Raw genomic sequence first — 230,686 nt, forward strand, 5'->3', positions numbered from 1 at the left:
TCCCAATCCCATAAAAATCGTCGACAGTATTGCGGCCCTCGTGCGATGTCGTTGCATTTCGCTTCCGTTCTCCTCTCCGAGTGAAAATAAGAAGCTGCCAGCCGCTAAACATGCGGCGGGCAGCTTGATTCACTGTATGCTGTTAAGACAGTGAATTATGATCCTTATTGAGATGCACTGTTATTCAAATCTTTGATTTGTTGTACAGCTTTGTCCATTGCTGCTTTTGGATCCCCATTTTTATCCCAAATTTCTGGAAGGGCAGCATTTACTGGACTCCATACGTTACCCATTTCAGGGATAGAAGGCATCGGTTGGGAGTTCTTAGCTTGTTCTGCAAAAACGGACACATAAGGATCGCTAGAGATCTGTGGATCAAGAAGCGCCTCGTTGTTTGTAGGAACCGAACCAATCGTTTTGTTCAGTAACAGCTGAGCGTCTTTGCTTGAAGCAAAATTCGCATACAATTTAGCAGCATTCGGATATTGAGTAAACGAGTTAACTGCGAAAATTTTAATACCAGAGAATGTAATTGCTGTTTTGCCATTCACTGTAGGGATTGGAGCAATACCAAGGTTGTCACCAAGAGCTTCTTTGTATCCTCCAAGCTCCCATGGACCTGTGATATCCATAGCTACATCACCAGAGTTGAACAAGCTGCGTTTGATATCACTGTTGATATCACCACTCTTAATTGGCAATGCTTCCTTCAATTTCACAAATTCTTTAAGTCCTGCAATTGCGCCATCGTTAGCAAGACCGATATCATCTTTATCCGTACCATCCTTACCGAAGAGGTATCCGCCATCGGATGCGATAAACATGTAGTTGAAGTACACGTTTCCTACTTCCCACATAATTCCATATCTATTTTTCGATTTATCCGTGAATGTTTTGCTGAATGCAAGAACATCATCGAATGATTTAGGTGCTTCTTTAACAAGCGATTTATTGTAGAACAATGCATAAGTTTCTGCTGCTCTTGGGTAACCATACAATTCGCCTTCGTACGAAGATCCGATAATCGAAGCTTCAGTATTGTTAGCTTTTGTTTCTTCACCGAAGACATCGTTAGGAAGAACCAAGCTCGCGCTTGCCGCTTTACCTAAGTTATCGTGAGGGATAAGAATAACGTCTGCCGCTAATCCTGAAGGACCATCTTGAGTAAGCTTAGTTACTTGATCCGGGGGTGCCAATTCTTCAACCTTGACTGGAACGTTATATTTTGCTGTGAACTGTTTAGCAATCTCATCTGCAAAAGGTCTTTCTTCTTTACTTTCCCATACCACTAGAGTTGCGCCATCTTCAGGTACGATTTCATCTGTTACTGCTGCATCTGTGCTCTCTGGCGCTGCAGTCTCTGTAGTAGCGTTGTTAGTAGCTTTTGCTGCGTTGTTGCCCCCGTTATTCGTACTGTTGTTGTTCGAACCGCATGCTGTAACGGACAGAGCCATTGAGAAAGCTGCGGTGATAACCATCATTTTTTTCAATTTCATTACTTTAACCCCTCCCAATTTTTAAAAACGTAAGATGGAAAATAGTAGTGCTGCAATCTGCGCAAACGATTTCAGAAAGGCTAAAAAAAAAGTTCTTCTTTTAGCTTGCTCCTTCTGTATCTGCATTTCACAGGTACGAAAGCGCTTCATTCATGAGTACATCATACAACAGTAACGATTGTTTTTAAAAACGTTTGCATATACTGTATTGGGTCATTTTCCATTAATTGATATACATTATAGGCATATATCTCCATTTTTCACATGATATCTTTTAATTAGTCGATAATTCATGTGTTTAATATTGGAATATCTATTTTATTTGCCCCTAATATGCCACATTTTCTCTATTTCAAGAGATTTCTCATAAATTAACGTTCACAATGCTCGTTTACTTTAGTGAAATTTAGTGCAATGGTTTGAACAAGAGTATTGAAAGCCCTTTTATTCCATGCTATAATCCAAAACGTTAAGAGGCTGTCCAGCATGAAGCACAACATCTCTTGTCTGCCTCCTGTTCTATACAATTAAAAGGCAATGTTACTTATCAAAGGTACAACCTCGGGCAAGCTATTTCGCGGTGGCTGTGCCTCTTTGTTATGTGCTACTCTGCTACTGATTTAGTGCATGTTGCATAAAAAACTGTGCAACCAATAACAATAGCGACATTCTACATTCCACGCGCTCTGTGGAGTATCGTCCGGGAATAGTTTATGCTTTCGATGCGGTTTTGCCGAAGTGTCCGAGGAAGTAGCGCTAACAAAACTTAGCCTATGCTTTCGATGTGGTTTTGCCGAAGTGTTCGAGGAAGTAACGCTAACAAAACTTAGCCTATGCTTTCGATGTGGTTTTGCCGAAGTGTTCGAGGAAGTAACGCTAACAAAACTTTAGGAGGATTTATCATGTTACTGGAAGCAGTGTATCATCGTCCGCGGTTAAATTGGTCTTATGCCTATAATGAAAGTACGATTCACCTGCGTCTACGCGCTAAAAAAGGGGATTTAACCGAAGTGTTCGCCTTTGCTGGAGATAAATATGCTTGGGATACCACAAAAGAGCTAATTCCCATGACCCTCTTCACCTCCGATGCTATGTTTGACTATTGGGAATGTGCTTCAGTACCTCTCTACCGCCGCTTGAAATACGGCTTCTTACTTCAAAAAGATAACGAACGAATTTGGATGACCGAAAGTGACTTTCAAACGGTGCGGCCGGAAAACCCAAACAAGCTGTTCGAATTCCCCTTCATTAACCGCGTTGATGTATTTGCTCCGCCTGCCTGGGTAAAGGACGCTGTTTTTTATCAGATCTTCCCAGAACGCTTTGCAAATGGTGACCCGAGCCTTGATCCGGAAAATGTTCAGCCATGGGGCTCCGAACCAACACCAACCAATTTTTTTGGCGGCGACCTGCAAGGGGTTATTGATCATTTAGATCATCTTAACGAGCTTGGGATCACTGCTATTTATTTCACACCTATCTTTGATGCAACTACTAATCACAAATACGATACAGAAGACTATATGAAAGTCGATCCGCATTTTGGAGATATTGAGACTTTAAAAAAGCTCGTCGATAGCTGCCATAAACGTGGGATTCGTGTCCTGCTAGATGCCGTATTCAATCATTCTGGCAGAACCTTTGCCCCTTTTGTGGATGTTCAAGAAAAAGGAGAGGCTTCCGCCTTTAAAGATTGGTTCCATATTCGCAAGTTTCCACTTCAAATTGAAAACGGTGTCCCTACTTATGACACCTTTGCTTTTGAACCGCTAATGCCAAAGCTAAACACAGAACATCCTGAAGTTAAACAATACTTACTGAAAGTCGCAGAATACTGGATCAAAGAAGTTGGGATCGATGGCTGGCGTCTGGACGTTGCCAATGAAGTGGATCATGATTTCTGGCGGGAATTCCGCAAGGTGGTTAAACGTGCTAATCCTGAGGCTTACATATTGGGAGAAATCTGGCATGAATCTGCACCTTGGCTAGAAGGCGATAAATTTGATGCCGTTATGAACTATCCTTTCACTGACGCTGTCCTTGACTTCTTTGTGCATGGCACTCTTGATGCTGAAGAATTCGCTAATTCCATTGGCAAACAGTTATCGCGCTATCCGCTGCAGGCAAGTGAAGTTGCTTTTAATCTGCTGGACAGCCACGATACTCCACGACTGCTTACGCTGGCTGCTGGAGACAAAAACAAGATGCGATTAGCAGCACTGTTCCAATTCACCTTTATGGGCACTCCCTGCATCTATTACGGTGACGAGATCGGCATGGACGGTGAAGGTGACCCTGGTTGCCGCAAATGCATGGAGTGGAACCCTGAAAAGCAGGATCGTGAGCTCTTCGAGTTCTATCGTCAGCTTATTCAAATACGCAACGATCACCCTGCTCTCCGCACAGGTACATTTACCTTCCTTGAGGCAGGACAACAAGGCAGCAAGCTAGCCTATGAGCGCCGGCTGGATCTGCAGACAATTGTCGTACTAATCAACAGTGAAGAGACCGCTCAGACCTTCCGTATTGACGTAGACGAGCGGGATTGGGAGAACTTGTTTACAGGCGAAACACTGCGCACAGAACGCAGCAAGCTGAACGTGAAGATGCCAGCCTATGGATTCGCAATCCTAAAGGCAATCATCTAAAAGACTTCTTTTCTTCCCACTGCTCAGCCATATAGCATAACAAAACAGGGTATCTCGCAAGCGATAATCGCTTCGGGATACCCTGTTTTCTTTTGGAGAATACTAAAATGCTAACCGCTGCTCTAACTAAAGGGTGCCAGAGTTCAGCACACCTTAGTTTAGCCTACTTGCTCAGCAGCGTATAAATAACCTGTGCGCTTTCTGCGCGGGTCATCCATGCTTTTGGAGCGAATCGATTGTTCTCTCGGCCTTGCAGGAGTCCTAAGTCTGCTGCAGTCTTCACATAAGCTTCCGCCCACTTGCTAATACTTGAAGCGTCAGTAAATGCCGTAGAGGCTGCTACAGGTTCAAGCTTCTTACCAGACTTCACTTCAAGTGCGCGGATCGCCATAACAGCCATTTCCTCACGGGTAATTGATGCATTCGGCGCAAAAATATTATTACTCCGTCCACTAACAATACCCAGCTTAGCAGCTGTGGCTACATATGAGGCATACCATGCATCTGACCTGATGTCAGTAAACAGGACCTGCCCTTCCGCTTTTAAGCCAAGTGCACGTACTAGTAGTGCTGTAAATTCCGCACGGCTAACATTACTTTTCGGATCAAACTCAGAGGTAGTAACCCCTGACACAATTTGTTTGGCGGCAAGTGATTGAATCGCCTTAAATGCCCAATAGGTTGCAGGAACATCTTTGAACGACTTATCGATTTCAAGCACAGCATACTTACTGAAGTGTGTGACTTGTGCCGTGATCACCTCTCCATTCAGCTGTCCTCCCACGTACTCTAACCCGCCATTATCACTTAAATAATAGATTCCGATTAAGTCTTTGTTGAATTGCCCTTTAATCTTAAATGAGATCGTAATCGGCTCATCGAACTGCTTAATTACAATCCGAGTACCGTCTTTCATCAGCACGCTAAGTCTGAATTCAAATACATCGGAAAGAGAGCTAGCATGAGCACTATCATTGTTTAAACCGTCTACTATGGCTTTCGCAGCAGACTGCGCCAGTGGCTTCAGTTCAAGCAAGATTTGGGCACCTACCCCATCAATACCTGAAGCTAAACTTGGCATTGTACTTAAAAGCTGGCTAGGGATAGTAACTAACAGATCTCCCATTTTAAATACAAGATCATTAGTTCCTAGTATTTGTGCAGCTTGTAAAGGTAAGCGTACCGCTGTCTTACCGGCAGCAACATCAATTTGCACCTTGCCTTCTTTACCATTCTTCAAGCTATCCTCATTCACAACCTGAGTATCCGCTGGCGGTGTAGGGCTAGGGTTAACAACAACTCCAGAGGTTGGTGCCGCTGTGGCTTCTGGCGTTGGTGTCACCTCAGGCGACGGTGTTACTTCTGGTGCCGATGTTGGCGTCGATGTTGGCGTCGACGTTGGTGTTGGCGTTGGTGTTGGTGTCGGTGTTGGTGTTGGTGTCGGCGTTGGTGTTGGTGTTGGTGTCGGCGTTGGTGTTGGTGTCGACGTTGGTGTTGGTGTTGGTGTCGGCGTTGGTGTTGGTGTCGACGTTGGTGTCGGTGTTGGTGTCGGTATAACATCCGATACCTCAGCCAAAATAACCGTACCTCCATCATCTCTACCTGGCAGATCAATATTTACCTTTTGATCCTCGGAAACCATGTATGTTTTACCGCTGTATTCATCGGTTACCGATGAATTAGCAGCAAACGGTACTGGAATCGTTACAGAACTCTCACTAGTTTTAGTATTGATTACCGTCACTACGTTCTCATCTTCATAAGATTTGTTGAAAGCCAAATAACCTGAATCATCTGAACCTGCGAGCTTCGTGCGCGCACCTTTGGAATACACTTTGGAGTACTTCGCACGGATATTCAACAGCTTTTGATAATGGTCATGTAGTGGCTTCTCTGCCGTCAATTGATCCCAAGGCATATCCTTACGGTTCTCACTGAATTGACCTTCAGACATATTTCCAGCATTGCTGCCTGAATTACCCAGTTCTTCTCCGTAGTATATTACTGGCTGTCCTTTGGCGGTAATTTGCAGAGCTGCAGCAATCTTCAGCTTGCCTTTATCGCCTCCCACATAATCAGACAAGAAACCATTCTCATCATGACTGCTCAGGAATTGAGCCATCATCTTCGTATTGTCGATCTTCAATTCACGTTCCTGCAGATAAGCATCCACACTGTTTACCTTACCATTTGCAAAATCTCTGGCTGCATCTTTAAATCCAAAATCAAGCAGCCCATCCATCTGGCTAGTTTCGAGCATTCCACCATTGTTATCAATGGTTCCACCGAAGTATTCGCCGGTCATTTTGAAGTTTGGATCCATCGCTGTCAGTGCATTTTTAAAGGCTTTCCAAGTCGTATCGTCCACGTGTTTGACCGTATCCACACGGAAATAATCAATCGTGTCTCCACGTTCCGTACGTGCGTTGTCTAACCAGCCTGTTTGCCAAGCGATAATTTTTTCACGAACGGCTGGATCTTCCGTTTTGAAATCTGGCAGGAAGGCAAGTTCACCCTTAATTGGATCTGTATCTGCGGATACACCATCCGTGCGCAGCATCCCTTCGAAACGTGCTTTATCCTCAGCTGTAATTGTCGGATAGGTATCCTCAGCTTTCAGACCGTAACCCGTATGATTGAGTACAACGTCAACCATGATCTTGATCCCTTTGTCATGCGCCTTTTCGATCAGCTCCTTGAAGGTGGCCATATCGCCAAGATGCTCGTCGAGCTTGGTGAAATCTTTTGCCCAATACCCATGGTATCCATATTGTTCGCTGCCAAAGTCAACGCCTTTGTTAAAATCAATATTATCTACGATTGGCGTGATCCATAACGTGTTAATTCCTAGCTCTTGCAAATAATCGAGATTGTCGATCATCCCCCGGAAATCTCCACCATGATAAGCTTCCAGATGATTTTTATTCACATTCTCATTATTCGTTGGGTCACCGTCTTTAAATCGGTCTGTAAGCGCGAAATAAATTCGAGCCTCATCCCAATCAAAATCCAGCTTATCCCCTGTATAGGTTCTTGCTTTTACCTCAAGTGTAGCCTTTTCCTTATGTGCATTGCCGTATTGGTCTACGAGCGTAATCGGAATATCCTTGATGCCCGCTGACACCGTGTCTTCCACAGCAACCGTTTGTTTCAAGAGTTCCGTATCCAGCTTAACTTTGCTAGGGCCCCCAAGATTAGTTAAATCCATATATGCTTCAGAGTAAGTTACTTCTTCCGAAGAGGAAGCGTGGATGGTTACAACAGCATTCTGATTGGATGTGACTGCCTCTGGACTTACGGATGTCGCAATCTTAACGACAGGTTGATGATAATCAATAACAGATTCATCATTCACCGTATTCTTTGGATCTGTAATTTCGGTAGTGACGCCGTCTTTTGTAATCAAGAAAGTATATTTATACATACCTTCTTTTAAATCAGCCAGTGTGTAAGTGAACCACTCGTTAGCCGGATCATAGATCATTGGATACGAAGTGCCGTTCACTTTTACTTTAGCAGCTGTTATTGCGTCCATATTTCCATTACGGAACAAAGCGTCGTCGCGGTATCTGAAAGTAATCGTTCCATCTTTTAAAATAGGGCCGCTAATACTTGGTTTGATATCAAGCTCTTTAACCATACTGGTTACATACACCTTAGTGAACGGTTCACCAGGGGTCAACGGAATAACACGATCGTCTGGGTAGTCTAGTTTCCCCGTGTTCCAATCCGTACCTTTGCGCAGGACAAATCCAACGCTTGTTGCATTCTCCGCAACCTCAATCAGAACGCTCGCTGTGCCATTCTTAAAGGTTGTGAAATCAATCTGGTCATTTTTAGCTCCAGTGTTCCAAACCCAGATATTCCAATCCTTATAGTCCTTATCGCTACGGGTATAAGTGAATTGAACATATCGTTTGTCAGTAACATTAACAGTGACGGTTGTAGAAATACCTTCATAAGAAATAGTAAGGGTTGCCGTTCCTAGCCCAACCGCTTTGACTAGACCTTTATCAGTTACTGTAGCTACTTCAGGTTTATTGGAGAGGTAAGTAGCCTTCTTAGTAACATTACTTCTGCTATTGTCATCATATTTCGCAAAAACAGCGGTTTGATGCGTATTTCCAGCTGCCAGCGTGTAGCTTGCACTATCTGTTTCCAAAGAGTTCAGCGTAACTGGTGCAGCTTCCTTTTGAATAATCACGGCCGTCAAAGGCTCTAGTGTAATTGAATTTGCTGTCAAAATAAAACCTGACTGCTGTGCAGCCGGTATCGCTGTAACACCAGCTTCATCGTTGTCCACAAGCACCTGACCGCCCGTCAAATCCTCAGATAAGGTCAGTTTTCTAGTTGTGCTGTCACCATTCATGAAGACATAATAGATGCCAGTGCCATCTGTTGCTTTGTTGGAATAGCCGATGACAAGATCGTTATCCTTCATTTCTGGAGCAGGGATCAGGTTAATGTTAGAGTCAACCAAATCCTTATCGCCCAATCGGAAGGCATCCGTTGATTTTCTCAGCTCCATCAGACCCGACGTATATTTTCTTGTCGTGTTCTGTACTGGGAACTTAGATTCATCTGTTGCTTTGGTCCAATCAAACATGTTAACTGCATCCGATGAATCGTAAGAATCATGAATGAAATAGCCAAACGATTGGTTGTTGTTGTCGAACATCTCTGTGAATTTATCCTCAGGATCCGTTGTGCCCTTCCACTGCTTAGTCCGCCCATATTCCTGACCGGCATGGATAAAGGCTGTACCTTGAGAAGTTAATACGAGCATATTTCCTAATCTGATCCGCTGCTGAATTTCAAGCTCATTCTCAGCAATATCCGGATCCTTCTTGATCGATTGTACTATGACATCATGAAGTGTCAGATTATCATGAGCTTCGATATATGGGACGATATCACCCGGATCATCTGCTGGTGTATTCGAAGGTTGAGCTTTGATATTGTCTAGGATTGTAGCGATCGGACGTGCTCCACCTGTAATAAATCTAGGCTGACCTTCGGAACCATAACCAGACTTCAATTCATTACGGAATTCATCTGAGAAAACACCGACACTATCCGTTTTGTCCATCCAATCCTGATCTGCACCTTGCCCAGCGAGAGAAGGATCAGCCGCGGCGCCGCCGAATGTTCTCCAGCCTTCACCAATAAAGAGTGCCTTCGGATTCACTGCTGCTGCGGCATCATAAGCATGCTGAACAGCATCAGCTGTCGCATCGCCCATCATATCCCAGCGCATTCCATCAATCTTGTACTCTTCAAACCAGTATTTTACCGAATCAACCATCAGCTTCTCAGCCATTTTATGGTTGGTGGCTAAATTGTTGCCGAACCCCCCGATAAAGTTACCGTTTGCATCTTGGAAGGCATAGTAATTAGGTACGATGTCGTTTAAAAATTCTTTTTTAGCCATATGAGTATACACTACGTCCAGAATGACACCCATTCCAGCTTCATGCACGGCATCAATCAAACCTTTTAATTCTTTAATCCGCTCTTCTGGATCGGCAGGGTTCTGTGAATAGGCCCCGTCCGGTGAAAAATAGCTGTGAGGATCATAACCCCAGTTGTATTCATTGTTTTTTGCGGAATAATCCGGCTCTCTAGTCCCCATCTTCGTCTCATCCCCGTAATACCAAGCCATCACAGGAAGCAACTGAACATGCGTTACACCAAGAGATTTAATATAATCAAGTTTCTTTTCAAAAGCGCTATAAGAACCCCATCTTTCCCCACTCAGACTATCCTCGATCGATACATCCGATGTAAAATCTCTCACGTGGACTTCGTAGATGATGGCGTCCTCACGTTTTTCGTAGCCTTTTATATCAGCATACCCAAAGGTATCTGGGTTCGTCTGGCTTAAATTAACAATAGCCGCTTTGCCCACTGTATCCCCGCCAGCACCAGCAGCACCTGTGGTATCCACAGTAAATACCGCCATTGATTTAGCATAAGGATCAAGAACCTTATGGGTTACACCGTCATTCGTTACTTCGTATTGATAAAAGTATCCTCTTACATCATTTGTGGTAGTGCCTGTCAAATCAGCTGGCTTCAGCTGGACTGACCAAACCCCGTGCTCGCCGAGCGTTAAAGCAACTCTGCCCACTTGCACGTTAGAGTCATTCTTATCGTAAAGATTTACAACGACCGAGCTTGCTTTAGGTGCCCATAATTTCAATGTGGCTGTTTTGTCAGCATTATACGTAGCTCCAAGATCGTCTCCTGTATAGTTGTACATTTCATCAAGCATTCTCCAGCCACTTGCGGCTGAGACCGTTTTACCTGAATAGGTAACGCTAAGCGGAACTTTTTCCAGATCAAATGCTTCTGTATCCACTTCGATTGAAGTTTTACTTGTAAGGGTTACAGCAGTAATCGGGATTGCAGCACCCTCTTTATCCTTAACTGTAATTGCTGTCTTTAAGGCTGCTGGATCCAAACCGTCAGTCAGTGTGAAGCCGAGAAGGATTTTGCTCGTCGACAGCACCTCTGCGGATACTAAGCCAATAGGTGTCTCACCAAACGGAGAAACATAAACATTGTTGTCTCCTTCTTTAACCCATAGCTGATTGTATCGATCCAGCAGGCTAAAGGTTTTATTGTCACCGTCCTTATCACCGTTCGAAGGTTTCATCACAATAAAGCCGATTTTCTTCGCATTCTCAATAAGCGGAACATCAACATATGCACCATAACGATCTGTTTGATCTGCTACAAAAGGAGTAGCTCCAGACGGCCAATTTTCGGATGGGGCTACGACGTCATCCCACAGCCACAGTCCATATTGATCATGATTTGTATCAGCTCTGGTATAGTGAATTCGCACTGTATTAGGAGCAAGTGTAACTGGTTCATACGGTGTTACATCATTTGAACCCTGCTTGATCCAAATTTCATTCGCCTCAGGCGTGTTAATGGCAAAGAGTTTATCCCCTTCATCCTTGGCCTGAGTGACTCGGTTTACCACAAGGAACGAAATTTTCTTAGCTCCATCCTTCACTGGCACGTCAACATAAGCACCATAAGAATCGATTTGCCCTTCAGGAAATGGAGTTGCACCTGTAGGCCAATTTGCGGAAGGGGATTGAGCATCATCCCATGTCCATAATCCCTGATTTTCATAGTCACCAGCTGTCCGATTGTAGTGAATACGGATGTGTCCAGCCGGAACAGGAGTAACCTCAACAGGTTCAGAAGGAATTTTATATTCTGCTGTCACACTGCCATCCAGTGGATTAAATTTAAAGGTAACCAGAAGATCTGAAGGAAGACTCAGATTATTAGCAGTTTCGGGATACAATTGATCCCCGGCTTCACCGTCTCCTGGAACAGAAACTTGGTAGGTGTAATCTCCCTTAGGAAGGGTAGCCACCGTACTGTAAACATCATCAAAATCAGGATCAGATAATACGGTAAGTGCTTCTGCCGGCAGGTTTCCTGTCAATCTTGGTAGTTTAGCGGAAGCAATCGGTGTGTAATACGTGGAATCAGCTATTTTATGAGTTAAGTCATTATAATAAAAGGTTACGGCAGTCTCTGTTTCCAGCTTGATATGGATATTCTCCCCATCATTTGTTCCCTGAGGATTGGTGTAACTTGTGAATCCATAGTTCTCGTCCCATAAATCATTAAGAGTAACCTTGTAGTTATATTCTCCTGCCGGCAGAGTGCCTGTAAAAGAATATAGGCCATTATCTGAATAGGTCATTTGGGTAACTACTGATGTCTCATCCCAATCCTTACCCGGCGTTTCCGCACCTGTCGATGTAAATTTAGACTGCAGATCCCCAACCAATACAACCTTCGTCGTTGCTGCTGTAACATTAACAGGATGTAGTCCAAGACCAGAGAACACGAGAGCAATAATCATAAAGATCGCAAATGCCCTCTTCCCCCATAAAGTTATTTTCATTTTTGCAAAACCTCCCATAATTATGAATTCCCTTTTTGCAAGCGGATACATGATTTCACAAACCCCACCAATTTATGAGATTATAAATCATGCTATTCCTTCTAAAGTTGGAGAAGGTCTATATGTATGGCTCGTCAAGCCAATTCAACGCTGTCACCATCCTTTTATCAAAGTAAAAGCTTGATACATCATGTCGAAATTAGTGCAATCGTTTGCAAAAAGCTATGCACAAACACTAGTCCATAAAACCCATTCGTTAGTGCAACTGGTTCAACCTAAAAACGCCCAATGAAAACGCTTGCTGTATTTTGATTTACATACTAATGCCGAATTTGCGGTATTGTCAACCAGTATTTTCTAAAATAAAAGCTCAATTTAAAGCCGCAATAAAAACGAAACTTGTTCTTCCCTTCCTTTCAGCTAAGTTCTTGCATCATTTAAGCCATACGTTTGCATTCAGCGAATACTCTTTTCGCAAAATCCAGACCGCATTTATACATATTAAGATCAAAATTCCCGAATCATTCATACTTTTTTGGTGAAAAGCAACAATATTACATTGAAATTTCTTGTGTTCCTTCCAAAAGTAGCAATTTCCCCCTTTTGAATGACTTTATCTATTTACAATTTAGAACTCTTAGATTAATATTACTGTGTAAAGCAAACGGTTCCATAAGGAGGTTTCAATGACAGTTACCATTAAGGATGTGGCCAAGAAAGCGGGAGTATCTCCCTCCACGGTATCCCGGGTATTGTCCAACCATCCCAGAATCAGCCTGGAAACTTCCCGCAAAGTTAAAGCTATTATGGAGGATATGGGCTATACCCCTAACATGATGGCTAAGAGCTTGGTGTCGAAAACTACTAACAGCATCTGCTTCAGTCTTCCTAAACCTGCTGAAGAGCTGTTCTCTAATCTATTTTTTATGGAATTAATTCGCGGGATCGTTACACAAGCCAGCCGTTCCGGTTACGATGTGTTAATAAGCTCCGGAGCGAACGAGAAAGAAGAACTGGAAGCCGTTTCACGACTTCTGAAGGGTCGCCGTGTTGACGGCGTTATTCTGCTTTACTCTCGTACGGATGATGCCGTTATTGATTTTCTAGAGAGCAACGATTATCCATTCGTGCTTGTTGGCCGAAGTGATAAATATGAGAATATTTTATCAGTCGATAATGATAATGTGATGGCAGCGTACGATGCTACGAACCACCTCATTTCCATGGGGCATAAACGTATTGGCTTCGTAAGTGGACCACCTAATCTAATCGTTTCTCGTGACCGTCTCGCCGGATATCGTAAAGCATTGCAGAATAGCGGTTTAGAAATGCGGGATGAATGGATTGTAGAAGGTGAATTTCTACAGGATAGCGGCTATAGAGCGATGTCCTTTTTCATGAATTTGCCGAATCGCCCCACTGCGCTGGTAGCGGTGGATGACATGGTATCGTTCGGAATTTTGCGCGGGTTGAATGAACTGAAATACAAGGTTCCAGACGATCTCGCCATTGTAAGCTTTAACAATATTCCATTATCTGAATTATCTAGTCCTCCGATCAGCAGTATTGATATAGGAATTTATCATCTTGGCTACACCGCATCACAAGTACTTATCCAAAATATCAAGAGTCCGGATAACGGTTCAGGTCATACCAACCGATTTGTTATTCCCCATCGTCTGATCGTGAGAGAGTCATCCATGCACTCTCTGGCAAAGCATAAAACCGAATGAATAAGTGAAGCGTTTAACCGCTTCATTTATTTTTTGAAAATCTGTACAAACGTTTGCGCTAAATCATACAATACTTATTGATCCAGTTCTTTATGGGTGATTTCTAGGATCTTAGGTTAGGATAAACTTACACATCTTAATCAAAGTTTAAACGGTTTAATAAGATTCTAATACGGCATCCGCTGGATCACGACGCTGTCAAAACTTTTAGGAGGTACTACAATGTCGGAAATTAAAGCCTGCTTGTTCGACTTGGACGGAGTAATCGTCGATACAGCAAAATACCATTATATTGCTTGGAAAGAGCTTGCAGATGGACTGGGGTTTCTATTCACAGAACAAGATAACGAACGCCTTAAGGGAGTCAGCAGAACGGCTTCACTAAATATTTTGCTGGAAATCGGCGGACTAACGATTGACGAAGAAGAGAAAGCTAAGCTTGCGGAACAGAAAAATAATCGTTATGTCGAATATATTGCGAAAATGGACAGTTCTGAGATTCTGCCAGGTGCGCTTGATTTCCTAAAAGAGTGCCGTGCGAATGGCATCAAAGTTGCTCTCGGTTCTGCCAGCAAAAACGCTATGACGATCTTGAATAATACCGGATTAACCCCTTACTTTGATGCAATCATCGACGGCACACACACTAGTGCTGCTAAACCAGATCCGGAAGTGTTCCTATTAGGAGCCAAAGCACTGGATGCCGCACCTGAACATTGTGTAGTCTTCGAAGATGCAGAAGCGGGAATTGAGGCCGCTACCCGGGCCGGTATGTTCAGTGTTGGCATTGGTTCGCCGGAAACCCTGAGTGCAGCGAATATTGTTGTCCCATCGCTTGCTCATATGAGTGTGTCCCTGCTCAAAGAATCTTTTGCATAAGTTTATTGAACATAATTAACTCAAATAGTACTGATTTGAGTTGTTGTGGACATTCCAACCAAAGATTAAATGAACTAATAATTAATCGTTAGCCTTCTGGTGATGAAGTGACGGAGAGGAATTTTGGAACTATAGAAGCATAACGTTCGCCTTTATAATCAGATTTCATCCGCAAAATGTGATCGAAAGTCCAAAGATTCCGCGCAGTCACTTATATATCACCGGAAGTTTAACAAGGGATTTGTTCATTTTATATATCCCCCTAACATATTTAAAGGAGCGGTTATCGTGAAACAATATTTAACAATTGATGAATGGTCCATTATTGAGGAATCCTTTGATCCACAGACGCAAGAAATTTCTGAAAGCGTATTTAGTCTTGGTAACGGATTTATGGGTGGCCGGGCCAATTTCGAAGAGCAATATAGCGGTAACAGCCTGCAAGGCAGCTACATGGCTGGCGTCTACTACCCTGACAAAACACGTGTTGGCTGGTGGAAAAACGGCTATCCTGAATATTTTGCCAAAGTACTTAACAGCACGAACTGGATCGGTATTAACATTGATATCGAGGGTACCCCCCTTGATCTGGCAAAGTGCACCGTTTCCGAATTCCGCCGTGTACTTAATATGAAAGAAGGTACGCTCTCCCGTAGCTTCACTGCAACACTCGAAGATGGTAAGGAAGTTAAAGTAGAAAGTATCCGGTTCGTAAGCATGACTCGTCAAGAAATCGGCGCGATTCGCTATTCCATCATTCCTGTCAATTTCTCAGGCAAGATTACGATTACTCCTTATCTTGATGGTGATGTGAAGAACAAGGATTCCAACTATGACGAGAAATTCTGGAATGAAGTTGAGAAACAAGCGGGACCTGATCATGGACATCTCACCCTAAAGACTAAGAAACTCGACTTCCATGTCACCTCTGCTATGGCTCTTGATATCCTTGTCAATGGTGAAAAGGTAACTGCCGAAGCAGAAGTCATCGAACAAGAGAAATATGTAGCCAGCAAACTGGACGTAACCGCACAAGCGGGCAATCAAATCGTCATTTATAAATATGTAGCCAATGTTACTTCTCGGAATCACGGTCTGGGACAATTGGTCGACGCCGCCCAAACTGCTCTGCAAGCTGCTAAGGAAGCTGGGTTCGTAACCCTTTTGACTGAACAAATTGAAGCTTGGAGAGAAAAATGGAAAGAAAGCGACATCATTATTGAAGGTGACGTTTCGGCTCAGCAAGCGATTCGCTTTAATATTTTCCAACTCAATCAAACCTATAATGGTGAAGATGACCGCCTGAACATTGGGCCTAAAGGCTTTACCGGTGAAAAATACGGCGGCAGCACCTACTGGGATACAGAGGCGTATTGCGTTCCCTTCTATCTCAGTACGGCGGACTCCTCCATTGCCCGCAATTTGTTGATCTACCGTTACAAGCACTTAGAGAAAGCTAAAGAAAATGCCCGTAAGCTTGGATTCAAAAAAGGTGCGCTGTACCCAATGGTTACCATGAACGGTGAAGAATGCCACAACGAGTGGGAAATTACATTTGAAGAAATTCACCGGAACGGTGCCATTGCCTACGCCATTTACAACTATGTGAACTACACCGGAGACAAAGCTTATCTGGGACAATATGGCCTTGAGGTTCTCGTGGAAATCTCCCGCTTCTGGGAAGAACGTGTTCACTACGCATCACGTAAAGACAAATACGTAATGCTCGGCGTAACGGGCCCGAATGAATACGAGAATAACGTTAATAATAACTGGTATACAAACCGTATGGCTTCGTGGACTATGGAATACACCATGGAAGCACTGGCATACTTGCAAGAAAATGAGCCTGCTCGTTATGCAGAGCTAGTTGACAAACTAGGGCTGCAAGAGAGCGAAACTACAAAATGGAAAGACATCATTGCTAAGATGTATTATCCTGCGGATGAAGAGCTGGGTATCTTCTTACAACAAGATGGCTTCCTGGACAAAGAGATCATTCAAGTCAAAGATCTGGAACGTGAGCATCTGCCACTTAACCAAAAATGGTCATGGGACCGTATCCTGCGTTCTTGCTTCATTAAACAAGCAGACGTTCTGCAGGGATTATATTTCCTGGGTGACCGTTACGATCTGGATACAAAAAAACGCAACTTCGACTTTTATGAACCGATCACTGTTCATGAGTCCTCCCTTTCCCCTTGTATCCACTCCATTCTAGCCAGTGAGCTGGGATATAAGGATAAGGCCTATGAAATGTACTTGCGTACTTCAAGACTGGATCTTGATAACTATAACAATGATACAGAAGACGGGTTGCACAGCACTAGCATGGCTGGTACTTGGATGTCGATCGTACATGGTTTCGGCGGACTCCGCGTACATGACGGCAGACTGACACTGAGCCCATCTAACCCAGGTCACTGGACTGCTTACTCTTTTAAAATTATGTTCCGCGGCTCCCGTCTGAAAGTAAGCGTTACGGATGCACAAGTTACTGTTACGAATGAAACTGATATCCCTGCTTCTATTACTATCTACGACAAAGAATATACCGTAAACGGACTAAGCAGCATCACTGCTGATAGCAATTCCGTCACAGTATAAAACTTACACCCAAGAGACCCTTGAAGCTTAAAGCTTTTGGGGTCTCTTTATTTTTTAGGAAGCTAACTTATAAAAGGAGTGATTATGAATGAACAGAACCTTTTGGAAAGAAGCCGTTGTCTACCAAATCTATCCCCGCAGCTTTCAAGATAGCAATGGTGACGGGATTGGAGATCTGCAAGGAATCATTTCACGTCTGGATTATTTGCAAAAGCTAGGTGTCGACGTAGTTTGGCTGTCACCTGTCTATAAATCGCCAAATGACGATAACGGTTATGACATCAGCGATTATCAAGATATTATGGATGAGTTCGGCACATTGCAGGATTGGGAAGAATTACTGACTGGATTGCACGCCCGTGGCATAAAACTGATGATGGACCTTGTAATCAATCATTCCTCAGATGAGCATCCTTGGTTCGTAGAATCCCGTTCTTCAAAAGATAATCCATATCGTGATTACTACATTTGGCGTCCGGGTGGACCAGATGGTGAGCGCCCCAACAATTGGAGTTCTGTATTCAGCGGCCCGGCTTGGGAACTGGATGAAACTACTGGTGAATACTATCTGCATCTGTTTTCACGCAAGCAACCGGATCTCAACTGGGAGAATCCGCAGCTGCGTGAGGAGTTATACAAGATGATCACCTTCTGGCTCGACAAGGGTGTGGATGGTCTACGAATGGATGTAATCAATATGATTTCCAAAGTGGAAGGTCTCCCTTCCTCCCATAGAGACGGCCTCGCTCCCGGGGAACTTGCCTGGGGTGGCGAATATTATATGAATGGACCACGTGTTCATGAGTTTTTACATGAAATGAATGACAAAGTGTTATCCAACTATAACATTATGACTGTCGGCGAAACTCCTGGCGCTACAGTTGAAGATGCTATTCTTTACACGGACGAGGAACGCAAAGAGCTGCAAATGGTGTTCCAGTTCGAGCATATGGATGTGGACTCGGGTCCTGACGGCAAATGGGACGTAGCCCCGTGGACGTTGTCGAAGCTGCGCGATATTCTTCATAAATGGCAAGTGGGTCTGGCGGATAAGGGTTGGAATAGTCTTTATCTTAACAATCATGACCAGCCACGTATGGTCTCAAGATTCGGGGATGATGGTAAGTATCGCGTGATCTCTGCCAAAATGCTCGCTACCTTACTGCACACGCTGAAAGGGACGCCCTATATTTATCAAGGCGAAGAAATCGGGATGACCAATGTAAAGTTCACAGCCATTGAACATTATAAAGACATAGAAATCCTCAATATGTATCGCGAAAAGGTTACCGAAGGCGGCGCTGATCCTAACAGCGTTCTAAACGCTATTCATATCAAAGGCCGTGATAATGCGCGCACTCCGATGCAATGGGATGATTCTGCGAATGCCGGCTTTACTGAAGGGGAGCCGTGGCTCAAAGTTAATCCGAACTACAAGGAAATTAACGTGGAGCAGGCGCTGGCTGATTCGGATTCTATCTTTTATTATTACCAAAGGCTGCTTGCTTTGCGCAAAAAAAATCCGATCATGGCTTATGGCGAATACAAGCTACTTTTGCCAGAGCATGAGGACATATATGCCTATACGCGTACTCTGGATGACGAGAAGTGGCTGGTGCTGCTCAATTTCAATGAGGTTCCACAGACTGTTGATCTTTCCGCAGAGCTAAGTAAGGCTACGGAACTTATAATTGGAAATTACCCTGATGATGCACCCACACGGGAATTATTACGACCTTATGAAGCAAGAGTGTATCGATTGAAAGACTAACTTTGTCTATCTTCCTGAGTTATACTATTTAGGATGATTTTTTATGAGATTATCCTTCTGCCTGCTACCTGTCATTAGAGAGCACGGAATAACAGGATTTTGCAAATGCAGCCTGATAGTATGAACTTAAAGGGAGATGACGGACTTGGAATGGCTTATCCGCATGAAAGAAGCTTTAGATTATATGGAGAGCAAGATGGAGGAATCTGTGACGATTGAAGAAATCGCCAAGGTTGCTTACTCCTCCCCCTTTCATTTCCAGCGCATGTTCAATATGCTTACCGGAGTATCTATTAAAGACTATATCCGTAAGCGCAGATTAACTCTGGCTGCACAGGAGCTTGCTATTTCTAAAGTTAAAGTGCTGGATGTTGCACTGAAATACGGATATGACTCGCCCGAGTCGTTTGCCAAAGCATTCCGCAAGGCACATGGAATTACTCCTTCTGCTGCGCGGGAGTCAGGGGTACAGCTCAAGGCTTTCCCTAGACTCTCCTTCCATCTATCACTGAAGGGAGATAAAGTAATGGACTACAGAATTGAGAAAAGAGACGCCTTTAATGTTATCGGACTAGTAGAGGAAATGACAACGAAAGATGGGGAGAATCTGCGCCGCATCCCTCAGTTGTGGATAGAAGCTAATGAAAATGGTACGTCGGATAAGCTGATTGAGCTCGGTGGAGATAAGGATTTATTAGGCATCTGCTCTGACATGAACCATGATAAAGAAACCTTCTCCTATTGGATCGCTGTCGAAGCTACTCCAGAGACTGATGCACAGGGCTTTGCTTCTACAACAATCCCAGCTGCAAGTTGGGCTGTGTTCACCTCAGTAGGGCCGATGCCTGATGCTATCCAGCAGGTATGGGCACGCATTTTCCAAGAGTGGTTCCCTTCCACAGGCTACGAGCATACAGGCGGGCCTGAGTTTGAGCTATATCTTCCGGGGAGACCAGACGCAGAGGACTATCGCTGTGAGATATGGATCCCTGTTACGAAAAAAGAATAGAACTAGAAAGACTATCGAAACCTCGATAGTCTTTTTTCTTGTGATTGCCTACTATTTCATTTTGAGAATTGGCATAGTCTTGGTATAATAAATAGATTATATAGTTCTATAATGATTATTGATTATTGTCATCCGAATTATCGGTGAAGGAGAATTTCATGTCTACTGTAAAAATATTTTCAGACAGCACTTCCGATTTACCTCAAAACTGGAAGGATACTTATGACATCGGCATCGTTCCTCTTTATGTAGTATTTGAAGAAGGTACCTACAAAGATGGTGAAGATATTACACCCGAGGAAGTGTATCGCCGTGTAGCCGCTAGTGGAGTATTGCCGAAAACGGCAGCACCTTCGCCAGCAGATTTCATTGCTGCATTTCAACCCGTGATTAGTAGCGGACAAGATATTGTATATATCAGTCTCTCCTCCTCACTATCCTCTACATATCAGAATGCACTTTTGGCTGCCGGGGAATTTCCTGAGGGACGCGTACAGGTCATAGATTCGCAAACCTTGTGCGGAGGCATTGCCCTCCTTGTTATGAAGGCTGTCAGAGCTGCTAAAAAAGGCCACACTGCGGTGGAGATTGCAGCCATGCTGGAGCACAGCCGCAACCTTGTGGAAACTGAATTCGTTGTGGATACGCTAGATTACTTATATATGGGTGGACGCTGTTCAGGCATGCAGAACTTCATCGGTAGTCTACTCAAAATCCGTCCTGTTCTTAGACTGGTAGATGGAAGCATCATACCTACTAGCAAAATCCGTGGCAAAAAGGAAAAAGCTGTGGAACAAATGCTCCAGAACGCTTTGGTTCACATCGATCGAATGGATAAAGAGTTGCTCATCGTTGTCCATACCTTGGCGGAAGAAGATGCACTCTATCTGGAGTCAGCACTACGAGAGAAAACTCAAGTTAATGAAATAGCAATTCTCCATGCTGGTTGTGTAATTGGCAGCCATTGTGGGCCGCATACTGTAGGTCTCATGTATATGCTTCAGGACTAATAACACACAAATCTCCGGCCATTGCTTCTTAAGCAAATGGACCGGAGATTTGTGTGTAACCCCCCTAGTTTGAAGTTACTTCCAGCTCTATATCTTCTGCTCTGCAAGGCAGCATAAAACGAAACGTAGAACCTTGATTCTCTTCACTTTCTACAAAGATCGTCCCACCCATCAGCTCAACGAGCTGCTTGCAAATCGCCAGTCCCAAACCTGTGCCTCCATATTTACGGTTTATGGACGGATGCAGCTGTGAGAAAGATTGAAACAACAGATTGAGTTTGTTACCGGCAATTCCTACACCTGTATCCCGCACTGAAAATTCCAACAAAAATTCTTGTTCATCAGATAGTGGAATGTTCTTCACCGATAGGGTCACGCTCCCACGTTCAGTGAATTTCAGCGCATTGCCAACCAGATTCACAACAATCTGTCGCAACCGGATCGGATCAGCAATGATTATGGTTGGAACGCTAGTATCCATCCACCACCGTAATGCCAGCTTCTTCTCTTCCGCTTTCGGTGCAAATAAATCTATGACGTCTGAGATCATCTCGCGGAGATCAAACTTCTCGGATTGCAGTGACATTTTACCTGCTTCCATCTTGCTGAAATCAAGAATGTCATTCAAGATCTGTAATAACGTATAACTACTGCTGCGTAAAATCTCGGCATAACCTCGCTGCTCTTCTCCAAGCTCAGTATCCAACAAAAGATCAGCCATTCCGATCATCCCGTTCATCGGCGTCCGAATTTCATGGCTCATCATCATTAAGAAATCAGATTTGGCTTGCGCTGCCTGCTCTGCTGATTCTTTGGCACGAATGATTTCTCGCTCATTCGTAATATCACTGAAGGCAATAACCGCACCTGCGATCAGCCCTTCATCAATAAGAGGTGCCACCCGGTAATTAACAAAAAAACTGGTGCCATCCTTACGCCAGAAGATCTCATCATCTTTTTTACGGATGATTCCATCCTCTATCGTAAGACTAATCTGGCAATCAGGCGTCGAATAGCGCGAACCGTCACCTTGGATATGATGGATATAATCCATAAGCTTCAGACCCATCAATTCTGTAGGTTGATAGCCTAGCATATCTGCTGCCTCACGGTTAATAAAAAGAGTTCGCCCCGTTGTATCGAGCACAAAGATTCCCGCAGAGACAGAATTCAGAATGAGACTCGATTGTTGATCCTTCACAGCTACTATTGAGGTATCTTTGGAGCTTACCTCCGCTTCTCCCTTGGCAGGTATTTCAGTGTCCAAGGTGTCTGCCAATTCATCCAACCAGTCTTGTAACAATTCCGCATGTAAAAGAGCGCTTCCGTTAGCTACTTTGGTAATCGCGAATACCCCGGCGATCCCTTCTTCCGTTCTGATCGGTAAAAGTTTAACGCCTACGCAATTCGAGCCTTTTTTGGGATTCTCTAAATCTTGTAGCTCAAAGCTTGAGGAGTTCCCCTGCAGAGCAGCCTCAAAACTAGCAATATTGCCAAGTTTTTTTCTCTTTGCTGATATCGGACTTGTATTTTGAAACTGCGCTTCTGCGCCGGAGCCTAGATGGAACGTTAGGTTGGTTCCTACGCAGCGACCTTGTCTATCCAGAACGAATATCAAATCAGGATGATGGTCATATAACGATTTATAAGCGCTCTCTTCCGAAAGCAACCGTCTCAGAATGGACGTCCAGTCTTTATCCACAGTTCACATCCCCTCAGGCTCTCTCATCCATTATCATTACCCCTAAACGGGCAATGTTCATCTAAAATTTAAAATATATTTCATATCTATTATATCAAAATTACGGAAATCAGTCGTAGATAAACGTCAAATCCCCCCTTTATAACCCCAATCACGATGCTTTTTCATCGTTACAAAAGGGTTATAAAAGGGGGGAATTCCGAATCTATTAGGCGATATCTTTATGTTCAATGTTGCGAATGGCCATATAGGCAATGGCTGCTCCTAGCAAACCAAGTGAGATCGACACCGCCGCTAAATTACCTAAACGCGCTTGATCAAATCCCCCAGAAATTAGGGAGGTAACTAACACAGCTGAGACGATGGTGGCTGGGACTGATTTTTTCTTCATCCCAAAGTACAATGGAATTAGAGCGATACCCGCGGCATAAAATGCGTTTGCGCCTAACTTAATCAGCTCTGATGTGATTACATGAAGGGTCAGTTCACCCGGAATTAGCCCTGCAAAGGAATTGAATCCTATTAGGATAGCGCCGACTACAATGTCTGCCACGATAATGGCAACAAATGTGAAGGCGAACACTATCAATATTTTCGCAGTCATTAGCTTTTTACGTGAGATAGGATACATGAAGAGAAGAGTAATGGTGTTGTTCTTATACTCATCAATCACCAGCTTGCTAATAATAACCGAAGCGAAAATAATATAAGCAGCCTTTACAAAAACGAACACACCCTCAAACAACTCTGCATAAGAAGCAAACGACGGTTCGCTCTCATTTTGATCAACGAATAAAACCATAATCATAAAAGCAAGAATCGCAAGATTAACGATTGCAGCACCTGTAAGAAGCGTTTTTAGCTTATTCTTCCGAATCTCCAAAGATATTAATTTAAGCAATGCTTTCACCCCCAATCAATTGCAGAAAATGATCTTCCAGCGTATGTTGTTTTTTGCTGATACTCTCAATTTCCACATCTGCTAGCACTAACGCCTTATTCAGATCACGCTGTGAGATTCCATCGTCATATATTCTTACTGTAATATGGTCCAGCACTTTGAAATTATTAAGCCCAAGCTTATGCTCCAACACATACACTGCTTTATTAATCTCGTTCGTAACCACTTCGATATATTCAGTATTTTGGCCACGAATGGAATCCATCGCCACTTCTTCTACCAGAGCACCCTGCCGGATCACACCGATCGTATCAGCAATCTGCTCTATTTCCCCCAGAATATGACTAGATACAAGTAACGTCATTCCATATTCACGGCTAAGCATCCGGAACACTTCACGCATCTCCTTGATTCCCACAGGATCTAACCCGTTAATCGGCTCATCCAAAATGAGCAGCTCAGGTTTCGTCATGAAGGCTCTGGCAATACCCAGTCGTTGCTTCATCCCAAGTGAAAATTGCTTCACCGGCTTTTTATCGACACCTGTGAGCTTTACGAGCTCCAGCGCTTCACCAATCGCTTGCGGATCATAATAGCCCATGTACTCTCCGTGCAAAATCAGATTTTCCTTGGCTGTCAATTTATCATAAAACACGGGATATTCAATGATGCAGCCCATCCGCTTCAGCATTTCGTAAGAATGTTCAGTCATTTTTTCATTAAAAAATTCAATTTCTCCACTCGTAGGTTTAACGAGGTTCGTGACCATTTTCATCACGGTAGTTTTGCCAGCACCATTAGGTCCAAGAAACCCGTAAATTTCACCTTGCTTAATATTCATATTCACATTGCTTACGACTTCTTTACCTTGATAGGTTTTCGTTAAATTTCTTGTCCGAAGTATTGTAGTCAATTCCGCGCTCCCCTTTGTTTTCGTCTCGTCTTCCTTAGTTCTTATTGTACACAGCAGAATTTTCTTTTTTATTACTCGTTTCTTACGAAAATCTTAAGCTGCGCACAATTCTATTCCTTAGAAGCGTAATCTGCGAAAAGTAAGGGTAAACACCGTTCTCACATACGGCTGACTAACCAGTGTAATCGTTCCATTCATTTGCTCCGTTAATCTTTTGGTGATCGTCAGACCTAGACCGCTGCCTTGATAAGCCCGGTTTCTTGAATCCTCCAGCGTATACAGACGCTCAAATACTTTATCTTGGTGTACTTCACTAATGCCCTTTCCCCGGTCCCACACCTCTATGTATACTTTGTTCTCATCACTATAGAGCTTTAATCCTAATACGCCCCCCGCGTCGCCATAAGAAATTGCGTTCGACAACAGATTGGACAATATTCGATCAAGAGCCTCTTCATTTCCCATGAAGTAAACAGCCCCATCCGGAATCTCAATCTCCACCTCACTGCCCTTAGCACTGAGGATATCATAGAAAGAAAGGATGTTGCGTCTGCATACTTCACCTGCCTCAACTCGTGAAAGAGCAACTTCCCGATCTCCTGATTCCAGCTTGGACAAATCAAAAAACTTGTTCATCAGCTGGATCACTTCATTGGCTTTTTGATGAATCATCTTCATCATCCGTTCCCGTTCCTCAGCCGGCAAATGCTCATCCTGCTGAATGGTCTCAATATAACCAAGCACAACCGTTAGCGGAGTCTTAAGATCATGAGAAATATTAGACAGCATATTACGCATGGATTTCTCCAGCCTCACACGCTCAATGCTTCCTTTATGATTGATATCCAGCAGCCGGTTCAGGTCAATCAGCACGTTTTGCAGCTCCAAATTACCGCTGAACAGCAGCAATCTTTCATGTGAGCCTTCTTCCATAATGCTGCTTAACTTGTCATGCATATATCGCAAATCATTAGAAGCTTTACGCGAATTCTGATATTGCCAGACAATGACGGCCAGTAAGAGCACAATGACAACACCTAGCCCCGCAATCATTATAGCTGTTCTCCCAGCTTATACCCGATGCCCCATAACGTCTTAATGTATTCGGGATGGGAGGGGTCGTCTTCTATTTTTTCACGCAATCTTCTCATATGTACATTAATGACGTTCTCATCCCCGAAATAATCATCCTCCCATACGCTCGCATAAATCTGCGCTTTGGTAAATACTCGGCCCGGATGCGTCACAAACAGCTTAAGAATATGAAATTCCTTCGACGTTAGCTTTACTTCTTCCCCATTCTTCAACGCAGAGAAGTTATCTAAATCTACAGTCAATCGGCCAATGGAGATCATTTGCTTCACCGGAGCTTGATCTTCCACTTGGATACTGGGAGATGCATAACCTGCACGACGGATCGCTGCCTTCACCCTAGCCGCTAGCTCAATCATAGAAAAGGGCTTCGTAATATAATCATCTGCCCCAAAGCCTAACCCAAGCGCTTTATCTACATCACTGTCTTTGGCGGACATGATCAACACTGGAACCAGACTCCCCGCACGGATAGTCTGAAGAATGTCAGTCCCGCTACGCTTCGGCAGCATAAGGTCTAACAGTACAAGATCAAATGGACCCCCGGTCCGAAATGTTCTCTCCGCTACTTCACCGTCAAATACAGCTTCAATCTCATAACCTTCTTTTACCAAATAAGACCTGACCATTTCACTGATTGCTTCGTCGTCCTCAATCAGCAGCACACGCTGTGGCATGTCCAAACCTCCCCGTAGTCGAAAACCTCTTCGTTAAATTATACCAATTTCCCGGAGCGCTTACTATTTCAGTTTTTATTTCAGTTTCATTAAAGGTAGCCCAGGTATTATGGCCTTAACAACTTACAAAAAGAGGTGATGCTTCAATGTTGAACAAGAGAAGTAAACAAGCCTGGAGCTTCAAACGAAAACTGCTGATCGTCATGATCATTGTCCTCCTGCTTCTCGGCACAGTGATATATAGTCTGGCAGATCGTTACTTAATCGAACATGTCGAAGTCGTGGTTGCGGATGATGCAGCTACAACTAGCAGCTCAGGAGCTACAGCCGTTACAGCTGCCGAAGTTAATGCAACCTCTGATGACTGGAATTACTCCAGCGATGATATTCAGATCCAGGTCGATCAAGTGCAGACCGGTTCCGGATCAGACCAAATCACTTATTTTGTCGCTGATGTCGTCCTCAAGGAAGCGAGCAGCCTGCGCACTGCCTTTGCCGACAACAGCTTTGGAACAAACATCACTGAGGATACCTCGGACATTGCTTCCGCGAACAATGCGATATTTGCCATCAACGGGGATTACTATGGCTTCCGCAATGACGGAGTGATTATCCGTAACGGCACGGTGTATCGTGATGATCCTGTGCGGGATGCAATGGCGCTGTTCGATGATGGGACAATGCAAACCTATAACGAGGAAGAGATTTCTTCCTCTGAACTGCTGGCGCAAGGGGCCACCGATACCCTTTCCTTTGGTCCGATTCTGATTCAGGACGGGGAGATTGCCAGTAGTTTCAGCAATGTCAAAATCGATACCAACTTCGGCAACCATTCCATCCAGAATGCGAATCCCCGCACCGCAGTTGGTATGATCGCACCAAACCATTATGTGTTTGTCGTAGTTGACGGGCGCAATGAAGGGTACAGCCGTGGGATGACCCTTACTGAGCTAGCCGATGTAATGTCCGACCTTGGCGCCACAGAAGCCTACAATCTGGACGGCGGTGGTTCATCCACTATGTACTTCATGGGACGGGTCGTAAATAATCCGCAGGGCAAAAACAAGGAGCGGGGCGTCAGCGACATTCTTTATATCAAGGAGGGTGCAACATCATGACTATACTGATCCCAGCCTATGAGCCAGATGAACGACTGCTCGATTTGATTTTACAGCTGCATAATTTCCAGCTTGAACCTATTGTTCTTGTGGATGACGGCAGCGGCCCGCACTACCGTGGAATCTTCGATATGGCCGAAGCATTCGGCTGCACTGTCCTAACCCATGAAGTCAACCTCGGAAAAGGACATGCTCTGAAGACAGGGTTCCAGTATATTCAGGAGGTTGGGATGCCGGACTATGTAGTCTGCGCGGATAGCGACGGCCAACATCTGCCTTATGATATTAGCCGAATTGTTGAATCTCTGCGGAACCAGACTACCCCGGGAATCGTACTCGGCAGCCGCCGTTTCACCGGAAGCATTCCACTGCGCAGCCGCTTCGGCAACTCGGTAACCCGGACGGTCTTTTCCTTAACTACAGGCACTAAGATTTATGATACACAGACTGGCTTGCGCGGCTACCCCATATCAATGCTTGATTGGCTATGCCATATTCCCGGTGAACGGTTTGAATATGAAATGAACATGCTGCTGACCGCCCATAAAGAGGGGTACACCATTACGGAAGAGTACATCGATACCGTCTATCTGGACGATAATAAATCATCCCATTTCCGGCCTCTGATGGACTCCTTCCGGATTTACCTGCCGATACTAATGTTCAGCACTTCTTCGCTGCTGTCTGCCCTGCTCGACTTCACACTCTTATTCCTGTTCCAGAGTCTCAGCCATAACCTATTCCTGTCCGTCGCGGCCGCGAGATTGTGCAGTTCTGTCTTCAACTATTCTATGAATCGAAAATATGTCTTCACGGGCAGCAAACGCTCCAAGATTCAGGCGTCGCTTCCCAAATATTTTGCGCTAGTGATCCTCGTGTTGTTGTTCAACTATGGGCTACTCTATTTCTATAATGAAAAGCTGATTATTCCGCTTGTCGCCGCCAAGCTACTGACCGAGGCTTCAATCTTCTTATTCAGCTATTGGGCGCAACGGAGGTTTGTGTATTGAGGGTTTGTGTACTGAGGGTTTATGAACTCTGGGGAAGGTTACGTTCTCTCGACCGCCTATGCTTGTTTGGTAAGCTATCGGGAATTTGTGAAGCACTAATTGGACGTTTGTGGGGTATTTTTCGAACACTTATGGAATACTTTTCGAACACATATGGAGCTTCTATCGGGCATCTATGGAACTGTTTCTCGAACACATATGGAGCATCTATTGGGCACCTATTGGGCGCCTATCGGACACAGATGACACTAATCGCAGTATTATTCCACTTTTGGTATGCTAACGGACCCCATAGCCGCTATTGGTAAGAAAGACACCACATATGAGCCTCTTTCTGTGGGATAGCGTCTGTGGTGGACCTCTGTCAAGAAAGTGGACAGTCACGCAATAGACATTCTAGTCAATTGCTCAGCAAAACGAACTGGAGAAAGATACCCCAGCGCGCCATGCATTCGCTTGCGGTTATAATAAAACTCAATATATTGAAAAAGTGTCTGGTAGGCTTGCTCCTTAGTTTTGAATCGTGGATTACAATAAATGAGCTCCTTTTTCAAAATGCTGTGCCACGACTCGATACAGGCGTTATCATAACAGTTACCTCTGCGGCTCATGCTGGACTCCATGCCATACGCTTTCAACTGCTTCGTATATTCATGAGAAGTATATTGAGAACCTCTATCGGAGTGATGTAATAGACCCTTTTCCGGTTGTTTAGCTTCGTAAGCATCTTGTAAGGCGCCCGAAATTAAGCTAGTTTCCATATGGTCCTCCAAGCGCCACCCCACGATTTCACGCGTGCAAAGGTCCATCACACTAGCCAGGTACAAGCGCCCTCCCCGGCAAGGAATGTACGTAATGTCGGTAACCCATACTGAATTGGGTTTGAGTATTTTAAATTGCTGGTTCAGCGTATTCGGGGCAATCGGATGGTCATGATTGGAGTCGGTGGTCTGTACGCGATACGTTTTGGAGACAATGGAGCGAAGCTTCATATGTCGCATGTACACACTCACCGTGCGTTCGGTAACGGTATAACCTTCTTGATGTAGCAGGCGGGTGATCTTCGGACTCCCATACCGCTTTTGATGGTCTGCAAAATGATACTGAATTCGCTTCATTATCGCAGCCTTACGAAGCATATGCGTACTGTTTTTTTCTGTCCGCCACTTGTAGTACCCGCTCCGTGACACATGTAGGGTCATGCACATCTTCTCCAAGAGAAACTCGGAGCGATGTTTTTCAATAAACTGGAATCTCAGTTCCTTGGTTTGCTGAAGATGTGCACTGCTTTTTTTACGATCGCTAATTCCTCTTCCACATCAGCAATCTTGTTATCTTTTTCTTGAAGTTGACGGCTCATTTCTTTCAACTGTGCCTCGAGTTCCCGTACTCGATCCACGCTAGCTGCCGGTTCATTCTTTAGTTCTCGATACTGACTCATCCATTGATGCAGGGTACTTTTTGGGATGTTGAGCTCTTCCGCCAAGTCGCCCACTGTCTTTGTTTGCTCTTGAATGAACTGCACTGTCTGTTTTTTAAATTCTTCGTTATACCGTTGTCGATGTTCTCCCATGTGAACACACCTCCGTGGACTCATTATCGCCAGTCTGTTAACTACTGTCCACTTTTTATTCTAGCTTCATGGGGTCCGAAACCCTGTTCAAAAGGCTGGAAATTTGCAAATAACGTCATCTGAGTCCGAATTCACCGAGAAGGGTACCGTTGATAGAATCGCATACAAAAAAAGCTAGTGCGTCCTTCCAATAATGTATGCAAAATCACATTATCTTTGCTCAGAAATTCAGAACGTCATACACTCATCTACTCTCCCATATATATAAATGGAACAGTCCCGGACGTTGTCGCGGAACCTTTGCAGCCTTGTCAGAATAGGTTGCAGCATAAGCCCAAGCTGGAGGGAGAGAAAGATTCATGCCAAGCGAAGAAATTAATGCGCTAGAGCGGGCAATTGCCGAGATTACGGAAATAGCCACTGGCTTCGGTTTAGATTTTTATCCCATGCGTTATGAAATATGCCCCGCAGATATCATTTATACATTCGGCGCTTATGGAATGCCTACACGATTTGGACACTGGAGTTTTGGAAAAACCTTTCATAAAATGAAATCCCAATACGATTTCGGACTGAGCAAAATATACGAGCTCGTTATTAACTCCAACCCTTGTTATGCCTTCCTGCTGGATGGAAATTCACTGATTCAGAATAAGCTGATTGTTGCCCACGTGCTAGCGCACTGTGATTTTTTCAAAAATAATATGCGTTTCTCCATGTCCAACCGAGATATGGTCGAGAGTATGTCAGCTACAGCAGATCGGATTGCCGGTTATTCTGTAACCTACGGAACTGATGCTGTGGAGAGCTTCATCGATTCAGTGCTGGCTATCCAGGAGCATATAGACCCCAGTCTGATCCAACCACGCAAGCTGGGCAAAACTCACCTGCTGGAAGCTAAGATGAAGGAGCTCAAAGATGCCCCTCCAGGTGGCTCGAAATCATCCAATCCTTATGACGAATTATGGAATCTAGATAAAAGCACTACCGGTCCGCAGGAAGCACCCTCTGGAAATCGTGCTTTCCCCCAGAGCCAGAAAAAGATATGGTCTGGTTCATTCAGCAATATTCCACTGTTTTGGAGGATTGGCAACGTGACATTATGACGATGCTCCATGATGAAATGCTCTACTTCTGGTGCAGATGGAAACAAAGATCATGAACGAAGGCTGGGCTTCCTACTGGCATCAGCGCATCGTTCGCGAACTAGATCTGACCGAAGAGGAAACAGTGGAATACGCAAAACTGAATTCATCCGTCGTGCAGCCCTCACGGCAAAGCCTGAATCCTTACTATCTGGGGCTGAAAATCTTTGAAGACATCGAACGCTGCTGGGACCGCGAGAAAATCTTTGAAGTACGTGAGCTGGAATCCGATACCTCTTTTATCCGCAGCTATCTATCTAAGGAATTGGTGAACGACCTCGATCTTTATGTTTTTGAGAAAAAAGGCGAATGGAAAATCACCGATAAAGCATGGGAAAATGTACGCGATCAACTGGTGCTCGCCCGGGTCAATGGGGGGTCTCCTTACTTGGTCATTGAGGATGCAGACTTCGAGAAGAATGGTGAATTATTTATAACTCATCGCTATGAAAGCATCGAGCTGGATCTGAAGTACCTGGAGCGCACACTCCCTCACATCTACTCTTTATGGGGGCGGACGGTTCATCTACAGACGGTTGTGGAAGACAAAAAGGCGCGTTTTTCATACGATGGCAAAAAGGTGCAGCGGAAGTTTATTTAGAATTAAAAAGCGGCAGACCTAAACGGGTATTAACACCCTGGTCTGCCGCTTTTTGCTATGACTAAAATGTGGATTCAGATTCTTTTAATGACTTCGAGAAATATTTTGGAGCCTCAACAAACCCTTGCCGAGCATAAAATCTATGCGCTTCAGTTCTTCTGGAATGACAATGAACCTGAATGTTATCACAGTTTCTTTTTCTAGCTAATTCAGCGCAATACTCCTCAAGCTTACGTCCAATTCCTTTGCTCCTAATGGCATTACTCACCACAAGATAACTTATAATTGCAGTCTCTCCTACCAGACCTAATTGGGGTATGTAATGCATGGAAATACAAGCTACCACTTTATCATCTTCCTCAAAAACCAATAATTCCTCATCCGGATGTAGGATTAGCTTTTCTATTTTTTCTTGCATGAACATTTCTGTATTCGGATATCCCAACTGTTCTAATAATTCCTCTATGTCTTTCCAGTCATCAGCTCTCGCTTCTCTAATCATCTGCTTCACTCTCCGTTATTTTCGAGTTACCCTACTAATTGACTCTATTAAACTACGGAAGATCATACTCGTCAAACATATTAATTTCGATGTATAACTCCTCCAAGGTATCTACGTTTCCCATATGGGAATTCCTAAAAAAGAAGCCAGCGGTAACACGCTGCGGACCTTCATCGACACCCTCATATCGACTTAATAACTGCACATGGCAAATGCCCAGGTGAACGTAACGTAAGGAAGTTTAAAAATGTAGGCGCGTAGCGTTTGCCTTTGTCAGCGACATAAAGTCCAAACATTTCAGAAATTACAATTATCACCGAGCGGTATTTGCCCTTATCGACTATTCAGTCAACTTTTTCACAGGAACGTAAATCTCCATCACTGTATCTGGTACCGCGAATGGCAGCGTTCATCGTAAAACTCAAAATCCAGTTTAGTCTCGTCATAAACGTAACCACTATCCTTAACCATTCTTCGAAGATGTACTTCCAGCTGCTTTTTATGACTTGGGCAAACTGTATTTGCTCTGTATCCGTTGAAGTATCCACTGGAGGTGTTGTAAACACGGCATATTCGGCTTCTGGCACATCCATCGTCAACATATCAGCTTCTACCTTGGAGTAGTCCTCAACAATAACACCCAGAAGATAGGTGGCATTGCCGTTATCTGAAGACGGAATACATAAACCAACTTCTCCGTGTTTAGGCGGGTTTAGTATTTTATACATTTTGGACTCCAGGTTTTCACCCTCATAATGGCTCCAAAAAGAAGCAATATCCTTAGTGTACATACTACCCGCAACATTAGTTTGGATACCATAACCAGCCACCTTAAAAGCAGGCTTACGAACAAAAACAGGATTCATAATATAACCTCCGATATCAAATATTGAATTTCCTTTACTAAACCCATCCATCCGCGCCGCATATTGTGTCGGACTATAACCAAAGGTTTTGCGAAAAGCTTTGTAAAGCCACTTTGTGTTTCAAAACCATAGTCCAGCGCAATATCAATGATCTTTTTTCCAGCAAATAATTCAATTGAGGCTAAGGATAATTTTCGGCTCCTCACATATTCCATCACAGACATTTCCTTGCACAAGCTGAACACTCGGCAAAAATGATACACCGAATATCCGACCTCAGTCGCTATTTCTTCCACCGTTATATTTTCTTTGATATGAGCTTCTATATATTCAACACATTTTTCTATATCTTTACTGTAATTCAAGTGCAGCACCAGCCTTCCCCCGTACGGTGATTTCATTATATCAACTGCGCATGAGATGGACTGTTCCTGTTTTGCTGAGCTGCATTATTGCCTGTATAAAAAAACAGAGCAGCGAGCCCCTCCATTTACAGAAGGATCACAACTCTGCGTATTCTTGAAACGCCATCATTTTGGGTAAGCCTCGAAGTAGACAACGCTGGATTCACGTAACCTACTTACACTTCAGTTGCTCCCTACGACTGACTAAAGGACCCAGATGACGTTATTTTCCAAAATATCGCCTTTTGAGCGGAGTTTCGGACTCCAGTGCAGCTATTACTCAAAAAACGGCTCATATTTAGGTTTTTCCTGCTAATAGCGACCATAGGGTCCAATAGCCTGCTAAAGATGCTCAAAATCTACGTTTAGGGTCTCCTGTGTCCTTTAGCAACTTCCTACGCACAACAGCCAAATTAGTCAGATGGGTGGCGGCGTTTAGATCAACATTAGGAGGGTAAAAGGAGGCAGATAAAACATGGAAGGACAAAAAAAGAGTGCTCCACAGCCATTTTCATGGCTTTTGGAACACCCCGCATAAATGAACTCTTTTTAACGGTTTAGCAGACTTCCCACGTATTTCAGCAGCTCGTTGGCGCAGATTGGGCAGTAGTGATGTCCATCAATAAGTCTGGCGCATACCTCATTGATTCGTTTGAGCTGACTTTCATCAGGTGTTTTGGACGAGGTGGTGATTTTGACGATATCTTTGAGGTCTGTGAACAGCTTTTTCTCAATCGCTTCCCGCAGGCGGTCGTGGTTGTTGTACTCGAATTTCTTCCCTTTGCGTGAATACGCGGAAATCCGGATCAGGATCTCTTCACGGAACGCTTTTTTTGCATTCTCAGAGATACCAATTTGCTCTTCAATCGAACGCATTAACCGCTCATCCGGCTCCATTTCCTCATCCGTCAGCGGATCACGAATTTTCGACCAATTGCAGAAGGCTTCGATATTATCTAGATAATTCTCAAAAAGTGTCTTCGCAGATTCCTCAAAGGAGTAGACAAATGCCTTTTGTACTTCGCTTTTCGCTAAAATATCATATTCCTTGCGGGCAATGGAGATGAAGTTCAGATAACGCTCCCGCTCCTCTTTTGTAATCGATGGATGCTGATCCAGGTATCCTTTATCGCCCGCAGGACATCCAGTGCGTTCATGCACTGCAGATCTCCTTTGATCAGAGCGCTGGAAATGCGGTTGATAACATAACGTGGATCAATTCCGGACATGCCCTCATCTAAATACTCCGTTTGCATCTCCTTAAGATCGGTATCTTTTATAGCCCTCGACCTCTTCACCATCGTACATCCGCAGCTTTTTGATCAGATCCATACCTTGTTTTTTGCTTTCTTTAAGACGGGTTAGGATGGAAAAAATAGCGGCGGCACGCAGCGCATGTGGCGCAATATGCACATGACTCATATCACTCTGGGCGATCAGCTTCGCGTAGATTTTTTCCTCTTCCGAAACTCTGAGGTTATACGGAACAGGCATAACAATCATACGGGACTGGAGCGCTTCATTCTTTTTATTAGAAATAAACGACTTATACTCGGTTTCATTTGTATGAGCAATTATCATTTCGTCCGCACTTATCAACGCGAAGCGGCCAGCCTTGAAATTGCCTTCTTGCGTCAGTGACAGCAGGTTCCATAAAAACTTTTCGTCGCATTTGAGCATTTCCTGAAATTCCATCAGCCCACGTTAGCCTTGTTCAACTCCCCATCAAAACGGTAAGCGCGTGGATCAGATTCCGAACCAAATTCAGTAATGGTCGAAAAATCAATACTTCCTGTCAAATCAGCGATATCCTGAGACTTCGGATCAGAGGGACTAAAGGTACCAATCCCTACCCGCTCTTCTTCTGACAAAATAACACGCGTCACCTTAACCTGCTCAATGTCACCAGCATAATCATTTCTTAGACGCATCTGGCAGGATGGGCACAAGTTGCCCTCAATACGTACACCAAGTTCCTTCTCAATCTCCGGACGGAGCTCCAGCGGGATCAAATGCAGCGGGTCCTCATGCATCGGGCAGCCTTCTATTGCGTATACCGCACCCGCATCTGTCCGCGAGTACTGTTCCAAACCACGTTTAAGCAGCGTGACCAGGGTCGATTTCCCCCACTGACAGGTCCCATCAATAACAAAATCCGTTTGCGAACATCAAGCCGACGTGCTGCAGAGTGAAAATATTCCTCGACCAACTTTTCGACTGCACGATCAAGTCCAAAAATCTCCTGTTCAAAAAACTTATACCGTTTGCGTCCGTTTATGTCCTCTACGCCGTGCGACTTAATCATGTCATAAACGCGGGAGTGAGCGGTTTTTGCGGGAGAGGGGTCTTTTCTCAACAGTTCTATATACTGCTTGAAGGTGCCGCTCCACGCCAACCGGTCGTTCTCAGCCCGATACGAAGCTATACGCTCAAAAATGTCCATTGCTCGCTGCCTCCTCTTGCGCTCCTACTTGCTCTTCTACTTGCTCTCCTATAGCGTTAAAAAGTGTATTACATACCTATGCGGCAAGCGCGGAATAGTTGACCTCTTTTTTACTGTGCTATAATAGAGAATCAGAAAATGGCTGTAAAACCTTATTGAGAAACCCGAAAATAAAGGCTTACGGGAGTGACAAGATGGCGGTACGACATGAAACGGAGCTGTATGCTCCTTTGAAGATTTTTTTGAAAAGCAGGGTTACAGCATCAAAGGTGAGGTCCGGACCTGCGATTTGGTGGGGATTCGGGAGGACGTTGAGCATCCTCTGATCGTGGAGATGAAAAAATCATTCAATCTCGCCTTGCTGCTGCAAGGGATAGAACGGTTGAAGCTCAGTCCCACCGTCTATCTCGCAGTGGAACGTGTCCGTGATAAAAAAGGTGCGGTGAACCAGCGCTGGGGCGAGCTTAGCGGGTTATGCCGCCGGCTCGGTCTTGGGTTGATCACCGTTATCTTTTATAAGACCAAAGCACCGCTGGTCGAGGTGCTTGTAGAGCCAGACGAGAAGCCGCCTGCGCAGCGCAGCAACAAGCGGCGGCGCGAGCGCCTGCTCTATGAGTTCCGCGAGCGCAGCGGAGACTACAACACCGGCGGCAGCACGCGCGTCAAGCTCGTGACGGCTTACCGTGAGAAAGCGCTGCGTGTCGCGCTTTCTCTGCAAGCAGCGGAGGCGGACGCCGCCGTCGCTGCGGAGAAGGCAGCTGCGAAGGCTTCGCTCGCAGCTGCAAACGTTCAGCGGCGGGCACCGCTGAACAGGTTCCGGCGCTGAGCTCAGCGCCGGAGAGCCGTGCTGCCGGGGACGCGGCAGCACGGGAGGCAGCGGCGGCAGGCACGCGAAGCGGTGCCCCTAGCGCTGCCTCAAGCACGCTTCCAGCGGCCGTATTGGCCGCAGGAAGCGCTCCCCGCTCAGCCGGCATCACTCCGGCCGAGCTGCGGAAGCGTAGCGGCGTACCCACCGCCGCCGCTATGCTTCAGAACAACTACTACGGCTGGTTTCACCGGGTAAGCCGTGGGCGTTATACCCTAACCCCAGCCGGTCATGCGGCGCTGGTTGAATATGCCGCGATAACAAGCGGCGTACCCAATAACAGCAATCATCCCAGTAATTAGCTAACCTAACCTGGACAGTACATCAATCGAGCACCTCTTTTAGTCGGGTTCTAATCTTTTACCTCGGTTCTAATCATTTACTCAGACTTTAAACTTATTATTCTGATGCACACATAACATATTAAATAACGCCAAAAAGCATCCCAACTACGGGATGCTTTTTCGTATGTCTAATCTTATTTGAATCTTATCTCTGTACATTCCATGTTCTTATCTTACACATAACACATTAGTATCTGGTGCGTACCACGCTCTTACTATACTCATATCACATTTAGATTACATTTTTAATACACTAGTATCTCATCCGTATCATGTCTTATTTCACACATATCTCATGAGTATCTCATACGTATCACATTCAGACTGCATTCTTAACATACTAGAATCTCGTTCGTACCACGCTCTATCTCATACGTACCACATTCGTATTTCATTCTTACCGCGTGCGTAACTCGCTTTTCCCACGTTCGTAAATCACTCTCATCACATTAGTAACTCATTCATACCACGTTTGCATTTCACTCTTACCACGTTCATATCTCTGCGTACCTCATCCAGCTCTACTTGACTGTACTTAACTAACTTATTTACAATCTTCGAATACGAGCGCTATTTATTAATTACTATTTTCTCTACTCTTGCTTAAACATGCTACTCTTGCTGATTTATTCACATTAGAACCCCTATGCTACATTCAACATCCACTAATACTAAATCATTCAAAGCAAAATAAGCTTTAAAAACACCATTCCGAAAAAGGCACACTAAGTTATTAGGGAAATCCTCCCTAATATTCTTCGATTCACACGCTAAAAACCGCATTTTAGGGAATTACTCCCTGATTTTCGCCAGATTTACCCCTAAAACGGGGCATCCCTTGATTTTTTAGGGAGAAATTCCCTAAACAGTCCATTTTAGAGTTCAGATCGACCAGTTTTAGGGAGGATTTCCCTAATTAATCTCACATCACGCACTTCGTCTTGCCCGACTTGTAATTCTGTCCGTGTTTTAGCTCTAAGAGTGTCTTGTGTTTTCATCATTTCAATCATTTCACTCCCAACTTTCATTCCACTACCTAACTCCGTGCCGTGAACTCCTTAACCGCTTCGCTCATCAGGTTCATGCCAAGCAGCAGCTCATCCCGGCCGGGATGGCTGAAGTTAAGGCGAAGATGATTGCTGACTCCATCTACACTACATAACGGACCTGGCAAAAAAGCCACTCCCTTACCAAGCGCACATTTGAGCAACGCCATAACATCCATTCCCTCTGGTGGTGCGACCCACAGGAACATGCCTCCTGACGGCAGATCATAGGAGCTGCCCTTCCAAGCAGGCCGCTTTAGCAGTTCTACCATAAGCTTCAGACGGGTGTTATACTCTCGATTCAGCTGCGCGATATGCTCACGCAGATCAAACGCAGACACATCCAATAAATGATGCAGCAGCCGCTGATTTAATGCGCTCGACTGCCAATCGGCCATCTGCTTAGCCGCAGACATCATTCTGATCAAGACTCGGCTGCCTGCCGCCCAGCCCGTCCGCAGCGCGGGCGCAACGGTCTTGCTGAACGAACCGATATAAAGCACATGTCCGCCATCGCTGATATTTTCCAGTGCATACAAAGACGGATATCTTTTGGCCTTGTGTTCACCCTGCTTCTGGAAGTGCAAATCCCCATAAGAATCATCTTCCACAATCAAGATGTTATATGCGATACATAAATCCAATACTGCGCGGCGTCTCTCCAAACTCCATAAAATGCCGCTTGGATTGGTAAAGCTAGGGGTTGCGAACAGCATTTTCGGCTTATGCAGCTCGATCTGGCTCCGCAAATGCTCCGGATCAAGCCCGTCCAAATCACCCTGTACGGGAATAATAACGGCCCCCTGCATCCGAAGAGTCTGCAAAAATCCTGGAGAGGTCGGATTTTCTACTAATACACGATCTCCTGGATCAATATACACCCGCGACAACAAATCAATGGCTTGCTGGCTACCCGTTGTTAGCAGAACTCCACCCTCAACAACATTTACCCCTTTTTCTTTAAGCCAATCCCCAGCAAGCCACTCCCGAAGGGGTCCGTACCCGGCAGGATCACCATATTGCAGTGCTCCCGCATCTGCTGAAATCACCGTAGATGCTGCTTCAGCAAGCAGTGACAATGGGAATAGTTCTTCCGCTGGTAATTCTTCAGCTAGCGATATCATGGAGCTTCTCCGTGTTTGGGTGCGGATACTAAGAAGCGATGACGACAACAATGTGTGTGCGCGAGCAGAAAATTCGTAAATCATGCGAAATCCCCCTTCCCTTTTACCAAGTAGAAACGGCTTCGTCATCCTCATCCAAGGATGGGATGGTTACCCATTCAACATGATATTCTTACTTCTACTCCAAGAATATTCCACCCCATACGTCATTATGTCGTAAAGCGTGGGTTAGGCGTAGATTTGCCTGTTTTGTCTTGAGAAGAGCGCGAATTTCTCAATCGCTTGTGCCCGGGTCGAAACATCGAGCTTTACATAGATTTTGCGCAAATAATTATCAATGGACCGGCGGCTTACCGCAATTTCAAGCGCAATTTTATCGTAGGTAATCCCTTGAACGATTCGCTCCATGATAAACATCTCTGTCTCCGTCAGTTGCAAAACATCATCTAATCCTTTAAATGTCGAAATCGGCCAAGCTCCTTTTTCAATCCATTCCAAGGGCATTGAAAGAAAACCCTCCCGTAAACCCAGGATCAGCTGTAAAAGCTGACGGGGAGAAGCTCCCTTCGAGAATATCCCGCTGGCTCCTAGTTCTACGAGGGGCTGAAGCAGTTCTCGCCCGTCTTCGTCTGTCATCACGACAAAATGTGAGTTTGGTGAGCTTTTTTTCATATTTAACAGCACACTCTCAATATTCCCCTCAGGCATATGATAATCTACTAGCACTAGCTCGGGATTTTTTTCCCTTACGATGGTAGCGCCTTCGTCCCAAGTGGAATACATTCCCAGAACCTTAAGCCCCTCTTCCTCTTCCAAAATCAATTTTGTCCCCAGCATACTTGTAGGATGACACCCCACAATGACCACCTGCCAAACCTTCATCATTAATGCCCTGACCCCCTGCTCTATATATAATCATCTAGAAAGGAAAGCGCCGCAGCGTTTCCGGTTAAAACGCAAGCAAGGCTGTATGATGACTTGTCTGTATAATCTCTAGCTGGTTACCTTGTGTACGTCTATCAGAATTCCAATCTATAGAAATTGTATCGCAGTAGTTTAATAGGATGCAATTACTTTTTCTAGTTTTCATACTCTCTTACATTTTTGCGAATCTTGTCAAAGTCTGATAGAATGGGGACTTGAAAAAAAGACCAACCCGAGGTGATAAAATGCAACCGCTAGCGGAAACGTCCCCGGTACGCTCGCGCTCTACTACTGCGAGAAACGGCCCTTCCGTAAAATGGTTTTTACTGTTCTGGATTATGATGATCGGACTCGGCGTATATGCTGTATACAGCTACACGAACCATCTGAAGCAACAAGTGCTAACCGAACTTAGTACTCAGAGCCAGCAGCAGCTTACCGTTTTAAAGACCGACTATGAAGCAAAAATTGCCGTTCTCTCTGAAGAAGTGAAGGAATTGCAGAATACAGTGCAAAGCTTTAACGAACTATTAACCTTCACTAAAGATAATGCTAGTGCCAAGACAGATAACAGCAACAAGCTATATACGCAATTGAGTGAGGTAAGCAAACAGTTAGAAGCTTTGAAGAAAGAAATGGATCTGATCAAATGATGACGCCAGTCAAAAGAGTAAATCGCTTCTTCATGCTTCTAACTGCACCGTTCATAGGCTTGTTTATATGTATGTCGTGGTATCGACCACCGCTACAGCTAGACCTTGATGTAGGACAATTCATACCAAGCGCTGGGCCAGTGAATGAAACAGCTTCCTTAAAAAAAGAGCTGACTCTGGCAGAGGCCTCCGCAGCTTACACCATTGATGCTGTCAGCGCTAGTGCCAAGCTATATAAAGAGACTACCACTACGATGAATAAGCTGGTCGAAACAGCAAAGACTCAGGCGAACCGGCCTGAACTGATCTATAACCGCAGGATTTCAGCCAAGCTTGGTATACCTTCAGAGATTGTTACCAGCGACCGTATAAGAGTTGAGTTATATCGATTGAATCCAGGAAACTACAAAGCTTATGCGTTGAAAATCAAATTGAAGGACCCGACCGCTATGAAGATGAGCTTGGCGGAGACAGCCTCCGGTGCGGAAACTACTATGCATGCCGTACAGCGTAATGGTGCCATTGCTGGTATTAATGCGGGCGGCTTTGCAGATCAATCCGGAAAACGTTATCCCTTAAGCACAACTGTAGTGGATGGAAAGTATTTATACGGTTTTGAGCCAACGTACAAGGACCTAAGTTTTGTTGGGCTGAACAAATCCGGGCAATTAATCGGCGGGAAATTCTACAGTCGCGCACAATTAGATCAGCTAGATCCGGTATTCGGCGCCACCTTTGTGCCTGTCCTCCTTAAAAACAACATTAAAACACCCATACCCGAAAAGTGGAAAACATCCCCTAATCGGGCACCACGTACCGTGATCGGCAAATATAAAGATGATCAGATCCTGCTTTTTGTAGCAGATGGATATAATGAGTATGGCAGCTCTGGTGCACAGCTGGAGGAGATTCAGAACAAATTATCGAATATGGGCCTCGTAGATGCTTATAATTTAGATGGTGGTGGCTCTTCCTCATTGATCTTTAACGGAAGAGTTATCAATAAACCATCCGATGGAAATCTAAGAGCTGTGCCAACGAATTTCCTGTTTTTTAAATAATATAGTAAATTGTCTATGTAACATATCACATTTGCGTTTATTTTTATTAAATTGCAGGTTATAATCTTGATAACGAATACATTCGCTATTGGAGGTGCCAGTATGTCGTTCTCATTAACCTTTTGGATCGTAATGTTCGTATTTGTGTTATTTACGGTCGGCATCCTTACCTCATCTTACAACGACGACAAAACAAAAGGCCTATAAAGCCGATATGTCCCTGCACCCACTTGGTGCGGGGGCATTTTTCGTATACATAAAAAAACTGCCCCCAAGTAGAAGAGTTCTACGAAGAGGACAGTTTTTTTATAAGCTCTTGGCTGTCAAAATTCAAAATATGTACTTCTTAGGCATGTCTTGGCAATTGAGTCATTTCCGAAAGGCATGCAGAACAAATATAACGATCTTTATATTCGCTTACACCATCCATTGATCCACAGAAAACACATTTTGGACGGTAACGCTCCAAGATGATATGGTCACCCTGTACCAAAATTTCAACCGGGTCGCCTTCATTCATCTGATACCTTTTACGCAGGGACTTAGGCAGAACAATTCTACCCAACTGATCCACTTTGCGAACTACACCAGCAGGTTTCATAACTAACGTACACCTCTCCTGTTCAAGAAAAATTATTTAGTAGCTACTACTTATTTCGGCTCTTTCAATATATTTCGTTACCTAATTGTCGAATCCTGCTGAAAAAAATAAAAAATTTGTCTTTTTTTAAATAAGATTAGGAAAATCCAATTGTCGAAGCGCCTCGTACACAATAATAGCTGCCGAATTGGATAAATTCAGAGATCTCACAGCATCACTCATTGGCATGCGCATTTTTGTTTCTTTACCTGCTTCTAGAATCTCTGCAGAAAGCCCCTTCGTTTCCTTGCCAAAAACAAAAAAATCGCCATCTTGGAACTCAAAGTCACTGTATCTTTTCTCTGCTTTCGTCGTTGCGTAAAAGAAACGCCCCTCGTTATATTTCTCCAAAACCTCAGCAAAGGAGTCGTGATATTCAATAGTAACAGCATGCCAATAGTCTAATCCTGCTCTTTTTAATGTAGCATCGTCTGTACGGAATCCGAGTGGACGAACCAAGTGAAGATGAGTGCCTGTAGCGGCGCAAGTACGCGCAATGTTGCCAGTATTGGCCGGAATTTCCGGCTCGACTAATACGATATGGAGTGCCATTATATGGTTCCTTCCTCTCTAAAGGCTTAATAGCCAGATGTTTTACTCTAGTGCCTAACCATAGCTTCTCCAAACAAACTGAAAACCTTCCACCAAGAAGGCGGAAGGTTATAGATAGAATTCATTAACCTTGAGTTTGCCGGAAATGGTTCATGAAATCGGACAGTGCTTTTACACTTTCGTAAGGAACAGCATTGTAGATGGAAGCACGCAAGCCCCCAACACTGCGGTGACCCTTTAAGCCGACAAAACCTTCCAGTTCAGCAGCTTTGACAAACTGCTTTTCGAGTTCTTCTGATTGCATCCGGAAGGTAACGTTCATAATAGAGCGGCTGCCTTGTTCTGCAACGCCACGGTAGAAACCGTCACTTCCATCGATGTGATCATATAACAGACCCGATTTTTCAAGGTTCTTGGAATGGATGCCAGCTAAGCCGCCTTGCTCCTCAATCCATTTTAATACTTCGTTCACCATATATACAGAGAAAGATGGAGGTGTATTGTAAAGAGAGTTATTCTTATAATGAGTGCTGTAACGCATGATCGTAGGAATGTTAGAAGGTGATTCTGCAAGCAATTCTTCTTTCGCGATAACTACAGTCACGCCTGAAGGTCCAAGGTTCTTTTGTGCTCCGGCATAGATCATTCCGAATTGGTTCACATCGATTGGACGGCAAAGTATATCACTAGACATATCCGCGATTAACGGAATCGAGCCTGCATCCGGAAATTCTGCATATTGCGTTCCTTCAATGGTCTCGTTGGAAGTAACATGAAGGTAAGCAGCATTCTCCGCAGCTTTGATCGAACTTAATTCAGGTATAGCCAAGAATTTCTTATCTTCGGAAGAAGCAGCAACATGAGCGCCTCCTACCAATTTGGCTTCTTTATAAGCTTTATCTGCCCAGCTACCTGTCATTACATAGCTACCTACTTGGCCTTCGGAAACCAAGTTCATAGGGATCATTGCAAACTGTGTGCTTGCTCCGCCTTGTACGAACAATACCTTATAGCCCTTCGGATTGCCGAGGAGCGAAAGCAGACGTTCCTGCGCTTCATTATGCACGGATTCGTAAATTGCACCACGGTGCGACATCTCCATGATAGACATTCCACTTTCCCGGAAATCAACAAACTCCGCTTGTGCGCGTTCCAGTACCGTAAGCGGCAATGCTGCCGGTCCGGCATTAAAATTGTATGCTCTCTTATTCAAAACTGCTCCCCACCCTTTCTCTCCTATCAATATGGATATGGTTATGATAGCAATATTCTCCCGCACCAGCAAGTATAATTATTCACATAAAAGGTTAAAACGGTACTCATTTCGCAGTGAAAAACCGGTAAGATCGGCGCCAGCTCTTGCTTTGACGCGGTAAAATACTAATGTTCACAAATACTTCAGGAGAGACTACATGACCTTCTCCCCACAGGGCCATACGTTCTACTGGAAAGTCCCCACTCTCTCGCACGCCCGTTCCACTAGGCTTATGAACCAACTCCCAGGTGAACTCATTTTCCTGACCTTCCCAACCGCTCAACTTGCAATAAAAGGGTTTATCCGGTTCCTTTGACCAAGTAAGAGTATTCCCGGATACCTCTAGCAATTCTTTCGTATAGGAGGATTCTGGTTCTACTACCTTGAGTTCCCTCGGAAGACGCAGTTCAAAATCCTGCCCAATATTCAACCCATCGATTCCGATGAAATTGTGAATATATTCCTCCGTATGGAAAGGCTTTTGACCTTTGTTATGCAATTCATATGCAATTGTTAATTGATCCCCCTGTAAAGAAATCGTTTTGGTTAGCTGCACAGCATATCCGTTGCTTTCCATTGGGTGGATCGTATATGTGACCGCATCATTCCCTGCTTCGACATCCTTACTAAAAGAGGTTAAAGGGAACTCCTCATTGAAGCTGTATAATGGGGAATTTCCTTTTTGTAACAATCCGACTCCGATTTTTGGAAACCAGCCTCCGATTGGCGCTTCATCATATCCAATTGCCCGGGAAATGCCAAACTCATTACAAAGCCCCTTGCCCCCAGTTCCTTCGCCTGGCTTCAAGCTTTCCGGCACACAAAACGTATGTTTCCCCTCTTCTAATGTCACCTGTGTAATAAATCCTGTCCAGTCAAAACGAGTGCCCTTATACTCTCCGATATCAGCGATATCGACAGTTAATATGCCATTTGACAGTCTGCAACCCATACCTAACGCGCCCTTTCGTTCATTGTTACAATGAATAAATATTCATTATTGAAAAAAACGTCTGCAGCCGCTATGAATAACGGTGCAGACGTCTTAAAATATCGTATAAAGCTACGCCAATGTCACTTCAATCAAGTGGCATTTCTCTGTCTGCAGAGAGAGCAACTCTTCACGCGGAATAATCGCACTTCCTGATCCGCGCTGCAGCGTCACCTCGCTGCCATTCAGGGTAACAGAGTGTATTTGGTACTCCCCGTAGTTTAAGCTTCCTGTGGCTTTATAGACCACTTCAAACTCGCGATCCGCGAAGATTGTCTTAATAGAGGCTTTTCCCTCGGAATCAAACTGCTCTTTAACAAGCTTCGGTTGCAACAAAAGATCACCTAGCTTACCTTTTACACCAAATACTTCAGTAACCATAGTTAACAGCAGCCAGCTTGCTGATCCTGTTAAATACGTATACATCCCTCTGCCTTGCTCGTTAATATACTCAGGAATTCCTGGGTATATGCGGGCTTTTGCAAAGTCAGTACTTAAGCTATACAGAGATTCTAATACTTTATGTCCTTCTTTCACATATCCGCGTTTATACAACGCATTGCCATACATGATGGTCATGTGACTGAACATAGCACCGTTCTCTTTATGTCCAAAGGCAAAGCCAAAGGCACGACCCAGATTCTGCTGGATCCCGCCGAAACGGGAATTAAGTCTGTACCCAATTTTGTCATCCAGTAGATTACGATCCACGGCGGCAATGATATGCGGAATTTGCTCTGGTGCAGCTGCATGGCCCATCAGCGGGAATACTTGACCCGTAAGCGTCATTCGAACGCCTTCTGCGAATTCCCCTTCCACTTGTTCCCCATCATTATTATAATAACCGTTAAACCAGCCTCCACCGTGTTCACTTTCCACCCACTCATTGCGGCGCAAGTGATTAAAGATCCACTCTGCTTTTTGTTCCAGATCGTCCGCTACTGTCTCTATGTCGAGTCCTACACGAATACCGCTGACTTTGTTCGGAGCGGCAGCATAATATTGATTAAGTCTTTCATGCTTGCCTGATACAGATTCATAATCCACTTGCTCACCAAGCGAATCTAGCAATAGTTTCATTTCTTCTGCCAATTCAACTGTCTCTTGCCCTTTAGAAGTCTTTAGCGTACGTAGCACACGAGAAATATCCAATAAGTTACTTGCGTAGAATGCTGTGAAAGCTACACTCTCACCCCGGTCTGCGCCCATATCAAGACCATCATTCCAGTCTGCGCCCTCCAGCAGGATATTATTGTGCTCTCCAACATTAAAGAACGGAACCAGATTTTGCAGCAGGATATGCTCCAGAATCGTACCTTTATAAACCTCACCAGAAGTAGTTCTGAGATCACTTCCCAGCGAGGTATCCCATGAATTATCGCGTTCCTTACAGCGACTCATAAAGGTATCGCGGAAATACGTCTGTTCCTGCAATAAGAAATCAAGATCACCACTCTGATCCAGATATAACATAGTCGTTAAGAACGGCCAAGCTCCATGATCCATCCACACCCGCGGGATGTTGTTACGGTCGGCAATAAATTCACCAGGCTGTTGACCGATAATAGTGGCATTACTACCATCTATTCTTACCCCGGCGTAGTTGTTCAGCAGTAAGCTGCGTACTTCAGCCGGTTCCATAATAAGGAGTGCTAGACAATCCTGCCAAAGATCCCGCCAGCCACGTCCGCCTCTTCCATAATCATGATAAGGCAAGAAGGAGTTACCATAAAGTCTTCTCAGCACGGGTTGAATCGTAACCCATTTCATCCATTGGTCAGCATCTGAATCACCGGTATGAAATTCTACCATATTCACTTTATCTGCCCAGAAGGCTTTAGTTTCCTCAAGCAAATGATCAAAAGCTTCAGATGTACCATATTTGTTCATCAAGGCATCCACGTCAATTCTCTCATTATGGATCGCCATAACTACTATATAAGAATGGCTGTCACCAGGAGACAGATTAAGCGCCTCGTAACGAAGACCCCCGATAGCCTCATATCCCTCTCTTTGTACACCTCCACCCTTGCCAATCTCCGGCGTGTTGTTCAGGATAACAGCTTCTGGCCAATCCAGACTTCCACCTTCTCCAATGAACTCCTCCTGCACTGGAAAGAAACCAGCAGGTTGATTGCCGTCACCCTCTGCACCAAATACTCCATAAGAAGTGTGATTGATGCGGTGTCCCCGCTCATCAAAGGAGAGCGCAGGCTGAACCTCAACACCATAAGGTGAAGTATAGATCCGGTTAAGCAAAGAGGTTACATGTCTATGATCGCGCAGATCATCTGCCGAACGCGCGTAGATCGGAACTACCGCTGTCGGTGTCAGCGTAATAACCTCTGCTATTGTATTCGTCAACGTAACCTTCATTAGTTCGACCTTATCATTACCGCTTGGCACAAAGCTGGTGATTTCAGCTTTAACACCCATCTCTGCGTTACAACGCGTTACGCGTTGCCACAGGAAACCAGCCTCTAGTACTGCTTCATCAGTAGACGATGTATAGAAATCGGCATTTTGCTTAGCGGAGTTCCCCACTGCCGACCAAGCTCCCTTGCCTTCTACGTATACCCAGAAGTTACGGGAAGCCCGCGAATTATGCAAATCTTCAACAGATAATGGCGGTGTCAAAAATGTATTATGACCTGTGGTAACCTGACCATGAAGTTTTGGAGTTACCGTCGACATCATTCCCCCTTCATTCACTAGAGGGAAATATAGAAAACTGCTGCGATCCGGTTGCTGAAGCCTGAATTCCCCATCATTTCCGGTGAATTCGAAGCCATGAATTTTATTACGATCCATTCTCTCCATCCTCTCATTTACACAACTACTTAAGCTTTAACCGCACCTGCCAATGCACCGTCAACGATATACTTTTGAATGAAGGTGTATAGGATGATAAGCGGTGCAGATACGATCATGATCCCGCACGCCAACATAGGCCAGTTGTTCCCGTATTGACCGCGGAATTCTTTAAGCCCGAAGGTGATTGGATAGTTTTCTGGACTCGGTAAATACATGACCGGCCCCACGAAGTCATTCCAGATACTAATTGCTGTTAGAATAACACCTGTAGCAATTACTGGTTTCATAAGTGGCATGATGATCTGGAACAAATAACGCATATATCCAGCGCCATCCATACCTGCTGCTTCATCCATCTCCCGGCTAATTCCTTTGATGTAACCTACAAACATCATGAACACGATACCCGTTCCGCCTGTTTTAAGGAGAATGTAACCCAGCTTCGTGTCATAACCTACAAATCCTAGCTCCTGTTTCATGGTAAGCATCAGCTTGAACTGTGCGACCATTGGATTCGGCAGGAACTGAGACATCAAGAAGAACAAATAAATAAATCCGCTCCACTTCACATAATTTCTCGCCACCGGGAAGGCCCCGAATAACGAAACAATTAGGGTCAGCACTGTTGCCACAGCTGTATACAGCAGACTGTTTAAGAAATAATTAGAGAAATTACCCTGTAGCCAAGCTTCTTTATAATTATCCCATTGAATACTTTTTACGAGACCGATAGGATCTAACAGATATTCTGTAAAGGACTTGAATGAAATATTGATTACAAATAACAACGGCATGATATATAAAACAAGCAACACTGCAATCAGAATATAAGAGAGAGTTTTGGCGGTTTTGGAATCCTTCATTAATATTCCACCTCTCTCTTACGCATTTGTTTCACTGCAAATACTACAAACACCAGAATCATAAGGAATTGAACCACGGAAAGCGCGGAAGGAAGTCCCATCTGTAGAGAACCACGGAACGTCTCTTTATAAACGTCATATGCCATCGTTCTTGTGTTAAAGCGACCGTCCGTAGTTGCGAGAATAATATCAAAGGTGGACATCGCACCGATAATAGACAAAATAATGTTAATCGTAAAGGATGGAGCGATAAGTGGGAATGTGATATTTTTAAAAGATTGCCACTTCGTAGTTCCGTCTATATATCCAGCCTCATACAAATCTTTCGGTACGGATTGTAGTCCCGCAAGGAAAATCAACATCGAATAACCCATATACATCCAAATTTGCGTAAATATAATATAACCGAACGCATGAGTGAAGCTTCCAAAGAACATATCTTTATAACCGAACAAAGAATCATACAGTTGGTTAACCGGACCACTCAGCGGATCGAACATCATGCCCCATACCAGTGCAACTACCGCTACACCAAGCACAACCGGTAAAAAGAATACCGCGCGATAGAAATAATCGCCTTTCAGCTTCTGATTGATAACTACGGCCATAAGCAGACCGACACCGTTCTGTACAATGGTTACAATGACCATGAAATAAATAGTACGTATAATGGAATCCCAACGCTCGCCTGAATTTCCTGAGTAAAATACATCATAATAATTGTCAAGGCCTACAAAACTCATCTTGCTTCCAGGAACGTTAGTGATATCTGTAAATGAATAGATAACCGTCATCATAGATGGGCCAAAATAGAAAATTACATACAATGATAATGGAATCATTAGCAGCAGAAGCGGTATATATCGTTTAATACCTTTCCCGAACGGATACATTTCTCTCACCTACCCAATCCTAATTCAATAAAATGATCGGGGCCTGCACAAAACAGACCCCGAAGTTGTAAAACATGTTTGGTGTACAGTATGTTGTAGATTCTTTTTATTTATCGGGATAGCTACTTATTTAGGTGCTGCTGCTTCCCATTCTTTTTGTTGTACATCTGCAAGCTCTTTAGCGGTTTTAAACTCGCCACCTGGTGCCAAATATTCAGTGTGAACGCCTTCAGCTGCAATGTGCTCACCAACGTTATCACGGTTAATCATCATAATTTCATAAGCAAGTTCGAAATCTCCAGTCATGTATGGAGCAAGTTCTTTGTCAATAAAGTCACTTTCAGTGGCAATATTGTCTTGTGTAGGCAAGAATCCAGCTGCTTTAACATATTCTGTGTAGTTTTCTGGTTCAGAGAAGAATTCCAGCCATTTCAAAGCGCCTTCTTTGTTCGGGCCTTTTTCTGCTGCATACCAAGTTACATCGTATTTACCGACAAGAGAATTATTCTTAGCAGCATCTTCTGTAGCTGGGATTGGGAAGTAACCAAATTTCACATCTGGATTTGCTGCCGCGATCGTAGGAGCATCCCAAGTTCCGTCAGCAATCATAGCTGCTTTTCCTGTTGCGAAAAACGAAGGTGCTGTTGCATAGTCGATACCCAAGAAACCGTCGATGATGTAGTTATCTTGAAGCGTCTTCATTTTCTCCAATACTTCTACAGCCTCAGCATCGTTAAACGCCGAAGTTCCCTTCCAAACCCCTTCAATCCATTGTTGTTGGTTGCCGCCACCCAGAATCTTGGCTTGCAAACCGAACACTGGCAATTTCAATGGCCATACATCCTTACCAGCCACTACGATTGGAACAATACTCTTAGCTTTCAATGTATCTAGAACACTAATGAACTCTGTCCAAGTTGTAGGTACAGTCAGCCCGTTTTGTTCAAAAATTTCTTTATTATAGAAGAATCCTGACATCGCTACTTTACCGGTTGGGATTGCATACACTTTATCTTTATAAGTGCCGGCTTTAGCAATATCATTCGCATTGTAGTTTTTAACGAAAGCTTCGCCGCTCAGATCAGCAATCAGCCCGGAATCAATCCATTGTTGCCAGTCTGGCACTTTCGCACCTGGTGTCCAATCTTTCGGAGACAATCTCATACCGGATAGATCGGCAAGTACATCTACGTCACCAGCTGTAATTCTTGCTCTTTGTGCTTGTTTGAATTCATCATCCGGACCAGTGGTTGTGTACTCCACTTTGTATTCCGGATATTTTTCTTCAAACTTTTTATTAATTTCTGTAATGACCTTGTTAATATTCTCTTGTTTCCAGTGTAAGATCTTAATCACTTTCTTATCACCAGATGCAGGCTTGTTTGTTCCGCTGCCCGGAGTAGCCTCACCATTCGCGTTGTTATTGCCGCTTCCACATGCTGCTAATGAGAGCACTAGCGCTGAGCTCAACAATACCGCAGAAAGCTTCTTTACCATTTTGTTACCCCCCAGATAATTTGTTATGACCCTTTAACGAAACCACATGCTAATTTCTGAAAATCACGAAACAGTAAGGATGATATCACAGAAAGCGGTTTCGGTGTTTTCATTATTACATCGTTATTTGTCTTTGTAAAGTCTTTTTTCATTGTTCATTTTTGAACGTTTTTTGAACCAATCATTCAAAAAAACCTTTAATATCAAGCATAATCCTAGTTTAAGAGTAAACATTCCATTGACTATAATCTTATTGAACTATAAAATAAGTAACGAAACTATTTCGTAAATCATAAATTCAAGTCATAAAAAAATAGCCTTGAGTAGATTTTAAACATATATTACGGAACATTTTTCACTATAAGGGGGACTTAATTTGGCCTACAGCATCAAAGATATAGCGAAAATTGCTGGAGTTTCTGTTTCGACAGTATCCAAAATCATTAATAACTACAGTGATATTTCGGAAGATACCAAGACAAGGGTTCAACAAATTATAAAAGAAACTGGATATACCCCCTCCAATTCAGCTAAAACATTGGCTACGAAATCGTCCAATCTAATCGGAGTGATTTTTGCCGGAATGCTGAATGTCGACTTTACCCACCCTTTTTTCATCGAGGTGCTAAATTCATTTAAAAAACAAATGGGACTACTAGGTTACGACCTTATCTTTTTTTCCAATGAAAAATTCCAAAGTGGCGATACTAACGATTATCTTGCCCGTTGTCAGCATTTTAATGTAGATGGGTGTGTGCTTCTATCCGGACAGGAGCTAGAAACCTCTATCAGCGAATTAGACAACAGTGCTATTCCATGTATCGGCGTAGATTTAAAACTAACGGGTGACAACTCTGGCTTTATCATGTCGGATAATTTCAAAATGTCCTCCAAAGTGGTAGAACACTTTTATTTACTGGGCTATCGTGAGCTTGGCTACATTGGCAGCTCCTCAGATTCAGACATCTCCAATATGCGCGAAAGTGGTTATCGCAAAGCTCTTGAAGATTTGGGGCTGCCTATTAACGAGAGTTGGTTCTTAAACGGAAGTAACTTCTTTGAGGCTAGTGGGTATGAGACGATGCGTAGAATGATTGAGAATGGAAATTTACCTAGAGCGATCTTCGCAGCGTCCGATCAGCTTGCTATAGGAGCGATGCGTGCCCTTAAAGAGGCTTCTATCGCTGTTCCTGAAACTGTTGCAATTATTGGCTGTGATGATATTGAGGCCTGCAATTATACAACACCCCTATTGACTACCATCCGCCAAAATAAAGATAAGATCGGTCGCCTAGCAGCACTAATGCTGTATGATCTAATAAACAACCAATCAGGTACGAGTTCTTTCAGCGTAGAACCAGAGCTTATCATTAGAGAGTCCTGCGGCGCTCCTGAACGGGGGCTAGTGTAGCCTTTCTCGGAGAATACACGAATAGCAAAAAGGGGCTGTCCCAAGCAGCCATTTTATGGCTTGGTGACAGCCTCTTTTATGTTCTTAACACTACTTAATGTCCAAATGGATTCTATGGGCGCACCTAGTGTTGCTCCGGATGATGCAATAAGTGAAGCACTTATAGAATAATTGGGGAATTTCTCCCTAAAAATCAGAGATTTCTGTTCATCGGACTTATAATTAGGGAAAACTTCCCTGAATTTTGGCCTATTCAGTAACTAATTAAGAAATCACCCTGATTATTAGGGAGGAATTCCCTGATTTCGTTCATTTAGAGCAAATATCGGCTATTTTTAGGGAGTTTTTCCCTAATTAGTTTAAATCCACTTTGTACATCACATAAACACAGAACGCATATCGCTCACCGTACATAGTCCAGCGTCACAGATACCACAAATCATATACTGCAAGCCGAACGGAAATCACACATAGCAGTCACCTACCGCCCACCCCAATAACATAGAACACTACTCATGGCTTAGAACACTATGCGTGGCACACATTCATAAGGTACAATAAAATCCATTACTTTCCCAATTCAAAAAAAGAAGCTGCCTCCAAGTAGAATCACTACTTTTGAGACAGCTTCTTTTATTATAAAGATTATAATAGCAGGAATCTTATAGATCGAAGTACAGGGCATATTCATGTGGATGAACACGAATCGCTACCTCTTGTGCTTCAGAACGTTTCAGAGCAATATAGTTATCGATGAAGTCCTTAGTAAATACGTCGCCTTCTGTTAGGAACTCGTAATCAGCTTCCAAAGAATCAAGCGCTTCGCTCAGGCTGCCTGGAACGCTGCGGATTTTTTCTTTATCTGCATCAGACAATTCATAGATGTTCTTATCCAGAGGACCATAACCCAGTTCTTGCGGGTTGATCTTGTTCTTGATTCCGTCCAGACCTGCCATCAGCATTGCGGAGAATGCCAAGTAAGGGTTAGCCGTGGAATCCGGTGTACGGAATTCGATACGACAGCCTTTTGGTGTCACAGCTGCTACTGGGATACGAACTGCTGCAGAACGATTTCCTTTGGAGTAAACCAAGTTAACCGGTGCTTCGTAGCCAGGAACCAGACGCTTAAAGGAGTTGGTGCTTGGGTTAGTCAAAGCGATCAATGCTGGTGCATGGTACAAAATACCACCGATATAATGAAGAGCCATTTCGCTCAGGTTAGCATAAGCGCCTTTTTCATAGAACAAAGGAGTATCTCCGTCAAAGATCGATTGATGCACGTGCATTCCGCTACCGTTATCACCAAACAGCGGTTTTGGCATGAAGGTTGCTACCTTGCCATACTGACGTGCAGTGTTTTGTACAATATATTTATAAGTCATGAGATTATCAGCAGTTTTCTTCAAGGTATCAAAACGGAAGTTAATTTCCGCTTGACCTGCAGTGGCTACTTCATGGTGATGACGTTCAATGCGTAGTCCAACTTCAGCAAGCAGACGGCACATCTCACTACGGATATCCTGTTGGGAGTCAACTGGTGCTACAGGAACATATCCACCTTTAACGCCAACTTTAAATGCCAAGTTGCCGCCCTCTTCTTTACGACCCGTATTCCAAGCCGCTTCTTCAGAATCTACGAAGAATGAGGATCTGTTCATGCCACTTTCGTAACGAACATCGTCAAAGATAAAGAATTCTGATTCAGGTGCGAAGAATGCAGATGTACCTACTCCGCTTTTTTGCAGGAATTCTTCTGCTTTCACAGCAATACCGCGAGGATCGCGCTCATAACGTTCGCCATCAGGAGTGAAAATGTCGCACATCACGTTCAGCGTTGGATGAGCTGTAAACGGATCTATGAACACACTATTCGGATCAGGCATCATAACCATGTCTGATTCTTCAATACCACGGAAACCTTTGATGGAAGAACCGTCGAATGCTACCCCATTTACAAAAGTTTCATCTTCCACTTCAGAAGCTGGCAGAGAGATGTGGTGGGCACGACCACCTAAATCTACGAATCGAAAATCTACCCACTCGATATTGTTCTCTTTAATTGTTTGCAACACTTTTTCAACCGACATGAATTTTTCCTCCCCCAAGTTCCGAACATTAGGCCGCTCACAGTATGCAAATGTTCTTGTTTTAATTTTTTTTGCTGTCGTAATTATAAATCTCATACCTAACATCGTCAATGCTTATGTCAGGTATTTCTTTCAGCAATGTAAGATATTCTAACGCTTTCGTGAAATCTGTTATTTTCGCATATTTTCATGTCACATTTATTTTATTCAACTCCAAAAAAACCCTCTTTTCCCACTAGGTCGCGGGTTAAGAGGGCTTCCGAGGAAGCTCTTAGATTGAATTTTATAGCGCCGAAACCGTTTCTGGCGAAGTAGAAAACTTACGTCCAACAATTGGAGCCAGCTTTTCCAGATCTTTAAGCAGGTTATCAAACTGATCAGGGAATAACGATTGAACACCATCACCTGTCATGGAATTGTCCGGATCTGTGTGCATTTCGATAATTAGCCCGTTTGCACCAGCAGCAACAGAAGCTTTGGCCATAGGCTCAACTAACTCACGACGACCGGTTCCGTGACTTGGGTCAGAGATTACTGGAAGATGGCTTAAGCTTTGTAGAACTGGAATAGCCGATAGATCCAGTGTGTTACGAGTGTAGGTCTCAAATGTGCGAATACCGCGCTCACAGAGCATTACATCCTTATTACCGCCTGCCAAAATGTACTCCGCTGCATTGAGCAACTCATCATAGGTCGCACTGAAGCCACGTTTTAGAAGAACAGGTCTGCCACAGGTACCCAGCTTGCGCAGCAAATCAAAGTTCTGCATATTCCGTGTACCCACCTGCAGAATATCCGCATGCTCCGCACAGATATCAACATACTCCGGTGTCATAACCTCTGTAATCGTCAACAGGCCATGACGCTTTCCTGCTTCAGCCATCATAGTCAAACCTTCCACACCTACGCCTTGGAAGCTGTACGGTCCTGTGCGGGGCTTAAACGCGCCTCCACGAAGTACCTGAGCACCAGACGCTTTAACAAGCCGGGCGATCTCATCAATCTGCTCTGGAGACTCAACGGCGCAAGGTCCGCCCATGATCACCAGGTTTTCTCCACCAATCTTCACACCCTTGATATCAATAATCGTATCCTCAGGATGGAAATCCCGGCTGGCCAGCTTGTAGGATTTGGAGATCTTCACGACGTTCTCTACACCCTTCATTTGCCGCAAATGCTCGGCGAGCTTAGGAGTGACGCCTCCCACTAAACCTATCACCGTGTGATCTGCTCCTCTGGAGAGATGCACCTGCAAACCTTCTTTTTCGATTACGGCAATTATATCTTTAACCTGCTCTTCCGGTGTTTGATTTGATGTAATGACGATCATATTTATAACTCCCTCTCTACACTTAAAATTTATAATAATTCCGCTAGATACTATCGCGCTACGACGCGTGTTCGCTTTTAAGCTTTTATGCTTTTAATCACTAAAGCAATTCTACCTCAAAAAGCGATTATAGTCAATCTATATTCTAGATTCCTATGCTGGAAGCGTTCTTTCGATAAAAAAGAGCACTTAACCTCGACTGACGAAGTTAAGCGCTCTTGTTGCAGCGTTCATAATATATAAGTTCGAGCCTAGCCCATTACATTAAGTAGTACTTGCACTCTTATTCTTAACCGGTGGCAGCAGCTTCGCCATATTCACAGTACGTTTAATCTCCCACGTCTCCGGATTAGCCGAATCATACTGATCTAAGTAGTTAATCACTTCTTTGGTGATAGGTGTAGGTGTGGATGCGCCAGAAGTGACCCCGACGATATTCACACCCTCTAACCATTCTGTTTGGAGTTCAGACACATCAGAAATACGATGGGCAGGAACCCCAGCGATTTCTTCCGACACCTGTGCCAGACGATTAGAGTTGTTGCTTCGCGGATCACCGACAACAATCACCAGATCACATTGCCCTGCTTGTTCCGCTACAGCCTCTTGACGTACCTGGGTAGCCATACATATCTCATTATGCACTTCAGCACCTGGGAAGGTCTCCAGAAGCTTTTTCATGATATGCTTAATATCCCACTGGCTCATAGTAGTCTGATTCGTAATGACGATACGTGAAGAAGGGATGGATAACGTAGCAATCTCATCTTCTTTTTCAATCAGATGCACATGCTCAGGGGCAATACCCACAGCACCCTCTGGTTCCGGATGGCCTTTTTTGCCGATATAAATGACCTCATAACCATCATCTACTTTTTCCTGAATAAGATCGTGGGTCTTCGTGACATCAGGACAGGTTGCGTCGACCGTAGTCAGACCCTTGTCCCTTGCCATCTTGCGCACCTCAGGAGAAACCCCGTGTGCAGTGAATATAACAGTCCCACTATCCACTTTATCCAGAATATCCAGACGATTATGTCCGTCCAAAGTAATAATGCCATCATCTTCGAACGAATTCGTGACATGACTGTTATGAACAATCATACCCAGTATATAAATCGGCCGGGGAAGATCGAGATTTTGCGCAGCCTGCCGTGCCATAACCATTGCATCGACAACTCCGTAACAATATCCCCGGGGAGAGATTTTAATGACTTCCATGAGTTCACCAGCTTTCTGCTTTCATTGACCTCTGTAATAGGACACTTCTAAATTATACCCTATTCCAGCGGCGGAGCAAAGAGAAGCGGCAACCAGATGACAAAAGTAGTACCCTCACCTTGGCGTGTAACAACCTCCACAGACCCACCATGCTCGTCAATAATCCACTTAGCAATGGATAGACCAAGCCCAATCCCTTCCGTAATTCCACGCGATTCATCCGCACGATAGAAACGATCGAAGATATATGGAACCTCATCTTTATCCATACCAATACCTGTATCAGTGATCCGAATACCAACCTGATTCTGATAGAAAAGGGTATCCAAACTCACGATGCCAGAAGGCGTGTACTTAAAGGCATTATCAATAAAAATAAAGAGCATTTGCTGTAGATAATCTTTATTCCCAACTATATATTTGCCATTTAAGACTGACATATCACCTGTAACCCACTCGGCTTGACGCGGCAGGAAAGAGGCGCGGCGCGCAATCTCATTCATCATCGGTTCCAGTGCCACGGGCTCTATATCAAAAGTACGTCCAGTATCCGCACGCGCGAGCGAGAGCATATCCGCTACCAAGCGGCTCATACGCTTAGACTCGTCTGCGATATCCTGCACCGATTCAAGCGATAGCTGGCGAATCTCAGCTTCACTCATCTTCCCTTCTCCGGGTTCCATCTCCCAAACCTTTTGCAGCAGATCAATATTTCCGCGAATCGTAGTGAGCGGTGTCCGAAGCTCGTGTGAAGCATCTGAAACGAAACGGCGCTGAGCCGCATACGAATCCTCCAGCTCTGTGTAGAATCCTTCCATACGCCCAAGCATACTGTTAACGGTCTCAATAAGTCTTCCTATCTCGTCTGGCGGCCCATCGTATTCAATACGCGAGCTTAAATCATTCCCCGTCTGAATCCCATTCGCAGCTTCAATTACTTTGCCGATTGGACTCATGGATTTGCGCGCTAGGAACAAGCCGAAGGTAAATGCCGCGATCAGGGTAGCAAAAGAACCTACGAGCAGGATAGTTTTTAAACGCTCCAAGAGCTTATTCTGTTCACCTACATAGGTAGCCACTTGTAACACAGCAGCAGGATTTTTTTTATAATTTTCCAATAGAATTGGCCGTTCATAAATCAGAAATTGATTGCCTTCAATTACAACATTACGAAATCCCTGTACAATTTTATCCCGCTCGGGATAATCAAATGCAAGATTACCATTTCTCATGTTTGTCGTTCGCTGCATAACCTTAGTATCATAAACATAGATCTGTGTATACGTATTAGAATTCTCAGGAGTTCTGACCCCATCCATCATTAGTTCACCGCTGTATAAATTGATACTGAAAAATGGAATGGTCTGCTCAGCTTGCACCTGGAGGCGATTCTTCAAGTCCCCATAAGTATTAAAATAAACAAAACCGTAAATTGCGGCTGATAAGGCCAGCAGCATAACGGCCAAAATCCCTGAATACCAAGCAGTCAGCCGCAATCTTATAGACATGTTAGTTGTCACCTCTTAGAATGTAACCGGCACCCCGGATCGTTTGAATGAGGCGTTTACCGCCATGCTCCTCCGTCTTTTGACGTAGCATAGCTATGTATACCTCAAGCACATTAGATTCACCGCTATAATCATAACCCCATATTTTATCCATGATCAGATCCCGTGAAAGCACACGTTTCGGATTTTGCATAAAAAGATGAAGCAGCTCAAACTCCTTCGCTGTTAACTCCAGTCTTTTACCGGCACGGGTAACCTCACGTGAATCCACATCCAGCGTAATATCTTCATAAGAAACCGCTTGCTCCCCACCTTCACTTTGCTCACTCTTACGCCGAAGCAGCGCACGTACACGTGCAAGCAGTTCTTCCAAGGCAAAAGGTTTAACCAGATAATCGTCCGCGCCCAGATCAAGCCCTTTCACACGGTGCTCAATTTCATCCTTCGCGGTAAGCATGAGAACAGGAACATTACTGCCCCCTTCCCGCAAGCGGCGACATACTTCAAAGCCATCCACCTGAGGCATCATTACATCCAAAATTACCACATCCGGATCACTGCTCAAGATTGCCCGTAATCCATCCGCTCCATTCACCGCTGTTTTCACATCGTAACCTTCAAAAGCTAAACCTCTACGCAGCATAGAAATAATCTTTTCGTCATCATCAATAATTAGAATATTCGGTCGCATCAAGCAGCCCCCATTGTTCAGTTCTTTTTATATATTGTAGCAGTTTACATCACAATTAGACAAAAACGGAAGGGTCGCCCCTTCCGTGTGACTTACCGTCCGGTATTATTGCTGCTGACTTTGTTGTGTAGTCGTTGTATCAAAATCATTTTTGTTACCGATGGTAACTGAAAGATCCATGGTTTTACCATCGCGCACAACATTTAATGTTACTTTGTCTCCAACTTTTAACGTTTGAATGAAGGTAATCAGATCTTGGTTGGTTGCATACTTCGTTCCATTCGCACCGGTAATGATATCGTAAGGGCGCAGGTCAGCGGTATACGCTGGGGATTTATAGATAATATCTGCAACCACAGAACCTTCTTTAATATCCGTACCCATTTGCTTAGCAACCTCATCTGTAATCGTCATAAGAGTTGCACCAATGAAAGGTACCGGCTCTTTCGGAATGGCTTGGTTGGCTTCCAGTTTATCTACGACTTCTTTAATCGTATTCACAGCGATTGCGAAACCAATACCTTGAGAATCCGTGCTGACGGCTACGTTCATCCCGATTACCTGTCCGTTCATGTTAAGCAACGGACCCCCTGAGTTACCCGGGTTGATAGAAGCGTCGGTTTGCAGCAGATTTTTGTAATTACGTGTTCCACTGCCATCTTCTTCGTTAATATCAATACTGCGTCCTTTTGCACTAAGAACACCGGAAGTTACAGTATGGTCGAAGCCTTGTGGGTTACCGATAGCAACCACTTCTGAACCTACCTTTATGCTATCCGAATCTCCAAGTGCTACGGTAGGGAAATCACTATCTCCTTCAATTTTAAGCACAGCCAAATCCAGATCTTTGCTAGAACCTAGCAGCTTCGCTTCATAAGGCTTGGTTACGCCATCCACGGTGACTTGGATTACATCAGCATTGTCAATTACGTGCTGGTTGGTCAAAATATAGCCGGATTTCTCATAAATGAAGCCTGTTCCAATTCCATAAGGGATAAGCTGTGATGAAGAATCCGATCCTGATTTGGAATCCTGTTCATTTTGTGAAGAACCATTTCCACTGTATTGATCCCCGAAGAAAAATTGTGAGAAGGGATCACTCAGATTCGGGCTGGATGAGCTTCCATTACGCGAATTAGATTTCACTAGTGTCTCAATCTTAACGACTGCTGGTCCCACCGCATCAACAACACCTGTCACATCACGAGATCCAGTCACCAAGGAGGTAGTAGAAGTAGAAGGCGCAACACCTGCACTCTCGCCCGTTGTCTTCGCCGTTCCATTCGTTCCGGAGCTAGCAACAGTTGTAGCTGTATCTCCCGTAAACCAGTTACCTCTGTCTGCCATATACATTGAGCCCGAGAGAACGACCATACCGGCTAGGAATGATACCAGCACTGTTTTTAACGAGCTTTTTGGTTTTTTATTATATTGCCAGCCGCCGCCACCTTCAGAACCGCCACCGCCATTTCCTCCGCGGCCACCACCATTGCCATCATAGCCAGTGGTACGAAGTGATGTGTTATATGGTAATGGCTTTACAGGCTGTGGAGGTGTAACCTCGACCCGTTCAGGCTCCATCCGATTGTAGTGCTGCGCGCCTCCGTCAGCGTTATTCTCATCTTTGTTCAAAGATTTAAAAGGTCCGTAAGAATAGTAGTAGGATGATGATCCTGTTTCAGATGAAGTATTATTATTGCTGCTATTGTTATTATTGTCCCATTCCCGATCTGGTGCTGGTCCATTGTCGCGATTGAAGTTGTTTTTGTTATCGTCCATGTTTATCTTTCCTCCTGCTTCCTGTCGCCGTGACAAGGATTAATTTGTTTTCATGTTCTTATTTTGTACTTTAAACCTTAAGGTCACATTAAAAACAATTTAAGCGCAGATAAAAGATATAGGCAAATGGGAGGAGATTATACAGGGAAGCAGAAAAAAGAAGCTCGGGCGCGAAAAAGGTCGCGGCCCGAGCTTCTAAAACCATTTCAAATAGTAATGCACCTTAGTCTACAAGTCCTACCCCTGAGCCCAGCCCTTTCGATGAGCGTAAATAGCCAACTGGGTACGGTCATCAAGCTCGCATTTCATCAACAGATTGCTGACATGCGTCTTTACTGTCTTGATGCTGATATGCAGCTCCTCACCGATATCCTTATTGGTCTTGCCCTCAGCTATAAGCAGCAGGACTTCCTTCTCACGCTCTGTTAAACCGGAGGAATCACCTTGCACGGTGCGCTGGCGTATACCACGGGTCAGCGCCTGTGACACATCACCCGTCATGACGGGCATGCCGCGGTAAGCCCCTTGCAGTGCGTAGATTAACTCTTCTGCCGACACTGTTTTGAGCACGTAGCTGACAGCACCAGCCTCTATAGCATCTACAACAAGATCATCCTCCAGAAAGCTGGTGAGGATCACGATTTTGAGGCCAGGAAATTCAGCCAGCACTGCTCTTGTGGTCTCGGCACCATTCATCACAGGCATCATCAAATCCATCAGCACGAGGTCAGGCAGACCTTCATGTCCACCAGCACGCAGCATCTCCAGCGCCTCTTGTCCATTCGCCGCCTCACCGATGACCTCGAATGTAGGCTCCAGCATTAGATAAGTTTTGAGGCCCATCCGTACCATATCATGATCATCTACGAGCAACACTTTTATGACACTCATGCTCTACTCCTCCTCGTCCTGTGTATCTGTTCCTAACGATCTATTCTGCTCTAATTCTGGGTTCCCTTGAACAAACTTAGGAATATGTACACGGATCGTCGTTCCCGCACCCTTGCGGCTAATAATCTCCACTTGCCCACCCAGTTTCTCCGCGCGTTCGCGCATGGTGGTGAGACCGTAGGAGCCTTGTTTTTGCTGCACATGTTCAAAACCTTGACCGTCATCACTAATACTCAGCACAACTTGTCTTGATCCTTCACGCAGTGATAAGCTGACCAGTCTAGCTTCAGCATGCTTCACAATATTCGCCATCGCCTCTTGAATAATTAGGAACAGCTGATGTTCGATCGCTTCCGATAACTCGCCCTGAAGTTCGAGCTCCTTCATTCCTTTTAAGCCATTCTGGCGACAATAATCGGGAAACCATTTTTCCAGCGCCTCGAACAGATTTCGACCTTCCAGCTCCACTGGACGCAGTTGTGCAATTAATGCTCTCATTTGTTTTTGTGCCATCTGAGACATTGTAATCAACTGGTCCATGACCATTTGACCTTGAGCTTCATTGACCTTCAGAACTTTAGGCAGCGAAGAAGCGGACATATGGATGGCAAAAAGCTGTTGGCTCACCGTATCATGCAGATCCCGGGCCATACGCCTTCTTTCCTCCAACACCGCACTCTCCGCTGCCTGTTCCTTCTCAATAACCTCTTGTTCACCCAATCGCTGTAGAAGCTGCATCTTATTCTCAACCGTATCCATCATGACATTAAACTCGTGATACACTCGGGCAAAAGACTGATCGTCACTTTCTGGCATCCGTACGGACAGATTTCCTTTGGCTACCTGCAGCATATTCAGATCCAGATGATCAATCCGGCGCTGAATCCGCTGGCCTGCCATGTAGCCGATAACTACAGTGAACAACACAATCCCGAGACATAAGTACAGCCACATCCGATAATCCTTCACTTCGATATAACCAAGGCAAGTGCCTGCATACATCAATCCAGCGCTTACCGCTCCAGTGAGCAAAAAGTAAAACAACAGCAACCATTTGGTATTACTGAAGATTGTCCCCATCTAACCCACCGTTTTAACTTTAATGTCACCTATAAATGCACTTACATTTATACGGACTTTTTTGCCTGCTTCTTTATAATAAGGAGTCTTGCACTGTACACTGCTCATAAACCCACTGCGAGACTGATCCAGAACTTCCATATCCCCGATAAAAGAACTGCTGTTCACCGAGATGCCAAGATCCATATCATTCGGAATGTACACTTTAATGTCGCCTATAAAAGCGGAAATATTAATCCTCGTTTCGCCATAAGCAATTTGTGCATTCGTCAGATCCAGTACGGTATCGCCGATAAACTGCGAGATATTCGTGTTCTTCAGTTGGAAATGCTCGCGCCCCATGTGGACATCTCCGATAAAAGCAGAGCGATTGGTCGATTCCTTTTGATTATTTGATTCATGGAATTCCTCATGCCATTCACCATGTCTACGAGCATGACGCTCATGACGTTCCTGACGTCTGCGCTCGTGTCGTTCCTGCTTCTCTTGCCAACGTGCTTCAGCGCCGGACTTATAAGATCCTGTTTCGTCCTCATCGTCTTCTTCATCTTTTTGAAGATAGTCCTTCCAGTCGCGTTGACCAGAAGCCTTGCCGAATTTTTGCTCAAATTGTTCATCAAGTGTGGAATCCAGCGGTTTGGGCGGCTCCACATCTAGTGAGCTTTTTCCTGAAGGAAAGTGATCTGGTGGTGACGGTGGAGCTGGTGGCACAGGTGGTACTGAACCGCGTGGTTTAAAAATCACATAAAGTCCGCCGCCAATCAACATGACTGGAATGAACATTTTGAAAAAATCCCCGGCCGAAATATCAAACCAATCTAAATTCCGTCCAAGGAAAAACACTCCGATCGCCAGAAAGAAAAAGCCGCCGATAGGTGAAGAACCTTTTGATTGCTCCTCCCCTGTACCTAAAAGCCGTTTCATTCCCATTAGGATCAAGATAACCGGCCAATAATTCGAAATCAGGTAACCTAAGCTGAAATCAGTGTAACCCAATTGTCTCAGTAGAAACATAGCTCCAATCCCTATCAGGATCAGGCCGCCTAAAACCTGGCTGGTGAACCTTCTTTTCATGACTCATTTCCCCTTTAAAGTAGTGGAACGCTCTCTTCTTCAATCTTATAGCCTTAGTCTACAGGAATGAAGTGCTGAGAAACAGCGGCGAGAGAAGGAACTTCCCCTCAGTCTCTAGACTGAGATGAATGGGATAAAATTCTATTTACTTCATTATATATGAAAAAAGACTGTCCCTCAGTAATTAACTGATTTGGACAGTCTCTTTTTTTCAGCAGTCTTCTGCTTCAGTTAGCGCATTATTGTTGCGGTTTCTGAGCTGGTTTAGAAGTATTTCCACTTTGCTTGTTAGCGCCGTCATTCTCAACAGCAAACTCAGCATTGTATTTTTCATTTGGTGTTTTGTAATTTTCTTGTACTTTAGATTTCTTGTTATTAGCCACGGAATTCACCTCCTTTTCTCTTATGCAGCATAGAATATGCTTACTAAGAGAACATCTCGGAAGAGGCAATTGCTTTGCCCCAGTCCGTATTATGGCAAGGTGATGTCACTATTATGCATGACCAAGTGAAAATAAGTTCAATCCCATTAAATGGATTCTTCGAGTAGGGATTGCGGCACTGCTTTGTAAGTCTCAATCGCTTGGCTCAGCTTCTTCAGCATGACTTCCGTGCAAGTCCCGTTACCACGCTTAATGAGTTGAACTACAACCGATTTTTTGCCCCATTCCTTATACACCTGTTTCGTAGTAGCAAAATACAGATCAATCTTCCGCCCTTTAATAGCCGAGCCCGTATCAGCAACTATGGCGTATCCATAGCCCGGTATATAAAGAATACTACCCAGCGGCAAAACCTTAGGGTCAGCAGCAATGGTTGAGACTGTATTCTTATCTCTGCGCACTTTTACACCTGAATAAGTGATTCCATATTCGGGATGCTTAGATGTTTTACCTGTAGATTCATAACCCGCAGTATAGCCAGTCGCCATTACTTTCATTGAAGTAATAATCTGGTCTTCCGCGGGAGCGGCTACAGGAATAGAATTTGGTAACTGTTTTGAAGATCCGCTGCCACCATTTGTTTTAGTGGTTGGAGCTTTGGTGCTCTGCGGTGCCTTTGTCGCTGCTGGTTTATTTTTTGTTGTTGCAGGTAATACAGGTGCGACGGAATGCGCCTCGTTTGACATTAGTGTGGCGCGGCCAGTCGCAAGAACGACCTTATCATCTGTGGTTCTCATAAACACAGAATTAGCCTTGGTATATTGCAACTCGTTCGATAGCGTTTTGTTAATACCCGTGTGCTGTAAAGTGTCTCCTGTCCCAATGGCCCCTACTGCCTGTTGCTTAGATTCTGGAATGATTCCAGCAGCGGTCAATAGCAAAACGATGGTGACAAAAAGACACCAAAACCTCTGAAATATGCCCATTTTGTTCATGTGATAAACCTCCCCCTTATTAGCGAAGGTTTCCCGATTCACAAAATTTTATACATGAAGATCAGAAGTTGATCCTCATGGGCATATAACAGAGGTCTTATTTAGACGTAATTTTGGTGTTGTTAATTACAAGAAATTAGGAAATCACACGATCAGCAATTTCCTGAGACAAGAGCTCAATCACTTCTTGAAGCGGCTTAGCTCCAATGTCGCCTTCCCCGCGTTTACGGATGGAGACCGTCTGAGCGTTCATCTCATTCTCGCCAACTACGAACATGTATGGCAGTTTCTCAAGCTGAGCTTCGCGGATCTTATAACCCAGCTTCTCATTGCGGAGATCTGCCTCAGCAGAGATACCACGGCGACGCAGCTTGTCTGTAACTTCCTTGGCATAATCGTCGAACGCTGTCGATACAGGAATTACTTTAACCTGCTGTGGAGATAACCAAAGCGGCAGCGAGCCCGCAAAGTTCTCTAACAGGAAGGCAACGAAACGTTCCATAGTACCCAAGATTCCGCGGTGCAGAACGACTGGACGGTGTTTTTGACCATCATCACCGATATATTCCAGTTCAAAACGTTCAGGCAGCAAGAAGTCGATTTGTACAGTAGACAGAGTCTCTTCTTTACCTAATACAGTTTTAATTTGCACATCAAGTTTAGGACCATAGAATGCAGCTTCGCCTTCTGCTTCGTAGAACGGCAGTCCTGCTTCCTCTACTACCTCACGCAACATCCGCTGTGCAGTTTCCCACATTTCGTCATTCGCATAATATTTCTCTGTATCCTTAGGATCACGATAGGACAACCGGAAACGGTAGTCATTAATACCAAAGTCACTGTATACCTGTTTAATCAATTCGATTACACGAATGAACTCGCCTTTAATTTGGTCCAGACGGCAGAAAATATGGGAGTCATTAAGAGTCATCGAACGTACACGGTGTAATCCAGTCAATGCGCCTGACATTTCATAACGGTGCTGGATACCAAGCTCAGCAATACGGATCGGCAGATCACGGTAGCTGTGCATCGAGCTCTTATAAATCATCATGTGATGCGGGCAGTTCATTGGACGAAGAACAAATTCTTCATTGTCGATAGTCATCTTAGGGAACATATCCTCTTGATAGTGCTCCCAGTGTCCTGAAGTTTTGTACAGTTCAACATTACCCAGAACTGGTGTGTATACATGCTGATAGCCAAGACTTGCTTCCAGATCTACGATATAACGCTCCAGAATACTGCGCAATTTGGCACCCTTAGGCAACCAGATTGGCAAGCCTTGTCCTACCAATTGATTAAATGTAAAGATTTCAAGCTCTTTACCAAGCTTCCGGTGGTCGCGTTTCTTCGCTTCTTCAAGCAGGCGAAGATGCTCATCAAGCTGAGCTTTTTTAATCCAAGCTGTGCCGTATACGCGTTGAAGCATCTTATTCTTGCTGTCGCCACGCCAGTAAGCACCAGCTACATTCATCAATTTAAAGACTTTGATCTTGGCAGTCGACGGCACATGCGGTCCGCGGCATAGATCGAAGAATTCACCTTGTTCATAGATAGAAATCACGCTATCTTCAGGCAATGCCTCGATCAATTCCAGCTTGTAAGGATCACCTAGCTCACCGAAAATTTCAAGTGCTTCCTTGCGGCTAACTTCTTTGCGCACGATCGGCAGGTTCTCCGAAATTATGCGGTCCATTTCCTTTTCGATTTTGAGCAAATCTTCAGGATTTAGAGGATGTTCCAGATCCATATCGTAGTAGAAGCCATCTTCAATGACCGGACCTACACCAAGCTTAACTTCTTTTGTTCCGAACAAACGTCTAACCGCTTGAGCCATCAAGTGAGCTGTACTGTGACGCATAACCTCCAGACCTTCAGGTGAATCCAAAGTTACGATCTCTACCAGTGCGCCCTCTTCAAGGGGAGTAGATAAATCTACAACGATACCGTTCATTTTCCCCGCTGCTGCATTTTTGCGCAGGCCACTGCTAATAGAAGCTGCTACATCATCAATACTGCTACCCTCTGCGTATTCACGGACAGAACCGTCCGGAAGCTTAATACTTACTGACATTGCTAATTCCTCCTTCATATAATTAAGCCTAACGGCCCTTTAACCTTTGCGGAACAATAATATCCACGCACACAAAAAAACGCCCGTCCCGCAAAGGGACGAGCGATTACACCCGTGGTTCCACCCAAATTCGATTCTCTCTAGCCTCCCTTGAAACCTCAAGCGGAGTGAAGATAGAATCCTTCGTAAGCATGGAGTAACGACCATGAACCGGCAGTTCTTACTATCCCATTGCAGGGAGTTCAAAACGGCAGCTACAAAGGGGTAAATCGAAAGCAGGATGCCGGAGGAAATTTCAGCCTAAGTTTCCTCTCTCTGAACGGTCCAGAACAATCAACTCATATCTTCGTCAATGCTGTTAACGTGAATTATGGAGTAATTATAAATCTGTCCTCTCTGACAGTCAAGTCAGAAAAGGGTCCAAAATGATAGAAACTCAGGCAGAAGACACACATAAGGACTGTTCTGGCAGCCAATACATGGATGCCGAAACAGTCCTTTTGTGGTTATTCCTCTCGCCGTTTTTTTTCAGGTAAGCGGCCTGCACGTTTCAAAGACTCACGCAACAAGTATTCGATATGTCCGTTTACGCTGCGAAATTCCTCTCCCGCCCATCGTTCCAGCGCCTCATGCAGATCCGGATCGATCCGCAGTGGAAAGCTTTTCTTGGCCGCCATGATGCACCGCCTTAGTACAACGAGCCGGCGTTAATGACCGGACTCGCTCCGCGCTCCGACACGATCGCAACCATCAGATTATTGATCATCGCCGCTTTGCGTTCCTCATCAAGCTCAACTACGCCGCTTTCTTTAAGCTGTTTAATCGCCATATCGACCATGCCTACGGCGCCTTCAACAATGATTTGACGAGCGGACAGAATTGCAGATGCTTGCTGACGTTGCAACATTGTACTGGCAATTTCTGTGGAATAAGCCAAGTGTGTAAGCCGCGCTTCAATGACCTCTACACCAGATATCGACAAACGTTCTTGCAGCTCGGTTGCCAATTCTTTAGCAATCTCATCTGCATTAGCCCGCAGGGACATGCCCGATTCATTGAAGTTATCATACGGGTATTTACTGGCTACATGACGCAGCGCTGTTTCACTTTGGATTTCCACAAACGCCATATATTTATCTACATCAAAAAGCGCTTTTGCAGAGTTAATTACCTTAAATACGATAACTGCAGCAATTTCAATCGGATTACCTTCCACATCATTAACCTTCAGCTTGACACTGTTAAAGTTACGCACGCGGAGGGAAACCGTCTTGCGCAAACTGAACGGAATGACTGCAAACAAGCCACTTGTCACGATAGTCCCTACATATTGCCCGAAAAAGGTAACTACGACCGACTTATTGGGCTGCACAACCGTAAAACTTGTACATAGAACTCCAGCTACAACGAACAGAATGACTGGCACTGCGACATACTCCTGAACAGCACCATAAATTCCTCCAGCTAAACAAACTGCAATCAATGCGAGAACCCAAAATCCACTGACAGGACGAAGCGTTTTCTCTTTCATAAAAGCACCCCCACTAGATATTCTTTTGATATGATTATGATATCACTTTTGGATAATAATGTGAATGGATAAAAAGAAATAAAAAATGAATTTATGTTCACATTTATATAAAGTTTCGTTTAAAAAGGCGTACTCCACACCAACCTTAGTTTGTGTAGTTAACCTTAGTTCATAATGTTCGTATACCTCAGCTCTATGGACACTAATGCTCTTATACGCCACATTTTCCGATATCCCCCATGCTATCGGACCCCACAGTCGCTATTGCGCTAAAAACCAGCCTATATGAGGCTCTTTTCAAGGATACCGTCGCTGGGGTCGAACACCTGCTCAAAAGACGCTGAATTTACGAATAAGGTCCACTGGGTCCATACGCCTAACGGATGATATAACAAGCGAAGATTCAGATGTGTTCTGCAATGAGGCTTGCTAATGATCGTAATCCTAACCTTACAAAAAAACGCTTGATGCTCATTAGTCCACTGAAGGATTAACAAGCATCAAGCGTTGATTAATTAATATATATTAGTTCTGCATTACAAAATCATTATCAATCTTCGCATTAGGATCATCGAACACCCGCAGAATATCATAACGTGTATTCCGCTGCGCTGGAACTTTGCCTGCTTCGCGAATCAGCTGAGTGATCGACTCGATGTTTACCTTGTAAGTCGCACCCGCCGAAGATACTACGTTCTCTTCAATCATTGTGCTGCCGAAATCGTTGCAGCCATATTGCAGGGAGAGCTTGCCGACCTCTGGTCCCATAGTGACCCATGAAGATTGGAAGTTCTTAATATTATCCAGCACAAGGCGGCTGATCGCTACCGTCTTCAGATACTCCTCAGGCGTTTGTCTGTCCAGCTTCAGGTTGGTATTGTCCGGCTGGAATGTCCATGAGATAAAGGCCAAGAAACCTTCAGAATCATATTTATTGGCAATACACTCATCCTGAGCCTCTCGCACACGTAGTAAGTGCAAAGCACGTTCCTCCATACTTTCCCCAAGCCCAATCACCATTGTCGCTGTGGTATTCATACCCACTTTATGTGCCGTCTGCATTACATCCATCCACTCGCGCCACGAGCCTTTTAGTCGGCTGATTTTGCGGCGTGTACGGTCATCAAGAATTTCTGCGCCTCCGCCTGGCAATGAATCCAGACCCGCAGCATGAATTTCACGAACCACTTGTTCCAGTGGTAATCCTGATACTTCTTTCATCTTCATAATCTCCGCAGGAGAGAAGGAGTGCATTGTAATCTCAGGGAACCGTTGCTTAATTCCGCGCAGTATATCTGTATAGTAGCTAAATGGAAGGTTAGGATTAGTTCCACCTTGCATAAGAATTTCTGTACCATTAACAGCAATTGTTTCAGCAATTTTTTGATAAATCGCCTCATCTGGCAGCACATAGCCTTCATCCGAGCCTGGTCTGCGGTAAAAAGCGCAAAAACGGCAGTACACATCACATACATTCGTATAGTTAATATTACGGCCAATTACAAAAGTGGCTAACGGGTCCGGGTGCCAGCGTTCCATAATAGTGTTTGCAGCAGCACCCATTTTCTCAATTTCGTTGCTCTCGAATAGTCGGATGGTATCTTCCAATTGGAGACGGTCGCCCCGCAGGGCTTTATCCAAAATAAGATCTATCGCACTCATCGTTCGCATCCTCCTTTTAAACCCTTAGGGATATGGTAGATTCACAAAATCACAAGAAAAAATAACGTTGTCGTCCTTTAGAGATAACAACCGTTTCTCGTAGTAACATAAGGATAAAGTATAGTATGTAACTTATACCTTATATTTTAATAAATGAACAGTTCATTTCCTCATCGTATCACAATCTGAACAGCTTGAAAAACTTTTTACTTTCTTAGCAAGATACCATCCAGCAGAAAGAGTCCTTACATTGCTGCCTGCACCCGTTGAATCAAAATTCCCTGAGGCTGTCGGACACAGATGACGTTATTTGCAAGTTTTTAGCCTTTAGAGCATAGTTATGGACTCCAGTGATGCTATTCCATGAAAAGAGCCTCATGAAAGCTGTTTTTTAGCGCAATAGCTGCTGTGGAGTCCGTTAACATTCCAAATGTGGAATAATGCTGCGTTTAAGGTCAGCTGTGTCCAATAGCGAAAAGTCCAAAAAGAAGAGCTATCCCAGCAGCCAATTCCCGGCTTATGAGACAGCTCTATTTCATCCTCAGTCTAACACCAGTTCTAAATCAACGGTGAGATAGATCCTCGATATTTCCCAGCAATTCGGTGCCGATCTGGGTTGCCGTTACTTTTACTTCGTTTCGATTTCCGCCCGCGCAGCCTCCAAAGCATGACCCAGATCAGCAATTAGATCCTCCGCATGTTCAATGCCCACCGAGAAGCGCAGCAACCGATCATCTACACCCACCGCATTCCGAATTTCCACAGGAATGTCCGCATGCGTCTGTACTGCAGGATAGGTCATTAACGATTCAACCCCGCCGAGGCTCTCAGCGAAGGCTATAAGCCGGATATGACGAAGCAGAGGTTCTACGTATCTGGCATCTTTTAATTTGAAAGAAAAAATTCCGGTATTGCCCGAGGACTGGCGATTCTGAATTTCATATCCCGGATGATCCGGCAGGCCTGGATGGAACACTTCCGCAATCGCCGGGTGCTCTTGTAGATAGCGGGCAATTGCTAGTGCATTACTCTCGTGCCGTTCCATACGCAGAGCCAGTGTCTTCATGCCTCTCATCAGCTGATAACTGTCTGTTGGCCCAAGCACAGCGCCAATAGAGTTATGTAGAATCGCTATTTCAGCGGATAATTCAGCCCCTTTAGATACAATAAGACCAGCAAGTATATCATTGTGTCCGCCCAAATATTTGGTAGCACTATGGACTACAATATCCGCACCTAATTCCAGAGGACGCTGGAAAAATGGAGTCAGCAGTGTATTGTCTACAATTGTGAGCAGCCCATGATGACGAGCCCAAGTAGCAACGGCTGCAATATCCGTAACCATCATCAAAGGATTCGTTGGCGTTTCAATAAATATCGCCTTTGTATTTGGAAGACGGGAAGCCTCAAGCGCATCCAAATCATTCGTATCTACATAGGAAGCAGTGATTCCAAACTTGGACATAATTCGTTCCAACAAACGATAGGTCCCGCCGTAAAGATCCAGCGAAACGATCAAGTGATCGCCTTGCCCAAACAGGGTAAATATGGTTTGAATAGCCGCCATCCCAGAGCTACAGGCAAAACCTGCATCACCAGACTCCAATTCCGCAGCCGCATTCTCCAGTACGGAACGGGTCGGACTTTTGGTACGGCTATAATCGAAACCTGTGCTCTGCCCAAGCTTCGGGTGACGGAATGCCGTAGCATTATAGATAGGAAAATTAATGGCTCCGGTAGCCGGATCTTCTTGTGAACCTATTTGTGCCAGTCTGCTTTCAATCCTAAGTTTGTCGTCCATGATAAATGCCTCCTAAATTATAATGTAGCGCTGATCTTAATAAACAATCGGGTCGATATCGTAAGGTGTCTCTTGATATACATAGTAATTGAGCCAATTAGAGAATAATAAGTTGGCATGTGCACGCCACACTGCAGGAGGTGTCCGTTCTGGATCATCTTTAGGGAAATAGTGTTTCGGCAAGGCCATCTCCATGCCCCTCTCCAAATCACGATCATATTCCCATTTCAGGGATAGAGGATCGTACTCGGAATGTCCGGTCACAAATATTTGTTTGCCGTCGGTCGTAGCTACTAGATACATACCAGCTTCTTCGGATTCTGCCAGAATCTGCAGATCTGGATTGCTCTCAATATCTTCGCGGGAGACATCGGTATGACGGGAATGCGGTACATGGAATACCTCGTCAAAACCGCGCAGCAATTTAATGTTATTTTGATTAATCGTATGGGAGAATACACCAAAACATTTTTCAGGCAATGCCACTTTACGAACACCAAAATGATGATACAACCCTGCCTGTGCCGCCCAACAGATATGCATGGTCGAGGTCACATTATCCTTGCTCCATTCAAAAATCTCTTTTAGCTCTTCCCAATAGGATACTTCCTCAAACTCCATTTGCTCTACGGGTGCTCCTGTAACAATAAGGCCATCCAAACGGCGGTGGCTGATCTCGTCAAAAGTTTTGTAAAAGCTTCTCAAATGCTCAGCAGAAGTATTCTTAGAAGTATGTGAGCGTGGATGCAGCAAGGTAACATCAACTTGCAGCGGTGAATTTCCTATTAAACGCAGCAATTGAGTCTCCGTCGTTTCTTTAGTCGGCATGAGATTCAGAATAGCAATCCTTAGTGGACGGATATCCTGATGGAAAGCCAAACTATCATCCATCACAAAAATATTTTCTCCGGATAGTACTTCTTTTGCTGGTAAACTGTCGGGAATTTTAATTGGCATTGTCTTTCCACTCCTTAACTGTATTTAGGTTATGTTGTCACATCGCGGCTTTCTGAACAATAAAAAGACCTTTCTCGGAAAACGAGAAAGGTCATATCTACAGTCATATGCGCCTCTCTCATCTGCCAGAAACTTTTGGACGGGGTTTAGTCGTCAGCAAAGTTCCGCAAGAATTAGCACCGTGCGTTCACACGCCGGTTGCCGGGTTTCATAGGGCTAGTCCCTCCACCTGCTCTTGATAAGATTTAGCTGTATTCAATTAAATTTCTTTAAAATTTACTTTAAATCATGAACCTCCTTTTCGTCAAGTCCATACAATGCTGAAGTAGCCTTAAAGTAACAATAAATTTGCTTGAAAGAGGCATACTCCGTTGTTATACTAGACAAGTATTTCATACCTGAACGAAAAGAAGAGGTGAGAAGAAGAATGGAAGGCGACCCGAGCTCGCAATTAAGTGTACAAAATGAGCAACCACACAGGATAATCATCAGCTTGCCGGCGGCGGGAGCAGTTCTTCTTCATGCCCTCGAATCGTCATTCGGCCTCTTGTATTGATTGTAACGCCGGCCAAGCTGATTTTTTTCTCTGTGCTTAATTAGCAGTCCCTGGTGAAGACCCGGGGATAGAAGGAGTGGAATCAGATGAAAATCCGGCTGGTGAATGCAGGGGTTTTTACACCTATTGATGAAATTGATGAAACATTGACACCCCCAACAGAAGGGTTCTATTGGATTGATGCAGATGTGGAGGATTTGGAGCTGCTTCAGCCCCTGTTCAACCTGCATGATCTCGCTGTTGAGGATTGCCTTAGTGAAGAGGATCAACGTCCAAAGATCGAAATATACGAAAGTCATTACTTTATTGTTGTAAACAGCATCCGCTTTGATGATGAGGAAATTTTCCTGCGGGCACTCAATATATTCTTGGGCAGACATTATATTATTACTGTAACGAAACAAAAGATCCACGAGCTGCGCATCCTGAAGCCCATGTTATGGGAGCAAGAGGTTAGCGAACCAGACCAATTCCTTTACCTGCTTATCGACCTTGTCGTAGATAATTATTTCTCCGTAGGTGACCGAATTGAAGCCCGGATTGAGAAGCTTGAAGAGGATATCCTAATGCATACCAAGAAATCTCATCTGAGTGAGATTATCGGTCTGCGAAGTGAGATCTTATGGTTAAAGAAGATGCTGGGACCACAGAAAGAGGTTATCAATACCCTGAACAAAAAAGACCTCCGTCTGATTGATGATCAGCTGCAGAAGTATTTTAGCGACATTTATGAAAATGCAGTTAAAATATCCGAAACCTTTGAGACGTACCGCGATCTCATGGGCAACTTACGTGAGGCCTACCAATCCAGTATCGCCAACCGCGCCAATGAAATTATGAGAGTATTTACCGCGATTACAACGATATTCATGCCTTTGACCGTAATTACCGGAATCTATGGGATGAACTTTGATCATATGCCTGAGTTGCATACGAAATACGGCTATTTTGCCGTTATAGGTCTAATGTTGACGTTAGGCTGTGGGATGCTGTATGTATTCCGCAAGAAAGAATGGCTATGAAAATAAACGGACGAATAGGCAAGACGAAGGCCCTTTAACCCTATGGTGTAAGGAAGCCTTCGTCTTTTTGATATGAGGAAAAGCTACTAGAAACTGGTCGCCACGCCCACTTTAGGAGCTTGCTCCCGCCGGAAACGAATGCGGATCAGCCGCAGACGTTCATAATAGCTATCCAGCCCTTCTGCTGCTGAAAAATCCTCCCCATACACCTTATGCAGCACTGGCTTTAGAAAAAGATCTCCTGCCTCTACATAGGCATTCCATATCGCTTCCTGTTCATTCTGCGGCATATTTTTCAGTTCTACCTCGATCAGTTTCTCCACGCAATAACCTTCTCTTTCCAGCTCCTCTACCGCTTCAATCAGTTCGCGACGGTTCACTCCACTGTTCACCTTAAGCTGTTCTAACCCTAACCCATTCTCGATCCCTTGCAGCAGAATTCGCCGTAATCGCAGTCTTTCTAGCTGTTTCTTATATTTGACCTCTTTCTGTTTATAGAGCCAGGATACAAAAGAGTCCTCCTCAATTTCTTGGTGAACCCAATTCAAAGGAAAGGAATGCTCCCTTGCAGCCGTAGAGGTTATAGCCAACCAATCCGTGCCATATTGGGCTACCTTTCCTTCCCCTACACCAGGGATCTGCAGCAGCTCCTCTGGTGTATGCGGCAAGAAAGTGCTTATCAAACGTAACAAACGATTGCTGGCAAGAATGTAAGGGGCTTTCCGTTCACTAGAAGCTCGGCTGCGGCGCCAAGCACATAACTCCTCATAAATAGCTTCGTTCCCATTATATTCACTGTAATATTGCAGCCTTAGCTGCTCCTGATTGCGCCCAGTAAGGCCGTCTTCTTCATGAAATACGCCATCAATCAACGGCCGATAGCCATCCCCCATCTTCACCGCCAGCTCATGCCTGTAAACACAGAGCATTTCATTCCAAGAACCACCCGCATACCACAAATGCTCCTGCGTCTCCTCACCGTCTGAAAAATCACGCCAGCCCAGGCTCCACACTCCTTCTTCCTCTCCAATCCATAGCTGAGCGAACACCTCTTGATCCACCCCAGATATTCTGGATAAGCGATTCATAAATACAATTTGCATATTCATCCCTGCCTTTCTAGTCTTCAGCAAGCACTATACCTACCGGGTCTGAGCTACTCTTCGCTGGTGTGAATCCCACACTGTCAGACTCGGAAAACGCAAAAAAGCACCACTCTCACGATAAACGTGAAAGAGGTGCTCCCTCATTAAATGCTATACTGTTAGATCCTACAATACCATATATTTCCTAACAGTCAATATCTTTTTATACTAGTTTCTTGCCAAAGCTAAGGTTGCCAGTCCAATCGCACCTGCAAGTCCTGCATTATCTCCAAGCTGCGGTGGCACAACGTAATTATCAATATCGGTATTGAGCGCTGGATGCTGAACATAACCTTTAAGCAGCTCCTGCAGCTTGGTACGGATTAGCGGGAACAAGTGGCTTTGCTTCATGACCCCACCGCCCATTACGATTTTTTCGGGAGACAGAATCAGCACGTAATTCATAAGTGCATGTGCAAGATAATGAGCTTCCATATCCCAAGCTGGATGGTCAACAGGTAGCTCGCCTGCTGGTTGTCCCCAGCGTTTGCCAATCCCCGGACCTGCGGCTAACCCTTCAAGGCAATCGCCATGATAAGGGCAGTAGCCCTCAAACGTGTCCTCTGGATGTCTGCGAACTAGAATATGTCCCATCTCAGGATGAGACAATCCATGCACCATCTGACCTCCAACAACTGCTCCCGCTCCAATACCTGTCCCAACCGTAATATAAAGGCAGCTGTCCAGACCTTTAGCCGCTCCCCATTTACTTTCCGCAAGCGCTGCACCATTCACATCCGTATCAAAACCGATCGGCACGTTAAATTGCTCAGCCATTGTGCCTACCAGATTATATTGTCCCCAGTGAGGTTTTGGTGTCGTTGTTATGTAACCATAAGTAGGGCTGTCCAGCACGGGATCAATCGGTCCAAACGATCCAATACCAAAAGCTTCTACATTCTTCCCATTAAAATAGTCGATTACGAGTCCCATCGTTTCTTCCGGTGTTGTTGTCGGAAAGCTAACTCGGTCCAGAATGGTACCGTCCTCATAACCAATCCCGCATACAAACTTCGTTCCGCCTGCTTCAATCGCTCCCAATAACTTCATAGCAACTATCTCCCTTCTCCAATAAGCAATAATCCGCCATCCAGTGTGAAAATAAAAAACAATATAAAAAAACAATCAACAGCCCTTATTATACGTTGGATGAAGCGCTATCACAATAATAAAACTCCCTTCATGCTATTTTGCATGAAGGGAGACTATTGTTGTTTAATTATTTAAGTCATCAAACATAGAGCCTTTTACCGTAACCTCAATTTGATCCAGCGGCTTAATGCCGACAAGCTTGCCCAGTGATTTGTATGCGTTGGTACTCTTGGAGAGCTCCACATCTGCCAACCAAGCCTTAACATAGTACTTCCCATCTGGCATTTCAGCTGTAGTATAGACAGGAATATGGTCCTTATTAATCGTAATCGTCACCGTAGACTTTTCCGTGATCTTGTACATATTCTGATTCAAGCCCACATATTCACGGTATTTGAAATTGTCGAAGCTTCCCAGTGTACTAGACTGTGAGTAACCCTCTAATATATTCTTCCAGAATTCATGGGTGCCATTATCACTTTCTCTTTCTTGTGAATATGGGATCTCTTCCACATCTTTAGTAAAGCTGTTCTCCACCGTCAACAATTTCGCATCATTCACTCCGGTGTTATCCTCTACGGATAAAGCTGCTGGCTTTCTTGCAAAGTTATTCCCGTTTTTGCTCAGTGGTTCATTCCGCAGATTGACCGCAACTTTATCATTATTGATATACATAAGATCAGTTTCATATCGGAAAGAATTCGTAAGTTCCTCAACAAGATCCTTATGGTCCTTCGTGTCTTTATCCGTATCTTTAAACGTAACTGTCTCCAGTGTAAAGGTATACGTTCCAACAGGATTAAAATAATATCCGGATTTAATCGGATAATCATACCCTTGAAGTTGCTTATCCGTCGCAAACACGGCGGTATCATAATTAGATTTGTCGTTAAGCATTTTTTTAGCGGTAGCTCTGGCTTTCTTATAAGCTTGAGCCATGCTATTCTCTACCTTCCAACCGATGTCTCCGCTTGCCTGTTGTGTGAAGATTCGTTCGAATTGCCCCTTTACTTTCGTCCAATCCTGTAAGTTCTTATTCTCATCTTCATGAGCCATCCAGCGGATTACATTATAATTGTAAGGCTCACTTGTCCAGAGGAGCTTTCGAATCAAAGAATCCGCTTTATTCTTGTCTATTGAATTCTTGTACAGCTTAGGTGCTATTTGTTTGGCCCCGTTATAAATATAGGTCCGAATGGTTTTGACATCCTCACCTGGTGTAAACGGAGCTGAAGTGCTGCCGCTCTCCGTATACGTTTGACAAGATTCAACATCTTTACCTTGCCCGTTCTTAGTTGTGCTGCACACCTGATAATTACGAGTGAAATTTCTGCTCACAGTACCCTGGAAACTGATATTACCTGACTTTTGATTAGGTGTATACGGAGCCGGATTAATGTACCACTTACCGTTAACAGGATCATCACCAAAATCAGGACGCTGCAGACTAGCTATGATGTCAGGTTGCCTAACTATAGTACTGGCGGCATCGTTAACCAGCGGATTATTCTCCACACGGAAATAACGATAGATAGTATCCGAATTATTGATTACTTCCAAAGCGCCTGTAGCATTCCCACTCCAAGTAAAATCAGAATATTGCGGTTGTAGAACAGCCTTTATAGCAGCACCATCGGCTAACCCGAATTTCACTTTTTTCGATAACACATTATAATCCAGATCGAAGGAGCCTTTAGTTGTTGGCATCGAGTTGATCTTCTTAATCCATCCGTAAATCTCATTATTTCCGTAAAAGACTTCATTAGGTGACTTCAGCCTGTTCAGATTAAACTGGATGTATACGTCCTCATCAGGCATTGTAAATGTCGCGAAAAGAATATTGTCAGCCGTATTAGCCGCAAGCATAATTTCACCTGCTAACGTTGACGCATGACCATGGTATCTTACAGGGATTTCCTTTCCGTTACTCGTGATCTTCCAAGCGTAATCTGTTGTTTTCTGCGTGGCGAAGCTGGATCTGAGCCTGATTCCAACGGTTACCTCTTGTCCAGCTACCGCGCCGGTTGGCAAAGTTTCGAAATGAGGGGATAAATCATTTACCTGCAAAATAAACGGTGCGATAGGAATGCCTAAGTAAGTAATATTTCCGTTGGAACCTTGGATGTAAATCCTCCCTGATCCCCAAGACAGATAGGTAGGCGGTTGCAAGACGTGAACATAATCTATCCATCGCCCTCCCTTAGACGGTGTAGTATTCTGAGTGTATACAACCCTGTCTTTATACTCCTTGTCTTGATTGTTATAGATGAACCGTTCATATTTCTTACCGGCATAGCTCAGGTTTAGTCCAGTAAGAATCGCCTGCTCAAAAGTCCCGCCGGAATTTGCTAGATACTCAATATCCCGACCTACAAATGCATCAAAATCATTTTTTCTAATTTTGTAGCTTGATTTTACGCCAGAGTCCTTCCAAGGTTCCTTAATCATATTAAAATTCTGAATTTGAATCCCGCTCCATCCAGCATACCATGGAGCTCCCTCAGTTGAGACCGAGTCCCCATCAATCGAATACCCGGAAAAAGCAAACATATTGCTATGCTCAAGCCATTCATGATTTCCACCATAAACAATCTCAAAATTACTATTGTTAGATTTTATCTGGTTTTGCAACAAATCCTCTCTTAACTTTCCTTTATTAGTCTCCATTGTGTAATAATTAGATTTTTTATAGAGCTCCGCCATATCTTTATTGATCTTCTCGATAACAGCTGTCGCTGTTTTTGGAAGATTGTTAGATGTATCATTCACTGACTCTTCAGAGAAAACTGAAGAAGCTATAGATTGGAATAAGAATATTGTCACTATACTAAGCCATATCGATTTTTTCATACCTTCACCTCTCCTACTTCGGCCATACTGCGATTCCTATATCCCCCATACCAGGAGAGTCTACATCAATTTTATAATCTTTGCTTTGGAAGACTTTATAATCTAGCTCATCCATTCTTTTTGTTTTTGTTCTAACATACTTCATAATCGAATCTACGACATCGCCCTCAATGTTTTGTCTAAGAATATTCTCCGCTTCCTTCGCTTCCAGTGCAGGGTCAGAGCCTATATTAGTAAATGTAATTGTGATTTGAAAAAGATACTGACCTGCTTTCCGATCATCATTGTTGTATACTGTCAGCTGTGAATCGGTAATATAAGTCGACTCTAGATTGGCCCCCAATTGAGTATACGGGATTTCAAACCCATGAATCGTTACCGTCTTCGCTCCATTCGTTGATTCTCCCGTAGCAGGCTTATCAGAGGTAGCTATTTCACCTGAAGGAGTAGTGATGTAGACCGTCTTCACAGCATCATCCCATTTCACGTTTACACCGAGTCCTTCATATACAAATCGAAGTGGGACAAAGGTTCTTGACTGTTTGAACAATGCTGCCGTGTCCATTTGTTTTGTTTTTCCATTGAGCTCATAACTCTTTTTCCCGATATAGACACCCATTGTTTTGCCTTCAAGCGAGATTGTTGCCTTTTTGGCCTTACTGTCCCATAACACCTTAGCTCCAAGCGCTTCACTTATAAAACGCACGGGTAGCTGTACTCTTTGCTGCGCATCGATAAAAGGCTGGGCGTCTGGAAAAATAACTTTTTCTCCATTTACTACTACCCTCAATGGAAGACTTGCTGCAAAACCTGAAAATGCAGAAGTCATCAGGGATACCATTAGTAATAAAAGTAGAGAACTGATTAATTTTTTCATATAATTACTCCTCTCAATTTATCTTTCTATTTCCTGATATAATTAGTTAAGATGTATTGTGGTAGTACTTGCACGGGCAGCTGCAACAATTTTGGATTCAATCTCTCGATATTTTGTAACTGTGTATCTTAAACCTGCAGTTTTTCCGTTAATCGCTGTTGTTACACGATTTTTCTGTGTCCGGACTTCATTGCTTAAACGTTGAACTTCTCTTAATTGAGCTTGAACATAAGATTCACTGTAAGTCCTGCCCACGTTAGAACTGACTCCAGAAGCTATAGATAATATCCTCTCGACGGCTTCAGCAATGCTCTCTTCCTTACGCACCAGACTTTTCTGCAGACTCTCCAGTTTATCCATATTCGCCAAAATCTTGGCTCCTTGAATGACACTAGCAGATGCAACTGCAATCTTCGTTATGGTTTTCGTTACGGTCGATTTGACTTTGCTGATCGCTGAATCTTTAATCGTGCGTACGCCAGCGATAAATTCTTCCTTAGTTTTCTTAATTTTAGATTTTACACTTTGGAATATATCCCCCATTTTCTTCATTGCTTTGTCTTTTACACTAATCCAATATTCCTTCTGAGCTTCAATATACTGAATGGCATTCTCTACAAAACGATTAAAGCCCTCTTTTAATTTCGTCATAAAATCAGAGACTGCGTGCTTTACCTTTTGTGAAAACTCCTCAATTTTATCACCGATCAAATTAGTCACTCGGACAGCTTCTGTCACCATATTCGTTACAAATTCAACACTTTGATTATAAAAGGAGACCACTCTCTCCTTGATATCCTCCACCTTTTGCTCAATCCAGGGAATCACACTGTCAATTACAAAACCAATCACATAAAGCGCAACCAGAGCTTTTATAGTGACAACGAGCGCAGCTAACGCTGCAGTAATCGCCGCAGTAACAACTGCAACGGGCCCAACAGTCACCATTAAAAGCCCAACTACGGCTATTCCCGCAAACGCTAATGGTCGCAGATCTACTTCCCCATCCAATACTTTAAAAATCCCTTCAACCAATGCTTCCTTTAGTGGCCCCGGCACAATTTCTAAACCAACTGTAATATTATGCACAAGGTTAGGAACCAAAGCCCGAGTCTGTGACTCTGAACGTTGAAAAGACTCATTGTTCCCGTCGATCTTCAGTGAGAATAAGGAATGATGTGGCAGCACGGTATTCCTTTCAGATTCAGTATCAATGTAAATACCTGCTGATGGATTTTGAAATAAGGCCGGAACGATGTCATTTTTATTTCTGAACTCTTTAATTTTGTCATTCTCATTCAATTCATCTATAGTGGCCCTGTGTTTATCAAGCAAGATTCCATTAAATCCCGGTGCATTAAACGTTGATGTGGAAGTTAGTTGATTCCGTAAATTCTCAGGTAATATAAAAGAGGAATATAGGGCTAGATTACCTCCTAGCGAGTGCCCAGTCAGAAACAATTCATAACCCGCATCTATTTTGAAATTATCCATATATTCTTTAGCTTCCGCCTGTTGTAAAGATTCAAGGGCATATGCAGTTGTTCCGTTGTTTTTCCAGTCATTATGGTAAAGCGGGTTATCCATTGGTTCACTACCCCGGAACGCCGCTACCTTTGCCCCGTTCTTGGTATCTACTGTAAATGCAACAAAACCTGATTCCTCTTTTTTATTATGAGAGACGATATTGGAGATTTCCCAATTCTGATAATCAGATATATTCATCTGCTCTATGAGATCATTCCACTGCTTGTATTCTTTGACTCCGTTAAGATCGTCAGGAAAGCGTTCTTTTAATTGTTGCTGACCTGCGGGAGAAGCGTAGAAGTTGAGAACTTCGCCGAGAGTGATTTTTTTATATAATGCATATGTTTTTTCCAAATCCTTAATGTTGAGTATATCTAAATAAACAAGTTGTGAGATCTGCTTTAACTCTACCTCTGTAAGCGTATCGTCCATTACAATCCCCCTCTTTGTTCCATTCTTTTTATTCTGTCCTCTTTCCATATATCAAAGAATTCTCTAATCTTGTCTTGAGATTCTACAATCTTTCCATCAACTCCTAATTTGAATCCAGCCATTGTAACTATATTAATAATTCCTGTTTTTTTGGTTTCGTCACTAAAATATATGTCAACACTTTCCTCTGCCTTTTTGACCTCTTCTAATCGACCATAGGCCTCTGGAGTGAGGTATCCTATCCCTATCAGACTACTCACATATTTATTTTCTGCTAGTATTTTTGCAAAATCCATATATTTTCTCATTTCTGCCTCTTGGTCCATATCTCCATTACCATCAACATAGTTATCACTATTTAAATAGACTGAAATCACCAGCGTATTCGTTGGATATAACTTCAGAAATTGCTCGTAGGAAATCTTTGTATCGTTATGCTTGGGGTAAACCAACCCCGTTTCGTTGGCAACGATAATTTTACTGTCAGGCCAAATGCTAGCAGCGATTGCTTGAATCATTGGTTCGTCTTTTTTTGCTACCACCTGGTTTAAATAGTTGTCATACACCTTTTCCAAATCCTTCGTGATTTCCACCCGTACATTAATCGTGTCATCCTTCTTAGGATGCACAGTCGCCTTCAATGTATTGTTGTTCATCGTTCCCCAACCGCCGCCTATGCCATCAAGGATGAATTCCTCGCCATACTTTTCCTGCAAGGAGCTCAAAATTTTCTTTTCACTTTTCTCCTCTCTAGAGCCACATCCCATAAAGCTGAACATTGATAATATCAACATCAGAGTCAACACCTTCCTTGTATAAATCTTTTTCATGCTGGCTTCACTCCTTTTTGATGGCGATTCCAGTTAGTAATCAGAACTCAAAATCCAGCTTCAATTCTGGAAATTTGAGCATTTGATTCATGGTTGTTTCAACCACCTTATCGAGATGTAATGTCATTTGGTTCGTTAGTTTCTCCATACGTTCCATGAGGGCATTTGTCAGTTTATTCAACCATTCCTCTACATGGTCCATCAGCTTATCCCCTACCGGACTGCAAATCAGCAGGATGGATAAGACAGCTTGCGTGATTTCATTAAGCTCTTCTGCTATTCCCGCTGCCTCTAGCATGGATGCTTCAGATAGTTGTTCAAATTTCGCACGGATGTCATCGAATAAGAAGGATTCCGGAATATTATTCATTTCGGTTCTCCACTCGCTGAACTTCGCATCCAACATTCGTTCATATTTGTGGGCAATTTCAATCAGTGCACCTCGCACTTTTCCTACATCCAACTGATCTATTAAGGTAAATATCACGTAACCCAAATGATCCGATGCAGATTCTGTTAGTCCGACGGTATCCCCAAATCCACTCATAACAGCATCAAAAACAGGCGTATGCTCTTCCGTTAGGATATTAATCTTGGATAGCAAAGCATAGGCATTCCCTTTTTCACCTATAATCACGCTCCCCTCAGAGTCAAAGGTATAGCGCTGCCAAAGCGAATCAGGAATTAGAAATTCCGTTTCTTCTATACCCGATTTAGCAAATACAATCTCTTCGTTGTGTTTGCCTAACGCGGATACAAGACTGTTATAAGCCACAATATTTTTAACCTGAAGCTTTCCCCTTTGCTCCGCAGTCAGAATGTTTGCTATACCTGGTGCGTCGAATACCACACCACCAATCCCCTCATTAACCGCTGCTGCATAAAGAGCTAAGGCACCGCCCATGGAATAACCAGTAACCTGGCAATCCTTCTCCCCTTTGTTTTTTAATAAAAATCTTGATGCTTCCTCCGGCATGCTGCTCTGACCGCTTAACAGAGACTGCAGATCCGCAAGCCAATCTTTTCCTTTATATGTAAAGATAATTAATCTATCATCATGCTCATCTCTATAGGCATAGGCTGCTGCACCAGCAAAAGCCAGACTATCCGTCAGTTCGAGACCGTCTGCTGCTTCTACAACTGATGCCAGTGTTATGTATTGTTGTTCGGTCAGCTTCACTTACAGATCCCCCCAAATAAATTCACTTCATACTTACTTAAAATCATACTAACAAGGCAGATAGCTCAAAATCTGCCTTGTTATGTATGCCAGCATTATTTTCCACGCAGTTTACTTGCCATTTCTTGCTCGGCTTGTTGCTTGATGTTAGCAATTTGCGTTAGGTTCTTACTGATGTTCTCTACACAGAGAACCATTTCCTTAAAACTAGGCATAAGTCCATCGAATTGTTGTATAAAAGCAGTTTGTGATTCTCCTTGCCACCAACCGCTAACAGCATGAATTTCAGATTGCAATTGTTTGATAAGAGTATCTGCATTGTTTGCTTTGGTTTTAATAGACTTAGCTACACCTAGTGCCTGATCCGGATTAAATGTAAGATTGTTTCCCGCCACATTATTCACCTCCTTTCAAAGCATTTCTATCTCAACACCCCTGTCATTACTTCTGGCTTTGCTTTTGCTTTTCTAATTGCTTTTGTTTCAGTGCCTCTTGCGCCGCTTTCTCTGCTAGTCTTCGCTTTTCTTCTCTTTCCTGTTCAGCACGGATCACTTCTGAAGCCACTCTTTGGACCCCACTTTCGAGCCTATCCAGCATTGTAAGCAGGGTCTTCATTTCGCTATCCAGCTCGTTGTATTCACTTTGAAATGCTTTAGAAGCCGTACCGGTCCAATAGCTGGCCGATTGTGTATAATCACTTTGCAGTTTTTTTGAAGTACTGTTCACTTCATTGATTAGACTATGGATTTGTGAAGCGTTTCCCCTGATTTCTGATGGACTAACTGACACTAGCTGCACCTCCATCCTAAACTCCTACTCCCGCATTAACTCGATTCTCCTTACTCCATACGGCACATCTTAATCCGGTATATTTATTCTTTACAATGAGATAGCCATCACCTTGCTCCCCATCTTTCTCCTGGATTCCGTAAGGTAAGGACACATTGTAAAGATTTTGTTCTTTCATTCTACCTAGCAGGATCCCGGTCTGTTCTTCTCGGATAGTCTTGCCCAAGGAATCCCAATTAGAGGTAAGATCATTTGTGTTATCTGTCGCTAGAACAGCTACCTTCATGCCGCGTTCTTGCTTCACAATTCGTTCAATCAGCTCATGCAGCATATACTTGTCTCCGCTCGTAAATTCACTTAGACGATCAATAACGAAGATTATCTGCTTCCACTGTTTCATCAGAGCGCCAACGTCACCACCGGACATTCTGCATGAGAGAAGCTCACTGCGTCTAGTTTCCAATTGTTCTTTGATCCCATCAATGAAATTGTCCAAATCATCCACGTTCGATAAATCCGTTACGTAAGACTGTTGTATCAGTTCATAAATGCCCATAGCAGATGAATCCAGCGCATATACCTCTAGATCCTCCTTTTCGCTCAGCAGCTTCATCCACGATACAAGTAAAGTGCTCTTTCCTGACATAGCCTCTCCAGCTATCATCAGCACTGGTGTTGCAACAAGGTCTATAAACACAGGCTGTAAATCATTGTTGCCCAAGCCTATTGCCAGTTGCTCTGTATTATTATTGAGCTGCCGCAGATCAATCGTAGAAGGCATCACCGGAATTGGTGCGGCTCCAGTTAGATTCAAAGCCTCCATTCTCTTCAAGATGAGCTCGGTAGCGGTATGTTGATATTCAGGAAGCGAAGTCTGAAATTCCAAAGGCGGCTTGCCTCTTACCAATCCTCTGCCTGCAACCTTAGCGGGTTCCAAGCCTTCCGTTCGTCCTACAATACCATCATATTCACTCTTCTCAGTCATCTGGAAGCTGATCGCCATTTTGAAGTTAACCGAAAATTTATATCTGACCAAAGCACTATTGGTTGCTGTAGCGACCATATAAATACCGTATTTAAAACCTTCACGAGCCAGCAGCACCATTTGAGCGTCAAAATCTTCGTAGGTCTCCGATAAAGCAAAGTAGTTGTCGACTATGACTATAAATGCGGGCAGTTTTCGTCCACTTCTACGGTAATCATTGAACCCTTCACTTCCATTATTTTGAAACAGCGTTCTTCGATCCTCCATAACCCTGAACATAAAGCGCATAAATTGGTCAATTTTATCTTCTTGCTCCAGTGTCATTACCCCACCGACATGAGGGAGTTTCTCCATAGCTTTGAGTGAGCTTCCGCCAAAATCCATAATATAGATATTGACGTCATCCGGCGGATACATTAGAGCCAGCGATAAACATAACGTTTTGAGGAACACGGTTTTACCTGTACCCGGCGTTCCATAGACAAACAGATTCCCCTCAGATGCAAAATCTATCTCCAGCGCTTCCTGTCTCTGTCCTCTTGGATCATCCATGATCCCCACTGGCACACTGAGCAGTTTCTGCTGCTGCGGCCATCTACCATCTGCTAAGCTATTCGGCAGCAATAAATCGAGGTAGACTACTTCAGGCAGTGGCGGTAGCCAAGGCCCTTTCATTGGAGAAATCCCATATTGCTTGGCGGTTTCTGTAATGTATTCAACCATGGCATGCAGTTGGGAAGCAGACTCATTTGGGGAGAATTTCTCTTCCTCAAGCGGAAAGATCTGCTCGCTTCTACCATTCAGAGCTACCTTATAGATTCGTTTGGTCTTGTTCTCCTGTTTCTGCAGTTCGCCTTTCGGATCATAATCAGCACCAGAATACGCAGATTGGAACAACTCAAAGATCTCATCATTTCCGACCTGTATATACGCCCTTCCCGGTTCCTTAATCATGGCCGCATCAGGACGTTTAATAACATCCCGACTGTCAGCCTCATCCTGCACTTTAAGACATATTTTAAATTTCGAGTTACTCCATATCTGGTCATCCACTACGCCGGCAGGCTTCTGGGTGGCAAGGATCAAATGGACGCCAAGGCTTCGACCTACCCGGGCCGTACTTACAAGCTCTTTCATGAAATCCGGTTGATCCTGCTTAAGCTCCGCGAACTCATCCGCAATCATAATCAGATGGGGAATGGCTGGCATGTCACCTTTTACATTTTTGCTATAAAATAATTTCTGGTATTTATCAATATTGTTCACGCCATATTCCGAGAAGACACGTTGCCGCCGCATGAGCTCACTTTTGATAGATAGCAGTGCTCTCGTCGTTTGATTCCCATCCAAATTCGTAATGGTACCGACCAGATGAGGCATTCCCTTGAATACATCTGCCATGCCGCCCCCTTTATAATCAATAAGAACAAAAGCAATATCATGCGGATGGTAATGAATGGCTTGGGATACGATGATACTTTGTAATAATTCACTTTTGCCAGAACCTGTTGTCCCGGCTACAAGACCATGGGGCCCGAACCCCGTCTCATGCATGTCTAAATATAAAGCTTCTCCACCAGCCCTCACCCCTATAGGTACACTCATGCCCATATAGGTTTTGTTGCGGGTCCAGTTCAACATTACATTTACTTCAGATACCTTTTCGTTCTGTAGCATTTCCATCAGTGTGATGGAGGATGGAAGTGAGAAATTAGCACTTGAATTTTTGATTCGTAGCGGTGCGAGCTTTCTGGCGACTAGATCTAAATCTTTTATATCTGCCTGATCCGGAGTAAATACGATCTTCTCCCCGGTTAATCGATTGGCCATTTCACCGTTTTTTCCGTTTAAATGAATAACCGTTTTACAGTTCATGGGCAAATAAGCGGAATTCTTGGCGATAAAAAGGGTTGATACTCCAAGCTTTACACTGCCGTTGTACAAATATTTACTGATTAGCTCATTCTCAAGTAAGGAAGCGTCCTCTACAATAAAGAGATAATGGGGCAATACACCACCGCTCAAAGACCTCATCTCCCGCTCCTTCAAAGAGCCATAAATCTCGGACAAGGTCTGATGGGCAATGGCTTTACCACATAAAAGAAATCTGATATTAAAACCGTCATCCCATAGGTGGGGTACAAATTTCAGCCAATCCCATTTCTCCAATTCATCCTCTGCGGCAAGAACAATAACCCTGACATCGTCATAACCATGATGAGTCACAAGCTGTAGCAGCATCAGTTTTATTAGCACAGCTGTTTTATCGCTTTCACCGGCAATCCCGCATATTTCGGTAGTCAACAGATTAACCGTTATAGGAACGTTCGGGACCTTCTCAAATTCCATGGCCAATCTCTGCGGCTCCATCAGCAGCGGGTCTGTTTCAAGGATGATCGCCTGTTTGGTGTATTTGATGTGCAGTTCCAGGGGTACACTTCCCACCCCGATCCGCAGAGCCAGAAAATCATTATGTGAAGGCGTTTTTTCCCATAGCTTGTTATCCCTGCGCGAGATTCGTTGCACACATTCCGCAGGATCCGGGCTCATTTCATTCATGGCTTTCACCTGTTGTTCGCGAGCTATCGACAAATCGCTGCGGACATCGGTTATAAATTGAAGATATTTTTCTTCCCGTTCCTTCTTCTTTAGCTTATATTTCCGAATCTGAGAAGTTGCTCCTGTCAATGAGCCAATCAGTGTCATTACTGTGGTCGCAACTGAGATCAGTAAATAGATGGACTGTGAAGTCATTGCGATTAATACGGTAATAATCAACATTACGATAGGTGGAAGCAATATTCCGAACCAAGAGATCTCTGGTTTCTCGTTAATCATAGGTGGATTAGGAACATCAATTTCTCCCCGGGGCATATCCGGTAGAAAACGGGGCTGACGACTGAATTCATAGCTCATTAGATCTACCTTCCTATAAAGGTTATTGTCTCCGCCTCTCCACCAAATAGAGAGATTCGATGCCATTCACGACCACTGCAAAAATAAAGATCATTGTCCAGAACATGTAAATAGTCCGCGCTTTCCCCAGATATTCGAATACTCCCTCCATGCAATGGATCTACGCGATATATACTGTTGTCATTTAATCGGTTAGCACAATAAATATATTTGTCATCCGTGCTTATACTAAGGGCAACTATATTGTCTACCATAGTTACCGTATGACGCTCCACATCAAGTAGCGTCAAGCGATGTCCATTCTCGGCATCTGAAAAACACAGCTTATTTCCTATCCGAATCAGTAAACTTGTAACCAATTCACTAATCTTTTCACTTGCCTCACCGGATTCTGTGCTCCTCTTAATCCCATTTGGTGTAGCATAGTAGATTTGTCCTTCGTACAAGAGAAAACTCTCCACATGCTCATCAATCAGCCTCATATCACGTTTACCACTAGTAGAACAGCGATATAATCGATGGTCCTCCTCGTGAATATAGTAGATCCAATCTTCATGTCGCTGAAGCTGATAACAAGGTTTGTCTAACAATACTTCTGAATGTTGCTTTACAATATCAAGCTTACAGAGCACATTTCCCTTTAACTGATCACTGTAATAAAGGAAATTGCCAGCCTCATTCATGAACCAGAACAAACCCTCATAATGAATAGGCACAGCTTGATCATTCGCTCTGTCCAAAGAATAGGTTCCTGAATAGTTTTTAATATCCGTAATAAAAAGAGATTCATCAGCCTTTAGGATTAATCCGCCACTTTGCAGGTTGCCATTCATTTCATTGCCCCTTCTCAGATAAGTGTGAGCAGTGCGCCTTGGGCTACACCTTCTTGATCCAAGGTTTTACTATTACTTAATATTCTGCCTAATGGCTCAGCCTGAAGCTTAGCCCCGCTTCTCTCCTTTAAGCTCAAGGACTCCGTTAACATGTCTAACAGTTCTTCTATAGTCACAAACACCGGGACTTTTAGGTCCATTCTTAGACCTGTATCCGTTTGAAAAGTAACCATGATATAGTCCATTCTGATTATTCCTTTCATCAATTCTTAACGGAGAGAATATATTTCCTCTCGCTAATTAACTGATAATCTACTTCTTTGTCTGCTTCTTCAGCGAGCTTTAAGTATCTGGTTTTAAATTTGTATGTTGCCTGTGCTTTCACATTAACTTCTGATACCCATTGGCTGGTTTGGGTGTTCTCTATGTTAGAAAAATCTAAATTTACCGTAAAATCATTGTATCTATCATCATTGGAGGTAAATGTAAGCACGTTGCCATTATCGGTCTGTTCCGATACATTTAGAGCACTTTCGAACGCATCTGAAAAGTATTCTTTGAACCTCTCCTCGTTAATCACCGCATCCAGTCCACGTAGCAGTTCATACTCTAAACTCCGATCCTTGGCTGCCCGGCAAGCATTAGAGATCGCAGTGCTCAGCACTACCTTCTCTCTAAATACAATGCCCATCTCCACCAAAGGCTCCACAACAATTGACACTAGAATAATCAACAATACTCCTACTGCAATATTTTTCACACAAAGTCATCCTATCAATCTATATAGTAGTCCAGATCCTTATAATGTTTCAGGCCTGTCGTTGACATGGAGAAGTGGACCGGAATTTCACGCTCCAGCTTCTTTCCCCATAAAGTGATAGAGAAAGGATATACAGCTTTAATCTCAACCGTAAGCGGTTCGCCTCTTTGCCGATAAGGTTTATTCCATTCGTTCCCTTCATCGTAATATGAGGTTTCATCATCATTTCCAATCGCATTATCATGATCTGCATTAGTGACCGTAATGACAATATCATCGGCTTTATCTCGGTAAATAGGGCGCTCCTGTAATCTCTCCATAACATCCTCATAATACGATTCCTTCAAGTAGTTATCACCAGCTACAATCTGCGAAACACTATACGTCTCTGTGACCAGCGTTAAATACCATGGGAAAAAGAAAGCCAAATTTACAAACAGCAAAATCGTAACCGAGGTCAGAATGGTAAGTAATACTGCCTTTGCTATCCCTTGCATTGTGTTTTCACCCCAAATTAGCTAACCATCTTTCCAATCAAATCATCGAATAAGAATTCCCAAACATCATCAACCCATCCTGTCAGTACTCCACCCTTTAGATAGGTCACTACCACTCCAATTAAAATAATAACGCCAACCGTGATGGCAATTTGCTTGATCCCTACTTCTCCTTTTTCCTCCACTAGCAATTCCTTAAGATCTGTCTTCATTCGTTTATCCCCCTATAAATAAATTTGGCTTATTGAAACATCTTCATTGAACTCAGAATGGTAAACAAATAGTACATAACGATATAAATAGCCAACACTATAATAAGTAGAAACTGGATCCTTGCGCTGCTGCGCTGCCTACTCTCCAGCTCTTCTTCCAAAGCCCTGATTCTGAAGCCATCTAATTCATTCTTGAGATATGCCATCTGAGACACATTATCGTATCCTTTAAGCCTCGTCTCCATAATGTCGCAGAACTTGATCACGTAATGCATCGGAATCCGTTTCTTCAGCTGCTTAAAAGCGAATTCTTCTCCGTAATCAATATTATCCAGCATCACACCGAGCTCCTCGGCTATATCAGGATTTGCACTAGGAATGTAATCCTTAAGCACATCTGAGAAATGAATGTTAACCGACTTTATATACTGGTAATAGACCATACTATAAAAGGCTGGGAAATCCAGGGATATATTTTTGTTCTTCTTATCGATAATCTTCTCCAACTCGACCACCGGATAGAGCCAGCCCAGCATGATGAAGATGGCAGAGATACAGCCAAGCAGGATGTTCACCTTCCATAGCAACAACATAATCACAATAGCACTTAGCGTGTACATGAATTGCTCGGTCCGTATTTCCTCTGGAGTCTTTTGTAGATCAAGTCGGTCAATGATTTTCTTGAATCTTAATCTTTCAGCACTTCCCAATAACCCTTTAACATATTTCATTGCAATTCTTCGTTTATATTGGTTGAACTTCTCTTTTAGCGCCGCATTTTTACGCTGCTTGATATATTGACGTGCACGTTTTTTCTGTTTTCTGCTCACAGGCTTGAAGAAGGGGTATAACAATATCTTGATCAAATAAAGGATGAAGAGCATGGCTATCAGCTTAACTAGGAATATCATTTGCGCTCACCACCCATGCCGACGTTCCCTTGGAGTACCTGACTGCGTGCAAAGCTTAAACAAATGACACTAATCAATATCGTGTTGATCAATTTCCCAACATTGCTTTCAAGCATAAATTCTCTAAAATCCTTTACAGTTAATGCGTACAAGAAAAAAAGCACAATGATTCCGGTTTTAAACATAAAATCTCGATTCATCTTTCTAAAAATCCGTTCCTTTTTAGAGTTAATCTCGCGCAGCACGGCATTTTCATCTACAATATCGAGGAAAATGTCTGCCATACCTTTTCTTTCGTTATATTCGAAGACCACTGCTTTTTTTGTGAAATTATCAAATTTGGGACCAAGCTGTCTATTTAATAGCGTAATAGCTTGCTTAAAGGAATAGCCGTTGTTGTCGCAATTATCTATAAATTGCTGAAAATATGGCCTAAGATTAGGACTGATATATTCATCGCTCTCCATCACCTTTTTAATGGCTACTAGTACACCTTCACGGGCTAACGGACAAATCACATCTTCGGCATCCATTATATTTTCAAGCCGTTCTGCTTGGATGGCTCTAGACTGCATCACGAAAAAAGTAAACAATCCTACAAAAATTGAAATCGTAATCACAAGCGAAAGCGTAACGCTTTTCATAAGCAGAACCACTAGCAGAGCTATAATCGCAAAGCAAATGCACAGCATTGAGGTAAAGCTCTCCAGCGTAAACGGCATATTAAAGTCTAAAATCAAACCCTCTACCATTCGATTGTATTTCGCATAAATATTTTCCTTCTGCCTGACGATTCGCTCCTTCTTGATCCGGTCAACATAACGCTTCGTGTTATACTTGCCTAGGTACTCTGCGAGGGTATCCATAACGTCGAGAACATATCTTACAGAACCCTGAAAAAACTTGACCTCAAAGATGGCGTTAAATAGTACAAATGCAGCCATACCAAGAAGTAGACTAATGATTAAAGTTGTATTCATCGAATTCGTACACCTCTGTTTCGCCCTCCAACGGATCCTTGGTAAAGAACTCAAACCTGCTTTTCTTAATTCCGGCCTTGAGCATTAGCTGCTGTACATTCTCCGAGATCTTTCCTACACGTAAATGTCTGCCAACAATTTTGATCATCTTCTTGCCTTCAATCATCTCTTCAATAACATCATCACAATCAAATCTATAGATTTGATTAATCAGTGGATTCAAGCCATCTGAGCCCAAAATCTCTGAAATTGAAGTCACTTTACGAGTACCATCTGCCAGTTTCTCTTGAAAGATTACAAATTTCACAGCACTGCAGATATTTCGTAGAGCAAGTTCCGCTGGCTCATTAGAGGCCATTAGATAGGCCGTTAGAAATCTAAAGATCGCTTCCTTATCCCCCTCTGCATGAAGGGTGGAAAAGAAATAGTGTCCCGTCTGTGCTGCTCGAAGCGCTGTGGCGAATTCACCGGGTGTTCGAAGCTCCCCTGGTCCAATCCAGTGAGGTGACTGTCTCATCGCATTAATAAGCAAATTTTCCATAGTCGCTGGGCTTGAGTCATCATCATCAGGGACCGACTCGTATTGCAACACATCATTCAGCACTCTACCGTGTTCGCTGTTATCTTCTCTTTGAATCAATCTCATCTCCGAAGGATTTTCAATGGTAATAATCCTTGATAGAGGATTGATCTCCTTCACAAGAATTTCATTTAGCGTTGTCTTTCCGCTTCCTGTCGGTCCCACTGTAATCCAAGATAAGTCTGATTTCGGGATCAAAGACAATAATTTATACATATTTGAGGAGAAGGATTTATTCTCAATGAGCATTTTTGGAACAATACTCTTCTTGCTGAACTTTCGGATCACAAACGCCGGTTGATCATACGGTGAGATCTCAGCATGAGTGGCATTCACACGATATCCCTCAATCGTTCTGGCATTTACCATGGGTATCTTTGGAATCAGCCGAACCTTGGAGATACCTATAAGCTTGGCGATAATCCGTTCCATATGATCACGATCTGTAAAATTTTGATCCCACTGCAGGCTTCTTCCGCCGCTTTCCACAAAGATTTGATCAGGCCCGTTGGCTCTGATTTCATCTATACTAGGGTCCTCCATAGCCTTGGTAATGGGACCATAGTGAGTGATTTCATTGGTGAGTGCGTTTTTCAACTCTGCTAGATCATAAAATCCCTCGACAGAAGGTTTCTGCGCGTCTACAAATTCATTTATGTATGCCTTAGTCATTTCGCGTTTTCGAGCAGGGTCGTTTTCTCGCCTATAGGCATGTGTCGTTATTTTCGTAATATATTTTTGGCATAACTCCAAAGCCTCATCAAAGCTTATGGTCGTATATTTACTAGCCAGATCCTCCATGTTCTCCTTCGGCCCTACCTGATGCAGTACTTTTTGCTGCATATCGCTAATTTTCGCACGTGTCAGCAAGTCGCTCTCCCCTTTACTGATCCGCCAACCGATCGGCCAGCTTTTGGATCTCTTTTTTAAAATATTTATTAATTAGGGGGTTATCTTTTATGTACAGCCTGCCCTCATGTGCACGAACTACGGCATCCTTCACAAGTGGCAGTACAGAAACTATGTTAAAACCCATGTCCTTCATAACCTTATAATCAAATTCAATATGCTGAATATTCATCATCACCACACTGGTGAACTTAGCCGTACTTATCCCCACCGATTTAGCATAATCCAGCAGCTTCACCATATTTATGGTAGCTTCCATCCTCTCTGTTGCCGTAAAGAATCCTATGTGACAATACTTCATGGCACCCAGACAAAATTCCAATGGAGGGTTGTTGGGAATGTCGATCAGCACAATATCAAACATCTGCTTAAGTGTAGTAATTACACGCTCTAAATTTCCAAACTCAAAATCAAAATACTCCTCCATTAGATCCTGTGGACTAGCTGATAACAGGAACAGCTTCTCGTATTTGGTCCGCTGCAATTCATCTCGGAAATCTACCTTGTCGCTTTTTAACACCTTAATTAATCCTTGCCCCTTCTTATGTGCAGGGACATCTAGAAATTGATATAAGTTCGGATAAAACACCTTAAGGTCAACCACACAAGTATTTAGACCCTTTTGAGATAACAAATATCCTAAGTTGCTTATGAGCATGGCATTATCTACGCCATCACAAGCAGGTATAAAACCTACTACACTATAAATCAGATTATTCTCTTGAAGTTCGGCACCGACGAGATCCTTAGATGATATTTTCTGAAAAATGCTGTCGATTCCTAATCCTCTTTTCCGATCCACGATTCCACCTCTTTCTCCAAAGTGGGCAGTTGGTCAATGATGACATCACTACTTTTTCTGCTCAGTATGGTAATCAGAAATGAATTTCCATTAAGTCCTTTGTATTTGGCATAATTGTTAATTTGTGCACTCGTCCCCTCGAGGAGTAATGCTTTAGGTTGAATGTTCTTTAAGAAATCTTTACTCTTCATAACATTTTGTTTCTTATCCTCATCCAGTTTCTGCACCTCTTTATATACTTCGTAGATGGAATGACTACTTGCGTTGAGCATATCCTTCACAACAATGCTTTCAAACAATACTTCAGTTTTTTTGATCGTATTCGTGGACTCGGAATAAATAGCGTTTGGATTGCCACCCGGGGCATCCTTCTCCTCTACCTCATAGGACACACGGATACGAACACGGTCTCCTGGCATTAGAATATCTCCACCAACCTCCAGAAAATTATAAGGAAGCGTCAAGACCTCATTTTCCTCATTCACTTGATACAGCCATTCATTTTTTTGCGGTTTTTCATCCAGCAACTGATCTTTGTAGAGCACGCTGTTTTCTCGAAGATAATATGCGGACAGTTTATCCTTCACCGAATCTATATCTTCAGACAACACCATGTCCTCGGTGTATTCTTTTTTGATAATATTGTATTTCTCAATCATAGGCTCCGTAATGACTACGTAAGCCGGAATACCATCACTCTGCTTGACCCGCAACACCTCTACCACATCGCTGGCATCTTTGCTGGCTTTCGTAATGAACATATAAGAAACCACGATGATCAATAGACTAAAGAGCAATGCTGCAACCCGCTTGAACATTTGCTTATTGGGTGTCGCGTTTTTAAGCCCACTTAAATCCATTAACTACTCCCCTCCAGTAATCTAAGAAGTATATTTCCATATGCCCGCTCATGGTCTTTGTTTGAATATACAAGCGGCACATCGGTTTCAATCTGAGTATCAAAGTCCGTGTCATAAGAGATATGACCTGCCACTTTCATTCCGTATGTAAAGCTTTCTAAAAGACCGGATGTAGCAACTGCACTTACCTTGTCTGGTACGAAAATTTCACCTTGAAATCTGGAACGGTCATTATATTTGGTGACAATTACTTTTGATTTAGCATTCAAATAGGCCGTATTTTCCTTATTCAGTGTCTCTTCCACATTCCTCAGAGTGCTTAAAACAGCATATAGATTATTGGGAATACAGAGGCCAAAGCTGTCGATATGGATTAATGCTTCTCGAAATCTGTCTAATAAGTTCAGTGGTAGATCCAATAGGATCAAATTAAATTTGTTTCGGAGTAAGGACAACAGACCGACAAGTTTAGAGCTGGTGTAAAATTGCTGGATTAACTTGGGATCGGAAAAGCTGTAACCCAGTCCAGCCAGCCATAGGTTTTCTTTCAAATGAAAAGCCGTAGTCAAATAATCCTGAGGTCTTGCTAACGTTCGGATGAGAGATGCATTTATATCTTCATCCCGCTTGGTTCGTTCATGAAAGCTGCTAAAATACATATTCGTACTTCGATATTCGATATCCATATCCACTATTAATACATTCAGCCCCCGTTTACTCGCTTCACTTGCAACATTGATAGTTGTGCTGGTAATTCCGCATCCACTATGCCCGGTTATCGCTACAATACGACTAATCCCTCGGCTAATCTTATCAAGCTCCCTAGTAAGGGTATCCGTAGCCTGTAATTCAGTTGGGGCTTTCGGTTTCGGTTTAAAGCGATCCAGAAACGACCCTTTTCTGTCTGTACTCTTTTGGTGATTACTCTTATCGTCGTGAGGTCTGGAATGTTGTTTTAATTGAGGTTTGGTATCGGATAAATACTCAAGAGCTTCCTGAAATAGTACTGGTGTAATGCGTATGTATTCGTAATTCTTAATTTGGAGATTCGGATATCTATAGCTGAGATTCTCCCATTCTGTATCTTTCCTTATGTACCTGGTGAGGATTAAAATCTTTACATTTGACTTTTGATTAGCTACGAGCCAATTGATTAGGTTATTTAAATCACTCCTGTTCTGTTCCATCCTCAGAGATAATGCATCATCTGTTATTAATATGCTATCTATAGAAGGATTGATGTTTTGCAAAAACTCCAAAACACCTCCAAGGACTAATTCAGACTCGTTCACTACGTCCATGGTCCGACTGCAATAATTACCTACTATCTTCTGAAACTTGTGCGTGACCAAAAGTATCTTCATCTCATCATCACCTACTATGGAAAATAATCCCTATGTATTTCCTTTGAAATTTCATTAAACCAATATCCATGATTAGAAACCTTAATTTGTAATTCAGTCAAAAAAAGACATATATTGATAAATTTCCACATGAATTCGACAACAAAAAAAGCAGGTCAAGGATAGTAACCTTGACCTGCCATTATGTTTATTCACATTTTCATCAGAAGAGAACCTCTCTCCTTAACCCAGATCACCTAACTCAATCTGTACAATTCCCCGTTCGTCCTGCACCTCAGCGATCAAATGCATCAGGCTGCCGAATTCCAGTTCTTGAAATTTACGCGCAGCTGTTTCCCGCTGTAATTGCCATAAAGCTTGTGCCAGCTCACAGACCACAGGCACATCACAACGGATTTCAGCCAGCTCCCTTGATAGATGCAGCATATCTAGGTCGGCTTCAATTTTGGACCGTACACCTTTAGGGAGCAAGTGAAGATTCTCAATTACACCTTCAACTGTACCGTACTCTGTTAACAGCTTCAGCGCGGTTTTCTCACCAATCCCTTTTACACCAGGGTAATTATCACTTGTATCGCCCATAAAGCCCTTCAGGTCAATAACCTGTCTAGGGGTTAGACCTTTATCCTCAAGCAATTCTGCAAGGTCATAAACTTTATAGTTGGAGCGTCCTTTTTTCATAATGACGACTTTAACATTCTCATCAATAAGCTGCAGCATATCATGGTCACCCGTCAGAATGTAAACCTCAGAATTATCGCTGTAACAGGATGCCAGCGTACCTATGCAATCATCTGCTTCATAGCCGGCAAGACCAATGTTTGGCACACCTAGCTCAGCCACCACTTCTTTTACTAGGTCAAACTGCGGAATTAATTCCAGCGGAGCTTCGATCCGGTTGGATTTGTATCCATCATATTTCTCGGTGCGGAACGTTCCTTTGCCCATATCCCAGCAGCATACGACGTGAGAAGGCTCAAACGTACTTACTGCATCAAAAAAATACTGCAAAAATCCATATACCGCATTCGTTGGCAATCCATCTTTTGTCTTGCGAATATATCCTCCATAAGAGGTCGCATAAAAGGCCCGGAACAGCAGAGCCATTCCATCTACAAGCATTACCCGGCCCATTGTTTCTGTTCTCACTTATAAACCTCTCCCTTGATCGTTGTATTGATATTAAACATTAGTCCAAGTATCGGCATATTGGTCTTCTTTGAATCCCACCGTAACTTTAACTCCATCGGTGACAATCGGACGTTTGATCAGCATCCCGTGGCTTGAGAGCAGCTCTAACTTCTCCTGTTCCGTAAGCTGGGGCAGCTTGTCCTTCAGACCTAATGATTTGTATACTTCACCGCTTGTATTAAAAAACTTCTTCAGCTCAAGGCCGCTGTTCGCGAGCAGCTCACGCAGCTCGTCCACCGTAGGTGGCTGCTCTGCGATGTGCTGAAGCTCCAGCTCATGACCTTGTCCCTGCAACCATTTCACTGCGCTGCGGCAGGTGCTGCATTTGGGATATTGATATACTTTTAATTTGCTCATGCTGTGCTCCTTTAATAATCGGCTAATAATACCGTAACTACAAGGAATGTTTGGACTTCCGGCCGCTGTTGTCTACAGATTTCATCAATTTTACCGTTAAACACGGTTGAAATCCGCAGACAAAGGCGGTCGCTATCGCTCCTACAGTTCCAAACTTCCCCTTCGCCACTCTATCGCCTGAATCATAATTTTATCACAAATTCGCTGTCAGACCTTGCTCCAATATTTTCTCCAAGACTGCCATGTCAGGTGGCAACGGGGCTTCGAATATCATTTCTTGCAGAAGCACCGGGTGCTTGAACGTCAGACGCACTGCGTGCAGTGCCTGACGCGGTATGGAAGCATCGAGTGCTGCAACGGACTCCAACTGCTCGCTTTGCGTTGAAGTAAATTCTGGTAGATTGTACAGCTCATGACGATACATGCTGTCTCCAATCAGTGGACAGCCGATAGAGGTCATATGGACCCGAATCTGATGCGTACGTCCACTCTCCAGCTTTAGTTCAACTCTGGAGCCGGCCGAATACACCTGCTTAACCTCATAGCGGGTTAGGGAAGGATATCCATCCGGTGTCACGATACGCCGATGTGGCTCCTCAGGATCACGGTCGATAGGGCCGTCGATATCACCGGATAGCTCCGCAGGAACCCCATGAACAAATGCAGCGTAACGCTTATCCACAGTACCGGCGATCATCTGCTCGGAAATATGCTGATGGCTGTATGGATTTTTGGCGATCACTAACACACCGGAGGTTTCCTGATCCAGGCGGTGAACAGGCCGGAAACGGAAGCGTTCATTCTTCTGCGCCCAATAATAAACCACGCCATTGGCAAGCGTGTCAGTGTAATGTCCATGTGTTGGATGAACTATAATTCCCGCTGCCTTGTTAACCACTAGCAGATGTTCATCTTCAAATAGAATCTCGAATGGAATCGGCTGCGGTAAAATATCATCCGAAGTCTCCGTTTCCATGCGGATCTGCACGGTATCTCCTGCCTTAACATGCACACTAATGTATACACGTTCACCGTTTAATGTAATGCCTTGTTCCGTCTGCTTCAGCCGGGAGAGTAGCTTGCGTGAGACATCCATCCGTTTGTGCAGGATTGTCTTCAGCAGGAAGTCATCCTCTTCTGGCGGTATGATATAAGTAATGGGTGAATAATAGCTTGTCATATTAGTCTCGAAACACCTTTTTACTACGGATGTATTCTACATCAGTAATCCCTGACCGTGTATTAGCCGTTCTAGCCAACGCGAAAAAATAATCCGACAATCGATTGAGATAAATCACCGCTTCTGGGTTTATGTCCGCATTTCGCCCTAAGGTAACTGCCCGGCGTTCCGCACGACGGCAAACCGTGCGGCATACATGTAGAACCGAAGCCAGCTGACTACCTCCTGGCAGGATAAATTTCTCTAGTGGTGGATTCTCCTCTTGTAGAGAATCTATCCAGCCTTCCAGCCGCTGAGCCATCTCACTTGTCACCATATATTGACCACCGTCAGCAAGTTTAACAAATGCTAAATCCGTGCCGCAATCAAACAGCTCATGCTGTATTTCGAGCAATTGCTCGCGGACATCGTCGAAATTATCACTTTCCATCAGGCTTCGTGCTTGCCCTACAAAACAATTCAGCTCATCGATCGTTCCGTAGGCCTCGACGCGGACATCATCCTTGCCGACCCGGCCGCCAATCACTGAAGTCTGACCTGCATCACCCGTACGTGTATAAATCGCCATGGTTTAAGCCTCCTATCCATTCTTGAAATCACATACTGATAGTTTAAGCTTTCTGCTATAAGGAAGGCAATAAAGATAGCAAATTAAGAGTATACACAATAACACCGTCATTAGTAAGAGTGAACAATCGAGTAGGAGGGGGCGGCTAGCCCCCGACCTCTCACACCACCGTACGTACCGTTCGATATACGGCGGTTCATGAAATATTCCGTAAGGAGTTGTATCTGTCCAATACACTCTTTAATCCATTGGCTTCCCAATATTGGTTATTCAATGCATGTTGTAGAATTGGACTCCCTGCAATTCGCCAATACCCTTTTCGGGTATTTCCCCACTCATAGGCTTTATCCTTAGGTACCCCTAAGGATATAAGTCTTTTGACTTTGGTTCTAGGGGTCTTCCACTGCTTCCAGAGGCACATTCGTAGCCTTCTTCGTATCCATTTATCCATATCTCGAAAGGTACTTGGGGTATCCGCCAGCGAGAAATAACCGCACCATCCCATGAGGTAGTGGTTTAGTTCCTTGATTCGCTCTTCCATCTTCATCGATCTCTTTCGAGAGGATATCTCCTGTATTCGAACCTTGACTCTCTGTAAGGACTGCTTCGCAATTCTCACCTTTGGTTCTTTGTCCACACTAAAACTAAATCCTAGAAACTTTCGTTTCCAGGGACGGTCTACCGCGCTCTTTACTTGGTTCACCTTCAGCTTTAGCCTCGTCTCGATGAATCGGGTGACCGTTGTCTTGACTCTCTCTCCTGCTCTTAGCGTTTTCACGTAAATATTGCAATCATCCGCATAACGAACGAAGCGGTGCCCACGTTTCTCGAGTTCTTTGTCGAGCTCATCTAGGACAATGTTAGATAATAACGGACTCAGTGGACCGCCTTGCGGGGCACCTTCCGTTGTCGGGGTTACTAACCCGTTCTCCATCACACCTGACTGAAGATATTTGCGGATAAGCAGGAGAACTTTCTTGTCCTCCACTTTCTCCGAAATCTTCATCATCAGTCGGTCATGGTTGACGCGATCAAAGAATTTCTCCAAGTCTAGGTCGACTACGAATCGATATCCTTCTTTCATAAAGGTTCGAGCTTTCCTCACCGCATCATGCCCTCGTCTTTTCGGACGGAATCCATAGCTATGGTCGGAAAACTCTGGATCAAACAATGGAGTTAACACCTGCGCGATTGCTTGTTGAATCATTCGATCTGTCACGGTAGGTATTCCTAGTAACCTAACACCTCCGCCACCGGGTTTCGGGATTTCGACTCGGCGCACGGGGCTCGGTTCATAGGTTCCTTCTTCTATGGCATGCCGCAAGGTCTGCCAGTTTTGTACGATGTGTTCTCGTAAGGATTTTACGGACATCCCATCTACGCCATGACTTCCTTTATTCGCTTCAACACGCTTTAAGGCTTGCAGAAGATTTTCCCGTGATAGCAGTTGCTCCAACATTTTTTTTTTAACCTCTCTTTACGTGATTTATACCTTCCATTTGTGCCAAAGATGAACTCCGCCCTGCTGAAGACCCCCACGGGATTCACCGTTTCCTTCTTCAGTCAGGTCCTTTCGGATTTTTTTTTTTCTGCATTCATCGCTCATCTTGAACGCCTGGATGTATAAATCCTATTCCATGTTCAGCCCTTCCGCAGCTGTTGCAACAGCTTGCGTACTATGGCGTCTGCTGACTTCTGTGCACTCAGCCTACTCTCACAAGTAGGGTTACGAAGTATACTCGCCTATCACACAGATCTCCCCAGGTAAGAACGCTATCTTCCTCTCCATCTATCTGCTTCATTTACTCTCGTACGCCTTTGGCAGTATGGACTTTGGTTTGTTGTGCAACCTCATCCAGCCTACGTTAGCCTTGTATGAAGTTCGTATTCCTCAGACCGGAGATTTGCCGCTGGCTTCCTTCAGATTCCACCTCGCGGTGGACACCCTTGCCTTAAGCTAATGGCTACTACTGCCTTCGCCATTCGGGACTTCAACCCTATAGATAGCGCCCATGCTGGGCGCACACAAAAAGAGGACCCTAGGGTCCTCTCAAGAGCATTCAGCAGCACTATTTTCCAGCCGGACGCCCCTTCATGTACTCATTTATTTTGAGGTCCAATAAACTGCTAATTTCAATCACATTATCCGAAGTGAATGATTTTTCCTGCAGGAAAAGCTGCTCCATCTTGCTGCGGAGTATTCTAATTTCATCTTCCAGAGAGAGTATGCGAGCAGAAGCATCACCCTTGGGGGGTATTTTCCCATTTCCAGAGAAACATTTCCCACCATAGGAAGGTAAGTAATAATCGGCGCTAAGCACAATCATCCCTCCCAAAAGTATTATTGAGCGCGTGCTGCAAAATAGCATAAAAGTTAAATAAAGCAACTTCAAAGCAACGCTTAGTTCCAGAGTAAATGGATCCTTGTAAGTTCTATTATAGGGGCTAATTACTCTCAAAGTAAAATAATACCATAGGATTGTATGATCGGCTATAGTTCAATTTTCACTAATCCGTTCTCTCACGTGTAAGCTTTGTGACAAAAGCACCAATTCGTTCTACTGCTTCGTTCAGTTGAGATACTGATGTGGCGTAGGAACAGCGCAAGTAACCTTCTCCACCTAATCCAAAGACACTTCCAGGCACAGCCGCAACCTTGTATTCAAGCAAAAGCCGCTGAGCAAATTGATCAGAAGTCAGCCCTGTCTTGCGCACGCTTGGGAAAGCGTAGAAGGCGCCCTGCGGCTCATGGCACTCCAGCCCCGCATCGCGTAGGCCTTTGACGATCAACCTCCGCCGTTGATTATAGGAATCTACCATCCGGTCCTTCTCTTCCATACCATTGGTCAGCGCTTCAAGTGCAGCCACCTGTCCCATAGAAGGAGCACACATGACAGTGTACTGGTGAATCTTAAGCATTGCAGCGATAAGATCCGGGTGACCACAAGCATAACCCATCCGCCATCCGGTCATTGCAAAAGCTTTGGAGAAGCCGCTAACCAGAATCGTACGGTCTATCATGCCTGGTAAAGAGGCAAAGCTGACGTGATTAATGCCATAAGACAACTCTGCATAAATCTCATCTGAAATCACTATAAGATCATGTTTCTCTACTACCTTAGCAATCGGCTCCCAATCTTCTCGGGTCATTACACTTCCCGTAGGGTTACTTGGGTAACACAAAATCAGAACCTTGGAGCGCGGAGTGATTTTGGCTTCCAGGCTTTCCGCAGTAAGTTTAAAGTTATTCTCACCAACCGTTTCAATACCTACAGGTATCCCTCCACCAATCGCGGTAATCGGCGAGTAAGAGATATAACAAGGCTCCGGAATCAGAATTTCATCCCCCGGTGAAATCAGCGCACGTAGCGCCAAGTCGATGGCCTCACTTCCGCCAACGGTTGCAATAATTTGATTGGCAGGATCATATTCCACAGCAAAACGGCTGTGTAAGTAATTTGCGATCCCTTCCCGCAGTTCAGGCATCCCTGCATTGGATGTATACCCTGTAAACCCTCTTTCCAGCGAATAGACACAAGCCTCTCTGACATGCCAGGGGGTCTTAAAGTCAGGCTCTCCGACTCCCAGAGAGATGATATCCTTGCTACCTGCAGCCAGATCAAAAAACTTGCGGATACCCGAAGGTTGAATTTGCTGTACCAACGGGGCCAAATAAGAATCCATTGATTTGCTGTCTTCTCCAGTTAGCTGCGATTTATTCGTGATCATATGATTACTTCCTTTATGGAGAGATCATCAGACGGTTGTCTTCTTCATGCTCTTCGAAGATGATCCCGTCCTGTTTGTATTTTTTAAGGGTAAAATTCGTTTTGGTTGAAAGTACTGAATCGATTGGAGACAGCTTCTCAGATACGAAATTGGCCACTTCACGTAAATTCCGGCCTTCCACTTCCACCAGAAGATCATAAGCACCAGACATCAGATAAACTGATTTGACCTGTGGATACAGGTAGATTCGCTCGGCAATTCCTTCAAAACCACGCCCTCGTTCAGGCGTAATCTGCACCTCAATCAGTGCGGTTACCTTCTCATCGTCCACTTTATCCCAGTTTACAACGGCAGCATATTTTACAATGACATGATCTTTCTCCAACTGCTCAATCGCAGTCTTCACATCTTCTTCCTCCGCGCCAAGCAGCGTTGCCAAGAGTGCAGTAGATCTTCTCGCGTCTTCCTTAAGCAGTTCCAGCACTTTCCTCTTAAGCTCGTTCATTTCCTTCATGCCTTCCCTCCGGATAGTTCGCCAATGACGGTACGCTATAAATGCGTCGCCCCGCGAAAAGAGTTTAATACTAATATGACATGAAATGTGCATCTCTGCAAACAAAATAACCCTATAGGAGCTCCCATGAAAGGCTGAGTTTATATAGAGCATACTCACAAATATAGAAAAAACGCCCGTTCTACCGGATTTAACCAGTAAAAACGGGCGTTAGCTCCACACACTTGAAGCGATTTGCTTCATTCGCCAACCATCATGGTTACATTAAATGAGAAGGCTGATGTTGTCCGTTAGCCGGAATATGAGCATTCTGAGCGGATGCGCCAAATTGCCCTGTTTTTTGTTGAACGAATTGCCCTGTTTGCTGTTGCATTTGCTGTGCGGTTTGAAGCTGCTTGTCCACATCTTGGCGCAATGCTTTTGCAGGTGCAGGATACATATTCAATTGAGACATATGCGTGTATAAATCACCTTGGAGTTGCAGTGTGTCCATGGTCATAGTATTAAAAACCCTACGAACCGCTGGACATGCTGATTCTGTAGCAGCTGTAGCATATTCGCGTACGGTCCGCTTCAAATCACACAAAATGGTGTTTAGTAAATCCTCATCCGGCATAAATGCTCCAGTATTTTGCGCGTTCATTAAATAACCTCCTTAGAATTAATATTGCAATTATTGTGGGCTTGTTGGCGCGTATTGTTGATGTTGTTGGATTAACTGAGTGAGCTCAGTCATGTGCTTGGTGTGATTTTGCATATGCTGCATACAAATTTGACGAACCTGTTGATTCTGTGTTGTCGCAGCCGTTGCTGCACATTGCTTAAGAAGCAAGTCCTCATTGGAGATGGAGTCAGCGATATATTCCAATTCTTTACCACTTAGCGCTTGCATTTGCGTTGATTGCATTTGTTGTAGTCCCTCCTTGTAGTTGATTCAAACAGGCATTAGTATGCCGCTTAAGCGCGCTATTTATTTGCCGAAAAGCACTAGAGAGTTATGACAGAAATAAGAACACGCTGCGAATGAGACGATAAATTGCCGCCAATACTAATCACGGCACGAATGAAGGAGCGAACAATTCATGAATTTAAATAGTGGAAGCACACCTTGGTCTAGCACTTTACAGAACCCTCCGACTTACCCCACTCTAGAAGGTACTATTCATTGTGATTGTCTGGTTGTAGGCGCGGGAATGGGTGGAGCAATGGCTTCCTATCGTTTGTCCTTAAGTGGAGCGGATACTGTTCTGATTGAAAAAAAACGGGTCGGTAGCGGCAGCTCGCATGCTAACACAGGGCTCCTGCAAATTTCCAACGATAAATCATTAACCTCATGTATGAACACTTTTGGGCAAAAGAACGGTTTGCTCTTTTATCAGTTATGCCAAGCTGGGGTTAGGAACATTCTGGACCTGCCGGACAAGCTCGATATCGATCCACAGATCATTCCACGCAGCAGTCTTTTATATGCCAGCACATCAGAGGATGTACCTGCATTGCGGGAAGAATATGAGAATCTCGCAGCTAATGGTTTCGATTCTGAATTCTGGGAAGAGGAAAAGATTGCAGCTCTATACTCTTTTTCAAAACCAGCAGGACTTTATTCACGTGGGGATGCCGAAGCGAATCCTTATCGAACGGTGCACAGCTTAATCGCCAAGGCAGCGTCGAATGGTGTACGCGTCTTTGAACAGAGCGAAGCGAAACATTATGAGTTTACTAAGGATGGCGTGATTTGCCACACAGAAAATGGCCGGATTATTGCCAAGGATGTTATTTTTGCAATGGGTTATGAAACACAAGAGTTCAAAAAAGACCGGGGCGCTGAGCTGATCAACACGTATGCAGTGATGACCAAACCTTTAAAGGATCTTCCAAAATGGCATGAGCGTAGCCTGCTGTGGGAGACAGCCCGCCCTTATTTATATTTTCGGACAACTCCTGAAGGCAGGATTATTGCGGGAGGCAAGGATGAGCAGCTGACAGACCCCGAACGTCGTGAGGTCCGGATAATCTCTCAAGGTCAAAAATTGCTTGAGGAGCTTGAGGCCTTATTTCCAGAAATCAAAGGCATTGAGCTGGAGTACTCCTGGGGTGCTGTGTTCGGTTCTACTCGTGATGGACTCCCATATATCGGCCCCCATCCAAAGTTCCCTCACTGTTATTTCATCGAGGGCTACGGAGGCAATGGGACTGTGTACAGTATGATCGCTGCGGAGTTGTTAACGGATACGATTACCGGCAAACATCGGCCTGAGTTAGATTTATTCTCACTCACCCGGTCAGCCAAACCCTCTCCTTCTAAGAATTTGGACGTGATGAAACAAAGCTGATTAGCATAGAAAATAAAAAAGGGACTCTCCCACGTAGCCTCTCACGGCTTTTGGGACAATCCTGCTTTTAATTTTGCCTGCTTTAATCGTAAATCCATCATTCCATGGAGCTTGCGGACTCAGTTGACGTTATTTACATGTTTTTAGCCTTTAAAACAAGGTTTCGGACTCCAGTGATACTATCCTTGGAAAGAGGCCCATATTTAGGCGTTTTTCAGACCAATAGCTGCACTGGAGTCCGATAGCATTCCAAATATCGAATAATGTGGCGCTTAAGGTCGGCTGTGTCCGTTTGCGGGTTACTATGCGCATCCGTCAGTGATTACATATACGCACGCTTTCGACAACGGTCAAGTAAGGTCCAAAAAAAGGAGCACGCCCCAGCAGCTATAAGCTTATGGGACAGCCCCTTTTTTTATATGCTTAACCTTACGCCTGAGCGTTGCTCAAATTGCGTACGAGCTGAATACGATCTTCCTGTGCCAGACTGTGCTGAACATGGAAGCATGAAGGACACACGTAAACATTGAGTGAGAATGGAGCGGTTAATACCGATTTACCTAATGTTGCTGGAGCAGACGGCTCAAAGCTGCTCACAGGCTGCTTACCCGCAAGGATCGTAAGCTCATGGCATTGAGTACATTCCGGAGCCTCCTCCTGAATGGCTAGAATAGCTGAAACACTCTCTTCGTACTTGTTCAAATCATAATCATCGCCGAATTGATTAAGCGTATTATAAATTGGAACTACGCTGTCTTTATCAGGCTCTCCCCAAAGATCATCGTCATTAACAACCTCTTGTTTGGGTTCTTCTATGACTTCCTCTACTTCTTCTTCTTCGATGCCGTCAATCCCAACAGTGACCGTGCGGTATCCGCTAAGCTCATTGTTACAGTGAGGACAATTCTCCTCAGGTCCAAATTCCTCATCCCATACAATTTCAGTATGACACCAAGGGCATACAGTTGTTTCCATCTTTTTAATCTCCTTCATACTTTCACTTTTAAATTTAATTCATCATTAAATAAATAATACCGGCTGCTATAAAAGCAATCGCTGACAGAAACAGAACTCGGGTGAGAATCTTCATGATTTCCTCCTAAGATACCCCACAAAGAGTGGGACTGCTCATTTCAAAGCTTGTCCAGATCATAATCCTTTGCAGGGTGTCCTTATAAGGACGGATTTAAAAAATAGCCGCACCAATTACATAAGACAACGATACCGAGATCAGCATGGCAATAAGTCCAACAGCACGGTTATCCGCAGCGATCTCCTCGTCAATAGAGAATACAGGGGTCAGAAATTCAAATAAAAAATAGGCAAGCAGCAGCAGCAAAAAACCGACGACGGACCACTTCATTGTCTCATAAATTGAAACACCAGCTTCAATGCTGAAACGCAGTACGTTGCAAATCCCGAAGATTTTACCGCCTGTGGCCATTGCCACTGCCAGGTTTCCCTTACGTATTTCTTCCCAGCAATTATATTTCGTTACCATTTCAAAAAAAGACAGAAATACAACTAGCCCAAGAATCGCCACTGCGAAGTAGCCAAGCAAGGCACCTAGCGGATGACCCAGCAAAAGATCAATATCTTCTTGCACGCTTTCCCCTTCTTTCTGCCGGGAAATCCCGCTATTGCAGCTCAGCCACAGTTACGCCCGCGCCGCCTTCGTTATAATTCCCGAGCCGATAACTCTTCACATGCTTGTGCTTACGCAAATATTCCTGAATTCCTGTGCGCAGCACACCCGTTCCTTTACCATGAATGATGGCGATTTGGCCCAGATTACCTAAAAAGGCTTCATCGATAAAACGATCTGTCTCCATGATAGCTTCCTCCAGGTTAGTGCCGCGCAAATCCAGTTCACTGCGAATGTTCTCATCACGGGAACGTTTGACGGTTGTCGCATGGCGAAGGGCCGTTGGCGCAGCTGTTGCCTTCGAGGAGAGCAATTCCAAATCATCCAGCCTTACTTTCATCTTCATAATGCCAAACTGCACCAGCGCCTCTTTAGTACCGCTTAGCTCCACCACAAAGCCCTTTTGGTTCAAGCTGTCGACTTTCACTTCATCTCCAGGACCAATTGTCCGTGGGGCCTTGGCAGTCTTGCGGGTAGCAGCCTTCTTGCGCGGTGATGGCTCAGCTTCATCCAGACGTCGCCGCGCTTCAATCAGCTTATGCTCTTTAACTGAAGCTCCTTCTTCCATAGCCAAGCGGCGCAAATCACTGATAATTTCCTCAGCTTCCTTACGCGCTTTGTCCAGGATCGCGCTGGCGTCCTTCTCTGCCTTCTCGAGGCGTTTCTCGCGCTGGCTTTCCAGCTTCTCAAGCTCTTGCTGTTGTCTGCTGCGCAGCTCCTCCACTTCACGGCGGATGCCCTCGGCACGTTCATGCTCCTGTTCTGCTCCCAGCCGATTCTCTTCGAGAGAAGCAATCATATGCTCCACGCGCAGATCTTCTTCCTTCACTTCGCCGCGGGCATGCTCCAGAATCGCATGAGGCAGGCCTAGACGCTCAGCAATCGCAAAGGCGTTGCTTCGTCCCGGTACGCCGATCAACAAGCGATAGGTTGGGCTAAGGGTCTGGACATCAAATTCCATACTGGCATTGATGACTCCCTTACGCTCATAAGCGTAAGCTTTCAATTCGCTATAATGTGTTGTTGCGACCATCCGGCATTCGATCCGGTGAATATGCTCCAGAATGGCAATTGCCAGCGCAGAGCCTTCTGCCGGGTCGGTTCCAGCACCCACTTCATCAAGCAGAATGAGGCTCTTAGGAGTCATTCTACGCAGAATGGAGATAATATTAGTCATATGACTAGAGAAAGTACTCAGACTTTGCTCAATGCTCTGTTCATCGCCAATATCAGCATAAATGGCATCAAATACACACATCTGGCTGCCTTCCTCTGCTGGAATAAACAAGCCGGACATCGACATTAAGCTTAACAAGCCGATGGTTTTGAGGGTAACGGTCTTACCACCGGTATTCGGTCCGGTTACGATAATTGAGCTGTATTGATTGCCCAGCTCCACGTCCAAAGGAACCACATGCTCCGCTGGAATAAGCGGATGCCGCCCTTTGCGCAGCTTAAGATAACCGCGGTCATTCATGCGCGGCTGAGTAGCCTTCATATCACGAGCAAGACGCGCCTTGGAGAAGATGAAGTCCAGTTCTCCCAGAATATCAATATCGTAGGTCATTTCTTCCGCAATGTCGGCTACAAGTGCCGTCAGCCTGTGTAAAATGATCTCGATTTCCCGTTCCTCACGCAGCCGTGTTTCACGAAGTTTATTATTCATCGCCACAATAGACTCTGGCTCGATAAATAAAGTCGCTCCTGATCCAGACTGATCATGTACGATACCGCCGAAATGGGCACGGTACTCCGCTTTTACAGGAATAACAAACCGATCACCACGAATGGTTACCAGCTGATCCTGCAGCATTTTTGCTACAGAAGACGAACGAATCATCGAATCCAGCTTCTCACGAATTCTGGTCTCTCCTCCGCGCAATTCACGGCGAATGTTAGCCAGCTCAGAACTAGCTGTATCAAGTACATCAGCATTCTCGTCTATACATAAGCGGATGGCATCTTCCACATGTTTTTGCTCCGATAAAACGTCGCTCAGTGAGAACAGGAGCTCAATCTTTTCTTCCTCATGCATAGCTGCCAGGAAACGTTTGACTCTGCGTGCGCCGCCAATGGTATTTCCAACGGCCAGCAGCTCAGTTGTTCCCAGCATTCCGCCTATAGACGCACGTTTTAGTGCAGCTCGAATATCGCTTACCCCGCCGAACGAAGGAATACCCTTCAGGCGGTCCACATTAGCCGCTTCATCCGTGGCTTGAAGCAGCTTCTTCACGCCTTCGAAATCGCCGGAGGGTCTTAGCTGCTCAGCAGCCAATCTCCCCATGGGGGTTTGCGTATATTGCATTAATTTATTTAAAATCTTGCGATATTCAAGCGTATGCAAAATTTTGTCGTCCAATTACAGTCACAGCTCCCTTCATAGATGTTTCCATTATACAGAATTCAGGTCAATTTCGCTATTTGGGTCTTATTTTTAAGCATAGAATCACGTAATAAGGTCACAATAAGAACTGCACATATCCTTAGCATGGGCCAAAGGAGGTTAGTACAGTGAATTTCTTAAGTCATGTTGGTCGTTTTGTGGTCGCAGCGCTTGTTCTGATGGTTGTTGGCTGGATTGTTCCACAGTTCACGGTTGGTGGGTTCTGGAGCGCTCTAATCCTTGCACTGGTGATTGCGCTACTCGGCTGGGTAGTCGAAGGAATCTTCGGCAAAAAAGCAACGCCTTTCGGTCGCGGTATCGTCGGCTTTATTGTCAGTGCGGTAGTTATCTGGGTCGCTCAATTCGTAGTCAGCGGAGTCAGCGTATCCATTCTGGGTGCCATTTTAGCAGCTCTGGTCATTGGGATTATCGACTTGTTCCTGCCGGTATCCACTCCATTTGAGGCCGCTAAGTAACAAAAGCTCTTCACAACACAGAACCCCTTATTCCCGGTTCTTCTCCGGCAATAAGGGGTTCTGTGTTGTTTTTATGCAAAAGACACAATCTCCTCTTTATGACTTTCAGCACAGTTGACCACTCTGTTCTTGCCTTGCTTTTTAGCGGTATAAAGCGCCTTGTCTGTTTTACGGAAGAGAAGCTCTTTCCCATCCCCAAGCTGATAATCACAAATTCCAATGCTAACGGTGATCGGCTTGTTCCCAGCCTGCAAATGTTCAATTTGAGCAATATTTTTCCGTAATTTTTCTACTGCTTCATAGGACTCCGAGAAACTTTTATCTGTAAAAATCACAGCGAACTCTTCCCCGCCATACCTAGCCGCAAAATCATTTAATTCAATCATACCGCCTACCTTGTCCGCTATCACCTTAAGCACAAGGTCTCCAACCCTGTGTCCGTAGGTATCATTCACTTGCTTGAAGTTATCAATATCGAAAAGAGCCAGCTGCAGTTGAAGGTTGTTGCTTTCACATTGCTCCAATAATGAATCCAAATATTCATGAAAGGTTTTATGATTATAGAGTCCAGTAAGTGCGTCAATCTTCAGCAGCTTATCCGAAATAGCCCTCTCCACCATTAGATCTTGGCCCGCCTTCGTTAATCTCTCTAAATTTATACGCGCTTCACGAGCACGAATAATTACTGCAATAGCCATCAGCACAAATACCAAAAATACACACTCTACCATCAAGAATTCAAGCAGCGGTTTATGTAGGAATGGCCGTTCCAACCCAAAATATACCCCAGCATAAAACACAATACTAAATAACCCCATTATGTACAGGAGCTTACGATCAAAATAAATAAGAGCAACCATAATCGGCATCATAAGTGTCATCTGAGCACCGTCAACAAAAGGCTCTAATACAAAATACATAAGGTAGGACACTAAAAAACCACAGCTAACCACCCCATATTTAGGGGACTGTTTACTATAACGCAGCCACAGCTCCGCAGTAATCATAAGGACCACAATTAGTAAATTACAGGCTATAAATAAATGCCACAGGTTCGTGTCCATTGTTGTTTTTATTTGGAGTCGGTCAATATTCGACAAAAACAGCAACTGTGAGATTAATAAAAGAATGACTACCATCCAATAGCCTTTTAAGATTCTACGGTGCCAAACCTCCGTACTTAGCGCATCGTTAATACTTGTAATATGTATCCCCTACTTTTAGACGTTAATGTAATAGCTTTCATTATAATAAATTTTAGTTATATTTTCATCATTTTTTTGCAATTTACGACAAAGTTTGAACAGTCTGCCTGTTCACAGATTTTTCACATTTAATCAAAGCGCTTTCTTAAATTTTAAGTTATGATGTCTACATAATTGTCACATTTTCACTATGCTTGGACTTCTTGGGAGGGGATTTAGATCATTAAAAAATTTGCAATTCTACTTTCAATGGTGTTCGTTATAGCACTTACAGCCTGTGGGAACAGCAATGATAGTGCTGCTGGCAATGCTAACACATCGGAGCCGGAGATCGAGGCAGAAACAGAACTCATAATTACAGCTACGAATTACAGCTTTGATCAGGAAGAATATCATCTAAAAAAGGGTGTACCCGTCAAAATCATTTTTAAAAATGATGACGGCAATCACGGTATCCTTATTCCTGAGTTCGAGCTGCAGCTTAATGAAAAAAAATCCTCAAAGGTGATCGTACCAGAGGAAGCTGGAACTTTCGAAATGACCTGTTCCATTATGTGTGGCTCCGGACATAGCGGAATGAGAGCTACTATCATCGTGGAATAGATTACACATAAACAGCCGATTATTAGGGATTCTCCCTGATATCGGCTGTTTTTTTAATCTGAGCTCATTAATAAAGAGTGCTGACCCGAGATAGATCTCTCTACTCATCAGGTCAGCCCTCTTACTTGCATCCGGCATTCAACTGTCCTGCTCGATCAGTTGAATCCATTCATTATATTCATTTTGCAGCTTGCCATATTCCTCTTTAAGGTTACGATGCTCGTCCGTAAGCTTGTCAAGCTCTTCCTGACGCATTTCAAACTGGACCTGCAACAAACGAAGCTGTCCTTGAACCATTTCATAGCTTTCACCAACTTCACCTAACTGCTGAAGCACCTCGCTACGTTCACGATCAATAGCTTCCTGCTTCATCTCAGCCTCGCCGGCTTCCTGCTGCCAAATGTCGATCTCCTCGCGCAGCTTCGCTTCGAGATCCGTCCACTGCAGCTGCCGATCGGATAGCTCCTCGTACTTGTGCTTCCAAGAAGCTCCGTACGCCTCTGCTTCCTTCAGCACTTCCTGTTGCTCAGCAACAGTAGCAGCGGCTTCACGACTAGCTTCAGACAGCTCTTCTAAGCGTCGTGTTGCCTCTTCGCCTTCTTCCTGCAGCAGTTGATATCTTTCCTGCAGGCGTTCTCCTTCTTGCAGTACATCATCGTATTGAGCAATCAATTCCTCATAACGCACACGAAGCGCAGACAGCTCCTTCTGAACCTGCACACCTTGCTCCCGAAGTGCCGCTGTTTCGCGTTCTGCATCTGTACGAAGCTGAACCTCCTGATCCAGCTGCTGTACTAATCCATCGGCTTGCCCACGTAGCGTGTCGATCTCTTTCTGAAGCAACACGGATTTCTCCTCAGACTCCAGCAGATTCATTTCCAGTTCACCAATATCTTCCATACGTTTATCCGAAAGCTCCTGCCAGTTAGCCGCCTCTGCTGCTGATCCCGCAAGTTCTTCCTGAACACGGTGCAGATTCTCACTCGTCTCCTGTAGAGACGCTCTTAGCTCTGTCGCTTCATTCTGTGACTGTTGATAACGCTGGCGTAACTCTTCCAGCTCCTCATTCAACAGTGTGCCCAGCTCAGTAGCTGTGCGCAGCTCTTCACTGAGCTGTTCTTCACGTTTAACAATCGCTTCATATTGTCCAAGCAGCGTCTGTCTTGCATCTCGCTCACTCTTAAGACTGGCTTCAGCCGCCCGTAATCTGGACTGAAGTTGCCCGGTCCCACCACGAAGCTCCGCCAGCTGTTTCTCCAGCTCTTGAATGCTTTGCTTATGTCTATGCTCTTGAGTGCCTTGTGACTGCCGCAGTTCCTTATTCTTGGTTTGCTCCCGCTGCAGTGCTTCACGTTCTTCCGCCAGCTCTTTGCCCAACTTCGCTTTGGTACTCTCAAGCTCTTTACCTAAGGTCAACTTGGTATCCTCAAGCTCCTTACCCAGCGTCAATCTGGTATCTTCGAGTTCTTTACCTAATGTAGACTTGGTAACCTCAAGCTCTTCCTCCAGTGTTGACTTGGTCTCGGTCAGCTCAAGCTGCAGAGCAGACAGCGTGTCTGTCTTCTCCTTGGTCAGCGTCTCTCGGATGTTCTCCAGCTCTTGCAGATGAGCAGCCTTCTGCTCCTCCAGCTGCTGCAAGCGGATGGCTTCCGCCTTCGCCAGTTCCTGCCGCTGTTGTTCACGACTAGCTGCCCGCTCTTCTTCGTAGCTTGTCCGCAGTTCTTGCAGCTCTATCTCGCGCTCAAGCAATTCTTCTTCCAGCTTCTTGCGTGCAACTTCCACAGCTTGTACTGCCTCCTGAAGCTGCTCCGCATGTACCTTGCGTTCATTCTCCTGAATCTCCAAATGCCGCTTACGTTCTTCCTCAGCAGCAGCAATCAGTCGCCCAGCCTCTTCTTTGGCCGCAGCTTCAAGTCGCTCAATTTCTTCTTGCCGCTCCCGCTGTACCTCCAGCAGGCGAGATACTTCCAATCGCAGTTCACTGCGTTCACCTGTCATCATGTTTAGTTCATTTTTGAAGTCCTGAACCTGAATAGCCTGCTCCGCCATATGTACAGCTGCAAGCACCGCTATACGCGGTGTGTCCAGTCTGGTGTGTGATTTAGAAATCGTGCGCATATGTTCATCAACATAACGGGCCACTTGTTTCATATATTCAGTACTGCTTCCGACGAGTTTATAGGAAGTTCCGTATATCTCCACGGCGACACGTGTCCGGTCCATAGCCACAGTTGTGCCCTCCTTTGTATGTGTGCGGATTCTAAGCTAGTTTCACTTCTTCTATTGTAGCTTTTTTGGTAAGCATTTGGCAAAATCCCTAATATTCAATAGATTATGGCTGATATTCTCCGCTTTGCACTCTACCTAGAAAAAACCGCAGCGAATCTCAGTTTCTAAATGGATTCGCTGCGGCTTTACACAATTCCTGCTACTTTCTTAATTCTGCACCAAAAGTTTGTTGAAGAGATGCTAATACCTTCTCATGCACCTCTCCTACTTCTTCATCAGTCAATGTATGTTCACTATGACGATACAGCAGTGAGATCGCGATGCTCTTCTTTCCACTCTCCAGCTTACCGCCAGTGTACACGTCAAATACCTGTACGGACTGGAGCAAAGTACCTCCGTTATCACGGATGGAAGCCAGCAGATCGCCCGCTGGTACAGCGGAATCCACGACCACAGCAATATCCCGTTCCATTCCCGGGAAACGCGGAAGCTCATTATATTGCAAACGGCTTTGCGCACTTTCATATAACGGCTGCAATAAAATTTCTGCCGCATAAGTATCCACCAGATCCAGCTGTCTTTGCAGATCCGGATGAATCTGCCCCATCGTTCCGATCTTCACACGGCCCTCGTTCCCGAGTAAATATACCGATGCGGAACGCCCAGGATGAAATCCTTCTGGACTGTCTCCCACATAGACGATTTTATCAGTCAGCCCTAAATGAGCAAATACCGTTTCCAGCGCACCCTTCAAATCAAAGAAGTCCACAGGCTGTGCCGAAACATTCCATTGCTTCACTGTTAAGCTTCCGCTAAGCAACAGCCCCAGCACTGGCAGTTCGCGTGGTTGGCGAGTCAGCTGTTCTTCATCCGTGAAGAAGACGTTGCCGATTTCAAACAATGCCAAGTCGCTTTGACGACGATTGGTATTGTAGCTGGCAATATCCAATAGTTGCGGAAGAAGGCTGGTACGCAGTACGCTGCGTTCTTCACTCATCGGCATAGCCAGCTTCACCGCTACTGCTCCTTCTGATAACGCAGGGAACATTGTGCTTTGTTGCGGCTGGATGAAGGAGTAACCCATCACCTCTTGGTAACCGCCATGTGACAATAAGCGGCGCAGTTCACGACGGAGCGCTTGCTTGTGAGTTAGTGCTCCTGGCGTTGTAATTCCTTCAATTAGAGTCGTTGGAATATTGTCATATCCGTACAGGCGGGCAATTTCTTCAATAAGATCAACATCATAGCTGATATCGCCACGTCTGGTTGGGACTTGAACTTCAATCAGCCCTTGTGCGGTATCTCCGCATTTGAAGTGTAGACGGCCAAACAATGTCTTCACTTCCAGCAAGGACAAATCCGTTCCCAGATAACGATTCAGTTTCTCTAAGGACAAGGTGAGAACCTTCTCTTGAACAGCGTCAGTTCCTGCTTGCACGATGCCTTCATGGACCGATCCGCCAGCATAACGTGCAATCAGCACTGCTGCACGGTTCAATGCAGGAATAACTGCACTTGGATCCACTTCCTTCTCGAAACGAAGGGAGGCCTCAGAGCGAAGTCCCAATTGACGCGAGGTTTTACGAATCGTACCACCATCAAACTTAGCAGATTCCAGAACAAGGTTTACCGTCTCAGCAGTAACCTCTGTATCCCGTCCACCCATTACTCCGGCCAGACCTACAGCTTTAACTCCATCAGCGATAACGAGCATTTGCGGCTCTAGCTTACGCTCTTGACCGTCAAGTGTAACCAAAACTTCACCTTCATGGGCAAGACGAACGCCGAGTTCTCCACCTTGCACTTTATCTGCATCAAAAGCATGCAGCGGCTGTCCATATTCCAGCATCACGTAATTGGTAATGTCCACGATATTATTAATTGGACGAACCCCAGCAGCCATCAGACGATTCTGAATCCACAGCGGTGATGGTGCAGGTTTAACACCTGCAATATAACGAACTGCATAATGGCTGCAGTATTCTTCATCTTCAATCTTGACGGAAATGGAATCCGCAGCAGGACCACTGATCTCAATAATTTCGCTTTTTGGATCAGGCAATTTAACTTCTCGCCCAAGAATCGCACTTACTTCATAAGCAGCACCAATCATACTGAGGCAATCCGAACGGTTCGGAGTCAGATCGAATTCCAGAATCTCGTCATCTAAGCCGAGGACCTTGGAAATATCCTGACCAATCTCTGTCCCTTCAGGCAGCACAAGAATACCTTCTTGTTGCTCTTTTGGAAGCAATTTATCATTCAGTCCCAATTCTTTGGCCGAGCAGATCATCCCTTGCGATAGGACGCCGCGCAGCTTGGCTTTTTTGATATCCAGTCCTGGCAGCTTAGCACCGACCAGTGCTACAGGTACAGTTTGACCTGCAGCTACATTTTTTGCGCCGCAGACGATTTGTAGATCCTCATCTTGGCCCGCATCCACGATACATACGTTCAGCTTGTCGGCATCAGGATGTTTTTCCTTTGATTTCACATAGCCGGTTACGATGCCGGAAATGCCTTTATTGCGGCGCTCTACGCCGTCAATCTCAATGCCGGCAGCGGTAATCTTCTCCGCTAGCTGTTCGGCGGTTACTCCTTCAATCGATGTATAATCAGCCAACCATCCGGTTGATACTTTCATATCCGCTCACTTCCTTTATGTTTCAGATGTATTTATTTCACTGTCGTTCGTGCTGCTTCCTGTGGAAGAACGGATGAAGTGCACTCAATTTCAGCTACACACTATTAAGGACGGCCCTACAAGGAAATCAAATGCTCCAAAACCCATTCTCCAGCCACTATCAGCTAGCGCACCACAATAACTAAACGCCCTTGAACTGCTTCACAAAACTCATATCATTACTATAGAAATGACGGATGTCATCGATGCCGTATTTAAGCATTGCAATCCGCTCTACACCCATTCCGAAGGCGAAGCCGCTGTATTCAGCAGGATCATAGCCACCCATTTTCAGTACATTCGGGTGTACCATACCTGCGCCAAGGATTTCTAACCATCCACTTTGCTTGCATAGTCTGCAGCCATCGCCACCACATTTGAAGCAGCTTACGTCTACTTCAACACTTGGCTCCGTGAATGGGAAAAAGCTCGGACGAAGACGAATGCCTGTATTCGGTCCAAACATCTCCTGCACAAATTGTTGCAGGGTGCCCTTCAGATCACTCATTCGAATGTTACTTCCAATGACCAAACCTTCGATTTGGTGGAACTGGAAGGAATGCGTTGCATCATCATCATCACGGCGGAATACTTTACCCGGACAGATGATTTTAACAGGAGCTTCACCGTTCATAGCCTGCATAGTACGAATCTGTACTGGCGAGGTTTGAGTGCGCATTAGCAGGTCATCTGTTAAATAGAAAGAATCCTGCATATCACGTGCCGGGTGATTCTTAGGCAGATTTAGAGCTTCAAAGTTATAATAATCGGTCTCCACTTCCGGACCTTCAGCTACACGGTAGCCCATGCCGGTAAAAATATCCTCAATCTCCTGTACGACTCTGCTAAGCGGGTGAATGCCCCCTTGCTGTAAACGGCGACCCGGTAAGGTTACGTCTACTTTTTCAGCCTGCAGACGTTGCTGGGTTTCCTGCTCTTGAAAAGCCTCCTGCTTCGCGCCGATAATCTCCTCAATAGCACTGCGAACCTGATTCGCCACTTGCCCGATTACCGGACGCTCCTCAGCACTAAGTCCTCCCATACCGCGCAGAACCTCTGTAAGCTCACCTTTTTTACCGAGATACTTCACTCTTAAATCATTTAGTACCTGCGGATCCATAACCTCCTGCAGCTTAGCCAGCGCTTCAACCTTCAATGCTTCCAACTTCTCTTTCATGGCCGTGTACAGCCCCCTTCAATCATTGTCTAGTTCAACAAAAAAAGGCCTTTCCTCCCGGTAAGGGACGAAAAGACCGTGGTACCACCCTTGTTAGACAAGCTGATCTGTTCCCCTTAAGAGCTTCATTCCCTCTTTTGGCTGGACAGATACCTATCTCACTTTATACAGAAATAACGGTCTGTGACCGGTATCCCCTACCCTTCCCTATTAGACAGCTTAAGGAATTCAGGGAACTGCTCCGGAGTGAACTTCGACAGCTCTGCTTCTTAGAAACGCTCTCAATCCGCGGCGTCTCCTCCCTGTAAGTCAGGCACTGTGTACTCTTCTCCATCACTGCATTTCACAATTCATGCTAATTGTCAGGTATCTCTTTACTACAAGAGATATGTCTCTTTATTATATGCAAAATCTGTCGTTTTGACAAGCTGGATTGGCATCGGAGCGGGCAGGCGTGATTTTTGGAATGATGCCTGCTAACAAAGCCGCACGACTTCACCCCATTCACGCACTGCGTAACGAATAATGAATGATTAGCTTTCCTGTAGTCATTATGACTAAGGGCAGTTTTTTTCAGCAGCTGTAAGCCGTATCATTTATGATCGAGTGGGGTAATAGGATCCATCGGTTTGAATATAGATAATTCAATAGGCCCATACATTAAACTTTAAATTTTGTCTTTTGGATTATTATGAGTAAAGATTGCTCTATAAGCAGCACGTCCTATATACTTGATATACTAGAAACTACCATTTACTCACACGTACACTTTCCTATGTTTTCCCACTATGTATACAACACCTCTTTTATTCCCAAAAGCACCTTCAAACATCAGTGACTGAGTTAAATTACGCCTGACCATAGATTGACTTCTGCAGGTTCTACTTAAGCAGCAATAGATTTACTTAATCATCTTATACAGGGAGAAGATGACTGTGGCAGGGTTCTTCGAATTCAAGGTAACACGCAAACTATTCTATGTCTTCGCTGCAATCTCCGTCCTTCTGGTCGGGATCAGCGTGTCCTCGCTACTCTATTTAAATCACACTATTAATAGATTGTCAGATTCTCTTTATGATGATATATATCAGAACTCTAAGCTCATACTGAGCGCCGATCGTGATCTGCATCAAGCTGCTGTAGCCTTGCAAATCGCAATGGGTCCAAACCTAACAGCCGCGGAAGGTGAACAGTTCACTACGGAGTTTATAGATAATAATCTTCAAGCGCAGGAACGAATAAGTCTAGCAAGAGCAAATATCAACGCTATAAAAAAACCTTACAGTGATATGAAACAAAGTGGAATTATCCTTTCCGAATTAAAAAACGAGCTGCGCTCCTTTGAAACTACTATTGTCATGTGGAAAAATTCAGGGCATACGCTAATAACGGAACGGACGAAGAGTAGCTGGAATCCGGATTCATATTCTGCGCTCACCCTAAACTCGCAATTCAATGAAGCTAGAGCACATCTCGATCAAGCAGAGGACTTGATTGGCAACTACGCCTTGCAAGTAACGGACGGTTTTAAGGATAAAAAAAGCGCTTTGTTCTCCCTGTATTCGCTCCTCTTACTTGTGTTTCTCCTGGTCATTATTTACCTTGGACGCAAAATCATCTGGCTCCAGAATGAAATGCTGGAAGAACAAACACTTTATCAGCTAATCGGTGAAACCATGTCTGATTTCATTATTTTGACGGATCCTAACGGGTTGATTCTATACGCTTCCCCCTCACACTCCAGTATTCTAGGCTATGTGCCTAAAAAAGGAGATCCGTTATCCAACTACATACGTGAACCGGAGATTGCCTGGGCTAAATTAAAGAGCGTGGTTCAGGGAACCCCGCGCATTTCAGAACTGCGCATGCGCGGAGCAGAAGGCCAATGGGTATGGCTTGAAACTAAGGTGTCACCTGTTCTCGGCAGCCGTAAATTCCCAGCACAATTCATGCTGTTATCTCGAGAAATTACCCAGCGAAAACAATACGAAGAACGACTACATAAGCTAGCCTTCTATGATCATTTAACAGCGATTCCCAACAGGGCTCATTTCAAAATGTATATGGAGAACCTTATCACACAACCCGGAGAACGGAAGCAAAAAATTGCACTGGCCCTGCTGGATTGTGACAGATTCAAGCAGCTAAATGATACCTTAGGCCATCTGGCTGGAGACGAATTTCTTCAGCTGCTCTCCCGTGAACTTCAGCATACAGTCAAAGGAATAGGTCAGGCCTTCCGGATCGGCGGAGATGAATTCGCAGTTGTACTGCATCGATTCACTTCTCCAGAGATGCTTGATGAAACGCTGCAGCGGTTACTTAAACTGTTCAATAAGTCTTGGTCTGTTGATAACGGGTCCAGCTTCCACACCTCCGCGAGTATCGGAGTAGCTTTATTTCCTGAACATGGAAGCAGTATCAATGAACTGCTGCGTGCCGCCGATTTGGCGATGTACCGCTCCAAAGACCATGGTGGCAATAAAGCCAATCTTTACTATGAGCTTGTGGACGAAGAGTTTGCTGACCAGACCATTGTAAAACCATAAAACCAAATAAAAAGCTGTCTCAGGATACAATCAACCCTGAAACAGCTTTTTTTGTATTGCCACTAACTGCTTAACCGAAGATGATCCTCTGAAATCCCATCAATCTCCTGATCACGATCCCGGACTAAGACCTTGGTTAACTCTCCATTCGTAGAACAATCAATGAAGCGGTCTCCGTCTCCATCTTTTTCTTCCCAATCATTAAGCCGCAAAATATATCCGATGGATTGGGTATCTGGCAGCACTTCGATGCGGGCTACTGCACGCCCGTTCTCCATATATCGGAAATCGCATTGTCCATCCTGGATTCCTGTATCCCAAACCCAAAGATTCCAGCCTTGGTAATTCTGATCAGGGCGTTCATAGTGTATTTCGATGATTTTAGAGCGTGGGGCTGGCTCACCACATTCATCATAAAGGACCATCATCGACAACCCTTCCACTTCTACCTCATTGCCTTCGATTCTGCGGATGGCTTCTATCCCGGCACGGGTATGGTCTACTACTATACTCCACCCGTTAGAAATCTCAGGAAGAGCCACCGTCATTCGATCATTATTAGCATTGAAGATAACGGTTATATTGTTCCAAAGATCGCCTCCTGCATGGCCTCTAAGAAGATACGATACTATTCCGCCATCACATCGCAGAAATTCCAACGAACGTTCAATTTCCTGGCGGCCATGCAGACGAAATGCCGGATGTGTGCGCCGCAGCTCGATCAGGCCTTTATAATATTGAAATACGGGCTTAAATACGCTTTTCATATTCCAGCGGATCGAGTTGATCGCGTCACCGCTGCGGTAGCTGTTATGATCCCCAAATTTACTGCGCAGGAGCTCATCTCCAGCATGCAGGAAAGGTATCCCTTGCGATGTCAGAATAATTCCGTTAGCAAGCAAGGAACGACGTACAGTTTCATTACCGAGAATGTTCTCCGGATCTACATTCACGTATGGATTGGCAAGGGCCACTGCATCTTCCAGATCCTCGTTATCCATGTTGGCGATTACCGGAAAATCAGCTTTCTGGCTCCCCCCTTGAACGATAAGCAACTTATCCCATAAATTCAAATTATCATGGGCAGTTACATAGTTCACAGATTCCACAGGCGAGTCCGTAAACTCATGAATTGCTCCTTTAATTCCGGCTGCAATAGCACCTTCTTTGCCGTATTCGCCTGTCACGAACCCTCTTCCGAAGCCATCACTATCCCCTTTGATCGCTGAACGAAAGTTATCGTTGAAGACAGCATAACCCTTGCCCCGTTGTACACCTTTTAGCGTTTTAGTGGCCAGCGGAGAATCTCCACCCGTCCAAGGTTCACCGTAAAGCAACAGATTCGGATTCACTTCTAGACGGAGCTCTTCCGTAATCTCCCGCATGGTAACACTGTCCATCAGACCCATCAGATCAAACCGGAAACCATCGATATGATATTCCGCAGCCCAATAAGATAGGGAGTCTTTAATAAATTTTCGGACCATCGGACGTTCTGTAGCCAGCTCATTGCCAACCCCGGAGCCATTCGACAAACGTCCCATAAAATCGCGGCGATAGAAATAATCTGGGACAAGCGGCTCAAAAGGTCCATTCTCCACAGCATAAGTGTGGTTGTAAACGACATCCATAATTACCGCGATCCCGCGGCTGTGCAAGGCCTGCACCATCTCTTTAAATTCACGGATCCGCAAGCCAGGATTGGCAGGATCGGTGCTGTAAGATCCTTCAGGTACATTATAATGCTGGGGATCATACCCCCAATTGTATTCCACATTAGCTATGGAGGAACCCCGATTAACCACCTTCAGCTCATCCACGGTCTGAAAATCAAATACCGGCATCAGATGAACATGGGTAATCCCTAATTCAGCCAGATGATCAATCCCCACTGTATTTCCTGCCGGATCCTTTAATCCAAATTCGGTAAATGCTTTGAATTTACCCTTATAATACATACCAGAGCTCTCATGTGAGGAGAAATCACGAACATGCAGTTCATAAATCACTGCGTCGGCAGGATGCTGTAACGGAGGCGCTACATCCTGATCCCAATGTTCTGGATTCGTATCCTGCAAATTAACGATTGCCGATCTTAAACCATTAGCTGATACGGCTGTTGCATAAGGATCTACTGCTTCTGTCACATTACCATCTGCAAAAACAGCACGGTACATATAATATTTCCCTTTTAGATCACCTGATAACTTGGTCTGCCAGACTCCGCCATTACTACGCTGCATATATACAATTCGACCACTGTCCACAGCGCTCTTATGTGACTCACTATTCAGTTGATAACCACCTGTTTCGTACAGGACAAGGGACACAGCAAGAGCCGTAGGTGCCCAGACTTTAAAGACACTGTACTCCGTTGAATACGTCAAGCCTAAGTCCTTACCCTCATAGACTTCCATCATCAATTCTGCATTTATATAATTTTTACTCATGAATTAACACCATCCTATGGCTCCCCACCTAACCTGTAGGGTTGCTTATAAGTCCATATATTACCAATTCATTGCATATTAATACTTGCACAGCGCTGCAAGTCGGCAAATGGAGTATAAACTTTCTATGGATCCTTACTATTATATGTACGACATATTTATAGGTTTGGGTTCCTTATCGACTTTATGCTCATTACTAATACTATCGGTATAGACATCTGCGCAATAAAGAAAATAAACAGTGAACAGTAAATGAGGTCGAATTAAAGTAAATTATAGATTAAAAAACATAAAAAAGCCGACCTCCAGCCATCGGAAGTCGGCAATAGTAGTTGGAAAACAGTAGAACGCTAAAACGGATTAATGCATGCGTAAAAAGTTACTTAGCGATACTTTGAACAAGTGCAGCTACTTCTTCAGCCGTGCCAAGCTGCAAAGCTTTTGCAGCCAAATCCTTCATGTCGGCAGCCGACAATTTAGAAATTTGACTGCGCGCTGGCAGAATGGAAGTTGCACTCATGCTGAATTCGTCAAGACCAAGACCCAGTAGCAGCGGAATAGCTGTTGCGTCACCAGCCATTTCACCACACATCCCTGTCCATTTACCTTCTGCATGGGCTGCATCAATTACATTTTTGACCAAACGCAGGATGGCTGGATTGTAAGGCTGATACAGGTAAGATACCTGTTCATTCATACGGTCAGCAGCCATTGTATATTGAATAAGATCATTCGTACCGATACTGAAGAAATCAACTTCCTTAGCAAACTGGTCAGCCAGTACAGCAGTTGATGGAATCTCAACCATTATGCCGAGCTGAATGTTGTCTGATACTTCCTTACCTTCTTCCCGAAGCTTAGCTTTCTCTTCGAGCAAAAGATCACGCGCAGCACGGAATTCACCAAGCGTAGCTATCATAGGGAACATAATGCGAAGATCCCCGTGAACACTTGCTCTTAGTAATGCACGTAGTTGAGTACGGAAAATATCCTGACGATCCAAGCACAGACGGATCGCACGGAAACCAAGGAAAGGATTCATTTCCTTCGGAAGGTCCAGATAAGGCAGCTCTTTATCGCCACCGATATCCAGGGTACGTACGACTACCGGCTTACCCTTCATGTTCTCAAGTACAGTACGGTAGGCGTTATATTGGATTTCCTCAGAAGGCAGCTTATCGCGACCCATGTAAAGGAACTCAGTGCGGTACAGACCTACACCTTCGCCACCATTCTCAATTACACCATTCACATCATTTGGTGTACCAATATTGGCAGCTAGCTCAACATGTTTACCGTCTGCTGATACTGTTGGTTCGTCGCGAAGTTTCTTCCATTCTGCGATTTGCAAGTCGTAAGCTTCCTGCTTGCGAGTGTACTCTGCCACTTCAGCTTCGCTAGGATTGATCAGAACGTCCCCATTCAGACCATCGACAATCACCAAATCGCCAGAATTCACTTCGGACAGAACCGTTTTAGTTCCAACAACCGCTGGAATTTCCAAAGAACGTGCCATAATCGCAGAGTGGGAAGTCCGTCCACCAATGTTCGTTGTGAAGCCTTTAACGAACTTACGATTAAGCTGTGCTGTATCCGATGGTGTTAGATCTTGAGCAATCACGATTACTTCTTCACTGATTTCTGCAGGACTTACATAATGAATGCCCAGCAGGTGGTTCAGCAAGCGCTTGGTAACATCACGCATGTCAGCTGCACGTTCCTGCAGATAGGCACTCTTCATATTTTCAAACATCTCAATGAATTGCGTAGCCACTTCGTTTAGCGCATAGTCCGCGTTAACCGATTCCTCACGGATTTTATCAATTACAGGATTGATCAGCTCTGGGTCATCAAGAATAAGCAGATGTGATTCGAAAATCTCAGCCTTTTTCTCTCCCAGCTCTGCCAAAGTACGCTCTTTAATCGTTTGCAGCTCCACTCTTGATTTGGCGAGTGCATCATTCAACTTAGCGACTTCTGCTTCAGTATCACTGATACCTGTCTTCGTAATCGTATAATCCGGATGTTTCAGGATAAAAGCACGGGCTACTGCAATCCCTGCTGAAGCCGCGATTCCTGAAATCTTATTCATGGATTTCCCCTAGCCCTTCTTTAATCATTACTTCTTGAAGAGCGTTCAAAGCTTCTGCTTCTTCGCTTCCTTCGGTAATCAAAGACAAAGTATCTCCAGCTTCAAGACCCAATGACAATACGCCAAGAATGGATTTCAAAGTTACTTTTTTACCTTTAGCTTCTGCAAATGCTTCTGTACCTTTGAATTTTGTTGCTGTATTTACCAAGGCAGTTGCTGGACGTGCGTGAATTCCATCTTCATCGACAATTCTGAATGTTTTTTGCATAATATTATCCAACTCGCTTTCTGTTATTAGAGTATTTTAAATTTATAGTGAAAGCTTCGCTTCCTTGTATGAACAAGGAAGCATCGGCCCTTGCACTTTTACTGAATCGTAATGATGTCTTGGTCTCCTATAGAAACCTTACCCGGCTTCTTCAATGTTACAGAAGAGCCTTCTGGTAAATTCGAGAAAATAACAGGTGAGATTACAGAAGGTGCATGTGCTTTTACATACTCTAAATCCACTTCCATAATCGGTTGCCCAGCCGCTACAAGATCGCCTTCTTCAACTAATACCGTGAAGCCTTGACCTTTAAGCTTAACCGTATTAACCCCAATATGAACGAGCACTTCCTTGCCTCCGTCAGACATAATACCGATGGCATGTTTGCTCGGGAACACGTTAAATACCTTACCGTAAACCGGTGAAGCAATCTTCCCATCTTCGGATAGGAACGCGAAGCCATCGCCCGTCATTTTTTGGGAGAATACTGGATCTGGCACCTCTGTGATATCCAACAATTCACCGTTTACTGGAGATACGATATCTTCCTTGATAATCGCTTCACCAGCTTCACCTGCCTGTTGTTCTTCTTCTGGCTCTGGAGTAACCACTACTGGAGCTGCTGAAGCCGCAGGTGTCTTTCCGTTAATCACATCTTGAATCTGCGATTTAATCGTGTCTGAACGTGTGCCAAAAATCGCTTGAACGTTATTACCCACTTCCAGCACACCTGATGCACCAAGTTTCTTAAGACGGTTCTTGTCTACGCCTGCCTTATCTTTAACTTCAACACGAAGGCGGGTAATACAAGCGTCTAGATGAGTGATGTTTTCTTTACCACCTAGAGCGGACAAAATGTTCCGCGGTAGATCATCACCGGCTCTGGAGACAGACTCCGTATTCACTTCTTCTTCTTCATTCGTATCTTCTTCACGACCCGGTGTCATAAGATTGAATTTCCGAATTACAAACCGGAAGCCGAAGTAATAAATTAAGGCAAGGGCCAGACCTACCGGAATAACCAGCCACCAAGCTGTACGGTTCGGGATAATACCGAAGAGCACAAAATCGATAAAACCACCCGAGAATGTCATCCCGATTTTAACATCAAGAATATGCATAGTCATAAAGGACAGACCTGCAAACACAGCATGTACAGCGAACAGCAATGGAGCCACGAATAGGAACGAGAATTCGAGCGGCTCAGTAATCCCTGTCAAGAACGATGTCAATGCCGCGGAAATCATCAAACTTCCGACGATCTTTTTATTCTGTGGTTTAGCTTCATGATAGATAGCCAAAGCCGCTGCTGGAAGACCAAACATCATGAATGGATATTTACCCGTAGTAAATGTCCCTGCTGTGAAGTCTACTCCATCGCGAAGCTGCTGCATGAAGATCCGTTGGTCACCACGTACCAATTCTCCAGCTTTATCAACGTAGGTACCAAATTCATACCAGAATGGAGAGTAGAAAATGTGATGCAGTCCAAAAGGAATGAGCGAACGTTCGATCGTTCCGAAGATAAACGCTGCAAGCGTTTTGTTCGTATCAATCATACTTTGTGACACATAGTTCAGACCATGTTGAATAGGTGGCCATACTATTGTCAGTAACAAGCCCAAGATTAGAGCTGTTACCGCCGTCATAATCGGTACGAAACGTTTACCTGCGAAGAAACCTAGGTAAGAAGGAAGCTCAATTTTGAAGAATCGCTTGTACATGGCCGAAGCCAATATACCGACGAGTATACCTCCAAACACCCCTGTTTGCAGTGTTGGAATCCCTAATACGCTGGCATACGAGAAGTCGCCTTGGCTTAGAACGTAATCATTAACACCAATAACTGTACCCATCGTAATGTTCATTACGAGGAAACCGATAATGGCAGCTAGACCCGCAACACCTTCACCCCCGGCTAAACCTATCGCAACCCCCACCGCGAAGAGTAAGGCTAGATTATCAAATACAATTTGTCCTGAATTCATCAATACGTTGGCAACAGCCTGAACAACATGGTTCTCCAGTGCTGGAACATATTGCAGGAAGTCTGGGTTTACCAGCATGTTTCCTATTCCAAGAAGCAAACCTGCCGCAGGCAGAATAGCTACTGGAAGCATCAGAGCTTTACCAACTCTTTGTAAAACACCAAACAACTTTTTAAACATTTAGGTTACTCCTTTCATTAATTTCACTAAAACAGATGCCAAAAAAGGCATGAGCAACACAGTATAGAAGTTGTAATCTAACGCTATCGTTAGATTGCCCCAAGAAGGGGGTTAACAACCAAAATACTGTAATTCACTCATGCCTGATCGAATCAGTTACACGCTCGATATTCTGTTTTGTTGATGACAGTGAACATTGTAGCATCGTTTTTTTTAAGTAGCAAGCGTTTTTTTTGAAACCATGATTTGTTACAACTTTTGCACTTTAAGGAGCTTCACCATTCTTGTCCATATCTTGTTCGTCCACTTTTTTCTGGGCAATACGCTGCAGGTGAATCGTCAAATAACTTACCTCAGCTTGATACACGGGAATTCGCACACGCTGTTCGATAATTTTTGTTAATTTCCAAGCCAACGAATACATCTCAGGATACTCCCGTTTCATGAGTCCATCCAGGGTTGAGGTCTCTTGTACCGCCTCTCCACGGCGTAATCTTTCTAGAACAAATCGCAGATGGGTTACCAGTCTTGAGTAATCAAGTGAATCCCGTGGGATTCGATAGTCCAGATAATTCTCGACTAACCCAACCAGCTCTCCAATCAAGAGAGAATGTTGTCTAACCTCGGAAATTTGCCTATTACTAAGTGCGCTGACAATATGAAGAGCCACAAAACCTATCTCATCCACCGGCAATTCCACGCCCATAGCCTCATTGATCCGTCCAATCGCATATTCTGCCATCTTATATTCCTCAGGATAAATCTCCTTAGTTTCATACAAAAATGGATTATGAATTGGGATATCTTGTTCAAAACGACGGATAGCAAAAGAAATATGGTCGGTAAGTGCAATGTGAATATGCTCATTAAGCGGCTGACGGTTACAATGCATAATATGTAATACTATTTCTTGAACGACCTCAATCAACTTCTCATCCACTTGGGGAAGAAGCTGTTTATATTGTTCCTGCTCCTCCTGGCTACGAAGAATAAACATCTTCTCCACGGAGGATAGATTAATCTGATCACGCAGCTTGCGGTTAAACCCTATCCCTTTACCGATAACTACAACCTCAGAATATTGAGGATGCTGGGCAATGATAACGTTGTTATTTAACACCTTCGCCACTGTTATGCTACTCATTTTTGACACCTCTTTTATTTCTAAACACCTAACTTCCAGCAGCATTCGCAATAAGAAATCGTACGATAAATACAAGCTTTGCTACCATCATAACACCAAGAATTGCATATTAGAAGAACACTCTGTGTCCTTACTAAGCTAGTAGATCAGAGTGAACAGCCTTAAAGGCTTTTATTTTACCTGAAAAAATCTTTAAACACCAGTGAAAGCGACGATGTCCATTTATACAATAATTCCCATGGTATTTCGATAAGCTATAAGCCTTCACCAAAAATCACCTGTATACGCACGAGCTGTTTATCATGTTGTCTGTTTTAGATCAACACATAAAGATTAAGGTATGACCAGCAGCTTTGCCAGTCATACCTTAAGTAAATTAAATCAATATAATTTGCATTAAACTATTTTTCCTTTTGTTCAGGCAGAGAAGTTAAAGTCTCGCTGGCTGCACTGGATGTTACTGATGGCTGAATATAAGTTGCAGGGGCAACTGCTGCGGTTGGTGTAACTGATGCTCCTTTGCTTCCGGAAGCTTTAGTGGTCAGCCCCTTGATCAGTGCCTCTACATCAATCCCTGAGACGCTCTTCAGCATCTCTGGAGCGGTGGACATTAGCTGAGTCACATAATTGCTGACCCGGGCTGCACCTTCCCCATTACCGGTATCTACAACGGTAAGTTTATCAATAGATGCCAGCGGCTTCGCAATTTGGCCAGCCAAATCAGGCAGCATTTTGACGATGATGTCGAGCACCGCTGCTTCGCCGAATTTCTGGAAAGCTTCCGCCAGTTTCTCTTTGGCTTCTGCTTCCGCTAGACCGCGCAACCGGATAACCTCAGCATCCGCTGTACCTTTAGCCAGCTCTGCATCCGCCATCGCTTGACCTTCAAGACGCTTCTGCTCAGATGTCGCTTTTGCTTGCGTTTCAATACTATATTGCAAGGCATCTGCCTCACGCATTCTCTTCGCCTTATCGGCTTCCGCCGCTTGCTCTACTGCATAACGATCCGCTTCTGCTTTTTTCTTCACTTCAGCATCATACTGCTTCTCGCGAACTTGAATTTCTTTGGCTTGCAAATCGATTTCACGTTCCTTACGTACCAGCTCAACCTTCATCTGTTCTTCAACAACGGTCTGCTTTGCACGTGCCTCTTGAATATGATAAGCCTGGTCGGCTTCCGCTTTCGCTGTATCCTGATCCCGTTTAAACGCAGCCACCTTAAGCTGGTTTTCCTTAGAGGCTTCGGCAATATTCGTATCCCGCAGCAGCTCAGCTTTTTGCCCTTGCTCTTCTGCGTTTGCCTTTTGAATTCTCGCATCCCGCACTGCTTCTGCTTCAGCGATCTCTGCATCCCGCTTCACAGCAGCTATCCGCGGTTTACCCAGTGCCTCTAGATATCCATGTTTGTCTCGCACATCCTTGATGGTAAAGGAAACAATTTGCAGACCCATTTTCTTAAGATCACGTGCCGCCACGCCTTGAACCTCTTGCGCAAAGCGGTCACGGTTACGATATACTTCCTCAACGGTCATCGAACCGAGAATGGCCCGCAGATGACCTTCAAGAACTTCTTGTGCTTCGCTCTTCAGTGCTTCAATCGGTTTGCCCATAAATTGCTCAGCAGCTGTCGCCACATCTTCCGTTGAGCTACCCACTTTAATGATCGCTACGCCGTCGGCAATAACCGGAACCCCTTGTTCGGTGTATACTTCCGGGGTCGTCACATCGAGTTTATGAGAAAGAAGCGACATAAATTCAGCCTTCTGAAAGACTGGGAGTATAAAGGCACCGCCCCCGCGTACAATCTTTATTTTACGACCAGAACCATCGTCTGAAATATGATTTTTCCCTAAGAACGACCCCGTTACGATCATCCCTTCATCGGGTCCAACCGTTTTGTAACGTGCCCAGAATGCGATACCTAGCACAAACAAAACAGCAACGACAACAGCAGGGACTAACAAATACTCAGGAATACCGAACATTAAAGATCCACTCCTCTTCTCTTTTCGAATTCTGACACCAATGCAACGCCTTCTCTAACCTCCACTACAACAACTTTAATCCCTGCCGGAAGCAGCTCATGATCAAAGCTTGCTGCCGTATGCAGGCTATTGCCGGCGCCAAACTTTACCATAATCTCACCATAACCAGTGGCGGGAACAGGAATTGTGATTTCCCCGATCTTACCAGGCAGATCACTCATTGAGAAACCATTGGACATTTCGCTTTTTTCCATGGGCTTAACCACCCCTAGATACATAAGTACTCCCAAAAAAGCGGCGGCTAACAAAGACAAAGCAATGATCGCCCCAGCTTCCAGAGCGCTGTACCGGGTTAGAAGAATGCCCGCTCCGCCGAACACGGTTATTCCTCCTGCCAGCACGGTGGGATTCAGAAAATCTACAGATACGAAATCAAAGGCCCCATGCAAGGCATCTCCGATCACATCGCCCACCAGGACGCTGACTATGGCAAATATGACGCCTAGCGCCAAGCAGCCTAAATACAGCGTTTGCATTTTTATTTCCTCCTGTCTTCAATCAGGACTGTCATATTACATTAAACGTACAAAGTAGGTCCTCGGTTTCACAATCTTTGGATATTCACCCAAATAAGTTCCATTCAGAGGATAAGCATACGCACATTGACACTGTTTTATTACATACGATGGGGTTGTTCTCAAAGCCGTCCAATAGTTGCTGAGGCGCTGATTTTTGTTGGAAAGTTACTTAATCTAAACAGCAAAATTTGTAGTGTCTCTGGTGTCCGAAAACTTGCTCAAAAGGCTGAAAATTCGCATATAGCGTCAGCTGGGTCCGTAGGGTAGGCGTGTATTGGAAGAAGAAACAGTCGTGAGGAGATCTTACAAACACTAGTTGGTTGAGTAACACTCTCGCGCGTATGAAGAGGCTATGCTGCTTACGCACCTCGGCGCCTCGGCCAATCGGACTCAACAGACCCTATTCGCCGATTTTTCCGACATTTGTTATGCTATCGGACCGCATAGTCTCTATTCGCATGAAAACCAGCAAATATAAGGCCATTTCGAAGCAATAGTGTCTCTGGTGTCCGAAAACTTGCTCAAAAGGCTGAAAATTCGCAAATAACGTCAGCTGGGTCCGTGGGTAGGGCGTGTATTGGTAGAGGAATCAGTCGTGAGGGGATCATACAAACCCTAGTTGGTTAGGTAACACTCTCGCGCGTATGAAGAGGCTATGCTGCTTACGCCTCGGCTTATCGGACTCGGACTAGCAGACCCTATTCGCCGATTTATCCGACATTTGGTATGCTATCGGACCGCATAGCCCCTATTGGCATAAAAACCAGCAAATAAAAGACCATTTCGAAGCAATAGTGTCTCTGGTGTCCGAAAACTTGCTCAAAAGGCTGAAAATTCGCAAATAACGTCAGCTGGGTCCGTAGGGTAGGCGTGTATTGGTAGAGGAATCAGTCGTGTGGGGATCATACAAACCCTAGTTGGTTAGGTAACACTCTCGCGCGTATGAAGAGGCTATGCTGCTTACGCCTCGGTACTATCGGACTCAGCAGACCCTATTCGCCGATTTATCCGACATTTGGTATGCTATCGGACCGCATAGCCCCTATTGGCATAAAAACCAGCAAATAAAAGACCATTTCGAAGCAATAGTGTCTCTGGTGTCCGAAAACTTGCTCAAAAGGCTGAAAATTCGCAAATAACGTCAGCTGGGTCCGTAGGGTAGGCGTGTATTGGTAGAGGAATCAGTCGTGTGGGGATCATACAAACCCTAGTTGGTTAGGTAACACTCTCGCGCGTATGAAGAGGCTATGCTGCTTACGCCTCGGTACTATCGGACTCAGCAGACCCTATTCGCCGATTTATCCGACATTTGGTATGCTATCGGACCGCATAGCCCCTATTGGCATAAAAACCAGCAAATAAAAGACCATTTCGAAGCAATAGTGTCTCTGGTGGACCTCTGTCAAGAAAGTGGACAGTCACGCAACAGACATTCTAGTCAATTGCTCAGCAAAACGAACTGGAGAAAGATACCCCAGCGCGCCATGCATTCGCTTGCGGTTATAATAAAACTCAATATATTGAAAAAGTGTCTGGTAGGCTTGCTCCTTAGTTTTGAATCGTGGATTACAATAAATGAGCTCCTTTTTCAAAATGCTGTGCCACGACTCGATACAGGCGTTATCATAACAGTTACCTCTGCGGCTCATGCTGGACTCCATGCCATACGCTTTCAACTGCTTCGTGTATTCATGAGAAGTATATTGAGAACCTCTATCGGAGTGATGTAATAGACCCTTTTCCGGTTGTTTAGCTTCGTAAGCATCTTGTAAGGCGCCCGAAATTAAGCTAGTTTCCATATGGTTCTCCAAGCGCCACCCCACGATTTCGCGCGTGCAAAGGTCCATTACACTAGCCAGGTACAAGCGCCCTCCCCGGCAAGGAATGTACGTAATATCGGTAACCCATACTGAATTGGGTTTGAGTATTTTAAATTGCTGGTTCAGCGTATTTGGGGCAATCGGATGGTCATGATTGGAGTCGGTGGTCTGTACGCGATACGTTTTGGAGACAATGGAGCGAAGCTTCATATGTCGCATGTACACACTCACCGTGCGTTCGGTAACGGTATAACCTTCTTGATGTAGCAGGCGGGTGATCTTCGGACTCCCATACCGCTTTTGATGGTCTGCAAAATGATACTGAATTCGCTTCATTATCGCAGCCTTACGAAGCATATGCGTACTGTTTTTTTCTGTCGCCACTTGTAGTACCCGCTCCGTGACACATGTAGGGTCATGCACATCTTCTCCAAGAGAAACTCGGAGCGATGTTTTTCAATAAACTGGAATCTCAGTTCCTTGGTTTGCTGAAGATGTGCACTGCTTTTTTTACGATCGCTAATTCCTCTTCCACATCAGCAATCTTGTTATCTTTTTCTTGAAGTTGACGGCTCATTTCTTTCAACTGTGCCTCGAGTTCCCGTACTCGATCCACGCTAGCTGCCGGTTCATTCTTTAGTTCTCGATACTGGCTCATCCATTGATGCAGGGTACTTTTTGGGATGTTGAGCTCTTCCGCCAAGTCGCCCACTGTCTTTGTTTGCTCTTGAATGAACTGCACTGTCTGTTTTTTAAATTCTTCGTTATACCGTTGTCGATGTTCTCCCATGTAAACACACCTCCGTGGACTCATTATCGCCAGTCTGTTAACTACTGTCCACTTTTTATTCTAGCTTCATGGTGTCCGAAAACTTGCTCAAAAGGCTGAAAATTCGCAAATAACGTCAGCTGGGTCCGTAAGACTCCCGAGGACGGTCGACGGATTAGATTACGGGTGCGAACAGTGATTGATGAGGCGCGGTCAGCGGCAGCGGAGGTTCGGACAGCGGCAGCGGAGGCGCGGTCAGCGGCAGCGGAGGTTCGGACAGCGGCAGCGGAGGCGCGGTCAGCGGCAGCGGAGGCGCGGTCAGCGGCAGCGGAGGCGCGGGCAGCGGCAGCGGAGGCGCGGGCAGCGGCAGCGGAGGCGCGGGCAGCGGCAGCCGAGTTTACGGTCAGAAGCATAGGAGGCGCAGTCGGCGGTAGCGGAACTTGGGACGTGGGCGAGTGAAGTTGTGCAAGAGGAGCAAGTCACACTAGACCATAAACACAAAAAAGCGGATCCTCCATTAACGGAGGATCCGCTTCTTTGACATTCTATTGCGGCTTCTTGAATAAAGACAAATGGTCTCTTTCCGTAGAAGAGTTACTTACAAAGCCATTTTATAAATCTCAACTACATCTTCACGCTCAAGCTTGCGGAAATTACCAAACGCTCCGAAACGAACAGCCTTGTCAGCCATACTGCCGATCTCGCTGTCATCAATATCATAATCACCAAGTGTCTTCGGCGCACCGATGGAATCCCAGAAATTACGCAGAGCCTCGATACCCTCCAACCCGATTTCTTCATCAGTCTTGCCAGCAGGATCAACTCCGAACACATTTACCGCAAGCTTGCGGAAACGTGCAGGGTTTGTGCTGAGGTTATATTTCATCCATTGCGGGAACAAAATCGCCAAACCTCCGCCATGCGGAATATCGTATACAGCCGATACTGCATGCTCGATATTATGAGTCGCCCAATCTCCGGCAAAACCCATGCTGACCATTCCGTTAAGCGCCATCGTACCGCAGTACATGATGGTCTCACGCAGCTCGTAGTTATTCAGATCTTCGATAAGCTTCGGCGCGGTTTCAATTACAGTGCGCAGCAAAGTTTCACAGAAACCGTCTTGTACCGGTGTATTGCCGTCTGTATGGAAATAGTGCTCCAGAACATGTGACATGATATCCACCATGCCATAAACGGTCTGATCACGTGGCAGAGAAAAAGTGTTCTCTGGATCAAGAATCGAAAATGCCGGGTAGGCATGCACGCTGCCCCAGCCCATTTTTTCCTTAGTAACCTCGTTTGTGATTACGGAGCCGTTATTCATTTCAGATCCCGTAGCAGCCATTGTCAGCACTGTGCCCAGTGGAAGCGCGTCTTGGGCCGCTGCTTTACGCTCTACAAAGTCCCACATATCACCATCATATTTCGCTCCAACAGCAACAGCTTTTGCACAGTCCAATACGCTTCCGCCCCCTACTGCGAGAACAAGGTCAATATTATGCTCCCGGCACAGCTCTACGCCTTTATGTACTGTGGAAAGACGTGGATTGGGTTCTACTCCAGAAAGTTCAGTCACTGTAGCGCCTATTGAACTCAGCTCAGCAACTACTTTATCGTACAAACCGCTACGCTTGATACTGCCGCCACCGTACATCAAAAGCACATTTTTACCGTACTTAGGAACCTCCGTCTTTAAGGCTTCAAGGGTACCCTGTCCAAAAATCAGCTTGGTAGGATTATAAAATTCAAATTTACGCATATGTGTAAACCTCCAGTAGTTAATTCATAATGTCTTACTCCTTCGTATTATAAACCTCTGATTACCCGCATTCAAATTAGGTGGCTGGATTTCGTCATTCCGAATAAAAAAAGATGCCCCAAGCCCATAGGCTTGAGGACATCCTTAAATCTAAATTCACTTACTACAAAGCACCGAAGCTAGTTACAAAACGGCGGAAAGCCGCTTGACCTTCTGGAGTCCGTTTGTAAACGCCAGCGTGTTCAAGAATATGCGTAAACTTGATGCCAACTTCGTTCTGCACAATCTTGAGCGCTTCCTCGTGTTGCAGTGCAGTTCCGAATCGCTCCACCAGCTCCTGAATCCAAGCCGCATGCTGCGCAAGAGAATGACTAGGGTCATTCTTCACCGCTTCTAACAGCGCTTGATCTCCTGCAAGAATACCTGCGATGGAATCAAGTTCTTCCTTCAAACGGCCTGGCAGAATCGCCAGTCCCATAACTTCAATCAAGCCGATGTTTTCTTTCTTGATATGATGCATTTCCCGGTGCGGATGAAAAATCCCTTCAGGATATTGCTCATTAGTCCGGTTATTCCGCAGCACAAGATCCATCTCGAAGCTGCCGTCCTCGGCCCGGCGGACGATAGGAGTAACGGTATTATGAGGTTGTACTTCACCGTCAACCTCACTAAAGGCTAGCACTTCCGCCTCTGGATCGCTGTAGGCTTTCCAAGCTTCATAAAGCGCATTTCCGCATTCCAGTAGAACCGCAGGATCTTCACCATTTAAGCGCAATACGGACATCGGCCATTTTACGATATTAATGCTGACACCCGGATAAGAAGCATGTGTAAATGTATCTTCCTTAGGCGCTTTTTGAATCGGGAACGTGTGACGTCCGCCCTGAAAATGGTCATGCGTCAGAATAGAGCCGCCAACAATCGGCAAGTCTGCATTTGAGCCAATAAAATAATGCGGAAATGATTCCACGAAGCTAAGCAGCCGCTTCAAGGTATCCTTGGTAAGCTTCATTGGCACATGATCATGATGGAATACAATGCAGTGCTCATTGTAATAAACATATGGCGAGTATTGGAAGAACCATTTTTCATTATTCAGGTTAAGCGGAATGATACGCAGGTTCTGGCGCGGCGGATGATTGATCCGTCCGGCATAACCTACATTCTCACGGCACAGCAGACATTTCGGATAGACTGGCGGCGGGAGCAGCCGAGCCATCGCAATTTCCTTCGGATTTTTCTCAGGCTTGGACAAATTGATCGTCATTTCAATGTCTCCGTACGGCGAATCCTGCAGCCAGTAGACATTCTTGGAGATCCGATCCATCCGAATATAGTTCGAATCAATGCTCAATTTATAAAAACGGTCTGTAGCCGCGGAGATGCCTTTTTCAGCAGTCAGACTATAGAATTCAGCATTTACATCCGAAGGACGGGCCATGAGAAGTCCCATAATCTTGGCGTCCAGCAAGTCACGGTAAGTGTCACTATTCTCTGGGATCAATCCGATTTCAAAACCATAATCAATCAGTGCATCGAGTGGAGCCTGCGGCCCTTCCAATGCACTTTGATCGATGTCACCTACAAGCGGCTCACTGAAACCAAACTGTTCGAGCAGCACATTACGGCTATAATCTTCATCGGATGGAGCTATAAGCTGCTGGCGCAGTGCGAACAGAACAAGCTGCTCAATCGCATGTAATGCTTTCTGGCCAGCAGGCGTAATCTTATTCTCGTTGTGCATTTTAATTCTCCTTAAGTAGGGTCTCAAGTTCAAGATAAGCTAACCTAAAGTCCCTTATTCTCCGTATCCTTGCGGATTGGCAGAGTGCCAGTTCCATGCACTTTGAATAATATCTTCCAAATCTGCATGCTGCGGGTTCCATCCAAGGACGCTACGCGCTTTGTCGGAGGAAGCTACCAGCACAGCAGGATCGCCGGCACGGCGTTCTTGAATGACTACAGGAATTTCAAGTCCAGTAACCTTCTTCGCCGTTTCAATCACCTGTTTTACCGAGAATCCAAGTCCATTGCCCAGGTTGAAAATATTGCTGCTGCTTCCGCTGCGCAGGTAAGTTACCGCACGGACATGGGCGTCAGCCAGATCGCTGACATGGATGTAGTCGCGCACACAAGTACCGTCTTCTGTAGGATAGTCATCTCCGAAAACAGCGATACTGTCACGTTGCTTCAAAGCCGTTTGCAATACCAGCGGCACCAAATGACTTTCTGGACGATGGTCTTCACCGATTTTGCCACTGGCATGTGCGCCAGCTGCATTGAAGTAACGCAATGCTACATATTTGATGCCCAGTACTTTATCAAACCAAGCCATCATCCGTTCCATGGTCAGCTTAGTTTCTCCATACACATTGGCCGGTTCAGTGCGATCTGTTTCTTCAATCGGCACCTTTTCCGGTTCGCCGTAGGTTGCAGCTGTGGACGAGAATACGATCTTGTTTACGCCAGCTTTTTGCATAGCTTCCAAAAGACACTGTGTACCATATACATTGTTGTCGTAATATTTTACAGGGTCCTTCATGCTTTCTCCGACCAGCGAGCTTGCGGCAAAATGGATAACCGCTTCAATCTCATTTTCAGCGAACACCTTACCCAGCAGTTCTTTATCACGCAGATCACCTTCGTACAGCTTGCCACCCAGCAACGCCTCACGATGCCCTGTTAGCAGATTGTCGATGACCACCACTTCTTCGCCACGATCCAGCAGCTCCGCTACAGTATGAGACCCAATATACCCTGCTCCACCTGTTACTAAAATCGCCATGTGATTACACTCCCTTCAATTCTTGGACACCATTACCGATGCCGCAAACGTAGAACTCGCCAACCAAACCAGATCTTGTGGTATAGGCTTCACCAACTTCACGAATAAAACGTTCTATATCATCTTCATGTACCAAAGATACTGTACAACCTCCGAAACCCGCGCCAGTCATACGGGAACCGAGTGTACCTGGGATACGTCCAGCTTCTTCAACCATAATATCAAGCTCTGCACAGCTAACTTCATACAAATCGCGCAAGGACGCATGCGAATCATTCATGAACTGTCCAAACTGCTTCAGATCATTGTTTTTTAATACCTCAACGGAATCCAGCACGCGTTGATTCTCTTCCACGACATGGCGAGCGCGGCGTCTTACAATTTCGTCTGTGATTTTATCTTGATGTGCTTCGAACTGTTCACGATTGAGCTGTGCCAGATAAGCTAGCGAAGGCACTTCTTTTTGCAAAATAGCCAATGCCTCATCACACTGCTGACGACGTTCATTGTACTTGGAATCTACAAGCCCTCTGCGTTTGTTCGTGTTGCCGATAACCAATTTGTATGAACCTGTGATGAATGGTACCAAATTGTACTCAAGTGTGTCGCACATCAGCAGGATTGCATGATCGCGTTTGCCGTTAGCAACTGCGAACTGATCCATAATTCCGGAGTTTACACCTACGTACTGATTCTCCGCACGCTGGGACAAAAGTGCAATCTCAACAGTGTCTGTATCGCCGCCTTCGAGAGTCAGGAACGCATAAGCAGTAACGACTTCAAGAGATGCCGAGGAGGACAAGCCTGCTCCATTCGGAATATCGCCATGGAACAGCAGATCGTACCCTTTGGATACCGGGGTGCTTTTCTTATCCAGCTCAACCATTACCCCAATCGGATAGTCAATCCATTCACCAGTTTTGGACTTGCCAATTTCGCTATAATCAATAGAAGCTTCGTAAGGAAAATTAGTCGATGCAAAATTCACTTTGCTGTCACTACGTGGACGCACAATCAGCGTTGTACCGAATTCCAAAGCTGCGGGAAGTACATATCCGCCGTTATAATCCAAGTGCTCTCCGATGAGATTGACACGACCTGGTGCATAAAACACCTTAGCCTCTTCCTCGCTCACCCCATATTTTTCAATAAATTTGTTGTTAAGTTCCTGCATGCTCATTAATACCACTCCATCCTTTCGCTGCTTCAGCCAGTGGGAATTAGTAAAGCGTTCTTTATGTACTCATTATAATAGATTCACTCATCCTCTGATAATGCAATCATGTGTGTAATGTATGGATAAATGTGACTTCCCATAATATAATAATTACATATATTACTGTTACTCTCTAAACTATAAGCCATTAAATGACATTAACACAAGAAAGGCTGTCCCAAATGGAGCATACTTATTCCGTAGGATCCAATCCCGTGTATTACGATAAACAGAACCTTCATGTACTATTTGCCGGCCAGAGTCAGACACTGCCCATGCATCAAGCTGGACCCAAGATCTATGATTATTATTTGCTGCATTTCATAGAATCTGGCTCGGGTGTTTTCCGTACAGAACATCATAAATATGAGTTGGGTAAAGGAGACTGCTTCTTGATCCATCCGGGACAATTAGTCAGTTACGTCTCTGATAAAGATCAGCCCTGGTGCTATCGCTGGGCAGCATTTACTGGCAGCGAAGCTGACGATCTGGTGCTGCAGACGGGGTTCACACCACAACAACCCGTGGTGACCACAACAGGTGAAAGCCTCATTCCAGGTGCCCTGTCCAGCATCATGCAAGCCTTCAACGCCAACAAAGAAAGTGCCCATCTGACTTCGCTTGGGTATCTCTATCTCATTGTCGGCGAGGCAGCTGATTTGCTCTCTTCCTTCTCCCGTCTTCCCGGAACAGAATCACAGGTTAAGCGTACTGTGAAGCAAATGATCCACTATATGGCTTCTCAATATGCGCACCCGGTCTCTATTGAACAAATGTGTGATACGCTGGGTTATAATCGAGCCTACCTGTCCCGTGTATTTAAGCAAGAGACCGGATTATCTCCGGTGACCTACTTGCTAAAGCTGCGTATTGAAAAGTCCAGACAGCTGCTGCGTGAACGACCGGAGCTGTCCGTGGAACAGGTAGCAGCATCCGTGGGGCTCACCGATGCTTTATACTTCTCTCGCCAATTCAAACGGTTTTGTGCCCAGTCACCGACGGCTTACCGGATGACTACAACGAGACAAGCAGAGAAACCTGAACGTTAGTTTGACCTTTAATTCATAAATCCACCTTACAACAACAGCCCGTCTTCCTTAACTTAAGGAACCGGGCTGTTACTGTGTTCAATACGCTATAGTTCTGTCTTTAGAATCGTTTCAATCCGCTCTAACTCCTCTGGACTGAAATCAGGCTTAGCTAAAGCAGCTATATTCTCTTCAATCTGATCCACTCTGCTTGCTCCAATTAGGGCAGAAGTAACCTTGCCCCCCCGGAGTGTCCAAGCCAGTGCAAACTGAGCCAGACTCTGTCCTCGCGAAACCGCAAGCTGATTAAGTGCGCGAATCCTCCGCTGCACCTCCGGTGTAATCCGGCTCTCATTCAAGGCGGCAGACGGCTTGGCAGCCCTTGATCCCTCTGGAATACCATTCAAGTATTTGTTGGTTAACAAACCTTCAGCCAGAGGTGTAAAAGCGATGCTTCCTACACCACTTTGTTCCAGTACATCCTGTAAGCCGCCCTCAATCCAACGATCGAGCATAGAATAACTAGGCTGATGGATTAAGAGCGGTGTGCCCAGGCTTTTTAGAATGCTGAGGGCTTCAGCCGTCTGCTCCGCATTATAGTTGGATAGTCCTATATATAAAGCTTTGCCAGAACGTACCGCATAATCCAGCGCCTGCATGGTTTCTTCAAGCGGTGTTTCCGGGTCTGGACGATGAGAGTAATAAATATCAACATAATCTAGGCCTAGCCGTTTCAGGCTCTGATCCAGACTAGCCAGCATATATTTACGTGAACCCCATTCGCCATAAGGGCCGGGCCACATGTTATACCCTGCTTTTGTAGAGATCACTATTTCATCACGATAAGGAAACATATCATTGGCGAGAACTTTACCGAATAGCTCTTCTGCTGAACCAGCTGGTGGACCATAGTTGTTGGCCAGATCAAAATGGGTAATTCCAAGATCAAAAGCACGAGTGATCATTTCTCTGCCGTTCTCGTAATTATCGATCCCACCAAAATTCTGCCATAATCCTAATGAGATTGCTGGGAGCTTGAGACCTGAGTTCCCGCAACGATTATAACGCATGTTGTCATACCGTTTATCGTCTGCTACATATACCATTGCTTATCCCTGCCTCTCATTACACGCTGTTGTGAGCCTACCTTATCTTTAAACTTCTGAGCGTAATAATAATCTGGCAAGAGAAACCAAAGGACAGCTTTTTCCATCTAGCTTAATAGATCCTTGACACTGCCCATTACTTTTCCAATTCGATCTGTAATCAGCAGATCCGCCCGGTCATCATAAGGTGTGGGATCTCCGTTCAGCAGCACCGTACGTTTGCCCCGGAAATAAGTCACCAGACTAGCCGCAGGCTGAACCGTTAGCGAGGTTCCGCCAATAATAAGCATATCTGCAGAGGCAATCGCAGCGACAGAGCCCATAAGCACGGAATGATCCAATTCTTCTTCATATAAAACCACATCCGGCTTGATAATTCCGCCACATTCCGGGCAGCGAGGAACGATCTCAGTCATTTCCAGCAGTTGATCCAGCCCGTAATACCGTGAGCAGTCCATACAATAGTTGCGATGGATCGAACCATGCAGCTCAAGTACACTACGGCTACCCGCCTGCTGGTGCAGGCCGTCAATATTTTGCGTAATCACCGCCTTCAGCTTCCCCTGCTGTTCCAATTCCGCTAGTAGCTGGTGCGCACCATTCGGACGGGCCTCTGGATGAATCATTTTACTGCGGTAAAAATCAAAAAAAATGTCCGGTGAGGACATGAAAAAAGTGCGGCTCAGCATCACTTCAGGTGGATAAGGTGAATTGTGCTGAGTTTGATATAATCCAGCTGCGGAGCGGAAATCGGGAATTCCACTCTCTGTCGACGTACCCGCCCCTCCGAAAAAAACGATGTTGTCACTTTCTTTGATCCAAGAAGCAAGTGTCTGCAATTGATCCATGCTAAGTAGCACATCCTTTCCTTTTATTAGCTGATCAGTAAGTGATCCGAAGCTCATTAAAACCGGAAATGATTACATCTGCGTCTATAAGGTGCTCCCCATCACCACTGGCGGAAATCCCAATTGCGAGGCGAAGCCCTGCACCTTTACCTAATTGCATATCGGCATTACTGTCCCCAATAATAATCGTCTCTTCAGGCGAAAGCCCTAGCTCCCGGCAGGCCAATTCAGCCATTTCAGGAGCGGGTTTTCCGTTTTTCACCCTGTCCCTAGTAACTACCGAATCAAAATAGCCTGCCACATTAAGCCATTCCAAATGCTCTCCAGTGGTCTTTGCCCCATCGGAGGTAACCACGCCAAGCTTAAGGGATGCCGCAGAGCATTGCTCCAAAAAAGAATAAAGTCCCGCTAAAGGCTGTGCCATACGGCGTCGGCGTAATTCGTACATTGCGTTTTTAGTTATGCTTTTCACACGGGTCAGCGCTTCATTCCAAGGAACTCCTGCTGCATATAGCTGCCACGCGAGTACACCGTAACTTTCTTCCTCTGTAGCCATGGTAAGCGGCCCCGCCGGGTCGTACCCTATTAACTTCCCTTGCGGATCATGTTGCGTACCCAGCACCTTGCTGCGCTCTACAATAAATCCCGCTCCCATGATCGCTAGTTGATCTTCCAGTCCGCGCAGCACAAGCTCCGCCCAATTCCCCCAGGTGGCTAATAAATCGAGTAACGTCCCATCTTTATCAAACAATATTCCAGAGCAGGGAACGCATTCATCGTTAATGTGTAATACTGGCATGAATTGTTTCCTCCCTCTGTTGAATGACCCGTAACTACCTCAGATTTCCCAGCCAATCCAACAGGGCACTTACTGTGCGACTCTGCTGCTCTTGCTCAGATATTGTGGCTTCGCCGTCCCCCTTCTGAGGCCCGTAGCTGCCAAATTGCGCATGATTCCCACCTAAAATTGAACTATAAACTGTATTATCTGGCAGATAGGAACGCCCTTTGTTGTAGCTGTCTCTGTCAATCACTTGATCCTCAGTACCCACAACTGATAACACTGACAAAGTAGTCTCTCGTAGACTGCCCTTTTCATCTGGATAAGAGGCTAAGAAAAATACACCTTCCAGCTGGTCCGTATGCTCAATTGCGTAACGTGAGGCCATGACACCCCCAAGTGAATGTCCACCCAGCACAAAAGATTGCTTCGGATGTACACGAATAATCTCTTCTGCGGCATCCCCCTTCGTTACGGCTAAATTAAACGGCATTTTGGCGATGTAGAAGGGATGCCCTGCAGCAGCGACGCTCTTCGCAAGAGGGGAGTAAGCTTCCGGTTTAACCAAAGCCCCAGGATAAAATATAATCGAGGCGCCTTTAGTAATGGAAGGTTCGAACGAAATCCAATTATCATTCTGTTCGACGGTAACTCCGCCACTTGAAATCAGTGCGGTTTCGGCTTCTTGAGCCGGTGCATATGGCGTTAAATACTTCCATATCAGCAACCCGGCTACAACTAAAATAATCAATACAAAAATAGCGACGCGACGCTTAGTTATTCTTCTCTTCAACATGTTCCACTCCCAGATGTTAATGCATATAAAAATTATAGTGGAATCCCTCTATTCTAACAACCTTCAACACATCGCCACATTTCGCACACATGATAACGCTTTCTATTGTGACTTAATTCACAATTAAATCAAAGAAAATCTAGTATTTTAAAATTAAATTAATTTGCATACAGCATAATTTGGAGGCTAAATCATGGTAGGGGAAAACTCGCTGGAAACGCGCGGAGAAACCTTTTTTCTCAACCTGCGTTTTATGCTTATTATCACTGTTTTTGCCGGTAATGCAATTGAACCTCTGATTAACAAAATGAGTGGAATACACGGATTATATATGTGGATTTTCAGCTTTCACATGCCACTGTTCGTACTGGTGACCGGCTATTTCGCCAGAAAAAGCCTTGCCGGAACTACCGGCCGCAAAATGCTGCTGCAAATTGGATTGCAATACCTCATTTTTCAAAGCTTATATTCCGCACTCGACGTTTCCCTCTTTCATGTAAGCAACATCCAGCATTCCATTTTCGCACCCTATCTGCTCCTATGGTTTCTGGCCAGTCATGCCTGCTGGCGCCTCCTGATGCTCGGAATGAGCAGATGGTCAATAACCGCTAAGCTCCTCTTCGCTGTAACAGCGGGGGTGGCTGTGGGATATCTCCAGCTGGACGGTGTATGGTTTAGCATCAGCCGTACCTTTGTATATTTGCCTTTTTTCATTATCGGCTATCATTTCTCCTTCGAAACCTTCGTCAAGCTCTATCAGAAATATATCAAAATCTTTGCAGCAGCAGCCTCCGTTCTACTCCTTGCCATCATGGCTACATGGGGAGCAGGATTTCCCTTTGGCTGGTTATATGGCAACATGACCTATATGCAGCTTGATGCCAATGTATGGTATGCAGGCGTATACCGCCTGGGACTGTACGGACTACAAATTGTCGCTTCACTCGCTTTCCTCGGTCTTGTACCTTACGGAGCGAGCCGCATGACCGACTGGGGACGCCGCACGTTGTATGTCTTCCTGCTTCATGGTTTTATCGTTCGTCTGGCTGCCGTTTCTGGGATTTACACCTATATTGGCAATGCTGCTGGGGCAGTAGTCCTGCTGCTCACCGCCGTATTATTCACCGTATTGCTGGCTCAGCCGTCAGTTAAACGGCTCTTTCACCCGCTGGTTGAGCCGTCCGTTGACTGGATGATCACCCTTCAGCGTGCCGCCCTACGCCGCACACTCTGATTTTACATCCAGAACAAACAAAGCAAGGCGGTTCCCTGGATACGAAGATTCGTTTCCGAGGCACCGCCTTGCTTTATCCATCTCCTAAGCTAAAGTTCTACTTCATCCTGATCCATTGTATATTTTACCTTCATCATAATATGTTGTTCATAATCGCCAAACTGGCGCCCAAACAGGTTAAGTCCACCTTGATGAACTGCATCGGGATTGATTCCAATGCGCAGCCGCAATTTGGGGCTCCGGTTAATCAGAAGATCATTTAAGGAAACATTCGACACCTTCTCCATATCAAGTGTCGTCTTTTCATGGTCAACACGCCAGGTCTTGAGAAACCCGTATTGTGTGGATCCATCCCACCACCAGTTCGGATTCAGCTTGCCCCGCCGGTCACCGAAATCACCGGGACTGGTCCACATGCCAATCTCCGATCCATTCACCCACACGGAAATGTTCGAAGGCCAGTTCTGGTCATAATTCGGAGCTTCCGAACAGATCTCCATGGATAATTCCAGCGATTCAATTTGTGCTCCGGAGGGGATATCCATAGGCAGCAAATATTCCAGGAATCCTTTGCGGAGCCAGATCAGCTGAGCGTTGACATGTTTAGGGTGATAAAAGCTCGACGGTTCATCTTCTTTGATAATAAGACCCTCGCTATTAGCCATTCCGCAAGTAGGAGATACCTCACAGTCGCTATAATGACCGATCGGCATCTCTACTTCATAGACATGAGTTAATCCCTTTGGCATCGGCTCTTTTAAATTCAAGGCAATATGAAGATCATCATAATTCCGGCTGCAAACTTTCATCGCCCCGCGTGAAGCCGGAAGCAATTCTGTATGAATTAACTCTGCTGCTTCTAATACTTTAATATTGCTTGCTACCGTCGACACTGGAAGCTTCAGCCTCTCAGCGATTTCAATAATATTTAAGTTTTTGGAGTTTAAGAGCCGAAGTATATCAACCCTAGAACGGGTTGATAAAGCATGCGTTACTGTGACTAATTTTTCCGGGTCGTTTAAGCTAAGTTCCAGCACAAATCAGCTCTCCTTGTATCCTAATAATTATCCTAATCTTACTTCTTAATGAGATGAAAAACAATTACAACTACAGGCCCTTTCACCTAGAAATGACCTCCGGAAAACCGGAAGCCATCTCGTAGGTCTCTTAGGTTTGTTCGATTCACAATGGCTTAATATCAATGAAATCAATTTCTCCGTAACCTTCGCCTTTGGTAAAACGAAGCTTGTTTATGCCTGCCTTCAGTTGAATCCGGGCTGTGGACAGCCCCCAATTCTCCCACCCTTTATTGGTGATATAGAATGGTCCGGAAGGTCCTGCATTGACACTAAGCTGAAAATTCGACCAATTCCCGCCAGCCGTTCCATTCGCCGTTCGAGCCAAAAGAATATACTCGCCTGCGGCTGCCGCATCAACCGAAAATTCTACGTAACTGTCCGGTGTATCAATATGACCCGCCTTAAGCCCACCCGAGCCCTTGGGACTCGAAGAGGCATAGGCATCGCCGCCAAATGTCCCTTTTTCCGCTTCGTAGCGGGTATGCATGTTTTCACCTGAAGGCAAAGTTATAGGAAGATTAGGGTCAACGGGAATGCCCAGATTAGGTGTATGATCAGCATTCCAGCTGAATTTCTGCATCCGTACCTCGCGGTTCCAGCCAGCGTTGTTGTATTTGGCGACATGGTACATGATCCAATCCTCTTGGCCGTCAGGAGACTTAGTAAACGAATGGTGTCCAGGTCCGTAAAGTCCATTGCCTGAGGAAAAGATAGGCTGATTGCGTTTATTCCATGATGCCGGATTCAACAGATCACTGGAGATGTCTGCGGTGATCAGTCCCAGACAATAATCATTGGTCCAGCTTCCACTTGCCGAGTAGACCAAACTAATGACTTCTCCATTTATAATCACCTGCGGTCCTTCATTCACATTTGGGGAATGAATCGTTTCCCAGCTATACGTTGGTCTTGAAATCTCTACGCGTTCGGAATCAATGGTCCAGGGATTACTCATATGCGCGATATAGAGATTCTGCCGCACATTAACATTCCCCTCCCAGCCGGACCAGATAAAATACAGCTCGCCGTTCACTTGCAGCACAGTACCGTCTATAGCCCACTTATTGCTTGAATCTGTGATCTGGCCTTTGTACTGCCAAGTTCCCTGCATCGGGTCTGCCGCTGTGTTCTCCATTACATGCATGCGGTGGTTTACGTTATCTCCGTCGTCCATCGCATAGTAGATATACCAAGCTCCGTTTATATAATGTAGCTCAGGCGCCCAGATGCCGCTACCGCCCGTGTTGACAACTTTAGTAGGCGCTGCATCAATAGTGGTCAACTGGGCTGACTTCCAGAGAGTAACATTGCCACCTGTTGTTTTGGTGAAATAATAGAAGCCATCTGTATGTTTATACACCCATGGGTCCGCCCCGTCCTGCATAACCACGTTGTAAAAGTCATTATGATCAGAGACAGCTAAGGTCACCTTCCCCATTGGAAGAATAAGAAGAACACTTAAGGCGACCAGACATTTTTGCCGGAAATTCACTTTCATAATCTATCACATTCCTTTCGAATGAATAGTTACGTAGCGCCTCTAATCTTCAATTGCAGCCTTACGCGCATTGATGCGGCGGATACGCTCAGGATCGAACTTCGGCTGTCTGTCATAAGTATACAGTCCATTAACTTCCTGCTCCACATCGTACAGCTGGGTATAGCAGAATCCAAACATCAGCGGATGATCTAATAGAACATTCGTCAACCCCTCGTAGCGTTCGATAAACATTTGCTCTGAGGTCGGTCTGTCCCCATACCCCCATGATTTTTCATCTTTCTGCTGTGGGTTCCACCAAATTCCGCCATACTCGCTGATGAAGTAAGGTTGACCTTCATACGTTTGGCGATCCGGGAAGGTATTGAATACTTGACCGCCATGCTTCATAGGTTCATATCTGTCCCGGAACGTCTGCGGATTCTGGTCATAGTCATGAAGATCGAAGATATCTGTAGCCACATGGAAGTTACCGCTTGTATCAATTACGGGACGTGTTGGATCCATACGTTTTGTTACGTCGTAAACAATCTGTAGCACGGCGTTATGCTGCTTCACACCGTCCCGATCCCAGGTCTCATTAAAAGGGCACCAGCCGATCAGCGCGGGATGATTGAAATCACGCTGCATACCTTCGAGCCATTCCGGCAGGAAGTGAGACAGGCTATCCGCTCCAGTAATATTCAGCCCCCAATTGGCATGTTCTCCCCAGACAAGATAACCTAATTGGTCAGCCCAATAAAGATAACGCGGCTCAAAGATCTTCTCGTGAAGTCTTGCGCCATTGAAGCCAAGCCCCATTGAGATTTCGATGTCTCTGCGCAGATCTTCATCAGTAGGAGCGGTATAGATTCCCTCCGGATAAAAACCTTGATCCAGTACTAACCGCTGAAATAAGGATTTCCCATTGATCCGGAATGCCATCCCATCCAGTCGTACCGTGCGGAGTCCAAAATAAGAATGGACCACATCACTCTCCCGTCCCTGACAATGCAAGGATAACTTCAGGTCATACAATCTGGCGTTTCCAACTTCCCATAAGTGAATCTCTGACAGTGGAATCGTAAGTTTTATAGAGGGCCCGGAAACAATCACACTGCTGTCCCCGACGGGTTTGCCGCCATAAAGAGCAGTAGCGCTAAGCGTGTCCCCCGCAACGTTCCCTTGTACCTTCATTTCGAGGTGCACACAGCCATTGTCGGGATCAGCGACAACTTTCAGATTAGACAGATAGGTCTCAGGCACTTGCTCAAGCCATACCGTCTGCCAGATTCCTGTAGTGCGTGTATAGTCGCAGCCGTGCGAATGGAACTGTTCACTCTGCTTGCCCCGCGGCTGTCGCCCCGATCGAACGTCGTCTTCAGCATATACAGTAATCACATTACCGCCCGCTAAAAGATTAGAAGTAATATCAAAGCTAAACGGAGTATATCCTCCGCGATGCGTACCTACGGATACGCCGTTCACCCAGACCTCCGCCATATAATCAACGGCGCCAAAATGAAGGATAACTCTGCCATTTGTCCAGTTCTCCGGCACGGTAAACTCCCTTTTATACCATACAGCAGCCATAAAATCTTTGTATTCTACGCCGGACAGCCTGCTTTCCGGACAGAAGGGCACAGTAATTGTCCCTGAGAGATTATGTTCGTTAACAGGGTATCCGCGTTCCTTCCCACTTTTGCCATGATCAATTTCGAATTGCCACTGGCCGTTCAGATTGATCCACTCTGGTCGAACAAAGTCAGGGCGGGGATATTCAGGACGCGGAAGCGTTGCTTGTTGTGTCATGGTGTAACTCCTTTTAATAAATGTTATTTATTTGATATGCATCATGATGTTGCGGATCGCTTCAAGCGGAGCTTTGGGCTGTCTATCATAGGTGAGCAGTCCGTTGATTTCCTGCTCGACATCCGTCAGCTGGGTATAGCAATAACCTTGGATCACCGGGGAAGTGAACATCGGGTCAACCACAGCCTTGAGCTTCATCAGGAAATCCTCTTCGTTCTCTGCCCCAGAATAACCCCAGCCCTCCCACTCACTTTTCTTGAAGGCAATTCCACCAAACTCGGATACGAGAATCGGCTGGCCTTGATACGAAGCTCCACCGACAAATATTTTGCGGTTGGCCGGCATCGCATTTACAGAAGATTCAACCGTGGCGTATCTATCCTCCAGCACTTCCTGATGGCTCTCATAGTCATGAATAGTCACCAAATCTGTAGTCATATGCTCCCACCCATCGTTATACACAACAGGTCTCATCTCATCCAAGGATTTCGTTAAATGATACATTGCCAATCCGTGCTGCTGCTGGCGTGTATCAATCTGGACATTGGGAACCCCCCAACTCTCATTAAGCGGAACCCAGGTCACGATACAAGGATGGTTATAGTCGCGCTCGATGATCTCCTGCCATTCCTTCGTGAAGCGGCGGACATACTCCTCGGAATATTCGTAAGCATTGGCTGCCTCACTCCATACCAGCAGGCCGAGCTTATCACACCAATACAGGAACCGGGGATCTTCTGTCTTCTGATGTTTCCTCACCCCGTTAAAGCCCATTTCCTTCGTCAGCTGGGCATCACGTTTCAGCTCTTCGTCTGTAGGTGCGGTTAGTATCCCGTCAGGGAAGTACCCCTGATCCAGCACCAGTCTCTGGAAATATGGGCGGTTATTCAAGCATAGCTTGCCATTTTCAATCGACACCTTGCGCATGCCGAAATAACTCGCCGCTTCATCAATTACTTCCTCATTCCGAAGCAATTGGAATTGAATATCATACAAATTCGGATGCTCAGGGCTCCATAAACGTCCAAGACCATGATCCGCAAAATCCCCCAAGCCGATAGTCCGCAGCTGCTCTGCATTCTTGATCATATATTGATCCTCTGCGATCACTTCACCGTCATACGATACCGTTATGCGCAGCTTGAGCGGATCAGCAGACTTAAATCCTTGCAGAAAGGTCCGAAGCCGGATTTCATTGCGGTCAATATCTGGTGTCATCATGGTTTTATTCAGATGCACTGCAGACAGCGGTTCAAGCCAGACACTCTGCCAGATTCCGGTTGTGCGGGTATAAAAGATGGCAGCAGACTGTTCCAGCCAATATTGCTTGCCCCGCGGCAAGGTGACATCGCGGCTGAAATCCTCTGCGCGCAGTATAATGGTATTATTTCCTTTGATCAGCGAAGGAGTGATATCGGCCTGAAATGGCGTATGTCCACCTTCATGCACGGCCACCAGCTGACCATTCACCCAGACTTTTGCCAAATAATCAACGGCGCCGAAATGGAGGACAATCCGCTTCCCGTTCCAACCCTCAGGAACTTCGAAAGTTCTTCTATACCACACAACATCATGAAATGAAGGATCTTCAATTCCGCTCAGCTTGCTCTGAAACGCAAAGGGCACTTGAATAACCTGTGAAAATAAACCCTTTGTGTCCGCCCGATACCATTGTTCTTCCTCACCGACATCTTCATCATCAAACGTAAAATCCCATTCTCCATTTAGGCTAAGCCAATCCTTACGGGCAAATTGGGGTCTTGGATATTCTGGACGTGGAACGGATGTGCTGCTTGCTTCTGTCAACATGGTGTACTTCACTCCTATTAAATAATTTCTATATAAGATGAACTTGTTTTTTTGCCCGCTATCCTTTAATCGAACCTACGTAAACACCTTTAACAAAATATTTTTGCAAGAAAGGATATACCATTAATATAGGAAGCGTAGAAACGACAATCGCGCAATACTTAACCAGCTCGCGGAAAGCCGTCTGGCTCTGGGCGCTATCGATGACTACCCCGCCTGCACTGCCGATCGAGGTTGCGGTTGCATCATTAGCTACTAATATTTCCTTCATTAATAGCTGCAGCGGGAACAGCTGTCTGTCCTTCAACAACACCATCGCATTAAACCATGAGTTCCAGTTCCCAACTAAATAGTATAAAAAGATTACGGCCAGCGTAGCTTTGGACAGCGGTAGAATCACATTCGTTAAAATATGGGCCTGACTTGCCCCGTCAATAGTAGCCGCCTCTTCCAATTCCTGCGGAATGGCTTGAAAGCTAGTTCGTAAAATAATAATGTTCCATGTGCTTAAAGCACTTGGCAAAATCATGGCCCACAAATTATTGTACAAACCAATATCCTTCATTAATAAGAACCAAGGAATCAACCCGCCACCAAAGAACATGGTGATTGTAATCAGGATCATGATAAAGTTTTTGAAATACAAACCTCGTCTGGACAATACATAAGCTCCCAGAATGGTCATGATCATGTTGACTAATGTGCCTAACCCTACATATATAATCGTGTTTTTATAGCCGTTGATCAGACTGTTATCTTTAAACACCAGCTTATAGCCATCCAAAGTGAACCCCAGCGGTTTCAGCAAAATCCCTTTATGAGCAATCAACATGCCGGGGTCGCTGACGGAAGCAAACAGGATATGCAGGATCGGATAAAAACACACCAAGGTTAATGCGGTCAGCAGAGTATAAAGCGTGCCGTCAAACACTCTGTCGCCGATGGATTTATGTTTTCGTCTTTTTTTCGTTTTACGCTGCAAATTATCTTTCATAGCTGTCCCTCTTTCTTACCATAAGCTGACCTCGGACCTGCGTTTGGCTATTGTATTGGTCATCCAGAGCAGCCCGAAGTTAACGATTGAGCTGACCAAGCCCACAGCCGTAGAATAACTAAGACTGGCTTCTCTTAAACCGCGACGATAAACATAAGAGGCAATAACATCCGCCGTATCATAGATCAGAGGATTGTACAGCAGGATAATCTTCTCGTACCCGGATGACATCAACCCGCCGATGGCAAAAATAAACAGAATGATGATAACTGGGCTGATCTGCGGCAGCGTAATATGCCACATTTTTTTAATCCGTCCCACTCCGTCAATTTCAGCAGCTTCATATAATGAAGTATCGATGGAACTCATCGCCGCAAGGTAGATGATGCTATCCCAGCCGATGCTCTGCCAAATGCCGGAGAAGGTATAAATCGGCCGGAAGAACGAAGAGTAGCCGAGCAGTGAAGAGTACTCTTTTCCGGTAATAAATTGCAGGATTTGCGTGATAATCCCTTCATCTGCGGCAAAGATATGAATGATCCCGCATACCACCACCAGGGAAATAAAGTGCGGCATATAGGTGATCGTTTGGACCACTTTTTTAAACTTAACCCCACGGATTTCGTTCAGCATCAAGGACAGAATAATCGGGGCTGTAAATCCAAAGGCAATCCCCCAAACATTGAGGAGAAGGGTGTTTTTAACGACCCGCCAGAAATAAGGCCCTTGGAAAAAATCAATAAAGTGCTTAAACCCTACCCACTCGCTCTGGCCAAACCCCAGCAGGGGTTTAAAATCCTTGAAGGCGATCATAACCCCCCACATCGGCCCGTAGCAGAAAATCAGGAACCATGCTACAACAGGGACGGCCAACAGATAGACAAACCAGTTCTTTTTCAAATCCTTCTTAATCACTAGCTTGGTATTTTTAGGTTTGGCGTCCTGAGGAATGGGCTTTATCGCTCTGTTTTTTCGTAATATTTCCATAAAACAACCACCTATCGTTTGTTATATCGATCTAAGGCTGCCTGATGGATACTCAAAAACTCTTCCAGTCCCATGCTCTGAGCTTCTTTCAAAAATTTATCATAGGCATCTACCGGCAGGTCTCCCATTATGATTTTTGCAAAATACTCTCCGCGCAGTGTCGACAGCTGGTTTCCAAGCTCGGCTTCCCGCGAAGCTTCATCCTTGGTAAAGGAAATAGGTGGCATAGCCATACTGGTGTCCATATTTTCAGTCCAATTCTTGCGAATGTCTCCCGAATAACTTCCTTTGGCAGCGATCAGCGGGTTGGAATGATGCTCATCCCGGATATCCGGCCAGTTGTGCATCCGGTATTTCCATAAGGTTGTCGATACGGGCTGACCTTCAGGGTCTTTAAAGATATAACTGTTCTCTGGATAATAAGGCATTCCCGTGTCATCAATCAGGTGGACCGTGCCGTATTCACCAAAGTTAATCAATTCCCAGCCCTTTTTACTGTAATTAAAATCAAGCCAAGCCATTGCCGCTTCTACATTTTTGCTTTGCGTTGTGATCGCAGCTTCGATCCCCGCTCTTTTGAAATTTTTGTACGTGGTTGCGGACTTATCTCCTTTGTTTAGAACCGGGTTCAGTGCCCCCACAAAGTCGATACCGCTTTGCTCTTTCCAATAACTCCACATCGTATCCGGAGAGTCCATCATCATCGCGGTATCTCCCGAAATGGCACTCGCCATTCTCTGGTTAAAGTCTGCCGTTGCCCAGTCCGGGTTCAGTAATCCTTCTTTGTTCCATTGCTGCATGGTGGTCAAATATTCCTTAGCTTTCGGCTGTGCTGGCCCCCAGGCCACTTTGCCATTCTCATCAAGGAACGTCCAATCCCATACTCCATATGCGCCATTTATGATGCCGGTAAAAATCTGGCCGTAAGTAGAGCCGTAATTAAGTGGTGCTTTGTATCCGACTTCCTTTGCTTTTGTCAGGAAGGTATGCCATTCATCAATCGTATTTGGAACTTCAAGCCCTGTTTTATCCAGCGCCTCTTGCTTAATCAACGTTCCAAACCAAGTCCACTCTGAATATGGGGCGATGCCATAAAAGCCAAGCAGCTTGCCGTCATCCGTGACCGTGGTTTTTCTTCTTGATTCATCCGAATTGCGCCACTTCGTATAGTTCGGAGCATTTTTCTCCATCAGATCTGTCAGATCGATATAAGCGCCGTCATTTACGCCCGCTTCAAAACCTCCCGGATAACGTCCCGGCTCAATGATAATGTCAGGCAGTTCACCGGAGGAGATCATCAGCGTGAAGGCATCCGCTTCCTGGCCGATTGGCGGCGTGATGAAGTTTACTTTGATTCCCGTTAATTGCTCCACCTGCTTCTGGACAGCATGATTGTTCATATCCGGAATATTGGAATTCGCAGGCATCCATACATCCAGAACCACATCACCTTTAACAGGATAAGCTGAGTAATCATTTGGAATGACTTCATCGAAAACGTCGCCGAGGTATGTATCATTCAAGGAATGATTAACTTCGTCGATTTGCTCTTGCGTTGGGGCTGTATTGCCGCGTATGTCTGCGCTGATATCTGTAAACTCAACCGGGTCTTTGGCTGTGCTCTCGTTCTCTTTGTTGTTGGAGCCACCGTTATCAGCCCCATTGTTTGCACTGTTGCCACTACATGCTGTTACAGTCGAAATGATCAGTATTAACACAAATAAAAGACTAAAAAAACGCTTTGCATTGTTCTTCATACTTAACCTCCCACTATAAAATATTTGCCACAACGCCTTAAGCAAATCCAAAGCTTGGAACCACGCTCCTTTTTGCCCTGTAGATAACTCCCCTTGATTAATACAGTTTTTCTGTATCTCAGATCGAATTATAAGCATCCAAAATCCATATGTCAACGCTTTCAAACAATAATTTTGTAATCTTACGAACTTTTCTCAAACAAATATATGGCTACACCATCTACAAACCTATTAAAAAAACGTACTAAACATCTGTATTTTGGCGAAAAACCCCTTATAACACAGGCGTTTTTCGTCAATTATTATCGACAGCGAATAAAAATATCTGCATTACATGAAAAGGCCATTCATTACAGTTTTTCTGTAATGAATGGCCTTTTCAATCTTGTTTTTCTGTTTTATTCTTATTCTCCCGACGGTACGGTCTGAGCAAGCGTATCCCTACAAGGAACCCCAAAATCCGGTGTCCCATCCACCTTCCACCCAAATTTCTGGATACGGGTTGCTCGCAAAGACACATCCGCTCCAGCGGAAGGAAGCGCATGATAGACTATCCAATCTTCCTTGCCATCAGGAGATCGTGTGAAGCTATTGTGCCCCGTGGCAAAAATCCCGTTCTCTACACTTTTGCAAAATACAGGCGACATTGATTTTACCCATGACAGCGGTTGCAAAGGATCTGCCGCTTCGCTCATGGTGAGCATCCCTAGTGCATAATCCTCAGACCAAGTCGTACTTGCCGAATAAACCATGAAAATACGATTGTTGCGCCGCAAAATTACCGGACCTTCGTTAATCGCCATGCCACCTTGCTTCTCCCATGACAGAGTTGGAGCGGTAAGCAGGTGATGCTCCCCTTCTAAGGTCCAAGGATTACTCATTCGCATAATGTAAATAGCCGACCCATAATCAGGGAAATGACCATATCCCGCATACAGAAAGTACAGCTGATCCCGCAAAGACATTACTGTTCCATCCAACCCTGGGACAGGTGTCTGCAAAGCACCTCTCCATACCCACTGCCCTTCCAGCGGGTTTGCCTCTTCATTCTCCAGCACGCAAATCCGTCGTGAATCGTCGCCTCCTCCGTCATTCGCAGTGTAGTAAATGTACCATTTGTTGTCCAAATGATGAATTTCCGGCGCCCACAGATTGTAACTGTAGCTGCCCCCCGGTTCGGGAGACCAGATCACTTTCTTGTCGCCCTCCGCAAGGCCGGTCAAGGTTCTAGATCTCGTCAGCTCCAGACATTTAGCTTTTGTGGCCATAAAGTAATAATAGCCATCGGTATGTTTGAATACCCATGGGTCTCCTGAGCTTGCTACAATTGGATTTAAATAAGTTGTACGCTGTGACATTCCCTTTCCCTCCTTAGCTTTTCATCCCCGTAAAAACGATCCACCGCGGCGATAATAATACACAAATCCCGATTTTCCAGCACCTCCCATAAAATAATAACTCCCATCATACTCAGCTCTCCTAAAGTTGTCTAGAGTGGTAAATAGATACATCCGAACCCTGATCCATTTTCCAAATAAAGCACTTTCCTTTCGAAAATGAGCTTTTCCTCCACTTCCCACGCTTTGCGTCAATCGACAAACTTCACATTGTCCGGTAGAAAAAACGTGCTCTTTGTGATAGACTCACTAATAACAATGACTTCTCCGTTCATTTTAGGCGGTAACTGTTTATACCAAAACAGCGGCTTTTTTTTATAGAAACGGCATCGCTTTTCTTATTGAGGAAGCAGGTCCCCGTTCTTTCTATAAACCGTATATACGCAGGTCTTTGGAGTTCATTGCGTTAATGCGACACTATATTTGATTGAAATTCATTTAGGGGGGAATGTCATTATGGCAGCCAAGAAAATGCGTTCAGACATGATTAAAAAAGGCTTTGACCGTGCTCCACACCGTAGTCTCCTGAGAGCAGCCGGAGTAAAAGAAGAAGATTTCGGAAAGCCGTTTATTGCGGTCTGCAATTCCTATATTGATATTGTTCCAGGGCATGTGCATTTGCAAGAGTTCGGTAAAATCGTTAAGGAAGCGATTCGCGAAGCTGGTGGCGTTCCTTTTGAATTCAATACGATCGGCGTAGATGACGGAATTGCTATGGGACATATCGGCATGCGTTATTCACTGCCAAGCCGCGAGATCATCGCTGACGCCTTGGAAACCGTAGTTTCCGCGCATTGGTTCGATGGCATGGTCTGCATCCCTAACTGTGATAAAATTACACCGGGCATGATGATGGGCGCACTGCGTGTTAACATCCCAACCATGTTCGTAAGCGGCGGCCCAATGAAAGCCGGCGTAGATAGTAAAGGTAACAAGCTCTCTCTGACCTCGGTATTTGAAGGCGTTGGTGCTCACCAAGTCGGCAAAATCAACGATGCAGAGTTGCTTGAATTAGAACAATTCGGTTGTCCAACCTGTGGATCTTGTTCCGGAATGTTCACTGCCAACTCCATGAACTGCCTTGCAGAAGCACTTGGACTGGCATTGCCAGGTAACGGTACAATTTTGGCTGTTGCTGATGAGCGTAGAGAATTTGTTCGCAGATCCGCAACACAACTGATGGAATTGATTAAGCTGGATCTTAAACCAAGAGATATCGTAACTAAAGAATCCCTTGATAACGCATTTGCACTGGATATGGCAATGGGTGGTTCTACTAACACAGTGCTGCACACCCTTGCATTAGCTCAAGAAGCAGGTATCGATTATCCGCTTGAACGCATTAACGAAGTTGCAAACCGTGTTCCATATCTGGCTAAGCTGGCTCCAGCTTCTGATATCTTTATCGAAGATGTGGACCGTGCGGGCGGCGTTAGTGCTGTATTGAATGAACTGCTGAAGAAACCAGGTGCTCTGTTCGGGGAATGTATGACCGTTACCGGCAAAACATTAGCCGAGAACGTAATCGGACACGAGATCCAAGATACTTCCGTAATTCATACTATCGACAACCCTTACTCCGAAAGAGGCGGTCTGGCCGTACTTTACGGAAACTTGGCTCCTGAGGGTTCTATCATCAAGGTTGGTGCAGTTGATGCTTCAGTAGGCGGATATCATAAAGGTCCTGCGATCTGCTTTGATTCCCAAGAAGCTGCACTGGAAGGTATCGCCAACGGTAAAGTTAAAGAAGGCCATGTAGTCGTTATCCGCTATGAAGGTCCTAAGGGCGGACCTGGAATGCCGGAAATGCTGGCGCCTACTTCACAAATCGTGGGTATGGGGCTGGGTGCTAAGGTCGGTCTGATTACAGACGGTCGTTTCTCGGGGGCTTCCCGCGGAATCAGTATCGGTCATATCTCTCCAGAAGCAGCTGAAGGCGGTCCGATCGCTTTTGTTGAGGATGGAGACATCATTGAACTGGATCTCAACAACCGGAAGATTGAATTGCTGGTTGAAGAAGAAGTATTAGCAGTTCGTCGTACAGGTTGGAAAGAATTCGAACCTAAAGTTAAAACTGGTTACCTGGCTCGTTACTCCAAAATGGTTACCAACGCAAGTAACGGCGCTGTGCTGAAGATCTAATCCCTTTAGCAGAAAAGAATATTAAAACAAGCAAGAGCAGTCCCACCTTAGTATTTTTACTGGCGGGCTGCTCTTTTTTTAATTATCCCAACAAAAAAATGTTCCACAACCCAACGTTGGATTGTAGAACATCTCTTTACACGTCCACTGTATAATATTTATCAATAAGATCATGAATCAATTTGTTACTGTCGCACCTGGCATTTCTACTTCCGCAACCGAATCATTAAGTGACAACGATTCTTCCTGTTGCGATTTGCGTTTTTTTGCAGTTTTCGGATGATGAGGCAGCTGTTGATTCATCTTTTTGAGCAGCTCTGAGACAGGCATCAGGATAAGCTTCGGCACAAGGACCTCGCTCCGTTCTTTAAGCCTTGCCCCACCTGCTGGATGAATCACACTTAACAGGATCCTTAAGTAAAATTTGGAGGAACGTGCGAATAAGCCATCCGGCAAATCGCGTACGGTAAAGCCGAATTTCTCCGGTCCCCGGTTAATCATGCTGACTCCGTAAAGCGCTTTGGCTTCTGCAAGATCCACATCCTTGGCAATGATCTCAGCAAGAATGGGCAGATCCTTTTCCATTCTGCGGATCATTCGAATCGCTAGTTGAGCGGAAGAACGTGAATGAATTCCTAATTCGAACAACTGTTTATTATCGATGTGCAGCTCAATGACTTTGTCGCCTTTACGCAGCAGTTCTCCACCCTCGAGTTCAACCGGTTCGCCCTGATATTTCCGCATCCGATAATGCAGGAAAGGATCTGACGGAGTAATCGTTTGGAGATGAAAAAGAGCTTGAAATACCTGTTCCCAAGCTAACCAAAGTCCTACAAGCACCCGTTTACCAAAAGATAAGCGCCGGATAGGTGAAGTCTCAGCCATCTTAATCATTTCGTCAATCCGAATGCTGCGGAGTCCCCGTTTACGGGCTTCCTCCAGTGTCTGCTCAAGAGCCACAAGCATATTCCCTGGAGCATCCGCATCTGCACCCAGCGTTGTGCCGCTATCATGCAACAACATCACTTCCCCGGGATTTAGACGGGCCAGCATCTTCTCAGTAAGTTTTTCGGCGCCGAGCTTCTCACGCCAATCGCCAAACATTGCCGACCAAAGCACAATTTCAACTTGGCGTCGTTTGGAAATATCAAATAAATTGACAATGCCCCAAGGTGGACGGTAATACGTACTGCGTTCGCCAATAATATTATAAATAATATCATTCGTACGTTGAATCTGCCGGCGGACGGTTGCTGGCCGCATGAGCCAGTTCGTCTTGTGAACATAATTATGAATCCCGATGAGATGTCCCTCATCATGGATACGCTGAATAAGATCAGGATAACGTTCAGCATTAGAGCCTACTACAAAAAAGGTCGCTTTTGCATCATACCTCTTCAGTAATTCCAGCAATAATGGTGTAAATCGAGGATCAGGTCCATCATCGAAGGTCAGAGCAAATTCATTTCGCCCAGTTCCTTTACGAAAGACACGGTAACCAAAAATCCGGCTGATCATACCAGGGATAAAAGCATAAAATGATGAGATGTAAAATAACCAGAGCAGCAAAGTCTGCATATTAATTCCCCGCTTTTCCAGAGTTGACTTTGGCTCGCCTAATGTCTGCAAGCAGAACCTGTGAAACGGCCAAGTGAAGTAGAATAAAAAAAACGTTACCCCCTATTTTAACACATGTATCAAAGAAATAGACGCTTTTAAAGTAAAATCATGTACAATGTAATCAACCTGGCATATCCACTTATAAAAAAAGGGAGTTGTTTATATCTATGCTGCCGTTATACAAAAAATATTGGCGCACATTTTTTGACATCGGATTAATTGTCCTCACGGTTTATTTAATTATGTTCTCCTTTAGTAAACTGTACCAGTTAGCTGCACCTGTATTCCTGTCTTTTTTTGTATTTTTGCTTATCGAACCCTTGGCCCGCTTCTTGAACCGCCGTGGTCTTGGTAAACCTTTCGCCTCCGCTATTTCAGTGTTGCTCTTTCTGATTGTGCTGTTAGGTACATTATTTGGTGCCGGTCTACTGATTACGATCCAGGCCCTTCACTTCCAAGAGAACCTCCCTAAATATACATATGTGGTGCAGCAGCATTTTGTGGAGACCACGACCTACCTGCAGCAAAAAATAGATAACTTGCCACCCGATATTACGAACAAGGTCAACGGCTACTTTAAAGATGCCACGGATGTCCTAACAGGATGGCTGATTACTTTTCTAAAATATATGGCCGGTATTCTTGGCTCCTTCTCCACCTTCATGGCCAATTTCGGGATAGCCATCATTTTGGCATTTTTCCTTAGCATGGAGATCAAAGATTGGCGTAAAATCGCGCATGACAAAATGCCAAAAACTTTTAAGAACGCCTTTGCCTTTTTACAAGGCAATGTTTTTAAAGCCATCGGGTCCTATTTAAAAGCACAACTTATTCTGATCAGCATTACTTTTGCCATAGTTCTGGTCGGCTTATTTATTCTGCGAACCGGCAACGAAATCACAATGGCGTTAGTCTGCGCTGTATTTGATGTTTTGCCGCTTCTTGGCGTGACGACAATTTTAGTCCCTTGGATCATCTATTTGTTCATCGTGGGCAATACTTCACTGGCTATCGGATTAATTATCCTCCTTGCCATTGTACTAATTGTTAGACAGCTGCTTGAGCCGAAGATTACCGGGAATTCGATTGGCGTATCCTCAGCTTTCCTTATGCTGTCGTTCGTCATTCTGTCCACATCTGCTTTCGGTATGGCCGGTCTGATCCTGTCGCCGATTCTGCTTATTCTGATAAAAGAACTGATTCAACAAGGGTATCTTCAGAGCTGGATCTATCTTCCGCAAGAGGAATTTATCGTTTCGCCCTTTGCTGCTAACGGTCCAGCTTCCAATCATACCAGCTCTGCGCCACCACCTGAACCTCAAGCTCCAGAGGGAACCGATGATAGTAAATCCAACACTTGACCAAACAGCTTAACCGCTAGATGTGAACTGTCCGGAGCAACGTTCTCAACCGCTACCGACACAGCATATCTGGGATGATCCACCGGCCCATAGCCGATAAACCATTGATTGTTACGCGGCACACCCTTAACAAGGGTTTGTGCCGTACCTGATTTCCCGGCAACCGGCCATTTCGTACTCTGCAGACTTGTGCCGGTTCCATCCGTAACTACTTTACGCATCCAGGACAGCAGCTGGCGGGCTGTAGATTCTGAGATCCTCCCGGCAGTTGAAGGGGAAAGATGACCCGGCAGATCCTCTAGCTTTTGACCATTTGCAAAGGTTACACGCTGGAGAATTCTTGGCGCTCTCACTTCCCCACCATGCAGTAACGTCACTACCAGGTTGGCTGCCTGAAGTGGTGTCACTTGCACATCTCGCTGCCCAATGGCCGTCTGCACTCTGGCGCCTGGATCATCCGGCAGCAAAGAAGTGAAGATCGTCCCCTTCTGCTCACCGGATAGTGGCTTAAGAACTGGAAAACCAAGCGTATTCTCCGCTTGCCAGCTAATATCTCTTCCGAGCCCCAGCGCGAGTGCTGTCGCTTGAAGCTGCGCCCCACTTAAGCGCTCTGCCAGCGCAGCAAATACTGTATTACAGGACACGGCGAACCCTTGCGCCAGCGTGAGGGCGCCGTGTCCTTTTCCTTTTAGACAAGATAATCCATATTTCTCATATTGCCCTGAACAATAGAAGAGCTCATCCGCTGAGGTGACCCCGGCTTCTAGTGCCGCGGCTGCTGTGACGATTTTGAAGATTGATCCAGGTACAGCAGCCTGCAGCGCCCGGTTATTCCACTCTCCCCCTTCAGGGGATATCTTCTCTGGGTCGTAAAAAGGTAAAGATACCATGGCTTCAATATCTCCCGTTCCGGTGTCTAACACCACCACGGCTCCTTCCTCCATTCCAGCTTTGACAGCTAACTCCTCTATTTGTTCCTGAAGCTTTTTATCAATCGTTGTATATAAAGACAGCGGATAATACGGATTGCCCGGGGCCCGCACTTGAATGGGACTGCCCGGGACACGTTGCCCGCGCGCATCAACCTGAGCGTATGCCTCAGTATGCCCGACGCCTCGAAGCAACGGCTCCAGGGTCTTTTCTAACCCGTCCGTTCCTGTCATCGGAATTCTCAGCCCCGATGGCGATGCCTTCCCATCAGTGTTTGGGACCGCTTCCGATAAATATCCAAGCCACTGCCGTCCAGTTGAATTTCCATCATATCTGCGAGCAAAGGGAAGCACGCCTACTCCGTCGATCCCCAGCGCACTCACTTCTTTTGCTTGTGCGGATGTAAGTGCGAGCGGTCCTTTTCCCACTGAGGATGGCCAAAGCAGAGGTTCTTTAAGGGAAGAGCGCTTGTTTAGCAATTGCTCATAACTCACTCCAAGGATAGCTGCCAATCGGTGCATGGACTCAGCTTCTTCGTATACAACCTTCGTCACGGTATTCCTAGCCTTCGCCTCTTGAGGAAAAAAAGCAGCCGTCCAAATGGTTTCCCCGGCAAGGGGTTCACTCTTTCGGTCATACAGGCGCCCCCGCCCAGTATCCAATACAGTCTCCCGTTCGCTTTGAATTTCCGCCATCTTTGCAAGTGTATATTTCGTTCCAGGGACCGTCTGTTCCTTCATAAACAGTTGAATCCACGCCAGCCTAAGGACCAACACGGCTACCACTGAACTTAAAATAATCAGTCCGCCGAGTATGCGTCTGTGGACATTATTGTGCAATCCCATTCCTCCTGACTGACGTTCATAGCCTTTATTATGTCCCACCCGCTGGATTATTTACACTCATGCTTAGTTAGCTATTTTATAACCTTTTGAATAGCACAAAGACCAGTCCCAAATAATTGGAGACTGGTCTTTGTATTGAAAATAATTACTGAGGTTATGCAAGGTTACAAATTAAACTTGGACAGTTTTTCTTGCAACTGCCGGGACGCATGCTCAAGCTGCTCAGACAGCTCCACTAAATGATCACTCACACTTTGTTGCTCTCCGCTAAGCGAAGCCACTTCTTGCGAAGCTGCTGATGATTCCTCTGCAATGGAGCTGATATTGCCCATGGAATTTGACAGCACCTTTTGGGATTGGCTCAAGCTATCCATCGATAAAGCAACAGATTCCAAACGTGTAATAAAATGACGCATCTGATCCTGTACAGATACGAAGATATCGCTAGTGCTCTCCACTGAAGTCACCTGCTGATTAAAAAGAGGGGCTACTTCCGAGAGAACACCTACGGTCTCGTTCATATCCTTCATAATGGTGTCTGTTATATTAGCCACCACAGCAATGGAATCTTTGGACTGATCTGCAAGCTGGCGTATTTCATCGGCCACTACCATAAATCCCCGGCCGGACTCCCCTGCCCTTGCCGCTTCTATCGTTGCATTTAGAGACAAAATATTCGTCTGCTGTGTAATATTCTGCATAACATCAAGCACCTTCATCACTGATGATGTGGTGTCTTGCAGCTCATTCACTTTCAACACGAGCTTATTCGTCATATCGCCCGTCTTATTGGTTTTGCCAAGCAGCTCTTTTAACTCATTAAAACCTTCTTCACTAAGCACGCCGATACTATGTGCGGTATGATCCATCTCATGCGTAGCTGAGTTCACTTTGTTCATTTGCACCGAAATTTGCCCCGTAAGCTCGTTGCCCTGGTCCGCCTCCAAAGCCAGGCTGCCTGAACCTCCGGCAATTTCTTCTGTTGCAGCGGCAATCTCTTTGGCGGCCATCGCTGTCTTACGCGATACCCCACTAAGTTCATTGGCCGTTTCCATTACCTTTCGAGCCGTTTCATTAGTATGGATAACCAGTTCTGTGATCCGTTCCATCATCCTATTAAAGGAACCCGATAACTGACCTATTTCATCTCGTGAGGTAATCTCCGTGCGTACTCCAAGATTCCCATCTGCCCCCTTAGACATTAAATCTTTAAGCCGGGTCAAGGGCTTGGATACCATTCTGTACATCCAGTAACCAATTAGAATGGCGACAATAGCAGCCACCGCAACAATAATATATGTAGTTTTTAGAATACGAAGTGCGTCTTTCGTAAGATTCTCAGCCGGAACAACACCAAGCAATCTCCAGCTGGAGCTTTCCATCGTCCCATACACAGCTAGTATGGATTTCCCTTTCTCATCCTTCGTTGGCAATGACCCCGCCTCATGCTCCAAACCATGAAGAAGGGTCCCTCCCAGACTGAGATAAGTATCTGTTCCTACTTGCTGGGACGATGCGATCAATTCATCCTTATCCGTCAGCAATTGCATGTAAGAGCTGGGTCCGAGATCAACTTTACGAAGCTGATTTTCTAATTCACTAATTCTAATATCACAGATAATTATGTATCCCGGGCTTTGTGTATCCCCAGCTATCGATTGTGCCAAATGAAACATACCCGAAGTATTTCCTTCTTGTTCTTGTACTGTCCGGGGAATCCACAGTGTTTGTGGTTCCTCTTCAAGCTGCTTGAACCATGATGATTCTCTGAATTCCTTGATAAAAGCGTTGTCTTTTGATCCCGCTGAAGAAGTGGGGACTTCCTGATTCATCGGGATGAGGTATACAGCTTCTACCCCCTTTGATGCGGTCAGCCAGGCATTCAGCTCGGCGCTAATCTGGTTAGACTGCAAATTACGTTCCTCATTACTTGTAGTGGGATTATTCCCTTGTTTGAGTGCATCCTGAATCTCATTGTTGTAAAGAATTCTTCCTAGGCCGTCCTCATAACGCAATAATTCAACATCAAACTTCTCTGCAGCTTGGACGACTGTCTGTTGATTGGCTGACAGCGCGTTATTCTCGATCGTTTGCTCAGCTACGGAATAGGAAATGTAGCCAAGTGAGAGAACGAGCACCATTGTTGAGATGAAGAAGATGAGAAAAAGCCGCACCCCAATCGATTTGGCAGGGTGCAGCTGGAAATGCGCCTTTTCTTTTTTTGCTTGCGACTTCATCAATTGTTCACCACCGTTGTCTTCAGTTATGCCTGCTGGCTTATCTCTTACAAGGTCATGAACAATTCCAACGCCCGATCGGCAAGATATGGTAAATACTCATGACCGTACTCATAATAAACCATAAGCTCTTTGGACGCTAGTATTTTATTGTATGCGGCAAATTGAGTTGAAGGTGGACAAATCGTATCGGATAACCCGGTAACCCACAGTACTTTAGCCTGAATTCTTTCCGCAAGATTCTGAATATCGATATAGCCGAGCCTATTAAAAATCTCATCCTCACGCAAATGATGGGGATCAAAAAACCGGAAATAATAGTTGATCTCCTCATAAGCTGAGGTGGTAATATCCAGTTCCCAAGCACGTTTATAATCTGAAAGGAAGGGATACACAGGCAAGGCTATTTTTAAGCGAGGCTCTAATGCTGCACAAGCGACAGTCAGCGCTCCACCTTGAGATAGTCCAAAGGCACCTACACGCTCAGGATCAACTTCATCCATAGACATCAGAACTCGGGCAGTCTGTGCCGTATCCAAAAACACATTGCGATAATAAAGGTTATCTGGATTAGGATCATCAATCCCTCGAATGATATGTCCACGTATCGTGGTGCCCTTTACGGTAAGATTATCTTCGGAGAGGCCGCCCTGTCCGCGACAATCCATCGCCAGGACGCTAATCCCGTGGGCAGCATAAGCCACCTTCTCCATCCAATCCCCGCTGTCACAGGAGTACCCATGGAACATCACTACACCGGGGCCTCTTTTATGTACGTTTTTCTTCGGTCTTACATATTTGCAATGGATTCTTGCACCGCCAACTCCGGTAAAATACAAATGGAAACACTCCGCAAGCTCACTGACAAACTCCGCCGGCTCCAGTTCATAATCCAGTCGCTGTGCATCCAGATCACGCAATGCCCGCTCCCAAAATTGCTCGAAATCATCCGGCTTTGGACTACTTCCGTTATATTCCTTTAACTGTGACAAATTCATGTCGCTTCCCAAAATATTGTTCCTCCTTAAGTTATGTAACGATATTGTTCGCTTGCTGTTCGTAACCGCGAAGCATCGTTACAGTTACTAGGCTAGATAGAAACGGAAAACCCCATATGGGTTTTCCGTTGATGTATGGATATCTACGAGGGGGTAGTTGCGATGGGATAGTGAGATGGGATAGTGAGATGGGATAGTGGGATGGGTTAGTTGCGTTTTCTGCGACTGAATAGTTTAATTGCAGCTCTGAGCTGGATAGTTGCACTTTGTGCAGCTATATTTCAGCTGAATATGTGTGTTTTCCTCTTAGTTGCACTTTGTACAACTAAAAAACAGTAAAAGGAGCTTTTGGAGGTTACTTGGCTGATATAGTTGCACGAAGTGCAATTATATCGCCTAGTAACCAAAGAAATGTTAGTTTAAGTGCACAGAGTGCAACTATTTAGTCCTAGAGTAACTAAGCAACAGAGTAGCAGAATCACCAACAGATCCACATTCACCACTCACTCGCTGCTTGCCTATTACCTTCACAACTAATCATATTCTACGTGCCTATAACCTTCTTTTTACCTCTACAACCCCTCACATTCCACTTATCCGCTATCTTCTTATTACTTCTACAACTAATCATATTCCACGTACCAACTACCTTCTTATTACCTCTACAACTACTCACATTCCACTTATCCGCTATCTTCTTATTACCTCCACAACTAATCACACTCCACGTACCTACTCCTTCTTATTACCTCTACAACCACTCACATTCCACTTATCCGCTATCTTCCTCTTACCTCCACAACACCCACATTTTCCACCTTGCCCATTAACTTCTTTATAATCGGCACAGTAACAGCTTCTGGCTGGATAGTTGCACTTTGTGCAGCTATTACAGCTGAATATGTGTGTTTTCTCTCTTAGTTGCACTTTGTACAGCTAAAAAACGGCAAAAGGAGCTTTTGGAGGTTACTTGGCTGATATAGTTGCACGAAGTGCAATTATATCGCCTAGTAACCAAAGAAATGTTAGTTTAAGTGCACAAAGTGCAACTATTTACGTCAGAGCCATAGAGTTGCACTTTGTGCAGCTATTACAGCGGAATATGTCTTTTTCCCCTTTTAGTTGCACTTTGTACAACTAAAAAACATTAAAAGGAGCTTTTGAAGGTTACTTGGCTGATACAGTTGCACAAAGTGCAACTATATCACCTAGTAACCAAGGAAATGTTAGTTTAAGTGCACAAAGTGCAACCATTTACGTTAGAGCCATTGAGTAGCAAAGCCATGGAGTAACCAAGCCACAGAGTGACTAAGCAACGATCGCCAACAGAGCCGAATTCCCCCCTCACCTGCTACTTATCTATTACAAGCAATATTGAGTTGTTCTGTTGCACATTCTGCAACAGAACGGAGGCCGCACATGGCAACCTCCGCACTGAGCACACTTAACAACACCAATCCCAACACTTCTTTCGAACTCTACGCTACGCAATTCTCCGGACAAGCAAGCTCCCTGCAAATATAGGTCATTAAGTCCAATTAGATTTTGCCTAAACCTGCATCATCGCCAACCTCTTCATGAGTTTCGATGACATAGTTGACGATTTCATTAACCGTTGTATAAGCAACGCCTACATAAGTATCAGCAGCGCCATAATAAATGGCGATACGGCCGGTTTCTGCATCATGCAGTGTGGCACATGGGAACAGGACGTTATTCACAAAACCTCTTTCCTCATACCATTCTTCTGGCGTTAATACAAAGTTTTTCGAGCGATATTTTACTTTCGAGGGCTCATTGATATCCAAAATAACCGCCCCCATGCTATACACAAGACCGTTGCAGGTTCCAGTTACGCCATGGTAGAACATCAACCAGCCTTCAGTAGTTTCAATCGGCGCTGGTCCGCCACCAATTTTGACACTTTGCCACCAGCCTTGACCACCCTTGGTCATTACATGGCGGTGTTTTCCCCAATATACGAAGTCAGGGCTCTCACTAAGGAACACATCACCAAATGGCGTATGGCCACTGTCACTTGGACGGGACAACATCACGAAGTTATTGTTGATTTTTCTAGGGAACAGTACGCCGTTCCGGTTGAATGGCAGGAATGGGTTTTCCAAGCTGATAAATGTTTTGAAATCTTGTGTTTTAGCTACACCAATAGCTGCGCCGTAGAAATCTGTACACCAGATAATATAAAATGTATCTTCAACCTTCACCAGACGTGGATCGTAAGCATAACGCGGCTGATAAGGATTACCTTCTTCATCTATAAATCGGATCGGCTCATCATCGATTTTCCAATCCAAACCATCCACACTATGTCCCATACGCAGATGCGGACGAGTCGTGTTATCTTCTACACGAAATACACCAATAAAACTGCCTTCATACGCAGCAACCGCACTATTGAAAATACGGGCTACACCTTTTGCAGGATTTCTTTTGATAACCGGGTTATCATTATGTCTCCAAATCGGATTCTCGTAGCCAGCAGGCTTTTCTTGCCAAGGCATGTTCGGGATGTTAATTGCACTTGCTCCAACCAATTTTACTTCACTCATTAGTTTTCCCTCCAAATGTATGCAACTTTTCAGTATGCTATTTTATCTAGTACTGTTATTAAATTTACTGTTGAGCTCACTTTACAGAACCTTGCGAAAAACCATTGTAGATATATTTTTGCAAGGCGGTAAACACAACCAATGTAGGTATAATTGCGATCATAATCGCCGCACATATTACTTCCCACTGCGATCCATATGGACCTTTAAACTTAAAGAGTGCTGTGGAGATCGTTTGCAGATCTGTTTTCGGCATATAAAGGAAAGGGGTGTAAAAATCGTTATAAATATTAACACCCTTCACGATCACTACAGTTACAATCGCCGGCTTCAACAATGGCAAAATAATTCTCCAATAAATCGTCCAATACGAAGCTCCGTCCAGCATCGCGGATTCATCTAGTGACTCGGAGATCGAATCCAAAAACTGCATGAAGATATAAACAGCGATAATATCCGTGCCCAAGTACATAACGATTGGCGCCCATCTGGTATTAAATAATCCCAAGTGATTGATGATTTGGAAAGTAGCCACTTGTGTAGTTACGCCTGGAATCAGGGTAGCAATCAGGAACATACTAATTAGGATCTTACTGCCTTTAAATTTGAAGCGCGATAAAATATAAGCCATCATCGAACCCGTCAACGTGGCACCCGCAATAGAAATCACAACGATAATGACAGTATTTTTAAAACCGAGCAGCATTTTCCCGTCTACAAAAGCCTTTGTGTAGTTGGAGAAATTCAACCAATTCTCTGGCAGCGTTAACGGTCCGGTAGAAGCATATTCCGTTCCGGTCTTTAATGAAGCGAAAAACACGACCACGATAGGTATCAAAGCTACAAGTGCTCCCAAAATCAAGGTGAGATATTTGAATATACTAGCAGTGGTATATTTTACAGAATGCATAGTTTATTTCTCCTCCTTGATCAGAACGCGCTGCAAAATAGTAACTATGATAACAATACCCAGCAATACCACGGCCATCGCCGATGCCAAACCAACCTTGCTGTATTTGAAAGCTACATCGACCGTCTGAATAACGAATGTACTACTTCCGTTTGATCCGCCTGTCATGACGTATGGAATTTCGAATACCCCAATGGCGCCACTAACCGCAAGAATCAAGTTCAATTGCAGAATACGTTTAATGCTTGGCAAAATAATATGCATAAACTGATGCCATCTGTTTGCACCGTCAATTTCAGCGGCCTCATAGATATCCTTACCGATAGAAGAAATAGCTCCAAGAAAAATCAGGAAGTTCATTCCCATGTATCTCCACAGTGATGCACCTGCGAGCGAGAAGTTAATCAAATTAGGATTCAGTAGCCACTTCTGCTGCAGACTGCCAAGCCCAATCAGATTAAGAATCGTATCTAGCGTTCCATCTGGTTTGAAGAAGAAGAGAAAGATAAAACCGATCGCTACACCGTTTAGCAAGGTCGGGAAGAACAAAATCCCTTTAAACAAGTTTTTCATGCGAACACTAAAGCTTAAGATGGTTGCAAAATACAAAGCAAGTGCCATCTGAATAAAAGTGGTAAAGAAATAATACAAGCTGACCTTAAACACAGAAAAATACTCAGGTTTTGTAAAAATGGTCTTGTAGTTTTCTAAACCGACATATTCCATATTTTTGCTCAATCCATTCCAACTGGTGAAGCTGTACCGAAACATACTAATGACTGGATAATAAGCGAATGTGAGCAGCAATAATATCGGCACTAATGAGAATAAGATGATGATAGCGATTCTTTGATTTTTATAACTCAAATTTGAAAACTTAAACACCCGATACACCTCCAGAAAAAGCATCCTCATTTATTTAAGACTCGTTTAAATGTGAAGGGGGAAATGCTTGTTAGCATATCCCCTCCCACATTCACTACCGCCTATAGCATCTAAGAAGCTTATAGTTGTTACTGTGCTGTGACTTTAGCGCGAGCGGCTTTCCACTTGTCGTTCAGGTCTTTCATGATGTCATCATAGGATTCTTTTCTGTTGCCAATCGCTGCTTCAATAATCCGTTTCTTGAAGTCTGGCTGCCAAGCACCGATCTCAGCTTGTTTGTCGATTTCATCAGACCAGCCTTCTTCACCAGCTTTAGCAGGAGCAAGAGTATCAAAGGTTACATCTGTACCTTCATATTGTTTCAGGATTTCTGGAAGCTCTGCACCGATAGCCGGGCTCATACCGCCGCCTTCAGTTGTAGGGTAATTAGATTCGTTGATGAACCAATCCACCCAAGCTCTAGCAGCTTCTTTGTTCTTACTGTGAATGCTGACACCCAGATTGTAGTCACCAGCAAGCGGCACAAGGATTTTATCCGCATTGGTTGGGAAAGGCATAAATCCAACATCGTCTGGATTTGTAGCCAGGCCTTTGATTTGGCCAATCGCCCAAGATCCAAGCACCATAGTCCCAATTTTTCCGTTGGCTAGATCAGCTTTGGAAGATTCCCAGTCTGTTGTAGTTGGATCTTCTTCAATCAAACCTTTTTGTGCTGCATCGTACAGAATTTTGTACAATTCATAGTGTGGTTGACCCGCTACATAGTTGTCGTCGCTAGCCACTTGAGCAATGTTCACATAATCACGGTCACCAGCTACTGTAGCCAGATCCGCTTCCCATTGTGTCAATGTCCAGCCTGCTGCGTAATTTGTGTAAAGAGGAACAGCTTGTGTTTTGTCTTTAATAGTCTGCAGAGCATTCAAGAATTGTTCAGGGGTTTTGGGAACCTCTGTAATTCCGGCATCTTTGAAGACTTGTTTGTTATAGATAATGCCGTTAAAGTTGATGGTCATCGGAATACCATAGGCAACTCCGTCTACTGCACGTTCTTCCAGCCCTGTGTATTGTTTGCTCATTTCTTCAAGCTTGCCAAGGGGTTCGAAGAAATCAGGAATATCTTTTACAGCTATGCTAGTAGGTAACAAAAGAACGTCGCCATAATCACTAGTGCTCATACGAATTTTAATTTGGTCTTCGTAAGTAGCGAGCGCTTCAAAGTTCACCTTTACATCAGGATATTTCTCATTGAATTTAGCCGCATACTCTTTGAATACGGTATCAACAATATCTGTTCTTTGCGTTATGACTGTGATATCCCCTTTGATATCCTTAGCTGCTGTACCATCAGCTGGAGCAGTTGCCTCTGCTGAAGAACCATTGTTTCCTGTGTTTTTAGCAGCTTCATTGTTAGTGTTGTTGTTTGAGGAACAACCGCTAAACAATCCCGCCACAAGTGTTAGTGCCATCAAGCCCATCATTGTTTTGCCTTTTTTCATGCTGTTACGACCCCTCTCTTCAATTCAACTCTAGTTTTAGGTAAATAACAAATATAATAACTTTTATCATCACTTATAACTTGAAAGAGTAGTCATTAATACCGGATTATCTGAATTACTCTTAAAAATAAGTGATGATATCGCTTACAAACCCATTATAAATCTATTTTCGACGCAAAACGATGGTTTCAATTGCTTTTTCTGGTCTTGTATTTGTTATTTTTGTTTTACTTATAATAATTTTGTTATCTAATTTATAAAAATATCTACAAAAAAAGAGAGCTTTTCGCCCTCCTAATAAATAGCTTCCTATATATGCCTAAAACTCTCGTTCAATTTTCGGGAATTTACAGCCGCTTTTATAATCCTTAGGTGTCATACCACACATTTTCTTGAACAATTTATTAAAATATACCGGATCGCTATAACCCACCTTCTCGGCAATTTCATAATTCTTCAGGTCAGGATGCTCCATTAGCAGTTCCTTAGCTTTAGAAATTCTAATCCGAATCAGATAGTCTGTGATCGTCTGCCCCGTCTTTAATTTGAACAAACGGCTAAGATAACTCGCATTCATACCCACCATCTCCGCTAGGCGTTCTAGCTCGAAGTTCTGATCATACTCTCTCTCCAGAATGCTTTTTGTCTGCTCAACTACATAATGTTCCCCACCATCCGCAGCTTGTGAGAAAATCTCCTCATGCTCCGTCACGTTCTTTTTCTTTACATCCTCTACTCTCTTAAGCAGCTCATATAGCTGAGTCTTATCAATCGGTTTAAGCAAATAATCCATCACCCCATGGCGGATCGCTCGACGGGCATATTCAAATTCACTAAAACCGCTAAGGACAGCAATAGGTATATCCTCCATATGGTCTCTAACCTGTTCAATCAGCTTAAAACCATCCATTCTAGGCATTTTGATATCTGTAATAAGCAGATCTATATCCTCTCGGGATAACTTTTCTAAATGTTCCCAGGCTTCCAACCCGTTTCCATAAGATCCAATTACATGTACGTCTATTTCCATTCTGGATGTGATTTTTTCGAGCCCCCTGCGAATGACTTCCTCGTCGTCCGCAATCATAACATTTATCATTTAAGTAATTCCCTCCAGTTGTATCCGCCAGTTATTATGATTGCGCTATCATCACGAATAGTATCTCCCCATGCATTACGTCAATGTACGATTGCGCCCTTTTATAGTCTTATATTTACTATAACTAAAGTTATTCAAATTTCCCAGCTCCAACTACAAATTGTCCTTGAAATCATCTACGAAAAAGTATATAACTAAATTAAGTTGTTATTATAAACTAACAAAACAATAATAACTATCTAACAAAATTAAGTTTGCTAATTTATCTATTTCCATTTGTAAAGTGAGGATCCTCGATGATGTTAAACAACGAATACATTGCAGGCGTAACCTGGGGTTTCTCAGGTAGACGTGGTTCATGGACAACAAAAGAAGCTGAGTGTTCGCTGGAATTAATGTCCTCTGTCACCGGAGCGAACTGGACGGCCATTGCGCTCAGTGCGCTTCAAGCTACCGCTCATTCTACGGAAATTCCCTACTGGGAGGCTCCAACCGTTAGCGACGAAGAAGTGAAATGGGCTATCAGCAAAGCGAAGTCACTCCAGCTAAAAGTATGCCTGAAGCCGATTGTTAATTGTGCTGACGGAACTTGGCGTGCCCATATTAACTTTTTTGATAAGGATGTCCCTTGCGAGCCTAAATGGTCTGAGTGGTTCAGCTCTTATACTAAATTTATTCTGCACTATGCCGCTATCGCTGAGGAAACAGGCTGTGAAATGTTCTGTATTGGCTGTGAGCTTGTACAGACGGATAGACGCGAAGCCGAATGGCGTTCGCTTATTGCCGAGGTGCGGAAGGTCTACTCAGGTATTCTTACTTATAATTGCGATAAGTATCAGGAGGATAACGTAACCTGGTGGGATGCGCTCGATGTGATTTCTTCAAGTGGGTATTATCCAGCTAGTGATTGGGAGGCTCAGCTCGACCGGATTGAGCAAGTGGTGAGCTCAAAGAATAAGCCGTTCTTTTTCATGGAAGCGGGTTGCCCAAGCCGGAGCGGGAGCGCTGCGATTCCCAATGATTGGACCTTAAAGGGCGAACCAAGTCAAGAAGAACAAAGTAAATTCTATCAGGCAATGTTTCAAGGCTGTGAGCACAGAGATTGGGTTCAGGGCTTTATGCTCTGGGATTGGCCTACTCATCTTTATCCAATTGAAGAAGCAGCACAGAATGATGATTACTGTATGTACGGTAAGCAAGCCGCTGGGATCATCAACGAATATTTCACCTCAAAAATCACCAAATAATGTGAGGAGTGACTGATTACAATGATTAATTCACCAGAATTATGGTTGACCCAACTTGAGGATGAGCTGCAGGATAATATTCTTAGTTTTTGGATGAAACAGACGAAGGACGAAGTAAACGGCGGTTTTGTAGGTGAGATCGACAATCAGCTGAACATTACTCCTAACGCAGAGAAAAGCCTTGTGCTTAATGCCCGGATCCTTTGGTCCTTTGCGAGCGCTTACCGGATCTACGGTAAACCGGAATATCTGGCGATGGCAGAACGTGCTTATACCTATCTGATGGAACACTTCATTGATAAAGAGTATGGCGGATTATACTGGATGGTGGATGCTGAGGGCAGACCTTCTCAAGAGAAAAAGCAGATCTATGGCCAATCCTTTGCTATCTACGGACTGGCTGAATTCTACCATGCGACCGGACGTCCAGAAGTCTTAGAGGATGCGATTCAATTATTCCAGCTCGTTGAGAAATACGGCTATGATTCTATTTATAAAGGTTATGTCGAAGCTTTATCACGGGAATGGCAAATCACTGATAACCTCAGTCTCAGCAGCAAGGATATGAATGAAAAAAAATCTATGAATACCCATCTGCATGTTCTGGAAGCGTATACCGGTCTCTATCGAGTATGGAAGTCGGAGGAGCTAAAGAGCACGCTAACCGAGCTTATCGAAACGATGCTGGATCATATCATTGATCAGAAAGGCCAGCATTTTCATCTTTTCTTAGATGAGGCATGGAATGTGAAATCAGATATTATCTCCTACGGACATGACATCGAAGGAAGCTGGCTGCTGGTGGAAGCTGCTGAAACCCTTGGAGAAGAGCAGCTGCTGCAGCGTGTGCGAACAGTCGCTGTCTCCATGGCAGAAGCCGTTCTTGCGGAAGGTATAGATAGCGATGGTGGGATATGGAATGAAGCTGACCCAAGCGGGCTGCTGAGCAAAGATAAAGATTGGTGGCCGCAAGCTGAGGCGGTTGTTGGATTCTATAATGCTTATCAGCTGACTGGTGACAGCAAATTTAATAAGGCTGCCCAAGCCTCCTGGACTTTTATCGATAAATACATGGTGGATCACAAGCTCGGTGAATGGTACTGGGGCGTGGACGAGAACCTTCAGCCCCTGCCTCACGGATCAAAGGTTAGCGCCTGGAAATGTCCTTATCATAACAGCAGAGCCTGCTTCGAAATGATCGCACGACTGAAATCAACTATAAAGGAGACTGTCTAATGTCATCATTATTCCAAGAACGCAAACAACAATTAACAGAACGTTATGAAGCCCTGATCGCCCGCAAGAACGAAAAGCTTCCTTATGGAAACGGCATTTATGACCGTTATGCTCATCCACTGCTAACTGCTGAGCATGCGCCCTTAATCTGGCGTTATGATTTTAACCCAGACACCAACCCTTATTTTGCCGAAAGAATTGGCGTCAACGGCGTCTTCAACCCGGGTGCTATAGCACTGAACGGCAAATTCTATCTTGTTGCTCGCGTTGAAGGCAATGACCGCAAATCTTTTTTCGCTGTAGCAGAAAGCGACAATGGCGTAGACGGCTTCCGCTTCTGGGATCATCCAGTTGTGCTGCCTGAGACAGAAGTTCCTGATATCAACGTCTACGACATGCGCCTCGTAAGCCATGAAGATGGCTGGATCTACGGCCTCTTCTGTACAGAACGCAAAGATCCAGAAGCTCCACATGGTGACCTTTCTAGCGCAGTAGCACAGTGTGGTATTGTTCGCACCAAAGATCTGAAAACCTGGGAACGTCTGGCGGATCTCAAAACAGGCTCTGCTCAGCAGCGTAATGTCGTGCTCCACCCTGAATTTGTAGATGGAAAATACGCCTTCTACACTCGCCCACAAGATGGCTTTATCGATGCAGGTTCCGGTGGCGGTATCGGCTGGGGACTCTCGGATACAATTGAAGATGCCGTAATTACTAGTGAGACCATCATGGATGAACGCCACTACCATACCATCAAGGAAGTTAAAAACGGCCAAGGTCCGGCTCCAATCAAAACTGCAAAAGGCTGGCTGCATATTGCTCATGGTGTACGCAACACAGCTGCTGGACTCCGATACGTACTATATGCTTTCTTGTCTGATCTGGATGAGCCAAACAAAGTCACTCATTCACCTGGCGGTCATTTCATCGCACCAGATGGTGAAGAACGTGTCGGCGATGTCTCCAATGTCGTGTTCTGTAATGGCGTGATTGCACGTGATAACGGTGAAATCTATATTTACTACGCTTCCTCCGACACTCGTATCCACGTGGCTACAACTACCGTTGACCAAATGTTAGATTATGTGCTGAACACTCCAGAGGATCCACTTCGCTCTTACGCTTGTGTACAGCAACGTATTGCTCTTATTGACCGTAATTTAGCATTGTAAATAAGGTTTCATAAACCCTAGAAATCAACAGAGCAGCGATTCTCCTATTATTGGAGGATCGCTGCTCTGCGTTTTAATCATTCACTGTTTGCTTCAAGCGAATATCAATCATCTAAAGTATCTTAAGGACTCAGATGACGCTATTCACATATATTTAGCCTTTAAAGTATGTTTTCGGACTCCAACGACGCTATTCCCTGAAAAGAGGTCCATTTGGGGCGTTTTCTAGGACGATAACTGCTCTGGAGTCCGTTAGTATTGCAAATATCGGATAATACTGCATATAGGGTCAGCTGTGTCCGTTAGCAGGTTACTATGCGTATTTGATTGCGTATTTGATAGTATTTGCAGTTTGCCTTTTCGACACAAAAAGCCATTTACATGACGCACATCCATACTTTTCAACCCATTCATGAGTAATTCCTATAGATTAAGCTCAAAATAGCTCAGTAACCCCTAACCTCAAGGAGGCTGAGATATTAATGTTCAAACGTATGGATGAAATCATGATCGAGATTCCTGAAGTTGAGAAGCCCGATCCCAATGCTGCTGCCGCTGTTCAGGAATTGCTTGGCGGAAAGTTCGGAGAAATGTCGACCCTTAACAATTACCTCTTTCAATCCTTTAATTTCCGTTCAAAAGACAAACTGAAGCCCTTTTATGATTTGGTGATGAGCATAACAGCGGAAGAGCTTGGCCACGTCGAGCTGGTTTCTCATGCCATCAACAAATGTCTTCGAGGGTCAACAAGTTATAAAGAGCCCGATTCCACCCCTCTAGGGTCCGCAAAAGATGCGCGTCTATCCTATCACTTTCTGGCTGGTGCACAAGGGGCTATGCCTTTTGATTCAACGGGGAACCCGTGGACCGGAGCAAACGTATTTAATAGCGGCAACCTAGTGGAAGATCTGCTACATAACTTCTTCCTCGAATGCGGAGCCAGAACACATAAAATGAAGGTCTACGAAATGACAGACCATCCAGCTGCACGCGCTGTAGTCGGATTCCTTTTAGTCCGTGGTGGTGTCCACGTGGTCGCTTATGCCAAAGCAATCGAAGTGGCAACAGGTGTTAATGTAACTAAGCTCGTGCCGATTCCTTCGTTAAATAATAAATCATTCAGTGAAGCAAAAAAATATGAAGAAAAAGGCGTGCACACCAAGCTATACACCTGGAGTGAAAGTGACTTCGGCGCCATCGATCAGATTTGGAAGGGAACCCACCCGGAGGATAATCTTCCGCTTGAAGTCATTCAGGGAGCCCCTAAAGGTTTTCCGATCCCCGTTGCTCCGGCAGTCGAAGAGGAATTCGCTCCAGGAATCTCCCCCGAAGACTTTAAAGAAATTGCCAAACGCCTCAAAATGGCTGGAAATATTACAGACTAATATTCATAGTGAATCTGGTGAGGAAGTTACTTACAATCTTCCTTACCGTAGATTCACTTTTTTTAATTGTACAAACTGCGGAACTCCTCCTCAAGCATGGACATCAGAATCATGTTATGAAACTCTCCGTCTACATAAAGAGCATCCCGCTCCACACCATCGCGTTGAAAACCAAGCTTCTCATAGACATGAACGGCTCTGGGGTTAAAAGTATATACGCCGAGATGGATGCGGTGCAGCTTCAAAGTTTCAAAGCCATATCGTAGCATTTGAGTCATAGCTTCAGTACCGTAACCCTTACCCCGATGTTCATGTCCACAAATGCCGATCCGGATATTTGCACTACGATTGTCCGGATCTATTTCATTTAGTACCACTTCTCCAATGAGCTCACCCGTGTCCTTTACTATAATCATAAGATCTACACGATCCTCGGCTGGAACACTAATCTTACGAATCCAAGCTGCCGTTTGCTCACGAGAGAAATCTCCTTGCGAACCTGTTAATTGCCCCATCTCAACATCAAGCAAAAAATTATAATAAGCCTCCAGATCGGATGCTTGCACACCACGTAGTTGAATCTGTTCGCCATCAATCTTTGGGATGGCAACTGGTTCTGTCATAACTAAATTCCCCCTTACTCAAGCAAAACTAGATTCCATGGCTTTTATATACTTTTTAAATCAACAAAGTTCTAGTCTCGCGGCTTATCCACGGAATCACGATGAACAATGTCCGCTGCGATAAGGATTTTCTCAAGCGGTGCAGAAGGATTATGAATACGGCTCAGAAGTTTCTCCACTGCGGCTCGGCCCATCGCTTCTTTAGGAACATGAACAGTTGTAAGCGGTGGAACGCCTCTTAAGGCATCCTCAATATTATCAAAGCCAGTAACCGAGATATCCTCCGGAATATTAAACCCTTCTTCCTTGAGGATGTCACTGACCGAAAGGGCTGTGGAGTCGTTAGCGCAAACCAAGGCTGTCGGGAGTGTTTTGGCTTTTTTACGCTTATTCACCCAGTTTTTAAAATCCTCCTGAAATAAGTCTTCCTCCACCCCTTCCAGAAAAAGATTCGCATCATCTTCCAAAGGCAGTCTTATTCCGCTCTCCTCCAGCGCACTCCGGAAGCCAATCCACCGGTCGCGGAAACTGCGTGAGAATCCAATATTGCCGATAAAATGCATTTGGGTATGGCCTGTGCCCATCAAATGATTCGTAAGTCGAGCCATAGAATCCACATTATTCGCAAACACAGTATCACTTGGAATTAGCGGATCTTCATGGTCAATCAACACCATCGGCAAACCAATACGGTGTACCTCAAGCAGCAAGGAAGTAGAGATTTGGCCCACACCTATCAAACCAAGGATTCCATTGGGATTCAAGATATTAACGAAATTATCCGCACGGTTCTCGGAGATAATGACCATCCCAAGCCCTTCCTGATCCAGCGCAATCGCAATACCATCCACAATTTTTCCCCAATACAAGGAATCCTGCGTCTGAGAACGAATATTCGGCATTAACACCAGCACGGATTGCTTATTCCGATCCCCGCCACCTACCGGAGGCGTGCGTTTTATACCTTGGACAAAAGCATTTTTTTGCGTAAAATAACCCAGCTGCGATGCCGCTTGAATCACTCGTTCTCTTGTCGTCTCATTAACGCCGCCTTTACCCGAAAGTGACTTGGAGACAACGAATTTGGATACGCCGAGATGATCAGCGATTTTTTGCATGGTAACCTTTTTAGCCATATATAACCCTCCAGAGAATGTCATCAAATTTATGTAGTACTAACTTTAAGGCTGAGAAGTTTGTGGCGCTCCTGCCCGCGCTTCCTTCCATTTTGCATTTAATTCGTCAAAAGCCTTTTGTAAATCAGGCGCAGCCAGTAACTCCTGAATATAATCCCCGGACCAAAAGGACATTTTGGCTCTATTCGCCAGCTCGATGAACGCATCACTTTGTACAGTAGCATCGAGTAGCTTAGGCTTATAAGATAAAAACTCACGATACTGCGACATAGAGGGATTCAAGCTTCCATCTGCCGGAAGAAATCCCCAATCATCTCGATAGGAAGTCTCCTTCACAAAAAAATTCAACCACGCCATAGCAAGCTCTTTGTTCTTGGTATATTTACTAACCCCCATGAACCAATCTGGATTGATCGGCGCATAATGAGCACTGCTATTATCATACGGAAACGGGAAGAATCCAATATCATCCGGGGCAGCCCCCACATCAAGGACTTGTCCAATCGTCCAATTTCCCAGTAAATACATCCCTGCTTGACCTTTAGCTAGCTTAGTCTTCGATATCTCCCAATTGTTCGAGAATAGTTCATCTTCAACATAGCCTTTACCAATTAAGGTTCGAGCAATGGAAATTGATTTCCCCCACTCATTATCAAGCTGCCACGGGCTATCCTCATTTACCATATTATTTAGATACTCTGGATTACCTGTCATATAGTTAACCAAACTGTTTCCCCATTCACGTAAAGGCCAGACGGCTCCATAATTCATATATAGGGGGATAATGCCCGCTTGTTTTAATTTCGCACAAGCTTCGTAGAATTCATCCAGCGTCTTAGGAACAGTAGCTATTCCTGCTTTTTCGAATGCCTTTTTATTATAGACAATCCCAACCGTAGTAGTCCCCGTGGACAGCCCATATCGTTTCCCGTTATACGTAGCAAAAGAGGTGAACCTCTCACTAGCGGCGGTTTCTTCATCTAGCGGCTCGAAAAAATAATCCAGCTCCTTTGACGGAAGATTCACCGGAAGCAACAGTACATCACCGGCATCTTTCGTGGATAGCCGTACCAGAATATCCGTTGCATAATTGGACAAGCCTTCAAATTCCACATTGGCTTCGGGGTATCTCTGTTTAAATTGGTCCGCGTATCCTTGAAAAGTTCCGTTCTCAATCAGATCTATTCGATTGGTCATCATGACTATGGTGCCGGACAAGTCAGACTTCACCTCGTCTCCAACTGGAGGCGGAGTGGATTCCGTCTGCTTATTGTTATTGGCACAGCTACTACTCAATAACACTAAGAGAAGTAACAGTATGGTCCGCATAGTCCATTCTAATTTCAACCCCTTCAACGGACAGCCCCCTCTTATTTCGTTACTCAGGTAAGCTAATTAATTCCTGCTCCAGTAATGGCAGCGACAAAATAACATCGGTCCCTCGTCCAAGCTCACTATATACCTGGATCCCAAATGCCGCTCCATAATGAAGACGCACTCGCTGCTGTACATTTTTCATGCCTATCCCCCCGTTAATGCTTTTCTTAGGAGGGCTTTCGTTCTGCAGCCCATCATTCAATTTCTCCAAAGTCTTCTCATCCATTCCGATCCCGTCGTCTTTAATATGAAACAACAGCATTTGCTCTGTAATCTCGCAGCGGATGCTTAAATGCATTTGCGGCTTATTATCATCTAAGCCATGGTAAGCTGCATTCTCAATGATAGGCTGGAAGACCAGCTTGATAATAGAGTAATTATCTAACGACTTCGGCACATCGATATCCAGTAAAAAACGGTTAGGATAACGATAGTTCAGCAGCTCGACGTAATTACGCACATACCCAAGCTCTTGCTTCAATGTCGTATTACCACTCAGATCACTTGTACTGTACCGTAGCAGTTTGCCCAGAATAGAGATCATATCCGCAGCTTCGACATCATCATTCAGCTCGGCGGTCATTCGGATGGACTCCAGTGTGTTATAGATAAAATGAGGATTGATTTGACTCTGCAGCGCATGAAGCTCTGCTTCCTTTTTCTGTTCTTCTATGCGGTAAATATCCTGAATTAGCTGCCTGATTCGGGCTAACATACGATTAAATTGATGCCCTAGCAGACCAATTTCGTCACGCCGTTTAACTCTGAACATCACATCCAGATCGCCGCCCTGAACTTTTTTCATCAATTGAATCATTTGAGTCAGCGATTTAGTAAGGGCAACGGAAAGAATAATCGAAATAATTAACGCCAGTACTATGATACTTAATGTAGCAGCAAGTGTTGTATTACGGGTCAGCTTCACATCACGCATCAGTACATCAACAGGAATAGAGATAATTACCTTCCAATTGGTTTTGGTAGAGCCAGAGTAAATATTCAACCGCTCTTTTCCGTTGACTGTATCATAAAAGCTTCCAGAAATGCCTCCAACTCTTTTGAACAAGTCTGAATCAGAAATATCTGTGGCCAGCAGCTTCTTGTCGCTGTCGTAGATGACCATTCCCTTCTCATCCACAATCAACGACTTCCCATGGGTGACTTTATCCAGCTCCGTAACTTGATTCTCCAAATTGCTAATATTCGCTTCAACCGCAATCAGCCCGATTGGATTTAACAAGCCATCCACGATTTTGCGAACAACGGTAAAAGCATGTCGGGTGCTCTGCAGATTACTTGTATACGCTTGAGTACCGAACAATAATGCTTCTCCGCTGGAATCCTTAGTCTGCTGGCTCCAGTATTTATAGCTTTGCTCGAGATCAAGTCGTACGCCACCATCCTTCGCAGAATAATAACCATTTCCGTAAGCGTCAAAAATATAAACCGAGTTCGCACCTCGCTTAATATTGTTAATAAACGAAATGTTGCCCTCTATCCCCCGTTGAATGGACAACAGAAGATCAAAATCACCGGGCGACAAAGCAGCACTCCCAGTTGCGCCTCCCATAATCTTTTTCTGCTCATGGTAGTTGTTCGAACGTATTAAATTCTGTTTGATATCATTCACATAGGCGGGCATAGATGAAATACGCTTCATATCTTCGATATAATCGTCTACTCCATCCATCATTTGATCGATTAATTTCTCAGAATAAGCAATGGTGTTCCCCTGAATAGATTCTGAGTAGCTCTTGAAGGTAAATACACTGATGAAGGATAGCGGGAGGGTAATGATAATTAAAAAGACGAGGAGCAGCTTGCGTTCCATGCTCATGTCCCCGATAACGGACCACCAGCCAGAGATGCGTCTACCTTTCATTTGGTCCTTCTCCTTAATACTTTTTACCTAACTTGTTATTAAATTATAACAAATACCTAACAAAGTTATTATACGGTGTAGTTCTTCATTACACAACAACAAACCGCCTCTTCATGTTGAAGAAGCGGTTTTGTTAGGTAAACAATTTAGAAATTAGTGATGAATCCACTCATTTTATAGTGAATAATGACAGCTTGTCCTTCAATTGACCTGAAGCACTTTCCAGCTTGCCAGATAATGAAACGAGTTGATCACTTACATTTTGCTGTTCATTACTGAGTGAAGCTACTTCTTGGGAAGTTGCTGAAGATTGCTCAGCTACAGCGCTAACGTTCCCCATAGCCTCTGACAACACACCTTGCGAATGATTCAGACTGCTGATCGCTGTCGTCACCGATTCCAGGCTTGTTATGAATTCATCCATCTGTCCTTTTACGGACAGGAAGATATCACTTGTACTCTTCACGGAGCTTACTTGTTCTTTAAACAGTGGTGCTACTTCGGATAATACAGCTTCCGTTTCGTTCATTTCCGCCATGATCTTATCCGTAATTCCAGCAACAAGGGCAATAGATTGTTTCGATTGGTCAGCAAGCTGCCGCACTTCACCCGCAACTACCATGAAGCCCTTACCAGCTTCTCCTGCACGAGCGGCTTCTATTGTTGCATTTAACGATAAGATATTCGTCTGTTGTGTGATACTCTTCATCACATCCAACACCTTAATTACGGAGAATACTGTCTCCTTCAGGTGGTTGACACGTTCGACAAGTGCACTTGTTTTTTCTCCAGTGCGGCTAGTCTGATCCAGCAGGTCAGTTAATTGCTTAGCGCCTTGAGCACTAGCTTCACCAACCCCACGTGCTGCTTCATCCATCTCAGTGTTGGCATATATTACAGTCTGCATTTGCGTAGCAATCACATCTGTTAGCTCATTACCTCGTTCAGCTTCAAGCGCCAGACTGCCTGCCCCACCGGCAATTTCTTCCGTGGCGGCTGCGATTTCCTTCGCAGAAATAGCTGTCTTCCGTGAGGCTTCACCAAGCTCACCAGCGGTCTCCAGCACATCCCGAGCGGTTTCTGTCGTTTGCGATACAAGCTCAGTAATACGCTCCATCATCACGTTAAAGGAAGCTGATAGCTGGCCAATTTCATCTTTAGAAACATATTCTGTACGTACACTTAGATCACCACCTGCACCTTGTACCATAAGATCCTTCAAGCGTGCTAGAGGGCGAGCAATCATACGCACCATCCAGATCCCGATTACTATGGCTAGCAGAGCCGCACCAGCAGCCGCAATAAAAGTAGTCAACAGAATCGGACGTGCTTCTTTTACTAGCTCATCTGTTGGGACTACTCCTGCCAACTTCCAATCCGCCCGGATCATTGGATTAAAGACAGCAAGGATTTCTTTCCCGTTTGTATCCTTCTCATCCAAGCTTTTGTTATCCTTTTTACTTGCCTGAATAAAAGCGAACTCTGAAGGTTTACCATCGTCTTTTGAATCCGAAGAAGCTACTACGGTTCCATCAGGAGTGACAAGTTGAATTCGAGAGCCATCTCCCAGCTGTACACTTGCGAATGATTCCTCCAGCAATGTATTCTTCAACACAAGGATGACTATGTATCCTGTACCTGAGCCCAGGGTTTTGAGAGATCTTGCCATAGCAATATTTTTGTCTCCATCACCTTGAACAGCTGTCGAGAACCATATGTTCTTGGCTGCATCACCATCACCTTTAGAATAGTAGGATTCATAAGATGCAGTGTTGTCGACAATCTTCTTATACCATTCTTGTTCTCTTATGTTATCTAACTTAATGCCGCCACTGCCACTTGTAACAATGTCTTGATCAGGCGACTCCGGGATCAAAGAAACACTAAGAATATTAGAATCCGTTGTAATCTGACTGGACAACTTTTTACTTACTGCGCTTGTAGCTTCAAATTTCTCATAGGAAGATTGTGCAGTCACTAAAGACTTCAAATCTTCTTGCATCTGCGCATCAAAATAAAGCTGTAAAGCCAAGTTCTCGTACTGCTTCAAAGTAATATCTAACTTCTCTGAGGTCTGAATAATAGTCTGACGGTAGGCTTCCGATACGTTGTTCTTAATTGTCTTCTTGGCTTTTGAATAAGATAGCAGTCCAAGTGCCATTACCACAATTACAATTGCACACAAAAATATCAGGAATATCTTCACGCCAACAGATTCCATAGGATTAACTCTTTTGATCTGTCCCCGCAAATCTATCCCATTCTTCAAATTAAACTTAGGTGTCTTAACTGCCCCTTCAATCTTGCTTGTTTCCTTGTTTCCTGTGATCGCCGATTTCTTATTCTTTTTATTCATGCTAAACCTTCTCTCATTATGCTTTTCACTAATACTATCTTGATCAGGATCCCCCATCTTGATCACCTACCCGCTAATATTAGAATACGCATGAAAGCGTTAACCAATATATATATCGGCGTATTAGGTCTTTTTCCTTAGCTTTACGAGACTTTTTTTACAACTTTTAACCTATGTATGTTTAAACATAATAAATAGCTTGCTGCACCTCCTCTCTTGGAGATATTTGTTAATCCCTAATATATATAACTTATTGTTTGCTTTGTCAAAAAGAAAAACAGGGAGGCTCTTGGATGACCAAAGGCTTCCCTGTTTTTTATTAAAACTTCTTCTTACGCATCATATCAAAGTATGCAACCGGTTGATCTACCTTCATACGAATAGGTTGCAGTGGATGACGGGCAGCATCAAGCGAATTGCCTTTCTCATCCCATATTTCGCCAACCGTTTGCTTGAAGAACGTATCGTTAGGTCCAAAGAATTCTACTTCCTGACCTGGCTTAAAGTGATTGCGCTGTTGAACTAGTGCCGTACCACTTTCAGCATCGTACTCAATTACAAGTCCAGCAAAATCATACGGAGCTGCTTTTTCTTCAGGCTCATAGATATGATCTTCATGATCCGGAGTATCATAGAAGAATCCTGTGTTTAGCGGACGGTTAGCGGCTTTATTAAGCTCATCCAGCCATTCCTGCTTCAATTCATACCCTTCCGGATCTGCCATATAAGCATCAATGGCTTTACGATATGCATTAACGACAGTAGCCACATAGTGGATTGACTTCATTCGTCCTTCGATCTTGAAGCTGTCGATGCCCACTTCAATCAGTTCAGGTATACTTTCCAGCATACACAAATCCTTAGAGCCCATGGAGAAGGGATTATCTCCTTGCTGATGCAGTGGAATCTGAGTTACCCCGGGAAGCAAAGGAGCTGGAGATTTCGCTTCAGCCTGCTCTTCCTCAGACACCCAAGTCCCTTCCGGACGTGCATCCTCAAACAAATCATATTTCCAGCGGCAAGACTGGCAACAGCCCCCGCGATTGGAATCACGGTCGGTGAAATGGTTGGACAATACACAACGACCCGAATACGAGGAACACATTGCACCATGGATGAAGCTTTCGATTTCAATGTCGACATGTTTTTTAATCTCAGCGATCTCTTCCAGGCTTGTCTCACGGCCCAAAACAACACGCGGAAGCCCCTCTTCCTTCCAGAAGGACACCGCTTGCCAGTTCAACGTAGACTGCTGTGTACTCAAATGCACTTCAAGACCAGGCACTAACCGGCGTGCTGTATCTACAATGATTGGATCAGCTACGATAATAGCAGCAATGCCAGCTTCATATAAGTTACGCAGGTATTCTTCAATTCCCGCGACATCTTCATTGTGAGCATAAATGTTTGTTGCAACAAATACCTTAGCGCCATATTTCTTGGCGAATTCAACACCTTCGCGCATTTCCTCGAAGCTGAAATTATCTGCGCCGGAACGCAAGCCGTATTGTTGTCCTCCGATATAAACAGCATCCGCACCATAGTGTACTGCGAACTTCAATTTTTCCAAATTACCAGCCGGAGCGAGGAGCTCCGGTTTGTCCAGACGGTAACGTTTGCCCTTATATTGCGGCTTTGTCATGGTTCCCATTCCTGTTCTCCCCTCCATCGCCCCACAAAGCTAAGTCACATGCTATAAATGCTGTCCTAATCTTCGTGGGGACCTATAACCTCTTTATTTTTGTCAAACTTAATATACTTGCTCTTTATAGAAAAATCCGAAGCTTAACTCCCGTTCAGGGTCCTGCACCGTTCTGATTACATCCATCCATTCCTCATCGAAGGCATAACCTTCCGGATCAGCCGCATAAAGATCTATAGCTTTACGATATGTCTTCACAACCGTCACATTATACGCTATCGATTTCAAGAGTCCCTCAATCTTAAGGCTGTGTATACCTGCAGCCATCAGAATATGCAGATCCTCCAAAATACAAATATCATCCGAGCTCATAATATGAGTGCCGTTCTCGTCTTCATAAATCGGGAATTTCTGGTCATCTCGTTCTTCCTCAATCAGAAATAGTCCGCGTTCCTTCCCGAGACTTCCTCCATCACTAGGACGGCCTTGATGTGACATATAGCTTTCAACAAGCTTCCGCTTGGAATGGTATATATTGGTCATTCCATGAACCTGCACCTGTGCCTCAATCTCCAAAAGCGGAACCATTTCCGTCATTTCATCCATATTCAGCTCACGGGCCAGCACGACACGAGAAGCCCCCTTGCGTCCCCAATAATTCGCGGTCGCATAGTTGGTGGAAGTCATTTCCGCATTCCAGTGCAGCTTCATTGCTGGCGCTTCTTTCTTCACTGTGGTTAACACAGCTGGATCCCCGAATTCAACACCATCAATGCCAAGCTCACCTAAAGCCTTCACATAGTCAGGAAGCTCATCCAGCAGACGGTTAGACATCAGCCCACCCAAGCTTGCATACACTTTGCAGCCTCGCGAATGCGCCATTTCTACGACAGTCGCTGTATCCTCCAGAGAGAAATGTCCAGCAAGCCGCATCCCGAAACGGTCATCCCCAATGAGCAGCGCATCTGCTCCGGCATCCAGCAGAGCAGCAGCTTCCTCTAAGGACGCTGCCGTCACCAGCAATTCCGGTTTGTTAGTCATGTTGTACCTCCTACTTGTACAGTTATTTCAACCGCACCACTCTTCATTTTAATAGTTTATTTCGATTCTTGCTTGCTTTTTTCGATATTGGCTAAATGTTCCTTGTAGGTCTTAGCAAACAAATGGCCCTGTGTACCATCTTTTTTGGTCACATAGAAATAATATTCAGAAACTTCTGGTTCGAGGGCCGCCTGAATGGACTCCAGCCCCGGATTACTAATAGGTCCCGGAGGAAGTCCAATATTCTTATACGTATTATATGGATTATCAACTTCTAAATCTTTATACAAAAGTCTTTCCTTCTGCTTATTGAGTAAATATTGAACGGTAGCGTCAATCTCCAGCTTCTGTTCTTTCTTTAGGCGGTTATAAATAACCCCAGCCACAAGCGGACGTTCACTATCCACCACAACTTCCCGCTCTACCAGCGAGGCTACGGTTAACAGTTCATGCAGAGACAATCCTCGCGTTTCTAGCTTTTGCTGCCAGTCGGGAATCGTATCCAGCTTCTTCTGGAACTGATTCAAAAGTGCTTCTACAACTTCCTGGGGCGTGCTATCTTTGGTCAGTTCATAGGTTTCGGGAAATAAATATCCTTCAAGACGGTGGCGAAGATTCTTATCCTGCGGGATACCCAGAATATCAATCCCCTTCAAACCTGCACCAGTATCCATAATTTCAAGAAAAGTAGCCGCATCCTGATTCCAAGCTTCAGCGAGCTTCTTAGCGATCTGCTCAGCAGTATATCCTTCGGGGATGGTAAAGACCACAGTTTCTTCCTTAACTACATCACCTGCATTTAATCTCGCAATGAGTTCATCATAGCTGTCACCCGGCTTAGCGATATAAGTACCTGCTTTGAAGCTAGAGCCTTCTTTAGTCCATTTCAAATATCCCTTAAAAAAAAGACTCTTACGGATAATGCCATTCTGCTCAAGCAGATCAGCAATCTCCGCACTTCCCATGCCCTTCTCTATCGTAAATGTTACAGCAGGACCTGCAGGCTCTACCGGCTGCATCCCGTTCCAAATGTACCATGCTCCCCCACCTCCTGCTGCTGCCAGCAAAAGAATAATGATTAACACAGTACGGATTGCGGATTTCAAGTCTGGTTCCTCACTTTCCGACTATAAAGTATAAAAGTGTATTGCCTAAAATTCAATATATATTTCCTTAAATTGATGTTTATACAGGATATTGCTCGCATTTCAAGCAAAAAGAGCGCGGAATTCTCCGCCCTCTTCCGTGCCCATCATAAATGTAACGTACATGTTTAAGATTTATTCAGCGCCATCTGCTGGAAAAGTCATCTCATCGTATAGCTCAGAGATGTCTTCCCACTCTTCATCGTCCATAATGCTCTCCAATTCCGGAAGTCCGTCAGAAGAGACAACGATACGCAGGATTTCATACTCCACGTCTTTGCCAGAGCCTTTCAGCACCGCATATCCGCGATCACCGACTTCAAATTCGGCGATAATATCGTAAATGGAAGATTTGCCTTGCTCATCTTCCAGTTCTACAGTTTCTCCGTATGCTTCTTTAAGCCGTGAAGTCCACACCGCTTGATCAGCGGATATCTCAGTCATTCTCCGATCCTCCGTCCAACTCGTCGACCAGTGTGTTGAAAGTCTCTTCGACAATCGCCCACTCCTCATCATTATCGATCATGAACAATTGAAGATCGTCGCCTTCTTCCACATAACGGAACGCGTATACCTCATCGGTTTCCTCGTCCTCGGAGTCTAGCGGAACCACCATCATATACTTAGCGTCCGAGCCATCAACCTCAAACTTCATAATGACCTCGAATTCCTCTTCATTACCTTCCTCATCGGGAATATAGATAATTTCCGGTTCTTCCTCTTGGCCAATCTGTTCGTTTGTCATATCCTCGCACCCCTCACCTTTTACTGTTAGCATCCAAAAAATTTTGCAAAATCAGGGCTGCAGCCATTTTATCCACAATCCCCTTGCGTTTCTTCCGGCTGACGTCCCCTTCAATCAGCACCCGCTCTGCGGATACCGTCGTCAGACGCTCATCCCAAAGGTGTACGGGCATTTCTAACTCTTCCCGTAGCTTATCAGCGAATTCAATACAGATTTCGCCCCGGGGTCCTACTGAGCCGTTCATATTCTTCGGCAGACCAACTACAATCTCTCCAATTTCGTGCTCTGCAACAAGTTCACGAATGCGTTCGAACTCATTACCCGTACCTCGGCGCTCAATCGTTTCAAGAGCTTGTGCCGTCCAGCCAAAAACATCGCTTGTGGCTACACCGATTCTACGGTCGCCGTAATCTAAACCTAACTTTTTCTTCATTTCGGATTGTCCACCCTGTGATTGACGAGATAGAATCTAACCAGCTCTTCAATCAGCTCATCACGTTCTTTTCTCCGGACCAAACTTCTCGCATTGTTATGGCGCGGAATGTAAGCCGGATCTCCGGAAAGAAGATACCCTACGATCTGATTGATCGGATGATACTCTTTCTCCACCAGTGCATCGTATACTGCTAGCAATATTTCCTGGGGAGAAGCTTCCTTTTCGTCGCCCTTCACATTGAATTTGACCGTTTTGTCCATGGAGTCCATTTGTGACACCTTCCTTCTGCAAAATCGCCTTTTGGGACGGCTTCGCAAAGTTGCTACTGTGCAGCTCGCTTGCTTCCTTTATCATAACATATTCATGCCCCAACGAGGAAATCCTGCCCGTTATTAACGCTTTTTTTGGCATTTTCTCTACAAAAATTATGATATTTTTGGCTTTTAAGCTATTGTCAAGCACAATTCTTCATGAATAATCTAACATCCTGCTAATAAAGAGTAGCGGTACTGATATCAAACTCTCAGTACCGCTATGTTTTCTCGTAATACGTTTAGTTAGAGAAATGGTTTCGTAATTTTAACTTAGGCTAAGGAAGCTACCAATTCTTCAGCCTTTGCCAATGCTTCGTTTAGCTTAGAAGCATCTTTACCGCCGGCTTGCGCCATATCTGGACGCCCGCCACCGCCGCCGCCGCAAACCGCTGCGATTTCTTTAACGAGTTTACCAGCGTGGAAACCTTTCTTCACAAGGTCTTGCGGTACAGATACTACAAAGTTCACCTTATCATCCATCGCTGCACCTAATACAAGCACTGCATCCGGAAGCTTGGATTTCAATTCATCCGCTGTAGAACGCAAAGCATCCATATTGCCTGCTTGAACAGCAACAGCCAGAAGCTGCGTACCTGCGCCAACTGTCTTCACACTGCTTGTAAGTTCAGCAGCAAAAGTAGCGCTCAGCTTGGATTGCAGAGATTCATTCTCACGTGAAAGCTCACGCACCTGGTTATGCAGCGCTTCAATCCGTTTCGGAACATCATTCAGAGAAGACTTGAGAAGGCCTGCTGATTGTTTGAGCAAATCTAGCTGGCTTTCAGTGAACTGGTAAGCGTAACGTCCGGTAACTGCCTCGATGCGGCGCACTCCGGATCCAATGCCACTTTCGCTAAGCAGCTTGAAAATTCCGATTTGCGACGTGTTGGATACATGACAACCACCGCAAAGCTCAAGACTGTAATCGCCCACTTGAACGACACGGACGATATTACCGTATTTTTCACCAAAGAGCGCCATTGCTCCCATTGCTTTAGCTTCATCAATCGGCTTGTTCTCAATCACTACATCTAGACCGCGCCAGATTTGTGCATTTACGCGATGTTCGATATCGCTCAGTTCTTCTGGAGTAATCGCTCCAAAATGGGAGAAGTCAAACCGCAAACGAGCACCTTCCACTAAAGATCCCGCTTGATTAACATGCCCGCCAAGAACTTCTTTAAGCGCTTTGTGCAATAAATGGGTAGCTGTGTGGTTCTTCACGATATCTTCACGCTCTGCACGATCCACTTCCGCGCGAACGGATTCGCCCACTTTCAATTCTCCCGCTTCCACAGTTACCAAATGTACGTGTTGGCCGTGCGGCGCTTTAAAGAGTCCTTTTACCTTAGCCGTAACTGAACTCCCAGTAAGCACACCGGTGTCACTTACTTGTCCGCCGCTCTCAGCATAGAACGGTGTTGCTTCAAGAATAACTTGGCATTCTGCGCCTTCGCCGGCGACATCTACCAATTCATCACCCACAACAATAGCCAGGATTTTCGACTCTGTTACCGAGTCATTATATCCAACAAATTCACTTTTAACCGTCAGGTCTGCTAGTGCGCCTCCCTGAATCTTCATGCTGCCGCCATCATGACGTGCAGCTCTTGCACGGTCACGTTGCTCCTGCATAGCCGCATCAAAACCTTCACGGTCTACAGTTAATCCTTGCTCCGCTGCGAAATCTTCGGTCAAGTCAAATGGGAATCCATAAGTATCATATAACTTAAATGCATCGGCTCCAGCAATATTGCTGAGACCCTCTGCTTTTGCTTTAGCACTGATCTCACCCAAAATAGCCAATCCGTCAGACAATGTTTCGTGGAAACGTTCTTCTTCAGTACGAATAATCTTTGCGATATATTCGCGGTTGTCCACAACGGATGGATAGTAGACACCCATAATTTCGCCAACGGTTTCAGTCAGCTCATACAGGAATGGACGATCCAGACCCAAGGTCTTTCCGTACCGAACAGCACGGCGAAGCAAACGGCGGATAATATAACCGCGTCCTTCATTAGAAGGAAGTACTCCATCCCCTACTGCAAAAGTAACGGTACGCACATGGTCAGCGATTACTTTAAGCGCGATATCCTGCTCAACGTTATCTTTATAAGTTACACCCGCGAGCTGTGCTGTCTTTTGAATAATAGGTTGGAACAAATCAGTGTCGAAGTTGGAATCTACATCCTGTAGAATGGATGCAAAACGCTCCAAACCAGCACCTGTATCAATGTTTTTATTCGGAAGCGGCGTATAGCTGCCATCCTTGTTATGGTTAAATTGTGAGAACACCAAGTTCCATACTTCCAGCCAACGTTCATTTTCTCCGCCTGGATACATTTCCGGATCGCTCATATCACTGCCGTAAGCTTCTCCGCGGTCATAAAAGATTTCCGAGCAAGGACCGCATGGGCCTTCGCCAATATCCCAGAAATTTTCGTCGCCCAGCTTAATGATGCGTTCAGCAGGCAGGCCAACCTTTTCATTCCACAGCTTAAATGCCTCTTCATCCTCTGCGTACACCGTTACGGAAATACGTTCCGGGTCAAAGCCGATCCACTCTTTGCCGGTTAGGAACTCCCAAGCCCATGTGATAGCTTCTTCTTTGAAATAATCACCGATGGAGAAGTTACCCAGCATCTCGAAAAACGTATGGTGACGGCGTGTCTTACCCACATTCTCAATATCATTGGTACGAATACATTTTTGTGAGTTGGTCAGGCGCGGATTTTCTGGAACCTCCCGGCCATCGAAGTACACTTTCAAAGGTGCCATACCCGCATTGATCCACAGAAGCGAAGGATCGTTGTGAGGAACGAGGGACGCGCTTGGTTCAATCTTGTGACCTTTACTTTCAAAAAACTTAAGCCATTTGGAACGAATTTCACTTGCTTTCATAATTTACAGCTCCCGTCTCATCTTTTTACTTCGGCATTTACACCGGAAATTACAAAATACCTAAAAAATAAAAACAAAAAAACGCCCCTGAATAATTCAGGGACGATTAATATCGCGGTACCACCCTGGTTATCGCCTTGACCCCACTCATGGGACAATTGCAGACGATCGCCTTGTCGCGGCTGATAACGGGCGCCCCCGGTGAGCATTGATCTCACACTCCGAAATTAGCTTTCCACCGGCCTGTCTTCAAGGTTCTCACAGCCATTACGAAACGTTTCGTAAAGGAACCTTTTCTCTGACCAAGCCATCCTCCGGTGTACTTCATTTTCATCAACGATTTGTCCGATTTGCATTTTAACATTTCAAGTATAGCCAGTGCCCTTGCTTCTGTCAATCTGGGGATGGGCGAATGTGAAGAATAACACATGATTTTTGTAACAGTAAACTTGGCCTCAAAAAGGATATAGTGAAATCTAAGGTTAATTTGGAATATTTTGTATTCAGGAGGACTGCCGTTGATGCTTCACTCCAAGGAGTTCAATCCATCATCGATTTTTGAAGCAAAGCCTACACACTACCTTTTTATAGCGAACCTGATTTTTATTCATATTATCTTTACTCTTGCGGTTAATCTTATCCTTTTTGAGCATGGATATTTAAGTTTTATCGCCAAAAACACAAACCACTGGATCAATGAAACGTTAGCCGCCAATCTAGTTGGGCTTCTCTTAGAAGTAATTTTTTTTTTGATTCTGATAGCTAAAGTTTCGCCCCGGGATTTTGGGTTAAAAATAGAAAAATTACGAGCTGGACTGCTGGGCACCTTTCTGTTTTGGCTCGCTATAAATATAGTAGATTTGTGTATGGTACACTTGAATCACTCAGAGCTAACGCTTAACAATAATATCTTCAGTCATTCAAATTTAGTTTTCGGTGAAATTCTAGGTCAAATCTTCGGAAATGCTTTATTGGAAGAAATCTTATTTCGCGGCTTCCTGCTCGTTCAAATCTATCTATGCTTAAAAAAAATCAACAACAAGACTACACGGATGATCTCGGCAATGCTGATTTCACAATCGATCTTTGCTGCCATACATATCCCAAACCGGATTTACTCAGGATTAGTTGGAATGGAGTTTGTTTATGATTTTATCATGCTTCTAATTCTAGGAGTTATATTCGCTCTACTCTATATCCTAACCAAAAATCTATTTTTCGTGATCGGCGTTCACTCATTAATGAATATTCAGATAGTGTTTTGGAATAGCAATTTCACGTATACGGCAACTTTATTATGTGTGTTATTACTGACCTGTCTTTTGCTTTGTATAAAAAGGAAAACATTTCGTGCGCAGCAACGGGCGGATATGGGGCTCTGATAATTAGAACTTTAATTATTCACAAAAAGAAGTTCCCCCCTTTAAGCAGGAGGAACTTCTATCACTATTACTATAATGTCTCTATTAATTCGCACCCTCTGCAATAGCTTTATAAGCAGCTAAATCCGTATAAACTTCCTCTTTAAGCGGATTGCGTTTATGCTTGATGATTTTATAGAAATGATAACCAAACACTGCAATATTAGCAGCTAAAGATAATGCACTTACTATCCACAGAGCGGTTTCACTATGAGAGGATTGTACAGAGAACTTTGACTCGCCAACAAACGCCGGGAACGACATCGTAAACATCATCCAAATCGCCAAAGTCTGTGCACGATGCTGCAGCCATGCCCCTTTTTTAAAGAAGAACGCCGGGATGGTACAAGAGATCAACAATGCTGCACCTGCATAGAAGGAATGGTCAGAAACTGCATTATATACATAGGCAAAGTTCCAAATGTCATAAGCAATGATCCAGAACCAAAGCTGGTCAGGCCACAACATATCTTTACTCTTATCTTTACTGATCACAATTCCCATCCAACCAGAAATCGTAATAATGTTCAGAATACCTGCGATCCCGTTCATAATGTTCCAAGGACCACCTACCATCATTACGCCATCCACCATACCTTGCAAGCTGTACACTTGGAAATCACGAATAACTGCTTCAAGAATGTTAACTGCAAGGATAATAGCCGGGAACATTAATATATATTTATTTTTGTCCCATCCTTTAACATAACGGATAGCCATAAACCCTATACATCCTGCCAAAGCAGAATATACTTTTACCCAGTGAAACCATGTTCCAGTACTAGAGCCTTCGCCTGCCGTATTCGGCCAGACCGCTATGGTAAGAACAATAGGGACAACTATAAACAGAATGATTGAGAACCACTTGCTCTTCCGTGCGATTTCATTTACAAACATTAATCCTGCTAGTACTACTAACCACATTAGTGCAGAGTACCAGGGAATCGATTCGAATAAAAACATGTTTTACTCCTCCTTGTAGTTTGGTGTATATAATCTGTGTCTCAGGTCCAATATAGTACATCCCTCTTTGAACGATCAAATCGCTTAAAACGTTGATTTATCAGTGTTTTTTTAGTTTCATTTCAAGTTGAGTTTACACAACCATAGCACTAGGATTCGCCAAAGTTTCTACCTTTCTTCTGAGCAATCTATTAGAATGCATGTCTACAGAACTATATACTGCAAACCTAACTTGAATGTAAAAAAAACCTTGTCGACAAATTTCTTTGTGGACAAGGTTCCTCTTTACTATTATTTAAAAGAATCGTTCAACCAAGTGTTTCGCATATACAATACAATTCTCAAGTGTAGGGAAGTTCATAATTTCTCCAGCTAAATAGATATTGTTGTTCCCCTGCATCTGATCAACCCGTTCATAAAACCCCTCATGTAGCGCATTAGAATCCACATGAGGGAAATGCTTCCAACGCTTCATCATATACAGTCGAATGCTCTCTCCGCCCAGCTCGCGAAGTTTATTTTCTACCGTCTCTCGCATTTCCAGATCAGTCATAGCTTCATTCTCTGCTACATAAACCGTAACTAGATCCGTAGTTCCCATATCTGCCCACCGATAGTACCATGCCATCATATGCCCTTTACGTTCAGGGTACATATTCCGGGGGATATAGCCAGAAAGCTCCGGCAGCCCTTTCACTCTGTAGGCATATACCCTAAACCATTCGTACGTTATACTCGCTAATAAGGTTTTGTCCTCACTGGACAGGCTAACTGTATCGCCCATTTGCTCTAAAGCTGCTGTATAAATGACCTTGTCAAAATAAAAGATGTCCTGACTCGTCTCTACTCGAACCTGTCCATCTTGTTCTTGCTCCATAAAAAGCACTTCACAAGTCAGGCGGAGATCGTTCACTTGGTCGGCCATTCGTCTTATCAGTTCAGTAACACCCTTAGGCCAGGTTATCATATGCGTAATTTCAATAAACGACAACAGATTATCATAGCTTAGAAATTTCAACACATATGCAGCGGGCACATTATGGATACTACCGAATCCAAAAGTATTAAAATAATGCATGTAGACCTGTTCAAGGACAGACAGCTTATTCTCTGCACACCACTGTGAAAATGGCTGACATAAATCTGGTGGTAAGTGAAGAAATCCCGGTTCTTGGAGAGACTCATAGCGTTTTAGAATATCCGGCAGTCGTTTGAATTCTTGTGTAAACGCCTCTATCTGCTCCATGGGAATCTGTGAAGTTTTCCTCCCATTATTATCAAAAAATCCACGTTCTAACAAGGGTCCCCTATCCATAAGATCAAAATCTCTCATTAAATCCATCGTATGTTTATAGGTGGGCAGGCCGATTAGCGTCCCCATTTCATAACTTTTTCCTTTGTACTCAATAGAATGACACTTTCCTCCTACTCTGTCCGACTTCTCCATGAGGGTAATGTGGGTATAACCTTTTTTCGCTAATTCGTAAGCAGCTGTAACCCCAGAAATCCCTGCACCGATGATCCCAATTCGGTCTTTATTCTTCGTGTTTGTCATCATCCGTTATCTCCTTGTAAATAACCATAATGGCAAAGTTTCTCGTTGTCCCGTATAGGCAAGTGCGACATCCGATGGTATTTTACCTTGATTAGGTCCATCTGTAATTTGCCTGCTGAAGTTGTAGGTTCTCAAATATTCATGTAAGCGCTTTTCTAAAATTTCAAAAGAATCTATCGTATCATCTACCCAAGCCTGCTGGTAGAATTCTTTGGTCAACACCGCCGCAAATTGCTGCAAGGGCTGAAATATCTCTGTTTGGTCTACCGTTATAGCTACTTGATTAATATTGTTCTTATGTAAAAATTCACTATATTTATGTTTTCCTCTGTCCCAGTTCGTAATGAATTCACGGCTTTTGTTCGTAACCAGATTATCGATATGAAAATCTAATGTCTTCATCAATGGGAGAACTTTCAGATGCATAAAATCTATAAAATGAATGGTAGACTTACGATTGTATAGCTTAACTAGACCTAGTCTGGAGTAGGCATCATAAATTACATATTGATATACCTTTCCGACCCTCGGGAAAACTCCCAAATAGCTGATACTCTGCTGACACATATACCCGGGATGAGCATTTATCGGATTCTTCATCTTATAATCTAGTGTTTTCCGTTTCTCTTTAAATCCTTTAGTGAGAGTGGATTGTGCGCCATCCCTCTTCTTTGCTTTGATTTGATTGGCGTAAGCTTCACGCTCTATTCGTTTATTTAGTCCGTTTCGACGTAGTACATTATAAATACCCGATTCCCCTATTTGCATACCTTCATCTTGCAGTTCATAAAAGATGCGTCTAGGCCCATCCTCAGGAAATCTGGCGACGTACTGCAAAATCAATCTTTCCGTTTTCTTATCTACTTTATTAGGCATTACCGGCTTTTTTTTCTTCTCCCCAAGTCCATCCATTCCATGTTGTTGATAAGCTTTAGACCACTTATAATAGATCGTCCGGGAAATGCCAAACTCCTTACAGGTTTCGCTCACATTCTTGCTGATGGCCCCTTGCATGAGGATATGATATTTGCTGTTTGCATTCACCTATTTGCACCCCTCCTATCTTTATTTTATACATAGTTAACGTTTAATTCATTACTATTCTAAAAAAAATGGGAGAACGCTCAAAGCGTCTCACCATTCCGAACAAAATGCGTTATGTATTTCCCTGCGGAAATCTCCAGGCAATTTAGTCGTTGGCCATATGCGCAGCCACCATCTATGCCAATTTTATCTCCAAGTGGACTAAACCAAATTTCTTCTGAATCATGCAGATCCATCGTCGAAGTATGACCGAAAACAACCGTTTTGTTAGTGCTAACTACCGGATTCTTATAAAAGGGTTCTCTAATCCAGATAAAATCATAAGGGTCCTGCTGCTTCCAATCCTCTATTAATGGATTAATGCCCGCATGAACAAAAATATGTTCTTCCGTCTCATGATAAAGCGGCAATGTGCTTAGAAAGTCTATATGATGTCTATAGTCCCGCCTAATTTTTTCTTTTAGCTGCATATAATCCTTCCAGCCAAAATCCTCCTGCAAACCTTCGGAGCCCGCCTCACAATAACTCATCAGCGTATGAAATCCGCCATTAGTAAGCCAATGGGTATCCAATTTATCATCTTCGCCGGTGAGCGCATCGCAAGCCATTTTATCGTGATTTCCTTTGAGAACTATAGCTCCACATTCTTGCTGCAGAGTCATCACTTGCTCCACAATTCCTTTACTGTCCAGCCCTCTATCCACATAATCTCCCATCAAGATAAGCTTATCCTCCGCTGGGCGATAATTCACTTTTGATAACAGTGCATTGAATTCTACATAACTTCCGTGAATGTCACTAATTGCTAATATTCTGATGATAATCGCTCCTTGCTCTAAGATGCAAAAAAAGATGTTCCCGCGGGTGTGCAGGAATATCTTTTGATGTTGGGCTTTTTATACTGAATCTATAACTAATGACTCTTCATCCGACTGTGGAAAAAAATGACGGCTTCTGACCTCATGCACCGCTTCTTGAAAACGATCGCACAAAAAGATCAGCTGGTCGATCTCTTCCTTACCGACCTTTTGCGTGATTTCACTCAAAATACCGGAATAGGATGCCATCTGCCTGCTATAAATCTGCTCTCCAAGCTCACTCAGACAGATATATACGACCCGACGATCTGTCTCGGATGTTGTACGTACTACGTAACCTTTTTCCTCCAAAGTATTTGCCATTTGCGTGGCAGTAGGTCTACTTATCTGGAGCAGGTCACTTAATTTAGAAATCATAACTCCCCGGTGCTGTTTGTCACCTTCGGTCGCTTTCTTTTGCTTCATTACAGTGTGAATGACGTACATCATAACAAACTCTCTATACGATACTACATCAATCGAGTAGGGGCGAGCAGTCAGACGCTTTATATTTTCAAGGGCTATGATAAGCTTCTGCTCTTGATTGTCATGGGTATCCATAGGGCACCTCCAATATACCTCAATCTAATTAGATTACTTACCTATTCCCAAAAAATCAAGTCAAATTCAAATTCTCTTTAAATTAAAATTTAATAATTAACCTGTTGTGCTAATTGATGAATTTGTGTATTATACATAAATGATAGTTTGGCTACCTAATTATTACGACATGAATTCCCAAACTACAATATATAGAAGTTAAAGGAGAGGAACTGCTCTGGAGCATCTCACTCAGAAAAAGAAAGTTACAATTATGATTGCTTTAATGGCGGCTATGTTTTTCGCAGCAATCAACCAGACAATTGTGGGCACAGCAATGCCCCGAATTATTGCGATGCTTGGAGGCATTGAACATTATACCTGGGTAATTACCATCTATATGCTCACCTCAACCATTGCTACCGTACTTGTCGGTAAGTTATCCGATATTTACGGAAGAAAGCCCTTCCTGTTATCAGGGATTGTCATTTTTATTATAGGTGCGTTCCTATCCGGATTGTCGACCAACATTTTTCAAATGATCACTTATCGCGGGATTCAAGGTCTAGGCGGCGGGATTCTAATGTCGGCTACCGTAACCGCTGTAGGTGATTTGTTCGCTCCAAGAGAGAGAGCCAAGTGGACTGGAATTATGATGGCGATATTTGGTTTCTCCAGCGTAATTGGTCCTACTCTTGGCGGATTCATGGTAGATCACATGGCTTGGAAATGGATCTTCTGGATCTTCTTGCCTTTCGGTATCGTGGCCTTCTTTATGATTTTGAAAATGTTCCCTAAAACAACGCGTTCTACATCTGAGTCCATTGACTATTTAGGCTCCATTTTCCTTTCCCTGACCATCGTTGCGCTCTTGCTCGGCTTTTCATGGGCAGGAACAAAATATGACTGGGGTTCTCCGGAGATTCTCGGCTTGTTTGGGGCTTCCATTCTGGGTCTGATTATCCTGATTCTGATTGAGCGTAAAGCTAAGAGCCCCGTATTGCCATTATCCTTATTTAAAAACTCCATCGTATCCATCTCAATGATTGTCGGTTTCCTGATGAATGCCGGTATGATGGGCGCAATGATCTACCTGCCCTTCTTTGTGCAAGGGGTAGAGGGCGTCTCCCCAACTAAATCTGGTTTTATCAATATGCCAATGTCACTTACTATGATTGTACTAAGTACTTTAGTGGGAAGATGGATCTCCAAAACAGGAAAATATAAACGTTATGCTCTAATGGGGATGCCATTCATGGTTGTAGCCATGATATTAATGGCCTTTATGAGTAACATTGCTACGGCTGTAGTCAGCATGATTATCTTCGGGGTTGGGTTAGGACTATCGATGCCCGTATTTACTCTAACCGTACAAAATGCTGTTGCTCCTTCAATGCTAGGTGTTGCTACTGCTACAAATACTTTATTCCGTAATTTAGGTGGAACCATAGGTATTGCCATCATGGGTACCATTATGAACTCCTCATTAACGAAAAAATTAGAGGCAGCGGTATCTTCAGGCAAAGGTCCGGATTTATCCAAACTCGATCCTGAATCCGCTAAACAGCTTTCTGCATTTATGAACCCTCAAATGTTGCTAGATCAACCTAAACTAAAGGAATTGCATGCAACACTGCCAGAGCAAATCCAGCCGCTCTTCAATCAATTGATTGAGATGCTGCGGAACGCACTGAGCGATTCCCTGACAGTTGTGTTCTTAAGTGGTACGGCGCTGTTAGTTATCGCAGCACTGCTCGTTCTGTTCCTTAAAGAGATTCCATTACGTAGTGGAGAGAAAAAAATGGAGGCACACGCAGAGGATAAAACCGGGAGTAAAAAACTCGAAAAATCTGTGCCTGCTGCACATTAATCACAAATAACCTTACATTAGAGATGTCCGTAAACAGCTTAGGCTGTGCGGCATCTCTTTTTGATAAGAAGGGCTAGGATTCGTTTGATTGATCATTCAATTCTTCGAAGTAAACGTAAACTCCGTTTAACAGCTCCATTAACGTATCCGTCTGTTCTTTGCCCATGTAATCAATCATACCTTTAAAGGTATTCCGGGATTTCGTTACGGCCATCTCAGCCAGATGCTCCCCTTTTTCCGTAAGCGTAATTTCACTAACTCGGCGATCCTGTGCATCGGAAGTACGCACCACATATCCTTGTGCAATCAGACTGTTGAGCATTTGGGTAACCGTAGGAGAGGTGACTTTCAGAAACTTGCTAATCTCCGAAACCGTCTGTCCCTTCTTCCCTTCCCGTTCTTTACCAAGCTTTAAAGAAACCAACATCCGTACCTCACTTGGCTTCAAGCCCCAAATCGTGGTTTTACGCCAGTTCATTCTAGCGAATTGTTGGAAAGCCTCCATTAATCCATCCACATTCTGATATTTCTCTTCGTTCATCAGTACACCCCATAAAATCATTTAACACTAAGTATAGCCTAATATGACGTAAAAAAGAATTGATAGATGTCAGATTACCCATTTTCAAAAAATAACTAATGGGATGTATAATATAATAATCATCCTAAATTGAAAGTGGGTATTAATTTGACCTTTTCTTACTCTACCTATGACGCTCTAGGACTTGCTTCACTTGTCAAAGCACGTGAAATTTCACCTCGTGAGCTGGTCGAAGCCGCCTTTGCTCGGTTAGATGAGGTCAATCCGGTCATAAATGCGGTGGTGCGCACCCGCCGGGAAGCTGCTCTTAGAGAAGCCGACGAGATGCCTGTTCAGGATAACACTCGGCCGTTTGCTGGCGTTCCGTTTCTATTAAAGGATATTTCCCAATCTATCGCTGGCGAGCCCATCACTTGTGGGGCTATGCTGATGAAGAACAATGTCGCGCGGTGGGATTCAAATTATGTTGCACGGATTAGGAAAGCCGGCTTCATTCCACTTGGCCATACGAACACACCAGAGTTCGGCTTAAAAAACATTACAGAGAATGTCCTCCATGGACCTGCTCGTAATCCTTGGAATCTCGAATATTCTCCTGGAGGTTCGAGTGGCGGAGCCGCGGCAGCTGTTGCTTCTGGTATCGTTCCAGTAGCAGGAGCCAGTGATGGTGGTGGGTCCATCCGTATTCCCGCCTCATTCACAGGCTTATTCGGACTTAAACCCACGCGCGGGCGCACACCAGTAGGACCCGGAGTCGGCCGTCAATGGCAAGGGGCTTCTATTGATTTTGCCTTAACCCGGTCCGTTCGCGATAGCGCTGCTATGTTAGATCTGCTGCAGGTTGTGCAGCCAGAAGCCGCCTTCCAGACTCCGTTATATCCGGGCGTATATCTGGATGATCTGTTTAAGCCTACGCAACGTAAACTACGAATTGGATTTACGACTGCTTCCCCAGTAGGTACGCCTGTCTCTGAAGAGGCCGTAAATGCTGTTCTCAAAACCGTGAAATGGCTCGAAGCTGAAGGACATGCGGTTGAAGAAACAGAAAGTCCTGTGAATGGCACAAGACTGATGGAGAACTACTATACGATGAATGCCGGAGAGGTAGCAGCCATGTTCGTCTCCCTGGAGAGAAATATGGGACGTTCCATAACTGCTGACGATGTCGATATCATTACGTGGGTTCTTGGTGAGACCGGAAAAAATGTTTCAGCGGCCGAATTCGTACATAGTCTGGATGAATGGGACGTTGCAGCCGCCCAAATGGCGGAACTGTTTAATCATTACGACTTATATATAACACCTACGAATGCAAACTCCGCTCCCAAAATTGGTGAATTAACGCATAAACCTGCAGAGATAGCAAAGCTGCTGCACGTAAACGAATTGCCAAAAGAAGAACAGAGCCGCTTAATTTACGAGATGTTTGAGCCAAGCCTAACCTATACACCGTTCACCCAGCTCGCAAATCTGACAGGCCAGCCTGCAATGAGTGTGCCCGTCCATAAGTCAGCAACTGGCCTGCCGCTAGGCGTTCAAGTCATGGCGAACAAAGGTCGTGAAGATTTGCTGCTTCAGCTTGCTGCCCAGCTTGAACAATCCGCTCTTTGGGTCGGCATGACTGGAAATCCGCTGTTCACCTGATCAATTAAGGGTGATGCTCTCGCAGCTCAAGCTCCCCTTACTCTTTCCCGCAAATGCCATAGAAGAAAATATGGATGGCTTCCTCGATGAAGGCATCCATATCTTCCTGTTTGCTAGCTTCGTCTAGAAGTTCACCCGCATTACGCATATACATCCCCATTAGTGAAAGTATCCCTTTGGTGGATACTTTATTTGAGATTTCTCCCCGGGCTTTCCCATCCTCAACCATCTTCACCAGCACCGGCAAAATGTCATTCGCATATCGTTCCTCAATATAACGGAACATTTCTTGATCCTCAACCATAAGCTCCTTCACAGTCGCGGGAGATAAACCGCTGTAAGTTTGCCTTTCCATGGTTAGAATGTAACCAATAATCTCCTTTAGAGAATGCTCTTGATAAATGTAATCTTCAAACTCCTGAATTTCCTTCTGAACAAAGTCCTTAAAAGACTCACTAAGCAGCGCTTCCTTACTGCCAAAATAATTATAAATCGTCACCTGAGAGACCCCTGCTTCTTTCGCAATATCAGCGATCCGTAGACGTTTCGGTTCCCAGTTCTTGAGCATCTCCATGGTAGTTTTCATAATTTTGAATTTAATCTGTGCTGCTCTCTTCTCAAATCCATTCATAGCTTCCACCCTAACTTCGTTATTAAGTATGCGTATTTAAATTTAATGAAATATTCCATTTCAATTATTTCATAATTATATTGACTTCATTAACCACTAGGAATAATATAACATATGAAATATTCAATTCATATTAGTTCATTATTTTGCGGCGGGGGTGGCGGCATGCTGGTTGTAGAAGGCTTAACTAAACGATTTTCGAATGGCAAAGGAATCGAAGATGTAACATTTACCGTAAACAAAGGCGAGGTTTTTGGATTTCTAGGTCCTAACGGCGCGGGTAAATCGACAACTATACGGCATATCATGGGTTTTATGAAACCAGATCAAGGGCATGCGAGTATCCATGGGCTTGATGTATGGAAGGCACAAGGGACAGTCCAGAAGCATATTGGCTACTTACCCGGTGAAATTAACTTTTTTGATGGGATGACGGGCCTTTCTTTCCTTAAATTCATGTCAGCCATGCAGGGAATCAAAAATACTACCAAACGCGAGCAGCTGATTGAACGCTTGCAATTTGATGCCACAACTCCGATCCGAAAAATGTCAAAGGGAATGAAGCAAAAGGTCGGAATCGTCGCTGCTTTTATGCACAGTCCTGAAGTTATTATTCTGGATGAACCTACCTCGGGTCTCGACCCGCTCATGCAAAAGGTATTTATTGATCTGGTACTGGAGGAAAAATCAGCCGGAACTACCTTTCTCATGTCCTCACACAGCTTTCAGGAAATTGAACGCACCTGTGACCGCGCCGCAATTATTAAAGACGGACGGATTATCACCGTAAAAAATATTCATGAACTACAATCGATGCAACGGAAGCTGTTTGAGGTCATTTTTGCGAATAGTGAAGATGCAGTGGATTTTGCCGCCTCCGGCCTACAAGTGGAAGCTCATGAGGGAAATAGGGTCCGCATAGCTGTGCAAGGCAATTATGATCGATTCATCCGGGAAACTGGAAAATACAATATCCGCAGCATCGACGTATTCACGCAGAATCTAGAGGACATCTTCATGGACTATTATGACCGCGAGGGGGCTGTGCAATGAATCTTCCGCTCTATAAGGAAATGATGCGAGTGAACCTGAAAGGAATATTGAATTACGCCTTTGGTTCTGCCTTCTATATTCTGTTTATGATCTGGCTTTATCCAGGGATTGCGGGGAGTACACAAGCAATTGATGACCTTATTAAGGCGATGCCAGAGGGTGTGGGTAAAGCCTTTGGGTTAAATAGCGGATTTACCAGTGCTGAAGCTTTTATCTCCGGAGAATATTATGGACTTATACTAGTTCTGATTCTTTCCATAGTTTGTGTGCAAATGTCAACGCAGCTAATGGCTCGACTCGTGGATCGCGGCTCCATGGCTTATCTGCTCATAGCCCCAACTACACGGAGAAAAGTCGCCACCACGCAGGCACTTGTACTCACTACAGCATTGCTCTTAATTATGGGTGTAACCACCCTCGCCGGATTATTAGGTAAAGCATGGTTTCTTGGCAGTGAATATGACTTTAACAGCGGTCGCTTCGCTCAGCTGAATACCGTGGCGTTTTTATTATTTTTTGCGGTAGGCGGCCTTACCTTTCTCGTGTCCTCTGTATGTAATGACGAGAAAAAAGCGCTCGGAATTTCCGGCGCCATCGCCTTCGGATTTTTCACTCTGGATCTACTCGGTAAAATAAGCGACAAACTGGAAGGACTGCGTTTCCTAACCTTATTCTCCTTCTATCAACCCGGGGAAATCGTTCAGGGCAACGTGGAGATTATTCAGGTCTCCAGTTGGCTGCTGTTGATCGGAGTGTTCACCTTTTCCTTGGGAGTAGAGCTGTTCAGAAGACGGGATCTTCCATTATAAGAGTACCTCATTTGATCAACTCGCTTTTACGCATTCCCAAAGCAACTATCGGACACCGTTGACCTTAAATGCAACTTTATCACAAATTTGCGTACCTAACGGACCCTAAAGTCGTTATTGGCTTGAAGAACAGCAAAAATGAACCTTTTCTAAAGGAATAGCTGCACTGGGGTCCGCAACCTTGCTCAAATGTCCAAAAATTTGCAAATAGCGTCAGCTGAGTCCTTAAGCCTCAGGAGGGTTATAACTATGACTCTTATAAAAAACAACAGAGCAGTGTTTCTCCACCTCTGGGAGAATCATTGCTCTGTTGTTTTATGTGACAAATCCCTTTTTATTTCGTATCCGGTCTAGGTACACCAAAGTTTGGCGTTCCGTCTTCATTCCACTGGATTACTTGCACACGTGCGTGACGATTCGGATCGTAAAGCGGATCACCGACAATTTCCTTATAGCTTCTAGCATGGAAAACAAGGATATCCTGTGTGCCATCCTCAGAGACAGTAAAACTATTATGTCCCGGACCATATTGGCCGTTTTCCTCAGAAGTCGTAAACACAGGTTCAGGTGTCTTGACCCATGATTTTGGATCCATCAAATCACTATTCTCATCAGCAGTCAACAATCCCATACAATAGTTGTGATCTGTTGCACTAGCTGAGAAAGTCATGAAAATACGCCCATTACGCTTAAGGATTGCCGCGCCTTCGTTCACTAAAAATCCGATTTTTTCCCAATCGTATTCAGGAGTAGTGATGCACACCTGCTCACCTTTTAGTGTCCAAGGGTTCTCCATTTCGGAAATATAAATATTTGAATTGCCAGGGATAGCAGGATCTTTTTGTGCCCAAACGTAATATCTAACTCCTTTATGCTCAAAAGTTGTTGCATCCAAGGCAAAAGATTCCCATTTTGTTTTTATTTGACCCTTTTCCACCCATTCACCCTCTAAAGGATTTGCGGATGGGTTTTCTAACGCAAACATGCGATGATCAAATAAACCGTCTTTCGTATCAGAGGTATGTGCAGCTGCATAATATACGTACCATTTTCCATCAATATAATGAATCTCTGGCGCCCAAATATTAGCACTCATCAAACCCGTTTCATGCTTAACCCAAATGGTCTTTCCTTCAGCCTCAGCCAATCCTTGAATGGATTCAGAACGGCGAAGCTCAATTCTATCGAACTCTGGAACTGAAGCTATGAAATAGTAGTAACCATCAGTATGTTTATAGATCCAAGGATCTGCTCGTTGCTCAACTAGTGGATTTTTTACATTAAATTCTCTCACAATGACAACTCCTATATTTATCTCTTTTTTTATATTTGCAGGTCACCAAAACACACCCTTCCTTATAAGAAGTCAAGGTGTATTTAAGTTTAAGTTCATTCGATCTAACCTTTGATACCCGAATTCAGGTTGATGGATTGAACGAAGTATTTTTGTGCAAAAACGAATAGCAGCAATGTTGGAATAATCGCCATGATTGCCGAGCCCATTAATTGTCCGATCATACGATAGTTTCCGTAGATGTCTTGCAATAAGAGCAAACCAGCGGTAATTGGCATTTTGTCTACGTCTGTGTACACGATAACCGGCCAGAGGAAGTCATTCCAAGATCCAGTAAAGGAGAACAATCCGCAAACAATTAGTATTGGTTTAACTAACGGCAATATAATTTGCGCGAAAATTCTAAAGTCACTTGCACCATCAACTTTAGCCGATTCATCTAATTCTTTTGGGATACCGTTCATAAACTGTCTGACCAAGAAGATATTACCCATACCCGCAAGACCAGGGATAATCATAGCCCAGGAAGTGTTCACCCAACCAAAGGAGTCAATGATTTTATACGAAGGAATCAAGTTAACAACACCCGGGAAGAAGGAGATCCCTAGCAAAGTAAAGAACAATGTGTCTCTTCCTTTAAACTTAATACGGGTGTAACCAAAACCTGTAATCGAAATAACAATAACAACCAGAATGGTGTGAGATGTAGCAATAAACAATGAGTTACCTAACCAACGTAGAATTGGAGCTGTAGAAGTATTGTTTAGGATCGTAACGTAGTTCTCAAAGACCCACTCTTTAGGAAATAGTCTAAAGCCCGAGGATACTACTTCCGTTTGTGATCTAAATGAGGTGGAAATCCCGAATATAACAGGAATGATCCAAATCACACATAGGATACCTAGAAATATATAGGATATATATTTTGAAATACTTACACTGGAGGAGCCTTTTATTTTGCCTGTTGTATTTACAACTGGATTTACTGCCTGGTTTGACATTTTAGTACACCTACCTTTTCCATTTCCTTGTTAGTCAATTAGTTTCTGCGAACCCTATGAAGCATTTCGGTTCATTACATAATATTGCAGTGCTGAGATCACCAAAATAACTAATCCCAGTAAAACTGCCATAGCTGATGCCATCCCGGCGATGGATTCACCGTTACCGAAAGCTAATTGACGAATATACATCATTAGAACGTGTGTACTTTGTCGAGGTCCACCATCGGTCATCATTAACGGTTGGCCGAATACATTAAAGGCACCCGCAGTTGTCATAACAAAGGTATAAATTAATGGAAAACGAATAGATGGCAAGGTAATACTAGTGAATCTTTTAATTGAACCCGCACCATCGAGCTCCGCTGATTCATATAACTCTTGAGCCACGCCACTTAAGGAAGCACGATAGATAATCATGTTGCCCCCAATACCACCCCATAAAGTAATTACAATGATAATAATCCACGCATAGGGTTGATTTGCAGGCCAAGCAATTTGTGATCCAAACAGATTACCAGTGATCCCTAGTTGCTTATTAAAGATCAACAGCCAAATCAGTGCTGCCGCAGAAATTGAAATCAAGCCAGGAATATAAAGAATAGATTGAATTAAGCTCTTCATTTTAACTTTTTTATGCTCCAACGCCACCGCAACCATTAATGGAATAATAATCAGCAGCGGAACAGACAAAGCAACGAAAATCAATGTGTTTTTTAGGCCTCTGAAAAATTGAGTATGAAAGGTTGATCCGCCGTCAAAAAGAATAGCTTTATAGTTATCAAAGCCTACCCATACCGGATCACTCATTAAATTCCATTTTGTAAATGAAGCATAAATCCCATAAATCGTTGGCAATAAAATGAAGACAGCAAACAAAATGACATGCGGACCTACAAAGAAAGCAGGTGCCCAATTGATTTTCTTTTTCATAGGAATTCATTTCTCCTTTTGCACAAAGTAATGCACCATAACATGGCACATTACTTCGTACAATCTATTCTATTTTGCTTTATTTTGCTGCACTGCTGCTTTCCGCAATTTTATCTTCAACAAATTTTTGCATCGTTGCCAAAGTCTCATCAATATCAACGTTGCCACGAACGATATCCGCACAGTAAGTATCTACAGCTTCCGCAATGTATGGGTAGTATTCATATGTGTAAATGTAAAGGGATTCGATTTCTTTTTCATCAGATGTAAAGAAGGATTGCATAAAATCTTTGTACTCAGGGCTTTGGTTAACTACGTTACTTGCTACGTTTTGTCCAGCTTTTGCCCATTCCATCGAATTCGTACGAACATATTCCAAGAAGTTAGCAATACCTACTTCTTTTTCGTCTGTTCTCTTATCATTTTTCAACATAGCGAACAAGTGAGAAGAAGATCTGTTGGTGAATTTGTCAGGAGTAGGAGAATAAACATTGGTCACGCCAAAGTTCAAACCTTCAACCCCAGCATGTGCTGTAGAACTCCAAGTTCCGTCTGTCGAGAAAAGTACATTTTGAGATTGGAACATCAAGTAACCGTCTTCACCAAATGGAGTCATAAGGCCAGCATCGGCGATTTTCTTAACATTTTCAAACGCTTGTTTAAAGACAGGGGTGTTAACAGCCGGTTTTCCATCAACTTGGATATCGCCGCCCAAATCTTGAATTTGAGCCAAGATAACCCAGCCCAGCAAAGCATCATTAACTACGTAATCGCCTTCATCCAATTTACCTTGTAAGGAAAGCATTTCATCAATAGTAACAACGTTATCATCCAAGAAAGATTCAGCATTATACTTTTTCAGCAAATCTTTATTGTAATACATTACGTTACTATGAATATCAAGAGGAACTGTGTATTGAGTTCCATCGATATTACCAGTGTTCCAAGCTTGTGGTAAGTAATTTTCAGCTTTCAGTTCAGGTTGTGCTGGCAATACGGTATCTTGCATGGATTCCAGTACACCTTGTTTAACAAATCCAGGAACACGGTCAGCATGGATAATTGCTAAATCAGGAACACCTTTGCTAGATGCCAAAACTGTAGAAATCTTTGTGTACATATCAGCCGTAATAACATGTTTTACTTTAATTTCGGGATTCGTTGCATTGTAGTTTTTAACAATTTGATCCATATAAGCACCGTCATCACCGGTCAGCGGTGTCCAGAACGTAATCGTCTTACTATCATCTTTACCACCGCATCCTGCCAAAACTGTCGATAATGTTAGAACCGTTGCTAATAAAACTCCAAATTTCTTTTTCATTACTCTCTCCCCCTGCAGCTGTAATGTTAAGATAACCATTCATGTTCACTTTCTTTGAAAACGATTAACTTGAGATTAGTATACATTCATTATGAAAGCGTAGTCAATAACATTTAAATAAACTTAATAGAATTTTTTTTCATTTAATTAACCTTTTGATTCATCTCTCGGAGATGAAAGCGATATTATATTTACTTCGGTTACCTTTCATGTTACTTTATATATAGATTAATAAACTTTACAGTATATGAAATAACTTTGAAAGAAGTGGGTAAAATGCAGTTGGAAATCGACAAATCCTCTCTTGTTGTTTACGAAGCTTTAGCGAGTGAAGTACGCATCAAAATTATTCAGTTGCTCTCCAAAAATAAGATGAACATCAAAGATTTGGCAGAAGAACTTAAAATAAGCAGTCCTATCGTTACCAAACACATTAAAAAACTAGAAGATGCAGGGCTCATAAAAACTGAAAAGGTGCCTGGTAAATCCGGAATGCAAAAAATCTCAATCCTTAGGGTGGATCATATTGAGATTAACTTCCCGAAAAAAATCTTTCACTCCTTTGCCTCCTACGAGACATCAGTGCCGATTGGTCATTATACCGATTATGATCTGAAACCTACTTGCGGACTTGCTACGGATAAGGAGTTTATCGGCAGAGTAGACGAACCTAAGTATTTCATGGATTCTAAAAGAGTGGACGCAGAGATTCTCTGGTTCACTCAAGGTTATGTGCAATATAATATCGCTAATTTCCTAAAAAAAGAGGAAACCCTACAGCAATTTGAAATTAGCTTGGAGCTTTCTTCCGAATTCCCCTTTGCTAATGACGTATGGCCTTCAGACATCACCTTTTCTTTGAATGGCTTGGAATTAGGGACTTGGACGAGCCCCGGGGATTTCGCTGATGCTAGAGGTAAATTCACACCGGAATGGTGGCCACACAATATCAATCAATACGGATTGCTAAAAACGATTAGAATTACAAACCACAATGGAACTTACATTGACGGTGACCCGCTGTCTCAGGTTTCGATTGAGGATTTAGATACGACTTGTGACCGTTGGACCTTTCGGATCGAAGTGAAGGAAGATGCAAAGCACGTAGGAGGAGCAACGATTTTCGGGAAAAAATTCGGAAACCATGATCAAGATATCATTTTCAAATTGTACTATCTGTAAATTTTTCTTTTATGTTCTAAGCAAAACTGGTTCTTTTTGCGGGGGTGAACAACTAATTAGCTATTCTTCCTTAGCTCCCCCCCACCCGTTATGCCCTACCCCCTCTCTTTATCCATGCTGATATATCCCGCCTAGTCATCCATTCACCAAATTTCACTCTTATCCACTTCAGCATTAATCACCAGTAGTTAAATCATTTTCCTCTATTTTGAATTTATAATTTATAAAAATATAAAAAGATTCATGGATTTATAAATTTCCATTTGACTATTTGCTGATATCATGCTTAAAATGAGAGCATTATAAAACGTTTTCCTTGTTATGGTTTAGTAATACATAAATTAAAACCATTTTCATATACGAAAGCGTTTTTTTAGTAGCTATTTATGTAAGCGTTTTACATTTTTTTTCAGTAAAGAAGGGAGGAATTGGAAAAATACGCGTGTACAAGCTCTACGTCACTAGAATCGGAGGATCATACATTTGAGAAAAACTACTGGTAAACTAACCGCTTCCCTGCTTGCACTCACTCTATTAGTGCCTGCTCCATTAATTTCTGCAGCTTCTGCAAGCGATTCCAAATCAGTCGCATTATCCACTCAGCAACAAATCGCCGATTATTCCGGCCACTGGGCACAGAAGGATTTTCAATCTTGGGTAGATAAGGGCTTGATTCTGGGTTACGGAAACGGAATATATAAGCCAAATCAAGAAATCAACCGTGCAGAGTGGGTTACTCTGGTTAATCGGGTCTTTAATTTGCAGGAAAAAGCCGAAATTGGCTTCACGGATGTTTCCACGACAGGTGCTTACTACAGCGATATCCAAAAAGCAACCGCTGCAGGATATGTGACAGGATACAGCGATGGCACCTTCCGACCCGCACAGCAAGTAAGTCGTCAAGAAGCTGCAGTAATGTTATACAGACTGTTCCAACTCAACTCATCTGTTGGCACTTCTGCACCAAAAGATGCTGCTGATTTGCCAGAATGGAGCCAAGAAGCAGTATTGTCTTTACTTGGTGAAGGTTATCTGCAAGGCTACACTGACGGCAGCTTTAAAGGAACTCAGGCTGTAACAAGAGCGGAAGCACTGCGCATGATTGAGAAGCTGGGCGGAGAAATCACACCTAAGAGCGGAAGCTATTCGGGGATTAACACTCGGAATATGGTTATCAGCAGCCCAGGCGTAGAGTTGAAAAACTCCACAATCTCAGGGAATCTCTACCTTACCGAAGGTATTGCTGAGGGCGATATCACACTGAATAATGTCACTGTTAAGGGAAAAGTATTCGTTGCCGGTGGCGGTGAGAACAGTGTCGTACTAAGCGACTCCAATGCTGCTGAAATGGTAGTAGATAAACATAACGGCAAGCTGCGCGTCGTTACTAGAGGCACAAGTGCTGTACCAAACGTACGCGTACATTCCGGTGCAATACTAGAGGAAGATGCATTAACGGGGGCAGGTTTCAGCCGGGTTATTGTTGAGAATACGCTGCCTAAGGATTCCATCCTCAAGCTGAAAGGAAGCTTTGATTCCGTTGAGCTTCAAGCGTTGGGAGAGCCTACACTACATCTGACAGCAGGCAGTATTGCTGAAGTTACACTGAAGCAAAAAGCCAAGCTGCGTGTAGAGGCAGGTACGGAAATCAAGAATCTAATCCTTGGTTTCAACGATATCCTAACCATCCAAGGCACGGGTAAGGTTATCTTTGATAGCAAGTACAGTCAGCTAATCCATTTTGAAACACCAACTCCAACGGCTACGGCAACCACTGGTACTGGTGGATCTAACGGCGGTTCTGTTGCTACATCAGCTCCGGAAGTTACAGCTACTCCGGCTCCAACTGCTACACCAGATCCAACGGCTACACCAAATCCAACAGCTACACCAAATCCAACAGCTACACCAAATCCGACGGCTACACCAAATCCGACGGCTACACCTAGTCCGGGAGCAACTGCACCAGCACTCACCAATGTCTCGGTGCATGATCCATCGGTGGTTGTGGATAATGGAACTTATTATGTATTTGGCTCCCATATCGATGCGGCCAAATCAGATGATCTGATGAACTGGACACAGTTCACTAATGGTTATACAACACCGGGCAACGTGATTTTTGGTGATCTGTCCAAGAATCTGGCAGAATCCTTTAAATGGGCTGGCGAGAACGATTCGGACAGTAAAGGCGGATTCTCCATCTGGGCACCGGACGTATTCTGGAATAACGATTATAAGAACGCTGATGGAACAACTGGCGCTTATATGATGTATTACAGCGCTTCTTCTACTTATATCCGTTCGGCGATTGGCTACGCCACTTCGCAAAATATCGAAGGGCCTTATACTTATGAAAATACCGTAATTTATTCCGGTTTCACCAAGGAAGAGGCTTATGACAGTGACAGTAAAGTAAATAAGAAATGGGACAATACAAATATCAAGGACCTTATCGACAATGGAACGTTGGAAGGTGTCAATCCAGATTGGTTTAATGCAGGTGGTTTGTATCAAAACAAAACCTATACAAATGCAATTGACCCAACTATTTTCTACGACAAAGACAACAAGCTTTGGATGACTTATGGTTCATGGTCAGGTGGTATATTCATTCTGGAGATTGATCCAGCTACCGGAGAACCTAAATATCCAGGCAAAGATGGAAAGACCGCTGATGGACGTCTTATCGACCGCTATTTCGGAACCCATATTTCTGGCGGAATGACCAAATCGGGTGAAGGTCCGTATATCGTTTACGACAAGGAGACTGGTTACTACTTCTTGTATGTAACTTACGGTGGACTTGACTCCAAAGGCGGTTACAGCATGCGGCAGTTCCGTTCAACAAATCCGGACGGCCCTTATACGGATGCAGCAGGACAGAATGCTGTTCTAACTACCGATGGTGACAACACACCATATGGTAATAAGCTATTAGGAAACTTCATGTTTACAAATCAAAATGCAGACCCGAATTTCCAAACGTATGGTTATGTGTCCTCAGGACATAACTCGGTACAATATGATGATGAAACGGGTAAAATATTTAACTTCTTCCACACTCGTTTCCCACTCCGTGGTGAAACACATGAACTTCGTGTGCATCAAATGTTCACTAACGAAGATGGCTGGCCAGTAACTGCCGTACATCGTTACACGGGTGAAACTATTGGGGCTGTAGCACGGGATAATGTTGTCGGCTCTTATCAGTTCGTTAACCACGGCAAAGATGTTTCAGGCATCATCAAGCCTACAGTAGATATCGAGCTGAAAAGTGACGGAACGATCGCTGGATCGTTAACCGGAACTTGGGAATTGAAGGATGAGTACTTCGCTCATTTGCTTATTAACGAAACGGAAAATGGAAACACCGTACAACATCTCTACAAAGGTGTATTTGTGAAGCAATGGGATTCCTCACGCCAACAGCATGTTATGACGTTCACCGCAATGTCAGATCAAGGAATCACTATCTGGGGCAGCCAGATGGAATCGATGAGCGTTGAGCAGATTTTGAACAATATTGCTGCAGGCTTGAGTATTGGTGACACAAGAAAAATATACGATGACATCACCCTCCCTACGGAAGGCTTGCGCGGAGCAGAAATTTCATGGTCCTCTTCCAATGAGGCCGTAATTGGTAACAATGGTAAGGTTACTCGTCCTGAACTTGGACTTGGAAACGCTACAGTTGAACTGACTGCTACAATTAAGCTAGGCGAAGTCGCAGTAACTAAAACCTTCACCGCCGTTGTTATGGAAAAAAAGAGCACGCAACTGGAAGACGGCTTAGTAGCTGCCTTTGACTTTGATGGCGACCTTGCAGAAAATGGTGATCGTACAGCTGACGGCATAGTCACCGGAAATCTGATCAACAACACTGAGGATGGAGACATCACTTTTGAGGCTGGTAAAGACGGTCAGGCAGCCAAGTTTGATGGCAAATCCGGTGTTCGTCTACCTGACGGATTAATTCAAAGTAGCGCATACTCGGTAGGGATGTGGCTGAATCCATCCGAATTAAAAGCTTTTACTCCTGTATTCTTCGGTGCTAAAACCGAAACGAACTGGTTCAGTCTCCTGCCTTATGGAAACGGTGGAGCAACCACTAGACTCTGGTTCGGTAGCGAGACTTGGCTGTATGCTGATACAGGCTTACAAATTCCAGTTAACCAGTGGACGCATGTAGCCTTCACTTACAATGCTGGAACAGTCAATATGTATGTAAATGGTGTATTGAAATCCTCCGGAAAAGGATTCACAGATATTTTTGATACAGAAGACGGCGTATTTGCTCTTGGTGTGAACTATTGGGATGCACCCTACAAAGGTTTGGTTGATAAATTCCGCGTGTATGATAGAGCATTGTCTGCGGAAGCTGTTGGCTGGCTTGTAAACGGTGAGCCTGATACGAACATCAAAGTAAGTAATATTTCATTCAGTGAAGCTGTTAAATCAGTAGCTGTAGGAAATACTTTCACCCCTCAAGTAAGTGTGCTTCCGACCAATGCCGGAAATAAGGCGCTAACTTGGAGCTCTAGCGATTCCAGCGTAGTGGCTGTTGACGCAGCGAGCGGAATAGTAACAGCACTAACTGTCGGTGGCCAAGCTGTAATTACTGCAACAGCGACTGATGGAAGCGAAGTTTCAGCCAGCTACACAGTAAATGTAACTGATGGAAAAGTAGCTCATTATGCTTTTGATGGCGACCTGGATGACTCCTTCCAATTGAACGGAAAAGGCGAAGTTACAGGAGCAAAAGTAGATAGCCCAACAGTAGGCAATATCACATACGGTAACGGTGTCCTCGGTCAAGCTGCAATATTCAACGGTACCTCCGGTATCCGTTTGCCTGATGGATTAATTGACAGCAATACCTACACCGTATCTATGTGGCTAAACCCTGAACAACTTACAGATGCAACAACTACTTTCTTCGGCGCTGCCACTAAAAATAGCTGGATTAGCTTCGTTCCTCAGAACGGTGGCGGTAAAACGTTGTTATGGTCCGGAGAAGCTTGGTATGATGCTATTTCTGCCATGAAGATTCCAGTAAATACATGGACACATGTTGCGTTTACGGTCAGCAATGGAACCGTAAAAGTTTACCTCAACGGAGTAGAGCAGTTCTCTGGTGAGGGCTTCCCGAATGTCTTTAAGAATAAGAATGGTGTTTTCGCTCTAGGCGTCAACTATTGGGATGCACCATTTCAGGGTATGATTGATGAACTGAAGATTTACAGCAGAGCGCTCAAGTCAGATGAAGTACAGGCAGAGTATAGCTCGAACGTAGATTAAGCAAGACTTGATTTGAAAAGAGAGAGCGGAGCCACAGGCTCCGTTCTTTTTTTAAAGTCCCATATTGTAAAAAAAGTATTTAACTAATATAATCATTAACTATACGTCCGAGATAAACGTCGATTTTTATATTGTTATTAATAAATTTCTTAATCATCGGCGATTAGCCCATAAATTTTAATTGGAGGCCATTTATGAAACTTGACCTGTCGGAAGAATCCCTTCCCGTCTATGAAGCTTTAGCCAGCTCAGTACGCCTACACATGTTGCGTTTGCTTGCCGAAAATCCTATGAATGTTAAGGAATTGGCCGCAGCAGTAAATTTAAGCAGCGCCATTATGACTATGCATGTGCGTAAGCTGGAAGCTGCCGGCCTGATCCAGACGCATATGGCACCTGGTCGAAGTGGTCTGCAAAAGATCTGTACTCTAGCTGCTGAAGGAGCAGAAATCACCTTTCCAGGCAGACAAATCAATGAGCGCAAAAGTTATCGTAAGGAAATTCCGGTTGGACATTATTCCGACTTCCTGATCGAGCCCACCTGTGGTCTTGCAACTACTGAGAAAGTGATCGGCAGTTTTGATGATCCCCGATATTTCTGGGATCTTGAGCGTATGAATGCGGGGATTCTTTGGTTCGGCAAAGGATTTATTGAATATAAAATCCCTAATTTCCTACTCTCCAGCCAGCATCCTGAGGAATTGATTATAACCATGGAAATTGCTTCCGAAGCACCTTCCATTAATAATAATTGGCCTTCGGATATCACATTCACTCTGAACGGAGTGAAGCTTGGATTCTGGACAAGTCCTGGTGACTACGGGGATAGCCGTGGTAAATATACACCGGCCTGGTGGCCAGCACTCACGAACCAATACGGCTTGCTCAAGCAGCTGCGCATTACAGCAAAAGGTACATTTATGGATGGTTTGAAGCTCTCAGAAGTTACCCTTGATCAAGTGAATATCCGTGACAAACAGTGGTCTTTCAAGCTTTCCGTAGATGAAGATGCCGAGCATATTGGCGGGATTACTCTTTTTGGCAAAGGTTTTGGAAATTATAATGAAGATCTAATCGTTGAGTTGTTCTATACGGATAACCAAGAATAAAGCCGCATTCACCTCCCATTGGAGAGTCGAATGCGGCTCTTATTTTAGCTTAATTCTTTTCGATAAAGGGACCCCACAAGCCACCCCCCGGCAATGGACAACTACGTTCCTTAAGCTTGGCTACTACGGGGATGATGCAGCCGCAAGCGACGCAAGTTACCCCTTCGTGCAGCTTAGGGCAAGTCCCACAAAGGGCAACCCGTTCAGCGTAAACTTCATCCGGAACACAAAACTCTGGCTTAAACATGGAAGAAGACAAGATCCGATTAATCTGCGTTGGCGTAACTTTATAATCCTCTCTGCATCCCTTGCATGTTGATGTTGTTGACATGGTAACACCACCTTAAGCCTTCGGCGTAATCTCCAGCACAGTTACTGACATTGGAGGCAGTTCAACATTAAGAAGATCGCCCTCCAGAGTGAAGGCAGTGAAGGCTTGCGGCACTACCGCCTCCGGTTGGCTGAAGGTATTGTGAGCATCAATTTTATCACCGGCAAGTGTTGTGCCTGTCACTTCAACCTTCTTCCCGGAAAGACCACGAAGCTCAAGTGGAACAGCAGCAGAAGCAGCATGGTTCAAGTTGCAAAGACTGACATGGATGATTCCAGAAGCAGTTACGGAAGCCGAAGCAGATACTTCAGGAATCTCACGGCCTTCAAAGCTGTAAGTGCCACTTTCCAGTGCTAAATCCAGCAACTCCGCATCCTGATGGACTTTAAACATATTGAATACATGATACGTTGGGGTCAGCACCATCTTTTCCCCTTCGGTCAATATAACTGCCTGAAGTACGTTAATCGTCTGCGCAATATTTGCCATCCGTACCCGGTCACTATGTTTATGGAAAATATTCAAGGTCACGCCTGCCACAAGAGCATCCCGAATTGAATTTTGTTGATACAGGAATCCTGGATTCGTTCCCGGCTCTACATCATACCAAGTTCCCCACTCATCTACGATAAGACCTACTCTTTTATCCGGATCATATTTATCCATAATAACGCCATGTCTGGTGATCAGCTCATCCATGCGAAGGGCTTTCTCTAATGTACTAAACCATTCACTCGTTTCAAAGCCTGTAGCTGCACCTTTATTCTCCCATGCTGGACCAGGGATTGTATAATAATGCAGGGTAATCGAGTCCATAAAGCGTGTTGCCTCACGCATCAGAACCTCCATCCAGTGATAATCATCCACGTTAGGACCACAAGCAATCCGGTGAATACGATTGTCCCCGTAATTACGTACATACGTCTGATATTGGCGATAAAGATCTGCATAATATTCTGGACGCATATTCCCGCCGCAGCCCCAGTTCTCATTCCCCACGCCAAAATAAGTCACAGCCCAAGGCTCTTGATGGCCATTCTGCTGGCGAAGCTCGGACATTGGAGATACGCCTCCAAAGGTTAAATACTCCACCCATTCGGACATCTCTTGAACGGTACCACTGCCCACATTACCGTTAATGTAAGGCTCACATTCCAGCATCTCACATAATTCCATGAATTCATGTGTACCAAAATGGTTGTTCTCAACCGTTCCGCCCCAGTGAGTGTTGATCATACGTTTACGACCTTCACGGGCTCCGATACCATCTTTCCAGTGATATTCATCTGCGAAACAGCCGCCTGGCCAGCGAAGTACAGGAATTTTAATTTCCTTAAGCGCTTTCACGACATCATTACGAATGCCGTTGGTGTTAGGAATAGTTGAATCTTCTCCAACCCAAATCCCTTCATAAATACAACGGCCTAGATGCTCAGAAAAATGTCCGTAAATATTTCTGTTAATCGTCCCTTTGCGAATGTCAGTATTAAGGATCGCACGTTCTGCCATGGTTAAATACCGCCTCTCAACGTTTATATTTTTATTAACTAATTAATAATTATATAAACATTATAAGACGCTGCTTAGGCATCCGTCAATCTCCAATATGAATAAAAGCTATTCTTTATCAATAGGTTTCTTTATCCCGTCTTCATAATAGTCAAAAATGAGCTGCTGCTGCGTTCCTCTTACCCCGTAAAACACATCAGAAATTTGTTTTCCCTTACGTCTTAACTCGTTCTCCAGCCACTCGTGGGTCAGGCTATTATCCTTAAGATTATCTGCAAGCACTATTCCATCCATAATCAATTCAACGGGAAAGCTCTGAGGAACGGACAACAGCTTTAGATCTTTTCGGGTAACATATTGGTACTCTTGTTTCTTTAATACAGACACCATTCCGTTATCTTCCAGCACAGCGTATTCTACTACCTCTAGATTAAAGATTTCCTTTTCTCTCAATGCCTGATCCAAAGAGTCCAACGAATACCTTACCTTTTTCATATTTTGCTCAAGAATTTTCCCATCCTCAATAAGTACAGTGGGTGAACCTGAAATCCAGCTTCTCATTTTACGACTTTTTAAAGCGATGACAGATAGTATAAAAGATGTAACGGTAACGACTATAAGCGCCAGGATCATGTAGGAAGAATGCAGCTGTTTATTAAACGCCAGGTTCGCGGCTATTGAGCCCAATATAATACCCGTCACGAAATCGTGGAAGGTCAAGTTAGATAACGTTTGTTTTCCCAATATTTTGGCGATCAGCAAAAGCATGATCATAGCAACAAACGCCCTAAGCACAATGTCCATATACACCTGCATCTCTAATGCTCCCTTCCTATTCAATCCTCCATTATTCACAAACCGAGTAGAAATGAAACCTCAACGAAAGCTCTGCCCATCCAAACCTGCCGATTTCTCTAAACGCCAAAAGGGCTCTGGAATGGTTCTACTGAACCTTCCCAAAGCCCTGGCTTCAAATTCTTACTTTTCAGTCTTAATTGCTAAAAGATTGTATAGAACCATTGCACTCTCAGCTCGAGTTGCTGAGCCTCCCGGAGCGAATTGCTGGTCACTTCGACCCTGGATAAGTCCAAGGGCTTGGGCAGCAATGATCGATTCACGGGCCCATGAGGCAGCCGCACGCAAGTCACCGAATTGGATTACAGGCTTTGGTTCCACCTTTTTCCCGCTGACATATTGGTAGGCTCGCATCACCATGACCGCCATCTCTTGGCGGGAAATAGGGGCTTCTGGAGCGAAGAGAGTCTCACTCACCCCATGGACTATCCCCGCCTCTACAGCCTGCGCCACTTCCTCCGCATACCACTCATCCGCAGATACATCCGCAAATGCTGTAGATGATTTCCCTTCAAGTCCCAGCAAGCGGATCAGGATAGCTGTAAATTCTGCACGGGTCACTGACCGGTTCGGCTCGAAATTCCGAAGTCCGACTCCTTGAATCAGATGTTTGGCCGTTAGCTCTTGTACAACCGCCGCCGCCCAATGTCCAGAAGGAACATCGTCATACGATTTGTTGTATTCCAGCACAGCATATGTGCCTAAGTATTCGGTGCGCAAAGCCACCTTGCCCTTCAGCCAGGAACCGCCCGCATACTCTATATTTCCGGAATCCGGAAAATAATAGCCGCCGAGCAAATTCCTTTTGGCCTCAGGGTAGGCGTTAAGCTCTAATGTAACGGGCTCAACAAATTGGTGAAGTATGCTTCTTGTACCGTCACCAGCAACAATATACAGGTTAAAGAGAAGGAACTCTCCTGCCTGGTTTAGCACTGCACCAGATTTCTTCTCTGCGCTAGCTAGTATTCTCTGCGCCGCTTCCCCATTCACCTCAGAAGCCTCCAGAAAGATCTGGCTACCGGCCAATTGCTCCGCAGGAATCAAACCCCGTAATTGTTGAAGCACCGCTGCCGGAAGGGTCACATTAAAGTTAGAAGCCTCTACCCGAAGCGGCTTCTGTTTGAGCATGTCTGCTGCCATCCCCGGCAATACTAGCATTCTCAATTTACCCTCGTAGACAATGGCTGCCGAAAGATCGTTCAACGAAGCTGCGTTTAGTTGCAGCCGCCCCGCCGTTACCTCCGGTACGGAAGGCACTTGTGGTTGCGGACTCGGAACAGTTGAAGTATTGTCTTCCGCTTGTAGAATCTGAAGCGTCAGCTTGCTCTGCCGTCCTCCGTAACTTGCAGTAATCACTGTCATGCCCGGATCAAGTGCTTGCAGCTGCCCCGTTGCCGTTACTGTGGCTACCTTCCTGTTACTGCTCTCGTAGATCACACCCTCTGTTACCGTAAGGTGGCTATCATCACTATATACCGCCGTTGTGACCACCTTACCGCTCTGCCCTATTTCCAAGGATGTCGGACCGCTTAACGAAATAGAGACGAGCTCCGGCAGTTGTTCATACACCTTTAATAAATAGGAAGCGGTCATGTTGTCATATACGGATGAAATAACCGAAACGCCCGGGCCTTTAGCTTCAATATGGCCATCTTTGCCTATACTTGCGACGTTAGGATCGCTGCTCTCATAGACTATACCTTCGGTTACTATATAACGGCTGCCATCGCTGTACACTACCGAAGTAACCGCCGTTCCGGTCTCCCCGACACCCAGGCTTTCCGGGCCGCTAATTGCCGTTGAGACTCTTTCTGTAGGCTCCATGACCGTCACCTGAAGCTGTCGGAACGGCTCTACATTGCCAGCCTTATCCACCGAACGATAATCGATCCCGAAGGTTCCGGGGTTCTCGATATATACGCTCTGAGTAACCGTATTCCATGCACCACCATTGAGCCGGTATTCTGTCCGCTTGACTCCCCAGCCGACAGCTCCCCCATTGGATTGGTCGGTGACATCAAAAGTGATATTGACTTTGCCCTTATATGCGCCCCCTTCTCCTGTTTCTCCAAGTATGGTAGCCTTCGTGACTGGAGGTGTTGTATCTTTCGGCAAAATTTCCAGATACGCGGCATATTTGCCATTCTCATTCTTACGGCTTCTTATGTCTGTGGCGAGATTATAGCCTACCTGCCTAAGAGCCAGACTTATCACCGGATCGGAAGGGAACTCCGTGCCAACCCATGAGGTGATATCGAACTGCCGCCACTGCTCCGGTCCGGAAAAAGTCTGCAGCGCAGCTTGAGTACCGATTTTTGGAGCATTATTGTAATTTAGCGTTGCCTCCGTCCAATCATCATCTTGGACTCCAAATACACCGATATCGGACAAAGTGCCTGCCCCGTCATTTGTCTTTCCGAACACATTCAGCTTCACAGAACCGACTTCGCCGACAAACGGACTCAGATCGAATTTTAGATAAACCCTTCTGTCTGTGTCCCCGCTGCCATTTCTGATTTGCAAGTAATTGACCGAACTATAATTGACTGCAGCTTTCGATCCTCCATTGACATACGCATCTTCAGAAACATACAGCTTCGTTATTGCCGCTTCGTCTGGTTCCGAATCGGAAGGCTCAGAAGGTTCGGCATTCGGATCAATTCTGAACTTGACAACATGGCTTTTTCCTTTGGACCCGCTTGTATGAATTGCGAGTTCAATCCTCGGCGAGGTCTGCAGTACCGTTACGGTTGGATCTTTCATCAGTTCTTCCAGCGCGGTTCTGCCGACATCCACATTCACCACAGATTGAGACTGTGTCGGATCCGAAATGGCTATCGTCAGTTCATCTCCAGACTCCTTGATAATAATGGAGGCTGGATGATTGGCGCGCACGGATTCGATCATTCCCGGTACCCAGAAGTTCATAGCCATAAGTCCCAGCTTCTGTTCCTTGACGGCTTGCACACTATCCGTGTTGGCTATAATTTCGATGTCAGGACTACTGCTATAGCGCGCTGTCGCCGTTTCATCCTGATTCGGCAGAAGCACATACGAATACGATTGATTCACCGGATTCGTTCCCTGAGCAATCGACAGGCTGGCATAATTTCTCGTAATCGGCTCCGTTGATCCCCCTTGATTAATATCCTTCCATGCGCCAGTCCGAGACTCACGCAGACCGTCAATCGTTGGGGCATCAGGGAAATAATAACCGATTCCCGAGCCGGGAACATTGCCTTCCAGATGTGCCCAATGCACCTGATTCATTGACTCAGACCAACCCAGCGCGGATGGCTTGGCCTCTCCGTTGACCGTAAGTACATTGTCTCCGCTCGCCTTGAGCTTACGGTTATCTACGATGGTCTCCACCTTGCGGTTATCTGTGCTTGTAATGCCTGCCCCAAGCGCTACGATTTCATCATCGAACATGAACCAGGACTTTTTACCGGACAATGTGCTGTTATCCGGATCCAGATCCATGCCGGCCGCTCCATAAAGGCCGTCTATGGATGATCCTCCCACCCATGTTTTAGATGTAGTCTTGGCTGCACCGCGACTTGCCCCATCCGATGTAACCCCAGGTAGACGGTAAGCGTTCACGGTCGGCCAGAATGCATCTGCATATTGATCCAGATCCTGATTATACAGATAGGTCATGCCTTCGCCTGTATACCAGCCCTTCAGATTCTCTGTGCCCGCTTCATAGTTGGCAATTCGGGCCGAAGACATGCTGATCCCAAAGGCATATCCAGGCCGATGGTGGACAATCCGGTCCATAGCCGAAAACTGCTTATGCACAGTAAGGTCTCCTGATGGCTGCACCTCTGGATCGTCCATAAGCGTCTGGAGCAGAACAATATCGGCTACTCTTAGACCGTCGTAATAACTTTCTACTACCGTATCGGCTTCGAACCAATACTTCACCATCGATTTAAATCGGGCCGCTTGCTCCGGTGGCGCGGAAGAAGCCAGCCGCAAAATATGCGACCAAGGCACGAGCTGCCGGTTTCCCCGGGCTATCGATCTACCGAACACCATATCCATCATTAATTTTCTGTAGACAAGAGGTTCATAAGAATCCGTTACCCAGTTGTATACATTCTTCATATTGGTATCAGTCAGCGGCCAAGAGGACCCTGTCAGCAAAGTCATCATTTTCATCATATCGCCAAGCAATACAGCCCCATAACTGCCGGTATAAGCAATATTATTATGCTGGATAAAGGAGCCGTCCTCATAAAATCCGTCTCCGCGGGTCACATAGGGTAATACTTGGCTAACTGCATCCCGCCCTTGTTTGATCTTCGCGCTGTCACGATTATAAATGCCCCTCAAGACCACTGCCAGTGCTTTATCCAGCCGATTCGCGCCGGTTTCCATCAACGAGGGTTGATTGGTCCGTTTGGTTGGGTCCGGGCAGAATTTATCAATGGCTTTGGTATATTTGGTAATCTGATCGCCTGACAAATACTCGAACATTAAGGCCATCGTATCTCCCAATGCAAGCGGAATGCCGATCTCCCATTCGAACCAATTGCCTTTCTCCAGTTTGGTTTCGTTATACCAATTCGCGTATAGGAAATCTAAACCGTCCAGAATATCTGATTTCAACTGCATATTCTCGTACAATGGTGAGCCGGATGTCGAAAAGGCAATAGCCATATCCTTCAACCGGTTATAAGAGGCTGCCGTATCAAAAGCATCCGCTGTGCTGCCCGGCTTATCGCTCCATAAATAAGTACGGTTCATTTGCTTGTTCATCGTATCCCAGAATCCAGTTCGCTCCTGATTACTGATCTTATCGGATAAAGTTTTTATAGACTTGGCAATGTCCGGGTTATTCGGGTCGAAGGATTGCCCTCCGGTCAAATACTCCACCCATCTTCCACGAAGCTCGTCATATTCGTCTTTTGGAGTCTCTCCTTCAGTAATATTAAATTTCAATACATGCGTTGCCCCTATAGAATTCTTCACATCCACCGTTATAACTGTATTTCCCGAAGCTTGCACTACTTCCGTCTTGCTGTCTTTGCTGAGCAATGTCAACCCCGGCACATCCAGTTCTAGGGCCAATAGGTTTTGCGATTGTGTAGGATCAGACACCGAAACGATAAGCTCCTGATCGGTCTGCTGAATCATCACGGAAGCTGGATTGCGTGCCTTGATGAAATCCACCGTTCCGGCATTCCAGAAATTAGCGGCGGTTATGCCCAGCTTTTTCTCTCTGACTGCATGCACATCCTTGCTGTTGCTCAACACTTCGATATCCGGGT

174 protein-coding genes, 4 pseudogenes, 1 riboswitch and 1 other annotated feature (2 of these 180 cut by a window edge) are annotated in these 230,686 nt (G+C 44.5%); of the genes and pseudogenes, 36 read left to right on the plus strand and 142 right to left on the minus strand.

The window, feature by feature from the left end; all coding sequences use genetic code 11:
- Together NST45_RS18555 and NST45_RS18560 are read right to left on the minus strand one after the other, a co-directional pair.
- Positions 1-57: the beginning of a sugar ABC transporter permease gene (locus NST45_RS18555; RefSeq protein WP_036684375.1), read on the minus strand. 1,257 nt of this gene lie to the left of the window's left edge; 57 of the gene's 1,314 nt are visible here — the first part of the coding sequence; it begins with the start codon at positions 55-57; the stop codon falls past the left edge of the window.
- Positions 58-164: 107 nt separating this feature from the next.
- Positions 165-1,496, minus strand: a complete 1,332-nt coding sequence (locus NST45_RS18560) for a maltose ABC transporter substrate-binding protein (RefSeq protein WP_036684378.1) — start codon at positions 1,494-1,496, stop codon at positions 165-167.
- A gap of 902 nt (positions 1,497-2,398) precedes the next feature.
- On the opposite strand from NST45_RS18560, the gene NST45_RS18565 reads away from it, so the two are divergent.
- Positions 2,399-4,144 carry an alpha-glycosidase gene (locus NST45_RS18565; RefSeq protein WP_036684381.1) on the plus strand — a complete coding sequence of 582 codons (1,746 nt, stop codon included), beginning with the start codon at positions 2,399-2,401 and terminating at the stop codon, positions 4,142-4,144.
- Positions 4,145-4,307: 163 nt separating this feature from the next.
- Here the strand turns inward: NST45_RS18565 and NST45_RS18570 are convergent, their stop codons facing one another.
- A complete protein-coding gene (locus tag NST45_RS18570) occupies positions 4,308-12,080 on the minus strand; it encodes a pullulanase (RefSeq protein WP_339823468.1) in 7,773 nt (2,590 codons plus the stop codon).
- A gap of 686 nt (positions 12,081-12,766) precedes the next feature.
- On the opposite strand from NST45_RS18570, the gene NST45_RS18575 reads away from it, so the two are divergent.
- The 6 genes from NST45_RS18575 to NST45_RS18600 all read left to right on the plus strand — a co-directional run bounded on the left by NST45_RS18575 (position 12,767) and on the right by NST45_RS18600 (position 21,089).
- Positions 12,767-13,813 (plus strand): LacI family DNA-binding transcriptional regulator, encoded by a 1,047-nt coding sequence (locus NST45_RS18575; protein ID WP_036684387.1) that lies wholly within the window; start codon positions 12,767-12,769, stop codon positions 13,811-13,813.
- A gap of 222 nt (positions 13,814-14,035) precedes the next feature.
- Positions 14,036-14,692, plus strand: coding sequence for a beta-phosphoglucomutase (gene pgmB / locus NST45_RS18580; protein ID WP_036684390.1), 657 nt, complete (start codon positions 14,036-14,038; stop codon positions 14,690-14,692).
- Positions 14,693-14,980: 288 nt separating this feature from the next.
- The gene (locus NST45_RS18585) at positions 14,981-17,299 is read left to right on the plus strand and encodes a glycoside hydrolase family 65 protein (protein ID WP_339823471.1); all 2,319 of its coding nucleotides are present in this window, start codon (positions 14,981-14,983) and stop codon (positions 17,297-17,299) included.
- An 88-nt stretch (positions 17,300-17,387) separates the two neighbouring features.
- Positions 17,388-19,070 (plus strand): alpha-glucosidase, encoded by a 1,683-nt coding sequence (locus tag NST45_RS18590; RefSeq protein WP_036684397.1) that lies wholly within the window; start codon positions 17,388-17,390, stop codon positions 19,068-19,070.
- Positions 19,071-19,215: 145 nt separating this feature from the next.
- The gene (locus NST45_RS18595; protein ID WP_326046825.1) at positions 19,216-20,079 is read left to right on the plus strand and encodes an AraC family transcriptional regulator; all 864 of its coding nucleotides are present in this window, start codon (positions 19,216-19,218) and stop codon (positions 20,077-20,079) included.
- 158 nt (positions 20,080-20,237) lie between these two features.
- On the plus strand, positions 20,238-21,089 hold the full coding sequence (locus NST45_RS18600; protein WP_036684402.1) for a DegV family protein: 852 nt from the start codon (positions 20,238-20,240) through the stop codon (positions 21,087-21,089).
- Positions 21,090-21,153: 64 nt separating this feature from the next.
- Here NST45_RS18600 and NST45_RS18605 read toward each other — a convergent pair whose 3' ends face one another.
- From NST45_RS18605 to NST45_RS18625, 5 genes are all read right to left on the minus strand, one after another.
- Positions 21,154-22,791, minus strand: a complete 1,638-nt coding sequence (locus NST45_RS18605; protein WP_051491336.1) for an ATP-binding protein — start codon at positions 22,789-22,791, stop codon at positions 21,154-21,156.
- A 208-nt stretch (positions 22,792-22,999) separates the two neighbouring features.
- On the minus strand, positions 23,000-23,692 hold the full coding sequence (locus NST45_RS18610) for an ABC transporter permease (RefSeq protein WP_076101638.1): 693 nt from the start codon (positions 23,690-23,692) through the stop codon (positions 23,000-23,002).
- Positions 23,685-24,605, minus strand: a complete 921-nt coding sequence (locus NST45_RS18615; RefSeq protein WP_036684408.1) for an ABC transporter ATP-binding protein — start codon at positions 24,603-24,605, stop codon at positions 23,685-23,687. The genes NST45_RS18610 and NST45_RS18615 overlap by 8 nt, the downstream gene beginning before the upstream one ends.
- A gap of 117 nt (positions 24,606-24,722) precedes the next feature.
- Entirely contained in the window at positions 24,723-25,658 is a 936-nt protein-coding gene (locus NST45_RS18620; RefSeq protein WP_038569569.1) for a sensor histidine kinase, read from the minus strand.
- Positions 25,658-26,374, minus strand: a complete 717-nt coding sequence (locus NST45_RS18625) for a response regulator transcription factor (protein WP_036684414.1) — start codon at positions 26,372-26,374, stop codon at positions 25,658-25,660. The genes NST45_RS18620 and NST45_RS18625 overlap by 1 nt, the downstream gene beginning before the upstream one ends.
- Before the next feature lie 146 nt (positions 26,375-26,520).
- Here NST45_RS18625 and NST45_RS18630 point away from each other — a divergent pair, with 146 nt between their 5' ends.
- Positions 26,521-27,492 (plus strand): phosphodiester glycosidase family protein, encoded by a 972-nt coding sequence (locus tag NST45_RS18630; protein WP_036684417.1) that lies wholly within the window; start codon positions 26,521-26,523, stop codon positions 27,490-27,492.
- On the plus strand, positions 27,489-28,502 hold the full coding sequence (locus tag NST45_RS18635) for a bifunctional glycosyltransferase family 2/GtrA family protein (protein ID WP_036684419.1): 1,014 nt from the start codon (positions 27,489-27,491) through the stop codon (positions 28,500-28,502). The genes NST45_RS18630 and NST45_RS18635 overlap by 4 nt, the downstream gene beginning before the upstream one ends.
- Positions 28,503-28,882: 380 nt before the next feature.
- On the opposite strand, the gene NST45_RS18640 is transcribed toward NST45_RS18635, so the two are convergent.
- Together NST45_RS18640 and NST45_RS18645 are read right to left on the minus strand one after the other, a co-directional pair.
- The gene (locus tag NST45_RS18640) at positions 28,883-29,809 is read right to left on the minus strand and encodes an IS3 family transposase (protein ID WP_339826202.1); all 927 of its coding nucleotides are present in this window, start codon (positions 29,807-29,809) and stop codon (positions 28,883-28,885) included.
- Positions 29,758-30,075 (minus strand): transposase, encoded by a 318-nt coding sequence (locus tag NST45_RS18645; protein ID WP_036683594.1) that lies wholly within the window; start codon positions 30,073-30,075, stop codon positions 29,758-29,760. The genes NST45_RS18640 and NST45_RS18645 overlap by 52 nt, the downstream gene beginning before the upstream one ends.
- 359 nt (positions 30,076-30,434) lie before the next feature.
- Between NST45_RS18645 and NST45_RS18650 the strand changes: the two are divergent.
- A pseudogene (locus tag NST45_RS18650) lies at positions 30,435-31,821 on the plus strand (SpoVR family protein).
- Positions 31,822-31,882: 61 nt separating this feature from the next.
- On the opposite strand, the gene NST45_RS18655 reads toward NST45_RS18650, so the two are convergent.
- The 4 genes and pseudogenes from NST45_RS18655 to NST45_RS18670 form a co-directional block, all read right to left on the minus strand.
- Positions 31,883-32,323, minus strand: coding sequence for a GNAT family N-acetyltransferase (locus NST45_RS18655; protein ID WP_038569566.1), 441 nt, complete (start codon positions 32,321-32,323; stop codon positions 31,883-31,885).
- 344 nt (positions 32,324-32,667) lie between these two features.
- Positions 32,668-33,189, minus strand: a complete 522-nt coding sequence (locus NST45_RS18660; protein WP_339823481.1) for an effector binding domain-containing protein — start codon at positions 33,187-33,189, stop codon at positions 32,668-32,670.
- On the minus strand, positions 33,186-33,563 hold the full coding sequence (locus tag NST45_RS18665; protein WP_339823484.1) for an AraC family transcriptional regulator: 378 nt from the start codon (positions 33,561-33,563) through the stop codon (positions 33,186-33,188). The genes NST45_RS18660 and NST45_RS18665 overlap by 4 nt, the downstream gene beginning before the upstream one ends.
- Positions 33,564-34,142: 579 nt before the next feature.
- Positions 34,143-36,036 (minus strand): annotated as a pseudogene (locus tag NST45_RS18670) (PrkA family serine protein kinase).
- Positions 36,037-36,230: 194 nt separating this feature from the next.
- On the opposite strand from NST45_RS18670, the pseudogene NST45_RS18675 reads away from it, so the two are divergent.
- A pseudogene (locus NST45_RS18675) lies at positions 36,231-36,757 on the plus strand (DUF2161 family putative PD-(D/E)XK-type phosphodiesterase); the annotation flags it as partial.
- Between the two features lie 251 nt (positions 36,758-37,008).
- A pseudogene (locus NST45_RS18680) lies at positions 37,009-37,203 on the plus strand (DUF2161 family putative PD-(D/E)XK-type phosphodiesterase); the annotation flags it as partial.
- Between the two features lie 1,078 nt (positions 37,204-38,281).
- Here the strand turns inward: NST45_RS18680 and NST45_RS18685 are convergent.
- Both NST45_RS18685 and NST45_RS18690 read right to left on the minus strand, forming a co-directional pair.
- Positions 38,282-39,499 (minus strand): PLP-dependent aminotransferase family protein, encoded by a 1,218-nt coding sequence (locus NST45_RS18685; protein WP_036684431.1) that lies wholly within the window; start codon positions 39,497-39,499, stop codon positions 38,282-38,284.
- A 144-nt stretch (positions 39,500-39,643) separates the two neighbouring features.
- Entirely contained in the window at positions 39,644-40,300 is a 657-nt protein-coding gene (locus tag NST45_RS18690) for a response regulator transcription factor (RefSeq protein ID WP_036684433.1), read from the minus strand.
- A gap of 284 nt (positions 40,301-40,584) precedes the next feature.
- Between NST45_RS18690 and NST45_RS18695 the strand changes: the two genes are divergently transcribed.
- Entirely contained in the window at positions 40,585-40,992 is a 408-nt protein-coding gene (locus NST45_RS18695) for a hypothetical protein (RefSeq protein ID WP_036684435.1), read from the plus strand.
- Entirely contained in the window at positions 40,989-42,053 is a 1,065-nt protein-coding gene (locus NST45_RS18700; RefSeq protein WP_339823487.1) for a phosphodiester glycosidase family protein, read from the plus strand. Before NST45_RS18695 ends, NST45_RS18700 begins: the two co-directional genes overlap by 4 nt.
- A gap of 346 nt (positions 42,054-42,399) precedes the next feature.
- Here the strand turns inward: NST45_RS18700 and NST45_RS18705 are convergent, their stop codons facing one another.
- The 8 genes from NST45_RS18705 to NST45_RS18740 all read right to left on the minus strand — a co-directional run bounded on the left by NST45_RS18705 (position 42,400) and on the right by NST45_RS18740 (position 51,558).
- Positions 42,400-42,654, minus strand: coding sequence for an AbrB/MazE/SpoVT family DNA-binding domain-containing protein (locus NST45_RS18705; RefSeq protein ID WP_036684437.1), 255 nt, complete (start codon positions 42,652-42,654; stop codon positions 42,400-42,402).
- A gap of 126 nt (positions 42,655-42,780) precedes the next feature.
- Positions 42,781-43,245 carry a tRNA (uridine(34)/cytosine(34)/5-carboxymethylaminomethyluridine(34)-2'-O)-methyltransferase TrmL gene (gene trmL / locus NST45_RS18710; protein WP_036684439.1) on the minus strand — a complete coding sequence of 155 codons (465 nt, stop codon included), beginning with the start codon at positions 43,243-43,245 and terminating at the stop codon, positions 42,781-42,783.
- A gap of 124 nt (positions 43,246-43,369) precedes the next feature.
- Complete coding sequence (gene serC / locus NST45_RS18715; protein WP_038569561.1) at positions 43,370-44,458, minus strand: 3-phosphoserine/phosphohydroxythreonine transaminase; 1,089 nt, start codon at positions 44,456-44,458, stop codon at positions 43,370-43,372.
- 106 nt (positions 44,459-44,564) lie between these two features.
- Positions 44,565-45,452, minus strand: coding sequence for a hypothetical protein (locus NST45_RS18720; RefSeq protein ID WP_339823491.1), 888 nt, complete (start codon positions 45,450-45,452; stop codon positions 44,565-44,567).
- 111 nt (positions 45,453-45,563) lie between these two features.
- A complete protein-coding gene (locus NST45_RS18725) occupies positions 45,564-48,302 on the minus strand; it encodes a cellobiose phosphorylase (RefSeq protein WP_036684445.1) in 2,739 nt (912 codons plus the stop codon).
- Between the two features lie 29 nt (positions 48,303-48,331).
- Positions 48,332-49,168: a carbohydrate ABC transporter permease gene (locus NST45_RS18730; protein ID WP_036684447.1), complete on the minus strand. Its 837-nt coding sequence runs from the start codon at positions 49,166-49,168 to the stop codon at positions 48,332-48,334.
- Entirely contained in the window at positions 49,168-50,061 is an 894-nt protein-coding gene (locus NST45_RS18735; protein WP_036684449.1) for a sugar ABC transporter permease, read from the minus strand. The genes NST45_RS18730 and NST45_RS18735 overlap by 1 nt, the downstream gene beginning before the upstream one ends.
- Positions 50,062-50,187: 126 nt before the next feature.
- The gene (locus tag NST45_RS18740) at positions 50,188-51,558 is read right to left on the minus strand and encodes an extracellular solute-binding protein (protein WP_036684451.1); all 1,371 of its coding nucleotides are present in this window, start codon (positions 51,556-51,558) and stop codon (positions 50,188-50,190) included.
- 376 nt (positions 51,559-51,934) lie between these two features.
- Between NST45_RS18740 and NST45_RS18745 the strand changes: the two genes are divergently transcribed.
- Complete coding sequence (locus NST45_RS18745) at positions 51,935-52,969, plus strand: LacI family DNA-binding transcriptional regulator (RefSeq protein WP_036684452.1); 1,035 nt, start codon at positions 51,935-51,937, stop codon at positions 52,967-52,969.
- A gap of 662 nt (positions 52,970-53,631) precedes the next feature.
- Here the strand turns inward: NST45_RS18745 and glnA are convergent.
- The 17 genes from glnA to metA form a co-directional block, all read right to left on the minus strand.
- Entirely contained in the window at positions 53,632-55,056 is a 1,425-nt protein-coding gene (gene glnA / locus NST45_RS18750) for a type I glutamate--ammonia ligase (RefSeq protein ID WP_036684454.1), read from the minus strand.
- Positions 55,057-55,339: 283 nt separating this feature from the next.
- Positions 55,340-56,386, minus strand: coding sequence for a 3-deoxy-7-phosphoheptulonate synthase (gene aroF, locus NST45_RS18755; RefSeq protein WP_036684456.1), 1,047 nt, complete (start codon positions 56,384-56,386; stop codon positions 55,340-55,342).
- A gap of 264 nt (positions 56,387-56,650) precedes the next feature.
- Entirely contained in the window at positions 56,651-57,607 is a 957-nt protein-coding gene (locus NST45_RS18760) for a 4-hydroxy-3-methylbut-2-enyl diphosphate reductase (RefSeq protein ID WP_036684457.1), read from the minus strand.
- Positions 57,608-57,666: 59 nt separating this feature from the next.
- Entirely contained in the window at positions 57,667-59,115 is a 1,449-nt protein-coding gene (locus NST45_RS18765) for a HAMP domain-containing sensor histidine kinase (RefSeq protein WP_076141384.1), read from the minus strand.
- Position 59,116: 1 nt separating this feature from the next.
- Entirely contained in the window at positions 59,117-59,806 is a 690-nt protein-coding gene (locus tag NST45_RS18770; protein ID WP_036684461.1) for a response regulator transcription factor, read from the minus strand.
- Positions 59,807-59,911: 105 nt separating this feature from the next.
- Positions 59,912-61,585 carry a trypsin-like peptidase domain-containing protein gene (locus tag NST45_RS18775; RefSeq protein WP_038569555.1) on the minus strand — a complete coding sequence of 558 codons (1,674 nt, stop codon included), beginning with the start codon at positions 61,583-61,585 and terminating at the stop codon, positions 59,912-59,914.
- A 237-nt stretch (positions 61,586-61,822) separates the two neighbouring features.
- Complete coding sequence (locus tag NST45_RS18780; RefSeq protein WP_036684464.1) at positions 61,823-62,476, minus strand: response regulator transcription factor; 654 nt, start codon at positions 62,474-62,476, stop codon at positions 61,823-61,825.
- 3 nt (positions 62,477-62,479) lie between these two features.
- Positions 62,480-63,556 (minus strand): sensor histidine kinase, encoded by a 1,077-nt coding sequence (locus NST45_RS18785; protein WP_036684466.1) that lies wholly within the window; start codon positions 63,554-63,556, stop codon positions 62,480-62,482.
- Positions 63,557-64,630, minus strand: a complete 1,074-nt coding sequence (gene liaF / locus NST45_RS18790) for a cell wall-active antibiotics response protein LiaF (RefSeq protein WP_036684468.1) — start codon at positions 64,628-64,630, stop codon at positions 63,557-63,559.
- Between the two features lie 239 nt (positions 64,631-64,869).
- Positions 64,870-65,013: a hypothetical protein gene (locus NST45_RS18795; protein ID WP_176462582.1), complete on the minus strand. Its 144-nt coding sequence runs from the start codon at positions 65,011-65,013 to the stop codon at positions 64,870-64,872.
- Positions 65,014-65,159: 146 nt separating this feature from the next.
- The gene (locus NST45_RS18800; protein ID WP_235219506.1) at positions 65,160-66,008 is read right to left on the minus strand and encodes a 3D domain-containing protein; all 849 of its coding nucleotides are present in this window, start codon (positions 66,006-66,008) and stop codon (positions 65,160-65,162) included.
- Positions 66,009-66,144: 136 nt separating this feature from the next.
- On the minus strand, positions 66,145-68,085 hold the full coding sequence (gene thrS, locus NST45_RS18805) for a threonine--tRNA ligase (protein WP_036684469.1): 1,941 nt from the start codon (positions 68,083-68,085) through the stop codon (positions 66,145-66,147).
- Positions 68,086-68,591: 506 nt separating this feature from the next.
- A complete protein-coding gene (locus NST45_RS18810) occupies positions 68,592-68,762 on the minus strand; it encodes a toxin-antitoxin system HicB family antitoxin (RefSeq protein ID WP_036684471.1) in 171 nt (56 codons plus the stop codon).
- 11 nt (positions 68,763-68,773) lie between these two features.
- Entirely contained in the window at positions 68,774-69,616 is an 843-nt protein-coding gene (locus tag NST45_RS18815; protein WP_038569553.1) for an SPFH domain-containing protein, read from the minus strand.
- A gap of 525 nt (positions 69,617-70,141) precedes the next feature.
- Entirely contained in the window at positions 70,142-71,278 is a 1,137-nt protein-coding gene (gene mqnC, locus NST45_RS18820) for a cyclic dehypoxanthinyl futalosine synthase (RefSeq protein ID WP_036684474.1), read from the minus strand.
- A gap of 628 nt (positions 71,279-71,906) precedes the next feature.
- A complete protein-coding gene (locus NST45_RS18825) occupies positions 71,907-73,079 on the minus strand; it encodes a PLP-dependent transferase (protein WP_076141382.1) in 1,173 nt (390 codons plus the stop codon).
- Between the two features lie 36 nt (positions 73,080-73,115).
- The gene (gene metA, locus NST45_RS18830) at positions 73,116-74,036 is read right to left on the minus strand and encodes a homoserine O-succinyltransferase (RefSeq protein WP_076141381.1); all 921 of its coding nucleotides are present in this window, start codon (positions 74,034-74,036) and stop codon (positions 73,116-73,118) included.
- Between the two features lie 115 nt (positions 74,037-74,151).
- Positions 74,152-74,281, minus strand: a riboswitch (SAM riboswitch).
- 397 nt (positions 74,282-74,678) lie between these two features.
- Here metA and corA point away from each other — a divergent pair.
- Positions 74,679-75,614: a magnesium/cobalt transporter CorA gene (corA, locus tag NST45_RS18835; RefSeq protein WP_038569550.1), complete on the plus strand. Its 936-nt coding sequence runs from the start codon at positions 74,679-74,681 to the stop codon at positions 75,612-75,614.
- 86 nt (positions 75,615-75,700) lie between these two features.
- Here corA and NST45_RS18840 read toward each other — a convergent pair whose 3' ends face one another.
- The 31 genes from NST45_RS18840 to NST45_RS18990 all read right to left on the minus strand — a co-directional run bounded on the left by NST45_RS18840 (position 75,701) and on the right by NST45_RS18990 (position 107,391).
- Positions 75,701-76,717, minus strand: a complete 1,017-nt coding sequence (locus NST45_RS18840; protein WP_036684572.1) for an HRDC domain-containing protein — start codon at positions 76,715-76,717, stop codon at positions 75,701-75,703.
- Positions 76,718-76,927: 210 nt separating this feature from the next.
- On the minus strand, positions 76,928-77,809 hold the full coding sequence (locus tag NST45_RS18845; RefSeq protein WP_051491338.1) for an ROK family protein: 882 nt from the start codon (positions 77,807-77,809) through the stop codon (positions 76,928-76,930).
- Between the two features lie 165 nt (positions 77,810-77,974).
- A complete protein-coding gene (locus tag NST45_RS18850) occupies positions 77,975-80,701 on the minus strand; it encodes a hypothetical protein (protein WP_076224116.1) in 2,727 nt (908 codons plus the stop codon).
- A 13-nt stretch (positions 80,702-80,714) separates the two neighbouring features.
- On the minus strand, positions 80,715-81,578 hold the full coding sequence (locus NST45_RS18855) for a copper amine oxidase N-terminal domain-containing protein (protein ID WP_076101575.1): 864 nt from the start codon (positions 81,576-81,578) through the stop codon (positions 80,715-80,717).
- A 42-nt stretch (positions 81,579-81,620) separates the two neighbouring features.
- Positions 81,621-83,537, minus strand: coding sequence for an Mbeg1-like protein (locus tag NST45_RS18860; RefSeq protein WP_076224118.1), 1,917 nt, complete (start codon positions 83,535-83,537; stop codon positions 81,621-81,623).
- Positions 83,537-84,367: a hypothetical protein gene (locus NST45_RS18865; protein WP_076103994.1), complete on the minus strand. Its 831-nt coding sequence runs from the start codon at positions 84,365-84,367 to the stop codon at positions 83,537-83,539. Before NST45_RS18865 ends, NST45_RS18860 begins: the two co-directional genes overlap by 1 nt.
- 40 nt (positions 84,368-84,407) lie before the next feature.
- The gene (locus NST45_RS18870; protein WP_038569545.1) at positions 84,408-85,547 is read right to left on the minus strand and encodes an Mbeg1-like protein; all 1,140 of its coding nucleotides are present in this window, start codon (positions 85,545-85,547) and stop codon (positions 84,408-84,410) included.
- Positions 85,548-85,642: 95 nt separating this feature from the next.
- The gene (locus tag NST45_RS18875; protein ID WP_036684485.1) at positions 85,643-85,942 is read right to left on the minus strand and encodes a WXG100 family type VII secretion target; all 300 of its coding nucleotides are present in this window, start codon (positions 85,940-85,942) and stop codon (positions 85,643-85,645) included.
- A gap of 46 nt (positions 85,943-85,988) precedes the next feature.
- The gene (locus NST45_RS18880) at positions 85,989-86,336 is read right to left on the minus strand and encodes a WXG100 family type VII secretion target (protein WP_162164277.1); all 348 of its coding nucleotides are present in this window, start codon (positions 86,334-86,336) and stop codon (positions 85,989-85,991) included.
- Positions 86,337-86,352: 16 nt separating this feature from the next.
- A complete protein-coding gene (essC, locus tag NST45_RS18885; protein ID WP_076146941.1) occupies positions 86,353-90,237 on the minus strand; it encodes a type VII secretion protein EssC in 3,885 nt (1,294 codons plus the stop codon).
- Positions 90,238-90,242: 5 nt separating this feature from the next.
- Positions 90,243-91,070, minus strand: coding sequence for a DUF5050 domain-containing protein (locus tag NST45_RS18890; RefSeq protein WP_036684488.1), 828 nt, complete (start codon positions 91,068-91,070; stop codon positions 90,243-90,245).
- 14 nt (positions 91,071-91,084) lie between these two features.
- Positions 91,085-91,315: an EsaB/YukD family protein gene (locus NST45_RS18895; RefSeq protein ID WP_162164278.1), complete on the minus strand. Its 231-nt coding sequence runs from the start codon at positions 91,313-91,315 to the stop codon at positions 91,085-91,087.
- 17 nt (positions 91,316-91,332) lie between these two features.
- The gene (locus tag NST45_RS18900; protein WP_036684491.1) at positions 91,333-91,830 is read right to left on the minus strand and encodes a hypothetical protein; all 498 of its coding nucleotides are present in this window, start codon (positions 91,828-91,830) and stop codon (positions 91,333-91,335) included.
- Between the two features lie 14 nt (positions 91,831-91,844).
- Positions 91,845-92,327: a hypothetical protein gene (locus NST45_RS18905; RefSeq protein WP_036684493.1), complete on the minus strand. Its 483-nt coding sequence runs from the start codon at positions 92,325-92,327 to the stop codon at positions 91,845-91,847.
- 17 nt (positions 92,328-92,344) lie between these two features.
- Positions 92,345-92,539 (minus strand): hypothetical protein, encoded by a 195-nt coding sequence (locus NST45_RS18910; RefSeq protein ID WP_036684494.1) that lies wholly within the window; start codon positions 92,537-92,539, stop codon positions 92,345-92,347.
- Between the two features lie 29 nt (positions 92,540-92,568).
- On the minus strand, positions 92,569-93,450 hold the full coding sequence (locus tag NST45_RS18915; RefSeq protein WP_076146943.1) for a hypothetical protein: 882 nt from the start codon (positions 93,448-93,450) through the stop codon (positions 92,569-92,571).
- A complete protein-coding gene (locus NST45_RS18920) occupies positions 93,447-94,430 on the minus strand; it encodes a hypothetical protein (RefSeq protein ID WP_036684498.1) in 984 nt (327 codons plus the stop codon). The genes NST45_RS18915 and NST45_RS18920 overlap by 4 nt, the downstream gene beginning before the upstream one ends.
- Positions 94,408-95,880, minus strand: coding sequence for an ATPase, T2SS/T4P/T4SS family (locus tag NST45_RS18925; RefSeq protein ID WP_036684499.1), 1,473 nt, complete (start codon positions 95,878-95,880; stop codon positions 94,408-94,410). The genes NST45_RS18920 and NST45_RS18925 overlap by 23 nt, the downstream gene beginning before the upstream one ends.
- 13 nt (positions 95,881-95,893) lie before the next feature.
- A complete protein-coding gene (locus NST45_RS18930) occupies positions 95,894-96,721 on the minus strand; it encodes a hypothetical protein (protein ID WP_036684503.1) in 828 nt (275 codons plus the stop codon).
- Positions 96,700-97,581, minus strand: coding sequence for a hypothetical protein (locus NST45_RS18935; RefSeq protein ID WP_036684504.1), 882 nt, complete (start codon positions 97,579-97,581; stop codon positions 96,700-96,702). Before NST45_RS18935 ends, NST45_RS18930 begins: the two co-directional genes overlap by 22 nt.
- Positions 97,581-98,945 carry an AAA family ATPase gene (locus tag NST45_RS18940; protein WP_038569542.1) on the minus strand — a complete coding sequence of 455 codons (1,365 nt, stop codon included), beginning with the start codon at positions 98,943-98,945 and terminating at the stop codon, positions 97,581-97,583. The genes NST45_RS18935 and NST45_RS18940 overlap by 1 nt, the downstream gene beginning before the upstream one ends.
- Positions 98,946-99,167: 222 nt before the next feature.
- A complete protein-coding gene (locus NST45_RS18945; RefSeq protein WP_052097441.1) occupies positions 99,168-100,079 on the minus strand; it encodes a 5'-3' exonuclease H3TH domain-containing protein in 912 nt (303 codons plus the stop codon).
- 48 nt (positions 100,080-100,127) lie between these two features.
- Positions 100,128-100,493 (minus strand): arsenate reductase family protein, encoded by a 366-nt coding sequence (locus NST45_RS18950; RefSeq protein WP_038569540.1) that lies wholly within the window; start codon positions 100,491-100,493, stop codon positions 100,128-100,130.
- Positions 100,494-100,686: 193 nt separating this feature from the next.
- A complete protein-coding gene (locus NST45_RS18955) occupies positions 100,687-101,673 on the minus strand; it encodes an RluA family pseudouridine synthase (protein ID WP_036684512.1) in 987 nt (328 codons plus the stop codon).
- A gap of 1 nt (position 101,674) precedes the next feature.
- Positions 101,675-102,241: a cob(I)yrinic acid a,c-diamide adenosyltransferase gene (locus NST45_RS18960; protein ID WP_036684514.1), complete on the minus strand. Its 567-nt coding sequence runs from the start codon at positions 102,239-102,241 to the stop codon at positions 101,675-101,677.
- A gap of 196 nt (positions 102,242-102,437) precedes the next feature.
- Positions 102,438-103,700 (minus strand): group II intron reverse transcriptase/maturase, encoded by a 1,263-nt coding sequence (gene ltrA / locus NST45_RS18965; protein ID WP_036681916.1) that lies wholly within the window; start codon positions 103,698-103,700, stop codon positions 102,438-102,440.
- A gap of 610 nt (positions 103,701-104,310) precedes the next feature.
- Positions 104,311-104,499, minus strand: a complete 189-nt coding sequence (locus NST45_RS18970) for an aspartyl-phosphate phosphatase Spo0E family protein (protein ID WP_232061510.1) — start codon at positions 104,497-104,499, stop codon at positions 104,311-104,313.
- Positions 104,500-104,749: 250 nt separating this feature from the next.
- Positions 104,750-105,970 carry an aminotransferase class I/II-fold pyridoxal phosphate-dependent enzyme gene (locus NST45_RS18975; protein WP_036683526.1) on the minus strand — a complete coding sequence of 407 codons (1,221 nt, stop codon included), beginning with the start codon at positions 105,968-105,970 and terminating at the stop codon, positions 104,750-104,752.
- A 13-nt stretch (positions 105,971-105,983) separates the two neighbouring features.
- A complete protein-coding gene (locus tag NST45_RS18980; RefSeq protein WP_036683529.1) occupies positions 105,984-106,484 on the minus strand; it encodes an Lrp/AsnC family transcriptional regulator in 501 nt (166 codons plus the stop codon).
- Positions 106,485-106,743: 259 nt separating this feature from the next.
- Positions 106,744-107,127 carry a spore coat protein gene (locus NST45_RS18985; RefSeq protein WP_036683532.1) on the minus strand — a complete coding sequence of 128 codons (384 nt, stop codon included), beginning with the start codon at positions 107,125-107,127 and terminating at the stop codon, positions 106,744-106,746.
- Positions 107,128-107,157: 30 nt separating this feature from the next.
- A complete protein-coding gene (locus NST45_RS18990) occupies positions 107,158-107,391 on the minus strand; it encodes a spore coat protein (protein ID WP_036683535.1) in 234 nt (77 codons plus the stop codon).
- A 175-nt stretch (positions 107,392-107,566) separates the two neighbouring features.
- Between NST45_RS18990 and NST45_RS18995 the strand changes: the two genes are divergently transcribed.
- Positions 107,567-108,817 (plus strand): FAD-dependent oxidoreductase, encoded by a 1,251-nt coding sequence (locus tag NST45_RS18995; RefSeq protein ID WP_339823507.1) that lies wholly within the window; start codon positions 107,567-107,569, stop codon positions 108,815-108,817.
- A gap of 429 nt (positions 108,818-109,246) precedes the next feature.
- Here NST45_RS18995 and NST45_RS19000 read toward each other — a convergent pair whose 3' ends face one another.
- The 3 genes from NST45_RS19000 to NST45_RS19010 form a co-directional block, all read right to left on the minus strand.
- Positions 109,247-109,792 (minus strand): hypothetical protein, encoded by a 546-nt coding sequence (locus NST45_RS19000; protein ID WP_052096886.1) that lies wholly within the window; start codon positions 109,790-109,792, stop codon positions 109,247-109,249.
- 211 nt (positions 109,793-110,003) lie between these two features.
- Positions 110,004-110,423: a DUF350 domain-containing protein gene (locus NST45_RS19005; RefSeq protein WP_036683543.1), complete on the minus strand. Its 420-nt coding sequence runs from the start codon at positions 110,421-110,423 to the stop codon at positions 110,004-110,006.
- A 31-nt stretch (positions 110,424-110,454) separates the two neighbouring features.
- Positions 110,455-112,821, minus strand: a complete 2,367-nt coding sequence (locus NST45_RS19010; protein WP_036683546.1) for an endonuclease MutS2 — start codon at positions 112,819-112,821, stop codon at positions 110,455-110,457.
- A gap of 152 nt (positions 112,822-112,973) precedes the next feature.
- Here NST45_RS19010 and NST45_RS19015 point away from each other — a divergent pair, with 152 nt between their 5' ends.
- Positions 112,974-113,321, plus strand: a complete 348-nt coding sequence (locus NST45_RS19015) for a phage holin family protein (RefSeq protein WP_036683548.1) — start codon at positions 112,974-112,976, stop codon at positions 113,319-113,321.
- A 71-nt stretch (positions 113,322-113,392) separates the two neighbouring features.
- On the opposite strand, the gene NST45_RS19020 is transcribed toward NST45_RS19015, so the two are convergent.
- Complete coding sequence (locus tag NST45_RS19020; RefSeq protein ID WP_038569534.1) at positions 113,393-114,460, minus strand: GGDEF domain-containing protein; 1,068 nt, start codon at positions 114,458-114,460, stop codon at positions 113,393-113,395.
- 315 nt (positions 114,461-114,775) lie between these two features.
- Here NST45_RS19020 and NST45_RS19025 point away from each other — a divergent pair, with 315 nt between their 5' ends.
- On the plus strand, positions 114,776-115,129 hold the full coding sequence (locus NST45_RS19025; protein WP_235219496.1) for a cupredoxin domain-containing protein: 354 nt from the start codon (positions 114,776-114,778) through the stop codon (positions 115,127-115,129).
- 138 nt (positions 115,130-115,267) lie between these two features.
- Here the strand turns inward: NST45_RS19025 and NST45_RS19030 are convergent, their stop codons facing one another.
- The 3 genes from NST45_RS19030 to pheS form a co-directional block, all read right to left on the minus strand.
- Positions 115,268-117,358, minus strand: a complete 2,091-nt coding sequence (locus tag NST45_RS19030; RefSeq protein WP_076224427.1) for a hypothetical protein — start codon at positions 117,356-117,358, stop codon at positions 115,268-115,270.
- Positions 117,359-117,557: 199 nt separating this feature from the next.
- On the minus strand, positions 117,558-120,002 hold the full coding sequence (pheT, locus tag NST45_RS19035; RefSeq protein WP_036683558.1) for a phenylalanine--tRNA ligase subunit beta: 2,445 nt from the start codon (positions 120,000-120,002) through the stop codon (positions 117,558-117,560).
- Positions 120,003-120,183: 181 nt separating this feature from the next.
- Complete coding sequence (pheS, locus tag NST45_RS19040) at positions 120,184-121,218, minus strand: phenylalanine--tRNA ligase subunit alpha (RefSeq protein WP_036683561.1); 1,035 nt, start codon at positions 121,216-121,218, stop codon at positions 120,184-120,186.
- A 60-nt stretch (positions 121,219-121,278) separates the two neighbouring features.
- Positions 121,279-121,564, minus strand: a binding site (T-box leader).
- A 589-nt stretch (positions 121,565-122,153) separates the two neighbouring features.
- On the opposite strand from pheS, the gene NST45_RS19045 reads away from it, so the two are divergent.
- Positions 122,154-123,767 (plus strand): sensor domain-containing diguanylate cyclase, encoded by a 1,614-nt coding sequence (locus NST45_RS19045; RefSeq protein ID WP_076104004.1) that lies wholly within the window; start codon positions 122,154-122,156, stop codon positions 123,765-123,767.
- A gap of 62 nt (positions 123,768-123,829) precedes the next feature.
- On the opposite strand, the gene pulA is transcribed toward NST45_RS19045, so the two are convergent.
- The 14 genes from pulA to NST45_RS19115 all read right to left on the minus strand — a co-directional run bounded on the left by pulA (position 123,830) and on the right by NST45_RS19115 (position 142,768).
- Positions 123,830-126,217 carry a type I pullulanase gene (pulA, locus tag NST45_RS19050; RefSeq protein ID WP_339823515.1) on the minus strand — a complete coding sequence of 796 codons (2,388 nt, stop codon included), beginning with the start codon at positions 126,215-126,217 and terminating at the stop codon, positions 123,830-123,832.
- A gap of 379 nt (positions 126,218-126,596) precedes the next feature.
- Entirely contained in the window at positions 126,597-128,309 is a 1,713-nt protein-coding gene (gene ptsP / locus NST45_RS19055; protein ID WP_036683566.1) for a phosphoenolpyruvate--protein phosphotransferase, read from the minus strand.
- Positions 128,302-128,577 (minus strand): HPr family phosphocarrier protein, encoded by a 276-nt coding sequence (locus NST45_RS19060; protein ID WP_036683569.1) that lies wholly within the window; start codon positions 128,575-128,577, stop codon positions 128,302-128,304. Before NST45_RS19060 ends, ptsP begins: the two co-directional genes overlap by 8 nt.
- Positions 128,578-128,675: 98 nt before the next feature.
- Positions 128,676-130,745 (minus strand): glucose-specific PTS transporter subunit IIBC, encoded by a 2,070-nt coding sequence (ptsG, locus tag NST45_RS19065; protein WP_036683572.1) that lies wholly within the window; start codon positions 130,743-130,745, stop codon positions 128,676-128,678.
- A 265-nt stretch (positions 130,746-131,010) separates the two neighbouring features.
- Complete coding sequence (locus NST45_RS19070) at positions 131,011-131,889, minus strand: PRD domain-containing protein (protein WP_036683575.1); 879 nt, start codon at positions 131,887-131,889, stop codon at positions 131,011-131,013.
- Positions 131,890-132,290: 401 nt separating this feature from the next.
- Complete coding sequence (locus NST45_RS19075; RefSeq protein WP_081383764.1) at positions 132,291-133,874, minus strand: flotillin family protein; 1,584 nt, start codon at positions 133,872-133,874, stop codon at positions 132,291-132,293.
- Entirely contained in the window at positions 133,874-134,410 is a 537-nt protein-coding gene (locus NST45_RS19080; protein WP_036683577.1) for a hypothetical protein, read from the minus strand. Before NST45_RS19080 ends, NST45_RS19075 begins: the two co-directional genes overlap by 1 nt.
- Positions 134,411-135,870: 1,460 nt before the next feature.
- Positions 135,871-136,656: an IS3 family transposase gene (locus tag NST45_RS19085; RefSeq protein ID WP_339823518.1), complete on the minus strand. Its 786-nt coding sequence runs from the start codon at positions 136,654-136,656 to the stop codon at positions 135,871-135,873.
- A gap of 88 nt (positions 136,657-136,744) precedes the next feature.
- Positions 136,745-137,062: a transposase gene (locus NST45_RS19090; RefSeq protein WP_036683594.1), complete on the minus strand. Its 318-nt coding sequence runs from the start codon at positions 137,060-137,062 to the stop codon at positions 136,745-136,747.
- Between the two features lie 41 nt (positions 137,063-137,103).
- Positions 137,104-137,454, minus strand: coding sequence for a hypothetical protein (locus tag NST45_RS19095; RefSeq protein ID WP_339823521.1), 351 nt, complete (start codon positions 137,452-137,454; stop codon positions 137,104-137,106).
- A gap of 185 nt (positions 137,455-137,639) precedes the next feature.
- Entirely contained in the window at positions 137,640-138,803 is a 1,164-nt protein-coding gene (locus NST45_RS19100) for an iron-containing alcohol dehydrogenase (RefSeq protein WP_036680996.1), read from the minus strand.
- Positions 138,804-138,966: 163 nt separating this feature from the next.
- The gene (locus NST45_RS19105; protein WP_036680995.1) at positions 138,967-140,547 is read right to left on the minus strand and encodes a UDP-glucose--hexose-1-phosphate uridylyltransferase; all 1,581 of its coding nucleotides are present in this window, start codon (positions 140,545-140,547) and stop codon (positions 138,967-138,969) included.
- A gap of 54 nt (positions 140,548-140,601) precedes the next feature.
- Positions 140,602-141,588 (minus strand): UDP-glucose 4-epimerase GalE, encoded by a 987-nt coding sequence (galE, locus tag NST45_RS19110; RefSeq protein ID WP_339823525.1) that lies wholly within the window; start codon positions 141,586-141,588, stop codon positions 140,602-140,604.
- Positions 141,589-141,592: 4 nt separating this feature from the next.
- Positions 141,593-142,768, minus strand: a complete 1,176-nt coding sequence (locus tag NST45_RS19115; RefSeq protein WP_036680992.1) for a galactokinase — start codon at positions 142,766-142,768, stop codon at positions 141,593-141,595.
- A 218-nt stretch (positions 142,769-142,986) separates the two neighbouring features.
- Between NST45_RS19115 and NST45_RS19120 the strand changes: the two genes are divergently transcribed.
- Positions 142,987-143,853: an AraC family transcriptional regulator gene (locus NST45_RS19120; protein WP_036680991.1), complete on the plus strand. Its 867-nt coding sequence runs from the start codon at positions 142,987-142,989 to the stop codon at positions 143,851-143,853.
- Between the two features lie 86 nt (positions 143,854-143,939).
- On the opposite strand, the gene mgrA is transcribed toward NST45_RS19120, so the two are convergent.
- From mgrA to NST45_RS19140, 4 genes are all read right to left on the minus strand, one after another.
- On the minus strand, positions 143,940-144,938 hold the full coding sequence (gene mgrA / locus NST45_RS19125) for an L-glyceraldehyde 3-phosphate reductase (protein ID WP_036680989.1): 999 nt from the start codon (positions 144,936-144,938) through the stop codon (positions 143,940-143,942).
- A gap of 107 nt (positions 144,939-145,045) precedes the next feature.
- Positions 145,046-145,786 (minus strand): NAD-dependent protein deacylase, encoded by a 741-nt coding sequence (locus tag NST45_RS19130; protein ID WP_076104932.1) that lies wholly within the window; start codon positions 145,784-145,786, stop codon positions 145,046-145,048.
- A gap of 34 nt (positions 145,787-145,820) precedes the next feature.
- Entirely contained in the window at positions 145,821-146,585 is a 765-nt protein-coding gene (locus NST45_RS19135; RefSeq protein ID WP_076104931.1) for an HAD-IA family hydrolase, read from the minus strand.
- A 34-nt stretch (positions 146,586-146,619) separates the two neighbouring features.
- Entirely contained in the window at positions 146,620-147,363 is a 744-nt protein-coding gene (locus tag NST45_RS19140) for an alpha/beta hydrolase (protein ID WP_076141374.1), read from the minus strand.
- Positions 147,364-147,556: 193 nt separating this feature from the next.
- Here NST45_RS19140 and NST45_RS19145 point away from each other — a divergent pair, with 193 nt between their 5' ends.
- The gene (locus NST45_RS19145) at positions 147,557-148,597 is read left to right on the plus strand and encodes a fucose 4-O-acetylase (protein WP_036680982.1); all 1,041 of its coding nucleotides are present in this window, start codon (positions 147,557-147,559) and stop codon (positions 148,595-148,597) included.
- Positions 148,598-148,686: 89 nt separating this feature from the next.
- Here NST45_RS19145 and NST45_RS19150 read toward each other — a convergent pair whose 3' ends face one another.
- The 8 genes from NST45_RS19150 to NST45_RS19185 all read right to left on the minus strand — a co-directional run bounded on the left by NST45_RS19150 (position 148,687) and on the right by NST45_RS19185 (position 159,870).
- Positions 148,687-149,634, minus strand: coding sequence for an ArsR family transcriptional regulator (locus tag NST45_RS19150; protein ID WP_036680981.1), 948 nt, complete (start codon positions 149,632-149,634; stop codon positions 148,687-148,689).
- Positions 149,635-149,779: 145 nt separating this feature from the next.
- Positions 149,780-151,174 (minus strand): family 43 glycosylhydrolase, encoded by a 1,395-nt coding sequence (locus NST45_RS19155; RefSeq protein ID WP_076224431.1) that lies wholly within the window; start codon positions 151,172-151,174, stop codon positions 149,780-149,782.
- Positions 151,175-151,216: 42 nt separating this feature from the next.
- Positions 151,217-152,965, minus strand: coding sequence for a sugar-binding domain-containing protein (locus NST45_RS19160; protein ID WP_036680978.1), 1,749 nt, complete (start codon positions 152,963-152,965; stop codon positions 151,217-151,219).
- Between the two features lie 27 nt (positions 152,966-152,992).
- Positions 152,993-154,774: a sugar-binding domain-containing protein gene (locus tag NST45_RS19165; RefSeq protein WP_326047054.1), complete on the minus strand. Its 1,782-nt coding sequence runs from the start codon at positions 154,772-154,774 to the stop codon at positions 152,993-152,995.
- Between the two features lie 58 nt (positions 154,775-154,832).
- Complete coding sequence (locus NST45_RS19170) at positions 154,833-155,768, minus strand: carbohydrate ABC transporter permease (RefSeq protein WP_036680976.1); 936 nt, start codon at positions 155,766-155,768, stop codon at positions 154,833-154,835.
- Between the two features lie 15 nt (positions 155,769-155,783).
- The gene (locus tag NST45_RS19175) at positions 155,784-156,755 is read right to left on the minus strand and encodes an ABC transporter permease subunit (RefSeq protein ID WP_036680973.1); all 972 of its coding nucleotides are present in this window, start codon (positions 156,753-156,755) and stop codon (positions 155,784-155,786) included.
- 11 nt (positions 156,756-156,766) lie between these two features.
- Positions 156,767-158,512 (minus strand): extracellular solute-binding protein, encoded by a 1,746-nt coding sequence (locus tag NST45_RS19180; RefSeq protein ID WP_036680971.1) that lies wholly within the window; start codon positions 158,510-158,512, stop codon positions 156,767-156,769.
- Positions 158,513-158,916: 404 nt separating this feature from the next.
- A complete protein-coding gene (locus NST45_RS19185) occupies positions 158,917-159,870 on the minus strand; it encodes a glycoside hydrolase family 43 protein (RefSeq protein WP_076141367.1) in 954 nt (317 codons plus the stop codon).
- 495 nt (positions 159,871-160,365) lie between these two features.
- Here NST45_RS19185 and ilvD point away from each other — a divergent pair, with 495 nt between their 5' ends.
- Entirely contained in the window at positions 160,366-162,051 is a 1,686-nt protein-coding gene (gene ilvD / locus NST45_RS19190) for a dihydroxy-acid dehydratase (RefSeq protein ID WP_036680967.1), read from the plus strand.
- A gap of 177 nt (positions 162,052-162,228) precedes the next feature.
- On the opposite strand, the gene NST45_RS19195 is transcribed toward ilvD, so the two are convergent.
- Complete coding sequence (locus tag NST45_RS19195; protein ID WP_036680965.1) at positions 162,229-163,629, minus strand: polysaccharide deacetylase family protein; 1,401 nt, start codon at positions 163,627-163,629, stop codon at positions 162,229-162,231.
- A gap of 209 nt (positions 163,630-163,838) precedes the next feature.
- Here NST45_RS19195 and NST45_RS19200 point away from each other — a divergent pair, with 209 nt between their 5' ends.
- The gene (locus NST45_RS19200; protein ID WP_038569524.1) at positions 163,839-165,032 is read left to right on the plus strand and encodes an AI-2E family transporter; all 1,194 of its coding nucleotides are present in this window, start codon (positions 163,839-163,841) and stop codon (positions 165,030-165,032) included.
- Here the strand turns inward: NST45_RS19200 and NST45_RS19205 are convergent.
- The 8 genes from NST45_RS19205 to NST45_RS19240 form a co-directional block, all read right to left on the minus strand.
- Positions 164,990-166,807 (minus strand): penicillin-binding protein 2, encoded by a 1,818-nt coding sequence (locus NST45_RS19205; protein WP_076141366.1) that lies wholly within the window; start codon positions 166,805-166,807, stop codon positions 164,990-164,992. The two genes, NST45_RS19200 and NST45_RS19205, sit on opposite strands and share 43 nt — an antisense overlap.
- 164 nt (positions 166,808-166,971) lie before the next feature.
- Positions 166,972-169,044: a methyl-accepting chemotaxis protein gene (locus tag NST45_RS19210; RefSeq protein WP_052096882.1), complete on the minus strand. Its 2,073-nt coding sequence runs from the start codon at positions 169,042-169,044 to the stop codon at positions 166,972-166,974.
- Positions 169,045-169,091: 47 nt separating this feature from the next.
- Positions 169,092-170,054 (minus strand): alpha/beta fold hydrolase, encoded by a 963-nt coding sequence (locus NST45_RS19215; protein ID WP_143760523.1) that lies wholly within the window; start codon positions 170,052-170,054, stop codon positions 169,092-169,094.
- Between the two features lie 1,526 nt (positions 170,055-171,580).
- The gene (locus NST45_RS19220; RefSeq protein ID WP_036675546.1) at positions 171,581-172,612 is read right to left on the minus strand and encodes a glycoside hydrolase family 130 protein; all 1,032 of its coding nucleotides are present in this window, start codon (positions 172,610-172,612) and stop codon (positions 171,581-171,583) included.
- 76 nt (positions 172,613-172,688) lie between these two features.
- Positions 172,689-173,522 carry a carbohydrate ABC transporter permease gene (locus NST45_RS19225; protein ID WP_036675551.1) on the minus strand — a complete coding sequence of 278 codons (834 nt, stop codon included), beginning with the start codon at positions 173,520-173,522 and terminating at the stop codon, positions 172,689-172,691.
- Between the two features lie 3 nt (positions 173,523-173,525).
- Positions 173,526-174,407 carry a sugar ABC transporter permease gene (locus tag NST45_RS19230; protein ID WP_036675555.1) on the minus strand — a complete coding sequence of 294 codons (882 nt, stop codon included), beginning with the start codon at positions 174,405-174,407 and terminating at the stop codon, positions 173,526-173,528.
- A gap of 128 nt (positions 174,408-174,535) precedes the next feature.
- Positions 174,536-175,903, minus strand: coding sequence for an extracellular solute-binding protein (locus NST45_RS19235; RefSeq protein ID WP_036675558.1), 1,368 nt, complete (start codon positions 175,901-175,903; stop codon positions 174,536-174,538).
- 319 nt (positions 175,904-176,222) lie between these two features.
- A complete protein-coding gene (locus tag NST45_RS19240) occupies positions 176,223-177,002 on the minus strand; it encodes a response regulator (RefSeq protein WP_036675560.1) in 780 nt (259 codons plus the stop codon).
- A gap of 296 nt (positions 177,003-177,298) precedes the next feature.
- Here NST45_RS19240 and NST45_RS19245 point away from each other — a divergent pair, with 296 nt between their 5' ends.
- The 4 genes from NST45_RS19245 to NST45_RS19260 all read left to right on the plus strand — a co-directional run bounded on the left by NST45_RS19245 (position 177,299) and on the right by NST45_RS19260 (position 182,042).
- A complete protein-coding gene (locus NST45_RS19245) occupies positions 177,299-178,249 on the plus strand; it encodes a 1,4-beta-xylanase (RefSeq protein WP_076224448.1) in 951 nt (316 codons plus the stop codon).
- 21 nt (positions 178,250-178,270) lie between these two features.
- Positions 178,271-179,485, plus strand: a complete 1,215-nt coding sequence (locus NST45_RS19250) for an AGE family epimerase/isomerase (RefSeq protein WP_076224450.1) — start codon at positions 178,271-178,273, stop codon at positions 179,483-179,485.
- The gene (locus NST45_RS19255) at positions 179,485-180,657 is read left to right on the plus strand and encodes a glycosidase (RefSeq protein WP_076224452.1); all 1,173 of its coding nucleotides are present in this window, start codon (positions 179,485-179,487) and stop codon (positions 180,655-180,657) included. The genes NST45_RS19250 and NST45_RS19255 overlap by 1 nt, the downstream gene beginning before the upstream one ends.
- A 482-nt stretch (positions 180,658-181,139) precedes the next feature.
- Positions 181,140-182,042 (plus strand): manganese catalase family protein, encoded by a 903-nt coding sequence (locus tag NST45_RS19260; RefSeq protein ID WP_036675571.1) that lies wholly within the window; start codon positions 181,140-181,142, stop codon positions 182,040-182,042.
- A 62-nt stretch (positions 182,043-182,104) separates the two neighbouring features.
- Here NST45_RS19260 and NST45_RS19265 read toward each other — a convergent pair whose 3' ends face one another.
- The 13 genes from NST45_RS19265 to alaS all read right to left on the minus strand — a co-directional run bounded on the left by NST45_RS19265 (position 182,105) and on the right by alaS (position 197,643).
- Positions 182,105-182,665 carry a GNAT family protein gene (locus NST45_RS19265; protein ID WP_326047055.1) on the minus strand — a complete coding sequence of 187 codons (561 nt, stop codon included), beginning with the start codon at positions 182,663-182,665 and terminating at the stop codon, positions 182,105-182,107.
- A 71-nt stretch (positions 182,666-182,736) separates the two neighbouring features.
- Positions 182,737-183,801: a LacI family DNA-binding transcriptional regulator gene (locus tag NST45_RS19270; protein ID WP_076126305.1), complete on the minus strand. Its 1,065-nt coding sequence runs from the start codon at positions 183,799-183,801 to the stop codon at positions 182,737-182,739.
- A gap of 45 nt (positions 183,802-183,846) precedes the next feature.
- Positions 183,847-185,157, minus strand: coding sequence for an ABC transporter substrate-binding protein (locus NST45_RS19275; RefSeq protein ID WP_326047056.1), 1,311 nt, complete (start codon positions 185,155-185,157; stop codon positions 183,847-183,849).
- Between the two features lie 22 nt (positions 185,158-185,179).
- Positions 185,180-187,060 (minus strand): sensor histidine kinase, encoded by a 1,881-nt coding sequence (locus NST45_RS19280; RefSeq protein ID WP_339823537.1) that lies wholly within the window; start codon positions 187,058-187,060, stop codon positions 185,180-185,182.
- A 169-nt stretch (positions 187,061-187,229) separates the two neighbouring features.
- Complete coding sequence (locus NST45_RS19285; protein ID WP_248547696.1) at positions 187,230-189,416, minus strand: methyl-accepting chemotaxis protein; 2,187 nt, start codon at positions 189,414-189,416, stop codon at positions 187,230-187,232.
- A 319-nt stretch (positions 189,417-189,735) separates the two neighbouring features.
- Positions 189,736-191,067 carry a U32 family peptidase gene (locus NST45_RS19290; protein ID WP_036675585.1) on the minus strand — a complete coding sequence of 444 codons (1,332 nt, stop codon included), beginning with the start codon at positions 191,065-191,067 and terminating at the stop codon, positions 189,736-189,738.
- Positions 191,068-191,166: 99 nt separating this feature from the next.
- Positions 191,167-192,099, minus strand: coding sequence for a peptidase U32 family protein (locus tag NST45_RS19295; protein ID WP_036675589.1), 933 nt, complete (start codon positions 192,097-192,099; stop codon positions 191,167-191,169).
- Between the two features lie 56 nt (positions 192,100-192,155).
- The gene (gene mltG, locus NST45_RS19300) at positions 192,156-193,205 is read right to left on the minus strand and encodes an endolytic transglycosylase MltG (protein ID WP_326047058.1); all 1,050 of its coding nucleotides are present in this window, start codon (positions 193,203-193,205) and stop codon (positions 192,156-192,158) included.
- 174 nt (positions 193,206-193,379) lie between these two features.
- Positions 193,380-193,688 carry a DUF1292 domain-containing protein gene (locus NST45_RS19305; RefSeq protein ID WP_076104918.1) on the minus strand — a complete coding sequence of 103 codons (309 nt, stop codon included), beginning with the start codon at positions 193,686-193,688 and terminating at the stop codon, positions 193,380-193,382.
- Complete coding sequence (locus NST45_RS19310) at positions 193,681-193,989, minus strand: DUF1292 domain-containing protein (RefSeq protein ID WP_038569507.1); 309 nt, start codon at positions 193,987-193,989, stop codon at positions 193,681-193,683. Before NST45_RS19310 ends, NST45_RS19305 begins: the two co-directional genes overlap by 8 nt.
- A 13-nt stretch (positions 193,990-194,002) precedes the next feature.
- Entirely contained in the window at positions 194,003-194,422 is a 420-nt protein-coding gene (gene ruvX / locus NST45_RS19315; protein WP_036675598.1) for a Holliday junction resolvase RuvX, read from the minus strand.
- Complete coding sequence (locus NST45_RS19320) at positions 194,419-194,694, minus strand: IreB family regulatory phosphoprotein (RefSeq protein ID WP_036675601.1); 276 nt, start codon at positions 194,692-194,694, stop codon at positions 194,419-194,421. Before NST45_RS19320 ends, ruvX begins: the two co-directional genes overlap by 4 nt.
- Before the next feature lie 315 nt (positions 194,695-195,009).
- Positions 195,010-197,643 carry an alanine--tRNA ligase gene (gene alaS, locus NST45_RS19325; protein ID WP_036675605.1) on the minus strand — a complete coding sequence of 878 codons (2,634 nt, stop codon included), beginning with the start codon at positions 197,641-197,643 and terminating at the stop codon, positions 195,010-195,012.
- 521 nt (positions 197,644-198,164) lie between these two features.
- Here alaS and NST45_RS19330 point away from each other — a divergent pair.
- Entirely contained in the window at positions 198,165-199,025 is an 861-nt protein-coding gene (locus NST45_RS19330) for a type II CAAX endopeptidase family protein (protein ID WP_339823542.1), read from the plus strand.
- Between the two features lie 84 nt (positions 199,026-199,109).
- Here NST45_RS19330 and NST45_RS19335 read toward each other — a convergent pair whose 3' ends face one another.
- The 5 genes from NST45_RS19335 to NST45_RS19355 all read right to left on the minus strand — a co-directional run bounded on the left by NST45_RS19335 (position 199,110) and on the right by NST45_RS19355 (position 204,044).
- Positions 199,110-200,027 carry a DUF5692 family protein gene (locus tag NST45_RS19335; protein ID WP_076134042.1) on the minus strand — a complete coding sequence of 306 codons (918 nt, stop codon included), beginning with the start codon at positions 200,025-200,027 and terminating at the stop codon, positions 199,110-199,112.
- Positions 200,028-200,322: 295 nt separating this feature from the next.
- Positions 200,323-201,585, minus strand: coding sequence for an FAD-dependent oxidoreductase (locus NST45_RS19340; RefSeq protein WP_081384073.1), 1,263 nt, complete (start codon positions 201,583-201,585; stop codon positions 200,323-200,325).
- Positions 201,586-201,588: 3 nt separating this feature from the next.
- Positions 201,589-202,626, minus strand: a complete 1,038-nt coding sequence (locus tag NST45_RS19345) for a helix-turn-helix domain-containing protein (protein ID WP_036675621.1) — start codon at positions 202,624-202,626, stop codon at positions 201,589-201,591.
- Between the two features lie 80 nt (positions 202,627-202,706).
- Positions 202,707-203,504 carry a metallophosphoesterase family protein gene (locus tag NST45_RS19350; protein ID WP_306018823.1) on the minus strand — a complete coding sequence of 266 codons (798 nt, stop codon included), beginning with the start codon at positions 203,502-203,504 and terminating at the stop codon, positions 202,707-202,709.
- A gap of 18 nt (positions 203,505-203,522) precedes the next feature.
- The gene (locus tag NST45_RS19355) at positions 203,523-204,044 is read right to left on the minus strand and encodes a MarR family transcriptional regulator (protein WP_052096877.1); all 522 of its coding nucleotides are present in this window, start codon (positions 204,042-204,044) and stop codon (positions 203,523-203,525) included.
- Positions 204,045-204,297: 253 nt separating this feature from the next.
- Here NST45_RS19355 and NST45_RS19360 point away from each other — a divergent pair, with 253 nt between their 5' ends.
- Complete coding sequence (locus NST45_RS19360; protein WP_063829770.1) at positions 204,298-205,893, plus strand: MDR family MFS transporter; 1,596 nt, start codon at positions 204,298-204,300, stop codon at positions 205,891-205,893.
- A 73-nt stretch (positions 205,894-205,966) separates the two neighbouring features.
- On the opposite strand, the gene NST45_RS19365 is transcribed toward NST45_RS19360, so the two are convergent.
- Positions 205,967-206,434, minus strand: coding sequence for a MarR family transcriptional regulator (locus NST45_RS19365; protein WP_036675630.1), 468 nt, complete (start codon positions 206,432-206,434; stop codon positions 205,967-205,969).
- Positions 206,435-206,575: 141 nt separating this feature from the next.
- Here NST45_RS19365 and NST45_RS19370 point away from each other — a divergent pair, with 141 nt between their 5' ends.
- The gene (locus tag NST45_RS19370; RefSeq protein WP_076141393.1) at positions 206,576-208,078 is read left to right on the plus strand and encodes an amidase; all 1,503 of its coding nucleotides are present in this window, start codon (positions 206,576-206,578) and stop codon (positions 208,076-208,078) included.
- A 37-nt stretch (positions 208,079-208,115) separates the two neighbouring features.
- On the opposite strand, the gene NST45_RS19375 is transcribed toward NST45_RS19370, so the two are convergent.
- Positions 208,116-208,709: a TetR/AcrR family transcriptional regulator gene (locus NST45_RS19375; protein ID WP_076104911.1), complete on the minus strand. Its 594-nt coding sequence runs from the start codon at positions 208,707-208,709 to the stop codon at positions 208,116-208,118.
- A 165-nt stretch (positions 208,710-208,874) separates the two neighbouring features.
- On the opposite strand from NST45_RS19375, the gene NST45_RS19380 reads away from it, so the two are divergent.
- Complete coding sequence (locus tag NST45_RS19380) at positions 208,875-209,762, plus strand: ABC transporter ATP-binding protein (protein WP_036675634.1); 888 nt, start codon at positions 208,875-208,877, stop codon at positions 209,760-209,762.
- Positions 209,759-210,571 (plus strand): ABC transporter permease subunit, encoded by an 813-nt coding sequence (locus NST45_RS19385; RefSeq protein WP_076134034.1) that lies wholly within the window; start codon positions 209,759-209,761, stop codon positions 210,569-210,571. Before NST45_RS19380 ends, NST45_RS19385 begins: the two co-directional genes overlap by 4 nt.
- Before the next feature lie 334 nt (positions 210,572-210,905).
- Here the strand turns inward: NST45_RS19385 and NST45_RS19390 are convergent, their stop codons facing one another.
- The 4 genes from NST45_RS19390 to NST45_RS19405 form a co-directional block, all read right to left on the minus strand.
- Positions 210,906-211,865 carry a family 43 glycosylhydrolase gene (locus NST45_RS19390; RefSeq protein WP_038569499.1) on the minus strand — a complete coding sequence of 320 codons (960 nt, stop codon included), beginning with the start codon at positions 211,863-211,865 and terminating at the stop codon, positions 210,906-210,908.
- 104 nt (positions 211,866-211,969) lie between these two features.
- Positions 211,970-212,866: a carbohydrate ABC transporter permease gene (locus NST45_RS19395; RefSeq protein WP_036675639.1), complete on the minus strand. Its 897-nt coding sequence runs from the start codon at positions 212,864-212,866 to the stop codon at positions 211,970-211,972.
- Positions 212,867-212,920: 54 nt separating this feature from the next.
- Entirely contained in the window at positions 212,921-213,799 is an 879-nt protein-coding gene (locus tag NST45_RS19400) for a sugar ABC transporter permease (protein WP_036675641.1), read from the minus strand.
- A gap of 79 nt (positions 213,800-213,878) precedes the next feature.
- Positions 213,879-215,123 carry an extracellular solute-binding protein gene (locus tag NST45_RS19405; protein WP_076101554.1) on the minus strand — a complete coding sequence of 415 codons (1,245 nt, stop codon included), beginning with the start codon at positions 215,121-215,123 and terminating at the stop codon, positions 213,879-213,881.
- 276 nt (positions 215,124-215,399) lie between these two features.
- Between NST45_RS19405 and NST45_RS19410 the strand changes: the two genes are divergently transcribed.
- The 3 genes from NST45_RS19410 (at position 215,400) to NST45_RS19420 (ending at position 222,715) form a co-directional block, all read left to right on the plus strand.
- Complete coding sequence (locus tag NST45_RS19410) at positions 215,400-216,305, plus strand: ArsR family transcriptional regulator (RefSeq protein ID WP_036675644.1); 906 nt, start codon at positions 215,400-215,402, stop codon at positions 216,303-216,305.
- A gap of 483 nt (positions 216,306-216,788) precedes the next feature.
- Complete coding sequence (locus NST45_RS19415) at positions 216,789-221,606, plus strand: LamG-like jellyroll fold domain-containing protein (protein WP_339823549.1); 4,818 nt, start codon at positions 216,789-216,791, stop codon at positions 221,604-221,606.
- A 194-nt stretch (positions 221,607-221,800) separates the two neighbouring features.
- Positions 221,801-222,715, plus strand: coding sequence for an ArsR family transcriptional regulator (locus NST45_RS19420; protein WP_076100540.1), 915 nt, complete (start codon positions 221,801-221,803; stop codon positions 222,713-222,715).
- A gap of 49 nt (positions 222,716-222,764) precedes the next feature.
- On the opposite strand, the gene NST45_RS19425 is transcribed toward NST45_RS19420, so the two are convergent.
- The 4 genes from NST45_RS19425 to NST45_RS19440 all read right to left on the minus strand — a co-directional run.
- Complete coding sequence (locus NST45_RS19425; RefSeq protein WP_076100542.1) at positions 222,765-223,046, minus strand: DUF6171 family protein; 282 nt, start codon at positions 223,044-223,046, stop codon at positions 222,765-222,767.
- 12 nt (positions 223,047-223,058) lie between these two features.
- Positions 223,059-224,555, minus strand: coding sequence for an alpha-N-arabinofuranosidase (locus NST45_RS19430; RefSeq protein ID WP_076104908.1), 1,497 nt, complete (start codon positions 224,553-224,555; stop codon positions 223,059-223,061).
- A gap of 108 nt (positions 224,556-224,663) precedes the next feature.
- Positions 224,664-225,371 (minus strand): DUF421 domain-containing protein, encoded by a 708-nt coding sequence (locus NST45_RS19435; protein WP_076141360.1) that lies wholly within the window; start codon positions 225,369-225,371, stop codon positions 224,664-224,666.
- A gap of 162 nt (positions 225,372-225,533) precedes the next feature.
- A protein-coding gene (locus NST45_RS19440; protein ID WP_339823552.1) for a polysaccharide lyase family 8 super-sandwich domain-containing protein crosses the window boundary here: on the minus strand, positions 225,534-230,686 show its 3' portion. 2,815 nt of this gene lie beyond the right edge of the window; only the last 5,153 of its 7,968 coding nucleotides appear in the window; its start codon lies off the right edge, out of view — the gene reads right to left on this strand; the stop codon is at positions 225,534-225,536.

Source organism: Paenibacillus sp. FSL R7-0163 (genome assembly GCF_037969975.1).
GTDB lineage: Bacteria > Bacillota > Bacilli > Paenibacillales > Paenibacillaceae > Paenibacillus_AQ > Paenibacillus_AQ odorifer.

Coding starts and splice junctions, on each gene's coding strand:
- NST45_RS18560 (WP_036684378.1), bottom strand. CDS start 1,496: ATGAAATTGAAAAAAATGATGGTTATCACCGCAGCTTTCTCAATGGCT.
- NST45_RS18565 (WP_036684381.1), top strand. CDS start 2,399: ATGTTACTGGAAGCAGTGTATCATCGTCCGCGGTTAAATTGGTCTTAT.
- NST45_RS18570 (WP_339823468.1), bottom strand. CDS start 12,080: ATGAAAATAACTTTATGGGGGAAGAGGGCATTTGCGATCTTTATGATT.
- NST45_RS18575 (WP_036684387.1), top strand. CDS start 12,767: ATGACAGTTACCATTAAGGATGTGGCCAAGAAAGCGGGAGTATCTCCC.
- pgmB (WP_036684390.1), top strand. CDS start 14,036: ATGTCGGAAATTAAAGCCTGCTTGTTCGACTTGGACGGAGTAATCGTC.
- NST45_RS18590 (WP_036684397.1), top strand. CDS start 17,388: ATGAACAGAACCTTTTGGAAAGAAGCCGTTGTCTACCAAATCTATCCC.
- NST45_RS18600 (WP_036684402.1), top strand. CDS start 20,238: ATGTCTACTGTAAAAATATTTTCAGACAGCACTTCCGATTTACCTCAA.
- NST45_RS18620 (WP_038569569.1), bottom strand. CDS start 25,658: ATGATTGCGGGGCTAGGTGTTGTCATTGTGCTCTTACTGGCCGTCATT.
- NST45_RS18625 (WP_036684414.1), bottom strand. CDS start 26,374: ATGCCACAGCGTGTGCTGCTGATTGAGGACGACGAAGCAATCAGTGAA.
- NST45_RS18630 (WP_036684417.1), top strand. CDS start 26,521: ATGTTGAACAAGAGAAGTAAACAAGCCTGGAGCTTCAAACGAAAACTG.
- NST45_RS18635 (WP_036684419.1), top strand. CDS start 27,489: ATGACTATACTGATCCCAGCCTATGAGCCAGATGAACGACTGCTCGAT.
- NST45_RS18645 (WP_036683594.1), bottom strand. CDS start 30,075: ATGGGAGAACATCGACAACGGTATAACGAAGAATTTAAAAAACAGACA.
- NST45_RS18655 (WP_038569566.1), bottom strand. CDS start 32,323: ATGATTAGAGAAGCGAGAGCTGATGACTGGAAAGACATAGAGGAATTA.
- NST45_RS18660 (WP_339823481.1), bottom strand. CDS start 33,189: ATGAATCCTGTTTTTGTTCGTAAGCCTGCTTTTAAGGTGGCTGGTTAT.
- NST45_RS18685 (WP_036684431.1), bottom strand. CDS start 39,499: ATGATTTACGAATTTTCTGCTCGCGCACACACATTGTTGTCGTCATCG.
- NST45_RS18690 (WP_036684433.1), bottom strand. CDS start 40,300: ATGATGAAGGTTTGGCAGGTGGTCATTGTGGGGTGTCATCCTACAAGT.
- NST45_RS18695 (WP_036684435.1), top strand. CDS start 40,585: ATGCAACCGCTAGCGGAAACGTCCCCGGTACGCTCGCGCTCTACTACT.
- NST45_RS18700 (WP_339823487.1), top strand. CDS start 40,989: ATGATGACGCCAGTCAAAAGAGTAAATCGCTTCTTCATGCTTCTAACT.
- NST45_RS18705 (WP_036684437.1), bottom strand. CDS start 42,654: ATGAAACCTGCTGGTGTAGTTCGCAAAGTGGATCAGTTGGGTAGAATT.
- trmL (WP_036684439.1), bottom strand. CDS start 43,245: ATGGCACTCCATATCGTATTAGTCGAGCCGGAAATTCCGGCCAATACT.
- NST45_RS18720 (WP_339823491.1), bottom strand. CDS start 45,452: ATGGGTTGCAGACTGTCAAATGGCATATTAACTGTCGATATCGCTGAT.
- NST45_RS18725 (WP_036684445.1), bottom strand. CDS start 48,302: ATGGATCGTAATAAAATTCATGGCTTCGAATTCACCGGAAATGATGGG.
- NST45_RS18730 (WP_036684447.1), bottom strand. CDS start 49,168: ATGAAGGATTCCAAAACCGCCAAAACTCTCTCTTATATTCTGATTGCA.
- NST45_RS18735 (WP_036684449.1), bottom strand. CDS start 50,061: ATGTATCCGTTCGGGAAAGGTATTAAACGATATATACCGCTTCTGCTG.
- NST45_RS18740 (WP_036684451.1), bottom strand. CDS start 51,558: ATGGTAAAGAAGCTTTCTGCGGTATTGTTGAGCTCAGCGCTAGTGCTC.
- glnA (WP_036684454.1), bottom strand. CDS start 55,056: ATGTCGGTTGAAAAAGTGTTGCAAACAATTAAAGAGAACAATATCGAG.
- aroF (WP_036684456.1), bottom strand. CDS start 56,386: ATGATCGTCATTACATCAAATCAAACACCGGAAGAGCAGGTTAAAGAT.
- NST45_RS18760 (WP_036684457.1), bottom strand. CDS start 57,607: ATGGAAGTCATTAAAATCTCTCCCCGGGGATATTGTTACGGAGTTGTC.
- NST45_RS18765 (WP_076141384.1), bottom strand. CDS start 59,115: ATGTCTATAAGATTGCGGCTGACTGCTTGGTATTCAGGGATTTTGGCC.
- NST45_RS18770 (WP_036684461.1), bottom strand. CDS start 59,806: ATGCGACCGAATATTCTAATTATTGATGATGACGAAAAGATTATTTCT.
- NST45_RS18775 (WP_038569555.1), bottom strand. CDS start 61,585: ATGGACGATAACAAAAACAACTTCAATCGCGACAATGGACCAGCACCA.
- NST45_RS18780 (WP_036684464.1), bottom strand. CDS start 62,476: ATGAGTGTCATAAAAGTGTTGCTCGTAGATGATCATGATATGGTACGG.
- NST45_RS18785 (WP_036684466.1), bottom strand. CDS start 63,556: ATGGGGACAATCTTCAGTAATACCAAATGGTTGCTGTTGTTTTACTTT.
- liaF (WP_036684468.1), bottom strand. CDS start 64,630: ATGAAAAGAAGGTTCACCAGCCAGGTTTTAGGCGGCCTGATCCTGATA.
- NST45_RS18800 (WP_235219506.1), bottom strand. CDS start 66,008: ATGAACAAAATGGGCATATTTCAGAGGTTTTGGTGTCTTTTTGTCACC.
- thrS (WP_036684469.1), bottom strand. CDS start 68,085: ATGTCAGTAAGTATTAAGCTTCCGGACGGTTCTGTCCGTGAATACGCA.
- NST45_RS18810 (WP_036684471.1), bottom strand. CDS start 68,762: ATGGCGGCCAAGAAAAGCTTTCCACTGCGGATCGATCCGGATCTGCAT.
- NST45_RS18815 (WP_038569553.1), bottom strand. CDS start 69,616: ATGAAAGAGAAAACGCTTCGTCCTGTCAGTGGATTTTGGGTTCTCGCA.
- mqnC (WP_036684474.1), bottom strand. CDS start 71,278: ATGAGTGCGATAGATCTTATTTTGGATAAAGCCCTGCGGGGCGACCGT.
- NST45_RS18825 (WP_076141382.1), bottom strand. CDS start 73,079: ATGGACGACAAACTTAGGATTGAAAGCAGACTGGCACAAATAGGTTCA.
- metA (WP_076141381.1), bottom strand. CDS start 74,036: ATGCCAATTAAAATTCCCGACAGTTTACCAGCAAAAGAAGTACTATCC.
- corA (WP_038569550.1), top strand. CDS start 74,679: ATGAAAATCCGGCTGGTGAATGCAGGGGTTTTTACACCTATTGATGAA.
- NST45_RS18840 (WP_036684572.1), bottom strand. CDS start 76,717: ATGCAAATTGTATTTATGAATCGCTTATCCAGAATATCTGGGGTGGAT.
- NST45_RS18845 (WP_051491338.1), bottom strand. CDS start 77,809: ATGAAGTTATTGGGAGCGATTGAAGCAGGCGGAACGAAGTTTGTATGC.
- NST45_RS18850 (WP_076224116.1), bottom strand. CDS start 80,701: ATGAAAAAATCGATATGGCTTAGTATAGTGACAATATTCTTATTCCAA.
- NST45_RS18855 (WP_076101575.1), bottom strand. CDS start 81,578: ATGAAAAAATTAATCAGTTCTCTACTTTTATTACTAATGGTATCCCTG.
- NST45_RS18860 (WP_076224118.1), bottom strand. CDS start 83,537: ATGGACGATACGCTTACAGAGGTAGAGTTAAAGCAGATCTCACAACTT.
- NST45_RS18865 (WP_076103994.1), bottom strand. CDS start 84,367: ATGAAAAAGATTTATACAAGGAAGGTGTTGACTCTGATGTTGATATTA.
- essC (WP_076146941.1), bottom strand. CDS start 90,237: ATGAGCTATGAATTCAGTCGTCAGCCCCGTTTTCTACCGGATATGCCC.
- NST45_RS18890 (WP_036684488.1), bottom strand. CDS start 91,070: ATGAATGGCAACCTGCAAAGTGGCGGATTAATCCTAAAGGCTGATGAA.
- NST45_RS18895 (WP_162164278.1), bottom strand. CDS start 91,315: ATGGACTATATCATGGTTACTTTTCAAACGGATACAGGTCTAAGAATG.
- NST45_RS18905 (WP_036684493.1), bottom strand. CDS start 92,327: ATGCAAGGGATAGCAAAGGCAGTATTACTTACCATTCTGACCTCGGTT.
- NST45_RS18910 (WP_036684494.1), bottom strand. CDS start 92,539: ATGAAGACAGATCTTAAGGAATTGCTAGTGGAGGAAAAAGGAGAAGTA.
- NST45_RS18915 (WP_076146943.1), bottom strand. CDS start 93,450: ATGATATTCCTAGTTAAGCTGATAGCCATGCTCTTCATCCTTTATTTG.
- NST45_RS18920 (WP_036684498.1), bottom strand. CDS start 94,430: ATGAATACAACTTTAATCATTAGTCTACTTCTTGGTATGGCTGCATTT.
- NST45_RS18935 (WP_036684504.1), bottom strand. CDS start 97,581: ATGGATTTAAGTGGGCTTAAAAACGCGACACCCAATAAGCAAATGTTC.
- NST45_RS18940 (WP_038569542.1), bottom strand. CDS start 98,945: ATGAAGATACTTTTGGTCACGCACAAGTTTCAGAAGATAGTAGGTAAT.
- NST45_RS18945 (WP_052097441.1), bottom strand. CDS start 100,079: ATGGGCCGGGTAATGCTTGTAGATGGAATGGCTCTGCTGTTCCGGGCC.
- NST45_RS18950 (WP_038569540.1), bottom strand. CDS start 100,493: ATGAGCAAATTAAAAGTATATCAATATCCCAAATGCAGCACCTGCCGC.
- NST45_RS18955 (WP_036684512.1), bottom strand. CDS start 101,673: ATGACAAGCTATTATTCACCCATTACTTATATCATACCGCCAGAAGAG.
- NST45_RS18960 (WP_036684514.1), bottom strand. CDS start 102,241: ATGGCGATTTATACACGTACGGGTGATGCAGGTCAGACTTCAGTGATT.
- ltrA (WP_036681916.1), bottom strand. CDS start 103,700: ATGTTGGAGCAACTGCTATCACGGGAAAATCTTCTGCAAGCCTTAAAG.
- NST45_RS18975 (WP_036683526.1), bottom strand. CDS start 105,970: ATGATCACGAATAAATCGCAGCTAACTGGAGAAGACAGCAAATCAATG.
- NST45_RS18980 (WP_036683529.1), bottom strand. CDS start 106,484: ATGAAGGAAATGAACGAGCTTAAGAGGAAAGTGCTGGAACTGCTTAAG.
- NST45_RS18985 (WP_036683532.1), bottom strand. CDS start 107,127: ATGAACGCGCAAAATACTGGAGCATTTATGCCGGATGAGGATTTACTA.
- NST45_RS18990 (WP_036683535.1), bottom strand. CDS start 107,391: ATGCAATCAACGCAAATGCAAGCGCTAAGTGGTAAAGAATTGGAATAT.
- NST45_RS18995 (WP_339823507.1), top strand. CDS start 107,567: ATGAATTTAAATAGTGGAAGCACACCTTGGTCTAGCACTTTACAGAAC.
- NST45_RS19000 (WP_052096886.1), bottom strand. CDS start 109,792: ATGGAAACAACTGTATGCCCTTGGTGTCATACTGAAATTGTATGGGAT.
- NST45_RS19020 (WP_038569534.1), bottom strand. CDS start 114,460: ATGGTAGTCATTCTTTTATTAATCTCACAGTTGCTGTTTTTGTCGAAT.
- NST45_RS19025 (WP_235219496.1), top strand. CDS start 114,776: ATGGTGTTCGTTATAGCACTTACAGCCTGTGGGAACAGCAATGATAGT.
- pheT (WP_036683558.1), bottom strand. CDS start 120,002: ATGAAAGTATCAACCGGATGGTTGGCTGATTATACATCGATTGAAGGA.
- pheS (WP_036683561.1), bottom strand. CDS start 121,218: ATGAAAGAGAAGTTGGAAGCATTGAAGGTTGAAGCGCTGGCTAAGCTG.
- pulA (WP_339823515.1), bottom strand. CDS start 126,217: ATGAGTAAAAATTATATAAATGCAGAATTGATGATGGAAGTCTATGAG.
- ptsP (WP_036683566.1), bottom strand. CDS start 128,309: ATGAATAAGATTTCAGGAATCGCGGCTTCAGCAGGGATTGCAGTAGCC.
- NST45_RS19060 (WP_036683569.1), bottom strand. CDS start 128,577: ATGCAAAAAACATTCAGAATTGTCGATGAAGATGGAATTCACGCACGT.
- ptsG (WP_036683572.1), bottom strand. CDS start 130,745: ATGTTTAAAAAGTTGTTTGGTGTTTTACAAAGAGTTGGTAAAGCTCTG.
- NST45_RS19070 (WP_036683575.1), bottom strand. CDS start 131,889: ATGAGTAGCATAACAGTGGCGAAGGTGTTAAATAACAACGTTATCATT.
- NST45_RS19075 (WP_081383764.1), bottom strand. CDS start 133,874: ATGTTCGGTATTCCTGAGTATTTGTTAGTCCCTGCTGTTGTCGTTGCT.
- NST45_RS19080 (WP_036683577.1), bottom strand. CDS start 134,410: ATGCAAACGCTGTATTTAGGCTGCTTGGCGCTAGGCGTCATATTTGCC.
- NST45_RS19090 (WP_036683594.1), bottom strand. CDS start 137,062: ATGGGAGAACATCGACAACGGTATAACGAAGAATTTAAAAAACAGACA.
- NST45_RS19095 (WP_339823521.1), bottom strand. CDS start 137,454: ATGCTTCTGACCGTAAACTCGGCTGCCGCTGCCCGCGCCTCCGCTGCC.
- NST45_RS19100 (WP_036680996.1), bottom strand. CDS start 138,803: ATGCGTAAATTTGAATTTTATAATCCTACCAAGCTGATTTTTGGACAG.
- NST45_RS19105 (WP_036680995.1), bottom strand. CDS start 140,547: ATGCACAACGAGAATAAGATTACGCCTGCTGGCCAGAAAGCATTACAT.
- galE (WP_339823525.1), bottom strand. CDS start 141,588: ATGGCGATTTTAGTAACAGGTGGAGCAGGGTATATTGGGTCTCATACT.
- NST45_RS19115 (WP_036680992.1), bottom strand. CDS start 142,768: ATGAGCATGCAGGAACTTAACAACAAATTTATTGAAAAATATGGGGTG.
- NST45_RS19120 (WP_036680991.1), top strand. CDS start 142,987: ATGGAGCATACTTATTCCGTAGGATCCAATCCCGTGTATTACGATAAA.
- mgrA (WP_036680989.1), bottom strand. CDS start 144,938: ATGGTATATGTAGCAGACGATAAACGGTATGACAACATGCGTTATAAT.
- NST45_RS19130 (WP_076104932.1), bottom strand. CDS start 145,786: ATGGATCAATTGCAGACACTTGCTTCTTGGATCAAAGAAAGTGACAAC.
- NST45_RS19135 (WP_076104931.1), bottom strand. CDS start 146,585: ATGCCAGTATTACACATTAACGATGAATGCGTTCCCTGCTCTGGAATA.
- NST45_RS19140 (WP_076141374.1), bottom strand. CDS start 147,363: ATGTTGAAGAGAAGAATAACTAAGCGTCGCGTCGCTATTTTTGTATTG.
- NST45_RS19145 (WP_036680982.1), top strand. CDS start 147,557: ATGGTAGGGGAAAACTCGCTGGAAACGCGCGGAGAAACCTTTTTTCTC.
- NST45_RS19155 (WP_076224431.1), bottom strand. CDS start 151,174: ATGAAAGTGAATTTCCGGCAAAAATGTCTGGTCGCCTTAAGTGTTCTT.
- NST45_RS19160 (WP_036680978.1), bottom strand. CDS start 152,965: ATGACACAACAAGCAACGCTTCCGCGTCCTGAATATCCCCGCCCTGAC.
- NST45_RS19165 (WP_326047054.1), bottom strand. CDS start 154,774: ATGTTGACAGAAGCAAGCAGCACATCCGTTCCACGTCCAGAATATCCA.
- NST45_RS19170 (WP_036680976.1), bottom strand. CDS start 155,768: ATGAAAGATAATTTGCAGCGTAAAACGAAAAAAAGACGAAAACATAAA.
- NST45_RS19175 (WP_036680973.1), bottom strand. CDS start 156,755: ATGGAAATATTACGAAAAAACAGAGCGATAAAGCCCATTCCTCAGGAC.
- NST45_RS19180 (WP_036680971.1), bottom strand. CDS start 158,512: ATGAAGAACAATGCAAAGCGTTTTTTTAGTCTTTTATTTGTGTTAATA.
- NST45_RS19185 (WP_076141367.1), bottom strand. CDS start 159,870: ATGTCACAGCGTACAACTTATTTAAATCCAATTGTAGCAAGCTCAGGA.
- ilvD (WP_036680967.1), top strand. CDS start 160,366: ATGGCAGCCAAGAAAATGCGTTCAGACATGATTAAAAAAGGCTTTGAC.
- NST45_RS19195 (WP_036680965.1), bottom strand. CDS start 163,629: ATGCAGACTTTGCTGCTCTGGTTATTTTACATCTCATCATTTTATGCT.
- NST45_RS19200 (WP_038569524.1), top strand. CDS start 163,839: ATGCTGCCGTTATACAAAAAATATTGGCGCACATTTTTTGACATCGGA.
- NST45_RS19205 (WP_076141366.1), bottom strand. CDS start 166,807: ATGGGATTGCACAATAATGTCCACAGACGCATACTCGGCGGACTGATT.
- NST45_RS19210 (WP_052096882.1), bottom strand. CDS start 169,044: ATGAAGTCGCAAGCAAAAAAAGAAAAGGCGCATTTCCAGCTGCACCCT.
- NST45_RS19220 (WP_036675546.1), bottom strand. CDS start 172,612: ATGAGTGAAGTAAAATTGGTTGGAGCAAGTGCAATTAACATCCCGAAC.
- NST45_RS19225 (WP_036675551.1), bottom strand. CDS start 173,522: ATGCATTCTGTAAAATATACCACTGCTAGTATATTCAAATATCTCACC.
- NST45_RS19235 (WP_036675558.1), bottom strand. CDS start 175,903: ATGAAAAAAGGCAAAACAATGATGGGCTTGATGGCACTAACACTTGTG.
- NST45_RS19240 (WP_036675560.1), bottom strand. CDS start 177,002: ATGATAAATGTTATGATTGCGGACGACGAGGAAGTCATTCGCAGGGGG.
- NST45_RS19245 (WP_076224448.1), top strand. CDS start 177,299: ATGATGTTAAACAACGAATACATTGCAGGCGTAACCTGGGGTTTCTCA.
- NST45_RS19250 (WP_076224450.1), top strand. CDS start 178,271: ATGATTAATTCACCAGAATTATGGTTGACCCAACTTGAGGATGAGCTG.
- NST45_RS19255 (WP_076224452.1), top strand. CDS start 179,485: ATGTCATCATTATTCCAAGAACGCAAACAACAATTAACAGAACGTTAT.
- NST45_RS19260 (WP_036675571.1), top strand. CDS start 181,140: ATGTTCAAACGTATGGATGAAATCATGATCGAGATTCCTGAAGTTGAG.
- NST45_RS19265 (WP_326047055.1), bottom strand. CDS start 182,665: ATGACAGAACCAGTTGCCATCCCAAAGATTGATGGCGAACAGATTCAA.
- NST45_RS19270 (WP_076126305.1), bottom strand. CDS start 183,801: ATGGCTAAAAAGGTTACCATGCAAAAAATCGCTGATCATCTCGGCGTA.
- NST45_RS19280 (WP_339823537.1), bottom strand. CDS start 187,060: ATGAAAGGTAGACGCATCTCTGGCTGGTGGTCCGTTATCGGGGACATG.
- NST45_RS19285 (WP_248547696.1), bottom strand. CDS start 189,416: ATGAATAAAAAGAATAAGAAATCGGCGATCACAGGAAACAAGGAAACA.
- NST45_RS19290 (WP_036675585.1), bottom strand. CDS start 191,067: ATGGGAACCATGACAAAGCCGCAATATAAGGGCAAACGTTACCGTCTG.
- NST45_RS19295 (WP_036675589.1), bottom strand. CDS start 192,099: ATGACTAACAAACCGGAATTGCTGGTGACGGCAGCGTCCTTAGAGGAA.
- NST45_RS19305 (WP_076104918.1), bottom strand. CDS start 193,688: ATGACTGAGATATCCGCTGATCAAGCGGTGTGGACTTCACGGCTTAAA.
- NST45_RS19310 (WP_038569507.1), bottom strand. CDS start 193,989: ATGACAAACGAACAGATTGGCCAAGAGGAAGAACCGGAAATTATCTAT.
- ruvX (WP_036675598.1), bottom strand. CDS start 194,422: ATGAAGAAAAAGTTAGGTTTAGATTACGGCGACCGTAGAATCGGTGTA.
- NST45_RS19320 (WP_036675601.1), bottom strand. CDS start 194,694: ATGGACTCCATGGACAAAACGGTCAAATTCAATGTGAAGGGCGACGAA.
- alaS (WP_036675605.1), bottom strand. CDS start 197,643: ATGAAAGCAAGTGAAATTCGTTCCAAATGGCTTAAGTTTTTTGAAAGT.
- NST45_RS19330 (WP_339823542.1), top strand. CDS start 198,165: ATGCTTCACTCCAAGGAGTTCAATCCATCATCGATTTTTGAAGCAAAG.
- NST45_RS19335 (WP_076134042.1), bottom strand. CDS start 200,027: ATGTTTTTATTCGAATCGATTCCCTGGTACTCTGCACTAATGTGGTTA.
- NST45_RS19340 (WP_081384073.1), bottom strand. CDS start 201,585: ATGATGACAAACACGAAGAATAAAGACCGAATTGGGATCATCGGTGCA.
- NST45_RS19355 (WP_052096877.1), bottom strand. CDS start 204,044: ATGGATACCCATGACAATCAAGAGCAGAAGCTTATCATAGCCCTTGAA.
- NST45_RS19360 (WP_063829770.1), top strand. CDS start 204,298: ATGATTGCTTTAATGGCGGCTATGTTTTTCGCAGCAATCAACCAGACA.
- NST45_RS19365 (WP_036675630.1), bottom strand. CDS start 206,434: ATGAACGAAGAGAAATATCAGAATGTGGATGGATTAATGGAGGCTTTC.
- NST45_RS19375 (WP_076104911.1), bottom strand. CDS start 208,709: ATGAATGGATTTGAGAAGAGAGCAGCACAGATTAAATTCAAAATTATG.
- NST45_RS19380 (WP_036675634.1), top strand. CDS start 208,875: ATGCTGGTTGTAGAAGGCTTAACTAAACGATTTTCGAATGGCAAAGGA.
- NST45_RS19385 (WP_076134034.1), top strand. CDS start 209,759: ATGAATCTTCCGCTCTATAAGGAAATGATGCGAGTGAACCTGAAAGGA.
- NST45_RS19395 (WP_036675639.1), bottom strand. CDS start 212,866: ATGTCAAACCAGGCAGTAAATCCAGTTGTAAATACAACAGGCAAAATA.
- NST45_RS19400 (WP_036675641.1), bottom strand. CDS start 213,799: ATGAAAAAGAAAATCAATTGGGCACCTGCTTTCTTTGTAGGTCCGCAT.
- NST45_RS19405 (WP_076101554.1), bottom strand. CDS start 215,123: ATGAAAAAGAAATTTGGAGTTTTATTAGCAACGGTTCTAACATTATCG.
- NST45_RS19410 (WP_036675644.1), top strand. CDS start 215,400: ATGCAGTTGGAAATCGACAAATCCTCTCTTGTTGTTTACGAAGCTTTA.
- NST45_RS19420 (WP_076100540.1), top strand. CDS start 221,801: ATGAAACTTGACCTGTCGGAAGAATCCCTTCCCGTCTATGAAGCTTTA.
- NST45_RS19425 (WP_076100542.1), bottom strand. CDS start 223,046: ATGTCAACAACATCAACATGCAAGGGATGCAGAGAGGATTATAAAGTT.
- NST45_RS19430 (WP_076104908.1), bottom strand. CDS start 224,555: ATGGCAGAACGTGCGATCCTTAATACTGACATTCGCAAAGGGACGATT.
- NST45_RS19435 (WP_076141360.1), bottom strand. CDS start 225,371: ATGCAGGTGTATATGGACATTGTGCTTAGGGCGTTTGTTGCTATGATC.